Genomic DNA, 230,686 nt, shown 5'->3' with positions numbered 1-230,686 from the left:
TACATAGAGAGGTGGAGTATCTGGCTGGACATTCGCATAATCCTGCAAACACCGTTTGCCGTTTTGCGCGGGCTAAATGCTTACTAGGCCAAGTCCAGGAAAAGCGTGAGCGATTTTCTGCCCGTAATTGCGTAAAAACAAAGGGATAGAGCGGGTCGCCGTGTCCCGTGAAGCGGTGAAACGTTATAGATGCGGCGATAGCAACGCGCAGCCGTTACCAAACAGACTTGCGTGCATGCGAGAGATTGGAACGCAGCCGCCCGAGATAAGAGTCCTGGAGGGCCAGATCCCTTGGGATGTCCTTCCATTGCCATGAGCGGTCCAGCGTGTTGCGCGGTTTCAACCACGCTTCCTTGGTGGCGATGCCTCGCCCTGACGTGTAGACGCGGCTGTAGCCTTCAGCTTTCAGTTTTTTCAGAACGCGGCGATTATAACGGCCGAAAGGAATACTGGCCTCACCGATTTCGCAACCGCAAATGTCTTCCAGCCTGCGCCTGGCATCCACCGTTTCGATGTGCAGCCGCGCATCATCGAGCTTGCCCCAGTCAAGATGATGCATACCGTGGCTGCCGATCCGCATCCCCTCCTGAAGAAGTTGCCTGATCGCCGATGCACTCAGATATCCACGGGTTCCCACTCGCCCTGCGCAAACAAAAAAAGACGCAGTGAGGCTTCTTTCCAGAAGTGCGGGCAAAGCAATGTCGACATCACTTTGATTGCCGTCGTCAAAGGTGATGAGGACGGGGTAGGTGCTTGCAGCGGCCGACACTTTGTCCAAGGCCGCGAAAAACGGATCCGCATCCCACCAGAAATCCAGTTCGGCCTTGTCGATACCGGGTGGGGCTATGCCTATGCCGTGGAAGTTGATGAAGCGCTCTTTCGATCCAATCACACCTGGTTTCCTATGGTCGCTTTATTGCTTTTGAACCTTACGCGCGGCAAACCGATATCCGGCGCAGGCAAGTACAAATCGATATCCACCAAGGAATGCTCTCACCATGAGCTTGTGGTGTCCATTCTTCAACCCGACTTATCGGCTTTCTCGCATCGGGCGATCAAGCAAGCTCGTCAGTGCGGCGGGCTTTGCAGAGTTGGATGCGATCTGAATACGGGAACATCCCCCTTTTTGACCATGCCCAAGGGACATCCTACCCATAAGGGTGCGGTCGCATCGCTCAACGGATAGCTCCTCAATTCGCCGGGAGTCGGAACACTGCCATTGTTTGCCTGAGGCGATCTCTGCCCGGCTCAAACATGATGCGGAGCTAAGGCGTCAATGAAAATAGCTATCTTCGGGCTGGGCTATGTCGGATTTACCACCCTATGCTGCCTGGCACACCAAGGCCATGAAGTGGTCGGGTTCGACGTCAACGGTCGCAAGGTTGCCGGCGTCAACTCGGGGATCACACCGATCATCGAGCCTGGACTCGGCGAAATGCTGCTCCAGGGGCTGGCGGACAATCGCATCTCGGCGTTCGTGGAAGTCGAAGACAAGCTCGAAGGCTGTGATGTCGCGATAGTATGCGTCGGCACGCCCAGCGGAGCGGACGGCGCCCACGACATGACATTTGTGACCGAAGTCTCAAAGGAAATAGCGCTGCACGTCGGGCATGGCCGCGCCAAGCCGCTGACCGTGATTTACCGCTCGACCGTAAGGCCCGGAACGATGGAAGGTCTGATCGCGCCGATCTACGCAGGCTTGCTGGGAGACGCGGCGGACCGCGTTGAACTCGCCTACTGCCCCGAATTCCTGAGGGAATCTTCGGCCGTCCATGACTACTTCCTGCCCCCGAAGGTGGTCATTGGGACGCGGGACGGCGAGTCGAAGCCAGCCGTTGACGCGCTTTTTGCCGGCTTCGATTCGCCGCGCTTCGTAACGCGTTTCGCGGAAGCCGAAATGACAAAATTCGTCGACAACAGCTGGCACGCGATGAAGGTGGCGTTTGCCAACGAAATCGGCCGGATCGGCCTTCAGCTCGGTGTCGATCCGGCGAAAGTGCACGAGATCTTTGTTTCCGACACGAAACTCAACATTTCGCCGTACTACCTGCGCCCCGGCGGAGCATTCGGTGGCTCGTGTCTGCCAAAGGACGTCCGTGCATTGCAGAACATCGTGGCGGACTGCGGGATCAATGCGCCTTTGATCGACTCGCTCCTGCGCTCCAATGACGCGCATAAATACTGCCTGTTTCAACTCGCGACGAAGGGTCTGAAGCCGGGAGCATCGGTGTTGCTGGCGGGCCTGGCTTTCAAGGCCGGAACGGACGACCTGAGAGAAAGTCCCAATATCGACCTTGCGCGCAGCCTGCTGAGGGAACGCTACAGGCTGTCGATTTTCGATCCGGCCATCGACGCCGGCAAGCTGGTGGGCGCCAATCTGGGCTACGCCTGGTCCTGGCTTCCGCAGTTTGCCACCCTGCTGGTGAGCAAAAAGCAGGCTGAAGCTCGGCGCTATGACCGGGTGATCTTCGCAAACCGCACGGCGGGCATGCTTTCCTTCTCGAAAGCGCAGAGCGTGATTGATCTCAACGCGCTTTCGGACAGCATAAACAGGCTGCCTGCCCCTCCCGCATCCCTGGAAGAGCCAACCCAGCCTGGCGACGCCCTCAGGCGCGCAGTAGCTTAGGGGAAAAGAGATGTCCGTCATCTCGATGTTTGGGGCCGAACAAGCCCGATCCGGCAGCCTTTCTACCCGTAAGGTCTTGATGATTGTCGAAAACCTGCCCGTGCCGTTCGACCGGCGCGTTTGGCAGGAAGCGCGTGCATTGCGTGACGCGGGCGCGGAGGTCTCCATCATTTGCCCTGTCGGCGTAGGGGCGGAAGAGCGTGAAGAGACGCTGGAGGGAATTCACGTCTACAGGCATAACTTGCCGGTCGAAGCCAAAGGCGCGTCGGAATTCCTGCTCGAGTACGGCGCAGCGCTCTGGCATGAGACCCGCCTGGCATGGAAAATCCTGTTCAGGCATGGGTTTGAGACCATCCATGCCTGCAATCCGCCGGATCTGATCTTTCTCGTCGCCCTGCCGTTCAAGCTGCTGGGCAAGCGTTTCATTTTCGATCATCACGACATCAATCCCGAGCTCTACGAGGCGAAGTTCGGCAAGCGCGGGCGGCTTTGGCGGCTGCTGTGCCTGTTCGAATGGATTACATTCAAATGCGCCGACGTGGTCATTTCGACCAATGAGAGCTACCGAAGGATCGCGCTTACCCGCGGCAGGAAGCGCGCCGGCGACGTATTCGTGGTGCGGTCCGGTCCGGACCTGACACGCTTGAAGACCGACTGCCCCGACCCCGGCCTGAAAAAGGGACGCAAGTTTCTTGTGGGCTATGTCGGCGTGATGGGGGAGCAGGAAGGCATCGACCTGCTTCTGCGTGGCGTCAAGCATCTCGTTGACGAGCGTGGCCGGCAGGACGTCCAGTTCGTTCTCGTCGGCGGTGGCCCGCAACTGGGCAACCTCAAGGAATACTGCCAGAGCCTGGGGTTGGACGACTATGTCACTTTCACCGGTCGGGTTCCCGATGACATGCTCTTCACCGTGCTTTCGACGGCCGATGTCTGCGTCAATCCGGATCGCGTCAATCCGATGAACGACAAGTCCACCATGAACAAGATCCTGGAGTACATGGCTTTCGGCAAACCGATCGTGCAGTTCGACGTCACCGAGGGGCGCTTCTCGGCGGACAAGGCCTCCCTCTACGCCCGCCCCGATGATCCTATCGACTTTGCTGACAAGATCGAATGGCTGCTTGACCGCCCCGTACAGCGCAAGGTCATGGGTGACTTCGGCCGTGCTCGTTTGCAGCGGGAACTTGCATGGAGCTATCAGGTGCCGAACCTCATCGCCGCGTATCAACGGGCCAGGCCAGCTGCTGCAAGGAAGTCGTGAGCCGGTTTTCCTGCCCGAGCGCTCAGGCGCGGTTCCATTTGTCGACGATGCGCGAGGCATCTGCTCCGAATGCAAGAGCCAGCATCACCTTGCATCGGTAGAGGCGAACCAGGACGACACCGTACATCGCAAGCATGCGCGCCCTTGGGCCTTCAATGCGATCGGAAAAGCCGATCCGCAGCAACTCTGCCGCGGGCGAAAGCGCAACCGCGAAACTGCGCAGGATCCAACGCGGCCGCCAGCCTGGTGTCGTGCGCACCCGATTGAAATCATGAGCGACATGCCGCTCCCATTTCGCGGCGATCTCAGCAAGATTCCGGCGAGCGGGATGGAATACGATCATCTGCTTGCGGTAGTGGGTGCGGAAGCCTTTGCGAAGCGCGCGCTCCCCCCAGTCGCGATCTTCCGCGATCTCGATGCCCCCGAACGGTCCAACCGAAGACAGAACTCTCGCACGCATCGCCAGATTGCCGGTGCCCGTATACCCCTGCTTGGCGATGTATTCGCGCATGCGGTAGGCAAATACGCTTTCATAGGCTTCAAGCAGCGTAAGCCGGTGTTCGTCCTGGCGCGCAATCCTGACGTCGCCCCCTATGATGCCAATGTCTTCCCGCTCGGCAAAGCAGCGTTCTATTTCGCAAAGCCAGTCGGGATGGGCGATACAGTCGGCGTCAATGAAGGCCAGCGTTTCGCCGCTCGCATGGGCCGCGCCGCGGTTTCGCGCTGGCCCCGGACCAGGTGTGCGCTCGAGAAGGAGCGTCACAGCGGGAAAGGAGGCGCAAAGGTCGGTCGGCATCTGTCTCGATCCGTTGTCGACGACGATGATCTCGACTTGCTGCCGCGGCGGGCGCTGAGCCTGCAAGGATGCTAGGCAGCGCCTGAGCATTTCGTGCTGGTCGAGATGCGGGATGATGACAGTGATCATGTTCTTCGTGGACTGCTCCAGGTCTGCTGCGACAAGTCTTCCTTTGAGCATCTGCAAGTGCCGCAGCCGGTCCAAGCCGAAAGCCGATGCAAGCGAACACATCGCGAACCGCCCGCATCGTCCTCCCAAGAGGTGAGCCTTGTGGGCCTTTTGTTCAGGCCCTCTTCGAGCCAGTGCCCAGTCACATTGTCGCTTGAGGTTTGTTAGGCGTTGCGACCGCACCTAGTAGAACTTTTCGTCTGCCGGGTAGCCAGTTGGTAAACGGAGTAAAATGCTTGCGCCTTTTGTTTAGGTACCCTCGCTGCGGAACGACCTTCAAATTGTGAAGGCTTAGGAGTTTCGTAATCTAGCAAGGCAGCGAGTGTCTCGGGCGGGTGTGATAGAAGCTGGAGCGGGTGTGGATCTGCGCCCAATTGCGCGCGGCGATGTCGCAGCCGTCGCGCATTTTCTGCATGACAACCTGAACCACAGGATCACGCCGGCAACGTGGGCTTCAGCCATAACTCCCACATGGCAGCGAGATTCTCCCAATCATGGTTTCATGCTTGTTTGTGGCGGGCAGATCGTTGGGGTGTACTTAGCCTTCTATTCCCAGTCGTGCATCGAAGGACGGATTGAGAAAATCTGCAATATGGCCGCGTGGTGCGTTCTTGAGGAATTCAGATCACACGGACTGAGGCTGGTGAAAGCCATCCTGGGTCAGGACGGTTACAATTTCACCGACCTCTCACCGAGCGGGAACGTGGTTCAACTGAACGTGCGTTTGAAATTCCAGTTCCTCGATACGGGCACGGCGGTGGTTGCCAACTTGCCATGGCCAGGATGGTCGGGAACTCGCGTGGTATCGGATCGGGAGTCGATCGAGGCCATTCTTCAAGGGCGAGACCTGGAAATTTACAAAGATCATGCCGGGGTTCCTGCTGCGAACCATCTGGTCGTGCTCAAAGGCGGTCAGGTTTGCTACGTGATGTTTCGCCGAGATCGTCGAAAGGGGTTGCCATTCTTCGCTTCGATACTCCACGTCAGTAATCATGATCTGTTCCGAGTTGCTGCTCGGCATGTTTACAGTCATCTGCTAACCCATTTCGGCATATTGGCAACGCTCGCCGAGACACGTGTCGTCCGTTATTGTCCGCGTCTTTCATTCATGCTTCGCTCGCCTCGCCCAAAGATGTTCAGAAGTGATCGATTGCAACCCGAAGAAATTGGCTACTTGTATAGCGAGCTTGCCTGTGTGCCGTGGTAACGGAAGCAAAGCCGACATGAAAAGATTGATGAGATCAAACGTATGCCATCTGCTCGAGCAGGCCGCGGAAAGTCGGGGCGGCGCTGCAGCGCTAACCTATAAGGACACGACCTGCAGCTATGATGAGCTTTGGCATCGCGTTTGCAGTTTCGCATCCGGCCTGGCGGCGATAGGCCTGGCGCGCAACGACCGTGTGGCGATACTGCTGGAGAAACGCATCGAAACCATCGTGGCGATATTTGGAACTGCGGCCGCAGGTGGTGTTTTTGTGCCCGTCAACACGCAGCTACGTCCCCAGCAGGTCGCCTATATCCTCGCCGATTGCAATGTAAGCGTATTGGTGACAACGCACGAGCGGTTCGCCGAGTTGGTCAAGCAGCCGGATGGCTGCGCTTCCGTTGCTCACGTCGTTCTGGTTGGCGACGGTCCAACCGACGTGGACGAAATCGCTACCCAAAGCTTCGCCAGGCACGATTGGGCGTCGTTGTTGGACCCGAACGTCTCACCGCGACCACAGCCAGTCACGATCGATCTGGACATGGCGGCAATTCTTTACACATCGGGAAGCACCGGCAAGCCAAAAGGCGTCGTCTTGAGTCATCGCAACCTCATAGTCGGAGGCGAAAGCGTCAGCCAGTATTTGGAGAATACCTCCAATGACACCATTCTCTCGGTACTGCCCTTGAGTTTCGACGCCGGGCTCAGCCAGTTGACAACCGCATTCAATGTCGCAGCTCATGTCGTGCTGATGAACTATCTCTTGCCGGCCGATGTCGTGCGGCTGTGCACCAAGCATTCAGTCACTGGCATCACGGGTGTGCCGCCGCTCTGGATTCAGTTGGCGGACCAGGCATGGCCGATCGAAACGGCGGCCAGGTTGCGCTATTTCGCCAACACCGGAGGACGGATGCCGAAGTCGACACTCGACAAGTTGCGGCAACGCTTTCCGCGGGCTCTGCCTTACTTGATGTACGGCCTGACCGAAGCATTTCGCTCGACCTATCTGGATCCTGCGGAAGTCGACCGCCGCCCCGATTCGATCGGCAAGGCCATCCCCAACGCTGAGGTCATGGTCTTGCGTCCGGATGGTTCTCGGTGCGCGCCTGGTGAAGAGGGTGAACTCGTACATCGCGGTCCGCTGGTCGCCATGGGCTACTGGAACGATCCAGGGCGCACGGCGGAACGTTTCCGGTCTATAGTGGGACAGGAAGCCGGATGGCGGACGCCGGAAGTCGCCGTCTTTTCCGGCGATACGGTGGTAGCAGACGAAGAGGGCTTCCTTTTTTTCGTCGGACGCAAGGACGACATGATCAAAACATCCGGCTATCGCGTCAGCCCCACAGAGGTCGAAGAAGTGGCCTATGGCACGGGGCTGGTTCGCGATGCCGTCGCGCTCGGCGTCGAGGATCCGATCCTCGGACAGCGAATAGTCTTGGTCGCCAGCCCGGCCGGCGACCTCCCGCTCGACCAAGCAGGCCTGCTGTCCGCAATCAGGCTGCAACTGCCGCAATATATGGTGCCAGCCTCGGTTTTGGAGATGTCGGCTCTACCAACAACGCCAAATGGCAAATTCGACCGCGTTTCACTACGGCAGCGACTGGCCTCATGAGCGTTCATCCAACAATTGCGGCTTTCACAGCGGATGGAAACTGTCTCGCCGTAGGGGGAGTGCCGATCGATCGGCTCGCCGAACGAATTGGCTCCACACCCTTCTTTGCTTACGACAGACGGATGATGACCGATCGCGTGAGCTATCTCCGTTCGATCCTCCCACCCGAAATCCATCTGCACTACGCAGTCAAGGCCAATCCCATGCCGGCCGTGGTCCAACACATGGCAGGCCTCGTCGATGGCTGTGACGTCGCCTCGGCAATGGAAATGAAGGTCGTTCTCGACACTCCGACATCGCCCGAGCATATCAGTTTTGCAGGCCCCGGAAAAACCGCCGGTGAACTTGCACAAGCGATCGCCGCCGGCGTGACGATCGAAATGGAATCGGCAAACGAAGCCCAACGCATCGTGGAGATCGGCAACAGACTGGGAATCCGACCGAGGGTCGCCTTGCGCGTCAATCCCGATTTCCAGATCAAGGGTTCTGGCATGCGAATGGGCGGCGGCCCGCAGCAATTCGGCGTCGACGCTGATCAGGTGCCTGACCTGCTGAAGCAAATCGTTGCAGCGGACCTGGAATTTCTGGGTTTCCACATTTTCGCCGGCTCGCAAAATCTGCATGCCGATATTTTATGCGAGGCACAAAACAAGACTGTCGAACTCTTACTCGATCTGGCCGATCGCTCGCCATCTCAGGTAAGTTATCTCAATCTCGGGGGCGGGTTCGGAATTCCTTATTTCGACAAGGACCGCCCACTTGATCTCGCGCCATTGGGCGAAAACATCGCCAAGTTGATAGACACCGCAATCCGCCCCCGCTTGCCGCATTGTCGCGTGGTCATGGAATTTGGCCGATATCTCGTCGGAGAGGCCGGGATCTATGCTTCGCGGGTTATTGACCGCAAGGTCTCGCGAGGGCGCACCTATCTGGTGGTGGATGGGGGGCTGCATCATCAATTGGCCGCCTCTGGTAATTTCGGGCAGGTCATTCGCCGCAACTATCCCATGGTCGTGGCCAACAAGATGGATGCGACCGATCTGGAGACCGTAACCGTGGTCGGTTGTCTCTGCACGCCGCTGGATACGCTTGGGGACAATGTCAGCCTTGCCCGAGCCGACGTCGGAGACATGATCGTTCTCTTTCAGGCCGGAGCGTATGGCCTTACAGCCAGCCCGACGGCGTTCCTCGGACACCCGATGCCAGCCGAAGTGTTGGTTTAGATCCATAGCGAACCTGGGATGGAACATCATGAGTGCGGATATGCAGACACTGGAAGCCGTTAGAGAAGTCGTGGTCGAGACACTTGGCATCGAAGACAGCCGACGGCTTCTCCATGCGCATACAGCCTTGTTCGGTAGCCTGCCGGAACTGGACTCATTCGGGGTGCTGACACTGGCGATGGCATTGGAGAGCCGTTTCGCCTTTCAGATCGAAGACAGTGAGTTCTCGGCCGATGTTTTTGAAACGCTCGGTACCCTTGCGGATTTCGTTGATCAAAAACGCTCGCATCGAAAGATCGAGGCAGTGTCCTAGACATGATTCCAAAGTTGGAGCCGGTTCTCGGAAAAGATCATGCTTCGACAAAGAGTTAGATCGGCGATGACGGTGCAACGGAACGTCATCCTGTTCTAGAGTTGGATGATTTCAGCCGGCTTGACCCAAGAAATTGGATCGCTCGGATGCGTAGCCTCTTGCTCTCACAGTCATGGTGCGGACGACCCGCGACGAAGGCGCAAGGTTGAGAGCAGCCGGGCAACCGAAGAAGGTGGCCCCACGCAGGCCTGCTGCCACCGGAGACTTCACTTTTTCCATATTCAGCAATGTACGCGACTGTCGGAGCCCCTCCGCTAAGGTGGTACCTCATGACCCGCTATAGGTGACAGGCGCCTCGCGGCAATTCAGCCTACCACTATCGGGCGCGCCGGCTCCCTCGCTTTTTGGTAGCGATCGGCCACGGTCTCTTTGTGTACGATGTATTCTCGGTGCCTCTGGACCAACAACGGCAAGTTGGAAACGGACTCAAAGCAGCAGCGGCTCCAAGTCGATGGCGACGTCATAAACCTAGAGGAATGAAGAACCATGCTCCCTCAAAAACCAGCGAACGGAGCTCCCTTGCGCCCCGGCGATGTCGTTGAGGTGCGGTCCGCGGCTGAGATTATGGCCACGCTGGACAAGGATGCCGCCCTGCAGGGGACGGTATTCATGCCGGAGATGATCGCGCATGTCGGTCAACGCTTCACCGTGTCGCGTCGCGTCGACAAAGTCTGCAACATGGTTGACGAAAGTGGCTCTCGCCGAATGCGCGGGATGGTCTATCTTGACGATCTGCGCTGCGACGGGTCGAGCCATGGCGGGTGTCAGGCCGGTTGCCGTATTTACTGGAAAGAGGAATGGCTTCGCAAGGTCGACGACAACGACGCCGCACGTCCTGGGGTCGCCAGGATAGCTGCCTCTCCAGAGCTCGAGCGGACTGCCGGCGCGGCCACGCATCCAGCCAACCCGGTGGATGACAGCGGGGCGCAGCTCTGGCGATGCCAATCGACTGACGCTCTCAAGGCATCCGAGCCCGTGAGGCGGCTGGATCTTGGGCAGTATTGGCGTGAATTGACGAACGGCAACTTCAATCCGATCCGTTTCGTAGGCCTTTTGGTCCGGGCGATGACAATGGACGTGCTCCATCATTTCGGGCTGATAAGGACGCTCCCGCTGCAAGGTCCGGGCAAGGCTGGTTCCAAGCGCGAGACGCTAGGCCTGCAGCCAGGCGAATTGGTCCGGGTACGATCCGCGGAGGAAATCGCAGCCACCCTTGACGAACGAGGCGAGAGCAGTGGCCTCTCCTTCGACCGCGAGATGCTTCCCCATTGCGGCGGCACGTTCCGAGTAAAGACTGCCGTGCAGCGGATCGTGGATGAGAAAACGGGCCGCATGCTGAAGATTCCCAAGGACTGCATCATCTTGGACGGTGTCGCCTGCTCAGGCGAGCTCAGCGTCAACGGTCGATGGTTTTGTCCGCGCGCGATCTATCCGTTCTGGCGGGAGTCTTGGCTCACCAGGGTCGGCGACACTGCCGATCAGCCGACGGAACCGTCATGCCACCGCTAGAATGGCGCGGAGGGCAATGCGCCGCCGCGCCGACAGTCGCCCATTCCGGCAACGTTCGTACTCCTTTCGTTTCTGGCTGCCGCCGCGAGGCGCGCTGTTGGCCCGATTAGGTAGTTGCGCGCACCATATACGCGGCCGAAACTTCTACTGCGAAGCATCTCACCGGGCAGCCTAATGATCCCAAATGTTCTCGCTTGGAACATACGCGGCCTGACCCTGGAAAACCGGCTGGCCGAAACGAGGTGCGTGGGGCCGGGCTTCGATGAAGTTCGATTGGCTGCGGCGATCACCGTCCTTCTGCATCATGCTCACGGTTCCATTTACGATGCGAAGGCAGATATCCTCTTCGCGTTCAGCGGTGGATTTCTCCATTTCGGCCTCCTCGCGGTTCTTGTCTTCTTCTCGATCAGCGGCTTTCTGGTGGCTCCGGGCCTGGCTCGGTCGGGCAAGGTAATAGACTATGCGGTAAGCCGGGCGCTCAGGATTTTTCCAGCGCTCGTTGTCGTGGTGATCTTAACCATGATCCTGCTTGGTCCGATCCTGACGACACGGTCGTTGCCGCGGTATTTCTCCGACTCTGGCCTGCTCCTCTACGCCAAGAACATTCTTACGCTCACAGATGATTTCCTTCCCGGGGTGCAGTTGCCGGACGGGCATCCCGCAATCGTCAACGGCGCGCTCTGGACGTTGCATTTCGAAGTCTTGTCCTATGTTGCGCTGGCGGTGATGAGTGTGGTTGGCATCCTCGCCCGGCCTCGCCTGGTGTTGGTCGTGTTCCTTGCGGCCTATATCGTCTATGTGGCGAATGGGATCTTTCCTGCATTCGCCGAGCGGCTGCCCGGCCGTTTCGTTACCTTCATCAGTCTCTTCGTCTATTTTGCTTCCGGCGTCGTTCTATCCACCTTCCGTCGGACAATACCCTACTCGGCTGCCTTGGCGGGTTCGGCGTTCCTGGTCCTGCTGGCTTCGCTTGCGTATGGAGCAGGTATCGTCGCGGCACCGCTCTGCCTGCCATATCTTGTGGTCTTCGCTGGGCTGTCGAACCTGCCAGGACGCTCGTTCGTCAGGCGCGATCTGTCTTACGGGGTGTATCTGATCCACGCGGCGGTTCTTTGCTGCCTCAGCATCATGTACCCCGGGATACATTCGTGGGAATTGGTGGCCCTGATGGCGCTGATCGTGACGCTGTTCTTGTCGTATGCCTCCAGCCTCCTTGTGGAACAACCGGCTCTGTCCACAAAAAAATCCGTGGCCAACTGGATCGGCCGCGCACTGCGTCGCAGGCCGGATTTGGATCCGCCTATGGCCGGTGGCGCCATGCAGGCAATCACCGAACATATCGCTCTGGACGAAATGGCGAGCCCTGTCCGCAGCGCGGGTCAGGGTCGAGGCGATTGGTCTCGGGAGGTCACGTCATGACGAGTATCGCTCTGATTACACCGAGTTTCGGTCCGGACTTCGAACTTTGCGCCGACTTGTGCCGGTCCGTCCTCGACAACGCGCCGGCTTCAGCCCTGCATCACATAATTGTTCCGCGTCATGATTTGCAGCTGTTCGGTCGGCTCGCGGGTCCACGAACCGTCATTCATTGCGAGTCCGATTTCCTGCCGCGCTCGTTTGTCCCGCTGCCCTTCAGCAAGTTCACGGTCAATCTCAAACGACCTTTTCCCCCGGTCCGAGGCTGGGTCTTGCAGCAGATCGTGAAGCTTTCAGCGGCCGCAGCATCGCAGGAAGATGTGGTGGTGCTGGTCGATTCCGATATCGAGTTTGTGAAGCCATTCACCGCAGAGACATTCTTTACCGACAGCAAGGTCCGGTTCTTCCACAAGCCAGGTGCCGTCGACGAACAACTTCCGCGTCATATGATCTGGCATCGGGGCGCTCGATCCTTGCTTGGCCTGTCTCCGAGCCAACCGCCCTATGCCGACTACATAACGTCGATGATCGCATGGGATCCAAGAATCGTGCGGCAGATGCTTGCTCGCGTCAGCGCGGTTTCCGGAACCCATTGGGCATCGGCGATTGCCGGTCGACTGCACTTTTCAGAGTGGACACTCTATGGAGTATTCGTTGACGAAGTTCTCGGTGGTGAGGCCAACTCCTTTATTTCCGAGGACCCACTTTGCCTTGCTCATTGGGGGACCACGCCGCTAACGCGCGAAACGGCTGGCCGTTTCTTCGCGGGCGTTAAGAGTACTGACATTGCTGCCATGATTTCGGCCAAGTCCCGCACCCCGCTTGAGGTCAAGCGCGGTGCCTTTGCGGCTTTTCGGGCGAAAGCGTCGGCGACGCCGCCCCGCACCCGGATGCTTGAAACTTGATGACGGCGAGAACACACCGCATCGGCGGCCCCTTCGCGGTTTCCGCTGCTTCGGCGTCGCTACGCGATATGAGCGCGACGTCTGGCCGCGACGCTTCACCCGAGGCGAAATTCTCGATCCATCGGACAAATGGCGTGACCGGCAAAAATGATCACGGGGAGTGCGATGCCAATTGCTGACAATGAGGACAGGACCTCTGGCCAAGCACCAGAACCTCGCTTTTCCGTCGTAAGTGTCACCTATAACAGTGCCCAGGTCCTTCCTGGTCTGCTCGACTCGCTGAAGGAAGGACTTGCCGGCGTCGCTTTTGAGATCGTTATTGCCGACAACGACTCGGCGGACGCGAGTGTTGAAATCGCACTTAACCACCCGAGCAAGCCGCGCGTGGTCCAGATGGGCCGAAACGCCGGTTACTCAGCTGGTATCAACGCTGCTTCCGCCGTGATCCGCAAGGACGCAAACCTACTGATCATGAACCCAGACGTTCGCCTCATGCCCGGCGCCGCCAGGGTGCTATTGGAACGTTTGTCCGATCGGTCGGTGGGTGTGGCGGTACCAAAGGTTTTTGAAGCGGATGGAAGGCTTGCATGGTCGCTGCGCCGCGAACCCTCGCTGGTCACGGGCTGGACCGACGCGGTTCTTGGTGGGAAACTCTCTGCTCGCTTGGGAACTGGGGAGAAGGTCGGAAATCCCGCCCGTTATGAAAACGGCGCGATAATCGATTGGGCGGAAGGCTCTGTTTTGGCGGTCGCAGCACGCGCCCGAGCGTTGGTTGGAGACTGGGACGAGTCGTTCTTTCTATACAGCGAAGAGACGGATTATATGCGCAGGGTGCGAAGCGCCGGGTTATCGGTTGCCTATGTTCCTGGGGCGCACGCAATCCACATCGGGGGTGACTACAATAGCCCGCGTCTGGCTGCACTCCTGGCTCACAATCGGATCAAATATTATCGTCGTCATCACGGAGCGGTTTCGACCGCACTTTTTCGTATGAGCATAGCCCTGGGCGAGGGACTTCGCGCCGCACGAGGGCCCGCGCACCGGGCTGCGGCGCTAATCGCATTGTTCCCGCCATCGTACGAAGGGATAGACTTGATCGTCGGGTGAAGGTTTCCCACACGCCCAGTCGGTATTTTCGATGGGCTGGCTGCACCCGATAATCTGGCAGGTCAGAGCAATTACAGGAAAAGTGTCAGAGGTTTCCGTCCGGAATTGCGGATAGAGCGGATCGCCGTTTCCGTGAAACGCTGAGCCGCTCTAATTACTGAGAGATGCCCGAAGCCGGGGAGGGCATAGACTCATTGGGATCACTGGGCAGTATGGCGCTTACTTGCACCTTGAGTACGTCGCCAGGCACGAGTGTCGTGGACTCCGATGCGTCGAGTTCGCCGGATTTTTGCTGGCCTTGTCTCACGATGACGAATTTCAGATCGGAACTGCCGGCGGGCGGCTCCTTCAAGACGACCGTGCTGTCGGCCTGCAGCAACTGACGGATCGTGTATTCGCGCGATTTCAGTTCGGCGAGTTCACTTTGCGCGTCGCGCAATTGGGTCGCGACCTCAGTCTGGTGCTGATCTTGGATGGCGAACTCCTGGCGCGCCGATTCGCTCAGACTTTGCCGCGCCCGCATCGCCTCGATGTCTCCCTGGGCACGCTCCGCCCGCATCTGTCCGAGCACGCGGTTCATATCCGACCATCGCGACGTCGTTGTGATGCCTTGTTCCACCAGCTTGGTGAGCTTGGAGACCTCGGACTGGGTGTCGGCGATCAGCTGGGTCGAGTCCTTGCTCTTGGCCGCCATGATGTCGAGCTCGTTGGTATACATGTCACGCAGCTCGGCAAGCTTGTCCACCTGTCGCGCCATCTCGTTCGCACGCGCGGCGAACAAGGTGCGCTCCATTGTCATGACTTCGTTGACCAGGTCGCGGTCGTCGTTGCCCGTCAGTTCGGCCGGAAAGCGAATTTCCTTGTCGCCGGCCAGTTCGGCCTGCAGCCGCGCGATGCGCCCGACATGTCTCAGCTTGCCTGTGCGAATCGTGTTGAGCTCGCCGAGCAGGCTGATATCGCTCTGCCCTGCCTTTTCGAGCGGCGGCCTATAACGCCCGCCGGCGACGGCTACCGCCTGCAGGACGGTGAGTCCCGGCCGGAATTGATACGTGCCTGGCGTGGTTACCGCACCGAGCACGTAGATCGGCGGGTATTGCGTTATCTCGACCGATACATCCGGAGCGGAAATGAGACCTATCTTGTCATGCAGCGCCGCCGATATCTGGGCCGCAACGTCGGTGCTCGTTTTGCCGCTCACATCGAGCGAACCGACAACCGGCAGCCCTATTGTTCCTTGGTTGGACACAAGAAAATCGCCGCTGAGTGCTTCCCAGCGCTGGTACTCGCCCTTTGACGGGTTCCACTGGATGATCGAGATGTGGATCTTCGTTTGCGCGACGAGCTTGTAGTCGTCAGCCTGAGCATTCCCTGCAAATAGTATGTTCGCGGTGCTGACGAGCAGGGCCGCTGCGAACCTAACTTGGCGAAGGCGGGCAAGTGGATTTGAAAACATTCTTTTTCCTCGGCGCGTGCAGGGTGGATCGCTGCGCTGGAGTTCCGATCAACTGAGAATAGGTCCCAGGCGAAACCGAGTGAACGTGAGAATAGGACCACTCCGGCGACCAAAAGGAGAGGGTCCATCGTCAAAAGAGGCATTAGCTCCCTTGTCGCTCGACCTTAGGAAGTGCTTCCGCCGGTGAGATCGCCACGCAAATCTGCTTGTTACAAACGAGCGTGTCGACGCTGCTGGTTTGCCATCGACATGTGAAGGAATCCGTGACGGCGAGTCGATCTGATGAACAGCCAAGATTTACGCTTCTACGCCTCGCTCTACGTTCAGCGGCTGCGCTACCTGATCATCCCGATCGTGGTGGCGACGCTTGTCGGATTGGCGGTCGCGGTCTTGCTGCAGCCGATATACCGCTCGGTGGCCAAAATCCTGGTCGAGTCGCCTCGTGTATCGACAGAACTGGCCCGTTCATCGGTCACAGCCGATCCTATTCAGCAACTGCAGGTTCTTGAGCAGCAACTCACGACAAGGGCCAGTTTGCTCGGTTTGGCCGAGAAGTTTGCGATCTTCCCCAAGGCTGCTTTCTCCGACGACGACGTCGTTGCACAGATGCTTGCGAGGACCAGGATCGAGCCTGTCGTCCTGAACAATCTGGGCAGCGCCAGCGGAGCCATTGCCTTTACGGTTTCATTCGACGCGACCGACCCCATTCTCGCCGCCGATGTCGCCAATGCCTATGCAAACGCCATGCTCGAAGCGAACGAGCGCGAACGCAGGGCTGTGGCCGACGACACGCATGAATTCTTCAAGCGCGAGGTGGAACGCCTGGCAGCCGCGCTGAAAGACGCCCAAGAAGCGGTCCTGAGCTTCAAGCTGGAGCATAAGGAGGCCCTGCCTGACAGCCTTGAATTTCGCCGCACGCAGCAGAGAGCCTACGAAGAAAGGCTGGGTCAGATTCAGCGCGAGACCATCTCTCTTCAGCAGAAGCGCTCGATGATTCAGCAGATATCGGCATCCGGGGGGCAGGGAGCACTGGCTGACGATCAGCAACTGACCGAGTTGCGGCGTTCGCTTGCCGAGCAGGAGACGATCTTCAAGGATGGCAGTACGAACCTTACGGCGTTGCGGACACGGGTCGCCGATCTCGAGAAACGCATCTCCGAAAAGGGCAAGACCGCAACGGATGTCACAGGCGCCGCCGGCATGTCTCCTGAGCTTCGCTTGCAGTTGGCCGACGCCGAGGGTCAGCTGGCTTTGATCGGGCAGGAGAAGGAATCCATTGGACCGCTGCTTGACGGCCTGACCCGATCAATCGCCGACACCGAAATGAACTCCACCAAACTCCGCGCGCTCGAGCAGAATTACGAGGCCGTGCAGACGCACTACAACGAGGCAGTCGCGAGGCTGGCGGACGCTTCGACCGGACAGCGTATCGAAATGGAGGCGGTTGGCCAGAAGCTGTCGCTGATCGAGCCGGCAACCCCTCCAGAAAAACGTATCTCGCCCAAGCGGCAGGTGATCGTCCTAGCAAGTTTCGGGGCAGGCGTCGGATTGAGCTTCGGCATCTTCGCGCTCATGGAAATCTTCTTCCCAACGATTCGCCGACCTGCCGATCTTGCAGCCGTGTTCCGGGGCCAGCCTTTCGTCACCATCCCCTATATTGCGGCCGATAGCCAGGAATCTGCACGTCAGATGCGTCTGGGTATCGCGGCCGTCGTATTGCTGCTGGGCGGTAGTCCGATCTTCCTGCCTCTAAATTCTCGCCTGCCCGCAAATGTCGAGGTGAACAGTGCGATCTGAAAGTAGCCGACGACCTACGCAAGGCGACGTATTCGTGCCGGGGGAGACAAAAGCATGCCGACAAAGGTGAAGCTCCAGCCCGCGTCGCATGCGTCGCTGGAAGTCGTCGCACGACAATCCGTGATGTCGGTTGACGAGCATTGGGCGGGATTGGAACGAGTGGAACTCGATCTCGATCGGGTTCGCAAGGCCCGCCTCGTAACATACGCTCCCGAGGAACCGGCTCAGGCCAGCTTCGATGTCTTGCGTACCAAGGTGCTCAGGTGCCTTAATCTCAACAACTGGACCACTGTGGCGATAACGTCGCCGGAGGGTGAATCCGGGAAGTCGGTCGTGGCCACGAACCTGGCGTTCAGTCTTGCAAATCTGCAGGGTTGCAGGGTCGTTCTTCTGGATTTGAATTTGCGCCAACCGCAGATCAGTTCGATGCTGGGTCCTGAGATGGCGCGGCCCACCGAAAGTTTTCTGCAAGGGCGAGCTTCGATCAAAAGCACTTTCGTGCGCTATGGTGAAAATCTTGCCGTGAGCGCCAGTCCGCATGGGATCAACTACTCGGCCGAGCTGCTTCAAAGCCAATCCGCGCGAGCCGCGATGATGCAAATCTATGACAAGCTTAGCCCCACGGTGGTTGTTGTCGACCTGCCCCCGGTTCTCGGCAGCGACGACGTGCTGGCATTCCTGCCCAACATCGACTGCACCCTGCTTGTGGCAGGCGCCGGAACGACCACGATGGCAAAGATCCGTAGCTGCGAACAGGAACTGGCAGGCGAGACCAACCTTCTGGGGATTGTCTTGAACAAATGCCGGTACGGACATGATCGCGGCTATTACTAAAGGTCAGCTGCTGAATGCCGCGTCGCCAAGGGTTCGCCAGCCACGTTTGCCCTATTTTGGGCGACCGCTGAGGCCGCCAAGCACGCAGCTCAAATTCATTAGGCGGCTCTACCTCTTTCGGTCGGAAGTGCCTCGGTTTTTCTGCCGGAAATTCGGTCATTATTGGCTTGTTCTGTGGATATGACAAAGGGGGAAGCAGTGATCAAGATTATCGCGCCTGCTACGATAGCGTTGTTTATTACATTTTTGGATACGCTCCCCGGCTATGCAATGGCAGATTGGTTCCCGCCAAGCAAAGGTGGTGGCGAAACGAGCCGATCCGCCCCGAGCCCGGTGATCGGCATCGGCTTCCCGGCGCTGGCCGCGTTGGGCGGCTATGTCTGGTACCGCCGCCGCCAGCGCGGCAAATGAACGACATCACCCCGACCGGCTGCCGCTGACCTCAGATCGACCATGACTGTCTATCGCAGCCAGATCTACTGCGGCGTGGTGGCCGTCGGGTTTGCAAATGGGGCAAGCGACCGCGTGGCCGAATCGGTTGCCCGCGACGGCCCGATTTTAGCGCTCATGGAAATGTTCGGCGTCAGCCTGATAGCGTGGCTGGCGATGGGCGTGACCATATGGCTGCTTTTGCATTCCGAAGCAGAGCGGGCGCGTCGGTCGGATTTTGTTGTTGCCTGCGTCGCGGGTTTTGCATTCCTCATTCCCTTGCCCCAGGTGAGCTGGTTGGCGCTGGCAGGCGTCGCCGCCTATTTGGCGTCGACGTCCTCCCAAGGGATGCTGCGCAGGGCAGCGGTCCTATTGGGAGCGGTCACCGTTCCGATGTTCTGGGCTCGTATTGCTTTTGCCGTGTTCGGTGGTCCCATCTTGTCGGTCGACGCGAAAATAGTCGGCTGGATCGTCGGCACGGGCGGCGTGGGCAACACGGTCCCGTTTGCAGATGGGTCCGGTGTGGTGTTCCTGCTGCCAGCCTGCTCGTCCCTCACGAACCTCTCGCTGGCACTTCTTTGCGGCGTTATGATCGTCAAACTTTATGACCTGAGATGGTCGTGGACAGTCATTCGCGCGCTGGTCGCTGCATGCCTTGCAACCGTTGTCGTCAACCTGACCCGGATAAGCCTGATAGGTGTGATGCCGGCCTATTACGACATCATCCACGGAACGGTTGGCATCACGTTGGCGGAATTGCTGACGAACCTCACCGTGATGGCCATTTACGCCGGAGCCTTGCGATCCGATGAACCGGTTCACGCTTAGCCTTGCCTTCGGGCTCCTCCTGGTCTTGAGCGTGACCCTCAAGGTGCTTGGCGGCGGTATCGGCCAAAGCGTCACAGAGGCACATCCCGCTAACGAGGATATCGCGGCGTTGCTCCGCAACAACGGTTTTGCGTTCAGTCTGTCGGAACCGAATACGGACCCCCAGTGGTTCTATGGAACCAAGGGCACATGCCAGCTGCAGATCGCGGACGTCTCGCCTCAGGGCTGGCACCGGTCGGCACTGGATTGGCAAGCGAAGGGCCGCCTCCTGCTTTATTCGGTCGAAGGAAAGCTTTATGAGCATCAGCCGATCCTGATGCCGATGGTTCACCATTACTTCGGCCGGGCGATGCGGTACATGGGTATCCAGATCCGGCCAGTTATGGCCAGGGCCATTATTATTGGCCCGCAATGCCCGGCACTTCCCATTGCCACCGTTGAGCTCGAGGGCCTTTCCTGAGAAGGCCAAAACGGGAACCCTGGTTCGCGCTCCGATAATCCGCACCACTTTAGAGGTAAGGCTGCTGCGCGCCGGCGCACAAAGGATAGGTTCTCAACTGCCCTCCAAGTGGAGAGAATTGCACTCGCCTTCAAGCTTCGATCTTCGTCCGATGGTTCGGGAGGAATGTAATGCAGGTTACACTGTACATACTGGCCGGATGGTTTGGGCTCGGAGCACTGGGAGCGTTGACGCTGTTTGGAACGTCGGTGGTCTTTCGGCGGTCTGAAATGCCGCTAGCGATGCAAATCTCTGAGGCGCAGCATCGCCAGCCTCTCCGAGACAATTTGCCGGAAGCCGCTCGCTCGGCTGTCCTGGAGCCGGCGCATCCCTGAAGCGCGTCGCACTGAACCGGAGTCAGGCGATGCGTCGAGGCGGCATAAGGATTTCGTGGACGTCAGATGAACTGCGGCCGATCGCGCATTGCGGGGGCCTGTGATTTTCGCATGTGGTGCAGTCGGAAAATTGCTGCGTCGCCCACCAATCTGTGCTGGCCAGCCGATGTCACTCGGCTGGCCAGCCTCAGTCTCATTGGTGCAGATCCTACGGATGGTTACATCAGGTCTCTGAGTTTGTAAGCGACCTCGGTTCTGTTGGTCGCTTTGAGTTTCTTCATGATGTTGCGGATGTGGACCTTGACGGTGCTTTCGCACAGATTGAGCTCGTAGGCGATGATCTTGTTGGCTTTGCCTTTGCGCAAAGCTTCGACAACCGCAGCTTCCTTGCTCGTAAACATGCCGGTTAGCGGCTTTGGCGAACTGGCAGATGCGCGGATCGTTTCGCGGAGAGCCAGCACCGCATTTGCCGGCACGAAGATGCCGCCGGCACAAGCGAGGCTGATCGCCTCGGCTGCAACCTTCACCGAAACGCTGGTCGGGATGTAGCCCCGTGCGCCTGTTTCCAAGGCCGCCAGGATATCGCCCGGAGCCTCCGAGTCCGCAACAACGATTACAGGTATGCCGCCGACCGCGGCGACGAACTCCTGCAGTTCGGACCGAACGACCGGGTCAGTTATGCTTCTGCCGTTCAGGATGGTCAAGATCGCCGAGGCATCGGCCTGCAAGTCGTGCAGTTCCACGAACGAGCCGACAGTAACCACGTGTACGATCGGATCGACGGCCCGAAGGCTGCTCGCGAAGCATTCACGCTCGAGGATCCGCTTGTCAACGATGACGACCAGGCTGTCGCCACGTTGGGTCTCTTCAGTTTCCGCCCGACTAACCCCGCTGAGATGCAGTGCAGGATTGTTTTGCTCGACCTCTATAGACCTACCCCAATGCCCGCCAGGTAGAGGTTGATTCATTGCCTTTACTCCGTTTACTTCATTTGGCTACTACTCGCTTCTTTCAATCATTACCCCGGGCTCGGCCGCATGAGCCCGCCGCACCATTTTGTTTGCCGGAATTTTCAGGAAGACAGATTCTCAAATCCGTATCATCCAGGAGGATGATCCCCACCACGGCTTCCGTCACAAACCCCAACCTACGGCTGCATCTTACGAAGTTGTGGATAACTTCGCATTAAGAATCTGTGCACCATTAGAATTAGTTAATAAGTGGTAGATCCAGCCAGTCGTCGGTCTACCTTCACGCGCAACCAAAGCGCACCCTGATTGCAATCAAACTATTGAAATTAAATAACTTTTCTGAAATGCCGTAGGCATTGCCCGATGTGCGTCACCGTGGCACGAATCGATCGCGCTTAGCCCACCTGACTGAAATTGCCAAGCGATCACGCCTATCTCGAACGTTTGTATGAGACGCTGGTGGCGAATGTTCTGAGCCGAGAGAGACATCCGCTTATTGCGGTCCTGACAGCATTTTGTGCGAATGGAATGAAAGCCAAAGGTGGTCGACAACAATAGCCGGACAGTCACGATTTTGGCGTCGCGGGCGAATGTTCGAGACTGCCGGGGGGCGATATGCGCTCAACTGGTTGTCTTTTGCTTTTTGCCTTGCCTCTGAGCTTGCTGCTGCAGGCACCATAGCCGGCACACTGTGGTTAACACACCGTCGTTGCTGCCTCCCGCAAGGCCGAATTTTCAGCGGGCGGGCCATCTACAGGTTGCATCGGTCTATTGGAATGCGGTGGGGCGGCGCGGCCGAGCAACTGTAAACGGTCAGCCAACCCACGCCGGACTGTATTTGGACCACTTCCGATCCAATCCGTGGCGCCCCTATGCATGGCCGCTCACGAGCGATATCCGCCGCTTTGTTGAGGACCGCCGTTTATGCTCACCTGGCGAAGACGTCCGGTAGGACGACCGGGCGGCTGACGCTCGCGGCTTGTCTGCGCCGTGCGTCCGTCTCCATACGGTTGGATTCGTCCATCGGGAGTTTGAGCTGCTCAAGGAGCCCGCGGATTTCCTGCCGGGCCATCAGGTGCGACATCGTCGGGGTGGTTCCGAGCACATAGTCCTCGAAAACGTCCAGCGCGGTAACTCCGATGGTGAAGAACTCGCGGAAGGCGACGCGCTCGGAAATGCCGTCGGCGAGCCGAAAACCGAGGTCTGTCGAAAGTTGGCGCAGCAAGGTGTGGATCTTTAGTTCGTTACGAGACGTGAGCGGGGACATGCGGTTGCGAACCACGACCCAATCCAGGATCGCGTTCTCCGAGTGCAGGCGGTTTCTTCGGGCATCGAGCACCACTGAAGCATATTGCGAATATCCCAGGATCTGCTGCGAGAGCGGGTCGATCCGGGCGAGGACGTCGAAATCGATAAACGAATCATTCATCGGCGAGATCAGCGTGTCGGCCACCCCGTGCGCCAGCCGACTGAGAAATGTGTTCGAGCCGGGCGTATCGACGACCACGAAATCGTGGCTTGCCTTGATTGAAGCGATAGCTTCCGTGAGCTTGCGAACCAAAAGGCCGTTGACCTCTCCGGCACTTTCGCGCGCCGCAGGCGGCACATGAAAATGGCGCGGCATGGGAAGGGCTAGTTGCTTGGACTCCGCCCAGCGGCGGCGGTTGTCGATATAGCGCGTGAGTGAAAGCTGGCGTTCGTCCAGATCGACGGTCGCCACGCTGTGGCCGTAGTCGACCAGTGCGATCGCGATATGCATCGCGGTCGTGGTCTTGCCGGAGCCGCCCTTTTCGTTGCCGCAGACGATAACTCGCCCATCGACGCGCCGCCGACCGACCGATGTCCAGGCACCCGCCGTCATCTGCCGCTCCTCACCGCCAATTTATCGGATCAATTGGTGAGAAACTCAAATTCGGCTGCTGATGGGCGCCACCCGAGCTGAACTTCGTGCAACGCCGGCATGCGCATCGACATGACAACAACGCTGCTTCAGGCATAAGCCCTCGCAGGACTCGAGCTGTCCCTTTGCGGAACCGGCTGCGCCAAGGGCTCGACCTGTCCCTCCGTTTTGTCCAGATACTGCATCAAAGCCGTCACGAGATGATAGAAGATGCTTGCGGGGACTTCGGTCGCCTGCGATCGCCCCCGGTCATCGATCCTGTCGATCCACAAGCCCACTGGCGCTGGATCGATATGCCACCTGAACAGGCGGGCGACGCGGGCTTCTATCTCAGGTTTGAGGTCCGGTCCGCCGATGCCGTCCAGGGCGCTGGCGGCCTTCACCGCCTCGCATTGCGGCCAGCTGCGGGAAATACGATCGAGAGGAATCCCGTCTCGCGACACCGCTGCATAGGCAAGGCCGGTGGCCCTGTTCAATCCGCTGGATATCGCCGAAGAATAGAGTTTTCTCGCAAGGCGCACCAGGTCCTTCTGACCGCTCGCCAGCGAAAAATCGACCAGCAAAGAAGCCCATTCGAAATGGTGTCCGGGCTCCGTCCATTGGCCGTCATCTCCCGGCAGGGGTTGCCAGTCGGGGTCGAAACGCTCCCCAAGCGTCCAACTCTCCTCGTCGAAGAAATGGCACCGGAACAGATCGATGAGACGTGCTGCTCGGCGCAGATAGGTTCGCTCGCCGGTGATGGTGTGCCAGGCGAGGAAGGCTTCCAGCATGTGCATATGTGGATTCGAGTACCGCACCCCCTTCCAGCCGGGGGTCTCGAGGAAGCCGTTCAAGCTGGCGTCCTCCAGGTGAGTATCGACAAAACGAAATGTTTCTTCCGCGAGCCGCAAGGCATCCGGATGGCCGCATCGATGCGCATGGGCTAGCGCCAGCAGCACACAAGAATGGTCGTAGGCATCCTCGGTCGGGTCGGCGATGCTGCCGTCGGGCCGAAGGGTGCGGATCCAGCCGCCACGGTCGGTACGACCATATCTGGCTATAAAGCTGATGCCGTGGTCGATGAGTTCGTCGGCAGGCCCCGTCCAACCGCGTTCCTTGGCCACTGCGAAAGCATAGATTTGGCGCGCCATAGTTCGCATTCGCTTGGGTTTGCCAAGTGGCCTGGCATCGAAACCCAGTGCCTCGTGGAAGCCGCCATGCACATAGTCGACCCCCGCGGTCGACCACAACGAAAGGGTCTCGTCGAACAGCCAGTGCTTGACGCGCTTGCGCCATGATCCGCTGATGATGACGCGGTCTTCGGATGGTGTGAACTTCGTCTCGAGCCGTCCGCTCTTCTCCAACTGCTCGACAACTTTCTTGACGTTCTGGCTGTGGCTGACAGGGGCGACGAACACTGCGTCGGGTGTCGCCACCACCGCCGTATCCTTCATTCCAATGACGGTCAGCAGCCTGCCTTGGCTCCTCAGGTAGCAACTGTCGCAATCCATCGCGACAACGTCGCCCATCATGACATTGCCGTCGCAATCGGTTGGGCTCGCCTCGAGCAGCGATTGCCACGATCCAAGGTCGTTCCATCGGAACGATGCCGAGACCATTGCGATGTCGCGCGCCTTCTCCACGACGGCATAATCAATCGAGACGGAGGGAATGGCCTCGTAAAAGCTCTGGGGCAAATGGATACCGGACACATCGGTCCGTGCAGCTCGAAAAGCCCGTTCGGCGGTCTCCCAGATTTTCGGCTGAAATTCGAGGAGCGCCCGCCGCATGGTCTCGGCGCGGAAAAGGAAGATACCGGCGTTCCAGTAGAACCGGCCAGAAGACACGTAGTGCTGAGCCGTTTCCGCGTCGGGCTTTTCGACAAACCGCGACACGGCAGCCACTCCGTCGCTGTCCGCCGCCACCTCGATATAGCCGTATCCGGTTTCGGGGTGGGTCGGCTTGATGCCGAAGACGACGATGTTGCCGCGCTCGGCGGCGGCTCTGCCTGCCTCGACCGTCTCCCAGAATTCGAGTTCGGTCGATATCTCGTGGTCCGAGGGGACTACAAGCAGAAGCGTGTCGCTATCGTGTTCGGCAATGGTTAGCAGGGTAGCCAAGGCGACCGCCGCGGCGGTGTTGCGTCCGACGGGCTCGAAAATCGGTCTGCCGCCATTCAAACCAAGAGGAACGATGTCGGAAATAATTCGCTCGGCGTGTCGTTCCGACGCAATCAGATGGATAGGGGTCTCGCCGTTCGGTCGCGCCTTCAGGCGTCGCACCGTCTTGGCAAGCATCGAACCGTCGCCTGAAAGATCGTGAAATTGCTTGGGGTTGTCTTCCCGCGAGAGAGGCCACAGCCGCGAACCCACGCCCCCGCTCATGACAAAACTGACGATCCGGTCCGGCATTGTGCGGCCTTCTCAATGGTTTGGTTACAGGCTCCGTCGCGGAGGCACCGTTCTCGAAAGCAAATTGGTTGGGCCTAGGGGTTCCCTTGACCACAGCGCGAATTCTAGTGGGCTGTCAGCACCGAGCCCCCTAGCGAATTCGGATAATTCCGCAGCCGCTTTGAAAGCCATTATCGGCCAAAGCGGCCAAAAGGATGTGTTGGCACGTGCATCGCTGCCTCATAATCTGGCGTTTGCCACGCAATGTGAAAGGGCGGTCCCGATACGTGCGCGGTCGGCGGGCGGTCGCCGAATGACCGGCCGCGATCCTGTCGCTACGGTTGGCACGAATTCGTCGTTCAAAATCGATCTGTTGTGGCGCGAGGCTCCGGCGCGACGGCGGATTCTATCCGCCAGTGGCTAGCCCATTCGATCGTTGCGGCACCGCTGCCCTTGCGGTAACCTCCAACGTGATCGGACGATACGCATGCATCCTGTCGTTTATGCAAGGAGTGCAACCTGTCTCGGCAGATTGTGAACTCTTTAACAGACCGCCGCGCCGCAAGCTGCGTTCTTGTGGCCGACAGGTCATAGCGCTAGGGATTTTGCCATGCTGCGACGCTGCGCGCTGATTGCAGCCTTGATCCTCGTGGGCCTCACGACGGTCCAGGCACGCGCCGATCGAAGGGTTGCCCTTATCATCGGCAATTCCGAATATCGCGAAATTCCGGCCCTCAAGAACCCGGACAAGGATGCCGAGGATGTGTCGAGCACGTTCCGGCTGGCCGGTTTCGACGTGTTCGTTGCCAAGGATCTCACCAAGATCCAATTCGAACAGCAGTTCCGCAACTACCTTGCGGCTGCGGACGGCGCCGATCTTGCCGTCGTCTACTATTCGGGTCACGGCTTTCAGATCGGCGGTGAGAATTTCCTGATCCCGGTCGATGCATCGCTCAAGAACGCGGCCGACATCGAGGTCCAGGCCGTCAAGCTCGACGATGTGCTGCAGCAGCTGCGCGCCAAATCGAAGATCCAGGTGATCATCCTCGACGCCTGCCGCAATAACCCGTTCCCGCGCAAGGACTACTGGCTGCGCGACCAGTTGATTGCGGCCGGCGGCACCGGCCTAGCGCAGGTGAAGAGTTCGCTGAACACCCTTATTGCCTTCGCCACCGAGCCCGGCGCGGTCGCTTACGACGGGTCCGGCGACCTCAGCCCGTTTTCCTCTGCCTTCTCTCGCCGCGCTCTGGCGCCCAACCAGGAGATCCGCACCGTGATGGCGGCCGTGCGCCGGGATGTGGTCGAGGCGACCGCCGGCAAGCAGGTGCCCTGGGAAAATTCCTCGCTGATCGACGAGGTCGTGTTGATGCGCCGCGCCAACCGGCCGGCGCTGCCGCCGGTGCTGGAAAAGGTCGTACCCTCTGGCGTCGGGCCTGTTGCGCTCGACCTGCCTGCGCCGGTCGACGTCGATGGCGGCGCGGTCACCGTCAGCATCGAAAGACCGCCGGCGCTGGGCCGTCTCATGCTGGATGGCAAGCCGGTGGCGACGGGTGAGCCGATAGCCGGCAAGGACCTGCCGCGGCTGGAAATGGATGTGCCGAAGGACGCCAGTGCCCAGGGACAGCCGGAACAGGTCGATATGCTTGCCTACTCGACGCGCGACGACTGGGGCGGCGAATCTCAGGGCATCCTGGTGTTCCGCGTCAAGAACGGCGACGCCGCCGAGGGCAAGCAGCTTGTGGCTTCGCTGGAGGCCGAGCAGAAGCAGCAGGTGCTGGAGCGCGGCATCCACATCACCGGCGCCGCCGAGGCGATCGAGAACCGCGACGTCCAGGTGCCGGTCGGCGTCGGCCCGGTTCCGTTGAAGCTGGATTTCCCGACCAAGGATCCGGCGGTCAGCCTGAAGCTGGCGAGCTATCCGGCAACCGGGACGCTGTCGCTGCCGGACCGGACGCTGTCGCCGGATTCAAGCCTGATGGCCGACGAGGTCGACAATTTGCGCTACGAGCCCCAGATCGGCGAAGCCAAGCCGCTGATCGTCGGCTTCCAAATCAGCGCCGACAACGCATCGCCGAAACCGGCGACGATGAAACTCTCGCCCAGCGTCGATGCTTGCGACGCGGAGGCAGGCGAGCCTCTCGACCTGCAGGGCGTCGTGCCGGGGCGGTTGCCGAATGAGATCAGCACCAACGCCGTCGACGTCTGCCGCTCCGCCGTGAAGGCCTATCCCGACGTCGCCCGCTTCCACTATGAGCTTGGGCGTGCGCTGCTCGCCGCCGGCAAGGTCGACGAGGCCAAGAAAGCCATCCAGGAAGCAGCCGATAAGGGCCATGTCCGCGCCGTGTTCGAGCTGGGCTACATCGCTTCGTCCGGCATCGGCACAGCCGTAGATCCGAAGAAGGCGAACGGTTTCTACGCGAAGGCATCCGACAAAGGCGATCCCTATGGAATGACTGCCTGGGGCCGTGCCCTGTTCAACGGTCTCGGCGTCGAGCGCGATACCGGCAAGGGCCTGGACCTGCTGCTCAAGGCCGCGGCTATGGGGCACACCTACGCCATGAACGATCTTGCTGCGATCTTCACCGAGGGCCGCAACGGCGTGCCTGCCGACCCGGCCCGCGCCGTTGCCTTCCTCAAGGCGGGTGTTGAGCGTCAGGACATGTATTCGATGAACATTCTCGGACGCAGCTATCTCAGCGGACGCGGCGTCGAAAAGGATCCGAAGCAGGCGCAGGCGCTCTTCCAGCAAGCGATGGATCTCGGCCAGCCCTATGCCCCTGGCAGTCTTGCACGTATGTACCGGGACGGTGAAGGCGTCGACCAGAACCTTGCCGAAGCACAGAGGCTATTCGAGTTGGCGACCGATCGAGGCGACTATTCGGCGGCATATGATCGCGCGGCCATCGAAATGCAGAAAGGCGACAAGTCTGATCAGGCCGTCGCCGTCCGTTATCTGGCGTTTGCGGCAGGACTTGATCTTCGCAACGAACTGCCGGATGCCCGGACGATCCTGGCGCAGTTTGGCGCGAAGCCGAAGACGGCCGCCCTTAAGCAACTGCGCTCGGAACTCAAATCGAAGATACCATCTGGCGGCTCGGTCGACGACCAATTGATCAAGACGGCGAGAGCCGTCTGGGAGCAGGCCAATCCGCGCCGGGACCTATTCTGATCAACAAGGAGGCAGTGGTGGGCAGGGCATTGAAGAAGGCAATCATTTCGACATTCTTATCCCTTGCGGTTGCAGGGTGCACGACCGTGCTGCCCAGGGTCGAGCCAGCGCCGACCACGACACATCGTCCGAAGGTCGTCCGTACGACGAACGCGCCGAAGGTGGTCAAGCACAAAAAGGTGATTGCCAAGAAACTGGTCAGTCCGGTCAACGATGAAGTCAAGCCGGTCAATGACGAGGTCAAGCCCGTGATCAAGCCATTGGGGGGTGGCGGTGCTGGCGGGGGTGGCGGCGGCGGGTGGTAACAAAGCGGTGACACGCCATACTATTCTGGCTCGTAGCTAGCACTTTTTCGGAGCCGGCCGTAACCGCTCGCCAAGCCCGTACAAGTACTCTATGCTGCCCTCTCGTGCCGGTATCGAGATAGGTTGTCCTGGCGGGGGCGTTCCATGTTCGAAGTCGTTGCATTGTGGCGAAACGCGCTGGCGAAAGCCGCCGCGCGGGCGTTCGGTTTGCTTGTCGGAGCGCTGTTCGGCTTGCTGGTGCTTGGACCGCCGGCCGCAAGCGCCGCGCCGAACTGGACGCTTGATCCGTCCGCCTCGGTGCTCACCTACCAATCGGTCAAGAAGAACACGATCGTCGAGACCAACAAGATCAGGAACATCACCGGCACGCTGAGTTCGGCCGGCGACGCCAAGATTACCTTCGACCTCAATTCCGTCGACACCAATGTCGACCTGCGCAACGTGCGCATGCGCTTCCTGTTCTTCGAGACATTCAAATACCCGACGGCCGAGGTGACGGCAAAGGTCGACCCGGCGGCATTCGCCGACCTGCCGGCCAAACGCCGGATCAAGGCGACCTTGCCGTTCCGCCTCAGCCTGCACGGCGTCGACAAGGATCTGGAGGCGAGCGTCGTCGTCACCATGATCAGCGACGGACAGGTCTCCGTCGCTTCGGAAGCGCCGGTCGCCGTCCATGTCGAGGATTTCGGCCTCCTGCCGAATGTCGAAAAGCTGCAGCAGGCCGCGAACGTGACGAACATCGTCCCGACAGCCTCGGTATCGTTCGATTTCGTCTTCGACGCCGATGGCAGCAAGCCGGCCGCGACGCAAACCGTCGCTGCCGGCGCCGAAGTCGGTCCTGTGGCCACCGACGCCGCCAAGACCAATTTCAGCGACGAGGAGTGCCACAACCGGTTTGGCGTGCTGTCGCGCACCGGCGCCATCTATTTCAGGACGGCAAGCGCCAGGCTCGATGCCAAAAGCAAGCCGCTGCTGGCGGAGGTCGAAGGCGTCGTCGGCAAATGCCCGAGCCTGAAGATCGAGGTTGCCGGCTATACCGATTCGGACGGGTCGCCGGACGCGAACAAGCAATTGTCGGAACGGCGCGCCAAGGCGGTCGCCGACGCGCTGGTTGCCGACGGCGTGCCGCGTGGCCAGATAAGCTCCGCCGGCTATGGCGAGGACAAGCCGGTTGCCGCCAACGATACGCCCAAGAACAAGGCGCTCAACCGGCGGATCGAATTCTCCGCCACGAAGCTCGCGAACTGAGGTCCGGGTGGGTTCCCGCTCAATCGCGTTCTGTGCTGCGACGGCTCGCGGCGCCGGCCTTGTGGCGCTTGTCCTGCTTTTGACCTTGACGGCCGCAAGCGCCGAGCGCCGGGTCGCGCTGGTGCTCGGCAACTCGCAATACCAGCACGCCGCGCCGCTCGCCAATCCCGCGCGCGATGCTCAGGCGATGGCCGACCGCCTGAAGGATCTCGGTTTCGAGGTGGTCTCCGGCTTCGACCTTACCAAGCAGCAGACGCAAACCACGGTCGCCCAGTTCGCCAAGCAGGTGCGCGGCGCCGAAGTGGCGCTTTTCTTCTATGCCGGCCATGGCCTGCAGGTTTCCGGCAAGAACTATCTGCTGCCGGTGGATGCCGCGCTCGAGGACGAGACCTCGCTCGATTTCGAGGCCGTCTCGGTCGATTTCATCCTGCGCCAGATGTCGCGCGAGACCAGCATAAGGCTGGTGTTCCTGGACGCCTGCCGCGACAATCCGCTGGCCGATGTGCTGGCCAAGACCGCGGGCATCAAGGGCGCGAGCAGCGGCCTTGCCGAAATCCCGATCGAAAATGGCGGGGCCGGCACGCTCGTCGCCTTTGCCGCCAGCCCCAACCAGCTTGCCTATGACGGGTCAGGCGACCATTCGCCCTTCACCACGGCATTGCTCCAGCACATCGGCGAATCCAACATTTCCATCACCGAAGCGATGAACAGGGTGACCAGCGACGTCTTCAAAGCGACCGCCGGCAAGCAGCGCCCCTGGATCAATGTCTCGCTGACCACCGAGGTCGTTCTGCACAGGGTCGACCTCAACGCGCCGCTGATCGTCGGCGAGGCGAGCGCGCCGCAACCCGAGGCCGGTTCCGAGACGCGCAACACCGGTGCGGCGTCAGGCCAGAACGGCGACCAGCTTGCGCTCAATGCTTTGCGCGAGAAAATTCCGAAGCTGGCGACCGACGGTCCGATCCTTTTCGATCGTCCTGTCAAGTTCGGCGACCCGGCGATCGACGGCAAGAGCATCGCCCAACTGATCAAGAGCGAGCCGCTGTTCAGTCCGGTTGACGGTCTCGACAAGTCGGTCTGGCAGGGCAAACATTGCGACAATTGTCATGAGTGGGACGAGACGAGGCTCTGCGAGCAGGCGAAGAATTTCGCCGCCAACGACGTCTCGGTGCTGCGCCTGCAGCATCCGCTCGGCACTCGCTTCAAGGTCGCGCTGGCCAGATGGGCGCAAGGCGGCTGCAAGTGATGCCGGGTTTAAGGCAGGTGTTGGAAGGCGAATGCCGCTAAGCTTCCATCTCCGCCATTTGGATGCCCATTTCGACAAAGGCGGAAAGCACGGCGAAGCGGTCCGCCAGCGAGGCGCGGGCCAGTCCCGCCAGGATTCCGGCATTGACGGCATGGGCAGCGGGAAATCCGGTCGATATCATGTTGAGGCTCGGGTCGCGCCATACCGCCGCGAGCGCGATCCAGGCAGCCGGCGTGGCCGGCGGCAGGTCTAGCGCGCCGCTCAACGCTGCCTGATGATGCGGATTGTCGGGTTGGCCGACGCGATCGTGCACAAGCGCCAGCAATTCGAGGTCCCGGTCGGCGAGGAGCTCGGTAAGATTGCTCAGGCACTCATGGCCCCACCAGACCGCGGCACGCTCTGGCAGGAGGTAGGCGCAGAACGTGACCGCTTCTTCCGGCACGCGGCCGGCAAGCAGCGCGCGGCAAAAATCGAGCGGCGGCTGACCGGTAGCAAGCGATTTCATGTCCCTGGCGATGGCGGGACAGGCTTGAAACAGATCCCGCGCAGTTCTGTATCCGAATTCATTGGCCATGGCTTCCACACCCCGAGAGCCGGCGGAACAATACTCAAGCCTGTGGCCAAGAGCCGGTCAAGCCTTCGAGCAATTCCTGGAAAAGTGCGCAGCGTCAAAGCTCGGCGACTTCGCCGCAATCTCCGTCCGGAATTGCGTAGGAACAAAACTTTAGCAGGTGGTGGCCGCGGGCAGCGTGCGATTGTTCACAGACAATCGCCTTCGGATTTGATATTTTGCACGCCAGCCGGAGCATGATCCCGAAAAGTGGGACCCGGTTTTCGGACAAGGTCATGCTCCCAGAATGAGTCCAATCCCCTCAGACAGGAGTGACGGTCATGCGATGGGGCAATTCAGCCTTGGCATTGGCGGCCATGCTTTTCTCGACGCAAATCTACGCCGATCCGCTTCAGAAGTCGGAAGACATCGTAAAGTTCTTCGCCGCCCAGGGCAGCAATCTCGGCGCCGCGCGCGGCATCTGCGTCGGCACCGAGGAAGAGTGCAAGAGCAAGGCCGACAAGAGTGGGGAAGCCGGGCAAAAGACCGGTCTCGACATGATGATCAACTTCGCGCTTGATTCCGCGCAGCTCGACCAGACCGCGCGCACCGAGCTCGACGAGTTCGCCAAGGCGCTGAAGGACAACCGGCTGAGCACGTTCAGCTTTGTCGTCGAAGGTCACACCGATGCGACCGGCCCGGATCAATACAACCAGACCCTTTCGCAGCGCAGGGCGCAGTCGGTGGCGGCCTTCCTGACGGCGAACGGCGTTCAGGCTGGCAGGCTCGAGGCGATCGGCCTCGGCAAATCGCATCCGCGCGTCGCCAATCCCTACGACCCGGTAAACCGCCGCGTGGAAATGCGCATCAGGACAGAATAGGCGCCTTGTTTAGAGCCATTCCAGGAAAAGGGGAGCTGCTGCTCCCCTTTTTTTAAGTTGCAGGATCAATTCTTGATCGCGTTGCCGATCACGACGCCGCTGCCGAAAATCAGCGCCTTGGTGAGGAAGTCGTTGTTCTCCCGCGGCGGCGGCTCGTCGCGCACCACGGTATCGCTGTCGCGCCTGCGCTGCACGACCTGCTGCTTATTGCGCGGCTTCTGCTGCGCCACCGGCTTGAGCGTGCGGGTTTTCTGCACCATCTGCTTTTTGGGCGGCGCCGTTTGGGCCTGATCCGCGGCATTCTTGCTGCGCACCGCATCCATCATCGGGTCGGTCTGGATCACCAGGAAGGCCAGTTGCTCACGCGTCAGAAAGGTGGTCGGCGGCAGGCCGTTCTTGCCCTGCCAGACGCCGATCGCTTGACGTGTCTTCGGACCGATATTGCCGTCGACCCGGCCAAGCTCGTTGCCCAGCGCCTCGATGCGCAATTGCAGATCGATGCGGCCGTTGCGGTCGAGGCCGATCGCGCTTTCCGTCAGTTCGGTGCCTTGCGCCTGTTTCATCTCGTCGGTGATGCCAACCGTGGTGCGAACGGCGGAGCCTGGATTGACATCCGCATCGCTCGCGCCGAGCGCCGCGACCTGCTTGTCGGCCTTCGGGTCTTTCAGCTGGTCGATGTTGAGCTTGGCTACGGTGGCGAAGCGGCCACTGGGGAACTGGTCGAGATAGGCTTCGTAATAGGGAATGGCGTTCTTTTTCGAAGCCTCGTCCCAAAGGCGCTGCTCGACTTCCCAAGCCGGCGGTTCGCTGGAAACCGGCGCGGCGGCCGCCACCGTCTTGCCTGCATCGGCGGCCGGCGCCGCCACCGCCTGCGCCGCGGGCTGGCCGAGGAACACTTCGCGCCCCAGCGACGCATTGTGCCACGGCCGCTGCCGGCCTTGCGTGGCTTCCGTCACGTCGCCGCGCACACGCGTAAGCGCGCTCTGGATCTCGACGCCCGGTTCGGTCAGATGCTTGGCCAAGGCCAGCGAGTAGGGGCTGTCGACGCCGTTGCCGTCGAAAGCGATGGCGCCGGGATCCGTCGCATAGGCGATCAGGACACCGCCGGTGCCGACGCCGTCCGCTCTTGCATCGACCGGTGCGAGGCCGGCGCCGAGCGAGCGGCTTTTCGGCAGCGCCGCGGCCAGCGTGCGCGCCAGCGGATTGTCGCGGCAGGCGTCGAGAATGATGATGCCGACGGCGGGATCGGCCGGCAGCGCCGCCATGAACTCGTCGATCTGCACGGTGCGGGTCTTGAGATAGGCCGGCGACGTCAGCTCGGCATCGACCGGGATGAGGTAGTTCTTGCCGTCGACCTGCATGCCGTGGCCGGCGTAGAAGATGACGGCGAGGTCGGCATTGTAGGATTCCTCGGTGAATTTGGCGATCAGCCCGTGCATGCCGGCATTGTCCTGGTCGACGCCCTCGATCACCTCGAAGCCGGCGTTGCGCAACGTCGATGCGATGAGACGGGCATCGTTGGCCGGATTGGGCAAGGCAACCGCATTGACATATTTGCTGTTGCCGATGACCAGCGCGACACGCTTGCTGTCGCCTGTCGCGGCCTGGGCGCCGAATACGGCGAGGATGGCAAGGATAAATCCGCTCAAAAGGACGGCGAACGCTTTCATGAATCAGCCCTCCGCCCCCTTGGGGCGCTCTATGGATGTCTGCGCATGCTTAAATTCACCAGCGACGAAGTCGCTTCTGCCAAAAATCACTTACAAGCGTATGTGAACCGAACCACAGTTTAGGTTCACGAGGCGCGGCCGCCCTATGCAAATATTCTCTAATATACCACCGGATGGGCTGAAAACAAATCGATGTGGCGGCGGGGCAGTTCATCAGTTTGAGACACCACCGGCGGCCGCTTGCTGCCCTCAGCCACCTTTGCCGCTAGCCTGGCTCGAGCGTTTCCTGGATTGAATTGACCAGTGCGGTTATCGCCTGCTTGTATTTCTCGAACTCCGGCGATGTCTGCCGGACTTCGGTCGTAGTCGTCGTCGGCTGGCCCGTATCCGTCACCACGCGCGGCGCCTTCTGCCCCATCTTCCGCTCGGCCCAGTCTATGACATAGCCGGCGGTCTTGCCGGTGAGGAATGGGTTGGCCTGGATGACGGCCGATCCCAGAACGGCGCTCAATTGCGAGGCGCCCGGCGCCGCCAGCACCTGGTGCGCTCCTTCCATGCCGAGGAAGTGGCAGAGATAGAGGCGGCCGGCGGTGATCTGGTGGCCGCGGGCGCGAAGATACGCCTCGCCCTCGCGCGCCAGGTTGCGCACCATCTCGCGCGACAAAGTCGCGTCGTAGCGAAGCGCCAAAAGGTCGGCCGTCGACAGCGAGCGGGCGAGATCCGGCCGATAGGTGTTCATCATCCGTATCCAGGTCTTGGAGATGAACTGGCCGGCGCCGGTCGCGGAGGAGAGCGGGTTCTTGGCCCGCGCACTGCCGCCGCTTTCGACATGCACGATCCGATCGGTGAGCGTGTCGACGGCGGCGTCGCCCGTGCCGCCGGAACTGACCGAAACGGCGGTAGCCACCGTGGTGACCGTGCCCAGCGGATCAATCGCTTCGCCGTTCTGATAAAGTTCGAAATGCAGATGCGGCCCGGTCGAAAGCCCGGTCGTGCCGATATAGCCGATGACCTCGCCGGCCTTCACCTTGGTGCCGACGCCGCTGGCGATGGCGAATTTCTGCATATGCGCGTAGCGCGTCTCGCGCCCGTTCGAATGGGTGATCTTGACCAGGTTGCCATAGCTGCCGCCGTCGCCCTGGAAGCTGATCTCGCCGTCGAACGCGGCCACGATAGGCGTGCCGACCGGAGCCGCCCAGTCGACGCCCTTGTGGATGCGGACCGTGCCGAGGATCGGGTGCTTGCGCGGACCGAAGGTCGAGGTCATCACCCCGGCGACCGGCGTAACCATGCCGTTGGTGACGGTCAGCGAACGCACCTGATCGTCGCCGGTGACGCAGGCATACTGGCCGTCGCTTTGCTGAAAGACGAAGCAGTCGAGGCTATTGTCCTTGCCCTGGACGCCGACATAGAGCACCCGCCCGGAGATCTCGCCCTGGCCGCGCGGGGTTTGCGAATAGATCAGCACCAGGCGTTGGTCCTCGCTGGCGAAGGCGTCGAGATCCTGTCCCCGCGACAGATACATGATCGCCTCACCGATCACGCTGGTCGGCACCTTATTGCGCGCTGCCGTTGAATAGATCGCGTCGAGCAGGCGGTACTGCCGCTTCGGCCCGCCCTGGTCGGAGGCGCCGGAATAGTTGAAGAGGTCCTCGCGGACCCAGGGGTCGACGCCCGACACGAAGGCGCCAGCCGCATTGCGCGTCAACGTGCCGACATAGACGTTCTTTGCATAGATCGAGACCTGCATCAGCGACATGCTCGTCGTCTCTCGGCTGGGCCGGAACCCGCGCATGGCGACGACGAAGCCGGGCTCCAGCCCGTCGCGGTTGAACAGCGTCTTCAGTGCCTCGCCGGCAAGCTTGGCGTCGTCGGCGGAGAAATGCGCGTCGAGCGCCACGCTGTCCAGGCTGCGGGCGTTGAGGATCTTCACGAACGTGTCCTCGGTCGCCTCGAAGCGCTGGTATTCGCTGGTGACGGTTGCCACGGTGGTGTTGTTCTCGATTGCCGTCTTCTTGAAGGCTGGGAGTGCGGCCTCGCCCTGGTCGATGGTCTCGCCCCAGCCTGCCTCGGGGTCGTCGGCATCGGCTTTGGGTGCCGGGCTGGCGGAAGTATCGCTGTCGTCCGGCGTCGCCTGCAGGTCGTTTCCGAGGTCGCCTTGCGGATCGCTCGGTTGATCGTCCGGCGCCGCGGCCGGGGCTGGCGGGGGCGGTTGCTGGTCGTCCGATCCCGGCGCGGAAGGTTTGGGAGACGCTTGCCGCTGCGCCTGGAAGAACGCGAAATCCTCCTGCGTCGACGGGATCGTCGTCATGAACTTCTCGCTGGCGCTCAGCATCACGTCGGAGAGGATCTCGATCTGCGGCGAGGCTCCGGAACTGTCGAGTTCCGCCGGACGCGCCACGGTTTTGCCCTTTGTCGCTGTGTCGGCATCGGGCGCCAGCGTGATCCACATCGGGTCGCCGGCAAGGTCGATGATGGCGGGAACATAGACCGGGGCATCGGCCGGCACATCGTCCATGCTATCGACGGGATTGAGATCCTCATCCTCGTCGCCGAACGACCATTCATCCCTGGTGAGGTAGAAGCCGCCGGCTACGGCGACGATGGCGAGCGTGGCGATGCCGGCAACAACGCCGCGCCAGATCTTTCGTCGGCGCTCGGCCAGCCGCGCCAGCTTTTTCTGTTTGAAGCTCGTGTCGATCGAGTGCGTCACGGGCTGTTTCCGGTCAGGAAATAGGTCCAGCGCACCTGCTCCTGAGTATCGACCTCGACGAAGCGCGCCGCGATATGGCCGCGCTGCCAGCATTCGTCGATGCCGCGGATGGAGAAGCGGCGGCGGTCGATGCACATCTCGGTCGATCCGTTGAGGATCGCATGGCCGAACACATCGGTCGCGTAGAGGTAGATATAGCGGTTGGTCAGTTCCTCGCGGATGACGTTGACGCACTGGTTGGCGCCGATGGTCCACCAGCCATCGGTCTGGTCTGCATTGTCGACATTCTGTCCGACCGCGAGGTTGACGACATCGAGCGTCTGGTTGCAGACGGTGAATTCGGCATGCGCGCTGCTGGGCGAAACGATCGAGAACAGCGCCGCGCAAAACAGCGCGGCCGGCAAAAGCCGCAGCCAGCTACGCTCTGGGCGTGACAAGGGCCGATAAGATGAATGCGGGAAGCGAAGGTCCATCGGCGTCCATGTCTATCCGCCAAGCCGGAAATACTTGGCGGTGGCGGAGAACTGCGAGCCGTCGGCTTCGATCTCCTCGAGGATTTTGGGCAGGAGTTCCGATGCCGGCGTCGGTCTGGAGAACATGGCGGCCTGGATGTCCTGCGGTCCGGTGATCACCAGCATGATCTGCGGCACGGCCTTGCCGAGCGCCTTGTCGGCAGCGCCCAGGCCGATCGGAATGTTGAAGGTTGCCTTGTCGGCCTGGGCCACAATGCGGTCGTCGAGGTTGAAGGCAATGCCCCTATGGTCGATCAGCATGATGTTGGAAACGAGCCCGCCATGCGTCGTCAGCGTGCCGCGGATCGGCGCGCCGTCCGGCACCGATGTCCGGTCGAGCACGAGTTGCGGTCTTTCCGCCCCGCTGCGGTTGAGGAAGCGCAGGAAGTTGGTCACTTCGCATTGCGGCTGCTCGATGAGACGAACGCTGATGTCCGGCTCGAGATGGAACCGCGACTTGAAATCATTGAGCATCTGCTCGAAGGGCTGCACGGAGGTCGCAAAACCTTCGATGGCGGCGGCGCCGTCGCCTGCCGAGGTCAGCGATGCGTAGAAACAATCGCCGCCGCTGAAGTCGCGCACCCATGAAGCCCGCTGCGCCGTCTCGTCGGTTGGCTTGACTGGCGGGACTTCCGGCTTGGGCACGTTGATCGCGACCTGCGTATTGTCCGGCTGCTTGGTCACCGGCGGCTGCGGTTGCGGGGAGGGCTGCGCCGTCGGTGTCGGCTTCGGCGGCGCGGTTTGTGGCTGGCTGGTCGATGGGGCGGGCGACACCGGCTCGACGGCCGGGCTGGTCGGCTGCGTGGGCGTCTGGCTGTCCGAAATCGGCGGCGAGGAGGCCTTCGGCTTGGCCAGCTTGGACAGCATGTCGATGAGCTCGTTTGCGCTGGGCTTTGTCGCCGACGGATTTGCTTCCGGCCCCGGCTTGCTCTCCGCCTCGGCCTGGCTGGACGCGGGCGTCTTGGCAGGCTCGCTGGCTGGCTGCGACGGTCTGGGGCTCTCTGTAGCTTTTGGCGGAGGTGTCGTCGTGGTAGGGCTCACCGGTGGAGCCTGGACGGGCTCGATCTTCGAGGCTTGGGAGTTGGCCGTGGGCTTGACGGTTTCCGGGTTCGGCTCCGCCGCGGCGTCCGTCTGGTTGTCGGCCGGTGTTTGGGTCTTCGCCTGCGTATCCGGCAGGGCGGGTGGCTGCGCCGTCTCGGAGGCAGAGTTATCTGGCTTTGACGGCTCTGGCTGAGGCTCGGCCGGCGACTGCGGCTGGGGCTTCGGCGCCTCCGGTTGTGGCGCTTCAGCCACCGGCTTGGGCGCTTCAGCAACAGGTTTGGTCACCGGCTTCGGCGTCAGCGGTGTGAGTTTCTCTTCGGCCGGCGTCGGCGCCAGCACTCCGCTGAAGTAAACGCCGCCGCCCAACAGAACGGCCAGCGTCACCAGGCCGCCGGCGATGGCCGGCATGCGCGAGGATTTTCGCGGCGCGGCCGGCGCGGGTGTGCTGGCCGGTGGCGGCGCAGGCGCGGGGCGTGGCTGCGACAGATGCGCCGGGCGCACATGCTCGACGAAGCGTTGTTCGCTTGGAGGCACCGATGGCGGGCGTTCGGGCGGCGCCGTCCAGCCGGCGCGCGGCAGGCCCGAGCGTTCGCGTACGCCAAACGAAGCCGGCGGCGGCAATGTCGCGTCGACATCCTCGCTGCGCGTCGCCCTGGCGATCTCGGCCATGCTGGCCGGCCGGTCGCGGGGATCCGGCTGCAGCATCGCGTCGAGAAGCTCCTGGAAATCGGGATCGATGTCCGACAGGTCGGGCACCGTCCGCCGCTTCTCGATGACCTCGTATTGCGAGCCGCTCATGTCGAGCGGCTTGCCGCGCAATGCGGCGGCAAGCACCAGTCCGAGGCTGTAGATATCGGACTGCTCGCTGACCTCGCCGCCATAGAGGCCGAGCTGTTCGGGCGAGACGTAATTGTATTTGCCGGCGAATTTTCCGCCGATCAGCGTTTCGCCGCCCACCGTCGCCGAGCGCGCGATGCCGAAGTCGATGATCTTGGCGCGCTCCACCCGCCCGCCCGGCAGGATGATGTTGTCGGGCGAAAGGTCGCGGTGAACCGCGCCGGCTTGGTGCACCGCCGCAAGGCCGGACGTCAGGCGATGGCAAAGCCGGCGCACGTCTTCGCCCGCCATCGGCCCGCGACGCATCACGTCGAACAGCGATTGGCCGTCCACGAACTCCATCGCGAGATAGGGGCGGCCGATGGTAGGGTCGATGGTAAACACGTGGTAGCGCACCACCGCATCGTGCGACAGATGGTTCAGGATCGACGCTTCCTTGCGGAACAGCGAGAGAATCGTCTGGTCGCGGGCGAATTCGGGCAGCACGATCTTGATGGCGACATGGTCGCCGGTCTGGATGTTGTGGCCGCGATAGACTTCGCCCATGCCGCCGGACGCGATCCTTTCGTCGAGCTCGTAAATGCCGCTGAGCTGCGTGCCGACGCCGGCATAGGTGACGCCAGCCGAAATCCGGGTTTTGTCGTCGTCGCTCATCTCGTCAGGCTCTCCGCTCCGGACCGATCCGGATGGAGCGCGCCGTTGCGCCCGCCGCCGATCTGCACGAGTACGATGGTCACATTGTCGGTTCCGCCGCGCGCCAGCACGGTCTCCAGCAGGCTGCGGCATGCCGCCTGCGGCGAGGCGGAGCGGACCGCGGCTTCGATCTCGGCATCGCTGACATGCGCGGTCAGGCCGTCGGTGCCCAGCACGAAAACATCCCCCGGCATCAGCTCGCCCTGCTGGAAATCGATCTCGAGCTCGTCGCTGACGCCGACAGCATGGGTGATGACGTTGCGACGCGGCCAGTTCAGCGCTTCCTCCGCGGTGATCATACCGCGGTCGAGCAATTCCTGGACCTCGGTGTGATCCTTCGAGACCTGGAAGATCGCGCCGTTGCGCACGAGATAGATGCGGCTGTCGCCGGCCCACAGGCAGGCGAACCGCCCGTCCATGGCAAGCAGGGCGGCGAAGGTGGAGCCGATGGTGATGTTGCGCGATCGTGAGATACCGCGGATCTCGGCATTGGCGCGGCTCAGCCGGTCCTCGAAGCGTGCGCGAAGATCCGGCGCCGAGCTGGCGATGCCGATCGTCGCCAGATGGTCGACGATGCTGGCCGAGGCGACTTCGCCGGCCTCGTGCCCGCCCATGCCGTCGGCCACTACCCACAGGCCGGTCTGCGGCTCTATCAAGTAGTTGTCCTCATTATGGTCGCGCACGCAGCCCTTGTGGCTCACGCCGAAGCTTTCGATGGGAAGGGCGACAGTGCTCAATTTGCCACCAAGCGCTCAGCAGGCGTCCTCTGTGACCAGCCATGGGCCGCGTGCCCGGGCCACTCTGCCACAAGCACATACATTAGAGTACCGAAATGAAGGTTGGAGCCGACTATGTTCTGGAGCATGGCCATGGTCAGAACGCCTTCGGACAGCTGAAACCGGACAAAGCCGGCAGGAAGAGGGGGTTGGCGCCAGATCCGACCTGGATCGTGTAGCCGACATCGCGCCCCCCGATGACGAAACGCGCCTCTGCGCTGGCGCCATTGGCAGTAACGGACGCCTTGTCTAGCAGTCGCTTCAATGCCCACGCCCCGTCGAACTTCAGCGCGGACTCGCGCCCCGGCATTTCCGGCGTCAGACTGAGGCTCGCCGATCCGGAAGCGGCGCCGCTCGGCCACGTCACCATGCTCGGCGCGTTGCCGGCCTGCGCGCTCTGCACCGTCTGCCCATCCACGTTGAGCACCGCGCTGTCGGCTTCGCTGTTCAGCGAGGTGGGGGTGAAGGTGATCGACACCAACGGCGTCGATCCTCCCGACGGGAAGAAGGCGCCGCGGATTTCCGCCGCCGACTGAAATGATTTCAAGGTCGACTTCGCCAGGTCGCGGCTGGAGCGGGTATCCTGTTTCCAGGCCCATTCCTGGCCGGTCATGTCGACCAGCGGCGCAAGGTTCTGCGCGAAGAAGCGGTCCATCAACCCGCCCGGCGCGAAAAGCTTCGCAAAATCCGCCATCGAGATCTCTTCCGTGGCGTCGCTGGCGAAGGGATAGCGGCCGTTGATCGCTTCCTCGCAAGCGCGTGTGACCGTCTGGTCGAGGCTCTGGTTGAGGTTGGCCATCGAGGTCTCGGCGACACTGCCTGCCAATTCGTCCGCCGCCGCGTTGACCATCCGCGCCAGCGGCTTCGGTAGGCGCGAGACATTGGCGCGCAGCGTCGAGATCTGCAGCTGCAGGTTGGCGTTGACGCGTTCGGTCTGCGACGGGACATCGGCTGCAAGCTTGAGGCTCTGGAAGATGTCGCGGAAGTTTTGCGTCAACGCGTCGAGCGGGCGCCGTCCGCCGGTGCCGCTGACCAGCGATTGGAACGAGCGGAACTGCGCCTCGACGCTTGCACCGGCATTCTGCGCGACGGCCGAGCTTACCCCGGCGCGGCTTTGCGACTTGCCGCCGGCGATCTGCAGGCCGATGCGGGCCAGCCCCTTGGCCATGCCGGCGAGGTCTGGTTGCGCCGCACCGCTGTCGTCAGCGCTATTCGGCGCCGTCAACGCGGTCTGATCGGCGATCGCCGTGAAGAGCTGGCCGAGCGGCGAGTCCGGCGCGGCGAGGGCGGAAAGTGCCAGATATTGCGGCTTGTCCTTCAGCATCGCCTTGAATTTCACCTGGTCGAGCGCGCCGTTCCATGCGGCGGCGAATTCCTTGCCGTAGCGGTCGATGAGCTCGGGGCCGAGCTTGGGCAGGTCCTGGTCGATGCCGCCTTGCTCGCCGCCGCCGCCCAGCACCCATTGGTCGTCGACAAGCATCTGCGCGATGCGCGACAGCTGCGGCAGGTAGAAGCGGTTGAAGCCTGCGCGCGTGTAAAGTCCGGGAACGGCGAGATCACCGAGTTCGCTGCCATCTATGCGTTCGAACAGAAGTTGCGCCTCGGGGCCGGCTTTTGCCGCCACGGAGAAGCTCTCCAGCCTGGCCGCATACACCCCCGACTTGATCAGCGCCGAGGCGCGGTCGGCGAGGCTCATGCGCCCGAGCGAGCGTTGTGCGGCCTCGACCAGCGGCTGGTTGAGCGCGAAGACCGGATCGTATGCGTCGTCGAGCGCGAGCATCGCGCGCAGATGCTTTTCGAGCTGCGCGCGGCCTTCGCGGTTGTTCTCGCCGGGATAGCGGTTCTCTTCCCAATCCTGCCGCATCCAGGAAACGATAAGCTCGTCGTCGACCTTCGGCGCCTTGCCGCCCAGCATCAGATAGATCTTCAGCGGCTCGTAGAGCGCGATCGGGTCGGCCATCTTGGCCTGGATGGTTCGCTCGGCCTGCACAAGCAGGCGGGAGCGGAAGGTCCGCTCAAGCGCCTGCCGGTAGGCGGTCTTGGAGGCTGAAAGCAGCCTTTCGCGCTGGCTGAGCCCGAACGTCTCCTCGATCGGCTTGCCCCGGTCGCCGTTTTCGAAGCCGGCCGGCAGATTGCGCAACTGGTCGAGCGGACCGATGACGTTTTCCAGATCGACATCGGTCACCGTGGTGCTCTTCAACAGGGCATCGGCGCTATCGCGATACTGCGCCATCGCTTGCCTGGTGGAAGAGATCAGCGACTTGTTGGCGAAGAAGCTGAGGCCGAGCACGCCGAGCGCCGCCAGGGCCGCCAGCGCGATCGCGGCAAGGCCGCCAAATCTCGCCAGTCTGGCGCGGCGTTCTGCCGTCCGATCGAACGAGACCCAGCCCGATTCCGGAAAGATCACATTGGCCAGGAGATCGTGCAGGAAGAAGCTTTTGCCGGTGCCCGAAAGATGTGCCTGCGAGCCGCCACCGAAGCTGCGGCCGATCGCGCCCAACACCTGGTCGAACGGCGTCCCTTCCTGGGTTCCGGAGGAGAAATAGAGCCCACGCAGGCTGACATTCACCTGCGACCGGGAGGTATCGAACAGGCTGCCGATGAACTGCGTTATCCGGTTCCTGAGCGCGCCGAACTGCGCCGGGAAGCCGAACAGCGCGATGCGCGCCACCGGGTCGGCTTCTTCCTGCAGGCGGTCGGCGACTTCTTCCGCAAGGCGCTTCGCCAGCCCGTCGAACTCAGCCGGCGCTTCGCCCGCCATGTTCCTGATGCGGTCTACGGTCTGGAACGTCGCGCCCCACACCCTGCGCCGGCGCGCTTCGTCGAAATCGCCGAAAAAGTCCATGAAACCGGAAACAAGATCGGCCTTGGTGAAAAGCAGATAGACCGGAAACTGGATTTTCAGCGTCTCATGCAATTCGCGCAGGCGGCTTCTGATTTCGGTGACATGTGCGTCGAGTTGCTGGTCGTCGAAGCCGATGAGATCCGACAGGCTGATGGCAAGGATCACGCCGTTGATCGGTTGCCTGGTGCGGTGCTTCTTGAGCAATCCGAGAAATGCAAGCCAGCTTGCCTTGTCGCGCTCGCGGTCCGACTCCTGCGTCGTGTAGCGGCCGGCCGTGTCGATCAGCACCGCCTCGTCGGTGAACCACCAGTCGCATGAGCGCGTGCCGCCGACGCCGGCCACCGGCTGCGCGTTGCCGGAGCCGGCAAGCGGGAATTTCAGTCCGGAATTGACCAGCGCCGTCGTCTTGCCGGCGCCGGGCGGGCCGATGATGATGTACCAGGGAATATCGTAGAGGAAATTGCGCTTGCCGCTGGTGCGTTTCAGCGTCGCGACGGCCTCGCCCATGCGCGCTTCGAGCACTTGTGAATCGTCGTTTCGCTCGTCGCCGCGCACGATCGCTTTTTCGAGCGCTTTTTGCGCTTTTCGTCCCTGCCAGAAGCGAATGCCGTAAACCAGCGCAAGCACCGCAACCGTCACGCCGATGATCGTGGCCCTCGGCCATACCGGCCCGAGCGGGCGTGTATCGGCAAAGCGGATCAGCGGCCCGGCATACCAGACGGCGGCCGAGAAGCCGGCCAGGGCGAGAACGCTGAATATCCGCAGCATCCAGCGCATCAGTTGCCATTCTCCGCCGAGCCGGTCTGCAAGGTCTCCTGTTTTGGGATCATCACGTCGACGCGGCGGTTCTTGGCGCGGCCGTCCGCCGTCGCGTTGTCGGCGATGGGTTCGTCCTCGCCCTTGCCGTCGACGCTGAGCCGCGATGGATCCTTCAATTGCTTGGCCAGCAACGCCTGCACCGCCGTGGCGCGGGCAACGGAGAGATCGAAGTTCGATTTGAACGTGCTCGATTTCTTCGGCTTCACATTGTCGGTGTGGCCGACGATCGCGATCGGTCCGGGTTCGGCATCGAGCGCCTTGGCGATGTCGGCTGCGATGGGCTGGAACTGCGCCTTAGCCTCCGCTTGGCCGGAAGCGAAAGAAAGCTGGTTGCTGATCTCGATGACGATGAATTCGCCCTTCGTGCCGACGCTTAAGCCCCCGGCGGATATCTCCTTGGCGAGTGCCGCGCTGATACGGTCGATCTGCGTGGTGTCGGGAGCAGCGGGTGGCGGGGGCGGGGCCGGGGCGGCTTGCACCGGTTGCGCGGGCACTGCCACGCTGGCGCGTTCGATCGTGACCGGGGTGGAGGGATTGAGCGCCAGCAACGCGCCGGCGGTCGCATCGCCCTCGTCGGTGATCAGCACCCGCAGCCCGAAAAAGGCGGCCGCCACCAGTGTCGCCGCGGCGGCCGCGATGGCCCAGAGCGGCAGCCGCCCTCTCGGCCTGGGCATCGCTGCCGCCATGCCTTGCCACCGGGGCGAGATGTCGTCGGTGCCGCGCGGCCTGAAGTAACGCAGCGTCTCGTAGATATCGCCGCGGACGCGCTCAAGCGTGGTTTTCTGATCAGCCAGCCCTCGATACTGGCCCTCGAAGCCGAGCGACAGGCAGGCATGCATCAGCTCAAGCAGGTCGTAGTGCGCCTCGGGTTTGGCGAGGATCGTGTTCAGCGCCTGGTAGAAGCCCGCGCCCGTCGGCTGGGTGTGGAAGAATTGCCGCACCAGGCTGTGCGGGAGCCAACTGTCTTTGCTTGGCCAGGGCAAATTGCCGACGACATCGTCGGCGGTTTCGCAAAGCGCGAATTTCGCGATCCGCGCGTCTTCTTCGCCAACACCTGCCTTGGCGAGGGTGCGATCGAAAGTTTCGATTGCATCGGCGATATGCTCCGCCAGTGCCGCCGCTTGCCGCTCGACCGGCATCAGCCGCAACTGGCCGAACAGCATCAGCAACGGGGCCGCGGCGGCAAGGATCGGATTTGCCGCGGCATAGGTCACGCCGGCGGTGGCGTCGAGCAGGGCGTCCTGCTGCAGCGCCGGTGTCGCGGATGGCGCCGCTCCCGGCGTGGCGCCTTGAGAGACAACGGTTCCGGACGACCAACCGGTCGGCATCCGGTGGCCGACGCCGGGGTCGAACACAGTCGATTCCCTGGCGGGCGGCGGAACAGGCCGCAAGCCTGCCGGACCGGAACTCTCGGGAGCCGCAAGCGGTCTTTGCTTTGGCCGCTGCGCGCGGATGACGGTTCTGTCCGGCGGCTTGGGGGGATCGTCCCTCGAGCTCATCGACGACGCCCTAAAGCAATTCCAGGAAAAGTGCGTAGCGGTTTTCTGTCCGCAATTGCGCAAAAACAAAGAGATGGAGCGGTTCGCCGTTTCCATGAAACGGTCAAACGCTCCAGCGTCGCGGCGCAACCAGCACGTCTTGCGCCGGATAGGAAAGCCGTCTCACGCTGAGCCTTGGCGGCGGACGGCTTGGAAAGGCTCATCTTACCGACACATGACATTGCTGCACACGCCCCAAGCCACGCCGCTTCGCCCGCCAGGCAAGCTTCCCTGCGCATCCTAATCGCCCAGCCATCCAATGGAAACGGGGCCGCCGATTGAAATCGGAAAGCAAGATGATCGAAGAGGCGGCGTCTTCTATGAGACCCGTCACATACGCCGGGCGCGGTCCGTGCCCACGCGCTATTTCTGCTTGCCTGCCTTGGTGTAGGCTTCGGCGAAATAGGCGAGGAAGACGTCGAGCATGCCGTTTTCGTGCCTGTCCTCCATCGTCCGCCACGTCGCGACAAGCGCGTCCCAGGCCTGGCTTTTCCTGGACGAGAAGGATGCGGGCGGAATTTTCCTGGCGATCGCCTCCGGCGACAGGTCGTCGAGCAGCCGAGAGAGCGCCGCCTGCATGGCGGCGTAGGTCGCGATTTCGTGGCTTTTCAGGTCGCGGAACGCGTCCTCGATGCTGTGCCTTGCATCGAGATAGCCGGCCCTGCGCTTGGCGAACATGATCTCCAATATGTCGTCGGTGCCCGGCACGAATTTCAGCGGGTTGTTGCCCTCGGCGCCGATCATCGTGCGGTCCGCGCTCTTGGCCAGCACCTTGGCCGCCGCGCGTGCCTTGAGCAGCAGGGACAGTTGCTCGACCGTGGTTCTCAGCACCATGCCGATTTCGGCGGCGACGTCGTGCGGGTCGCGCGACTGCAGCAACTCCGGCGATATGCCGGCCGCCCTGGCGATTTCGCGCAGCAGCCCATCGGCATCCGCATGTCGGCCGTCAGGAGGCGGCTGGGCGGCGGGGGCCGGGCGGCTGACCTGAAGCGCCGACGATGTTTGCGCCGGCGCGGCCTGTCCGGAGCGCTGTGTCGGATTGAAGGACGATCCATTGCCGAAATCCACAGGCCTTCCCGTCGAGGGCGGCAGCTCGCGTTGCGTCGAGCCGGCCCTGGTTAGCGGATGACCGGTGGCGGCATGCTCTTCCTCGATCGAAACGCCGACGACGTAGCGGCCGATCAGCAGCCGGTCGCCCTGGGCAAGCCGGTGCGGCGCATTCATGCGCTGGTTGGAGCCGTTGACGAAAGTGCCGTTGCGCGAGACGTCGTAAAGCCAGAACGAACCCGCCTGATAGCGGACCTCGCAATGGCGGCCGGAGATGAACTTGTCCGGGTCGGCCAGGGTCCAGTCGCAATTTTCGCGGCCGATCTCGAAGCTGCGGTCGCGTGCGGCATAGTTCGTCGCGATGCCGGGCGGCAGTCTGTCGACATTGCTGATCTGAAGCGAGATGAACATGGAAGGCCACCGGCGAAAATCGCAACCATTCTAGCAGCTTGCGGGCGCAACGGGAGAGGCCCGTTTCACATCGATGCAACGGCTGGTTTAGCCGTCGCTGTTATTTGGCCTCGGTCAAACATGTGCTAGGCTGGCTGCGGTCCGGAGCGATGGGTTTCGAAAACGTCCCGAACGTGACGCAGTTTACAGAGCGGGAGCTTTGAACCATCACACTGGCGGCCGCGTCGAGGAGGGGCACGACCCATGCCGAACGAACGTGCCACTGTCGTACAGACGCCGGCTGGCGCCGACCTGACCTTCACCCATCTCATCGGCCGCGATGAGATCAGCCGTTGTTTTGCCTATACCGTCGGCTTCGTCAGCAAAAATCGCGACATCGACCCTCTAAAGATGCTGGGCGGTGTCGTTTCGGTCGAGGGCGAATCCGATCCGAAGCGCTGGTTCAGTGGCCATGTGGCGGATTTCAAGCTGACCCGCATCGAGGATCGTCTGGCCTTTTACGAGGCGACCGTCAGGCCGTGGCTCTGGTTCCTCGGCCACACCACCGATTGCCGTATCTTCCAGAACATGACCGCGGTCGAGATCGTCGAGAAGATCTTTACGAAATACGGCATCGCGAAATGCGAGAAGCGGCTGCAGGGGTCCTATCCCCAGCGCGAATATTGCGTCCAGTATGACGAGAGCGATCTCGATTTCGTGCAGCGGCTGCTGGAACACGAGGGCATTTTCTACTTTTTCGAGCATGACGAGGGCAAGCACACCCTCATCCTGTGCGACGCCATGAGCAAGGTGAAGACGGCGCCGGGCTACGAGAAGGTGCTCTACAATTTCGAAGGCCACGGCTCGCGGCGCGACGTCGAATACATCACCGAATGGATTCCGGGCAGCGCGGTGCGGCCGGGCGCCTATGCCCATACCGATTATGATTTCGAAAAGCCCGGCGCGGATCTGATGGCGAAGTCCGCCCAGCCCTTCGGCCACAAGGAGGCCTCGGGTGAAAACTATCGCCAGCCCGGGGCGCATCTCGATGTCGGCCGGGGCGACAAGATAGCGGGGATCCGCCGCGAGGAGCTTCAGGCCGTGCACCAGCGCAACACCGCTGTCGGCACCGTGCGCGGCCTGTTTTCGGGCTGCAAGTTCACCCTGGAAAGCTTTCCGCGCGACGACCAGAACCAGGAATATCTGGTGGTCAGCGCCGAATACCGGCTGTTCGATCCCGGCTACCGGACTCAGAACGAGGCGCACAGCGAGAATTTCAAAGTCGTGCTCGGCGTTGCTCCCACCAAATTACCTTATCGCCCGCCGCGCATCACGCCGCGGCCGATCATGCGCGGCCCGCAGACGGCAACGGTGGTCGGCCCTTCCGGCGAGGAGATATTCACCGACAAATATGCCCGCGTGAAGGTGCAGTTCCACTGGGACCGCCTCGGCAAGAAGGACCAGAATTCGTCCTGCTTCGTGCGCGTGTCGCAGACCTGGGCCGGCAGCGGCTGGGGCTTCATCCAGATCCCTCGCATAGGCCAGGAGGTCATCGTCGATTTCATCGAGGGCGATCCGGACCTGCCGATCATCACCGGCCGCGTCTACAACGCCTCCGAGATGCCGCCTTACGCACTGCCGGGCAATGCCACGCAGTCCGGCTGGAAATCCAATTCCTCGAAGGGCGGCGGCGGTTACAACGAACTGATGTTCGAGGACAAGGCCGGCTCCGAGCTGGTCAATTTCCAGGCCCAGAAGGACCACCATCTGCTGATCAAGCACGATCGCAACAAGACGGTCCAGCACGACCAGTCCGACCGCATCGACCACGACGCCAAGCACTCCGTCGGCCACAACCTCGACGAGGATGTCGGCAATAACAAGACCGTCAAGGTTGGTGTTAATCAAACCACCAACATCGGGTCGAACGACACAGAGACGGTGGGCGCAAACCGCTCGCTGACGGTCAAGGCCAACGAGACTATCCACGTCGTCGCGAATTCGACGGAGAATATCGACGCAAACCACTCGCAGACGGTGGGGATCGTCCAGACGATTACCGTCGGCGCGGCCCGCATCGATACCGTGGGGGCGGCCGAGACGAGAAGCGTCGGCGCGGTTCAGACGAACACGATCGGGGCTTCGCGGAGTGTGACCGTGGGGGCGGGGCAGAGCCACGATATCGGTGCGGCGGACAGTTGGAATGTTGGTGCCAGCCAGAGTGTCCAAATCGCCGCGGATCAGGGGGTAAAGATCGGCGGCGCGCAGAACACGCAGATCGCCAAGACATGGATCGTCAAGGTGGGAGAGGATAACTCGACCCAGGTCGGCGGCGCCCATGAGCTCAAGATCGGCAAGAAGAGCCTCATCCAGGTCGGCGAGGATTCCGGCATTTCTGTCGGTAAAATCCTGACGGTGGAGGCCAAGGATGAGATACAGCTCAAATGCGGCGATGCCATCATCACCATGAAAAAGAACGGCGATATCGTCATCAAAGGCAAGGATGTGTCGATCAACGCATCAGGCAAAATCAACGCGAAGGCGTCGAGTGATGTATCGATCAAGGGCAGCAAGATTACTCAGAATTGAGGATGCGAGGCGATGGCAGATGTTCTAGAGCGCATCGAGGGCGTGGTGATCGGCGTCTTTCTGGGCTTCGACGGCTCTAGTCCGCTGGTTGTCTTTCCGGGCAACCCTCGGAAGGAAGCGATTCCCGCGCGCAGCCTTACTGAGCTGACATCGGCGATGGTGGGTGCGGAAGTCGCGCTGCTGTTTCAGGAAGGCGACCCCGCACGACCGCTGATTGTCGGGCGCATTGTCGAGCCGATCCGCAAAAACGCGGCGCCGCAGGTGGTGCGCGACGGCGAAAACGTGCGAATTGTCGGCAACGAGCGCATAGAGCTTCGCTGTGGCAAGGCGCGGATCGTCATGGAAAAGGACGGCCGTATCCTGATCCGCGGTACCTATGTGACGAGCCATGCCAGCGCCACGAACCGGGTGAGGGGCGGCTCGGTGAATCTGAACTGATGCCAGCCCCGATCCTCCCCGAGATCGTGCGCCAGCATGCCGAGATGGCGGCGCACCTATGGAACATCTACGACCACCATCTGCTCAACCCCGACGAGAACCCGGACATGGACGAGGAGCGCCTAGCCCGTCTGGTCGAGCGGCTGGAAGCGCATCTTGACGGATTGCGCATCGCTGGTGGGGAAGGCCTTGAGATTGCAAAGCGGCTCTACGAAGAATTTCCCGAAGCCGGCGAACTGTTCGTGCTGCGCATGATGACGGCGAAGAAACCTGTTGCCATCGCCGAACTGGATCTCGGTCAGGTCCGGCGCTTTATAAAGGTGACGCTCAAGAAGACCGTCGACAATCCATAGCCAGCGTGGCTTGGCCTATTGTCACGGCACAGTGACAACGTCCGGCGGGATGGCAATCTCTTCCCAGGTTCCCGAGACCAGGCGCCACACGCTCGACTCACGGATGACGTGAAGAATGCCGTCGGAACTGGACAGTTCGAGCATCCGGTCCGTCATCGCCGGCAAGGGCGGCTCGAACGGAGCAGTTCCGTCTGGCGCCAATATGAAAAGCGAGGCTTCGTCGGCCAGCAGCGCACTGCCTTGGTGAACGCCCAGCGCCGACAGCCCTGCATCGTTGACCGCAACTTCGGCCATGTCCGCGAAGTCGGTAGTGGAATACACCACGCCAGGGCGAAACCGCAGGTAGACGACCTTGCCATCGGCAGTGACGATCTGATCCAGCGTGCTGTTGGTCGGCAGTTCGACATCCTGCCACCTGCCATCCTGCAGCAGCCAGAGCGTTCCATAGTCCCTACGTACCTGCGCCATGAGCAGGGCAGCGAGGTCGGTTGCGCCACTGAGGCCGCTGAAGTCGGTCGGGAACAGGCTGGTCACCACTTCCCCGCCGAAGACGTAACGGGATCGCGCCGACTGTACAGCTGCCCAGCCGAACCGGATCGTATCCTGGGAAACGGGCGGAACCGGGAATGTCGGAGCTGCCGGCACCCAGTTTTCACCGTCGGTGGCTCGATAGGCCTGGCCGCCATAGCCAGTGGCGAGCAGTTCGGTGCCGAGGAGCAGGAGGTTGTCCATGCGACCGAGATTGCGCGATCCCGGCCGATTGAAGCCTGCTCCGGGTATTTGCACGCTTGCACCGTTCCTGAGAAAATAAACCTGTCCCTCACCTGTCAGTGCCAGGAAATCCGCACCATGGGAATTCGCGGGAGCTGGGCACAAGGCCACGAATTCTCCGTCGAAGGTTTGTTGAAGCCATTGAGGCTGCGCATCGGGCAGGAAAGTGACGACGGTGGATCGCCCCTCCACTCCCTCGGGTTGCCTCAGCAAAAGGCACAGTTTCCCGCCCGTCGCAGTCGTTCCCATCAACAGGTCCATGGCCAATCCTCATTGGTTTCGTAGAACGTTCTGCGTGGACGTATCGGTTATCGGCATCTTCTTGGTCCGGCCGAGCTTGTCCTTAATAGGATCGGTCTGCTCGGTCACCATCTTGACCGCGAGATTGAAGCAGTCCTGCGAAACCGGGTCGGGCACCAGCTTCGCAAGAGCCAACAGGCATCCGAAGCGGATCTTATCGATCGACTCGCAGTCGGTGGGGGCGTTGGGCGTCCGGTTGGGACCCGCTGTCGCGCCAAACTGCTCCAAAGCATTGTCGAGGTTGCCGTGGACCGATTTCGGATTGTCCGCGAGACTTCCCCGGTGGTTGCTCCGCGACAAGCAGATATTGATACCGTCGCCATAGCTGGGCGCTCCGGGAACTCTGTCGCCGCCGCCGATACGATAGACGCGGTCTGGAACGATATGATGCTTCTCCGGCTTGTCGAGGCCCGACGCACGGCATTTCTCGACGATGTCGTCGTATTTGCCGACGATGCATTTGGTGTCTGCCTCGCCGCCCGGGCCGACTCCGCCGACTTGCGGCTGTGGTGTCGGCGCGTTTGGCGGATCGGTCGAGGCGTGGTTGTTGGTGGTGATATCGGAGAAACGGGTGACCGGCTCCTTGTCGGCCTTCACGTTGGAGGACCAGGCGCGGCAATATTTCTTGCCGGTGTTCTTGGAATTGATGACGCCCTTCTTGGCCGCGCAGCCGGCCTCGGTGCCGGTCGTCTTCGTGTAGTACGACTTGTTCTTCTGGCTGATGGTCTCATCGCCGATCTTGACCGTGCCGGTACCCTTGTCCGTGTCGGTATCGAAGCCGAACGTCGGGTAGGGGATCGGCACGCCCGGCGGCGTCGCGGGATTTTCCGGCGGCGTGAAACAGACATCGGGGAAGGCGGCGATCACTTTGTCGGATTGCGCCTTGCACGAGACTTCGAGGCCATTGGCGTAGACTGTCATCGCCTGCCCCTGAAGATCGCCGTGCCGCAGGCGCCGGCATCGCTGGAGGCCTCGATCAGCACGCTGTTTCCACCGGCATAGCCCTTTTGCGCCGCGGTATAGGCCATCCCCAGCATCAGCGGCACGACTGCGGCGCCGACATTGCCGACAGATTCCGTCGGCGACCAGATGTCCATGAATTCCCGCACGATGCGTGTCACACGGCTCACCGCCAGCGTACTTTGCTTGAACCAGTAATGCTCGCCGATGAGGTCGGCGATACGATATCCGACCTGGTGCATCTGCGCGCCCGCTTCCTTGAGCGCCGCCCGGTAGGCGGAGATCATGCCTTCGCCGCGTAGCGGCAGATCTTGCGGGTTGTAGATGAAGGCGTTCTCTCGGGCGAGCCCGATGCCGTAGAGCCCAAAGCTGCCGCGGCCCGGTTTCGCGCAAAGCACTGCTGCCGCCGCTTCCCCTGCAATGAAGCCATTGGGGTTGTCGTTTGTGAGCAGCCGACGCTCGTTGAGGTAATGTGTTACCGTATGCGGGGTGAGATAGCTGTCGACCCCGACAAGCATGACGTATTCGGCCTCGTCCGCCGCGAGTAGCCGTCTTGCATGATCCAACGCCACGATACCCGACGGCCGGCCATGGGCGACCACGCGCGAGCGGGAATGGGCCTCGACTTCGACGATTTCCGCGATGCGGCGCAACAGCAGCGCATAGTCGCGCACCGGCCGGCCCGGACGCCCTTCCTCGGGCACGCACAGCATCAGTGCCGTCCGACCGCGTGCTTGGGGCACTGCGTCGAATGCCTCGCAAATCGCTGCTCCCGCGAGATGGGCCATGCGCTTTTCGCCTACCCATGGGCGAGGCAGTCGCACAGGTGCGCCGATCAGCCAGTCACCGCCTGGGATGGTGAAACGCGTTTCCCCGAAACCGTCGATCCCGGCCCGCATCGCTGCGCACGAGGATGGCGCGTCGAGACCGACTGCAGTCACCATGCCGACCGCGGCGATGTCGAGCGAGGCACTCATGCATCCTCGCTCTCGTCTTCAGGAACTGTCCCGTTGGCGCGAATATAGCGACGACCGGTTTCGCGGGCTCGGAGCATGGATCGTGTCGGCGGCCCGACCCAGCACTCGGTAAAGTCCAGTATCGTTCGGCGGATACGCTGCTGGATCCGCCACACCAGGCTGAAGCGTCTGTTTTCGGCATCGAACAGCACCGTATCGGGCAGGATCTCCTGCTCGAATACTTTTTCCCGGCCGCTAAAAAGCGTTATGGGCAATTGCGCCGGGGGCAAACGGAAACCTTCTTTGCCGCCCGGCGTGAGGTTGATCAATTGCACGTCCTCGCCGCCCCTTGGATGACTAATCTGCTGGTCGACCGGCGCCGACTGGAAATAGCGTTCGTCGAAATCGGCCGGCAGGAAGGGCGCGACATTGTCCACCCAGTTCTGGTCGTAGGTGCCGCCATACTCGATGCGGCCGGGCCAGCCGCGGCCCATCGGTCCGAAGCTCATCGGCCGATAGTCACCGAAGGGCGAACGGATTTCCTCGCCGACGGCCTGCGTATTCGGCAGGCGCAGGCCAGGAATCAGGCGTTGGTTCCTGGTGCGCGACCAGCCGGTCCCAACGGGGTTGTATTTGTAGCTGCCAGGCTGCTTTTCCTCTGGATCGAGCCGGTCCACACCGCCCCAGGCGACATCATAGGAAATCGGCAACTTCAAAAATGGCCGCGGCGCAGTCGCCGTAAACACCGGGCCGATGGCGCGCCATTCGCGATGGCCGACGACCTCGAAAAGCTTCGACCAGTTGCCGACCTTGATGCCGACCGGCACACGCTCCGCTGGCCGTCCGCCGGGCGCATAGGCGCAGCCATTGGCGATCACGTCGCAGCGCGACTTGCGGAAGGCGAAGTCTGTCTCCCACAGCGTTGCCGAATAACCGGGCACGCCGGTCTGCGTGTCGGCCGTGACCAGCGCAACCTGCTCAGCCGACTTCTGCACCAGCCCGCCGGGCTTTGACGGAAAATCGAAGGTGCCCTTCACCACCACGACGATCCACTCATGGCCTGCCTTGTCCATGCCCATGGTGAACTGGTGCGGATAGCCCATCTGGTTCCAGATCTGCATCAGCTGGTCTCCCAACTCGCAGCAAAAATCTGCTCCAGCACCGGCTGCGGCGCTTGCGGATCGACGTCGAAAATATCCGTATGCGCCGTCCACATGACGAGATCGTCTATGATATCGCCCTCGCCGTCGACAGGCGGAACGGGCAGAGCCGCAAGCGCGGTGTCCAGTTCGTCCGGGGTCAGCTCGCCCCGTTGCGCGGCGAGCGCGGCCGTCTCGATGCCGTCGAACCATCTCTCGGCATAGGCCAGCTTCATCGGCGCTTCGGACAGCCGGGCGACCACACTGAGCGGGAATTGCCTGCCGACCCGGTCGGCGCTTTGCAGCACGATGCCCACAGAGGCGCCGAACGAGCCGGAGCCGGCCAGGAAGCGTAACGCCGTATTCTGCGGCCAGGTATCGAGGCCGAACAGCGGGACGATATTCTGCGCCAGCCAGCGGTCCCAGCCGCGCACGAAATCGGCCGGCAGCCGCCGCGTCACGAAATCGCCCGTGGCGGGCATCTTGCCGTAGAAGCCGGGCAGGATCAGATCTGCGGCGGACATGTGAACTTCTTGAACATCTCGAGTGTGTAAGGGTTTTCGACGCTTGCGGCCTTGAGCTCGAAATCGGCCCACATGCCCTTGGTGCCGAGCCGCAGGCTGTAGACGTCGGTCAACTTGGTCGCGTTGAAGCGGCCGCCGCGCAGCATTCTCAGCCACGCCCAGCTGCCGGTCTCGTTGAGCATCACCTCGGGCGAGCCGTCGACCGGCTGGAAGGCGAGCGAGATCACCCCGGTGCCGTCCTTGCCCGGCCATGTCATGGGCTGCGGCCTGGTCGCGTTGTTGTAATAGACCATGTTCTGGCCATCGAGGTTGAGCGTCACCCGCGCCACGTTGGGCGACAGGTCCTTCGGCTCCAGCGTGAAATTCATCACCGGGCCGGTGCCGCCGGGGAACAGGTCGTCGCGGATGTGCCTTGCCTGCTCGAAGGCCGCCAGCGCCGCTGGATCGAGACCGAAATCGGCGCGCCATTTCCACGGCTCGCTGGCGGTGTCGACATAATTGATCAGATGGTCGTTGGTGAAGGCGTCGATCAGGCCGGTCGGCCCGAACAGGCGCTGGAAGTCGCGCACATTGACGTCGACCGCGCTGTCGGGGCTGAACGGATAGCGGTTGTTGAGCGCCGCCTGGCAGAAGGGCAGGATGTCGGCGCGCCAGATGGCGTTGAGCTCGTTGGTGACGGCCTTCTGCGACAGGCCGCTTGTGTCGCCGGCAATGCCGCCCAGCCAGTCGTTGATCGGCGAGGGCAGGATCTGCGCCTGTCTCGCGACTGCGCCCGTCAGTTCGGCCAGGCCGCCCTGCTTCTTGATCGCATCCTGCGGGTCGGGATTAGCGGTCACCGTCTGCAGCACGTTGGACAGCGCCGTCAGCGCAACGACGGCGGCATCGAGCGCCGGCGGCTGGCCGTCGACCTGCGCGATCGTGCCCTTGAGCGGCTTGAAATGCTCGGCCACAAGGCTGCCGGTCATGTCGACCTGGTCGGCCGAGCCCGCGCGGGGCAAAAGCTTCGCTCCCGTCTTCACCACCTTGCCGAGCTTGCCCAGCTTCGAGAGCAACTGCGAGCCGGTCTTGGCGGCGCCGCCCTTGTCGTCGGCCGGCGCTTCGTCGGAGCGGGTGAGGTCGGTCTCCTGCACCACGGCCGTCAGCAGCCGCTTCAAGGCGGAATCGGCGCTCGAAAGGTCCTTGAGATTTTCGCTGGCGACGTTGAGGTCGGTCAGCGGCGCCAGCCGCATGTCGCGCAGGAAACTATCCCACTGAGAAATATAGTCGTCGTAATAGAGCTTCAGGATGTCTTCCGACAGCGCCGAGACCGACGTCTCCGAATTCTCCGAGCAGCCGCCGGCAAACACCGCGCGGTCGAGCGCCGCCTGCGCCGCGACATCCTCGACCCGGTCGAGGATCGCGTCGTGGAAGCCGGCATAAGTGTAGGGGCCTGGAACGCCGACGCGCAACGTCTTGTCCGAGCGGCGCGCGAACACCTTGGCGCCGTTCGGTCCGGCAAAATTGGCCGGCACCCATTCCTTCACGGCCGCCACTTCCGGATCGGCCAGGAGCTGCTTGTAGGCGCGCTCCGGCAGCGAGATCGTGCACACCGTCTTCAGCGCCTCGGCGACCAGTTCCTTGTCCGGGGCGATGTAGCTGTCGTCGACGGCCATGCGGCGGATGGCGGCTAGCTGATGCTCCTCGGCGTCGGCCGTGGGGAAGGGCGGAGCCGGAGCGAATTGCGGCAGGCTGTTCTGCCACCAGTTCTGGACGAAGTCGGTGTCCATCTGCGACAGGCCGGTCATCATCCGGTAGGTCTTCAGCGCGCCGAGCATGAAATCCGGATCGCGGATCTGCCGCCACATCGTCGCCTCGAGCAGGGCGACCATATGCGGCTCGAGCACGTTGCGCAGCGCATGGTCGTAGGTGTCGGTCTGCGCGCGCACCATCTCGGGCGAGGCGGTCGGGCCGAGCAAATTGTGGACGGCGTCCGGCGGCGCGGTTCTGGCCGCCGCCACCGCGTCCATCGCCGCCAGCGCGCCATCCATCGTCGGTTGCTCGACCGCGGCTGGCATGGCGGCGACGTCGGTCAGCGGCTGCTGCAACGCTTCGAACTGGCCGGCCTGCTCGGTGATCGCATTGCGGTTGTCGAGATAGGACCAGGTGAACAATCCGCTAGCGAGCAGAGCCGCAAGCGCGCAGGCGGCAGCGGCGCCACGCCAGATCCAGGCGCGGCGACGCTGCGCCAGCGGATCGAACGTGCCGAGGCCGGCCTCCTTGAAGATCACTTCGGTCAGAAGGTTACGCAGGAAGAAGCTGCGCTTCTCGACACGCGCCGCCGGCATGGCGCGGCGCGGCGGCAGCCCGAAGGAAGACGACAGCGCGGCGGTCAGCCGGTCGATCGGCGCGCCTTCCTGCGTCGCCGAAGTCAGATAAAGGCCCCGCAGCCAGGCGGCTTCCTCATAGCGGCTTTCGCCGAACATCGCCTCGACCAGCACCTGGATCGGCTCGGAGAGGCTGGCCAGTTGCGCCGGGAAGCGGAAGATGTCGGCGCGCTGCCCGAGTTTCTCCTCGTCCTCCAGCCGCGGCACCAGCCGCCGCTCCAGTTCGGTGGCAAGCCGGGCGAGTTCCGTCTGGATCATGCCGGCGTTGACGCGGGCGTCGAGCGGGAAAGTGGTCCCCCACACCTGCTCGCGCGCGGTCGTCGACAGGCCGCCGAAAAAGGCTTCGAACCCCTTGATCAGGTCGGCCTTGGTCAGCATCAGATAGACGGGCAGGCGGATCTCCAGCCGGTCGTTGAGCTCGGCCAGCCGGCGGCGGATTTTTCTGCCATGCGCCTTGATCGCCTCGTCGCCCTCCGAGAGCGCATCGATCGACAGCGCGACGATGACGCCGTTGAGCGCCCGGCGGCCCCGGTGCTTCTTCAAAAGGTCGAGGAAGCCCAGCCATTCCGCCGCGTCGACATCGGGCTGGCTTTCCTGCTGCACATAGCGGCCGGCGGTGTCGATCAGCACCGCGGTCTCGGAGAAGAACCAGTCGCAATTGCGCGTTCCGCCGACGCCCTGCAGATCGTCGGTGAGGTCGATCGGAAAGTTGAGACCCGACTGGCGCAAGGCCGTGGTCTTGCCGGTGGCCGGCGGACCGACGATGACATACCAGGGCATCTCGCGCAGGAACTTGCGGCCGCCGAGCTTGCGCCGCTTGAGCTCGGCCATCACCTCGCCGAATTTGGCGCCGACGGCCGCCACGCTTTCCTCGCCCGGCGTGAGCTGCTTTTCGGCCACCGGCGCCGCGATCTCGGCGACGAACATGCGGTTGGCGCGGATCGCACGGCGCTGCGCGATGATCAGCCAGATCAGCCACAGGATGATCAGCCCCGCGATCATGGCGATGCGCACATTGTCGGAATCGAACGGCGCGTACGGGCCGACCTGCACGATCGGGCCGAACACCCAGATCAACAGCGACAACAGCGCGATGCCGATCAGCGTCCAGAGAAAACGCGAGGTGATGACAGCCCAGAGGAAGCGCAGGATGAACATCTCAGAGCCTCTTCTCGACCAGGACCTCGACGCGCCGGTTAAGCGCGCGGCCTTCTCGAGTGGAATTGTCGGCCACCGGATCGGTTTCGGCGCGGCCCTCGGAAGAGATGCTCTCCTGCGGCACGCCGGCCTCCACCAGAAGCTTGGCTATGGTTTCGGCGCGCGCTTCCGAAAGGCGCTGGTTGCTGGCCAACGGATTGGATTTTTGCAGGCGCACATTGTCGGTATGGCCGACCACGGTGATCTTTCCGATCAGTTCCTTGTTGTCCAGGATCACTTTGGCGATCGACTGGATCAGCGGCTCGTAGCCTTCGGTCAGCGTCGGCCGCGAAGACTGGAACAGCTCGGGATCGGAGGACTGGATGACCAGCTTCGCCAGCGACACGCTCTCGGTGCCGCTCAGCGCCCCCTTGAGATTGTCGGGCGCTTGCGCCTTGAACTCGGGCAGCAGCGCAAAATCGACCGGCTGCGGCGCTTCGGGTTCGGGCGCATCCTGCTTGGGCGGGGCGCGGGTTACGTCGCCGCGCGAGGCCGGCGGCAGCGTGCGCACCAGCGCCGAGAGCTCGACGGCCTGGCTGCTCAAATACATCGACAGGCCGATATAGACGGCGGCGGCAATCGCAACCGCGGCCAGCGCCATCACCCATATCGGCACGATGAAGCGCTGCGGCTCGTCGGAGGCGTTCACGCCCTTCCAGTTCGGCGACAGCGGCGCGTCCTCGGCGTCGGCATTGCGCAGGAAGCGCGCCGCCGCCACGCGCACTGCGTTGAGCGAACGGTCGCCTGCGCGGCCGGGCACCCGGTACTTGCCGCGGAAGCCGAGCGCCAGGCAGTAATATTGCAATTCCAGCATCTCGCGGTCGCGGTTCGGATGGCGCTCCAACTCGTCGAGCCGGGTGAAGAACTGCGTGCCGGCATCGACGTCGCCGCGCAGCATGACCACCAGCGGCTGCCGCGGCCAGGCGCTGGCGCCGCCCCATGGGGTGTTGAGCGCGAGGTCGTCGAGCGTTGCCGCCACCGCCCAGGCCGCCTGGTCGGCGCGCTCGAGCGAGGAGCCTGCAGCAACGGCCGCGTCGCGCGCCCGCACCAGCTCGTCGAGCAGGCGCGTGCGCATCACTTCCGGGTTCTCCGGCGCCAGCGCGCTTTCGAGTTCGGGCGCGAATTCGAGCAGCGGCGCGAAGATGTTGATCAGCGTGTTGGGATGGGCGCGTGCCCGCTTCACCGGCGCGCCCGGCGCCAGCGGCGCCATCGGCCGCGGCGAGGCGCCCGTCAGCCGGATACGGGTGCGCTCGCGATCCTCCCCCAGTCCGAAGGGATCATCCCGGCTCATGGCCTCACCTGTTCACCGAATAGCAGTCGACCTGCGGCTCGCTCGGCAGCACACCGGAGACGCCGATGACGAAGCCGGGGGCGTCGAGCAGCGAAGCCCAATGCTCGCTCTTCTGGTCCAGCTCCAGGCACAGCCGGTCGCCGTCATACGGTATCTCGCGCGGCTGCGAATGCAGCGGCTTCAGCGGAATGCCGGGTAGCCGGGACTTCCACAGTCCTTCGAACTGGTCGGCGGCGCCGACGGTTGCCTGGTTGACGAAGATCTTGCGCAGCGCGTCTTCCGACAGTTCCGATCCGACGCGGATGACGATGCGGCTAGCGACCAGCAGCTTCGGATTGTCGATGCGCACTTTCCAGACATTGGTCGCGTGCCGCATGACCGGCAGCGCGCGCGATTTCGGCTCGATGTAGCGCAGGCTGAGGATCAGCGAACGCAGCGCGTCGGCCAGCGCCATGTAGGCGGGCCCCGGCGCCATGTGGTCGTAGGCCGGCAATTCGCCGAGCCGCCGCGAGCTTGAGCCGTAGGTCGCCATCTCCCCGGCGAGGCCTGCAAGCTCGAGATAGAGCTCGGCCGGATGGAAGACGTCCTGCGCCAGCATATGCGCAAGCCGCGGCCGCGCGGCATTGGCAAGGTGCAGCATCAGAAGGTCCTCGACGCTTCGGCCGGCGCCGCCCATCACCATCTTGCCATGTGCCTCGGCGATCTGGTCGAGACCGGTGACGACCTCCTGCAGCAATTGCCGGTACCAATGGACCGCGCCGGTGATCAGCGTCGGCGGCAGGAATGTCTCGTCGAGCGAGATGCCGCCGTCGGCGCGCACGCCCTTTATGTCGGCGACCGGCAGGGCGGTGTAGCCGCCGACCGATTTGCCCGGCGCAAGCAACACTGCTTGCGGCCGGGCTATCTCGATCTCTTCGGGGTCGGCGCCGCTCTGGACGGCGTCGCGCACCGAGACGATCTTGCCGTGGTAGCGCGCGCCGGTCGATGCCGCATGCGCCGGATCGAAGCCGACGCCGCCGGGCGGTTCGAGCGGCAGCGCCACCAGCACCGGCCCGGCGCCGGTGTCGGCGGTGACCGGCAGCGGCTTCGGCGCGTCCATCAGGTCTGGGATGGAGAAAGGAGTGCCGTCCGGGAGAATGCCCCGGGCGGACACGATCGAGACCTGACCGGCGTCGAGCAGCGACTGGTCAAGCGTCAGCTGCTGGAAACCGAACGTGTGGAGCTGGCCGGCTTGTAACGCGCCGCGCACCATGCCCTCGAAGAACCGATCCTGCTGCTGAAAATGCTGGGTCCTGAGAAACAGGCCCTCCGACCACAGCACCCTGTTTGCATCGCTCATGCCACTGCTCTCTGCACTGCCCTGTCGTTACGCCACTAGGCCGAAATGCCGCCCTTGCCGAGGCTGACATTGATGGTGAATTTTGACCCCGGCGATACCGACTTGGTCGTGCGCCAATTACGCCCGCCAGGTTCGCGGATCAGCGCCACGAAGCCGAGCGCCGTCGCGTTCGGCTCGACGGTGATGGTCTTGGCTGCGGTCTTGCCGGGCGCGACCGAGATCGCGTCGGAGCCGATCAGGTCGGCGCCGAGCGCCGAGCCGGCGTCGCCTTGCAGCGCGAAATAATCGGCCGAATTGAACTTGCCGGTGCTGGCAAGCCGCATGACCAGGACCGTCACCGGCCGGTCGCCGCCGCCCGGTCCCGGATTCATGCCGGCGCCGCCGGTCACGTTGACCGAGATGACCGATGGTTTCGGGGGGCCGCTTTGGCAGGCCGCAAGCAGTCCCGTGGCGCCGATGGCAACGATGAATTCGCGTCTGTCGATCATGTCCTACTCCTCTTCGTAAGCATCCCTGAAGTCTGCGCCTATCTCGCCCAGGAAGCTTGATTCCGCACTCTGGGCGATGTCGCGATGGCGTTTCTGGTAGAGCTCCCACAGCTTGGCGTTGCGCCCGCCGGAAAGCAGATTGCCGATCGCGGAATTGGATTTTAGCTCTTCCTCGATCGCGGCCGGATCGAAGCGGTCGATCATGCGCCGGAGCGCGGCCTGCACGCCGCGCCAGGCGCGCACATGGTGCTGCGCAAGGTCCTTGACCGCATCGCCGATCGCCGCCTCGCCGGAGAGAAAGCCCGGGCTGCGTTCCGCGATGATGGTGACGATCACATCCTCCACCGTCGGGAGGAATTTCAGCGGGTTGACTTCCGAAGACCCGACCACAGTTTGCGCAACGCGCGCGCTGCCTTTTTCTTCGGCCCGCTTGCGCAGCAGCTGCATCAACCCGTCCAGCATCAGCCGGTATTCGCGGCCGAACTTTTCCATTTCGGTGATCGCATCGCGGCCGGGAAAATCGGCCTCCTCGACGCCCATGCCGCGCAGGAACGCGGCGCGAAGCGCCATGTCGCTGGGCGCGGCCGGCGCCGGCCGGGCCGGCTTGGGCACCGGGATCGGGCGTGGCGCCGGCGCCGGTTCGGCCGCCTGCGCCGGTATCTCCCAAGGCTGCGCGGCTCGTGGCTTTTCCGGCTGATGCTGCACACGCTCGGCCGGAGCGGCGCCATTGGCGGGAGCAGGCGTCGCGGCAGGCCCGAAGCTGAAATCATCATCGAAGCCGGCCGGCTTTGCCGCAGGCGAGGGCGCATCGTTGCGCGCAGGCATGTCGCCGAACCCGAACGGGTCCGACTGACCCGATGCGGGGGCATGGCTCTCTTGCGGCGTTGCCACCGGATCGAGGCTGAAAGGGTCGTCGAAGGCAGGCGAACTGCGCTGGACCGCGGCGCGATCATAGGCGTTGGCAACAGGCTGCTCGAACGGGTTCGGCAGATCCGCTGGGCGTGGCGGCCGTGGTTCTTCATCGACCTTGGCCGAGAAGAAATCGTCGCCGCCGATACTTTGGGGCGTCCGCGGTTGTGGCGATGTCCAGGCAGGCGCCGAATGGCTGGCGACCGGCGCCTGGCCGATCGACGTCTGGCTGCCCTTGGATTGAACCTCGACATAAATCACATAGTCACCCAAGCGCAGTCGCATCCCGCTCTGCAGCCGCGTTGAGCGGCCGGGTCCGAGCGGGCTGTCGGAGTTGTCGACGAACAATCCGCTGCTCGATGTGTCGGTGACGAAATAGCCGTCCCGGCCGCCGCTGATCTTGCAATGCGCGCGCGAGACGAACATGTCCGGATCGTCGATCTGCCAGCCGGCATCGGCGCTGCGGCCGATCACCAGTTCGCCCTCGTCCAGTCGGGTCTGCCTGACCGCCTGCGAGCGCGGACCTTGTTCGAGGGTCAGAAGCAGGCTCATGCGGCCGCCTCCGCCATCTCGGGCCGCCAGCCGACGATGGTGCGCAATCTCAGATCGTCGGCGTCGCCCTTTTCAGCCGGGCGCGAAAGCCACGAGGTGCGGCCGAGTTGGATGCTTCCCATTTTTGGCGGCGGCACGGCGTCGCGCGCGAGCACGATCCTGAGATCGACGTCGAGCGCCTCGCCGATCATGTCGCACACCGCCTTCTTGAACAGGCCAAGGCGCCGCTCGCCGGGCAGGAACGACTTGAAGTCGTCGAGGCTGAGCGGACCGACGCGCAGTTCGATCCTGCTTTGGCGGCTGAAGACGCGCGGGCCGATCGTCGCCCCCTTTCCGAGCGTCGCATAGGCCTTGCCGACGCGGCTCTGCAACGCCGCCGGTATGGTGATCCAGGCGGCGACGAATTCCTTGATCTGCACCGGAACCTTGAACGCCGTGGCGAGAAACAGCGTCAGCCGCTCGGCGCCGTCGACCTGGCTGGCGAGCGATCCGGCCTGGCGCAACCGCACCGTGTCGAGTTCGGGATCCTGCGTGCCCGGCAGTCCGATCCCGGACATGGCTTCCAGCATGGCGCGCACGCGCCCGCCGACCGAGCGTTCCACCTGCACCGCCGGATGCGCATCCGCCCAGGCGCGGTAATAGAGCGCGATCATGCGGTGCTGCAGGATGTTGACGAAATCGACGAAGGTCGTGTCGCTGGTCTGCTCGGCATCGGCGCCTGTGAACCAGCGCTGCGACAGCCGGTCGAGCACCCAGCGCGTCAGATGCAGCGGCATCGGTCCTTCCGGCCCGAGCAGCCCGAGATTGGCGACGGTCACCCGCGCCGGGCCCTTGTCTCCGGCGTCCTGGAACTTGACGACGTCCCGGGCCGAGAAGCTGAGGCGCACATGCTGGCCGATCCTGGCCGGCTCGCGGTCCGCCGTGCCGGAATGGCCGAACAATCCACGCCGCTGCTCCAGGCGCCGCAGCAGCTCGAAGAAGTCGTACCCTTCCGACAGCGTGTCGGCCGCGGGCGCCGCTAGATCAGGTAGCGATTGCCGGGCGTCATCGGCCATGGCACATCCTCCTGCTTCTGCAGCAGCCGCGTACGCGTCCGCACGAAACCATTTATACCCGCATGGCGGGCAAACAGCCGCGCCAGCAGGGCCGAAAGCAGCAGCGAACTCTGCCCCGCTAGCACCGACTGGTCGACATGCAGCGTCACTTCGGTGCCCCGTCCGAAACACATCGGCCCGTCGATCTGCAGCCGCTCGATCACCGGGCGTGAATCGATGCGCGTGATCGAATGCACGTTGCGCGCAAGGCTCGGATCGCCCCGGTCGGCATAGAGATCGAGCAGGGCGTGCAGCGGATCGACGCCGCGGCCTTCTTTCGCGAGGCTCAGGAAATTGAGCGAAAGCTGCGCCACCAGCCGCCAGGCGAGATTGTCGGCGCGCGATTCGCCTTCGGCGCCGGCCGGCAGGGCTGCCGGGATCGCCGGCTGCGGCGGCCTCAGCGCGCCGAGCAGGCGCACCGCCTCCACCGGATCGGCCGTCTCCAGCGTTAGCGTCGGCGTGTCGTCCAGGATCGGCAGGTCGCGGTTGGTACAGAGCGCCATGATATCGAGCCGCTTCAACTGCCGGTTTGGCACGCTTCCCGCCGGGCGCGAGATGGCGATGAAGACGTCGTCGCCGGTATAGGAGGTGCGGGTCAGACCGTCGCGCCGCTCGTCTTCCGTCGCCCGGCGCGGCCGCCGCTCCGTGGAATAGACCCAGCCGCTGCCGCGGTTCTGCCCAAGGCTGAACAATTCGGGGATTGTCGCCTCGCTGCCCTCCGCGTCGGCGTCTTCCACCCGGGTGACTCGGAAAATCTCGAAGTCGCGCGCTCGTGTACGATCGGCATGCAGCACCTGCCGCGTCTTGCGCGGATCGATCTCGATGACGTTGCACTCGCGTTCGAAAAGATTGATCACCGGCGTCACGAACAACTCGAAATCGGCCACCGTCACATCCGCGAGCTCCGGCACCGGACGCCGAAACAGGAAGATGATCTCGATGCCTCCGTCGCACTTGCGCACCACCGGTTGCAGGCCGGCGACCCGTACATAGTGGAAGCGCTCGGGGATCATGAAATATTCGCGGAGCAGCCGGTATCCCTCGAAAGTCGGCCGGGTGCGCGGCATCAGGGCTTCGTCGTCGCTGATGCCGATCATTGCGGGCTCGGGCAGTGCGGTGAGCGGGTTGGTCTTGCCTTCCGCGCGCGCGCCGACAGCCGAGCAGGCGCCGAATATCGCATCGAAAATGAGCGGCGCCTTTGCGCGCCCGGCGAAATAGAGGTCGAGGCGGTCGAGCGATAATTCGCTGAGCTTGCCTTTTCCGGTTCGGGCGAGCGCGATGCGGAACGCCGCCTCTCCGCGCGCGCCGCTGACCGGCGCGATGCCGGCGGCGGCGAGCGCGCTGCGATCCTGGAAATAGCTGACCGAGGTGATCGCGATCGGCCACAGCGTGACTTCTTGCGCCGTGGTGAATGTCGCGCGCGTCGAAAGTCCCGGATGCAGGCCGGAGACCAGCCGCGTGCCGCGGGCGACCGCATGGCCGGCGATCATTGACTGCACCTGCTGGCCGGGTTTCAGCACCGCCATCGCCGTGGCCGGCGCCGGTGTCACCAGATCCGGATAAAGCACGTCGAGCACGGCACGCGAGAAGCGCGAGCGCTCCGCGTCGACCTTCAGGCGGGTACGAGCGGCGAGAAAGGCAACACCGTCGAGCAGCCGCTCGACATAAGGGTCGGGACAGGGGACGGTATCGAGGGAAAGATTGCGGGCGACCGCCGGATGCATGTCGGCGAATTCCGCTGCCAGCGCCCGGATATGGGTTAGTTCTTCTTCGTAATACTCCACGAAGACCCTATCCATCTCAGGTCTCCCGGAGTTCGGTTCGCGCCAGGCCGTTGTCGAGGTTGATCGTGGTGCGCAGCCGCATGCGTTCGGGCGTCGGCGTCATGATCAGCACGGCGTCGATCTCGATCTTCAAGCCGCCGCTCTTGTCGCCGAGCGTAACGTTGACGGTTGTAGCGTTCTCCTTCAGGCGTGGCTCGAAGGTAGCAAGCACAGTCCGGATTTCGCGCGCCAGCGCATCGCGGTCGAAATCCCGCGACGAGCGGCCCGAAAAGGAGGGCACGCCATAGTTGACCACGCTGCGGCGCACCTCCGGAAAATCGGCCAGCGGTGGCAGTTCGTCCAAGGGCTGCTCATGTTCCGTGTCGGAGAGCATCGGTGTGGATTCGAAACGCTCGGTATTGAACAAGGCCTCGATGTCGCGCCGCACCGCTTCACGAAGCACGCGCGCCGAGACCACAACGCCTCGGCTCTCGATCTCGACACGATGCTCGGTCTGGAAGACCAGGCGGTGCAAGCGTCGTTTCTGCTCCGGTGTGAGCTCGGCATCGGCATCGATGGCGCGCGCGCTGCCTGCAAGAAAGGACTCGACGCGTTCGGCGCCGAGTTCTTCTTCCAGCAGGCGACGCAGCCCATCGATCTCCGACGTTAGCCCGGGCAGATCGTTGACGAGGCGGTCCCAGAGGGAAGGCTGGACCGCCTCGCGCCTTGCCCGGGAACTGCCGGCAAGCTGCGCCTTCGCGCCAGGTCGCTTGACCTCACTTGCCGACATAGACGTCCATTTCGGCCTCGTCGTTCTTATCGTAGACGAACTTGATCTTCTTGTAGGCGAAGCTGACCTGTTCTTCGATCAGGTCCGCCTCGTGCGCGTCCTGGCGCATGTCGTATTCCATGACGGAAGCGTCGGTGAGCGTCACGACCAGGTAATCGCTGGTCTCGCCGTCAATGGTGCGGCGTGCTGAAAACACCACCTCGCTGAGGGCCTTGTTCTCGAACAAAGCCTTCTGCAGATACGGCGACGACTTGTCGTAGTGCTTGAGGAACTTGATCATTCCCATCGACACGCGGCCGCGACGCGACAGCGAATTCGGATCGTAGGGCGCGATCATCTTGTAATCGACGCCATGAATTTCGATCTCGTCCTCATGGCCGTCGCGTTTGCTCGGGCCCTTGATGTCCGGAACTTTCAGGAAGCCGTCGATTTTCAACGAGGGCGAGTCAATTGATTCAGGCATTGTATTTCTCCACCGCTTTCAAAAAACGAATTACTTTGCGATTTCAGCCCTTCACCGACGGCAGTTCCGACACCAGCCGGAGTGAGGCGTTGATACCCTCCAGCTGGTAGTGCGGCCGTAGATAGAAACGGGCATTGTAGTAACCGGGCCGGCCCTCGACGCTGTCGACTTGCACCTCGGCCGCGGCAAGTGGGCGCTTTGCGCGCGCCTTGTCGTCGGCAAAGGCCGGATTGGCCAGCACGTACCGGTTGATCCATTCGGTCAACCAGATCTCCATGTCGGTGCGTTCCTTGAACGAGCCGATCTTGTCGCGCGCGATCGCCTTGAGGTAATGCGCGAAGCGCGACACCGGGAAGAGGTAGGGCAGGTTGGCGGAAAGCCGCTCGTTCGACTGCGCGTCCGGGTCGACCAGACGGCCGGCTCGTGTTTCGTCGTCCTGCAGTGAATGCGCGCCGATGAAGGCCGCGAGATCGGTGTTCTTGCGGTGCAGGATCGGCATCAGGCCGAGTTTTGCCAGTTCCGCCTCGCGCCGATCGTCGATGGCCACCTCGGTCGGGCACTTCATTGCGATCGAGCCGTCATCGGTGGGGAAAGCGTGCACCGGCAGGTTCAGCACCGTGCCGCCATTCTCGACGCCGCGGATCTGCGTGCCCCAGCCATAGAGCTTGTGGCTGCGGTTGATGTTGACGCCCATCGGGAAGGCGGCGTTCATCCAGACATATTTGTTGTGGTCGCCGCCGACCTCTTCCTCGAAGGTGAAGCCCTTCACCGGAACGGTCTCCGAGCCGTAGGGCAGGCGCGCCAGAACGCGCGGCATGGTAAGCCCGATATAGCGGGCGTCCTCGCTCTCGCGCAGCGACTGCCAAGAGGCATAGGCCGGGTTGTTGACGATCATCTGCAGGTCCTGCGGATTGGGCAGTTCCTGCCAGCTGTCCATGCGGAACAGCCGCGGCGAGGCGGCCGCGACGAACGGCGTATGCGCCGAGGCGCAGACGCCCGAGATGTTACGCAGCAGGCCGACATCGCGCGGATGATTGGAGAACTCGTAGGCGCCGATGATGCAGCCGATCGGCTCGCCGCCCAGCATCGAGTACTCGTCCGTGTAGACCTTCTTGAAGATCGGGCTCTGGTCCCACATCTGGCCTTCATAGTCTTCCAGCGTGTCGGCCAGCTGCTCCTTGGAGATATTCATCACCCGGATCTTCAGCTTGGTGTCGGTCTCGGTGTTGTTGATGAGGTACCAGAGGCCGCGCCAGGTGCCTTCCATCTCGCGCACTTCCGGCGCGTGCAGGATCTCGTTGACCTGCGTCGTCAGCATTTTGTCGATGCCGGCGATCAGCGACTTGATCGATTTGATCGCATTGGACGAGATGGTCGTCGTCTCGGAGCGCGATTGCGCGGCCAAGGCCAGGTTGCGCACCAGTTGCTGCAGCTTCTCGCTGTCGTCCTTCTTGACCTTGAAATCCTTTTCAAGGAGGCCGCTGAATTCGCCGAGATCGATGGCTTCCGCCTCGGCGGTGGCGGCTGCGGTCTTTTGCTGTTCGGCCATGATTTACTCCTCGCCCTTGCCGTCATCCATCGCCTGGCCGGCGATCTTGCTCAGCAGCGGCTCGTTGTTCAAAAGCTGTGCTATGCGCTTTTCGGCGTCGACGCGGCCGTCCATGAAGCCCAGCAACTCCTCGAGCTGGCGCCGCATCTTGAGGATCTCGGCCAGTTGAGGAACTTGCTCGGCGATCTTGTCCGGTGCGAAATCGCCCATTTTGGAGAAGGTGAGATCGACCGCGAGCTCTTCGTCGCGCTCCTGGCCCTCGGCCTGCGGCAGGGTGTTCTTGACCCGTGCCTTGACGCGTGGCCCCATCGCTTCCATGAATTTGGGGAAGCGGTTGGCGTCGGTTTCGACGAAGTTGCGGTCGAGCACCGACTTCGACGCTTCCTTGGTCTGCGAGGCGCCGGAAAGATCGGCCATGACGGCCATGACGAACGGCAGTTCGATCGTCGTCGGGCTGCCGTAGGTTTCGACGTCGTAGGCAATCTGCACGCGTGGCGCGCGATTGCGTTCAATGACCTTCGCTTTGCTCTCTGCTGGCATGCTTGTTACCTTTCATCCTTCTAGGCCGGCTTCTTGGGATCCGGGACACCGGCAAGCTGCCGGAATTCCTTCAGCCCCGACGGGGCGAGATCTTCCATCAGTTCTACAAAATCCATGTGCACCATTCGGCGTACGCGGCGCGCCAGATGCGGGATGGGGCTGGACGGTTCGGTGCGGTCGTAGAAGGCGACCACGAGATCGAGGCATTTGACGACTTCATCGCGCGAGTTGATCCGGTCCGGCAGACCGGCGCTCGCTTCCACAGCGCTTGCCACACTTGCCATCGTCTCGGCTCCATGACCGTTTCGGGCGGGCGTCGATGCCGGTTGCTCCGGCTGGGGGGCGGGTTTTGCCGCACCGTTGGCCACGGCGCCGGCGCTGGAATTCCGCTCCAGCGTCGTCAGCAAACGCTGCAGGAACTTCTTCAATTCCGGGACGGCAGCGCCATTGCCTTCGATGCGGGCGTTGAGCGCAGTATCCAGTGCCTCCAGCGCCGAAATAGAAGCGCGCGCATCGGCCAACAGGGCCGTCATCGCGTCCGCCGCCTGGTCGATCTGCGCGGCGCATCCCGTGCGTACCCGGTTGACCAACTGGTTGTGGGCGCTCGTCAGCGCTGCCTTTTCCGCTACGCCAAGGCCCGAGGCTGCCTCCTGCAGCATGACGCGCTCGTCGAGTGCAGTCTGCTCGAGGTCACGCCCACTGATCGGTCCGATCGAACGCGGCGAGAAGAAAACGGCTTGCCTTAAACTAGCCAATAGGCCTTCCTGGCCGTTTTGCAGATCGAGCAGCGCGTTGATACGGCGCAAAGCGGCCTCGCGAGGCGTGGAGCCCGTGCGCAAGGCCGGATGCATGCTGTCCCAGTACTGATCGAAGGTCTTGGCGATCAGCGTCAGTCCCTGAGCGAGGCCGGCGAGCCCATCCTCGTTGGCGAGTGCGCGCGTGACGATGACCAGAAGGCGCAAATCCCGGCCGCGTGACCGCAATTCCTCTGCCTTCTCCAGCACGGCTGCCCAGTCCACCGGGACAGTGGTCTGCGCGGTCTTGTTGCCGTCATGGGCGACTTTGAGCTGGGCTTCCGTCAGGCGCTCCAGCTCGTGAAAGCCGGGGTCGTTGCGCAAATCCTCTCCCGACGGATTCGCACCGTCCAAAGGATTGAGCCAGAGCGCGAGATCAATCACACATACCCCCAGCCGGCGGCGGCCCTGAGGCCCATGTGACGTAACGTTATCACCGGCCCCACCTCACGACAATTGAGCACTTGCTCAAAACCTAACGACAGCTAAATGCTTCCGTTCATTCGATGAAACCCATTGCGCGATTGGTGGAGCGGGTATGTGAAATGGCTCGCATAGTTCGGATCGCAATCCGGGTTTGTTGCACGGAGTTTGCAAGGCTTGTGTAACAGCGAGGTGCCGCCCGGACAGGGCCGAGAGCCCCGCTTTGCACACGGCTTTGTCAAGCAGCCGCTTATATGGCAGGGTGGGTTGGGCAGATTTCGGGAGCAAGTTCGATGGAACAGCGCCGGGCGTCGCAGGGTTTCAAGCGCAAGGAACTGGTCGCAAAGCTGAATCCAACGGGGGTGCGCGCCTTCAAGGCCGCTGCCGACACCGCCAAACTGCGCGGCAATCCCTATGTCGAACTCGTCCATTTCATCCAGCAACTGGTGCTGTCCGAGCGTTCGGACGTGCAGATGATCATCGCCGATGCCGGGCTGGATGCCAGCCGGCTGACGGCCGACATGACCCGCGCCATCGACAAGCTGCCCTATGGCGCCACTTCGGTGGAAGAATTCTCCGACCACATCTTCCACGCCATCCAGGAAGGTTGGAACCTGGCGACGCTGGAATTCGGTGTGGAGGAGGTGCGCAGCAGCCATATTCTGCTGGCCTGCCTGAAGACGCCGGTTCTGGAAGGCCTGGTGTCGAAAATCAGCGCCGAATTCGACAAGATCGACGCCGATGGCGTCATTTCCCGCTTCGCTGACGTAACGGAAGGCTCGCTCGAAGCCGGCTCACCTCCTGCCGCGGCAGCCGCCGAGACGCAGATGAAACGCGGCCCGGGCGGGGATTCGGCGCTGGCGAAATACGCCACCGACCTCACCCAGCGCGCCCGCGACGGCAAGATCGATCCGGTCGTCGGCCGTGATCCGGAGATAAGGCAGATCGTCGATATCCTGATGCGCCGCCGGCAAAACAACCCGATCCTCACGGGCGAGGCCGGCGTCGGTAAGACGGCGGCAGTCGAGGGCTTTGCGCTGCGCATTGCCCAGGGAGACGTGCCGCCGACGCTTCAAAACGTCAGCGTGCGCATGCTCGATGTCGGGCTGATGCAGGCGGGCGCCAGCGTCAAGGGCGAGTTCGAGAAGCGGCTGAAGGCCGTCATTGACGAGGTCCAGGCCTCCGAAGTGCCCATCATCCTGTTCATCGACGAGGCGCACACGCTGATCGGCGCCGGCGGCGCGGCCGGCACCGGCGACGCCGCCAATCTGTTGAAGCCGGCGCTGGCGCGTGGCGAATTGCGAACCATCGCCGCCACCACCTGGGCCGAATACAAGCAGCACATCGAAAAGGACCCGGCGCTGACCCGCCGCTTCCAGGTGGTCAAGATCGACGAGCCCACCGAAGCGGTGGCCGTGCTGATGCTGCGCGGCGTCGCCGGCGTCCTGGAGCAGCACCATAAGGTGCAGATCCTGGACGAGGCGATCGAGGCCGCGGTCTCGCTTTCGCACCGCTATATCCCGGCACGGCAATTGCCGGACAAGGCCGTCAGCCTGCTTGACACCGCCTGTGCCCGCGTCGCCGTATCGCAGCATGCGACGCCGGCCGAAGTCGAGGACATTCTGCGCCGGCGCCAGGCGTTCGAGGTCGAGCAAGGCATCATCGGCCGCGAGGCGGCGATCGGCATCGACGTCGCCGACCGGCAGGCGCGCGTAGAAGCCGGCTTGGCGGAAACCGAGACCACGCTCGCGGCGGCCCAGGCGCGCTGGGATCGGGAGAAGGCGTTGGTCGCCGAGATCCTCGACCTGCGCGCCAAGCTGCGCGGCGAGGGCGTGCCGCTCGATGAGGCGGCTGAAGAGGCCGCTGCGGACGCACACGGCGCGGAGGGCACAGCAAAGGCGCCCGAGCAGAAACCGACCGAAAAGCCAGCGGAAAGCAAGGCCGGCGACACCAGGAAAGCCAAGGATTCCAAAGCCAAGGGGGCCAAGGCGCCAAAGGCCGAAACGGCTTCCGCCGAGCCGACGGACGAAGCGGCCGCCGACCTGGCGCGGCTGCGCGAATTGATGGCGGAACTCGCCGCGGCCCAGGGCGAGACGCCGCTGATCCTGCCGTCGGTCGACCGCAACGCGGTCGCTGCCGTCGTCCAGGACTGGACCGGCATCCCGACCGGACGCATGCTGTCCAGCCAGACCGAGAAGGCGCTTAAACTTGCGGGCACCCTTTCCGAACGCGTGGTCGGTCAGGACCATGCCATGGAAATGATCGCCAAACGCGTCCAGACCAGCCGCGCCGGCCTCGGCGCGCCCGAAAAGCCGGTCGGCGTGTTCCTGCTTTGCGGCCCCTCCGGCGTCGGCAAGACCGAGACCGCGCTGGCGCTGGCCGAGACGCTTTACGGCGGCGAACAGAACCTGATCTCGATCAACATGTCGGAATTCCAGGAAGCGCACACCGTCTCGACGCTGAAGGGCGCGCCGCCCGGCTATGTCGGCTACGGCAAGGGCGGCATCCTGACCGAGGCGGTTCGCAGGAAACCCTATTCGGTGATCCTGCTCGACGAGGTCGAGAAGGCGCATCCCGACGTGCACGAGATCTTCTTCCAGGTCTTCGACAAGGGCATGATGGACGACAGCGAGGGCCGGCGCATCGACTTCAAGAACACGCTGATCCTGCTCACCTCGAATGTCGGCTCCGACGTCATCATGGACCGGACAAAGAACGGCACGGTGCGCACCGGGATCGACGATCTGGACACGGCCTTGCGTGGGCCGCTGTTAAAGGTATTTCCTGCCGCTTTCCTCGGTCGCGTGGTGACGATCCCCTACTATCCGTTGTCGGATGCGATGATCGAGGCGATCGCCGGGCATCAGTTCGGCAAGATCGCGCGCCGGCTCAGGGCAACCAACGATGCCGAGCTGGTCATCGGCGAAGGCGTGATGGATCTGGTCAAGGCGCGCTGCACCGAGATCGAATCCGGCGGACGCATGATCGACGCCATCCTGACCAACACGCTGCTGCCGGAACTGAGCCGCGGCGTGCTCAACCGCTCGCTCGAGGGCAAGAAGATGACGAAAGTCACCGTCGGCGCCTCGCCGGAAGGATTTACCTACTCGTTCGAGTAGAATCTATCCCTGAGGCTCGCCGCATACGCCGGTTGTCCCTGTCGCGCGACTGGCGCGCGGCGGGGAATCAGCGGGGTCAAGCGGCTTTCATGGCAGTGCAGATTTCCTCGACCAGCATGGCGGCCGAAATCGAGCCTGGATCCGGATGGCCCAGGGAGCGCTCGCCGAGACGTGCGGCGCGGCCGAGTGTTGCGACCATGTCGCGTGTCGCTTCCGCGCCCTGCCGGGCCGCGGCGACGATGGCATCGGCATCGCGACCGTCGACCGCGGCGTCCGCCGCCGGCCCCCAGGCATCGAGCATTGTCTTCTGGCCGGGTTCGGCCTTGCCGCGCTGGACGATGCCGTCGCGCATCGCCGCAATGACGGCTCGCAACTCGGCCCTCGGCATCGATGCGCGCGGACCCGCCGCCTTGCCGGCGCGCAGAAGCGCGGTCGCGTAAAGCGGCCCCGAGGAGGCGCCGACCGCGTTGAGGAAGCCTTTGGCGGCGGCGTTGAAGACATCCTGCAGCGTGCCTTCGGTCGCTTGCGCCGCGTCGGCCGCGGCCTTCATGCCTTGTTCCATGGCGATGCCGTGATCGGCGTCGCCAATCACCCCGTCGAGCGCGCAGAGCCTGTCGCGCTCTGTCGCCATCCGCGCGGAGAATGCGTCGAAAAGGGCTCTCAGATCCGTGGTCGAGAACTCCATCGCGTTCAGCTCCGGAACATGGCGCAGTCGCAGGGATGGTCGATCATGCGTTGCAGTTCGTCGTCGAGATGCATGATGGTGATCGAGGCTCCGGCCATGTCGAGCGACGTGCAATAGGGGCCGACAAGCGTCTTGTGGACGACCAGCCCGGCGGCCTTCAGGCGCTCCGCGATCCGGGCGTTCAGGATGTAGAGCTCCATCAGCGGTGTCGCGCCGAGCGAGTTGACCAGCACCGCGACGCGATCGCCGGCCGGCGCCTTCATTTCCGCCAGGATCGCGTCCATGATTTCGTCGGCGACGTCGTTGGCCGGACGCAATGGCCCGCGCCGCACGCCGGGCTCGCCATGGATGCCCATGCCGATCTCCATCTCGCCGACAGGAAGATCGAAGCTGGGCTTGCGCGTCTGCGGCAACGAACAGGACGACAGCGCCACCCCCATGGTGAAGGTGCGGTCGTTGGCGTGGCGGGCGATCCGCTCCACCTCGTCCAGCGACATCATCATGTCGGCGGCCGCGCCCGCGGCCTTGAAGATGAACACGTTGCCGGCCACGCCGCGTCGCTTTTGCCTTTGGTCGCGCGGCGCCGACGCGATGTCGTCGGTGGTCAGCACCGTGCGTGCCTCGATGCCTTCCATCTCCAGCAACTCGGCGGCCATGTCGAAGTTCATCACGTCGCCGGCATAGTTGCCATACATGAACAGGACGCCGGCGCCGCCGCTCGCGGCCATCGCCGCGTCGACTGCCGGCTGCGGCGGCGGCGAGGCGAAGACGTTGCCGATCGCGGCCGCATCCGCCAGGCCCCTGCCGATATAGCCCAGGAAGGTCGGCTCATGGCCTGAGCCGCCGCCGATGATCAGCGCCACCTTGCCGGGTCGCGGGCCGTGTCTGGCGACGACCGCGCGCGGGGCGTTGTCCGGGCGGCGGAGATGGTCCGGATGCGCAGCCATGATGCCGACCAGCATTTCGTCGACCGCCGCATTGCCGTCATTGATCAGCTTCTGCGTCAGGCTCATTCGCATCTCCCTGCATCGTCCTAAGCCGCAAGACTAAAGCGTTTCGCGGCGGCGGGGAAACCTTGTTCTCCTGGTCCAGCTAAGGCCGCGAAGCGGGGAGTGTCGAAGGCTCAGCGGGCGTTGTACTTGGCGTCGACCTGGTCGATGGCGGCGACGTTGCCGGCCGATCTTCCTTGCGGATCGAATGTCTCCTTCAGAAACGCATCGGCGATCGACTTCGCCAGCTCCGGCCCGATCACGCGCGCGCCCATGGTGATGATCTGGGCGTTGTTCGACAGCGCCGCGCGCTCGGCCGAATAGGTGTCGTGGGTCAGCGCCGCACGGATGCCGGGCACCTTGTTGGCCGAGATACAGACGCCGATGCCGGTGCCGCAGATCAGGATGGCGCGGTCATACTTGCCGGCCAGCAGATCGCTCGCCACCCGGTCTGAAAGGTTGGCGTAGAACGGATCGGGGCCAGCCTCGGTGCGCGATACTTCCGATACCTCATGCTTGTCCTTCAGGTGGTCGGCGAGGATTTTCGCCAGGCCTTCGCCGGCGCTGTCGCCTGCTACCGCGAGCTTCATGAAACGTCTCCTTCTAAAGCAATTCCAGGAAAAGTGTGAGCGGCTTTCCGTCCGGAAATTGCGACAAAACAAGTAGATAGAGCGGTTCGCCGTTTCCGTGAAACGGCGAACCGCACTAGAGTTTGGCGGCGCATCTGGACAGGATGTCGAGATAGCCCTCGACGACCCATGCGGCGCGTCCGATGAACAACCCGTCGATGTGCGGGCATTGGATGAGTTCGGCGCAATTGTCTGGATTGACCGAACCGCCATAGAGGCAGGGGATGCGACGCCCGAGCACGTGCTCGGCAGTCGCGATGATCTCCGCCTGGCGGGCCTCGGCATAGTCCGAACTCGCCGGAATGCCGTTGACCCCGATCGCCCAGACCGGCTCGTAAGCGAACAGGATCGGCGCGCTCTTCTGTGCGGCCGAAAGCTTCGACAAAGCGCCTCGCACCTGCCGGTCGAGCACCTCGCGGGCGCGGCCGGCCTCGCGCTCGGCAAACGTCTCGCCGATGCAGATCAGCGGAACGAGGCCGTGGCGCACAGCGGCTTCGGTCTTGCGGCCGACCGTCTCGTCGGTCTCGCCAAAGTGCTCGCGGCGCTCGGAATGGCCGAGCTCGACCATGTCGAGGTTGCAATCCCTCAACATCACCGGCGAGATCTCGCCGGTCCAGGCGCCCTCGTCGGCCCAATGCATGTTCTGCGCGCCGACCTTGACGGATGTGCCCTCAAGCATCGCCTTGACCTCGCGGGCCGCGGTGAAGGGCGGGATGACGAAGCGCTGGATGCGCGGATCGCCTTGCGGGCCGGCAAGCAGCCCACCGGCGAAGGCGCGCGCCTCGGCAAGCGTCTTGTTCATCTTCCAACTGGTGCCGATCCAGATTTGAGGCTGTGTCATCGATCAGTCCTTTGGCGGCAGCGAGCCGAATGCGGGCGGGTGCGGCACGGCGCAGTCAACCGCTGAGACCGTCACGGATGGCTGAGAAATAGCGGTCGGTCCCGACCTGCCCGCCTTTCAGCGCGACCTCCAGCCCGTCGATCGCCCCGAAGCTGGAATGGGCGACGCAGAGCGGCGAGCCGGGCGACGCCGGCAGCGGCATCCTGACCGTCAGCGCATCGACCCCCATCTGTCCCAGCGCATGGCTGGAAGTGTCACCGCCCGCGATGATCACGCGCTTCAATTGCTGCGCGATGGTGAGTTCGCGCAGCAGTTCACCAAGGCCGCGGCCGAGTTTGTGACGCGCGCCTTCCTGGCGGTCGATCTCGGCGCCGCGATCGGCCGTGGGCCCAAGCGCGGTGTAGAGGATGACACTTCGCCCCGCTTCGAGGCTGGCCCTGCCGGCGGCGACCGCCTTTGCGATCGCCTTGCCGGAATGCTCCGACACGAGCTCGACCGGGTTGACCTCGATGCCGTCGAAACCGTCGCTCATCGCATGCCGGATCTGCCGCTCGGTCGTCGGCGAGCAACTGCCCGACACCACCGCGATGCGCCCGGCGGAACCCGGAGGCTCGAACCGGCTATTCGCGTCCGAAGCCTCACTGTCTTTCCATTCGGCGAGCAGTGCATATTCGATGCCGGAGGAGCCGACGACGAAATAGCCGCCGGGCTTGCGGCTGCGCCAGATCTCCTTGCCGGCCAGCGCCTGGGTCTCGGGGCTGTCGACATCGATCAGCACGATCGCAGCGCCCTCGGCCGCCAGCCTGTCGAATGTCGCCGACCGGTCGGGGGAGCGCAGCGTCGCCAGATCGAGCAATCCGGAGGCAAGCCCGGTCTGTCGCGACAGGTGGACGAGCAGGTCGGCCTCGTCCATCGGCGTCGCCGGGTGACGGCTCATCACCGGGTGGCGGTCGATGCGATAGTAGCGGTCGCGATAGGCGGCGAAGAGGTGGCCGAAGGCGGTGTAGCGCTTGAGCTGCGGCGCGCCGACCACCAGCGGCACGCTTTCCTGGGCGAAGACGGAGCGGCCGATCTCGATCGCCCTGCCGATGCTGCCGATCGTCGGGCTGGAATCGAAGGTCGAGCAGACTTTGTAGTGGCAGAGTTGGGCTTGAAGCGCCTTCAGCCAGCCGAAAGCATCGTTGAGATGCGTGTCCATCCATTGCGGGGACTCGCTTCGGCTGGTGCCGGCGAGCCCGACGGCGCGGCAATGGGCGAAACGCTGAAGCAGGCCGGCATCCGGCTTGCGCATGAAAAGCACGGTCGGCACGCCGCCGAGTTCCAGCGCCTCCATCACGTCGGTCGAGCCGGTGAGGTCGTCGCCGTAATAGCTGAGGAGCAGGTCCTGCATCTTCAGGCCGCCTTGCCGTCGCCGAACTTTTCGATCGAGCGCGCCAGTTCGGGATGGCTCCTGGCGAAGTCCGCAAGCGGAATGCCTTCGACCGCCGCCTGCCAGGCCTGCTGCACGGCACGCACGCCGGCGCCGGGCCCGTCAGGGTGGCTGACGATGCCGCCGCCGCAGAGATAGAGCAGGTCGACCGTGCGTCCCGTGCGCTCATAGGTCTCCGGCGCCTGGCCGCCCCATTGGCCCGAACCCGCGACCGGCAGCGCGCAATCGGCCGGCGAGAACAGCGGCGTCGTCACTGCCTCGAAGGAGCGGACGAAGGAGGCGTCCGGTTCCCAATATTTCGAGGCGATGCCGTTGATCTGGAACTGGTCGACGCCGAGCAGCCGCCAGAACTGCTGCCAGACCCTAAAATCCATGCCGAGGCCGGGATGGCGGGTGAGGATGTCCCAGCCGTTGCGATGCGCGTGCAGCACCAGGCCCGAGCGCTTCCTGAGGTAAGCCATGCCGCCGAAGCCGATGGAGTTGATGTTGATGACCGCGCAATTGCCGCCGGCCTCTAGCACGATGTCGTGGTTGCGCATCATCACGTCGGGATCGGCATGCGAGATGCCGAAGGCATACATCACCTTCTTGCCGGTCTTCTGCTCGTGATCGAGGATCAGCGGCATGATCGCCTTCATCCGCTCCGGCAGCGGCGAGTAGGCCGGGCTCATCAGCTTCTCGTCGTCCTTGATGAAGTCGACGCCGGCCTCGATCAACTCGCCCACCATGGCGGCGGTCTCGGGCGGCCTGAGCCCCAGCGCCGGTTTGACGATGGTGCCGATGATCGGGCGGCCTTCGACGCCGGTCAGCCGACGGCTGCCGGGAACGCCGAATTGCGGGCCGGGATGGGCGCCCCGGAATTCGTCCGGCAGCTTCATGTCGACGACCCGGATGCCGGAAAAGCCTCTGATCGAATAGGTCCCGCCGATAGCGATCGTCATCAGTGCCGCGAGATCGGTGCCGATGGCGTCGAACGGAAAGGCGATGTCGACATCGGCACGCTTGAAGGGGCCGGGGCCGGCCTCAGGGATCGAAGGCTGCGCGGCGTCCGGCAGATGTCGGATCTCCAGCACGCGAGCCGCCACCCGTGCCTTCAACTCCTCGGTTTCCCCGGGCAGTGCGACGAAGGTGCCCGTCGACTGGTCGCTGGCGATCTTGGCCGCCATCGCTTCGATGCTGCCCGAGGTCTCGATACGATAGGTGAGGGTGATCATCCGGCTGCCCAGTCAAAAAGGCGGGAAATGAATTCCCTGCGCTCGAAATCTGGTATAATGAGTACATAAGCATTGCAAGCAATATCCGACCCGGTTCGAAGCGCGACGGGCATTCCGGTAATCGAAGTCGCGGTGCTAGATTAGGGCTGGGTCAAGGGAGTGATTCGCGGCGATGAACCGTTCGGAACCGATCGTCCGGCGCAAGCTTTCCGATGAAGTCTTCGCCAGGCTGAAGCGCCTGATCACCAGCGGCGAACTGCAGCCGGGCGACGACATGCCGTCCGAGCGCGAATTGATGGAGCGCTTCGAGGTCGGCCGTCCGGCGATCCGCGAAGCCATGCAGGCGCTAAGCAATATGGGCCTTGTCGCCATCTCGCATGGCGAGCGCGCCAAGGTGCTGCAACTCACCGCCAAATCGATCATCAAGCAGGTCGACGGTGCGGCCAAGATCATCCTGTCGTCGTCGAAGGACACGCTCGAGCATCTGAAGACCGCCCGCATCTTCTTCGAGCGCGGCATGGTCAGGGAAGCCGCCGAGAAGGCGACGCCCGAAGACGTGCAGCGGCTCAAGGCGACCGTCGCCGAGCAGCAAGCCGCGCGCGGCGATGCCGAAGCCTTCATTTCGGCGGATATGCGCTTCCACACGCAGATCGCGGCAATCTCCGGCAACCCGATCTATGTCGCGGTCAGCGAAGCCATGCTCGGCTGGCTGAAGGAATATCACACCGAGATGCTGATCTGGACCGGCAAGGAAAAGTTCACGCTGACCGAACACGAAGAGATCATCGGCCGTATCGAGAAAAAGGATGCCGAGGGCGCCGAGAAGGCGATGATCAAGCATCTCGAGCGCTCGCGCGCGCTCTATGTGATGAACTTCGAAAAGTAGGGTTTAGCCGATCCGGGCAATGGCGTAGGGCGACATCACAAGATGACCCTGGCCAAGTGCTGACGCGTCGACCGGGACATCACCCGCCGTCAGGTTCGCCAGCCACACAATGGTCTCACCGGAGGCGGAGCGCCCTGCCAGCACCGCAATCCGCGTCTCGTCGCTTGTTCTGGCGGCGACATACGTCAGCCCGGCGAGGTCGCAGAGACCCTTGATGGCCTGGAAAAGCGGTCGCGGCTCGCCCTCGGCAATCGGCTCGCCGCCGGCCGCCAGCACGCCGAACGGCCCGGTGAAGCTGGACAGCGTCAGCATCTCCAGCCCCGCCGGCACCAAGCGCGCCGCATAGCCGATCGTCCAGGCGGCGGCGAACTGGCCGTTGTGGCGCGGGTCGCGATCGGCCATGGCGATGCGCTGTCCCTGCGGATTGTCCTTGGTCGCGCCGCCATAGGGGTTCTGCCGCATGGCTATGGTCGACGGCCCAATCCGGTAAGGCTTGTCGCCGAAGATCGCCCGCGTCGACCCCGTGATGAAGGGCAGCGCCTCCAGCGACTGAATGATGCTGAGATCGTCCGCCGCATGCACGATCGGACAGGTGCAATGGGTGACGAAATCGAGCTGGCCGGCGGGAACGCGCTTGCGGTTGAGCTCGGTGAAATAGCTGAACATGCCGCCGCCGAGGCGGATATCCGGGAAGGCGCGCCGCGCCGCGGCATAGACGTCTTCCAGCGGCGGGCAGGGCGGCCAGGCGCTGCCCGGTGGCGTCGACTGCCGGTCGACCGACGGCGACACCGCGACGGCGTCGAGCCGCAGGCCGGCGCGGCGGACCATGTCGGCGACGCCGGAGAGTTCGGCGTCGAGATCGCCGGAGCAGGCGACCACGCATTCAAGCGTCGTCGCAGCCTTGTATGCGTCGGCGAGGCTGGCATGGGCGCGCAAGGCATCGAGGCCATGGCCGCGGGTCGGATCGAAGTGGAGCAGGAGCTGCTGCGGACCGAGCTTGTTAAGCACCGGCAAATTGCCGAGCGCTGTTTCCAAATCCTCGGGATAGATGATCACGCCAATATCGGGAAGTTTCGACCCGGCTTCGCCGAGTTCGATGCGCACAGGGCTGAGGCCAGTCGTCGCCTCCACCTTGCTCTCCCCGGCAATGCGCAGGCTGACTGTCTGGCGGTTGGTTTGACCGCCGGGCAGCACATAGGGCCACGGCAGCTCCAGCGGCCGCACATAGGTCTTGTAGGAAGCGTCCGACCAGTTGCGCTGGTCTTCCATCTCGAATGTGTCGCCCTCCATCCGGCATTCCGCCGTGACACCGGGCCGGACCTGATGCGTGATGGCGCGCATGTCTTTGAACGGCTGCCAGGGATCGATCAGCAAGGGCAGTTCGGTGTCGACCACGCGGCCGTCCGTGTGCTCGACCTTGACCGGGCTGCCGGCGAGGCCGGCGATCGGATGCAGGATGCAGAAGCCGCAGCGGTTGGTCTCGAAATCGCTTTCGGGCAGGGCGCTGACGTCGAAGACCAGAGTGCCGTCAGCGCTGCCTTCGATCGTGGCGCGGAAGCGAAGCCGACTTCCACCCGGACCGTCGCAGCTCGCTGAATAACGTACGGAGAAACGGTCATCGTTTTGCTCGATGACCAGATCAGTCAATTCGGGCTCGTATGTGCCCCAGTCGCAGTCGCGCACGATATAGGCGATGGCACGCAGCACCTCCATGCCGCCATGGCGGATGCCGCGCAGATTGCCGTTGACGAAATCGGCGCTGAGGGGGCCGGCATTGAGCCGGACCGGCTCGGCCTCCGAAGCATGCGTGCCGTAGAGGAGGAAGGGATCGGCCGTCATTTGAGCAGGTCGCCGATCCGCACCGGCTCCCCGCTCTCGGCGCCGGCATAGGCCGCCTCTACAAGCGCAAAGGTCTTGAGATTATCGGCCCCCGACGTCGCCGGCTCGACCCCACTCGACAGGCAGTCGACCCAATGCTTCTGGATCGCCACGACGCTCTCCTGGATGTTGTGCCAGGGCCGCGACGCCCAGGAGAGCAGCGGCGGCGAGACATCGCTCACCGCCGTTCCGTTCCTGCCGGTCACCGTGAGCTTGTAGCCTTGCGCCAGCCGGAGCGTGCCATCGCTGCCGTCGATCTCGACCAGCGTTTCCGGGAACGGCTCGGTGGCGAGCTTCGTCGCATAGCTGCAATCGACCACCGAGGTGACGCCGCCCTCGTGATCCATCAGCATGGTCGCGACGTCCTCGCCGGCGATCGCGGGGTTGACGCGCTTGGCGCGCGCAGTGAGACACGACACGTCGCCGAGCAGGAAACGGGCGATGTCGAGGATGTGGATGCCGAGGTCCTCGATGATGAAGCGTTTGCCTGTCGCTAGATAGGGTTGGCCGGAAAACACGTCATAGGCCGAACGGAAGGAGATGCGGCCGAAGAAGGGCGTGCCGATCTCGCCGCTGTCGAGCACGGCGCGCACCGCCTGGATCGGCGACTGCCAGCGGAAGTTCTCGTGCACCATCAGCGGCACGCCGGCCTCAGTGCACGCCTTCACCATGGCCTTGGCGTCGGAAAGCGTCGGCGCGAAAGGTTTTTGGCAGATCACCGGGACGCGGTGCGCGGCCGCCATCTCGACGAGTGGCCGATGGCTGCCCACCGTGGTGGCGATATCGACGAAATCGAGTGCCTCGTTCGCGAACATCGCCGCCGCGTCGCTGTAGCGCTTCGCCACGCTGAACTGGTCGCCGACGATCCTGAGCCGCTCCGGATCGCGGTCGCAGATGGCGACGATCGAGGCGCCGTCGATGTCGCGCCAGCCATGCATCTGGTTGACGGCGAAGAAACCGCAGCCGATCAACGCTCCACGCAACTCAGCCATATCAACCCACCTTCGCCATCTGCATCAGCGTCACGCGGCTCTGCAGCCGGCGTTGCGCCTGGTCGACCACCACCGCGACAATGATGACGAGGCCCTTGATCACCATCTGCCAGAACGAGCTTACGCCCATCATCACCAGTCCGTCGGAAAGGATGCCGATGACGAAGGCGCCGACGATCGTGCCGCCGATCGTGCCGCGACCGCCCGACATCGAGGTGCCACCGAGCACCGCGGCCGCGATGGCGTTGAGCTCGAAACTCTCGCCCGTCGCCGGATGCGAGGCCATCAGCTCGGACGAGATGATGAGGCCGACGATCGCCGCGCAGAAGCCGGAGAACATGTAGACGAACATCTTCACCATGTTGACCCGCACGCCCGAGATCCGCGACGCGCGTTCGTTGCCGCCGACCGCGAAGATGTGACGGCCGAGCGGAGTGAAGCGCGCCAGATAGGCGGCACCCAGCGCCACCACGACGAGGATCCAGATCGAGACCGGCAGCCCGAGCAGCTTGCCGGCGCCGAGATAGCCGAAGCCGGTGGTGCCGAGATCCGCTTTGCCGACAAGATTGGGGAAGGTGCGCCCGTCCGAAGACAGCAGCGCCAGCCCGCGCGCGACATAAAGCGTGCCGAGCGTGGCGATGAAGGGCGCGACGTTGAGTCGGGTGATCAGCAAGCCGTTGACGGCGCCGATCGCAATGCCGACCGCCAGCGTGATCAGCGCGATCTCGACCACGTTGAAATAGACGGTGTAGCCGATCTGCAGATCGATGCCGTTGAGCACCAGATAGCCGGCGACCATACCGCACAGGCCGACGATCGAGCCGACCGAAAGGTCGATGCCGCCGGTGATGATGACGAAGGTCATGCCCATGGCGAGGAAGGCGTTGAGCGCCACATGCTTGGCCATCAGGATCATGTTGGCAGCCGACAGGAAGTTCGGCGCCGCGATCGAGAAGAACACCAGCACCACGATCAGCGCGATGAAGGTCCTGAGCTTCATCAGCGTCAAGAGCAGCGAGCCGCTGGATGCGGAGGGTGCAGTCGCCTTGGCTGGAATGTCAGTCATGCGGCGTTGGTCTCCGTGTGCGGGGCGGGTCCATGGCCAAGCGCCGATGCCGCGACGATCGCCGCCTCGGTCGCCTCGGCGCGATCGAACATGCCCGTCAGTCTGCCGTTGCTCATCACCGCGATGCGGTCGGACAGCGCCATTACCTCGTCGAGGTCGGAAGTGGCGAAGAGGATGCCCAGCCCATCGCGGGACAATTTGCGCATTGTGCGGAACACGTCGGCCTTGGCGCCGACATCGATGCCGCGGCTCGGCTCATCCATCAACAGCACCTTCGGTCCGGTGAGCAGCGCCTTGCCGATCACCACCTTCTGCTGGTTGCCGCCAGACAGCGACGAAACCTCCTGCGCCGGGTCGGCTACCTTGATCGAGAGCTCGCGCACCATCTGCGTGACCGCCTGGCGCTCGACGCCGCCGCGTATGTGGAACAGGCTGACGAAGCGCGACAGGCTGGCTAAAGTCAGGTTGCTGGCGACCGACAGGATCGAGACCAGGCCTTCGCGCTGCCGGTCTTCCGGGATCAACGCCAGCCCGCGCCGGATGCGCCGCGTCGTGTCTCGCTCCTTCACCGGCTTGCCGTCGATAAAAATCCTGCCGCTGGCATGGCCGTGCCGGCCCATGATGCAGTCGAACAGCTCGCTGCGGCCGGCCCCCATCAGTCCGTAGATGCCAAGGATTTCGCCGGCGCGCAGCGACAAGGAAACGTGGTCGACGGCGAGCCCGCCGGTGACGCGCGGCAGGCAGATATCCTCGGCACGGAACACCTCCGCTCCAGGCTGATGGCCGTCGGCCTTGGCGAAATCCTTGGCGTCGGAACCGATCATCTGCCGCACGATCCACTGCGTGTCGACGTTCTTCATCTCCTCCTGGCCGGTGATGCGGCCGTCGCGCAGCACGGTGATGTAGTCGCCGATGCGGATCAGTTCTTCCAGGCGATGCGAGATGTAGACGATGGCGACGCCGCGCGCCTTGAGGTCGGCGATCACCTTGAACAGGATCTCGACCTCCGCCGCGCTCAGCGCAGAGGTCGGCTCGTCCATGATCAGGATGCGCGCATCGAGCGACACCGCCTTGGCGATCTCGACCAGCTGCTGCTGGCCGATGCGCAGATCCTCGACAAGCATGTCCGGCCTTATGCCGGCTTCGAGCTGGACGAGGAATTCGGCGGCTCGCTTCTCCTGCTCCTTATGGTCGATCTTGCGGAAGCGGTTGGCGAGCTCGCGCGTAGCGAAGATGTTCTCGGCGACGGAAAGATTGCCGAACAGGTTGAGTTCCTGGAACACCATGCCGATGCCACGGCTTACCGCGTCGCCGGAGGACGAGAAGGACACCTCGTTGCCGTCTAGCAGAATGCGGCCGGCGGTCGGCTGCTCGACGCCGGCGATGATCTTCATCAGCGTCGACTTGCCGGCGCCGTTCTCGCCAACCAGCACGTTGACCGCGCCCTTGCGCACCTCGAAATTCGCGTGCTTGACCGCGATGGTGCCGGCATAGACCTTGGAGATGTCCTCCAGTTTGAGGATCACGTCGTGGTTGGCAGCCACGCTCATGGCTTCGGTCCGATCTCGGCCTCCGCCGGCGTCACCAGCGGCAGGTCCTGGCCGCCGTCGATCGTATAGGCGCCGAGCACCTTGATGCTGCGGCCCTCGAGACCGTCGCGCGGCAGCTTGGACAGCACCGTCTTGTCGGCATAGGCGTTGAAGGCCTTGCCGAACTGGGCGAAGTCGATCTGGTTGGTGAAGTCGTTGAACTGCACGAAATCGAGACTGTCGCGCAGCGCGGTGCCGCGCATCGCCGGCCCGATCTGCACCCGCGCATCCGCCTTGCCGTCGCCGTCGATATCGACGTCGATCGTGGCTGCGCGCGACTGCGTGTTGGCGGCGACGATCTTGCCTTCGAGACGCACCACGAAGGTCCACGGCGAGTTCGCTTGCTTCTTCGGGTTGCCGTATTTGGCGCCGGCGGCCGCCTGATCTGTCTTGGCGAGTGCATGGACCTCGGCGAACGGCCCGGCCTTCTGCTGCAGATAGGGGATCACCTTCGAGGCCCAGATGTCCTCGACCGCCTTGTCGGGATTGAAGGTCGGCGCCTTGCTCTCTTCTTGTGCCGACTGCGTCGGCAGGATCTTGCAGGCGCCGAGGCCGAGGCCCGCGAGCGCGGCAAAAGTCAAGCGAAGGGTCAGCCCAGAGGTCAGCCAAGTCATCTTGTTCGGCATGGCGTCAGAAAGCACCCGGATCGTGAAATGGAGGCGAGGGACGAACCTGGGTTCGCCCCTCGCTGTTGCAACCGCACCGGCTCAGTTCTTGAGCGCGAAGGTCTCCAGCTTGGGAGCATTGTCGCCGTTGATCAGCACGCAGTCCATCAACTGCTTTTCTTTCTCGGGCGACTTCTTGTTCTTGATGAAGTCGTTGGCCTGTTCGACGGCCATCTGCGCCTGCGCGAAGGCGGGCTGCAGCACGGTCGCCTTGATGCCGCCGGAGGTGATGGAGTCGCGCACGTCGTTGGAGCCGTCGAAGCCGACGACGATGACGTCCTTGCGGCCGGCGGCGGCGAGCGCCGCATAGGCGCCCATCGCCATCGTGTCGTTACCGGAGATCACGCCCTTGATGTCGGGATTGGCCTGCAGGATCGATTCCATCTTGGCATAGGCTTCGGTCTGGCTCCAGTTGGCCGACTGCTGCGCCACCATTTTCAGGTCCGGATAATCGTCGATGACGTCGTGGTAGCCCTTGGAGCGGATGCCGGCATTGGTGTCGGACTCCTTGCCGACCAGTTCGACGAAGTTGCCCTTCTCGCCCATCAGCTTGACGAACTCCTGCGCGCCGAGCTGGGCGCCCTGGTAGTTGTTGGACACGATCTGCGCCACCGCGACACCGGTTGCGTTGATCTCGCGGTCGATCAGGAAGGAAGGCACGCCGGCATCCTTGGCCTTCTGCACCGCGGCGACGGTGGCGTCGGCGCCGGCATTGTCGAGGATGATCGCCTTGGCGCCGCGGCCGATCGCGGTGTCGATCAGCTCGGACTGCTTGTTGGCGTCGTCGTCATGGACCAGCACCAGCGTGTCGTAGCCGAGCTCCTTCGCCTTGGCTTCGGCGCCGACGGCTTCGGCCTTGAAGAACGGGTTGTCGTGCGAGGGCGTGATGATGGCAATCAGGTCCGCGGCGTAGGCCGGCATCGCCGTGCCCAGCGCCAGCATGCCGGCAAAAGCCGCAAGCGTTAGTCTGCGAGTGAGTTTCATGAAGTCCTCCCGTTGAAAGCCGGACCTCGCGCTGAGCGAGGCCATTGTCTGCATCTGAAATCGTCCGGCGGTGCAGCCAGTTCAGCCCGGCGTTGGGAAGCCTTCCCGGCTCCCGTCCCGGACCGATTTTCATTGCCGCTTCCCCGCCATCCTCCCATGGCTCGCCTTCGGCTATCCGATCAAAACGAGCCAAGATTAGCTAAGGCCAACTGGTATAATGAGTCAACCACAAATTCAGGTGATATGTACCTGAGCGCGCACGTTACCCTTCGCTCGCAGGATTAGAGGAAGCGTCGCTCAGGTGATGCGCTGGATGCTGGCGGCAATCTCTTCCGGCTCGAACACGCGCTTCCAGTCGTCGCGCATCAGCACCGGCTTGCCGAATTCGATGGCCTTGTTGCAGGCGTCGGAGAACACGCCTTTGGTCTCGCCGAAGATGACGGCGCCGAGCACGTTCATGTGGCCGAGCAGGAAGTCGAGCGCCGCCTGCCGGTCGACACCGCGCGCCACGACCTCGTCCATCGCCTCTTTCATCACCACCAGCAGCGAGGCGCAGACCGTTTCCGACAGGCCGGGCTCGAGCAGCGCCATCTGCTCGACGGTGACGCGGTGCGAGCGCATCACCGGCGCCCAGATGATCTGGGCGATCGCCTCGCCCTTGGCGTAGTCCGCCTCCGGCCCCTGCATCAGGGCGCTGACGAAATGCTGCTTGGCCTTGACGCCGCCGAAGAAGTCCTTCTTGGCCGCCATGTCGGTCTCGTCGTTGAAGATCGGCGGATGGCAGGGGTGGGTGACGAAATAGGTGAGGTCAGGCCGCTTCGGCAGGTGGCCGGCGAACGGCGCCGCCGCGTCGAGGACGATCACCATCGTGCCGGCCGCAAGCTTGCTTTCGATGCCGGCGGCAACCTTGCCGATATGGGTGTCAGGAACAGCAAGGATCACCACATCGGCGCCATCGAGCGCCTCGTCGACGCCGACCGCGTCGAAGCCGAGCCCGGTCTTCAGCCGCTCCTTGCCCGCTTCGCTGATCTCGACATGGCGGATCGTGTAGGGCGAACCGCGAAAATTGGTCGCCAGGCGGTAGCCCATTTTCCCGCCCGCACCGAACAGCGCAATCGTTGTCATCTAACCCTTGCTCCTGGATTCCGGACGACGGCATTGCCAATCGTCACCTTATATACTGGTATGATCACTCTACCACGGTTTGGCAAGAGGAATCGTCAAACTTGTGTGTTCGCTCAGCCAGCATGCGCCCTTGGTTCGCCTGTTTCCGGCTTGGCTATCGGGTTTGCCTCACCATCCGCCGGATCGACCGCGGCGCGCCGCCCGAGTGTCTGCCGTCCGGCCAGCGCCAGCACGAAGATGACGACGATGCCCTGGACGATGTCCTGGACGCCCGGCGGCAGGCCGATGATCTGCATGGTGGTGACGATGAGGATCAGAAGGATGCTGGCGAACAGGGTGCCGAGCGCGGTCGCCGAGCCGCCGAAGATCAGCGTTCCGCCGAGCACCACCGCAGCGATCGACTGCAGGAGATAGGGCTGGCCCATCTCCAGGAACGCGCCGCCGATATAGGCGCCGAGCAGCAGGCCGTCGAGCGATGCGAGCACCGAGGAGATGACGAATGCCGAAGCGACGACGGGGCCGTTGCGGATGCCGGCGAGCCGCGCAGCTGAGCGGTTCTGGCCGACCGCCGACAGCTTTTGCCCGAACACCGTGTAGCGTAAGACGAAGGAGGTGGCGGCAACGCCGAGAATGGCGATGATGGCCATGATCGGCACGCCGGATATGCGGCCCGTCGCCAGTTCCTTCAGCGCCGGGCTGACCGCGAAACCCGGGATCGCCTTGTTGGACAGAAGCGTAGCGGTCGCCAGCACGTAGCCGGTCGCCAGCGTCGCGATGATGGCCGGAATGCCGAGCCCGACGACGAGCAGCGAATTGAGCGCGCCGACGGCAAGGCCGAGCAGCACGGCGGCGACGACGCCGATCGCGAGGTTGGCGTCCTGTCCCTTGATGGTCAGCAGCGCGACGAAGGCGCTGAGCGTGATCACCGAAGCGACGGAGAGGTCGATGTTGCCGCGCCCGGTGGTCACCACGAACATCTGGCCGATGCCGACCACCGTCAGGAACGATGCCGACAGAATGACGCCGGACAAGCTTGAGAGGCTGAACCGGTTGGTCACGACGGAGAGCACCAGCCACAGGATCAGCACGCCGATCGCGGCCCAGATCCAGCGGTTGCGCTGCGCCCAGAGGCCGAAAGCGCTCATGGCTCGCTCCTGCGGTCGGCGGTGAGGCTGCGTAGCGTGAGCAGCGCGATCAGGATCAGGCCTTGCGTGGCGGCGTTGTAGTCGCTGCTGACGTTGAGCGTGCCGAGAAGCGCGCCGATCAGCGACAGCGTCACCGCGCCTGCGACGGCGCCGACCGGAGAGATGATGCCGCCGAGCAGCGAGCAGCCGCCCATAACCACCGCGGCGACGCTGAGCAGCGTGAAGGAATTACCCGAATTGATATCGCTCGCCGTGTTGATGGCCGTCAGCGACAGGCCGGCGGCGCCCGCGAACAGGCCGGCGATGAGATAGCGCACCAGCGCATAGCGCGTCGGCGACCACCCCGAGCGGATCATCGCCGCGGGATTGTTGCCGAAGCCGCGCAGCACTACGCCGAGCGGCAGCCGATCGATGACGAGTACGATCAGCGCCACCGCCGCGATCATGACGATCGACGTCGGCATGAAGCCTAGCGACCACCCGAACAGGGCGGACAGCCAGTCCGGGCTGGCGCCGCCGGGCGTCGGCTGCAACGCATAGCCGATGCCGACCCAGATGAAGGATGCGCCAAGCGTGACGACGATGGCCGGGATCTTGCGCGCCTGGATGACGCCGCCGAGCCCGGCATAGGCGGCGAGCGCGGCCACCAGCGCCAGCGCGCCGAGCCACGGCTGGTCGTAGAGCAGCGTGGCGCTGATCACGCTGACCAGCCCGGCAAAGGCGCCGACGCCGAGATCGATCTCGCTGCCGCCGACGATGAACATCTGCGCCGCCGTCACCAGCACCAGCGACAGCGCCGGCATCAACAGAAGATCGAGCCCGAAGGTCGAGGCCACCGCTGGATTGATTGCGATCATGATGGCAAGCACGGCGGCAAGCCCGATGAAGGGTGCCGCGTTGACCAGTCTGCGCGCCAGTCCCGCCATAGCCGTTCGCCTGCCGGCGGCGCTCGCCTGCCCGTCCGCCGCTTGCGCGAAGGAGGCGCCGACGATGGCCTGCTCGGTGATTGCTTCGCCCGCCAGCTCCTTGACGATCCGGCCGCCGGAAAACACCAGCACGCGGTCGCAGGCCAGCAGTTCCGCGTCCTCGGTCGTATGCCAGATCAGCGCCCGGCCGCCGCGCGCGACTTCGTTGCAGAGCCGGTAGAAATCCTGCTTGGTGGCGATGTCGACGCCGCGGGTAGGGTCGTCGAGCAGGATGATCGGCGTGTCGGCGACCAGCGCCCGCGCCACCAGCGCCTTCTGCTGGTTGCCGCCGCTGAGTTCTGTGATGTTGGACTGGAAGCGCTTGTCGTCGAGGCGCAGCTTGCTGGCGGCGCCTTTCGCCGCATCGCTGTTGACGCGCTCGGAAACGACGCCCAGCGCCGGCCGGCGGGCCAGCGCGCCGATGCTGATGTTGGAAAGCACGCTCCACAGCGGGAACACGCCTTCCTTCTGCCGGTCGCCGGCGATGAAGCCTGCCTCGGCACGCCTGGCGACAGTCGCCTGCTGTTTCCGATCAGGCTTGAAGATCGCGTGCAGCAGCTCCTTCTGGCCGCTGCCCTCCAGCCCTGCCAGCCCGACGATCTCGCCGCGCACGATGTCGATGTCGCGGCCGAGCTGCGCCGTCAGCGCTCCCGAGAGCCGCACCAGCACGTCCTGCGAGGATGCGGCGGCGACGCTGTGCTGATGGATCGGATCGGCGTCGCCGCCCATCAGCTGCACCAGCTTGCCGATCGAGGCGTCCGCGGCGTGGCCCTGCCATGCCATGCGGCCATTGCGCAGCACCACGACTTCGGTGGCGATGTCGATGATCTCCTGCAGCTTGTGGCTGATGAAGATGAATGCCAGTCCGGCGTTGGCCCTCTCGCGGATAAAGGCCCTGAGCTGCTTCGAGCGGTCGAGGTCGAGCGAAGAGGTCGGTTCGTCGAGCACGATGAGCTTGACGCCCGGCGTCGCCGCGGCGCGCGCGATCTCGACCATCTGCCGTTCGGCGATCGTGAGATGGCCGACCTCGGCATCGGTGTCGATGCCGTTGCCCGGGAAGACGGCGTCGAGCGCCGCGCGGGCGCGGGTCCGGTAGAGTGCCCGCCAGCCCGGCCGGCTTGCCGAGTCGCCGGGGGTCTCGAGAAAAAAGTTCTCGGCGACCGACAAATTGGCGCAGAGCGACAATTCCTGATGCACCATGCGGATGCCGCGCCGCTGGGCCTCGCCGGTGTCGTAGGCCGCGAAGGGCACCTCTTCGCCGGCAAAGGAGATCGCGCCGAGCGTCGGCCACATCGCGCCGCACAGGATGCGCATCAGCGTCGACTTGCCGGCGCCGTTGCCGCCGACGAGCCCGATCACGTCGCCGGCCTGCACGGTGAGGTCAATGCCCGCATTGGCAAGCGTCGGCCCGAAACTCTTGGTGATCCCGCTCAGCGAAACGACGCTCGGCCCGGCAGGGGCGGCAGGAACTGCGGCGGCAGCGGTGCCCTGTACGGCAACGGCGATGTGGGACATTCGTCCTCCGGTTCTGCGCGAACAAGGATCGGGCGCGGCCGTGCGGCAGCGCCCGATCCCTGAACGGTCTGCCTTACTTGCTGAGCAGGTTCTGCTTGACCCAGTCCAGCGAGTAGCTCGGGCTGATGATCTGCCCGCCCGGCAGCTTTGCATAGTCCTTCAGGTTGCTGGCATCGACCGTCGCCACCGGCATGATCATCAGCTTCGGCGCCTTGGCGCCCTTAAGCAGCGACAGGCCGAGCCAGAAGGCGGCGCCGCCGATGCCCGGCGTGGTGTTCATCGACACCGTCTGGTAGCCGTTCTTGGCGTTCTCGTCGGCCCACCATTTGACGAAGTCGGTGCCGCCGCCGCCTTCGATGATCGGCATCTTGTCCTTGTAGTCGCCGCCATACTGGACGAAGGCCTGCGCGATGCCGACATCGTCGCTACCGCCCTGGCCGAGCACGGCGTCGACATGCGGCAGCGAAGGCAGCACGTTGGCGATGGCCGCCTGCGCCACCGATGCCGTCGCCTGGCCATAGACGGTGGCCACCACCTTGATGTCCGGATACTTGGCCAGCACCGACTGCTGCGCGTTGAACATGTCGTTGTCGGGCGCCGAGCCCTTCACGCCGCGCACCTGGATGACGTTGCCCTTGCCGCCAAGCATCTTGAACACGGCTTCGGCCTGGGTCGCCTTGTAGCCCTTGAAGTCGAAATTGAGCTGGTAGTTGCACGGCGCCGAAGCGACGGAATCGAAGGAGATCACGATGATGCCGGCCTTGCAGGCCTTCTCGATCACGCCGTTGACCGCGGTCTCCGAGGCGGCGTCGACGGCGAGAACGTCGACCTTCTTCAGGATCAGTTCGGCGATCTGGCTGTTCTGCTGGGCGACCGAACCGTCACCGTTCATGACGATATAGTCGGCGATCTGGCCGGCGGCCTTCGCTTCCTTGGCCGAGGCCTCGAAGGCCTCCACCATCTGGTGCCGCCAGGTGTTGCCGTAATAGGCATTGGCCAGCGCGATGACAGGCTTATCCGATGACGCCATCGCCGGCAGCGCCGCAACACTGGTCAGCGCGGCGCTGGCAAGCGCCGCCACGATTGCAAACTTCATAATACTTCCTCCCAACAAAAGACCGGCCGACATGGCCGGCTTGCATGCCGTTCCGTGGTGGCGTTCTCTGAGACGCCATACCAGGTACATATTATACCAGCATACCAAATAGGCAAGCCGGCACCGGAACCTTCATTCGATGCGGGTGTCGAGGCGAAGCGCGCTCTAGCGACTCTCGCGCTGGATCGGCCTGTCGGAACCTTTCGTCCGGCTCACATCCGTGAATCCCGGTTTCCTGATCGAGTGCATATGCGGCTGTGCATGGACGTTATGTCATCATATATGTAATGTCAATTGGAAGCCCTTGTCTGTGGATGCGACTCGGGGTCGATATGCCGCTGAGGTCACGGAGGGACGGATGGAGCCGGTCCAGAAGAAGAAACTGTATGTGGAGGTGCTTGACCGGCTGATGGCGGCGATTTCGACGTCCGAGTTCCCGCCCGGTTCGCAATTGCCGTCGGAAAAGGAACTGATGACGATGATCGGCGTCGGGCGCCCCTCGATCCGGGAAGCCATGCTGACGCTGCAGCAGATGGGGCTGATCAAGATCTCCCATGGCGAACGCGCCCGTGTCATCAATCCGACGCCCGAAGTGATCGTCGACCAGGTCTCAGCGGCGATGGTCATGATGCTGGCGACAAACTCGCGAGGCCTGGAAGAACTTAAGGAAGTCAGGCTTTTGCTGGAAACCGGCCTAGTCCGCATCGCCACGCGCCGCGCCACCGCCAAGGATTTGGAGCGGCTGGCCGAGACGCTGCGTCACTTGCGCGAGGCAAAGGGCGACCTGGCGCGATTTGTGGCGGCCGACATGGAGTTCCATGCTGTCATCGCGGAAATGAGCGGCAACTCGATGATCGCGGCGGTGGTCAAGGGAATGCTCGAATGGCTATCCCGGTTCAAGCGCGACCTGGTGTCGGTGAAAGGCGCCGAGCGCCTGACGATCGAAGAGCACGAACGCATCTACAAGGCGATCGCCGGCGGCGACGCGGACGCTGCCAGCACTGCGATGGCCGAGCATATCGGCCGCGCCAATGCCCTCTATTCGAAGCTGAGCAGCGGCGAGGGCGGCTGACCATTCGCATTGCAAATTTTTTTACCTCGACAAACTCATATGATGACGTAATGTGTTTTTGATGCTAACGCTCGCCTGGAAGGGCGCCTTGGCGGACGGTCCTCGGCGAAGGGGCGCATATCCCGGAACTCGCCAATCACTGAGCGTGCGTTCGGCTGCATCTGTGTCGGGCGGCCGTCAGGACAAATGGGAGAGAACGAATGACAACATCGGTGGCCGTGCTCGGAGCCGGCGGCAAGATGGGTTTCCGCGTGACCCGCAAGCTGATCGATGCGGGCTACGACGTTCGTGCGGTGGAAATCGGCGATGCCGGGCGAGCGCGGCTGGCCGAGGCCGACATCACGGCCGTCACCATGCAGGAGGGCCTGCCCGGCGCCAGGGTCGTGGTCATGGCGCTGCCGGACAACATCATCGGCCAGGTGGCGCGCCAGATGTCACCGATTCTCGCCACAGGCACCATGTTGCTCATTCTGGATGCGGCCGCGCCCTATGCCGGCGACCTGCCGAAGGATCGGCCAGATCTGACCTATTTCGTCGGCCATCCCTGCCATCCGCCGCTGTTCGGCGAGGAGACGGAGTGGGCGGCGCGCCGCGACTATCATGGCGGCATCGCCAGGCAGTCGATCGTCTGCGCCCTGATGCAAGGGCCGGAAGAGCATTACGCGCTGGGAGAGGCGGTGTGCAAGGCGATGTGGTCGCCGATCATCGACAGCCACCGCGTCACGGTGGAGCAACTGGCGATCCTCGAACCGGGCCTGTCCGAAATGATTGCCATGCCCTTCGTCGACACCATGGTCGAGGCCGTCGAGGAATGCGAGCGTAAATACGGCATTCCCAGAAAAGCCGCTCTCGACTTCCTGATCGGCCATTTGAATGTCGAGATCGCCATGTGGTTCGGCTTCTCGCCGAAGGTGCCGTCGGACGCAGCATTGCGCCTGATGCGCTTCGCCAAGGGCGTCGTCGTGCGTGACGACTGGCGCGAGGCGCTGTCTCCGGCCAAGGTGAAGGAAGCCTCCGAGCTGATCGTCTACGGCAAGGGAGCCTGAGCGCCGCCTTAGATGCCCAGGACCATATCGGTATCGACCGTGCTCTTCGATGGCTATTCGATGGAGCTGGCCATCGAAGAAATCGCGCGGGCCGGCGCCACGCATGTCGAGCCGGCCTTCATTCGCGGTTATGTCGATTTCGATGAGGGCATGTTCACCGGCACCAATGCCGCGAGGCTGCGGGCGACGGCGGAAACGGCCGGCCTTGGCATCAAGGCCGTATCGGCCCATCTCGACCTGTCTGGGCCGGATGCGGTGGAGGCGCTGTCGCGGCGCATCGGCTTTGCCGCCGGTCTTGGCGCATCCTTCCTGATCACCAATGCTGGGCCGATGACGAAGAGGGCGGGCATACGAAAGGCGATCGATGACGTTCTGCCGAGGCTGGAGCAAGCGGGTATTGCCCTTGCGCTGGAGAACCCCGGACATGGCGAGGGCGACTTGCTTGGCAATGTCCGATCGGGAGCAGGCTTCATACGCGAAATCGGATCGCCCCATGTCTGCCTCAACCACGACGCTGGAAATGTCTTCACCTACAGCCGCGAGGCAACGCAGCCGGCGCAAGACATTGCCGCGGCCGTCGACGCGGTTGGTCATGCGCATCTGAAGGACATCGTCGGCAGCGATACAGGATGGTCGTTCTGTGCCCTCGGTGAAGGTTCGATCGATTACCGGGATTACTGGGCAATGCTGCCTGCGGGGCTTCCGGTCAGCATCGAAATGCCACTGCGGTTGGAGCGCCCGCTGCGCCGCGACCCTCAAAGACGAAATTCCCGCGTCGACATTCCAACCGTTCGTGATGTGCTGCAGCGTTCGCTGCGTTTCGTGAACTCGCTGGAGGCGGCCAAAAGTAGCGCGCTGTGAACCGCCGATGTTGCCGCGGCGACGTCGGTCCTGCCGTCCGCATTTTATCGCCGCCGTGGCGGAAGCGCGGCAATTGTGCGTCCTCGATTGATAGCCAAGGTCAGGAAGTTAGCGGTATCGGCATCTGTCCGGCCTCAGTTCCCGCCGCTCTCCTTCATCCGCTCGATGATCTCAGCCATCAGCGCGAGATCCCGGCGTGAATCCGCGAGGTCGGTGAGCGGCCTGGTGCCCTCCATGATGTGGCGATGGAAGATCTCCAGCTCGTTGGAGAAGGCATCGCCATAGAGCGGCCCGAACGCCTTGGTCACCGGGCCGAGCGGTCCGGCTTCGGTCACCTCCAGCCGCGTCGGCAGGCTGCGGATATAGGGCGTGTCGTAGATGATGCGCACCCGCTTGGTGTTGGAGCGCACCTCGATCATGGCGTCGAACAGGCCGAGATCGTCGACCACCGCGTCATAGAGGCAGGCGAAATGGCCGTAGTCGAAGGTGACGCTGGTGTTGGCACCGCCATTGGTGCGGTGCGCCGCGACCACGCGCTGCGGTTCGCCGATCAGCCCGCGCATCGCCGAGATGTGATGCGAGGATAGTGCCGTCAGCCCGCGATAGGCGCGCATCAGATCGGCGGACGCGTCCTTGCCCACCACCTCGCGGATCAGCGTATCGCGCTCCTTGGCGCCGCGCGACAGGATCGCCGGATCGATGTCGGTCGGGTAGAGGACGTTCTGGCTTTTCTTCAGGAAATGCCGGCCCTCGGAGATCAGGTCGAAGATGCGTACATGGGTGATGTCGGCATGCGCCGGCAATTCGTCGCGCGCCGCCAGATAGGCCGGCGCGTAGCGACGCATATAGCCGACGAAGATGGTCTTGCCGTAGTCCTTGCTCAGCGCCAGCAGCTCGTCGATCTCGCGCACCGTCAGGCAGGCCGGTTTCTCGAGCAGGATGTGTTTGTTGGCTTGGATCGCGGCGCGCACGAAGCGGCTATGCGTGTCATCGGAAGAGAGCACGAAGACCGCGTCGATATCCGGCGAATTGATCAGCGCCTCCGCGCTCTCATAGGCCTTGGCGGTCGCATATTCCGAGGTGACGAGTTTCACCAGGTTCAGTGAGACGTCATGCACGCCGGCGATCACCCAGCGGTCGCGCTGGTCAGCCAATACAGGCAGATGGATCGACTGCGCGACTTCCCCAAGACCCACAAGCCCGACACGGATCAGCGCCACGGCATACTTCCTTTCAATGTTTTCAAAATTCCATGAAGCGCGGCGCGTCAGGCCGCGCCGGTCACCAGCGCCACCAACTCGTTGCCGGTGGTTTCGGCGGAACGCACCGTCGCCACCATCTTGCCGGCGCGCATCACCCAGATCTGGTCGGAGAGGCGTCGCACCTGATCGAAATTGTGGCTGATCAGGATGACGCTGACGCCTTGCTCGCGCAGGCGCCGGATCAGCGCCTCGACATTGGCCGTCTCCTGCACGCCGAGCGCGGCGGTCGGCTCGTCCATCACCACCAGCTTGGCGCCGGAGCCGGCGGCGCGGCAGATCGAGATCGCCTGCCGCTGCCCGCCCGAAAGCCGTCGCACGCGCTGGCCCACCGAGGGCACGTTGATCGATAGCTTAGACAGCATGGCGCGCGCCTGCGTCTTCATCGCCTTGCGGTCCAGCAGCGCGAACGGCCCGATGCGTCGAACGATCTCGCGGTTGAGGAAGAGGTTCTGCGCCACCGTCAATTCGTCGATCAGCGCGAGGTTCTGGTGCACCGTCTCGATGCCGGCCTTGCGCGCGCCGTCCGGATTGGCGAACGGATGCGGCCGGCCGTCGAAATGGATCGCGCCGCCGTCGGGTTGATGCACGCCGACCAGGCAGCGGATCAAGGTCGATTTGCCGGCGCCGTTGTCGCCGATCACCGCCGTCACCTCGCCGCGGCGGGCCTGGAAGTCGACATCGGTGAAAGCGCGGATGCCGCCGAAATGCTTGCTCAGCCCTTGGCAGGCCAGGATCGCCTCGGTGGGCGGGATGTGAATGGCCGCGCTCATTTCTGGTACCGCATGATCAGTGCCGCCAGGACGACGATGACGCCGACCGCAAGCGGTTGGTAAAAGGCCGAGACGGAAAGCAGCGTCAGTCCGTTGACGAGCGCCGTCAGCATCAATGCGCCGATGGCCGGGCCGAGGATGCTGGCGCGGCCGCCGAACAGGCTGACCCCGCCCAGCACCACGGCTGCCACCGAATTGAGCAGCAGGCTGGTGTTGATCTGCGGCTCGGCCGAGCCGATGCGCGCGACAAGCAGGATCGCGGCGATGCCGGCGCAGAAGCCGGAGATCGTGTAGGCGGCGATCTTCACCCGGTTGGTGCGGATGCCGAGTGCCGCAGCGCTTTCGGCCTGGCCGCCGGTGGCCAAGAGATGCACGCCGAAGCGCGTGTGGTAGAGCGCGATATGGGCGATGATCACCGCCGCGATCGCCACCCAGACCGGATAGCCGAACGGTCCGAATTTGCCTGAGGCGAGCTTGAGCAGGAAGGTGGAGCCGACCATGGTCGGCTCGCCGCCCGAGATGATCAGGCCAAGGCCGGTGATGCCGGAAAGCGTGCCGAGCGTCACCACGAAATCGGGAATGCGCCCCGTTGTGATCAGCACGCCGTTGAGGAGGCCGATTGCGCTGGTGGCGGCGACCGCCGCGACGCAGGCGGCGAAGATGCCCAAGCCGGCGGCGTGGATCAGGCCGAGGATGACGGCGCCCAGCATGACCGAAGCGGCGAGCGAGAGATCGATGCCGGAGGTCGCCACGACGAAGGTCTGGCCGATCGACAGCACCACCAGGATCGCGGCGGCAAGCAGCAGCGCCTGCAGATTGGCGACGCTGAGGAAGACCGGCGAGGTGACGCCGAACAGGATGATGAGGCCGACCAGGCCGACGACGGATGCCCAATCGGCCCAGAAGGAAGGATCGAGGAGGAGAGCCGCAAGGGAGGAACGGCTCTCCTCCATCGCGCCCGCCTGTGGGTTGGCGGGCGCGTTATCGGTCGGAAGACTCACTTCAGCATCTCACGCAGCGGATCGGGATAGTCGCCGCCCGGCCGCGGGAAGTTCTTCAGCGAGGCTTCGGCATTGTCCTTGTTGATCAGGAGCACCGGCGCCGGCACGTTGGCGGGCAGTTCCTTGCCCATCGCCGCTGCCTTGCAGGCTTCCACGCCCATCGCGCCGACCACATAGGGATACTGCGCGACGGTGGCGGTGAGTTCGCCGGCAGCGACCGACTTCAGCGCGTCGACGATGCCGTCGAGGCCGATCACCTTGACGTCCTTGCCGGAGGTCTGCACCGCGCGCTCGACGCCGAGCGCCATGATGTCGTTGGCGGCGAAAAAGCCGGCGAGATCAGGGTGGGCGGCCAGGATATCGGTGGCGGCGGTCAGCGCCTTCTCGCGGTCCCAGTCGGCGCTCACCATCACGACGACTTCGAGCTTGCCTTCGACGGCCTGCTTGAAGCCCTTGATGCGGGCGTTCGAGCCGACGTCGCCGACGATGCCGGCGATCAGCGCCACCTTGGAGCCCTTCGGCACCAGCTTCAGCATCTCCTCGCCGGCCAGCGCGCCGGCGGCGACATTGTCGGTGCCGATATAGGTCGAGACGGCGAAGCCCGCGGCCTTGGCCTGTTCGGCGTCGATGGTCGAGTCGATGTTGACGATCGGTTTCTTCTTCTGCGCCACCGGCACCAGCGCCTGCACCAGGTTGGAGACGCTGATCGGATTGACGATGTAGCAATCGTAATCCTGCAGCGCCATCGCGGTCAGCTTGTCGGCCTGCCCGGTCGCGTCGCCCATATTGGCGGCAGCCTGCACGGTGACTGCGACGCTGTCGGCCTTGGCCTGCTCCTCGATGCCCTTCTGCATGGTCTGGAAGAACGGATTGTCGAGCCCTTTGACGATCGCCGCGACCTTCGCGTCGTCGGCATGGGCGGCAAGCGTCGTGGCAAGCAGGCTGGCGCCGAGCGCCAGGCAATTCAACATGCGCATATGTCTTCCTCCTCCGGATTTTTGATTGTCGGCTCGTTGTTCTGCGATCTGCATGCCTGACCGCAAGCGACCCCTGCGCTTGCGCTGGAAAAACCGGCTGGCGCGCGCAAGGCGCACCCGGTTCGGGTTTCCTTCTATGTCAGGCATTGCTCCTCCCAGAGCGCTGACGGTATCGCGTCAGCATTTCCGCATGGTCGAGAAAAATTTTACGTACGTCAAGAATTAAAATGCAGCACAGTGTATTTTGATGTGCGTCGCTGCGGGATGATGGGAAAGGCGCTCCGCTTTATCCTCGCAGGCTGACGCCGACGCTTGAAATCATCCGACTCTGGCGTCGGCCGCTCCGTCGGTCTTCGACTCTTCGTTCTGTACCATCGACAGCGCCGTGCCCGGCTCGCCCTCCCACAGGATCAGGCTTGCCGCACCGACCAGGCCAGCGCGGTCGCCGAGCTCGGCCGGCACGATCGGCACGTCGCGATAGGCCGGCATCGCCCGCTCGTCGATCGTCGCCCGGATCGTCGGCGAAAGCAGGTCGAAGCCGTTGGCGAGCCCGCCACCCATGACGATCAGTTCCGGCGAATAAAGGTGCAGCAGATTGGTGAAGCCGATACCCAGCCACTTCGCTTCGGCCTCGACGAGATCGCGGGCAGTCGCATCGCCCGTCCGCGCCGCCTCCACGACATGCCGGGCCGACACGTCGCCGTCCTTCGACAGGCGCCTGAGCAGCGAACCGTCGCCCGGCGCGGTGAGGCGCGTGGCGCGTCGCCCGAGTGCGGTGCCGGAGGCGACCGCTTCGAAGCAGCCGACAGCGCCGCAAAAACAGCGATCGCCTTCGCCGGTGATGGTCATGTGGCCGATCTCGGCCGCAAGTCCGCGCCGGCCGTGATAGATGTGGCCGTCGGCGACGACGCCGCCGCCGATGCCGGTCGACACCGTGACGAAGACCAGCGATTCCGTGCCGCGGCCGGCGCCAAAGCGCCACTCGCCGAGCGCTGCAGCATTGGCATCGTTCTCCAGCCGCACCGGCAGGCCGAACTGCCGGCTGAGGATGTCGATCAGCGGCACGTTGTGCCAGCCGGCCAGCGTCGGCGGACCGATGACGATGCCGGCCTTGGGATCGAGCGGCCCCGGCGCGCAGGCACCGATGCCGATGACCTTGGCTAGCGAGTTTTCGTCGAGCAGTTTGTTGGCAAGCGCGATGATCTGGCCGATCACCGCCTCCGATCCCGCTCCGGCAAGCGTCGGTTCGGACACGCGCGCGACAACCTCGCCGCTGCGCTCTACCAGTGCGCCGCGCAGCTCCGTGCCGCCGAGATCGAAGGCTAGCGCAACCGTGCTCATCAGGCGGCGGCCTTCAGCCCGTGCAGCCAGGCCATGCGTTGCGCAAGGTCGGGGTCGCCGAAGGCGAGCGAGCCGAGCACCACCGTGTCGGCGCCGGCTGCGCGCAGCAGCGGCACGGTTTCGTGACGGATGCCGCCATCGGCGGCAAGGATGATCTCGGCCTCGCGGCCGGCCTGCCGCATCAGCGCGCGCGCCTCGATCAGCCGCGGGCAGGCCTTTTCCGACAGGCTCTGTCCCTTGACGCCGATCGAGGTGCCGAGCAGCGTGACGAAGGCGACGTCCGGCAGGAAGGGGACGATCGCCGACACGGGTGTCTCCAGCCGCAGCACCACGCCGGCCTCGGCGCCGAGCTCGCGTGCCAGCTTGACCGCGCGCAGGCCCGCCTCGCCATTCTCGGCGTGGATGGTGATCAGGTCGGCGCCGGCCTCGATGAACTGGCGCGTCTGCGCCTCGACGATCTCCGCTTCGACCATCAGATGCACGTGGATCGGCCTTGCTGTCAGCTTGGCGATGCGGGCGACGAGGTCGGGGAAGAACAGGAAGCCCGGCGTGAAGCGTGCATCCGCCACGTCGATGTGGTGCAGGTCGGCATGGGCTTCGATGCGCTTCAGGTCTCGCTCCATATTGGCGAGGTCTGCCGACCACAGCGAGAATTCGCCGAGCAGCCGGTTGCGGGGAAGTGCGGCGATTGCCGCGGGGCCGGAGAGGGGTTTGCTGGTCATGACGGAAGAAGGCTCCGGACTTTCGAGTGGGACTGAAGGAAGGTCGTGATCTGCGCGTGCAACTCGTTGAAATGTTTCTTGCTGTCGGCTGCCTTCGGCGTCACTTCCGCGAAGGTGGCGTTGGGGATCGCGGCGGCCAGCGTATAGGCGCTCGACAGAGGGTGCACGGCATCCATCGCGTTGCCGACGACAAGGGCTGGAATGGCAAGCCCCGCGACGTCGCGTTCGGAAACGCCTGGACCGTCGCTGGCGATGTTGGCGAGCACCTGCGCGAAGCCTTTGGCGTCCGGCCGGTCGAAATAGCCGAGCAGCGAGGACAGATTGTCGGGCGCTTCGCGATAGAGGCGCGTGGCGGTCGCGGATTGCGCGAAGAGCGTCCGCGCCTCGTCGATGTCATGTTGGAGGATGAGTTCGGCGACTTCCGCGATCGGCCGCATGTTCTCCGGCGCGGCGGCGAAGGTCCAGGCCGGTCGCACCAGCACCAGGGCAGAGACGCGCTTCGGGTGCCGGCAGGCGAGACGCAGCGCGATCGCCGCGCCCATCGAGACGCCGCCGGCGACGAAACGCTCGAGCCCGGCCTGGTCGGCGGCCGCGAGCACGTCGTCGGCGAACATCTCGAAGGAAAACGGCCGGCGCTCGCCAAGACTGGAGCCGCCATGGCCGCGGCACTCCAGCGTCACGCGCCGGAAGCCGGTGGGAAAGGTCTGCGCGACCTGCGCCTCGCCGCCGCCGAGCCCGTGCTGGAAGACGACCGGAAGTCCGCTGCCGGCATCGTAGAGCCGGAGCGCGGCGTCTCTGCGCAGCAAGGTGGCCAGGCGGACCATCAGCCGAACCCCTTCAGAAAGCGAGCGACGCCGGGCGCTTCTTCGGCCGAGAGCCCATGCGTCACCAGCGGCCCGTCGAAGCCGGCGGCTTTCAGCCGGGCGACGAAGTCGGCGAAATCGACCACGCCTTGCCCGGCGGTAGCGAAGCGGCCATCGGCGAAGCGGTCCTTGGCGTGGGCCAGCGAGACATGGCCCGCCGTGCGGTCAACCGCCTTTGCAACGATGCTGCGCGCCTCGTCGGTGTCCGCCTTTTCAAACAGGTTCGCCGGATCGAGAACCACCCGCAATCGCTTCGAGCCCATCTCGCCGATCAGCCGCATCGCGTCGTCGGCGGACGTGACGATGTTGGCCTGCTCCGGCTCGATGCCGAGATCGACGCCATGCTGCTCGGCGAGTTGCAAGGCCTTTCCCATCTCGCGTGCCATGTCGGCCCAGGCCGAAGGATCGGCATTGTCGGGGTGGTGCGCCCACTGGTCCTCGGCGTTGCGCGTTCCCGTGCAGAGCGTGACGAGCGGCGTGGACAGCCTGGCGGCGGTTTCAATCACGACCGCAAGCCGCCGCAATCCGTCGTCGCGCACGCGTTTGTCGGGATGCGCCATGTTGTAGGTGCCGGAGAGCGCGACGAGACCGATGCCCGAAGCTTTCGCGGCGGCATCGATGGCGCGGATCGCGTCGTACGAAACCGCGTCCGGCATCGACGGCAGGCCGGCGCAGGCGAGGTTGAACTGGGTGACCGCAAAGCCCGCATCGCGCACGGCGGCGAGCACGCCAGCCGGCGCGCTGCCCGGAAACGTCTTGGCGAACACCCCGATCTCCATCAGACCGCTCCCGTTACGCCGGCGAGCTCGACGCGTTCGCCGCTCTCGACGGAGCGGGCGATGGCCACCATGGCGCGGATCGAGGCGAGCCCATCCTCGACGGTAGCGCCGCGCTGCGGCTTGCCGTCGAGCACCGTGTCGGCGAGGCCTTCCAACTGGCGGCGGAAGAAATGGCCGTCGGCGCCGAGCGGCTTGCGCGAGGTCGCGTCCTTCTCGTGGAAGATGTCGACCTCGCTGGCGCGGAAATACCAGGGATTGAAGGTCTTCGCGATCACCGAGCCGTTTTGGCCGTAGAGCTGGAAGCCCTCGTGCCAGTCCATGCGCACGGCAACGGTGAGATCGAGATGGCCGAGCGCGCCATTGGCGAATTCGGTCTCGACGAACCAGCAATAGGCGCCGAATTTTTCATGCAGCCGCGCGCGCACGGCGGTGATCTCGCCGACGAGGAAGCGTGCCGTATCGACCAGATGCGAGCCATGCGCCAGCATGAAATATTGCCGCAGATCCGCCTTCGGATTGCCGGCCGGCTTCCTCGCCAGCTTGCTGGTGACGGGCAGCGGCTGCACGGCGTCGGTGTTGGTGTAGCGGTGCGTGGAATCGCAATACCAGGCCTTCAGCGCCAGGATATCGCCCATCTCGTCGCGCACGAAATCGCGCGCGGCTTCCAAGGCCGGATCGAAGCGCTTCATGTGCCCAACCTGCAGCACCTTGCCGGAGCGTTTGACCGCCTCGGCGAGCTTCTGGCCTTCCTCGACGGAGACGCCGATCGGCTTTTCGCACAGCACATGCTTGCCGGCTTCCAACGCCTTGATCGACATCGGCACGTGATAGGCGTCCGAAGTGGCGACGATCACCGCCTCGAGTTCTGTATCGGCGAGCATTGCGTCATAGTCGCCATACATCTTCTGCGGCTCGTAGGTTGCGCCCATGCGCGCCAGAAGATCGGGTGCGGCGTCGCAGATCGCGTAGAGATCGGCATTGGCCGCCTTCACGCAACTCTCCAGATGCGCGAACTGCGCGATCGGTCCGCAGCCGAGCACACCGACACGAAGACGGCGGTCTTTCTTGGCGATCATCCTCAGGCTCCGTAGCCGCGCATGGTCTGGCGGTTGGTCTTGACCGCGCCCGCCGGATCGGCGGCGGCGGTTTCGGATTCCTCCTCCAGCACCAGCCAGCCGTTGAAGTTGGGGGCAGCACTTGCGATCTCGATCACCTTTGCCGTGTCGCAGACGCCCTCGCCGAGCATCGCCCAGGTGCCGCTCGCGTCGACGTCCTTCAGATGCACGTAGCGGATGCGCTCGCGATAGGTGGTCAGCGTGTCGGCCATGTCCTTGTGCCCGCGCAAGATGTGGCCGGTGTCCGGCACCCAGCCGACCAGCGAAGCATCGATCAGGGAGAAGATCCGATCGTAATCGGCGCGGTCGTAGAGCAGTGTGTTGTGATGCGAGCTCGGATGCACCGCGACCTGGACGCCGGCCTTGCGGCCGAGCTCGCCGGCCCGGTTGTAGACTTCCGCCGCGATGGCGAACTTGTCGTCGCGCGGCCCGTCGGAGACGACGGTCGCCGAGCCCATCGAGACCAGCGCTCCGGGGAAGGCGGCGGCAAAGTCGATCCAGCGCTTGGCGGCTTCGAGGTCCTCGCCGATTTTCTCCTTGAGCGTGAAGCCGCTTTCCGAACCGAAGGCGAAGGAGACCAAAGTAAGGCCCGAAGCCTTCAGCGCCGCGGCGAATTCCGCCGGCTTGCCGGCATAGCGGCCGATCATCGTGTCGGTGATCTCTATGCCTGCATAGCCGCCATCGGAAATCGCCTTCAGCAGATCGTCCGGGCCGCCGGCAAAACGGTCGCCGAGCATCTCCCAGGTAAAGGTCTGGCAGCCGACTTTGAGGTCTTTCACGGTCATTCTTTCATTCCCTGATACCGACTATTCCTTGATGTCGCTTCGCGTGGACCGGACATCCTATTTGACTGAGCCCGCGGTCATGCCTGCGAGGAAGAACCTCTGGGCAAGGAGGTAGATGAGCAACAATGGCAGCGAGCCGAGCACGCTCATCGCCATCATCTGGTTCCACTCGAAGGCGTGCTGGCCCATCAACAGCTGGATGCCGATCGGGACGGTGCGCATCGAGGTCGACTTGGTCAGCGTCAGCGCGAAGAGGAACTCGTTCCAGCACAAAAGGAACGTGTAGACCGACGTCGCCACGATGCCGGGCAGCGAGATCGGCACGATTACCCGCCAGAGCGCCGTCCAACTGGTGCCGCCGTCGACCGCGACGGCCTCGTCGAGATCGCGCGGCAAGGTGTTGAGATATCCGGTCATCAAAAGGATCGCGTATGGCAGGGTGAACACCAGATAGGTCACGATCAGCGCGATATAGGTGTCGAAGATGCGATACGAGACGACGAGCCCGAAGAAGGGGATCAGAAGCGTGATCGGCGGGATCGTCTGCGTGCTGATGATGAGCGTGTTCAGGCTGCCCTTGCCGCGGAAATTGAAGCGGCTGAAGCCATAGGCCGCGAGCAAGGCGATCAGCACCGTCAGCACGGTCACCGCGAAGGCCACGAAGTAGCTGTTGAAGAAGAAGCGCAGCTTGACCGGATCGCCAAGGATGGCTGCATAGGCTTCCAGCGTGAAGGCTTTCGGCAGGATGGTTGGCGGCAGGGCAAAGATCTCGGTGTTCGACTTGAACGAGCTGGTCAGCATCCAGTAGATCGGGAAAGCCGCGAAGAACAGCCCCGCTGCAAGCGCGACATGCAGCGCGACCGTGATCAGCCTGTCTTTCGGCGTGTTTCGTTTCCTCATGGGACTACCGCGCCTTTTGATAGCGGATGTAGAACAGCGTCAGGCCGAGCGAGATCAGCAGGATGACCACGGCGCTCGCCGACGCCTGGGACAGGTTGTAGCTCGAGAAGGCCAGCTTGTAGGTGTAGGTGCTCAGCACCTCGGTCGAGTAGATCGGACCGCCGCCCGTCGTGATCCAGATCAACGGGAAGACCTGCATCGTCCAGATGAAATCGAGCAGCGAGATGCTGATGATGATCGGCATCAACTGCGGAATGGTGATGAAAATCAGCTTCTGGTAGGCCTTCGCGCCGTCGATATCGGCGGCTTCGTAGAAATCCTTGGGAATGCCCTGCAGGCCCGCGAGCAGGCTGACCATGAAGAGCGGATAGCCCGCCCAGATGTTGGCGAAAGTGACGGCGTGCAGCGCGGTCTCGGGCGAGGAAAACCACTCGATCTTGGAGCCGATGATGCCCAATTGTATGAGAACGCTGTTCACCACGCCGTTCGGCTCGAGCAGTAGGCGCCAGATCACGGCGATGATCACCGCCGTGAACAGCCAGGGCAGTATGTAGAGAACGCGCAGAATGTTGCGCAGTATCGGATTGATGCGGTCGCTGTTCAGCATCAGCGCGAAGATCATGCCGATGGTCATGTGGAAAACCACGCTCATGCAGGTGAAGTAGAGCGTGTGTCCCAGCGAAGCCCAGAAGACCGGGTCGGCGAAGATCGCCTGATAGTGTTTCAGTCCGGCAAAGGACGGGTCGCGACGCAGCACCGCGCTGTTCTGGAACGAATAGCCGATCACCGTCACCATCGGCAGCAGCATCAAAAGGCCGATGATCACCAGCGAGGGCGACAGATAGAGATAGGGTGCGACCGCTCGTTTCAGTCTGCTACGGGAGCGCTTTTGCCGGGTCATGTGCCAACCTTGGGATACGCCTTCAAGAGAAGGTGAGCTTCGCAAACACTCGCGTTGCCGCTGCGTTGTTGCCGGGAGGCCTTTCCGAAGTCGGGCCTCCCGGTCGAAGATCGTAAGACAGTTAGATCAGAATTTCGCCATCCAGCCCTTCTGGGCGGCGGCGGCCGCCTGTTCCGGAGACTGCTCGCCGGCGAGCATCTTCTGGGCTTCCACGTCGAACATGGTCATCAGGTCTTCTGCCACCGGCAGGCCCGTGAACTCGTTGGCGAGGTAGCCGGACTTGAAGATCTCGAAAGCCTTGCCGAAGGCCTTGTCCGAGGTCACGAAGTCGGGCTTGGCGTTGACGTTGCCCGGGAAAGCGTTGGCCAGCGACACCAGCTTGGCGTTGACCTTCTCGCTCATCAGATACTGGACGAGCTTCCAGGCCTCTTCCTGATGCTTCGAGCTCGCGGAAATGCCGATGCCCCAGGAGGCATAGGGAAGGCCGCGCTTGCCCGTATAGCCCTCCACGACCGGAACCGGGATGATGTCGAAGTTCAGCTTGGGATTGCGTTTGCGGATGAGGTTCACATGCGCAAGCGAGTCGACCATCATGCCCACCCGGTCGTTGACGAATTCCTCGACCTTTTCCTGCTCGGTCTTGGTGGCGATGCCGGGCGAGATGGTGCCGGCGTCATTGAGCGATTTGACGAAGGTCAGCATATCCACCACCGGCTTGCCCTCCAGCGCAGGCTTGCCGTTCTCCATCATCGATTGGCCTGAAGCCCAGACCCACGACATCATGTCGTTCTGGACGCCGGACGGCGTCTGCAGCGAAAGCGGAAGCACCCAGCCATACTGGTTCTTGTCGGCATGGGTCATCTTCTTGGCGGCTTCGAGGAACTCCGCGCGGGTCGACGGCAGCTTGGTCACGCCCGCCTGGGCGGCGAGGTCCAGATTGACGAAGACCGGATAGACGAACGAGGCGACCGGGAACATCACCGCCTTGCCGTCCACCTTGATGATGTCGGCGACCTGGGCCTTGTCGAACTTGCTCGCATCCATCATCGGGTTCATGTCGGAAAGCGCGCCCTGCGCATTCAGATTGTTCACCCAGGCGCCGTCGAGACCGACGACGTCGCTGAGCGTGCCGGTCGCCGCGCCAACCGAGATCTGGTCTCGCGTCGTCGCATAGGGGCCGCTGACCAGCGTCACCTTGATGCCGGGGTTAGCGGCCTCGAATTCGTCCATGATCTTCCGCAGCGAGCCTGCGGGCAGCTCAGGCTCCCACCACTGGGTGAATTCCAGCGTCGTGTCCGCCATGGCGCTGGTTGCGCCGAGCAACCATGCCGCCGCGGCCATTTTCAGCATCGCGGGTTTTATCCGAAACGTCATTTTCTCCTCCTTCTTTAAGATCGGCCGCACAATGCGGACGATCGTCTGGTTTATTCAGAAGTCTTCATTCGCAGGCGCCTCGCTCCCGCCTGCGGGCCTTGCCGCAATTCTTCAGATCGCCAGATGCGTCTCGGGATCGAAGAAATGGAGTTTGCTATCATCCAGGGCCAACCGGATTTCCGAGCCGGAGTGGACCGCGCTTTCCGGCTCGAATTTCGCCACCGCGTTCGACGCCATGCCGAAATCCTGCACCGCATCCGGATCGCCGGAGTCCACCCGGACCGCGTCGATCTTCAGATGCACGATATGTTCGGACCCGAGCTCTTCGATCGAGGTCACCTTTGCCGGCAGCGTCTGATACTTGCGGCCGGATTCGAGGCCGCTGTCATAGAGATGCTCCGGCCGGATCCCGAACACGATTTTGCGTCCCGCATAGGACCTCAGGCCCGGCCTGCGCACGAAGGCTGCATCCTGCAGCCGGATGGCAAAGCTGCCGGCGATCAGTTCGTCGCCCTTCAGCGTCCCCTCGAAAAGGTTCATCGAGGGAGAACCGATGAAGCCGGCGACGAAGGCGTTCACGGGCGACTCGTAGAGCCGCTTCGGTGTGTCGACCTGCTGCAGCACGCCGCCCTTCAGCACCGCGACCCTGTCGCCCATCGTCATCGCTTCGGTCTGGTCGTGGGTCACGTAGATGGTGGTCACGCCGAGCTGCTTTTGCAGGCTGGTGATTTCGGCGCGCATCTGGACACGCAGCTTCGCGTCCAGATTGGAAAGCGGCTCGTCCATAAGAAAGGCGGCCGGTTCGCGCACCATGGCGCGGCCCATGGCAACCCGCTGGCGCTGTCCACCGGAGAGGTTGGCGGGTTTGCTGTCCAGCAGCGACGTCAGCTGAAGGATCTTGGCGATCTCGTCGACGCGTTTCTTGCGCTCGGCCTTGGGCTTGCCCGCCAGCCGCATCGAAAAGGCGATGTTTTCGGACACCGTCATATGCGGGTAGAGCGCATAGCTCTGGAAGACCATGGCGATGTCGCGGTCCTTGGGCGGCATGTCGACGACGTCGACGCCGCCGATGCGAAGGCTGCCGCTGGTGATGTCCTCCAGTCCCGCGATCATCCGCAACGCGGTGGATTTGCCGCAGCCGGACGGCCCCACCAGAATCAGGAACTCGCCGTCTTCGACCGACAGGTTCAATTGGTCGATCGCGCGAAAATTGTTCCCGTAGGTTTTGCAGATATTCTCAAGAATGACTTCTGCCATATTCCTCCCTCCACAAGTCCAAGCCGATGATTTTTGTTGTTCTTCTTGGCTTATTTCGCCTGTGAAATATTTCTTCGGATCGTTTCAGCCTATGTTCCGGTATCGAGTTGCGCATACTGCAGGTCGACTGCAGACGGCGCGTTCGCCGATGACAGCATTTCAGTGACCTGGTCGTTGGTCGGAAGCGCCTCGCGACCGCCGTGCCCCGTTATCGAAAGGGCCGCCGCGGCGGCGGCGAATGCCACCCGGCCGGCGGTGTCGGCGCCGCGCGTCAATGCATGGGCATAGGCGCCATGAAAGCAGTCGCCAGCGCCGGTCGTGTCGACGACGGCAACCCGGTGCGGCGGCAGGTGCCAGAGCCCTGTCTCTTCACGCCCGCGATAATATACGCCCCTGCCGCCATCGGTCAGAACGACGGCGGACCGCGACGGCGACCACAGTCGATCGAGCATCTCGGCGGGCGATGGGCAGCCCGTGGCGGCCCGCGCAAAGCCGAGCGGGAGAATGAGATGGTCGCAGAGCGCGATCAGCCTCTCGGTAGCAGGGCCGCTGCTCCATTCGATATCGCCGAGGATCGCAAGGCCGAGATCGCGGGCGCGGGCCACGACATCCAGTGAGCGGATCGCGTAACTGTCGACGATCAGCACGGCCGCCTTGCGGAGCACTTCATCCGGAAAGTCCGGTGCGGTGCCCAGCATCGCTTCGTCGTCATAGGCGATGAACCGTTCTCCGTCCGAGCCGACGGTGATGCGCGAGTGCACCGGGCGCGCATCGGCGTGGCGCGGCGCGAACGCGGTCTCGACGCCGCTCTCGATGAGATCGCACAGCACGGCGTCGTCTGCGGCGCTACTAAGCCAGCCGACGAACCCTGCGCTTCCGCCGAGCCGCGCGACGGCGGCAAGCGCCGTCGCGACATTTCCGCCGAAAGCCCGAGCGCTTTGCCGAACCTTCCCCTTGCCCGCCGATAACGGCCGATCGACATAGACGATGTCGTCGATCGCAATGGCGCCGAAGCCGAGGATCGAGGGGACGGCGGGCATCGTTCAGGCGCCCGCCTTGGCCAGGGCGTCTTCTGCCGACAGGCCGTCATGGATGACGCCGCGAAAGGCAAGCGCTGCCTTCTGCGGGTCGCCATGCCCCCACAGATTGCGGCCCACCACGGCGCCGCGCGCGCCGGCGCGGATGGCGTCCGCCGTCTGCTGAAGCGCGCCGAGCAGCGTATCGGTCTTCGGCCCGCCCGCGATCACGACCGGCACCGGGCAGGTCCGGACGGTCTCCCGGAACGATTCGAAATCGCCGGTGTAGCCGATCTTGATGACATCGACGCCGGACTCGTAGCCGATGCGCGCCGCATAGGCGATCTCGTCGGGGGTGAAGACGATCTTTGGCCCGTCGGTGAAATCACGCGGGTAGATATGCGCCACCACCGGCATGCCGTAGCGGGCCGCCGCATTCACCGAATCCGTCAGCCAGCGAATGTATTTGCCCTCGGTCGCGCCGCGCACAGGAATGGCCACGGCCAATGCATCGGCGCCCGCCCGCACCGCATCCTCGGGCGTTGCGATCAGCTCGCTGATGCGATCGTCCGGGGTGAAGCAGCCGGCCTGGATCACCAGGGAAGCCTTGCCCGCATATTGAGGCCAAAGATGGCGCGCGGTGCCGGGCTGGATGCTGACATAGTCGGGCTTGCCCGCCATGACGCGCGCCAGCGCTCCGGGCAGATCTGCAAGGCCGCCTTTGCGCACGTCGCCATAGCCGACGAAGTGGTCGACCGCGCCGCCAAAAAGGTTGCCCGATGGATGCGAGAAGAGGCGCGCAAGGCGCACCTTGGTTCCTAGGCTCATAAGTCCGAATTCCCTGATCTTGAAAAGCCGGCGGCCTCCGATATCGAGCCGGCATGTTCGTATGCTCTATAAAAATTTTACGCGCGTCAAGAATTAAAATGCTGTATAGCGAATCTTGAAAAAATCGCGCGCCGCCTCTTTAGGAGGCCGCCCGCATGCGCTGCCGCTCGGGAGGTCGAGTAGAAATGCAAGGAAAATCAGGGTCGAAGCTCGGCATCGGCGTCGTCGGCTGCGGCAATATTTCGATGACTTACCTGCGCAACGCGGCGCTTTTCACCGGCGTGGAATTGCGCGCCTGCGCCGACATTTCCGCCGATATGGCCGCGCTGCGCGCCAAGGAATATGGCATCCGCGCGCTGTCGGTGGATGAACTGATGGCCGATCCGGAGGTCGATCTCGTCCTCAACCTGACCATCCCCGCCGCGCATTTCGACGTCTCGTTTTCGGCGCTCTCGGCCGGCAAGCATGTCTTCACCGAAAAGCCGCTCGCCACCTCGGCCAGCGACGGCCGCAAGCTCGTCGCGGAGGCCGCGAAGCGCGGGCTTGCCATCGGCTCGGCGCCAGACACTTTCCTCGGCGCAGGCGGACGCCGCGCGCGCCGCCTGATGGATGAGGGCGCGATCGGCCGCGCCGTGACCGGCACCGCCTTCATGATGGGCCGCGGCATGGAACACTGGCATCCCAACCCGCAATTCTACTATCAGCCGGGCGGCGGTCCGGTCTTCGACATGGGTCCCTATTATCTCACCCAACTGGTCAATCTGCTGGGCCCGGTCGCCCGCGTCATGGCGATGGCGACGCGCGGCCAGGAAGAGCGGCTGATCACCGCCGATGGCCCCTACAAGAACACAAGCTTCAAGGTCGGCACGCCCACCAACATCCTGTCGCTGCTCGAATTCCGTTCCGGCGCCACCGTCACCTTCGGCGCCTCCTGGGACGTCTTCAAGCATTCCAACCATCCGATCGAACTGCACGGCACGGAAGGCTCGCTCAGGCTCCCCGATCCCGACACATTCGGCGGCACCGTCTCGTTGTCCGAGCGCGGCGCCGACTGGAAGGATTTCGAGAGTGAGCAGGAACTCTATGGCGCCCGCAACTGGCCCTATGCGGCGCCCAACCGCGCCAATTACCGCATGCTCGGCGTCGCCGACCTGGCGCGCTCGCTGTCGCAGAAGCGAAAGCCGCGCGCGTCTGGCGAACTGGCCCTGCACGTGCTGGAGATCATGGAGGCGATCCTGGCCTCCGGCGAAAGCCGCAACTCGGTCGCCATCGTCGGCACCGTCGACCAGCCGCCGCTGCTCGGTGAGGACGAAGCGGCGAGCCTGCTTGCCTGAGCGCGTTCATGTCGCCCCAACTCGATCCGCAAGCGCGGAAGGTTCTCGATCTCGGCCGGCAAGGTAGCGGTCCGCCCTTTGAGGCCGGCACTCCGGACGAGGCACGGCGCGCCTATGAGGAAGGCCTTCCCGGCCTTCAAGGCGAGCGAGAGCCCATCGCTTCGGTGCGCGACCAAACCATCGCCGGACCCGGTGGTCCTCTCAAGGTTCGGGTCTATCGCGGGCAGGGCGCCTCCGCCGCCAGCGCGCCGGCGCTGCTCTATCTGCATGGCGGCGGCTGGGTGATCGGCAATCTCTCGTCGCATGACGAGATCTGCCGCTGGTTCGCCAACATCGCCGACTGCGTCGTCGTTGCGCCCGACTACCGGCTGGCGCCCGAGCACAAGTTCCCGGCCGCGGTCGAAGACTGCCGCGCCGTGATCTCCTTCATGCAGGATTCGGCCGGAGAGCTCGGCATCGATTCCAACCGCATCGCCGTCGCCGGTGACAGCGCCGGCGGCAACCTTGCCGCGGTGCTGGCGCTGCTTGCCCGCGAGGACAAGTGCTCGCTGACCGCGCAGCTCCTGCTCTATCCCAACACCGATGCCGCGCAGACGGCGGACAGCTACCGCCGCTTCGGCGAGGGTTTTGGCCTGACCGCCGCGACCATGGCCTGGTTCCGCGACCACTATATCCGCGACCCGGCCGACATCGAGGATTGGCGCGTCTCGCCGCTCAGGGCCAAAAGCCTTGCTGGAGCGGCGCCGGCCTTCGTCGCCATTGCCAGCCACGACATCCTCGCGGACGAAGGCGAGGCCTATGCGCAGCGGCTGGAAGCGGATGGCGTGCCGGTGGTGCTCAAGCATTGGCCGGGGCAGATCCACGGCTTCGTCTCTATGGGGCGGCACGGTCTGGCATCACGGCAGGCGGTCGAGGCCGCGGTTGCCGTTTGGCGTGAGTTCGACCCGAGATGGGTAGATTAAGCCGACTGACGCATCACCAGCGTCGCGTCGAGATGAACCTTCGCCGCGACCTTCGTTTCGTCTTCGTCGAGCAGCGCCAGCAGCATCTCGACGCTGCGGCCGGCCATTGCGGCGAAATCCTGCGCCATGGTGGTCAGCGCCGGGCAGGTATAGCGGCTGAGCGGATGGTCGTCATGCGCGGCAACGCGCAGGTCGCAATCGGGCCTGCGCCCCACCTTCAACCCTTTTGAGAAGGCCGCAGCCATCACGCCGAAGGCGAGGCGGTCGTTGTTGCACAGGATGGTCTTGCCGGGCAGCCCGCCATTGTCGAGCAGCTTCTCGGTTTGCTCGTAGCCGATGCGCTCGAAGTCCCAGGTGTAGTCGCCGGTGTTGCCGAAGACGACCGGCTCGAAGCCGAGCTGCTGCATCGAGGCGATGTAGCTCGCCAGGCGCTCCGGCGAATTGTGGTTGACATGCGGGATGTCGAAATAGACCGGGGCGTCGCCGGAGCGGCAGAGATAGTCGACGATGGTCGCCACGCTCTTTGCGTTGTTGTTGCCGACAAAGGGCGTGTCGCCTTCGAGGAATGTATCGAAATAAACGATCGGTATCGCCTGCGTCAGCTTCTCCAGCGTCCGCCGGTCGGACCGCCGCCCGAGCGGCGCGACCAGCGCGCCGGAGACTTTCAGCGACAGGATCGTGCGCGTCGCCTCGATCTCGAGCTCGGTCGAGCCGTGCGAGGAGATGACGATCGGCCAGTAGCCTTCGTCGCGCAGCCTGAGCTCGATGCGGCTGACCATCTCCGAATAGAACGGGTCGGTCACCGTCGGCACGACGATGCCGATGCTGCGTGTGCGCTTGCGGTTGAGGTTGCGGGCGAACAGGTTCGGCTGGTAGTCCGAGGAGCGCAGCGCCTCTTCGATGCGCTTTCTGGTGGCGGGCTTCACGCTGGTCGGATCGTCGAAGAACTTCGACAGTGTTGGCCTGGAGACGCCGCAGGAACGGGCGAAATCCTCCATCGTCTTGTGCGTCATCGCCATTCAAACCCTCGCGGCATGGATTTCTGACCTGGTCCATGCACCGCCCCGTCGCTTTCCTTACGGTGCGCCGGCGCGCGACTGCAAGTTGAAACTTTACAGGAAGCTCTGCAAGTTTCAACGCGTTGCGAGAATTTATCGCATGCGTAAAATTTTGAGTGACGCGGATATGGCCGGACGAAAGCATTGCTGCTCACGCGCGATCGTAACGGGCTTTGGCGCCCCGGCGAGAAAGCGCCTGCGGGGGTCACAGCCGAGGGTTAGCCACCATCCGCGCCACCCGCGCCATGTCGGCGCTCATCTCGCGGTCGTCGTCGAGCGGGGCGACCAGCGCACGCACGGCATCATAGCTGCGCCGCGGGCCTTCGCCCATCGAGTCCAGCACGCCGCGCAACTCGACGCCGGTGGCGGCGAAGATCAGTTCCATCGCCACCAGATAGCGCAGCCGCTCGATGATCCCGGCCGTCTTGGCCACCACGCGCGGCGCCATCGACGACTGGTCCTCGACGCCGTCCGAAATGGCCAAGGGGCTGAGCGACATCGGATTGGCTAGGTGCCGGATCTCCGCTTCGAGCGCGGCGACCGGCTTCTGCAGTTCCGCATAGCCCTGGCGGCTGCCGCCCCGGGCCGACAGGAAGCGCGGCAGTTCCGCCACCGTCGGCGACATCAGCTTCATCGAGCGGTTGGCGGTGCCGACCGCGCAATGCGCCAGCGCCTGGCCGAGATTTTCCCAGGTCAGCGTGAAGGCCGTCAGGTCGAAATTGCCGTTTGAAACGACCCGCTCGGCCTCAGGCAGGATGACCGGATTGTCGCCGGAATGGCCAAGCTCGATCTCGGTCGCCAGCTTGGCCTGCTCATAGGCATGGAGCAGCCCGCCCCAGACTTGCGGCACGCAGCGGAAGCTGAGCGGGTCCTGCAGGCGCCTCGCGGCATTATCCTGCCAGAGCCCGCTGCCAAAAAGCTCGGCCCTCAGCCGCGCGCCGATCTCTTGCTGGCCGAAGGCCGGCCGTGCCGCCAGCGCGTCCTCGTCGATCGCCTTGAGCGACGCGCGGAACGCCTCGTAGTTGAGGGCGACGGCCGCCAGCGACCAGTCGATCAGGCAGGCGACCTCTTCCAGCGCCAGGCATGCCGCGCCGGTCGACAGGCTGTTGGCGACGATGATGGCATGGCCGTCCTTCTCGCGCAGGTCGAGCGGCTCCAGCCCGGCGAGCTTCAGCGCCTCGGCCGACGGCATGATCCTGCCCTGATACTCCGTCTCGCCGTCGCCGCGCAGCGCGCGCGCCAGATGACCGAGCGGCGCGAGGTCGGCGGCGCCGACCGAACCCCAACTGGGGATCACCGGGTGGACGCCGGCATTGAGCGCCGCGACCAGGCCCATGACCACGCCTTCCGACGTCCCGGTGCCGCCCGCCGCCATGCCGCAGATGCGCGCGACCATCAGCGCCCGCACTGCCTCGGTCGGTAGCGACGGGCCGGCGCCCATCGAGTGGCTGAGCGGCACGCTGTGCTGGAAGGCGATCAGGTCGGCTTGCGCCAACGGCGTGTCGACACAGGCGCCTAGCCCGGTGGTGACGCCGTAGAGCGGCTTGCCGAGCTGCGTGAGATGCTCGATCAGCGCCCGGCTGGCGCGGATGCGGCGCATGGCTTCCTCGCCGAGCACCAGCCGCGCATTGCGCCGCGCGATCTCGGCGACATCGGCGATGCCGAGCGGCTTGGCGTCGAGGACGATCACTCTCACTGTCATCTGGCTATTCCTTGTGCGTCTGGCACCGCTGACCGGACCAATGCAGGATATCCGGCATCGATGCCGGCCATTGTCGAAAATCCGCCCCTGCGATTGCCGTTATCTTTCTTCAATTGGCGGCACGGCAGCGAAAAAATCCGCGTCGATGTCACATTGGGCAAAGCCTCGCTCGTCTTGTGGTCGCAAGCAACGAAAGGAACCGACCATGACTGTCAGACTTGACCCCCTTGCCGCCGCCCCTTCGCTGATGAAGGAGTGGCATCGCGCCTCGCTCGCCATCGCCGGCAGCCTCGACCCGGCTCTGGCCGAGCTTATCGAGATCCGCGCCTCGCAGATCAACGGCTGTGCCAATTGCATCAACATGCATTCGACCTATGCCCGCGAGCGCGGCGAGACCGAGCAGCGCATCTATCTGTTGTCGGCCTGGCGCGAGGCGCCGTGCTATGCCGACCGCGAGCGCGCCGCGCTCGGCTGGACCGAAGCGCTGACGCGCATCTGCGAAGGCCATACGCATGAAGTGGCCTATGAGGCGCTGAAGCCGCATTTCTCCGAGGAGGAGCGCGTGAAGCTCACATTGATGATCAACATAATCAATGGCTGGAACCGCATCGCCGTCGGCTTCGGCGGCTTCGTCGATCCGGCGGCCATCAAGGCGTCCAACAAGGCCGCCGTAGCCAAGGCCGCCGCCGCGTGATGGCGGAGCCTGAAAAGACCGGCGCGGCGGTGGCGTTCGAGCCGCTTCGCCCGAAGCTGACGCGCGTCGCCTACCGCATGCTGGGCTCCGTCGCCGACGCCGAGGACGTGGTGCAGGAGGCCTTCATCCGCTGGATGAAGGCCGACCGAGCTGCGGTGCGTCAGCCCGAAGCCTTCCTGCGCCGTACGGTGACGCGGCTTTGCCTCGACCAGCTCAAATCCGCGCGCCGCCAGCGCGAGACCTATGTCGGCGCCTGGCTGCCGGAGCCTCTGGTCGAAGAGGACGAGGTGGACGATGTCAGCCTGCCGCTGATGCTGGCGTTGGAGCGGCTGTCGCCGCTGGAGCGCGCCGCCTTCCTGCTGCATGACGTGTTCGGTCTGCAGTTCGAGGACATCGCCGCCGAAATCGATCGCGATCCGGCCGCCTGCCGCCAGCTGGCTGCGCGGGCGCGTGAGCATGTCCGCGAAGCGCGGCCGCGCTTCAAGGTCGAGAAGCAGCGCGGGCTGGAGATCGCCGAGGCCTTCTTCAACGCCTCGCGCAGCGGCGACTTGAAATCACTCGGCGCCATGCTGAGCGCCGACGTCATCGCCCACGCCGATGGCGGCGGCAAGCGCCCGGCGGCGACCGCGCCGGCCATTGGCTTCGACGCGGTGATGGCGCAATACGCGGTCGTGGTCGCATGGCTCAAGGACAACCGCTCGAAGCTGGTCCGCTACGGCTTCATCAACGGCCTGCCGGGCTTCGTCACGTTGGAGGCCGATGGCGAGCTCCAGACCACCGCGCTCGATATCGACGACGGCAGGATCGCGGCGATCTATGTGATGCGCAATCCAGACAAGCTGCGGCATCTCCACTAGCGTTAAACCATCAGCCAAGGGAACTTTTGCGCCGCTGGTGATTTTGGATATGCTGCGGATCCAAACTGCCAGAAGGTCGCCATCGATGATGAAATATCTCGCTGTCTCTGTGCTTGTGTTTGCCACGGCCGCGACCATGTCCGCCCCAGCGGTTGCGGGCGAAAAGCATCATCATCGCCACCATCGTCATCATCAGGCGGTCGAGCAGGAGCGCTACGTTCCGGCCAGTGACGATCTCCTCTACCAGCTGTTCGGCGGTCCGCGTTATTACGACCAGCAGCTGTTCACCACGGCGGCAGGCGCCTGCTCCTACGACCGCGTCGGGCCGGACGCGAACGCGACGAACAAGATCAACGACCACCATTGCGGGAAGTAGCCGTCGGCCCGTGGCGGCGGTCGCACACATTCCTTCGAAACATTGTATACAAAACATAAGAAAGATGTTGACAATCCGCCGTGAGCGGTTTCCCTTAGGCTATCCGCGCAGCCGCTGAGCAAAACAAAGCGCGATAACCAAAGGGGAACTGCAAATGATCAACCGTCGCTCGACTCTGAAATCAATGGCGCTCGGCGCCGTCTCGACCCTGGCTATTGCCGCCGTCGGCATCTCGTATGCGCAGGCCGAAAACAAGGAACTCAAGATCGGTTTTGTCGGCGTCACCAGCGGTCCTGCCGCCGCCTGGGGCACGTCCAACGTGCGTTCGATGCAGACGCGCGCCGCCTGGCTCAACGAGACCGGCGGCGTCAAGATCGGCAACGACACCTACAATATCAACATCGTCACCTTCGACGACCAGAAGGATCCCAAGCGCGCCATCGCCGGCATGGAGAAAATGGCGCAGGAAGGCATCCACTATGTCGTCGGGCCGAATGTCGATGACGGCGCCGCCGCGGTGCGCCCGGTCGCCGAAGCCAACGGCATTATCTATTTCCCCTACGCTTTCCCCAAGGCGCTCTACCAGAAGCCGGCCTCCAATGCCGTGCTCGGCATGATCGCCAACTACCAGTCGGGTCCGGCGATCTACAAATACCTCAAGGAAAACAAGGGTGTGAAGACGATCGCCTTTGTCGCCGCCAACGAATCCGATCCGCTCAGCCAGCGTGACAGCGGCGTCGAAGCGGCCAAGGCGCTCGGGCTCGACGTCGTCGCCCAGAACGACACCTACCAGAACGACACCCGCGACTTCACCCCGGTGCTGACGCCGATCGTGGCGCTGAAGCCCGACCTTTTGGTGCTGTCGGGCGTCGCGCCGGCCAACGCGCCGCTGCTCATCCGCGCCGCCCGCGAGCTCGGCTTCGAAGGCCTGATCTCGACCGAAACGGCGCAGGACGCCAAGGTCCTGGAGGAGGGCGCCGGCGAATATGCCAACGGCTTCATCTCGGTTGGCGGCGCTTCCACGCCGGAGATCGCTTCCGACGAGATGAAGGAATTCGTCACCCGCTACACCAAGATGTTCGGCGAGTACAACGACGAGTCCAACACCAAGGTCTACGCGCTGGAATACATAATCGACACGCTGAAGGCCAACCCGGCGGCCATCAACGACGTCGCCGAATTCAAGAAGACCATGGACAGCTTCTCGGCGCCCAATCCGTTCCTGAAGGGCGATGCCAAATTAGGCTATGTCGGCACCACATCCTTCGGCCAGAAGCGCCAGCTTTCCGTGCCGATGGTGGTCAACGAGTATAAGGACGGCGCCTTCCAGACGCTCTTCGTCGGCTCCGTCGACTAGCGTAACCTTCGCCTGCGCTTCCTCCTGCTTGCCGGGGGCCCGGACTTCGATCCGGGCTCCGCGGAAGATCGAAGGTGTCCATGGAACAGGTCATCGCCAACGGATTGTATCTCGGTGCCCAATACGCGCTGATCGCGCTGGGGCTCACCCTGATCTTCGCCCTGATGAATGTGCTGAATTTCGCCCACGGGCAGATGTATGTGCTGGGCGGCTTCATCACCTACACCGTCTACGGCCAGCTCGGCCTGCCCTTTGTGGTGGCGCTGCTCGCCTCCGGCGTGACGCTCGCCGTCATCGGCGCGCTGATGGAGAAATTTCTCTTCCGCACCGTCATTCGGCGCAGCCATCGCGAGGAAAGCACCATGCTGCTCGCGGCGGCGACGGCCTTCTTCTTCGATGCCGTCATCTTGCTCCTCTTCGGCGAGAAGCAGCGCGGCGTTCCCAAGATCGTCAAGGGCGTCTTCAACGACGCCGGCATCATTATGCCTTACGACCGCATCGTCGTCGGCGTGCTGGCCATTCTCTTCATCGCCGCCTTCGTGCTCTACATGCAGTACAGCCGGGTCGGCCGCGCCATGCGCGCGCTCGCCCAGGACCGCGTCGCGGCTCAGCTGATGGGCGTGCGCGTCGACCGCTATTCGATGATCGGCTTCGCCATGGGCGCCATGCTGGCCGGCGTCGTCGGCGGGCTGCTGGTCACGATCACCGGCGTTAATTCCGGCATCGGCGGCCCGATCTCGATCAAGGCCTTCCTGATGGTGATGATTGGCGGCGCCGGCGTCGTCGGCGGGGCGATTGCCGGCGGCTTCATCCTCGGCATGATGGAGTCGGTCGGCCTCACCGCGCTGCGCGAATATGGCGACATCACCTACCTCGTCATCTTCGCCGCCCTGATGGTGTTCCTGTCGATCCGCCCCAACGGGCTGATGGGCAAGCCGTGGGGTTGATCGCGCCATGACCCTCAACCGCAACACCAGGATCGCCGCGGTCGCCGCCTTCCTGGCGATCGTCTTCATCGCCGTGCCGGCCGCGATCTCGGCAAGCGGCCGCTTCGATCTCTATTACACGCTGACCTCGGTGGCATTGCTCAGTATCGCCAGCGCCGGCGTGTGGCTGACCTTCTATATCGGCCGCATCAACATCGGCCAGGGCGCTTATGCGCTGGCGGGCGGCTATGTCTCGGCGATCCTGGTGATGAACCATGGCTGGCCCTTCTGGCCGACGCTCCCCGTGGCCGGCCTCTTCTGCGCCGCGGCCAGCGTGCTGATCGGCCTGCCGATCCTGCGGCTGCGCGGCGTCTACTTCGCCATGGTGACGCTGACCTTGACCGAGGTCGCGCGCCTGCTAGCGCTGGCCCTGCCGGTCACCAACGGCGCCAAGGGCATCGTCAGCATCCCGCTGCCCGGTGCGCTGTCTGTCTTCGGCGTCACGCTGATCCCGGATTTCGCCACGCTGCAGAATTCGCGGCTCGCCTTCTATCTGCTCGCGGTCACCGTGATGGTGGTCTGCTTCGCGGTGATGTACCGCCTCGTCAACTCGCGCATCGGCAGGCTCTGCCAGTCGCTGCAGCAGAATGAGGAACTCGCCTCATCGATCGGCGTCAACATCGCCTATCTGCGCATCATCGCCTATGCCGTCTCGTCCTTTTTCGGCGGCGTTTCCGGCGCCATCTTCGCCGCCATCTCGCAGTCGATCTATCCGTCGAGCTTCACCGTCACCGATTCCGTCAACTTCATGCTGAACTGCTTCCTCGGCGGCCTCGGCTATGTCTTCGGCCCGATGCTCGGCACGCTGGTACTCTATTTCGGCTGGGACCTCCTGTTCCAGACCGGCCAGTTCCAGTTGCTTATCTATTCGGGCCTGATGATCGTCCTGATGCTGGTTCTGCCCAACGGCCTGCTCAGCCTCTCCGAAGTCGGCCGGAAGAAGGGTTGAGCGATGGCCGAGCTGCTCGAAGTCTCCGGCATCACCAAGCGCTTCGGCGGTCTCGTCGCCGTCAACGACGTCTCCTTCTCGGTGCGCGAAAAGGAGATCCTGTCGGTGATCGGTCCCAACGGCGCCGGCAAGTCGACCTTGTTCAAGCTGATCTCGTCCTTCTTGCGGCCAACGACCGGCGAGGTGCGTCTCAAGGGCGAACGCATCTCCGGCCTCGCGCCGCACATTGCCGCCCGCAAGGGCGTCGTGCGCACCTTCCAGGAAACGACGATCTTCAAGAACATGAGCGTGCGCGACAACGTCGTCATCGCGCATCATCTGCGCTCGAAGGCGAGCCTCTTCGGCTTCTTCCTCGGCACCGGCGCAGCGAAGGCCGACGAGGCGGCCTTCGGGCAGTCCGCCGACGAGATCCTGGCGCTGCTCGGCCTGTCCTCGCTCGCCAATGAGACCGCGCGCAACCTGCCGCATGGCCATTTGCGGGCGCTGGGCATCGCCATCGGCCTTGCCACCAATCCCTCGATCCTTTTGCTCGACGAGCCCTTCGCCGGCATGAACCATGACGAGACCATGCGCATGGTCGAGATGGTGCGGCGCCTGCGCGAACGCGGCCTCACCATCCTGCTGGTCGAGCACGACATGCCGGCGGTGATGAAGATCTCGGACCGCATCGTGGTGCTCAATTTCGGCCAGAAAATCGCAGAGGGAACGCCGTCGCAGATCCAGGCCGACGACAAGGTGATCGAAGCCTATCTCGGCAGCGAAGACGAGGCGATCGGCCTATGAACCAGATCCTCAACTTCGCCAATGTCGAGCTCTATTACGACCATGTCTATGCGCTGAAGGGCGTCTCGCTCGAGGTCAACGAAGGCGAGACCGTGGCGCTGATCGGCGCCAACGGCGCCGGCAAGTCGTCGATCCTTCGCGCCATCACCGGCCTGCGCAAGATCCGGTCGGGCGAGATTCACTATGGCGGCAAGCGCATCGACGGCGCCGCCCCCGATGAGATCGTCAAGATGGGCATCGCCATGGTGCCGGAGGGGCGTCGTGTCTTCCCCTATATGTCGGTCAAGGACAATCTCTTGATGGGCGCCTTCACGCGCAACAGCAAATCCGAGATCGCCGCCTCCATGGAAATGGTGCTGGGGCGCTTTCCCCGGCTCAAGGAGCGTTTCTCGCAGGCCGCAGGCACGATGAGCGGCGGCGAGCAGCAGATGCTGGTCATCGGCCGCGCGCTGATGGCCAAACCAAAGCTCCTGCTGCTCGACGAACCGTCGCTCGGCGTCGCGCCGAAACTCGTCCAGGACATCGCCCGCTCGATCGTCGCCATCAACCGTGACGAGAAGGTCAGCGTGCTTCTGGTCGAACAGAATTCGCGTATGGCGCTGCGCATCTCGCAGCGCGCCTATGCGCTGACCACAGGCAGCGTCGCGCTGAGCGGCAACTCCGCCGAATTGCTGACCGACGACCGGGTCAAGCGTCTTTATCTCGGCGGCGAGATCTGAGGCTGATTGGAATGCGCATACTCGTCATCAACCCCAACACCACCCAATCGATGACCGCCAAGATCCGCGAGGCGGCGGAAAGTGTGGCTTCCGCGGGAACCGAGATCGTCGCCGTCAATCCGGCCGATGGACCGCCAAGCATCGAGGGCTATTTCGACGAGGTCTTTGCCGTGCCTGGCATCATCGCCGAGATGGCCAAGGCGCCGGCGGCGGACGCTTACATCATCGCCTGCTTCGACGACACCGGCCTCGATGCTGCGCGCTGCGCCGCCGAGGCTCCGGTGATCGGCATTGGCGAGGCGGCGTTCCATATGGCCAGCCTCATCGCCGGCAAGTTCAGCGTCGTCACCACGCTCGCCCGCTCGGTTCCGGCGATCGAGCACAATCTGGCGAAGTACGGCCTCGCCTCGCGCTGCGCCAGGGTGCGCTCGTCGGAAGTCGCCGTGCTCGAGCTCGAACGTCCGGGCTCGAATGCAAGACACCGTATATCGGAAGAGATTGCGCGGGCGATCGCCGAGGACAAGGCCGAGGCCATCGTGCTCGGCTGCGCCGGCATGGCCGACCTTGCGCACAGCCTGTCCGAGGAGCACGGCGTTCCGGTGCTGGACGGGGTCGTCTGCGCCGTCACGCTGGCCGAGAGCCTGTTCAGGGTCGGCTTGAAGACATCGAAGATCGGCGGCTATGCCGCGCCGCGCGGCAAGCGCTTTGCCGGCATGTTCGCGCCGCTGTCGCCCGTGGAAGCTGAGATCGTTTAGGCGGCTTGATGCCACCGGCGACCGGCCGGCACCCGGACAGGTGGGATTGACCGCCGCGTGAGCGATACTAGATTGGGCGGGCTGCTGGCGATTTGGGGGCAGATCGGGCCATTTTCGGGGCTCGCGCATTGAAAGCATGTTGACGGTACTCAGGGAAGAAGATGGCGACGACAGGCCGGCAGCGCGCTGGTCGCCGATCTATTATGGGCTGCGCGACGCAATCGTCAGCCATCGGCTCGCCCCGGGCACCAAGCTGCCGGAAGACGAGCTGGCCTCGATCTATTCCGTGAGCCGCACCGTCATCCGCGCCGCTTTGCAGGCGCTGGCGCATGACCGGCTGGCGCGGCTCGAGCCCAATCGCGGCGCCTTCGTTGCCCAGCCGTCGAAAACCGAGGCACGCGAAGTGTTCGAGGCGAGGGCGCTGATCGAGCCGAAGGTGGCGGCACTTGCGGCCAAGGCCGCCGTGCCGTCCGATATCGCGCAGCTGCGCGTGCATCTGGAAAAGGAGCACGAGGCGCTGCATGCCGGCCGCGACAGCGACGCCATCATGCTGTCGGCGCGCTTCCATGTCGGCATCGCCGAGATCGCCGCGCATTCGGTGTTCACCAATTTCGTGCGCGATCTCGTCTCGCACTCCTCGCTGATCATCGCGCTTTACTGGAAGCGCCGCGACGCGACATGCGAGAAGCATGCCCATCACGCGCTGGTCGACGCGATCGAGGCCGGCGACAGCGCCGACGCCGCGGCGCTGATGAACAGCCATCTGGTCGATCTGCTCTCCGGGCTCGACCTCACCGACAAGGTGGAAAAATCGGACAGCCTCGCGGATGTGCTTCGGGCCTGATGCATGTCGCCCAGAAGTGTGCAGCGGTTCTGGGACAACGACATGTATCAAAACAAAAACCCAAAGCGCGTCGCCTGAATCCGGTTCAGCGCGACGCGCTTTAGGGGCCACCGTTTCGGCAGCCCCAGTCAGGTAAGCCGCAGCTACCGTCGACTTAGTAACCGACGGTGAAGCGCTGGCGGACGTGCTTCGGATTTTCGATCTCGTCGGCCATGACGATGGCGTAGTCCTCGAAGGAGATGCTGCTGCCCTTGTCATTGGTCAGCAGCGTGTCCTTGCCGAGGCGGTACATGCTGGTGCGCTCGCCGGCGACGAACAGGGCCGACGGCGACAGGAAGGTCCAGTCGAGGTCGCTGACGGTCCGCAGCGTGTCGAGGAAATCGGCGCCCTTCTGCGCCTCGGCCTTGTAGATGGCCGGAAATTCCGGCGTGTCGACCAGACGCTTGCCGGGCGCGACTTCCAGGCTGCCGGCGCCGCCGACGACGAGGTAGCGCTTGACCCCGGAGGCCCGCGCCGCGGCGATCAGCGTGTCGGGATCGCTGGCGGTGAAATGCACCGAGCTGATGACGGCGTCATGTCCCTTGATCAGCGCGACCAGGCCGTCCTTGTCGAAGACATCGCCCTTGACGGCGGTGACGCCCGGCAGCGCCGCGATCTTCTCCGGGTTGCGGGCGATCGCGGTGATGCTGTGGCCACGGTCGGACAGTTCCTTGAGAAGGCGCGAGCCGACCTGGCCGGACGCGCCGATGAGTGCGATCTTCATGGAAGTTTCCTTTTGCTTGGGGGAGGGGATCCAGGTCACGCCGCCTGGAGGTGGGCGACGAGATTGTCGTAGCTGCCGAACAGCGCGTTCGAGCCGATCAGCCGCGGCCTGTCGTTGCGGATGACGGCAAGCGAGGGAACGCCATTGGCGTTTAGCCTCTCGAACAGCGCACGTCCGCCGCCGACCAGCTCGCGGTTCGCGGCAAGCACCGAGTCCGTCGGCGTCGCCACCAGCCTTGCGGCGCCGGCCATGCCGGCGTCCGCCAGCACCGCGGCCACGCCGCTGGCCGTTACGATGTCGCGACCGTCGACATAGCGGGCATGCTGGATCGCTTTCAGCGCCGGCAGGCGCTGTTGCGGATCGTCCAGGCCGGCGGCGCTTATGCCGAGCGTGGCGGCGCCGGAATCCAGCAACGTGCCGCGCAGATTGAGCACATTGTCGAGGTAGGCCTGGGTGAAACGCTGACCGCTGAGGCGTTCGATGCGCTGGTCGGCGGCCCAGGCGTGGGCGGCGAAACCCGCATCCAGCGGCCGCGCGCCGGCGCCGGAGAACAGGCCGGTCGGCAGCAGGGTCAGCGCGGCGCCGCTCGCTGCGAGCTTGTCCAGCATCGGCGTGGCGCCATAGCACCAGCCGCAGAGCGGGTCGAAGAGATAGGTCACGGTGGCGTGGGTCATGGCTGTGTCGTCCGGGTGTCGTTGTCTCGGACGTAGATGGCAGTTGGCCGGGTTGCGAAAAACCGCGATCAATCATACAAACTGTATGATCCAATCAGACAATCAAGATGGCCGATCTCCTGAACCTCAACCGTCTCGTCTACTTCACCACTGTGGTGGAGACGGGATCCTTCACCGCCGCCGCCGACCGCCTCGATGTCGCCAAGGCAGTGGTCAGCCACCAGGTCGGCAGGCTGGAGGAGGAACTGGGCGCGACGCTGCTGCGGCGCACGACGCGGCGCGTCACCGCGACCGAGGAGGGGCGACAGTTCTACGACCGCGCCGCCATCATCCTGCGCGAGGCCGAGGCCGCCTATGGCGATATCGCGCAAAGCACAGGAAGGCCGACCGGGACGCTGCGTCTCACCACGTCGCTGGACTATGGCGAGAAGATCGTCGCGCCGACCATCGCCGACTATCTCAGGAAATATCCGAAGATGAAGGTCGAGGCGATCTTCGACGACGCCATCAGCAATCTGGTCGACGAACAGATCGACCTTGGCATCCGTATCGGCTGGCTGACCGATTCCAGCAATCAGGCGCGGCGCCTGGGAAGCTTGCATCAATTCGTCGTCGCCAGCCCGAAGCTTGCCGCCGGCCTTCCAGCGAATGTGAGCCCAAAGCTCGCAAAATCGCTGCCGTGGGTCGGCAATGCGCAATTGCGCGGCGTCGGCCAGTGGCTGTTTTCGAGGGATGGCGAGACGGTGCTGGCCGAGCTCAATCCGGTTGTCGTCTGCAACAAGACGCCGGCCGTGCAGGCTTGCGTGCTCGCCGGCATCGGCCTAGGCATCTTTCCCGATTTCGCCGTCGAGGACGACATCGCCGAAGGCCGTCTGGTGCGGGTGTTCGGCGACTGGGACCTGCCGACGGGCGGCATCCACGCAGTCTTCCCGCCGGCCCGCTTCAGGCCGGCTAAGGTGCGCGCCTTCGTCGACCTGCTCGCGGCGGCCGAACGCAAGCGGGCGCGACGCTCAGGGCGTTGAGGCGCCGGCCGCCGCTCACGCTTATGGCGGCGGCCAGGGGCTCGCTGGAACTGATGCGTGCGCGCCCGACTGCGTCGGTCAGGCCGCGGCGGCTTGCGAATAATCCATCCGCTCGAGGTCGGCGATAAGTCCCGGACCTGTCGGCTGCCAGCCAAGCTGCCGACGCGTCCATTCGCTGGACGCCGGCATGCCCAGGCCGGCGAACATGGCAAGCCAGCCAAAGTGATCGCCGGCCTGTTCCGGCGACAGGGAGACCACCGGCACCTCCAGCCCGGCGCCAATGGTTTCGGCGATCTCGCGCATCGAAACGCCCTCTTCGGCGACGGCGTTGTAGCGGACGCCGGCCTGCTGCTTGTCCAGTGCCAGCCGGTAAAGCCGCGCCACATCCAAAACATGCGCCGCCGACCAGCGGTTGCCGCCGTCCCCGATATACGCCGAAACACCTTTCACGCGGGTCTGCGCGACGAGCGGCGTGATCAGGCCCTGCTTCACCGTATCGTGCACCTGCGGAAGCCGAACCACCGCTACCTTGACGCCCGCCTCGGCCATCGCGGCGCCGGCAAGCTCCGACAGGATGCGCGGATTGCGATGCTCGGTGTTGAACACGTCCTCTTTCGCCAGCTGCCCCGGCTCGGCAATGCCCATGCCGACGCCCGACGTGATGATGAGCAGCCGGTCCGAGCCGACGAGTGCGCCGCCGAGCGCCTCGATGACGCGTTTGTCCTTCTCGCAATTCGCGACGAAATTCGAGAAGTCGTGATCGAAGGCGGTGTGGATCACGGCGTCCGACTTGGCGGCGCCCTCGCGCAGGCTGTCGAGGTCTTCGAGGCCGCCGCGATGCGGCTCGGCGCCGGCCGCGACAAGGGCTCGCGCACCGGCGTCGGACCGCGTCAGGCCAAGCACCTGGTGCCCGGCGGCAAGCAGTTCGGGGAGGATACGGGAGCCGATGAAGCCGGTCGCGCCGGTGAGAAAGACACGCATGGGGATCTCCTATGTTGCTCGGAGGCCCTTCTCGCGCTATAAATCATCCTGTTAAAGTAGTGACTTTATCATGGTATAATCATCAACAGGATCGCCATGCCTGCGGAGACGATCAACAAGCTCGGCAACTTCCTGCGCGATCGCCGCATGCGCCTTGACCCGGTCGCCTTCGGCTTCGCCACTGGACGCCGGCGCACGCAAGGGCTGCGCCGCGAAGAGGTGGCGCAGCGCGCCAACATCAGCCCGACCTGGTACACCTGGCTGGAGCAAGGCCGCGGCGGCGCGCCTTCGGCCGATGTGCTGAACCGCATCGCGACCGGCCTGATGCTGACCGAGCCCGAGCGCGAGCATCTGTTCATGCTGGGCCTCGGCCGGCCGCCGGAAGTCCGCTACAAAGGCGTGGACAGCGTTACGCCGCGGCTGCAGCGCGTGCTCGACGCGCTTGATCCAAGCCCGGCCATCATCAAGACCGCGACCTGGGACGTCGTTGCCTGGAACCGCGCCGCGGCGACGATGCTGACCGACTATTCCAAGCTGCCGCGCGAGCAGCGCAACATTCTGCGCCTCATGTTCGGCAATCCGCGTGTGCGCCAAGCGCAGGACGATTGGGAGAGCGTCGCCCGCTTCGTGGTCGGTTCGTTCAGGGCCGATGCTACCAGGGCAGGTGCGGGCGCGGAAATCACCCAACTCGTCGAAGAACTTTGCCGCATTAGTCCGGAATTCGAGGCGCTGTGGCGCGACAATGACGTCGTCCCTGCCCATGGCGAGGGCGTCAAGCGCCTGCGGCATCCCGAGATCGGACTGATCGAGCTGGAGTTCTCGGTCTTCGCCGTAGACGGCCGGCCCGAGCTCGGCATGATCGTCTACAATCCCGCGACACCTGCCGACGCCGAGCGCATCCAATCGCTGATCGCGTCCCGCGCCGAGTGATCGGCTACCTCCGCGCCGCCGCGCGCCGGATCGCCTGCGGCGGCTGGCCGAAGCTTCTCATGAAGGCGCGGCGCATGCGGCCGGCATCGCCGAAGCCGCTCTCCTCGGCGATACGGTCGAGCGGCGCGTTGCTGGTCTCCACGGCCAATCGCGTGGCTTCCAGTCGCAGGCGCTCCACGGCCTTGGCCGGCGTGGCGCCAGTCTCTGCCGTAAAGGCACGGGCGAAGTTGCGCGGGCTCATGGCGGCGCGCTCGGCAAGGCGCTCGACCGTCAATTTCTCGCCAAGCCTGCCCCGCATCCATTCGATCAGCTCGACGAAGCGGCCCGAACGCCCGCCGAGCTCGACAAGGCCGGAAAACTGCGACTGGCCGCCCGGCCGCCGCTGGTGCACGACCAGCTGCTGCGCGGTGCGGCGCGCGATCGCCGGGCCGAGATCGTCTTCGATCAGTGCCAGTGCAAGGTCGATACCGGCGGAGATGCCGGCCGAGGTCCAGATGCTGCCGTCCTGGATGAAGATGCGCTCCGCATCGAGTTTTATTTTCGGATAGCGGCGGCCGAAATCGTCGGTGCTCCACCAATGCGTGGTGGCACAGCGGCCGTCGAGCAGCCCGGCCTCCGCCAGAAGATAGGCGCCTGTGCAGACGCTTGTGACGCGCCGCACGCCGGCGGCCCGCAGCCAGGCAACGATTGCCTGGGCCGCAGCCATCGAACGGATGATCTCGCCGCCCGAGATGATCGCTGTGTCGAGTTCTTCTTCTGCCGAAAGCGCGCGCGCCGAAAGCCGCATGCCCGACGAACTCTCGATCTCGCCGCCGCCGGGCGCCAGCATCTCCAGCCTGTAGCTGCCGGGCTGATAGTGCTCCGCCAGCTCGAAGGCCGCCACAGGGCCGGCGGCGTCCAGCAACTGGAAGCCCGGATGAATGATGATGCCTATCGTCCGCATGGCAGCTTTCGCCCGATATATGTCATTTCGGCCAAAGCCTATCGGAGCTAGCTTGCCGGTCAAGCGTTTAGACCGGAAGGACGGAGCCATGAGGCTGCGAATGCTGTTGTGGGGCACGCTTGGAATTATCGCGCTGCTGGCGGTAGCGGCGGGCACCTGGCTGCTGTCGCTGCCCTCGGCATCCGTGGCCACCGCGCAGCCGGCGATCGACGCCAGCGAAGCCCAGGCCACGCTTGCCGCGTTGAAGCCTAGGCTTCAGCGCCCGCTGATCGCGATCATAGGCATCAATGACGGCACCGAGACCACCGACTATCTGATACCCTACGGCATCCTGCGCCGCGCCGACGTGGCGGATGTCGTGGCGCTGGCGACGCAGCCGGGGCCGCCATGATGCGCGATGACGACCCCGACGTGATGAAATGGCTCAGGGAGCAGTCGGCCAAGGGCGCCATGGTGATCGGCGTTTGCGTCGGCGTCACGGTAGTCGCCGCCAGCGGATTGCTCGACGGCAAACGGGCGACGACGCATTGGTATTCGCTGAACGAATTGCGCCAGAAACATCCGACCATCCGCTATGTCGTCGACCGCCGTTATGTCGTCGACCGGAATGTCGCGACCACCACAGGCATCACCGCTTCGATGCCGATGATGCTAACCTTGATCGAGGCAATTGCGGGTCGCGAGAAAGCCGAAGCAGTCGCCGGCGATCTCGGCCTCGACAATTGGGATGCGCGCCACGACAGCGGAGCCTTCAAATTCACCCGGCCTTTCGCGCTGACCGCGATCGGCAACACGCTGGCCTTCTTCAATCATGAGCAGCTGGGCATCCAGCTGTCGCCGGGGATGGACGAGATCTCCCTGGCGCTGGTGGCCGACGCCTGGTCGCGGACCTATCGTTCCGCTGCGGTCACTTTCGCCGAGCAGGAAGGCGCGGTCGTCAGTCGCGACGGCATCCGTATCCTGCCCGATCAGGTCGCTGCCGACTGGCCTTCGCAACGCCTCCTTCCGGCAACCGATCTGCGACCGACCAAGGCGCTCGACAAGGCTCTTCAGGACATCGCGGTTCGCTATGGATCGCGTACGACCGACTTTGTCGCCATGCAGCTTGAATATCCGCACGCGGCACAGTGAGCGCCACTTCGATGATCATCGCCGCGCGCTGGCTCCATGGCGTGCGACATGGTCGATGAAGGCGCGCAGCTTGGGCAGCACCTGATGTCGCGCGGGGTAGTACAGGAAGACGCCCGGTGAGGTGACCGCGAACGCGCCGAGCACCTCCCGCAGGCGGCCATCGGCGATGGCCGGCGCGGCGACCGGGCCTGGCACCTGCGCAAGGCCGACGCCCTGGATCGCCGCCCCGACGAGCGCCGGATAGTCATGCGCGATCAGCGGTCCGGAGACGATCGCCTCCACCGTCTTGTTGCCGTCGGCGAAGGACCATGGCGCGACCGAACCGTTGGAGCGCCGCATGCGCAGGCAGGCATGCGAGCGTAGATCCTCGATGGTCTGCGGTTGCGGCCGGCGGCCGAAATAGTCGGGGCTGCCGACCACCGCCATCGGCAAGGGCGGCGTCAGCCGCACCGCCACCATGTCGGGCGCGATGAACTCACCGAGCCGGATGCCGGCATCGAAGCCGTCGGCCGTCAAATCGACCAGCTCGCCGCTCGCCGCGATCTCCAGCTCGATTTCCGGATAGGTCTGGCAGAAGGACGCAAGCATCGGCTCGAGCAGGATCGGCACCACCGATGGCGGCACGGAGAGCCGCAGCTTGCCGGCCGGGCGCTGGCCGAGCTCGCGTGCCGCCTCGCTTGCCGCGATCAGTTCCTCGAAGGCTGGCCCGGCGCGCGACAGGAAGCGCTCGCCGGCCTCGGTCAGGCCGACGCTACGCGTCGTGCGCATGAACAGAGCCGCGCCGATGCGCGCTTCGAGCGTGCGGATCGCCTGGCTGATCGCCGACGGCGTCACGCGCAATTCGGCCGCCGCCTTGCGGAAATTGCGGTGCCGCGCGACGCTCAGGAAAGCCTCGACGCCGTCGAGCGCGCCATGTCGGACTGTGAAGTTCTGCTTCATAGCCCATCGACATTATCGCGGATAGTTGCCGGCCGGAAGCGGCCCTATGTCTGTCCGGCAAGTTTACGGAAATGGCCCGAAGAAATGGCAATGACATCTGACATCGATCGCGTGCGCGATCACTATGGCGCGACCGGACTGACCGGGCGCCTGAAGACGGCGCTTGCGGTCTTCGGGCCGGAAGACCAGCGATTGAAGCCGGAGCAGCTGACCACACTTGACCAGTTCCATACGCGCGGTCTCGCCGCCACCGCCGAGCTGGCCAATCTGGCTGTGATAACCGCCGGCATGTCGGTGCTCGACGTCGGATCGGGCGTCGGCGGTCCGGCCCGCTTTCTTGCCGGGACCTATGGCTGCAACGTCACCGGCATCGATCTCAGCGAACCCTTCGTCGAAGCCGCTGCTTATCTGACCGAACGCACGGGACTGAGTGGACAGGTCTCGTTCGAAACCGGCAGCGCCCTGGCGCTGCCTTTCGACGACGGCCGCTTCGACGCCGTGCTTCTGCAGCATGTTGCGATGAACATTGCCGACCGGCCGCTGCTCTATCGGGAGATCAGGCGCGTGCTGAAGCCTGGCGGAAAATTCGCCACCTTCGACGTCGTGCTGAATGGCGGCGATCCGCTCTATCCGATCCCCTGGGCGAAGACATCTGGCGAAAGCTTCCTGCTCAGCGCAACTGCGACCTGCGAGGAAATCGAAGCCGCCGGTTTCGGCGCGCTGGTTCGCCGCGACGACACGGCCGTTGCCAAGGCGTGGTTCGCCGAACTTCGCGCCTCCGGCCCTCCGCCTTCGCTCAATCTCGGCGTCGTCATGGGACAGGGTTTTGCCGAACTCGCTACGAATCTCGGGCGTAATCTCATGGAGGGACGGCTGGGCATCCTGACGGCGGTGTTCGAAGCCATTCCGGTCAAGGCTTGAGGAGGCGAAGATGTCACCAGCGACGATCCTCAACATCCATCTTGGCTTGGGCTACGTGCCGTGGTTGCTCTGCTTCGGTGCCTATATCTGGCCAAGGTTCAGGTCGATGGAGCCGATAGAGGCGCAGCGCGCCATCGCCACGCTGCACAGCTTCCGCTTCTTCGGGCTGGTCTTTCTCGTGCCGGGCGTCGTAGGCCCGGACCTGCCCGCGCCGTTCGCTGTGTTCGCGGCGTATGGCGATTTTACCACCGGATTGCTCGCCATGCTGGCGCTGCTGACTGTTAGACGGCCAGCACTCTTCTGGCCGCTCGTCGTCGCGTTCAATGTCGCCGGCGTGATCGACCTTGTCGGCGACTACTATCACGGCGTGGTGCTCGACCTTCCGGGCCATGCCGGGCAACTGGGCGCGACCTATGCGATCCCGATCCTCTACGTGCCGCTTCTGATGATCACCCATGTGGCGGCCTTCTATCTGTTGGCGCGTCGCGGGCGCCAACAGGCCTCGGCGAACTAATACATGGGGTTCGCCATATGCTTCGGCGCCGGCCATTCGGCCGTGATCTCCGGCTGCACCGGACGCTCGAGATAGGTCGACAGCACGACATAGCTGCGCGTCGAGGTGACGCCCGGCGTCTCGTAGAGCCGCGCCAGCAGGCCCTCGAGCGCCCGCGTATCCTCGGTGCGCACCTTGAGCAGCATACAGGTGTCGCCGGCGACGGTATGGATCTCCTCGACCTCCGGATACTTGGAAACCGCCATCAGCTCCGGCGTCTTGCCCCAGCCCCTGGTGTCGATATGCACGAAGGCCAGCAATGGCTTCTTCACCGCGCGCGGATCGATGATCGCCGATGTCGCGCGGATGGCGCCGTTGCGCTTCAGTCGTTTGACCCGCTCATGCGCCGCCGGTGGCGACAGGCCGACGCGCTCGCCAAGCTCGGCATAGCTGATGGTCGCATCCTCGACGAGCACGCCTAATATCTTTCGGTCGATCGGGTCGAGGTCCCGGGCTGGTTGCTTGTTCCGCTGAATGTCATCTGTTTCTGCGTCCATATGGAAATTCTCCATTGATGCGGAATTTAATTCGGCCATTATGACGATATGTCGAACAGTGATCAATCTGCAATTCTGGCGCCGACGCCGCGCGCGGCTATTCCCGCTGCGGCCTATCTGCTGACCGGCTGCATCGCTGTCATCGGCTCCAATTCACTGGTTCTGGGACCGATCGCGCCGGCCGTCGCTCAGTCTTTCGGCGCCAGCGTGCCGGGCGTGATGACGGCGGCCGCCGCCTTTGGCCTGGGCACCTCGGCCAGTGCGTTGTTCCTTGCCCGCTACATCGACAGGATCGGCGCGCGGCGCATGCTGCAGGGTGCCTTGCTGCTGCTGGCGCTGGCGCTGGTCGCCAGCGCGCTCGCGCCGACGGTGACGGCGCTGGTGGCCGCCCAGTTGGTCGCCGGCATCGCTGCCGGCATCGCCATCCCGGCGATCTATGCCAGCGCCGCTGCGATCGCGCCAACTGGCCGCGAAAGCGGCACCATCGGCGTTGTGCTGACCGGATGGACGCTGTCCATGGTCGCAGGCGTCTCGCTGTCTGCGGTGCTTGCCGATCTCATCCACTGGCGCGCCGTCTTTGCAGCCGTCGCCCTGTTGGCGGGAAGCGCCGTCGCCGCTCTCGCCATGAGTTCGCTGCCCGATGCAAGGAAGAGCGGGCCGGCGCCGTCGCCGCTCGGTGCGCTGGCCGTGCCCGGCATCCTGCCGCTGCTCATCGCTTGCGGCGCCTTCATGACCGCCTTCTACGGCGTCTACGGCTATCTTGGCGACCATCTGCACGAGGCTCTCGGCGAGCCGGTCAGCGCCAACGGCCTGGCGGCGATCGCCTATGGCCTCGGCTTCGGCGCGGCCGCGCTGCTCGATGGCGTCATCGACCGGCTCGGCGCGCGCCGCGTCATGCCTTTCGCCTATCTGCTGGTTGCCGCCGTCTATGTCGCGATTGCGCTCGCGAGCGGCGGCTTCGGCCTGCTGATCGCGGCGATCGCCGTCTGGGGTCTCGCCAACCATTTCGGCTTGAATGTGCTGGTCATGCGCCTCACCGCGCTCGACCCGTCGCGTCGCGGCACCATCATGGGTTTGAACAGCGCTGTCACTTATCTCGCCGTCACCGTCGGCACCGCCGGCTTCGGCCCGCTCTACACCAGCCTCGGCTTTGCCAACTGCGCGCTGATCGCGGCGGGACTGATGCTGATCGCAGCGGCCGCTGCGGCTTGGCGCTCGCCCGGCTGACCTGACTGCGCAATTAGCTCGCGACAGCGACCGTACGGGCCGCCCTCAGCAGCCATGGACACGCATAATAGTCGCTGATCCGATCGATGGTGCCACGGGTCGCGTCGATCCGAACCGGATAGGCCGGCTGCCAGCCGGCCTCGCTGCGATGGAGCACGAGCAATACGGTCTCGCCGTCGACCGCGCCGATCGCCATTTTCCAGTTCGCTTTGCCCTTTTCATATTCGACGAAGTAGATCGATTCCGACAAAGATCCCTTGAAGCAATCCGAGACCCGCAACTGCGCGTCGGCGCTGGTCAATGCCCGCACGCCGTCCCAGTCGCGGCGGTTGAAGAGTTCGACATAGCGGTCGAGCAGTCTTGAAAGCGCGGGATCCGGTGAAGGTTTCAGGCGCATGACGGGCTGGTCCGGCAGCGCGGCCAGCTTGGCGCGGCCACGGCTCAACGCCGCCTTGACGCCGCCGACCGTCGAATCGACGAGATCGGCAATCTCCTCCAGCGAATGGTCGAAGACGTCCTTCAGCAAGATGCAGGCGCGCTCCTTGGGCGGCAGGTGGATCACCAGCCGCTCGATGGCGCGATCGGCACCCTGGCCCGCGGGCTCGACAGGCAGCACGATCTCATCGATCGCGAAATTGGCTTCGGCGCGCCGCCGGGTCTGCCGGTTGCGCAGGAAATCGATGCAACGGTTGTGCGCGGTGCGAAACATCCATGCACGAAGTGCGCCCGGATCGTCGATCGTCTCGATCTTGCGATAGATCTCGAACAGCGTTTCCTGCATGACGTCCTCGCCGTCGAGCGCCGAACCGGTCATGCGCGTGCAGTAGCGGTGCAGCCGTTCCCGCAAATGCGCAACCGTTTCCAGGAAGGCGGCATAGCGAAGGTCGAAGAGCCCGCTGGGCTCAAGTCTTGTCTGGATCGTCATGACAGCACGAACACCGTTGAGCATGTCCCGCCCATGTTACATCGTCCTGATGTCGTCGGGAGTCCGATCGAAGCGATCATGCCTGCCGTCGACATGCATTACCGGCGCCGCCGCCAGTTCTTCCGGGTCGACGCCGTCGAGCGCCGCTATCGGAATGGCGAAGACCATGCCGCCGAGCATCGGGATATCGCCGCGCGCCGGCATGCGCGTGCCGCAGGTCGAGCAGAAATGATACTCGATATTGGGCCGCTCCTGGCCGGGCGGTGTCCACTGATATTCGGTCTGCGCTTCGGCTCCTGATTTCAGGCGATAGTTCTCGGGGCCGACGAACCCTACCCAGGAGCGCGTCTTGGTGCATGTCGAACAATTGCATTTGACGGTTCCACGGCTGAGGTCGATATCGGCCTCGAACCGGACTTTGCCGCAATGGCAGCTTCCTGCGTAGGTCTTCAGCATTTTCCGCTCTCTCCGCGCTTTTTCTCCGACCGGACCTGTCGCCGGCCTGACTCCAAGACGGACGCCGGCGAGAAAAGGATACGTGTCGCCGGAAAGATTCTTTGCGGCGGGCATCGATGCGACCGGCTTGTCGGGTTGCTTGTCCGGCCGGTCTCTGGGTAAGGCTGACATCCGAGTCGATCTGGACATCGCATGAAGACGACGCTTGAGATCACCGCCGAACCCCTGGCCCAGGACCTGGCTTTCCTGGGCGAAAGCCTCTCTGCTTTCAACGATGCCGATGTCGGCGCGTCGGGCCGAAAGCCGCTGGTGGTCTTCGTGCGCAATGAGCGTGGCGTCATCGTCGCCGGCATTTCCGGCTATACCGCGTGGGGCTGGCTTTATGTCCAGTGGCTGTGGGTCGATGAAAAGCTGCGCGGCCGGCGTATCGCCTCCGATATGCTCGACGCAGCCGAGCGGGAGGCGATGGGGCGCGGCTGCCATGGCGCCTTGATCGACACGTTCAATCCCACCGCCTTGAAGGTCTACGAGCGCCAGGGCTACGAGCCGTTCGGCTCGCTGCCGGATTTTCCGGTCGGACGCAGCCGCACCTTCCTGCAGAAGAAGTTGGCTTAGAGCAATTCCAGGAAAAGTGCGAAGCGGTTTTCCGTCCGGAATTGCGCAAAACAAAGACTACCCAGCAAGCTTGCCGCCGCGCATCGGTTCGGGCGCGCCGGTGGTGCTTGGAAAGCTGATCGGCAGGCCGCGCAAGACGCGCACGGCGAGGAAGGCAAAACACTCTGCCTCGACCGCGTCGCCCTTCCAGCCAAGTGTCTCCGCCTGCACCACCTCGACGGCGGCGCGCTGCCTGAGCATCGCCATCATCGTCGGATTGTGACGGCCGCCGCCGCTGACCGCCAGCCGCTTCGGCCGGCGCGGCAAGATGTCGAGCGCTTTGCCGACAGCCGACACGGTGAAGGCCGTCAGCAATGCCGCGCCATCCTCGGCGTTCAGCCCTTCGGCCATCGCCGCCGTGAAGTCGAAGCGGTCGAGCGATTTCGGATAGGGTTTTGTCAAATAGGGATGCTGCAACAGCCGAGCGAGCCTATCCTCATCGACCTTGCCGGCGGCGGCCAGCTTGCCGTCGCGATCCATTTCGCCGAGGCCTTTGGCCTTGATGAAATCGTTGACCGGCGCATTGGCGGGCCCGGTGTCGAAGGCGACGATATTGTCCTTGCCGTCCCACCAGGTGATGTTGCCGACGCCGCCGAGATTGAGCACGGCGGTGTCGCCGTTGGCGTCGGCTTGCCGGAGCAGCGCCGCATGGTAGGCGGCGGCCAAGGGCGCGCCCTGGCCGCCCGCCGCGACATCGGCCGAGCGGAAATCATAGGCGACCTTGGTCCCGAGCAGCGAAGCCATCAACTCGCCGTCGCCAAGCTGGCGCGTGCGGCCGATCCGCCCCGGCTGCGGCGCGCGATGCAGCACCGTCTGGCCGTGGAAACCGACGACCCCGATGTCGCTCATGCTCATGCCCTGGCTCTCGACCAGATTCCTGACCGCCGCCGACTGCGCGCGCGTCAGCGCCTCTTCGGCCTCGCGAAAAATCGCCGGTTCGGGTCCCTCGAAATTCCAGGCGCGCGCCTGGCGCAGCGTCTCTTCCAGAAGCGTGCGGATCGTTTGCGGGTAGGGGGCCAAGGTGTAGGTGCCGGTATCGGCGACGCGTTCGCCATCGGTCTTGATAAGCGCCACGTCGATATTGCCGTCGAGCACGGTGCCGGTCATCAGGCCGACGGCCCAGATTGGTTCCATGGTCTTGTCCTCGAATCGCCGTTGAAACACGTGTCGGACGGATCGGTCCGGCAGGCAAGTCCCGGGCTGCGCCCGGCGAGGCAGCCTTTTGCGCCAAATGCCGGAAATCGAGCAGCCACGTTCTTGCCTCTTGCCGCCTAAGGCGCGAGCCTGCGTGACCGAGATCGAACCTTTGCAAGGAGGATACCTCATGGCCAATGTTGCGGTGATTGCGGGCGCCGGTTCCGGGCTCAGCGCCTCGCTGGCGCGGCTTCTCACCAGGGAAGGTCTTAACGTCGTCCTTGCCGCCAGGAACGTCGACAAGCTCGCGGCTCTGATCAAGGAGACGGGCGCGCAAGCGGTCGAAACCGATGTCTCCGACGCAGCCTCCGTCGAGCGGCTGTTCGAGGCGGCGGACAAGGCCGGCCCACTCGAGATCGCGGTCTTCAACGCCAGCGGCCGCACGCGCGGCCCGATCGCCGAGCTCGATCCCGAAGCGGTCAAGCAGGCGCTGCTGGTCGGCGCCTATGGCGGCTTCCTGGTCGGCCAGCAGGCGGCGCGTAGCCTGCTTGCCCGCGGCTCCGGCTCGATCCTGTTCACCGGCGCTTCGGCAAGCCTCAAGGGCTTTTCCGGCTCGGCCGGCTTCGCCATGCCGAAATTCGGCCTGCGCGGGCTGGCGCAATCGATGGCGCGCGAGCTCGGGGCGAAGAACATCCATGTCGCGCATTTCATCATCGACGGACAGATCGCGTCGCCCGCAAGGACGCCGGAGCGGCCGGACAGCCATCTGTCGCCCGATGCGATCGCCGAAACCTATCTGGCCGTCCATCGCCAGCAGCGCAGCGCCTGGAGCTTCGAGGTCGAGCTGAGGCCCTGGGTCGAGACCTTCTGACCAGTTGCCCGCCGAGCGTGCTCCAAGTCATCAAATCTTTGAGAGAATATTTCCTGCAGTCCGTGTCGGAGGAAAAGCGCTTCTTTGCCCTATGAGGCAGCATTGATGATCCTGAGATCAAGGCTTCGCATCCCGCTGGGCCGCAATGATTTCAGGATTGCAAGGAACGCACCATGTTCGACGCTTCGAATTCTCTCGTACCATCAATCACCAGGCGCGCTGGACTTGGCCTGCTTCTCGCCACGACCTTGGTCGTTGCCGGCCTTGCCGCGCCGTCGCGGTCCTTCGCTGAGGACAAGAAGGCGATCAAGGTCGGCATCATCAGCGGCGAGGACGAGGATGTCTGGCGCGTCGTCACCGCCGAGGCGGCCAAGAAAGGGCTGACCATCGAGACCGTCGTGTTCAACGACTACACCCAGCCCAACGAGGCGCTGGAGCGCGGCGAGATCGACGCCAACGCCTTCCAGCACAAGCCCTATCTCGACAACCAGATCAAGACGCAAGGCTATCACATCGTGCCGGTCGGCTATACCGGCGTCTGGCCGATCGGCCTCTATTCGAAGAAGCATGCCAAGGTCGCCGACCTGCCCGATGGCGCCGTCATCGGCCTGCCCAACGATCCGTCCAATGAGGGCCGGGCGCTGCACGTGCTGCAGAATGTCGGCCTGATCAAGCTAAAGGACGGCACCGGCATCCTGGCGACCACCGCCGACATTGCCGACAACCCGAAAAAGCTCGAGATCAAGGAGCTCGACGCCGGCATCGTCGGCCGCTCGGTCGAGGACCTCGACGCCGCCGTGGTCAACACCGACTGGGCGCTGAAGAGCGGCCTCGGCCCGGAAAACCGCATCGCGCAGGAGCCGGTGGCCGACAATCCCTACCGCAACTTCATCGCGGTGAAGGCCGGCAATGAGAACGAGGCCTGGGTGAAGACGCTGGTGGCTTCCTACCAGAACGAGACGGTGAAGGCCGAGTTCGACAAAGTCTACAAGGGCACCGGCATCAGCGCCTATTGATCGGGCAGGGACTGATAGCAACAGGCGGCCCGCTTCGGAGCGGGCCGCCGACGCGTTTGCGGAACCGATGGAAGCAGGACACTCGATGAACCAGCATGTCACGGCGACGACCGCCGACATCGCCGACCCCGTGCCGGATCGCGCCGCTGCGGATTCGCCGCAAGATGTCGTCCGACTCGTCGATCTGAAACGCCGCTTCGGCGCGACGCCGGCGCTCGACGGCGTTTCGCTGAATGTCCGCAAGGGCGAGATACTCGGCATCATCGGCCGCAGCGGCGCCGGCAAGTCGACGCTGATCCGCTGCCTGAACGGCTTGGAGCGGCCGGATTCCGGCGAGGTCTTCATCGAGGGACGCGAGATCGGCCGTCTCGGCGAGCGCGACCTGCAGCCGCTGCGCCGCCGCATCGGCATGGTCTTCCAGCACTTCAACCTCCTGTCGGCCAAGACCGTCGAGGACAACGTCGCTTTGCCGCTCAAGATCGAGGGCCGGCCGCGCGCCGAGCGCCTGGCGCGCGCGGCGGAATTGCTGCAGCTCGTCGGCCTGTCGGAAAAGGCGAAAGCCTATCCCGCCTCGCTGTCGGGCGGGCAGAAGCAGCGCGTCGGCATCGCCAGGGCGCTCGCGGCGCGGCCGGCGCTGCTCTTGTCCGACGAGGCGACCTCGGCGCTCGACCCAGAGACGACACGCTCCATCCTGGCCTTGCTCAAGGACATCAATGCGAGGCTCGGCCTTACCATCCTGCTTATCACTCACGAGATGGAGGTGATCCGCTCCATCGCCGACCGCGTCGCGGTGATCGATGCCGGCCGCATCGTCGAGGAAGGCGCCGTCTGGCAAGTCTTCGCCGATCCCAAATCGGACATCACCCGCAGCCTGCTCGGTGGCATCCGGCCGCAACTGCCGCCGGAGATCGCAAGCCGCCTGACCCTCGGCGAGGGCACCGAAACGATCCTGCGCATCGATGTTGCCGGCGAGGCGGCGCGCCGCCCGCTGCTTTCCGAGTTGAGCGCCGGCGTGCCCGGCCCGTTCCGCCTCGTGCATGGCGGCATCGACCATGTGCAGCAGCAACCGGTAGGCACGCTGTTCGTGGCCGTTCCCGGAGCCGATGCCGCGCATCTGGCGGCAATTATCGCTTTCCTGAAAGACCGCAATGCGCGGGTAGAGGTGCTCGGTCATGTCGCAAGTCCTGTTTGAACTGCTGCTCCGCTCGATCTGGGAGACGGTGCTGATGACCGGCGCGTCCGGCCTCATCTCGCTCGTCTTCGGCCTGCCGCTGGGGCTGGCGCTGGTCGCCACCGATCATGGCGGCATCGCCGAGAACATTTGGGTGAACCGCATCCTCGCCGCCGTGATCAACGGTTTCCGCTCCGTGCCCTTCATCATCCTTCTCGTGGCGCTGATCCCGGTGACGCGATTGATCGTCGGCACTTCGATCGGCACATGGGCCGCGATCGTGCCGCTGTCGATCGCGGCGACGCCCTACTATGCCCGTATCGCCGAAGTGTCGCTGCGCGAGGTCGATCACGGCCTGATCGAGGCAGCGCGCGCCATGGGCGGCAATCGCTGGACGATCATCCGCGAGGTGCTGGTGCCGGAAGCGCTGCCGGGCATCGTCGCCGGCTTCACGGTGACGCTGGTGACGCTCGTCGGCGCTTCCGCCATGGCCGGCGCCATCGGCGCCGGTGGTCTCGGCGACCTCGCCATCCGCTACGGCTACCAGCGTTTCGAGACCGACGTCATGATCGCCGTGGTCGTTGTGTTGATCATCCTGGTCTGCGGCATCCAGTGGGTCGGCGACCGGCTCGTAGCGCGTCTGGACCATCGCTGACGAGGCAAGGCATGCAAGGCGGCGCGAACGCAATTTGCCGCAACAGCCGGGAATTGAGCGCCGACATGCTGCGTTTGCAATGAGATTGGTCGAGCGTTTCTTCACCCGCAATGACGCTAGTGTCATCGTGCGGCGGGGTTGCAAAGCAATTCCAGGAAAAGTGCGCAGCGGTTTTCCGTCCGGGATTGCGAAAAGTGAGAGTTTCGCCAAGAGGAGCCTGTCCATGCCCAGAATAATCCCGGTGCTTGATCTCGATCGTCTGGAGCAAGGCCCGTCGGAGCTGCGGACGTTTCTTTTCGATCTGCGCACCGCCGCCCGCGATGTCGGCTTCTTCTACCTCTCGGGCCACGGTATAGCGCAATCCGAGATCGACGCCGTGCTCGATGCCGCGCGCCGCTTCTTCGCCTTGCCGGAGGCGGACAAGCTTGGCATCGAGATGGCGAAGTCACCGCAGTTTCGCGGCTATACGCGCGCCGGCGGCGAGCTCACCAGAGGCAAGGCCGACTGGCGCGAGCAGCTCGACATCGGCGTCGAGCGCCCGACCATTGTTCAGGGACAAGGCGTGCCGGCCTGGACGCGGCTGCAGGGACCGAACCAGTGGCCGGCGGCACTTCCCGATCTGAAGCCCGCGCTGCTTGCCTGGCAGGCCAAGGCGACCGATGTAGCGATCCGGCTGCTCAAAGCCTTTGCGCTGTCGCTGGACCAGCTGGAAGACGCCTTCGATCCGATTTATCGCGGCGAGCCCAACCACCGTATGAAGATCGTGCGCTATCCCGGCCGTGACGCCACCGGCGACGACCAGGGCGTCGGCGCACACAAGGATGGTGGCTTCCTCACGCTGCTTTTGCAGGACCGCAACAAGGGCCTGCAGGTCGAATATGACGGCAGCTGGGTCGATGTCGATCCGATCCCGCAAACGCTGGTTGTCAACATCGGCGAACTGCTAGAGCTGGCCTCGAACGGTTATCTGCGCGCCACCGTGCACCGCGTCGTCACGCCGCCGGCCGGCGTCGAACGCATATCGGTGCCGTTCTTCTTCAGCGCCCGGCTCGACGCAACGATCCCGCTGCTCGACCTTCCAGTGGAATTGGCGGCCGAAGCGCGCGGCCCCGCCAGCGACCCGGACAATCCGCTGTTCCGCAATGTCGGCACCAATGTGCTGAAAAGCCGGCTCAGATCCCATCCCGACGTCGCGCGGCGGCACTATGCCGATCTGTTGGAAAAAGCATCGGCCGCCGGCTGACGATTTGACGCCCTGCGAGCGAGATTTTTTCGCCTTTTCGCAATTTTTTGAAATTCTGTTCGTGGAAAATATACCGGTTCAGCCCCAAATATAGCTCATCGCTCGGTGTTTTCCTCCCATTGCGCCGGGCGGTGTTCCCCTCTGAAGGTTGTGACCTTCATGCTTGGCCGGGCCGCTTTCGCGCCCGGCCTTTTTCTTTTGCGCAGTAGGAAACGGGAGCCGATAAGATCAGGCAAAGGCGATGCGGATCGTTCCGTATGGGCCGAAATCCGAGACGATCTCGTCGCCGTGCCGGCATTCGACCGGACGGATAAAGGAACCCGATAGAACCACCTGCCCGGCCTCGATGCGCATGCCGTATTGATGAAGCCGGTTGGCGAGCCAGACGATTCCCTTGGCCGGATGATCAAGCACGCCGGCGCCGAGCCCGGTCTCCTCGACCTCGCCGCTGCGCGACACGATGGCGCCCATCCAGCGCATATCCGCGTCGCGCGGATCAGCCTTGCGGCCGCCGACGACGATGCCGGCATTGGCGGCATTGTCGGAGATCGTGTCGAAGAAGGTGCGGATACGGCCGGTCTCCTTGTTCGTCCGCTCGATGCGGGTGTCGAGGATCTCGAGCGCCGGCGTGACGTAATCGGTGGCATCGAAGACGTTCTCGATCGAGATATCGGCGCCGGCGAGCGGCGCTTTCATGACGAAGGCGATCTCGGCCTCGATGCGCGGCTGGATGAAGCGACCGGCCGGCACAGTGCCGCCGTCCTCGAAAAACATGTCGTCGAACAGGACGCCGGAATCCGGGATATCGATGCTGAGCGCCGCCTGCATCGCCTTCGAGGTGAGGCCGATCTTCCAACCCTTGATTGCAAGTCCGGACGCGACCTTGCGTTTCACCAGCGCTGCCTGGACGCGGTAGGCGTCGTCCATTGTGGCATCAGGGAAATCGAGGCTCAGCAGCCTGATCTGGCGGCGGTCGCGTTCGGCCTCGAACAGCCTTTGCGCGGCGTCTTCGACTTGGCTTTCGGTCATCATGGGGCAGTTTCCTCGTCGACGACACCGTTGCGCAGCAAGCCGATGCCATCGGCCTCGACCTCGATCACATCGCCGGGCTTCAGCCAGATCGGCGGCTCGAAACGGGCACCGGCGCCGGTTGGCGTTCCTGTGACGATCACATCGCCCGGCGCCAGCGTCGTGAAGGTCGAGACGTAGTTGATGATCTTGCGGAAGGAAAAGATCATGCGGCCGGTGCGGTCCTGCTGGCGCACCTCGCCGTTGACGCGCGTGGTCAGTGCAATGTCGGCAATCTGCGCCTCGTCGGTGAACGGCACCAGCCAAGGGCCGATCGAGCCGGTGCGGTCGAAATTCTTGCCTTGCGTGACGTTGAACTTGGCATGGCGCACCCAGTCACGGATGGTGCCTTCATTGCACAGCGACAGCGCCGCGATATGGCCGAGCGCATCGGCCTCGGCGATGCGGCGGCCGCCCTTGCCGATGACGATGACGATCTCACCCTCATAGTCGAGCTGCGGCGATTCCGGCGGCCGCACCAGCGGCGCGCCATGGCCGACGAAGGAGCGCGGAAAGCGGATGAACAGCGACGGGTTCGAAGGCGCCGCCTGACCGTCCTTGTACTCCTCGTTGCGGTCCGGAAAATTGACGCCGACGCAGATGATCTTTTCTGGGGAGGGGATCGGAATCTCGTAGGCGATGTCCTCGATGCGGAAATCGGCGGCGAAGGCGTCCGCTTCCTCGGCTAGCCGGCGCAGCGCGCCGGCCTCGATCACCTCGCGCAGCGTCGGCCATTGGGCGTGCCGCGACGAAAGATCGACGACGCCCTTGTCGGTGATCGCGCCATAGCGCGTCTTGCCGCCGACGGTGAAGGTGGCGAGGCGTGCCGCGCTCATGCTTGAACTCCGTATTGGTTAGGGCGCTACGATCGGCGAAGCGGCCAGATCGGACTTTCGCGGCTCGATGCCGGCAAACAAGCTGCCTTCCTCAAACCAGCTCTTCGGCGCCGGCGCCCCCCACAGCGTCTGGCGCTGTGGATCCTTGAGGTCCCATTTGATCGGCTCCAGGTCCGGATCGACCGTCTGGTAGTCCGAGCAGTAGATCTCGATGCGGTGGTTGTCGGGATCGCGGATGTAGAGGAAGAAGGCGTTGGAGATGCCGTGTCGGCCGGGACCGCGCTCGATGTTCGGCAGCCAGCCGGTGGTCGCCATCAGGTCGAGCAGGTCGATGATGTTGAGCGGCGTCGGCACCCAGAATGCGACGTGGTGCAGGCGCGGCCCGAGGCCATTGGTGAAGGCGATGTCGTGCACGCCGCCCTTGCGGTGCGTCCAGGCCGCCCACAGCTTCCCGGTCTCCGCGTCCTCCGTGTACTCGGTCACGCGGAAGCCGAGTTCGTTGTAGAAGGCGACCGCTTCATCGACATTGGGCGAGAAGCAGTTGAAGTGGTCGATGCGCAGCGGCTTCACGCCCTTGTACAGAGCGTATTTCTGGTGGATGGGCGGCAGCCGCTCCATCTTCGAATAGAATTCGAGCGGGATGCCGTGGGGGTCGCGGGTGCGGAATGTGCGCGACTGGTAGGGCCGCTCGACCCATTCCACCGGCAGGCCCTTGCCCTTGAAGAAATTCTCGGCCTTGTCGAGATCTTCGTCCGAAAAAACCTTGAAGCCGAGCTCGCGCGCTTCCGGCGTCGCCGCCTTTCGCAGCACGATGCAATGGTGGCCGCGCTCTTCGAGCGCGCGCAGATAGATGGCGTCCTTCGTTTCGTCCGTGACCTGCAGGCCGAGCGTATCGACGTAGAAGGCGCGGGACTTCGCCAGATCGGTCACGGCGAGCTCGACATGGGAGAGCCGCACGATGTTGAAGGCAGGGTAGAGATTGGATTTGGGCAGGGGCATCTAGATATCTCCGGTCAGCCGCCGAGCTTCTGGATCGCGTGCGGCGCCGTGGCGAACGCGATGTTCTTGGTTTCCATGTAGAAATCGAACGACCAATCGCCGCCGTCACGGCCGATGCCCGAGCTCTTCACGCCGCCGAACGGCGTCGGCAGATGGCGTACGTTCTCGGAATTCACCCAGATCATGCCGGCGTCCAGCGCGTCGGTGAAGCGGAACGAACGGGTGACGTCGGAGGTCCAGAGATAGCCGGTGAGGCCATATTGCGTGTCGTTGGCGAGAGCCAGCGCCTCGGCCTCGTCCTTGAACGGGATCGCCGTCAGCACCGGCCCGAAAATCTCTTCCTGGGCGATGCGCATCTTGTTGGTGGCGCCGGTGAACAATGTCGGGCTGACATAGCAGCCGCCGCCAGGACCGGCGAACTTGCCGCCGCCGGCGGCGACCACCGCGCCTTCGGACTTGCCTATGTCGATGTAGGAGAGAACCTTCTCCTCATGTACTGGATGGATCAGCGGACCGACGACCGTTTCGGGGTCGAGCGGATGGCCTATCTTGATGCGCTTGGCCTTCTCCGCCACCAGGGCGGTGAACTTGTCATAGACGCCTTCCTCCACCAGGAGCCTCGACGACGAGGTGCAACGCTCGCCGTTCAGCGAATAGATCATGAAGACGGCGGCATCCGCGGCGCGCTCCAGGTCGGCGTCGGCGAAGACGATGACCGGGTTCTTGCCGCCGAGTTCGAAATGCACGCGCTTTAGCGTCTCCGCACCTTGCTTCATGATCATCGAGCCGGTGCGGCTCTCGCCGACGAAGCCGATCGCCTTGATATCGGGGTGCTCGGTCAGCGCCCGCCCGGCATCCTCGCCGAAGCCGTTGACCAGGTTCCACACGCCCTTGGGCAGACCGGCCTCCTCGGCAATTTCCACCAGCAAGCGCGCCGTGAGCGGCGACAATTCCGCTGGCTTGTGGACGATCGTGCAGCCGGCGGCCAAAGCCGGTGCGATCTTCCAGGTCGACAGCATGAAAGGCGTGTTCCATGGCGTGATGACGCCGACCGGACCGATCGGCACGCGCGTCGTCATGTTGACCTGGTTCGGCGCGCGGATCGTGCGGCCGTCGCGGGCTTCCGGCGCGCGGTCGGCATAGAAGCGGAAGTTCTCCGCGCCGCGCAATGCGGCCTTGGCCATGAATTTCAGCGATTGGCCGGTGTCCATGCATTCGACGAAGGCGATCTCCTCGGCGCGCGCGACGATGGCGTCGGCGATTCTATGCAGCACCTTCTTGCGGGCATCACCGGAGATCGCCGCCCATTCCTTGAAAGCCGCCTTCGCCGCCTTGGCGGCGCGGTCGATGTCGGCAGGCTTGCCGCGCGCCACCGTGGCGATAGGCTTCAGGTCGATCGGCGAGATGGTCTCATATGTCGAGCCGTCCGCGGCAGGCACAGCCTCGCCGCCGATCTGGTTGAGCACACCATGATTCCTGAAACGCTCGAGATAGGCCTCGGCCTTGCGCAGATTGTCATCCAGTGTCGCCATGGGTCCTTCCTGTCTTCTGCTGCCAATCACTCCCCGCGCGCTCACTTGCTACGCAGGCGCGGGTGGATGGCGTTCTTCTTCCAGCTCAGCTCGGCGTCGATCTCGCGGATCTCAAGCGACAGCGCGAAATGCGGCGTCGCAAACAGCGTTGCCAGATGATCGGTCACTGCCGCGAAGATCGCTTCGCCGGCGCTCTTCTTTTCTGCCGCGCTACGGCCCTTGCCGATGCGGAAATTCATGTCGATGAAACCGTTCTCAGACAGACGGTCGGCAATCGCATAAGCTTCGGCCCGGAAGGCGCGCACTCTGACCGCGCCCGGCTCGAACAGGCCGGTTTCGAGGATGGTGCGCGACACCAGCGTGCAAAGCTCGGCCATGTCGACTTTCGGGTCGAGATTCGCCGAATATTCGATTGCCATATGGGGCAAGGTTTCCTCCGCCGGCATCGCCGATCTTGTAGTTAACATGTGAATTACATCTTGACGACCGAATGTCAAGCGTCGTTCTCTGTGTCGACGCAGCCGTCGCCGGTGGGATTGCCGCTCTCGGCAAAATCGCGGATATAGCTGCGAACCAAGTGTTAATATTTGCAGCGAGTCGTACTGAATTGGATTTTTCGGAGACCTGATTTTGCTACCGCCCAGCACGCGCCGCTCCCTGCCGATGGCTCTGCTTCGCGCCCGCGAAGTGATCATGGCGCATTTCCGGCCGATGCTTGCCCGCCACGACATCACCGAGCAGCAATGGCGCGTGCTGCGCGTGCTTGCCGAGAGCGGACCGCTGGAAGCCACCGAACTCGCCAACCGCGCCTCGATCCTGCCGCCGAGCCTTACCCGCATCATCAAGGCGATGGAGGAGCGCGAGTTCATCTCCCGCAACAAGGTCAAGGATGATGGCCGCCGCGCCTTGCTCGCGATCAGCCCCAGCGGCGTGGCGCTGATCGAGGAGCTCTCGCCAGAGCGCGCCGCCATCTACGAGGCGATCGAGAAGCGCTACGGCGCCGTGGAGCACGAGCGTCTGCTGGATATGCTGGAGAGCCTCATCCAGTCGGAATCGGCGGAAGGCTGACCCTACCCGCCGAAACTGCCAAGCGCGCTCGGCTGCATGTAGTTTCGCCCGACATAGAGCAGCGCCGCCTCGTCGCTGCCATGGCGGATGTCGACGACGCGGCCGAACATCACGTTGTGCGTGCCGACCTTGTTCACAGCGCCGATCTCGCAGTCGAAGCTGACGATGGCATCGAGCAGGGCCGGCATACCGGACGGCATGGTCTGCCAGCGCGCCGCCTGATAGCGCTCGGCCATGTCGCGGATCGCGCCGGCGAATTTCGCGGCCAGATGCATATGCGACTGTGTCAGCACATTGACGCAAAAACGCTGGTTGGCGAGGAACATCGAGGTCTGCGCCGAGCGCTCGTTCATGCACACAAGCAGCGTCGGCGGATCGTCGGACACGCTGCACATGGCGGTCGCGGTGAAGCCGCCGCGTCCGGCCGGACCGTCGGTGGTGACGATGTTGACCGGCGCGCAGACTCGCGCCATCGCCTCGCGGAATTCCAGCCTCGCGACTTGCGCTGTCATGGCCGCTTCCATGGCCGGCCTCGCTCAGTTGGCCTGGACGGAGAGCGGCGGCAGCCAGGTGTCGCCGGTCCAGCCCTTCTCGTCATAGTCGGCCATGCATTGGTCGACCAGTTCCTCCATCTGCTTCAGCCGGCCGCCGCGCTCCGCGCCTTTCAGCACTTGCAGCCGCACCTCTTCCGGCGCGCCGGCATAGTTGAGCTCGTAGAGCGCGTGACGGCCGCCGAATTCGGTACCCGTAGCGTCCCACAACAATTTCATGATCTTGATGCGCTCGACATGGCCCATGTCGTTGGAGCCGCGCACATATTGCGCGAGGTAGCGGTCGATCTCCGGATTGTCGAAATCGCGCGCCGAGGAGGGCAGATAGATGAGCCCCGAGGCGATTACCCGACGCACGGTGTCGATGACGCGCGGATAGGCCTCCGACATGAAGGTGCGGTAGGCGAGCGCCGCCTCGAGATTGGGCAGCACCGCGCCATTGGCCCAGGGAATCGGATTGTGCGCCATCGCGTTGGAAAAGCTCCAGAACATGTGGCGCAGCGCAATCACCTCGCCGAGTGCCGCCTGGTTGCCGCGGAAGGCATCGCCGCCGGTGGCGCGCAACGCCTTGGCGAGCAGGCCGGCAAGGAAGTCGAGTTTTACGGCAAAGCGCGTGCAGCCCTGGAAGCAATAGCCGTGCATGAAGCCCGACGCCGGATGGAAGGACAGGATTTTCTGCGCATCGCGCAGTACCAGCACGTCTTCCCAGGGGATGAAGACATTGTCGAGCACCAGGATCGCGTCGTTCTCGTCGAAGCGCGACGACAGCGGATAGTCGAAGGGCTGGCCGACCGTGTTGGCGGTCTGCTCGTAGGAGACGCGGCAGAACATCTTAATGCCCGGCGCGTTCATCGGCACGATGAACATCACCGACAGTGACGGGTCCTCGGTGACCGTAGCCGAGCTTTGCGCCAGGAAATTATAGTGGGTGAGCGCCGACGACGTCGCCACCACCTTGGCGCCCGACACCCAGATGCCGGCGTCATTCTCCTTGGTGATGTGCACGAAGACGTCCTTCACCTGCTCGGCCGGCTTGTGGCGGTCGATCGGCGGATTGACGATGGCGTGGTTCATGAACAGCACCGCTTCCTGCGCACGCTTGTGCCAGGCCAGAGCATTGTCCTTGAACGGGCCGTACCATTCGGCGTTGGCGCCGAGCGTGTTCATCAGCGCCGCCTTGTAGTCGGGCGTGCGCCCCATCCAGCCATAAGACATGCGCGACCAGTCGGCGATCGCGGTCTGCTGCTGGGCAAGCTCGGCGGCGGAGCGGGCGACGCGGAAATATTTGTGCGTATAGCCGCCCGAGCCGGTGTCGGTCGCCGAAGTGAGCACCGGCTGCTGGTTAGGGTCGTGCAGGGCGTCGTAGAGGCGGGCCAACGAACGCGCCGAATTGCGCATGGCCGGATGATTGGTGACGTCCGCCACCCGCTCGCCGTTGATATAGACCTCGCGCCCGTCGCGCAGGCTCGCCAGATATTCGGCGCCCGTGAACGGCCGCGAAATGTCAGCCCGGAAATCTTCCGATCGCATCATGATCCTCCCTTGATCTGCCAACAGTAGTCGCGGACTGCACAATCGTTTATGGACGAAAGCGCAAAACCGCTTGGACTTTTTCGGGCGCCTCATGAGCCAGACCGCCATTCCGGAATTCTTCGTCTACGGCGAGCCTGCACGGGCGTTGGACGTCGGTTTCCTGCATGTCGAGACCGTGCAGGCCCGCGCATCGGTGCATCGCGGCCGGGTTCTGGCGCACAAGCATCCGCAGATGGCGCAGATCACCTTCTGGACGAGCGGGCAGGGCGTCTATCGGATCGAAGACAAGACCTGGAGTTTTTCGGCACCGACGGTTAGCTTCATGCCGAGCGGCGTGGTGCATGGCTTCGACATCGAGCCGGGCACGGACGCGATCGTGGTTTCGGTCGCGGATGCGGCGCTGGCGGCGATCGCGGAGCACTCGGCGCTCCCGTTGGACCAGCCGGTCTTGATCACTGGGCGAGGCGAAGCGTCACTGTGGGAACGGCTCACCGACACGATCAAAATGATCCGGGACGAGTATGCTGAAGCGCAGGCCGGCGCGGAAAAGATCCTGCCCCCGCTGATCGCCGTCGCGCTCTCGCACATCGCCCGGCTCGATGCGCAATCGCACGCGGTGACTGTGCCGGCGGCGGTGGCGTTGGGCGGGCGGCTCAGACGGCTGATCGACCGGCATTTCCGCGACGACTGGCCGGTCGAGCGCTATGTCGAGGAACTCGCCACGACGCGCCACCTGCTCGACAAGGCGGCGCATCAGGTGCTGGGCTCGGGCGTGCGGCAGGCCATCGGCGAAAGACGCCTGGTTGAGGCCAAGCGTCTGCTGCTCTTCACCATCCGCACCGTCGAGGACATCGCCTACGAGACCGGTTTCAACGACCCGGCCTATTTCTCGCGGTTTTTTCGACAGGCCGTTGGAGTGGCGCCGGCGGCTTGGCGGCGTGAAAGAGTGAGTAGTAAGTAGCGAGTGGTGAGTGGTGAACAAAAGCGGGATCGATGATCCCCGACCCCGAAGTCATCACTACTCACTACTGACTACTCACGCGGCAGCCGCGCTCAACCCCACATCCAGCCCCTCGGCAATCTTCGCCACATCCGACGCCGTGATGATCAGCGGCGGCGACAGGATGATGTTGTTGCCGGAGACGCGCAGCATGACGCCGGCGCCGTACGCGGCATCCGCGACTGTCGCCATCGTCTTCTTGTCGACCGGCTTCTTGGCGCCGCGATCCGAGACCAGCTCGAGCGCCGCCATCAGGCCCTGGTAGCGGACGTCGCCGACCAGCTGGTGCTTGGCCTTCAGCGCCTCCAGCGCCTTGCCGAGCTCGATGCCGCGCGCCGCGGCATTCTCGTTGACGGCAAGCCGTTTGGTCTCGGCGAGCGCGGCAATACCGGCCGCGCAGCCGACCGGATGGCCGGAATATGTGTAGCCGTGGCCGATCGCTCCGAAGCTCGTCTTGTCCGCTTCGAAGACGTCGGCGACCTTGGCGCCGATCATGGTGGCGCCGAGCGGGAAATAGCCCGAGGTGATTGCCTTGGCCAAGGCCATGAAATCCGGCTTGACGCCGGTGAGACGCGAGCCTGCCCAGGCGCCGGTGCGGCCAAAGCCGGTCACCACCTCGTCGGCGATCAACAATATGTCGTGGCGGTCGCAGATCGCCCGCACCGTCGGCATGAAGCTTTCATGCGGAACGATGACGCCGCCGGCCCCGAGCACCGGCTCCATGATGAAGGCGGCGATGGTGTCGGCGCCCTGGAAGGCGATCTCTTCCTCGATCGCCCGCGCGCAGAGTTTTGCCAGCTTCGCCGGATCGGTTTCGTCGAACGGGTTGCGATAGGTCATAGGCGCCGGCGTGTGAAAGACGCCGGGCAAAAGCGGCTCGTAGTTGCGGCGGAAATTGGCGTTGCCGTTGACCGAGGCGCCACCGAAATGCGTGCCGTGATAGCCCTTCTTCAGCGCTAGGAATTTCGTCCGGTCGCCCTGGCCGCGGATCTTCCAGTACTGCCGCGCGAGCCTGAGCGCCGTCTCGACCGAATCCGATCCGCCCGAGGTGAAGAAGGCGCGCACCATGCCTTCCGGCGCGAACCATTCGGTCAATTCATAGGCAAGCTCGATCGACGGCCCGGTCGAGGTGCCGCGAAAGCCTGAATAATAGGGCAGGGCGTCGAGTTGGGCCGCCATCGCCTTTTTGATCGGATCGCAGCTGTAGCCGAGATTGACGTTCCACAGGCCGCCGACGGCGTCCAGAACCGTGCGTCCTTCGGCATCGGTGACCGATGCGCCGGCGCCCTTCATGATGATCTTCGGCGGGGTCGCCCGCATCTCGGCCGGATGCGCCATCGGGTGCCAGATCGGCTTGGCGTTGTTTTCGGTGAGGAAGTTGATGTCACGCATCGGGGAACTCCGGGTTATCCAATTGTGAGAGCGTCAGGCCGAAATGACCAAGCGCCTCGGCATAGCTTTTCGTCGGCTGGGCGACGTCGAAATGAACCGTGAGCATGCCGGCGGCAAGCGCGCCGTCGACGTTGCGTTGCTGGTCGTCGACGAAGACGCAGGCCTCGAGCGGCAGCTTCAGTGCCTCGCCTACCATCGCATAGGCCTGGCGGTCGGGCTTGAGGATTTTGGTATAGGTCGCGTCGATGATCGTCTCGAACAGTTTGAGCAGCGGCAGCCGCCCGCGAAACGACTCGCCGTAGAACAGGTCGAGCTCGTTGGAGAGGATGGCGAGCCGGACGCCCGCCTCATGCGCGATGCGGATTGCGCGCTCGGCCTCGGGCCGGATCACCGCTTGCGGGTCGGCTCCGCGCGCCCGCTGCACGAAGGTCGACATGTCGTCCCAGTTCTCGCCGACCAGCCTTCCGACCTCGCGGGTGCGCGTCTTCCAATAGTCGCGCTCGCTGATCTCGTCGGCCTGCATCGAACGCCACAACGGATCGGAGGCCGGATCAAACGGACCGCGCCAGTCGAGCGTGCCTGGCTTCAATCCCAGCGCCTGCTCGGTCAGTGCATGCGTCTCAAACAGCGTGCGCGTGACGACGCCGCCGAAGTCGAGCACCAGCGCCTGGGGCTTCACGGCGCTCATGCCGCGTGCCTGCCCGGCGGAACGATGCCTTCGGCCACCCAACGGTCGAAGATTTCCAGCGCCTTGGCGGCGAAGGCGGCGTCGTTGATGTGGCCGGCGATCTCGTGCAACTCGGCGTTCTTCGGCACGCTTGCGCGCATCTCTTCCACGAAGGCCGACAGCGCCTCCGGCTCATGGAGCGGCTCGCCTTCCTGATCCCATTGCTGGATACCTCCGGCAGGCAGGATGAAGGCGGTCGGCCCGGTCGCCGCCGCGAGCTTCTCGCCGATGGTTCGCGCGATCTCCTTGCGCGTCGAGCCGTCAGAAGTCACCGAGGCAAGCAGGCGGTTATGCGCGTGGTAGGGCCGTTCGAAGAAACGGGACGGCACCGGCTGCCAGGTCGGGAAATCCACCATGTCGACGGCGCCGGGCGCGACGATCTGCGGGATGCCTTGCCGGCCGGCGTTCTCCAGCCGGTCGGCGCCCGAATTCACCACCGACCCGGTGAGCTGGTTGGCGAGTTCCTGCAGGCTGAAATCCATGACCGCGACGAAGCCCTTCTGTGCCGCGATCGCTTCCAGCGCCCGCCCGCCCATGCCGGTTGTGTGGAAGACGATCACCTCATAGCCGCGCTTTTCCAGCTCCGGCTTCAGCGTCACCATATACTGAAGGCAGCTTTTGCCGAGTGAGCTCATGCCGATTCTCGGTCTTGCCTTGTCCGGCTTGACGACGGCGCGCGCGGCGCCCACCACGGCCCCGCTCGCCTGCGACAGCACTGCCTTACAGGCGCTGTTCAAGCCGTAGAGGCCGCCGGCCCACAGGATCATCATCAGGTCGGTGGCGATGCGCTCGGGCGGCACCAGGTGCGAATAGGCGATGGTCGAGACGACGAATTTCGGCACGCCGAGCGGCAGCGCCAGCGCGACGTCCAGCGCAAGGTCGGTGCCCATTGAGCCGCCAAGCGCGATGAAGCCTTCGATCTCCCCCTTGTCGTACAGCGAACGCGCGAGCCGCGAGGCGCCGAGCGCCATCAGGGTCATCGCCGTATTCTCGTCGCCGCTGGCGATGATGGCCTCGATCGTCGTGTCGGCAGCTTTGGCCACGGCATGCCGGTCGTACTCCGGCCTATAGGGCGGATCGCCGAGCACGCTGACATCCATCATCACGGCAACTCCGCCGACGGCCTCGATGCGCTCGCGCATGAACAGAAGCTCGTCGGCCTTGGTGTCACCGGTGCCGATAACCAGGATTCGGCGTTTCTCCTCCACGTCAGTCTCCATGAACTCGTTAGTTGATTTATGCCCGTTTCTGGCGGGCTGGGTCATGCCGGCCAAACAGCCGTTCGCCGATGTTGCGCGCCGCCGCGATGACATCGCCGCCAAGGCGTTCGATGTCGCTTTTCTGGGTGCGCACCCGCGGCGCCGCGATCGCGATGGCGCCGATGGCGTGGCCGTCGGCGCCGAGGATGGGGGCTGCCACGCTCATCACACCTTCCTCGAAGCCCTGCGCGCCGATGGAATGGCCGCGCGCGCGGGCGGCGGCGATATGCTCGGCCAATGCCGTTGCATCGCCGATGGTAAAGGGCGTGAAGGCTGGCATCGGCCCCGCGAGGATATCCGCGCGCACGCGCTCCTCGGCAAAGGCGAGGAAGGCGATACCCGACGCCGTCGCATGCATGGGCAGCACTTGGCCGGGGGAGACGCTGACGCGGTTGGCCTTGGCTGATTCGACGACATGGATGGAGAGCAGGCCGCGTTTGGAATATTCCGAGAGATGCACTGTCTCGCCGGTTTCTTCGGCCAACGCTTCCACCACCGGCACGGCCATGCGCAGAAACGGGAACTGCGCCTCACGCATCAGCGCCAGCCGGGTCAGGCCGGCGCCGAGGCGGTAGCGTCGCGTCGTTTCGTCCTGCTCGACCAGCCCTTGTGCGATCAGCGAAACCAGCAGCCGGCGCGTCGTCGCCTTGTCGAAGCCGGCGCCCTTGGCGAGATCGGCAAGCGCCGTCTCGGGCGCGCCGCTGCCCAGCATTTCCAGCAGCGAAATGGCTTTGGCCACCGTGCTCATCGCCGTCTCCGATCCTCCGTCAGATACTTAACGTGCGAATTAACTTGACAGCAAGTCGATTCCTTTGCAAGTCTAATATCGAAATGCCGTTGCAAATAATGAAATGCACATTGGTCCCGTCAGAAGGCCCTCGGCATCTCTGGGACACTTGATTTCCGCGGAGCGGAATGGAGGGAAAGATGACTTCAGTAGAAAACGGCGAAGTGAACCGGCTGCGTAAAAACAGTCTCGGTGTTGGCGCCGTCACGTTCCTGGTGGTTTCGGCTGCAGCGCCACTTACGGCGGTCGCCGGCGGTGTGCCGCTATCGATGCTTATGGGCAACGGCGCCGGTATTCCCGGCACCTTTCTGATCGTGACGCTGCTTCTGCTGGTCTTCGCGGTCGGCTATGTGGCGATGGCCCGCCATGTCGCCAATGCCGGCGCGTTCTATGCCTATACGGCGCGCGGCCTCGGCGGTTCGCTCGGCGGTGCCGCCGCGCTGATCGCCATCCTCAGCTATAACGCCATGCAGATCGGTGTTTTCGGAATGTTCGGCGCCGCCACCTCCGGGCTTTTTGCCAGCTGGGGCATCACCTTGCCTTGGTGGGTATGGTGCTTCCTCGGCATCGCGCTTGTGGGCGTGTTCGGCTACCGCCGTGTCGACCTGTCGGCCAAGGTCCTGACGGTTCTGGTGCTGCTCGAATACCTCGTCGTGCTGGTGATCGACGTCGCGATCCTGCTCAAGGGCGGCGATTCCGGCCTGAGCCTGGCGCCTTTCACCCCTTCGCAGATACTCAGCGGCTCGCCTGCCATTGGCCTGCTCTTCTGCTTTGCCGCCTTCATCGGCTTCGAAGCCACCACCATCTACTCGGAGGAGGCGCGCGAACCGCAGCGCACCGTGCCCCGCGCCACTTACATCTCAGTTCTCATCATCGGCGTCTTCTACATGTTGACCAGCTGGCTGATGACGAATGGCGAAGGCGTCGACAAGCTGGTGCCTGCGCTGAAGAACCTTTCCGATCCGACCACCTTCCTGTTCGGCCTTTCCGACCGCTATGTCGGCCCGATGCTGACCCATCTGATGAGCATCCTGTTCGTCTCCAGCCTGTTTGCCGGCGTGCTTGCATTCCACAATGGCACCGCGCGTTACTTCTACGTGGCCGGTCGTGAGAAACTGCTGCCGCAGGCCATCGGTGTCACGCACCCGGTCTTCCAGAGCCCGCATGTCGGCTCGCTCATCCAGACGGCGATCGCCACTGTCGTGGTGGCGCTGTTTGCAATCACGGGCCAGGATCCGGTGCTCGCCCTGTTCTCCTGGCTGACCAATGTCGGCACGCTCGGCATCATCGTGCTGATGGCACTGACCTCGTTCTCGGTCGTGGCCTTCTTCGCCGCCAATCCGACCCTTGAACCCAACGCGATCAAGTCGAAGATCTTCCCGGTGATCGCAGGGCTGGCACTGGTCTTCATCATCTTCGAGATCGTCATCAACTTCGGCAATCTGTCCGGCGCTTCCGGCGTGCTCGGCTGGCTGTTGCCTTCGCTGGTGCTGATCGCCGCAGTGCTCGGCTATATACTCGCCGTCTCGCTCAAGGGCCGCGACGCGGCTGCCTTCGCCAGACTCGGCCAAGAGTTGCCAAACTGAGCAACAAAGGAGGCGGCGCCCTGGCGCCGCCTCTCTGTCGGAGCAGTCGATGAGCTTTGCCGAAACAATTACCGTCGAGGCGCTGGAGGCCGATCCTTACCCGATCTATGCGCAACTGAGGCGCAACGCCCCGGTCGCCTTCGTGCCGGCGGTCAACCTCTGGTTCGTCACCCGCTGGAAGGACGTGGAGTTCGTCGCGAAGTCGCCGGAGATTTTCTCCGCGGCCGTTGCCGACGGCGCCTCGCCCGTCGAGCGGTCTTTCGGCAAGCCGACCATCCTCACCACGGACGGCGAGGTCCACAAGGATCTCCGGTTGGGTGTCGATCCGAAATACCGGCCGCGCATCGTCGCCTCCTATGCCGGCGACCTCGTGCGGTCGATCGCCGAGCCCTATCTCGACGAGATTGCCAGGCGCGGCTCGGCCGAACTGATGGCCGACTATTTCGAGCCGGTGTCGACGCTTAGCCTGGCGCGCTCGCTCGGCCTCACCGACGTCGACATGCCGACCTTGCGCCGCTGGTTCTACGGGCTCGCCCAGGGCGCCATCAACTTCGAGAAGGACCCCAAGCGGCAAGAGATCGCCGACGCCATCGGCGCCGAGGTCAGCGATGCCGTGATGCCGACGTTGGAGAAGCTGGCCCGGGAGCCTGACGACTCGGCTTTGTCGCATATGCTGCATGATGGCATGCCGGAAGGCAAAACGCGGTCCATCGACTTCCTGATGCCGACCATCAAGGTCATCCTGCTCGGCGGCATGCAGGAACCTGGCCATGGCGCCGGCTCCATCCTCGTCGGGCTGCTCACCCATCCCGAACAGTTGCAGCAGGTGCTCGGCGATTTGGATAGTTTCGTGCCGAAGGCGGTCGACGAGGGTCTGCGCTGGGTGGCGCCGATCGGCACGCAGACACGTGAGACGACGCGTGCGGTGGAACTGGGCGGCCTGACGATTCCGGCCGGCGCGCCGATCGCGGCGCTGGTGTCGTCGGCCAGCCGCGACGAAAACCGTTTTGCCGATCCCGACCGCTTCGACATCAACCGCGACGAAGGCAACCACGCCGCCTTCGGCTTCGGCCATCATTTCTGCTCGGGCCGCTTTTTTGCGCGCGAGCAGATATGCTTGGCGCTAAAATTGCTGCTCGAGCGCTTCCCGGACCTCAAGCTGGTGCCGGGCAAGGAACCGGTATTCCGCGGCTGGGAATTCCGCGCGCCAACCACATTGCATGTCAGTTTCGGAGCCAGTGCCCAATGATCACCCAGGATGCCATCGACACGCTGCGCAAGGCGGAGGTCGGCGCGCGGCGCCTGTTCATCGACGGCGTCCATGCCGATGCAGAGAGCGGCGCCAGCCTGCCGGTCATCTCGCCGATCGACGGCCGCCCCTTCGCCAGCATTGCGGATGGCGGCGCCGCCGATGTCGACCTCGCGGTGGCCTCGGCGCGCAAGGCGTTCGCCAAAGGCTCGTGGTCGCGGGCCGCCCCTGCCTTCCGCAAGAAGGTGCTGTCGAAATTCGCCGACCTGGTCGAGAAGCACGCTGCGGAGTTGGCTGTGCTCGGCGTGCGCGACAACGGCACCGAGATCGGCATGGCCTACAAGGCCGAACCGCTCTCGGCCGCCGGCACCATCCGCTACTATGCCGAGGCGATCGACAAGGTCTATGGCGAGATCGCGCCGACGGCCGACAACGTGCTGGGTCTCATACACAAGGAGCCGCTCGGCGTCGTCGGTATCATCGTGCCTTGGAATTTCCCGCTGATGATCGGCGCCTGGAAGATCGCGCCGGCGCTGGCTGCGGGCAACGCCATCGTCGTCAAGCCGCCGGAGATCGCTTCGCTGACTCTGCTGCGGCTGGCCGAGCTGGCCGCCGAGGCTGGCCTGCCGGAGGGCGTCTTCAACGTCGTCACCGGCCGTGGCTCGGTCGCCGGCGAGGCGCTCGGCCTGCATCTGGATGTCGACGCAATCGCCTTCACCGGCTCCGGCCCGGTCGGCCGCCGCCTGCTCGAATATTCGGCGCGTTCCAATTTGAAGCGCGTCTTCCTCGAGCTTGGCGGCAAGTCGCCCAACATCGTCTTTGCCGACGCGCCGGATTTGAAGCAGGCTGCGGTCGTCTCGGCCAACGGCATCTTCCGCAATTCCGGCCAGGTTTGCGTCGCCGGCTCGCGGCTGCTGGTCCAGGCCCCGGTCTACGACCGCTTCATGGACGAGTTGCTCAAGGCGACGACGAAGCTCAAGGTCGGCGACCCGCTCGATCTCGGCTCCGATGTCGGCGCGGTGTCGAGCGCCGAACAATTGACCAAGAATCTCGGCTTCGTCGCCAAGGCCTCGGAGGAGGGCGCCCGTCTCGTCACCGGCGGCGAACGCATCCTCACCGATACCGGCGGCAGCTATATGGCGCCGACCATTTTCGACAACGTGACCGAGACCATGCAACTGGCCCGCGAGGAAGTGTTCGGGCCGGTGCTCGGCGTCATGCGCTTCGAGACCGAGGAGGAAGCTGTGCGTCTTGCCAACGCCACTGTCTATGGGCTCGCGTCAGCGGTGTGGACCTCGAACCTGTCGACCGCGCACCGCATGGTCCGCGCTATCAATGCCGGGGTCGTCCATGTCAACACCTATGGCGGCGCCGACATCACCGTGCCGCTCGGCGGCTTCAAGCAGTCCGGCTTCGGCCGCGACAAGTCGCTACACGCGATCGAGAAATACACCGACCTCAAGACGGCTTGGATCAATCTCGGCTGACCTCAACGGGTCCCCAGGATGAAATCCGCGCAGCGGTCGCCGATCATGATCGCCGGCGCGTTGGTGTTGCCGCTGGTGAGCCGCGGCATGATCGAGGCGTCGGCGATGCGCAGGCGTGGCACGCCGCGCACGCGAAGCTGCGGATCGACAACCGCAGCCTCGTCCGTTCCCATCCGGCAGGTGCCGCAAGGGTGGTAGACGGTCTTGGCGTGACGGATGATGTGAGCGACGATCGCGTCGTCGCCTAGGTCGTCGGCCTTGCCGGGCGCAAGCTCTTCGGCGACCACCTCGCGCAGCGCCGGCTGACGGACTATGGCGCGCGCCACCTTCATGCCGGCGAGCAGCAGGGCAAGGTCGTCGGCATGAGACAGGAAGCCGGTGGTGAAGCGGATCGGGTCGCTTGCATTTCGCGAGCGCAGCTTAACCGAGCCGCGCGACTTCGGCCTAAGCACGCAGGGGTTCAGCTCCATGCCGTGACGCTCGACCGAACCGTGCTCGGCATTCTCGATCATCACTGGCAGCACGTGGAACTGGATGTCGGGCCGGCCGTCGCCGTCGGTGTCGAAGAAGCCGCCGCTCTCGACCACGTTGGAGGCAAGCAGGCCGCGATGGAACAAAAGATACTCGATGCCGTGCCGCAGCGCCTTCAAGCCGCGATCCTCGCCGAGCAGCGAGATCGGCTTGCGGGTCAGCGCGTAGAGCGGGGCCGCGACATGATCCTGCAGGTCCTGACCGACCGCCTGCATGTCGCGGATGACGGGAATACCCATTTCGGCGAGATGCGCGGCCGGCCCGAGGCCGGACAGCATCATCAGCTTCGGCGTCGCCAGCGCGCCGGCGGCTAGGATCACTTCGGCCTTCGCCGAAGCCGTGTGGGTTTGCCCATCCGGCGTCGAATAGGACAGGCCGGTCGCCGCGCCGTTCTCCAGCGTCACGCCCGTCACCAGCGCATCGGTTACCACGGTTAGGTTGGCATTGCCGATGAGCGGCCGCAGGAACACTTTCGCCGCCGACTGCCTTTCGCCGTTGCCTGTCGTCGTCTGGTAGAAGCCGACGCCTTCCTGGCGCTCGCCGTTGAAGTCGTCGTTGAAGCGGTAGCCCGCCTGCTGCGCGGCGCGCACATAAGCGAGCGACAGCGGATGCCGGTAGCGCGGATCCGAGACCGGCAGCGGACCGTCGGTGCCGTGCCGTTCGCCGGCGAGGCGCTCGTTGCGCTCGAGCCGCTTGTAGATCGGCAGCACCTCGTCCCAGCCCCAACCGGGACAGCCGAGATCGCGCCAGCTGTCATAGTCTTCCGCCTGGCCCCGGACATAGAGCATGGCGTTGATCGAGGAGCCGCCGCCCAGCGTGCGCCCTTGCGGGATCGGCAGCGAGCGGCCGCCGACGCTCGGCTCCGGCTCCGACTGGTAGATCCAGCTGCGCGCCGTCCCGATCACCTTGGCGAAGGTGGCCGGCATATCGATGAAACGCGTGTTGTCGGCCGGTCCGGCCTCGACGACCAGCACGCGTTTCCCCGCGGCGACCAGCCGGCTTGCGACCGTGCAGCCCGCCGAGCCGGCTCCGGCGACGATGTAATCGTAAGTCTCTGTCATCTGGTCAGGCGTAGCGCATGATGGCGGTCTTGGTCTCGAGATAGCTCTCGATGGCCGCGCGGCCGTGCTCGCGGCCGATGCCCGATTGCTTGAAGCCGCCGAAGGGCGCTGCCGGGTCGAGCGTGTTGTGCGAGTTCACCCAGACCGTACCAGCCTTGAGGCCGTGGATGGCCGTCATCGCCCTGCCCATGTCGCGCGTCCAGATCGAGGCGGACAGGCCGTAGCGCGTGTCGTTGGCGATGCGGATCGCCTCGTCGAGGTCGGCGACCGGCATCGCCGCCACCACCGGGCCGAACACCTCCTCGCGCACGATCTCCATCTCCGGCTTGACGTGGTGCAGGATAGTCGGCGCCACATAATGGCCCTTGGTCGGCACGGCGCGCGCCCCGCTGACGCGTTCGACACCCGCTGCCAAGCTGCGCTCGACAAAACCTTGCACGCTGTTGCGATGTTTTGCGGAGACCAGCGGATTGATCTGGGCCTCGGCATCGCGGCCCGCCCCCATCGTCATGCCGTCGGCGATCTCGGCTAGCCGCGCCAGCGTGCGGTCATAGATCGATTTCTCGATCAGCAACCGCGCGGCGGAAGTGCAGACCTGGCCCTGGTTGAAGAACATGCCCAGCCCGGCAAGCAGCGGCTCGATGCCGTCCTCCATGTCGGCGAGCAGGATCATCGGCGACTTGGAGCCGAGCTCCAGCGTGAACCGCGCGACACGATCGACCGCGGCATGGCCGACGCGCTTTCCCACCTCCGTCGAGCCGGTGAAGGTCAGCTTGTCGACACCGGGATGGCGGATCAGCGCCTCGCCGGTGATGCTGCCGCTGCCGGTGACGATGTTGACGACGCCGGGCGGGAAGCCGACGGCCTCGATCAGCTCGGCGAGCCTGAGCAGGCCGAGCGGCGTCTCCTGCGGCGGCTTCAAGACGATAGTGCAGCCGCAGGCCAGCGCCGGTGCGATCTTCCATATGCCTATCAGCAGCGGAAAATTCCATGGCACGATGGCGCCGACGACGCCGACCGGCTCCATCACCGTCATCGCGTGATGCTTGGCGCCAGGCGGCACGGGGATCGAAACCTGAAGGGTAGAACCTTCGATCTTAGTCGCCCAGCCGGCGTAATAGCGCAGCCAGTCGACTGTGCCGCCGGCGCTGAGCATGCGGGCGACACCCAGCGACTTGCCGTTCTCGATGCTCTCGATCTCGGCCAGGAGATCGGCGTCTGCCTCGACGGCATCGGCAAGCTTCAGCATCAGGTTCTGACGATCGACAGGTCGCATCGAGGCCCATGGCCCCTCGAGCGCGGCGCGCGCCGCGCGCACCGCCTGGTCGACCAGTTCGGGGCCGCTCTCCGGCACATGGGCGACGATCTCGCCCGACGCGGAATCGTCGACCGGAAGCCCGTCGCCAGCAAGACCTTCGACAAATCGACCGTTGATGAAGGGCCGCTGCGGACGCGACAGGAATGCGGCGGCCGCCGCGCTGATCGGCGGCACGGTTCTCTCGTTCACGCCATCCTCCTCGATGCTGACGAACAATCTGATCGAAACGGTTATGGAGCGCGCCGATGCTGTTCAAGCCGCCGTCGAGGCGAGTGCGCTTTCAGTCAAAACAAAGTTCCCGTTCGGACAAGACGGTTCGCGGTCTGCTGGCCAAGATCGGGATCCAATCGAGTCGCGCGGAGCGCGCGCAAAAGTCATCAGGGGTCGCAGCGATTGAGCGCTTTTTTCGGCAATCCGATGGTCACGACGGCGGCACTGCCGCTGCTGCTCGGCATCGTGCTCGCGGTCATCGCGCGCCCGCGCCCGGCCTTGCCGGCATCGTCGTCTGTGTTGACGCTGGCATGGTCGGCGCTGCTGTTGTTCTTCTACTGGGACACGCTCGGTCCGCCGGCCGTGCCGCCGGTCGCCGCCAGCCAGAAGCTGATCTACCTCGCCTTTGTCGGCATCGGCGTCGGTCTTCTGCCGGCCAGGATACTAAGCGCCCGCACGGCAGGTGCCCTCGCGGGCGTAGCTGTCGCGGCAGCGCTGTTCTGGCTCGGCTGGCGCCGCATTTCGGGCGGGGCGCTCGATCTGCAGATGATCGCCGCGATCGTAGCCGGCGCGCTGGCCATCATCGGCGCGGCGATGCTGATGTCGCGTACCGCCTCGGTCCCGCCCACGGTGGAAGAACCGTTCCTGGCGCCGGCGGCGGTGCTGGCGACGGCGCTTTCGGGCGCCATAATCTCGGTGCTCGGCGCCTCGATCGTGACCGGGCAGTTGCTCGGCTCGCTTGCGGCGATGACCGGCGGCTGGTGCCTGGTTCAGTACGTCGCAACGCTGCGCGGCAGCGCGGCGGCGCCCTGGAGCAAGGGCGTCGAGTTCCTGTTGCTCTACGCGAACGCCACGGTGCTGATCCAGGTGGCGTTGCTTGCGCCCAAGGCGAACCCGGCCGCTCTCATCCTTTCGCCGTTGCCGATGATCGTTGCCGCGCTGGCGCACGGTCCGCTGCAAGGCCTTCTTCCCGGCGCGCGGTCGCTACGGCCGCTGATCGCCGGCATCCTGATCGCCATCCCGGCGATACTGGCCATCCTCGCGGCGATCGTCTGGGCGCCGCATGGGGCTGCCCTCGGCTTTTCCTGAGCCGCATCCGACTGACGAACCACAACAGGGAGAAACATGTGAGGACGAGAAAACTGATTGCCGCGCTCGCTTTTGCCGGCGCTTCGATGCTGACATCGGCCGCTTTTGCCGACAACTACGAGATCGACGGCCAGCACGCCTGGGTCACCTTCACTATCAAGCATGGCATCTATGGCATCGCTCATGGCCAGTTCGACGCCGTGAAGGGCTCGATCGTCATGGACAAGGCCGACGTCACCAAGAGCAGTGTCAAGGCCGAGATCGATGTCGGCTCCATCCACACCGCCTTCGATCAGCGCGACAACGACCTCAAAGGACCCGACTTCTTCAACGCCGCCGAGTTCCCGGCGATCAGCTTTGAGAGCACCAAGGTCGAGAAGGTCGACGACAAGACTGGCAAGGTCACTGGCAACCTGACCATCAGCGGCGTCAGCAAGGAGGTCACGCTCGACGTCAAGCTGCTCAATGAGGCGCCGGCGCCGTGGGACGCGACGCTGACCAAGGCAGCCTTCAGCGCCACCGGCAAGGTGAGCACCGCCGACTTCCCGATGGCGAAGGCCGCGGGTGGATTTGGCCTGGGGCCGGAGGTCGATATCGTCATCGATCTCGAGGCGGTGAAGAAATAGCCGGCAGCTACGCTGCGCGGCTCGCGAGAGCCGCGCGGCACTCTTGGCGGGAAGCGCCGAAGTGCGCGCTCAGTCAAAACTAAGTTCCCGCTCGGACAAGACGGATTGCGTTCGCCGTCGCACACTCCTTGGCAACGATCGGCGATGTCGGGGCCTTCGGCCCGGAGGACGGCAACAGTGAGATTTTCCGGCAAGACTGCATTGATCACCGGCGGTGGCACCGGCATAGGCGCGGCGGTCGCCCGTCGCATGGCGGCCGACGGAGCCAATGTCGTGCTGATGGGCCGGCGGCGCGAGCCGCTGGAAGCGGTGATGAAGGACATAGGCGGACTGGCGGTGCAAGGCGACGCCGCTGACGCCGGCTCCGTGCGCGCTGCCCTTGCCGAAGTGCATGGCAAGTTCGGTCCGGTCGACATCCTGGTCGCCAATGCAGGCGGCCACGGCGTCGGTCCGACGGTGACCATGAGCGACGAGACCTGGGCGCTGGCGACGCGCACCAATCTCGACACCGCTTTCGTCTGCGCCCGCGAATGCCTGCCCGATCTCATCGCGCAGAAGGGCAACGTCGTCGTCGTCGCCTCGATCGCCGGCCTGTTCGCCGGGCCGGCGGCTGCCGGTTACGTGACCATGAAGCATGCTTGCGTCGGCTTCGGCAAATCGCTCGCCCGCGACTATGGCCGCCAGGGCGTGCGCACCAACATCATCTGTCCCGGCTGGGTGGCGACCGCCATGGCCGACGAGCAGATGCAGGTGATTGTCGACAAGCATGGGCTGGGCTCGATCGACGAAGCCTACAGGTTGGTCACCAAGGACGTGCCGCTCGGCCGGCCGGCGACACCGGAGGAGGTCTCCAACGTCATCTGCTTCGTCGCTTCGGACGAGGCCGCGATGATGAACGGCTCGATCCTGACGGTCGACGGAGGCGCCACCGTGGTCGACCTGCCGACATTAGCTTTTGTCGATTGATTTTGGAGATGGCGATGAACGACCAGAACAGGCCCGCCGACTGGAAGCACTTCGACGATTTCGCCGCCGGCATCGCCACCAACCGGCTTCCGACGACCGAAGCGCTTCGCGGCCAGACTTTCAAGATCACGCTGAACACCGGGCGCGTCATCGATCTCGCCTTCACAGCCGCCGATACGGTGGCCTGGAGCGAAGGCGAGGATGCCGGCGCCGACTGGTACGAGGCGATCGAAGTCGCACCACAAGTTTTCTTCATCAACATGACCTTCGCCGTCAGGCCGGCAGAGGACGAGGCCTTCATCGTCAACACAGGGACCCGCCGGGTGCTGTCGTTGCGCGAGCGGGTGCGCGAACCGGGCGAGGCGCCGGGGGAACCGCGCGTGGCACAGGTTTACGCGGCCGGCGTGCTCGGCGATCCGTCTGTTGCTCCCATCGGTTTCGAGCCGGCGCCAACCCGCGACCTGGTCGGTCTCACCGCGCACTACACCTACAGCCCGAACCACGTCTACGAGCACATCTATCTGAGCTCCGAGCGCTACGCCTGGCAGAATCTCGTCGGCGTGCAGCGCGGCCATGGCGACGTCGACCTCGCCTCCACCTGGAAGTTTGACGAGAACCAGTACGTCTTCGGCTTCCGCGAATTCATCATCCCGGTCGCTTCGCTGTTCTTCTACAACTGGGACACGATGCGCTCGACCGGCAAATTCCTAGGCGTGACCAGCCAGGGCAGGATCGAGAACAAGCCGGCCGGCGCCTTCATCGAGAAGAAATCCAGAACCGCCTACGACCCAGGCAAGGCCCCGGTCTGAACACGCAGGTGACAAGCATGAGCAGGAACTACGAGGTCATCAAGGCGCATTATGCCGGCTCCGACGCCAAGGATCTGGCGGCGATGATGGCGCCGATCACCGCGACGACCGCCTGGACCGAGATGACCGGCTTCCCCTATGCCGGCACCTATGTCGGCCCGGATGCCGTCATCGCCGGCGTGTTCAAACGCATCGGCGAGGACTGGGACGGCTATACGTTCAAGCTCGAACATCTGGTCGATGGCGACAGCACGATCGTTGGCATCGGCACCTATTCCGGAACCTTCCGGAAGACCGGCAAGGCGATGTCGGCGCGGGTCGCCCATGTCTGGACGATGCGGGACGGCAAGGCCGTCAGCTTCGAGCAGTTCACCGATACCAAGCTTGTCGCGGCCGCGATGAGTTGAGGCGCATGCGCTGGCCGTGCGCGCCAGCGCCCGATGAAAACTGGGAGGATGAAATGGAAATCAGTCTGAAGGGAATGCTGGCCGGCCTGTTGCTGACCACCGCGCTCAGCGTCGGCGGCACGTTCGCCGCCAATGCCGGTGACAACGAGATCGTCATCGGCGCGCCGATATCGCTGACCGGGCCACTGGCCGGCGATGGCAAGGAGCAGAAATGGGCCTATGAGCAGGCCGTCGCCGACATCAACAAGGCCGGCGGGGTGACGGTGGGTGGCAAGAAGCTGCCCATTCGCCTTGTCATTGCCGATGACGAATCCTCCGAAGGCAAGGTCGCCTCGGCGTTGGAGAACCTGATCAAGGTGCAGAAGGTCGACGCGCTGCTGTCGACCCACTCCGGACCGATGAACATTGCCGGCGCCATCGTGGCAGAGAAGTACAAGAAGTTCTACATGATCACGACGGCTTTCCCCTTCGAGTGGCAGCCGCTGAAGCTCAAATATTCCGCCCTGTTCTTCTTCCATCCGGGGCCGGGCGCCGAAGTGCCGTTCGAGATCTGGGACAAGCTGCCGGCCAACGAGAAGCCGCAACACCCGGCGCTGGTCTCTGAAGATTCGCCCGACGGCAAGGGGTTCGGCGGCGCCTTCGAGGCCGCGGCCAAGAAATACGGTTACAGCTTCGCGGTCGACGATCCATGGGCGATCGGCGCCACCGACTATTCGGCGCTAATCACCAAGCTCAAGGCCGCCAATGTCGATGCCATGCTGGTCTTCGGCTCTCCCGCCGACACCGTCACGCTGCTGCGCCAGATGAAGGAACTCGGCTTCAGCGTGCCCTACTTCCATGGCTGGAAAGGCACCTGGACGGGCGAATTCCACGAGGCGCTCGGGCCTGACTCCGACTACATCATGACCGATGGCTTCTGGTCGGCGAGCTACCCCTACAAGGGCGCCAAGGAGCTTGGCGACCGCTACGAGGCCGAGTTCAAGAAGGACTCCGTCACCGTCGGCGCCTTCTACGCCAACGCCCAGGTTCTGGCGCAAGCGATCGAGAAGGCCGGCAGCACCGATGCCTCGGCGATCCATGACGCGATTTTCGGCCAGGAGTTCAAGGACACCGTGGTCGGCGACCTGAAGTTCGACCAGACAGGATTCGCGCTGATCCCGAGCGTCGCCACGCAATGGTGGCAGGGAAAGCATCAGCTGATCTATCCGGACGGCAACTGGACCTACAAGCCGGCGCCGGCTTGGGACAAGCGTTGACCAAACAGAAACGGCAGGCGGGGCGGTCGTCATCGCGCGGCTGCCCCGGTGGTATCACAAGGGGGAAACGGAAACACGATGCAGGCTGACGGGACCTTGCTGCGCCTCGAGGCGGTCAAGAAGCGCTTCGGCGGGCTTGTCGTCCTCAACAACATCGACATTGCCGTCGGCCCGAACGAGCTGATCGGGCTGATTGGCCCCAACGGCGCCGGCAAGTCGACGCTGTTCAACGTCATCACCGCCATCTACGCGCCGACGGAGGGCCGGGTGACGTTCCGCCACAAGGACATCACCGGCATCGCGCCGCACCGCATATCGAGGCTCGGCATCGCCCGCACCTTCCAACTGGTGCGCACTTTTCTCACGATGACCGCGTTCGAGAACGTTATGGTCGGCGCCGTGTACGGGGCAGGGGGGCGCGTCAAGCATGCGAGGGAGGCCGCCAATGCGGCGCTCGAACTGGTCGGCCTGACGGCCAGGCGCGAGATGCTGACCTCGCATATGACGCTTTCCGACCGCCGCATGCTGGAGATCGCGCGCGCCATCGCCTCCGATCCGGCGCTGCTTCTGCTCGACGAGCCGATGGCCGGCCTCAACCCCACTGAGATCCAGCGCATGGTCGACGTCATCCGCGCTGTGCGGGCCGAGCGCGGCATCTCGATGCTGTGGGTCGAGCACAAGGTCGACGCCATCATGAAAGTCTGCAGCCGCGTGATCGTGCTCGACCATGGCGAAAAAATCGCCGACGGCACGCCGCGCGAGGTCACCCAGAACCGCAAAGTCATCGAGGCCTATCTTGGCGAACCGGCTGCTTGAAGTAACGGACCTGGAAGTCGCCTATGGCGATGTCGGCGCCCTGTGGGGCGTGTCGCTGCATGTCGACGCCGGAACGATCGTCTCGCTGGTCGGCGCCAACGGCGCCGGCAAGACGACGCTGCTCCGGACCGTGTCCGGCCTGCTCAAGCCGAAGGCCGGCGACGTGCGCCTCGCCGGTCAGTCGCTGGTCGGCAAGTCGCCGCAGGAGATCGCGCGCATGGGCATCGCCCATGTCCCGGAAGGGCGCGGCCTGTTCCGGCAGATGACGGTGCTGGAAAACCTCGAGCTCGGCGCTTTCCAGCCCAAGGCGCGGCCGCGCACGAAGGAATTGCTCGACAAGGCCTATGCGCTGTTCCCGCGCTTGAAGGAGCGCACGCACCAGAAAGCCGGTTCGCTCTCCGGCGGCGAGCAGCAGATGCTGGCGATCGCGCGCGCCACCATGTCGGAGCCGTCGCTGCTTATCCTCGACGAGCCGTCGCTGGGGCTGAGCCCGCTCGTCGTGCAGCAGATGTTTGCGCTCATCCAGACCTTGCACGGCCAGGGCGTTACCATCCTGCTCGTCGAGCAAAACATCCATCAGGCGCTGAAAGTGGCGGACTATGCCTTCGTGCTGCAGACGGGTTCGCTCGTCATGCAGGGCACCGGCGCCGAGCTCATCGCCGATCCCGAAATCCAGAAAGCCTATATGGGCGTGTTGGAGTAGAAATGTTCAATCTCCCGCCACCCGACATCCTGCTTCAGCTCTCGCTCAATGGCGCGCTCGGCGGCGCCATGTACGGCGTCGCCGCCGTGGGCCTGAGCCTGATCTTCGGCACAATGCGGCTGATCTTCCTGGCGCAAGGGGCGATGATCATCCTGGCCGCCTATTTTGTCCGCGCCCTGTTCTACGGTCTCGGCATCGACCCGTTCCTGTCGCTGTTGATCGTCGTGCCGGTCGGGCTAGGTGTCGGCTGGCTGCTCTATCAAGGCCTGTTCCGCAAGGCCGCCGCTGAAGCAGACCGCAATGTCTCGTTGCTGATCGCCGTCGGCCTGATGTTCCTGGTGCAGAACCTGATGACGGTGATCTGGGGCGGCAACACCGCTGGCGTGGTGACGAGCTACACGGCAAGCGGCATCGAGCTCCTGGGCGTGCGCACATCCTTCACCCGCTCGATGGGCTTCCTCATCGCGCTTGCCGGCACCGGCCTTGTGATGTTGTTTCTGCGCAAGACGATTGTCGGCAAGGCGGTGCGCGCGGCTTCGGAAGACATGGACGCTGCCACCTTGATGGGCATCAGCCCGCACCGCGTCAACGCCATCGCCTTTGCCATCGGCATTTCGCTCGCCGGTGCGGCCGGCGTTGCGGTCGCCACCACCTTTCCGTTCAACCCCTTCGCCGGCTTCATCTTCAGCCTGAAGGCGCTGGTCGCGCTGGCGCTGGGCGGTATCGGCAACGTCACCGGCGCGCTCGCCGGCGGCATCCTGCTCGGTCTGATCGAGGCCTATGTCCAGTTCTTCATCTCCGGCGGCTGGACGAATGCCATCGCCTACGGCGTGTTCCTCCTGGTGCTGATGTTCAAGCCGGAAGGCCTGTTCAGCCGGCCCTACAAGAAGGCTTGAGACCGATGAACCGAGCCTTGCCTTGGATCGCAATCGTTGCCGTCGCGGCGCTCGCGCTGCTGCCCTTCGCGCCGGGCGCGGTCGACGCCTATTACTTTTCCTTCCTGTTCTTCGTCTTCCTCTACGCCATCATGGCGCAGAGTTGGAACCTGGTCGCCGGCTATGGCGGCCAGATCAGCCTCGGCAGCCACGCCTTCTTCGGGCTGGGCGCCTACACGACCGCGATCCTGTGGACCGGCAACTATCTTTGGGGCTCGCTCTACGACACTTATCCCAACATCTACTATTTCGACCCGGTGACGATGGCGCTGGGCGGACTGGTCGCGGCTGTCGCCGCCGCCCTCATCGGCCTGCCGCTTCTGTCGAAACTGCGCGGCGATTATTTTGCGCTGGGCACGCTCGGTTTCGGCGAGATCGTCAAGGTGCTGTTCGTCAATGGCGGCGACTTCACCGGCAGCGCCTTCGGCCTTGTCGCGCCGGCAAGCAGCTTCGACACGCTGCGCCCGCATTACTGGGTTGCGCTCGGCCTGATGGTCGCCACCGCTCTGGCCATCCGCGCGCTGATGCGTTCGCGCTACGGCCTGGCGCTGATCGCTGTGCGCGACGACGAGATGGCGGCCTCGGCCAACGGCATCGACGTCTTGAAGGTCAAGGTCGCCGCCTTTGCCGGCAGCGCCTTCATCGCCGGCGTCGCCGGCAGCCTCTACACCTTCTACATCTTCCATGTCGGGCCGGACTCGGTCTTCGACCTCGACTGGATGCTCCTGCCGCTGATGATGACCGTGGTCGGCGGCACCGGTACGCTGCTTGGCCCTATAATCGGCGCCTTGGTGATGTATGCGGTGTTCGACCTGGCGAAGATCGTGGTGCCCGATTATCACCCGGTGATTTCGGGGCTGACGATTATTTTGGCGATGCTGTTCCTGCCGAAAGGGCTGGCGCGGCTTAGAGCAATTCCAGGAAAAGTGTGAGCGGTTTTCCGTCAGCAATTGCTTGAAAACAAAGAGATAGAGCAGTTCGCCGTTTCCGTGAAACGGTGAAACGCTCTAGCGCGATGCAGCGGCTGAAATCGGCGTAACGCGGCCGGCGCGTCGAATTCAAGCGCGCCGCTTTTGGCAGCGCTTGATCGATCGTGCCGGCCTGATTCGCGGCTGGTGCCTACCCGCGCTTTTCGATCACCGCGTAGAGCACGTTGCGGTTCTCGCCGTAGAACACTTGCGCATCCACCGTGTTGCGGTCGACGCTGGCATTGATGATGTTCCACATGTCGGCTTCCGAGCGCAGCAGCAGCACCCAGTCCATGAAGGTTTCGCGATAGCCGGCATCGGGCGTGCCGTCGGCGTAGTTGGCGAACAGGAACCGTCCGTTCGGCTTCAGCATCTGCAGGCAGGTTTTGGTCAGCTTCACCGCGACATTATGCTGGAGATAGTCGTAGAGGCCTGAGGCATAGATCAGGTCGAACTTGCCGAGCTTGTGGCCTCTGGTCAGCACGGTCCGCACCGAGCCGTCGATGGCTTCGATTGCCGTGCCCTGGAAATCGCGCGCGATCAGCCCGACGCTTTGCGGGTCCTGGTCGAGCGCGACCCAGCGCTTCAGCCGGCCTTCGGCCAGTGCGGTCGAGCGATTGGCCTCGCGCAGATGGCCGGCCGCGATCGCCAGCACTTCGGCGTCGGGTCCGTGCCTGGCCGCGGTTTCGTCGACATAGCGGGTCAAGAGGTCGCGCCGCTCGCGCGCCGCCACGCAAGAGGGCACATTCTGGGTATGACTGTAGAGCGCCTTGCCGGTCTCCGAGGCGCTCGCCACGTCTTCGGCCACATGCGGGTCGCAATAGATGTAGTCGAGCAACTGCGCGTCGCCGGAATAGCCCCTGGGCTTCGTGAAGGACCAGTGCGTCAGCGGATCCTGCAGGAAGTACTGCAGGATTGCGTGGCCCTGCGCCACCGGGATCAAGGCCTGCCAGACATCGGGATGGACCCTGGAGCGCAGCGCGTTCAGAATTGACAACAGGCGGCGAACGATATCGGCCGGGTCGCTCTGCTGCTCGATCTGCTGCTGCGTCGTCTGCAGGATCAGCGCAAGCTCGGCGCGCGCTACCTGGAACGCTTCGCCATGATGTTCGGGCTTTCCGCGATGTAGATTGCCGGCGATGATCTCGGCTGTAATCAGGCTCTTGCCATCGAACACGGTCTGCACCAGCAACGCTCCATGGTTAACAATCGCTTAACTTATTGCGTAGAATGTCTCCTTTGCCAACGGTGGGTCGGTTGCATTTTAATAATATGATTAATTTCCCGCCAACCATCTCGGTTCATTGGGTATTTTTTGGGTCGGAATCGGGGTTCGAGTTAACGCAAACTTGTCTTGAGTCGTTGCATTTTATGGCGCGGCTAATCGTTGTTTCGCTAGGAGCAGGCCCGCGTGGGGGCAGAGGCGAGAAGAGAACTCGAAGTGCAAACCACCCCTCAGCCGGGGTTCGTCGCCAACGAACGGGTGTCGTCCCGGTTGGCTGATATGGCGCATTTGGAGTCGCACGAGCCGCTCCATGCGCCGGCGGCGGACGAACTGCGCCTGCTCTACCGCGAGGAAGCGCAGGCCAAGCGAAGGAAGGAAGCCAGGCCGGGGCTCTGGATGGCTGTCGTCATCTACGTTCTGTTTTCGGTATCGGACCTTTTGCTGATACCGGACGTGGCGGCCTATTCCATCACGGCGCGCTTCGCCGTCGGGTTGACTGCGCTGCTGGTCCTGGAGGAGCAGCTCCGTCGCGGGGCTGCGACCCAGTGGCTCGACTTGACCTGCGCGGCCGCCATCATCTTCGGCTATATCGGCTGGCTTGGCCCGACTTCTCAAGGCGCGGAGCGGGAAGCGGTCGCTTATTACATGGTATTCGGCACCATCTTCATGATGAGCGCCAACCTGTTCTTCACCTTCAGCTTCAGGACGTCGATCATCACATCGACGATCATCCTGTGCATCCTGTATGTGGTGAACTACTTCGTACCGGCTTCGCTGACATACAAGCTGGTGTTCGGCGCCTTCTACATCTCCTGCTTCACCTTCACCTCCTATGTGAACTGGAAGCTGAATGAGGAGCGCTACAACGTCTTCCTGAACGCGCTCGAAGCCAAGATCCAGCACAACGAAGCGACCGAGCGCGGCAAGGCGCTGCTGAGGCTTTCGCGGACCGATCCGCTGACGGGCCTGGAGAACCGCCGTGCCATTGACGAAAAGCTGCGCGAACACTGGAGCGACTGGCAAAAGCTCGGCATCCGCTTCGCGGCGATTCTCATCGACGTGGATTTCTTCAAGAAGTTCAACGACTGCTACGGTCATCAGGAAGGCGACCGCTGCCTGATCCATGTCGCCAACGCACTGAGCGAGCTGGTCACTCGATACAATGGCTCGATCGGACGCTATGGCGGCGAGGAGTTCATCATGCTGGCGCGCCTGAACGACAAGGAGCAGGTCGCCGATCTCGCACAGGCTATCTGCCGCACGGTGGAGGAACTGGCGCTGACGCATGAATTGCGGCGCGACGGCACCTCGATCGTGACGGTGAGCGTGGGCGCCGCCTTCACCCGGACGCAGGCCGGCGCCAAGCTGGAAAAGATCATCCACGAGGCCGACCGCGCGCTCTACTTGGCCAAGGCCGGCGGCCGCAATTGCGCGCGCCTGTTCGACCCGACCGATCCGCAATCGAGCGACGAGAGCGAGAACATCGCCGCTCTGCTCAAGATCGCCATCGACCGGAATCTCGTGTCGCTGGTCTATCAGCCGATCCAGGACATCGCGTCGGGGCGGATCGAGGCCGTCGAGGCGCTGATGCGCCTGAAGATGCTCGACGGCATATTGGTGCCGCCAAGCCTGTTCATTCCGGTCGCCGAACGCACCGGCGCCATCCTCGAGCTCGGCCGCTGGGCGATCAGGACGGTGTGCACGGAACTTTTGGCGCACGACCATGTCCGCGTCGTCAGCGTCAACGTCTCGCCGATCCAGCTCAAGACGCCCGGCTTCGCGACCTCCGTCGCAAGCATTCTCGGTGAGACCGGCGTCGCCGGCAGCAAGCTCGCCTTCGAGATAACCGAGGGGCGCGAGCTGGAGATGGACTCCGACATATTGCGCTGCATCAGCGATCTCAAGCTGCTCGGCATCCGGATCTGGCTCGACGATTTCGGCACCGGCTTCGCCGGCCTGTCATGGTTGCGCCTGATCGATTTCGACACGGTCAAGATCGACCGCTCCTTCCTGCACGACTGCGGCACGCCGAAAGGCATGGCCATGCTCCAGGACATCATCGCGCTCGTCCGCAACCGCGGCCACAAGATCCTGGTCGAAGGCGTGGAGAACGAAGAGCAGATGGAACTGATGCGCGAGTTCGGCATCGACAAGGTGCAAGGCTACCACGTCGCCCGCCCGATGCCGGCGGCTAGCTTCCAAGCCAAGCGCCCCGTGCAGAAGCGGCCGTTTACGGTTCTGAAGTCGGCGTGAGGGGGTGGGCGCCCGCCGCCCCTCAATGCACTACCGACCTCACCCTTTCCCGCAACTCTCGCGGCGCCACGTCGTACTTGCTCTTGAACGCCCGCGAAAAATGCGCGCTGGAGTTAAATCCGCAGGCGAAGGCGATTTCCGAGATCGAGGCTGAGGCGCGTGCGGGCGACAAGAGCTCTTCCTTGCTGCGCTCCAGCCGCCGGTCCCACACGAAACGTTCCAGCGTCATGCCTTCGCCTTCGAAGGCGCGGTGCAGGTAGCGGCGCGAGCAGCCCATGTGGCGGGCGATGTCGTCGGCCGAGAGATTGCTGCGCGCAAGGTTGGCGTCGATATAGGCGACGATCCTCTCGCGCAGCGCCTCCAGCGGCGAGCGGCGGTAATCCGGCGCCATCGGCTTGGCCTGTATCAGGCCGTTGACGAGCTGGATCAGGCTCTCGCCGACGCGTCGGCAGCTGGCTTCGTCGAGCTTGTGCGCCTTGCCGATCGCCATCTGCATCAGGCCCGACACGATATGGGTCAGGCTGTCGTCCTCGCTGGGCAGCGGCAGCGGCGCCAAGAGCCTTGCCAGCGTCTCGTCGCCGAAGGTCGAGCGCGGCACCTGCAGGATCAACTGGTCGACATCGGAGAGGTTCTGCAGCGAATAGCTGCGCACCGGGTCGTAGATGATCGCCGTGCGCGGGCTGAGGTCTATCGCCGTCTCGCGCTGCTCGAACCGGCTGCGGCCCTTGAGCTGCATCAGGATCTTGATCGAGTCCGGGTCGAAGCTACGCCAGAAGGCGCGGTCGTTGACGACCAGATGCGACTTGGCGCGGATTTCGGACAGGCGGCAGGAGCCGAGGTTGACCGAAACCAGCTTCGGCAGCGACGGCGCCTCGCCGCGCGAAAAACGTTGGGTAATCGGGCCGAACAGCATCCGCGAAGCGGACAGGAAGGCTTCGCCGTCGGCGACGCTCACATGTTGGGCGGCAGCATGCATGGTTTCCTCCTCCACAGCATGATCCCGAAGAGCCGCAAACAGCGGCCCAAACCGGAACCTCCCGTCTTGTTGCGGGCCCCGTCTTATGCGGGATTGAGCAGCAACGGCCATGCCGTTGCAACCGGAAAGGAAGTTAACATGCTAATCATCTCGGCCGCAACGGCACAGATGCGATGAACAGGCCGCCGATTGGCGACAGCCTGTTCACAGTTCCTGCTAGGCGGCCTTGACCTTCAACTCGTCCTCGCCGCGCACCATTTTGGTCACGCCGGCGAAGTCGAGCTTGCCGGAGCCGAGCACCGGCACCTTCGGCACGATGCGTACCTCGGCCGGCACCATCAGGTCCATAGCGCCGCTCGCCTTGGCGAAAGCGAGGAAGTCGGCGCGCGTTGCGCTGGCGGCCTCGGTGATCAGGATCAGCCTCTCGCCCTTGCGCGCATCCGGCAGCGTAGCGACGGCCGACAGCGAACCTTTCCACAGTTCGCCGGCCAGCGCCTCGACCGCGGCCAGCGAGACCATCTCGCCGCCTATCTTGGCGAAACGCTTGGCGCGGCCGCGGATCGAGATGAAGCCGGCATCGTCGATGGTGACGACGTCGCCCGTGTCGTGCCAGCCATCGGCCAGCGGCTCGATTACACCGGGCTTTTCGGCGCGCAGATAGCCGGCCATGACGTTGGGGCCGCGCACGAACAGCCGTCCGCCCTCCTCGACGCCGGGCACCGGCTCAAGCCGATACTCCATGCCGGGCATGATTTTGCCGACGCTGCCCGCCTTGTTGTACATCGGCGTGTTGATGGCGATCACCGGCGCGGCTTCGGTCACGCCGTAGCCTTCCAGGATGCGCAGGCCGAACTTTTCCATATAGGTCTGTCGCGTCGCGGGCTTCACCGGCTCGGCGCCGGCGAAGCAGTAGCGCACCGAACGGAAGTCGTAGGGGTGCGCGGTGCGTGCGTAACCGGAGAGGAAAGTGTCGGTGCCGAAGATGATCGTGGCGTTCGAGCCATAGATCAGCTCCGGCACGATGCGGTAATGCAGCGGCGAGGGGTAGAAATAGACCGGCACACCCGAGATCAGCGGCAACACCGTGCCCGCCGTCATGCCGAAGGAGTGGAAGATCGGCAAAACGTTGAACACCTTGTCGCCCGAGTGGAAATCGATGCGCGAGGCGGCCTGGGCGGCGTTGGCCAGGATGTTGCGGTGGGTCAGCACCACACCCTTCGGCGTGCCTTCCGATCCGGAGGTGAACAGGATCGCGGCCGGATCGTCGGCCTTGCGTGCCACCCGCGGCGTCGACTTGCGCAACAGGCCGAGCAGCTTGTCCTTCAGGCCGATGGTCTTGCGCAGGTCGTCCAGCCAGACGATGTCGACCGCTTTGCCGATCTCGTCGACCACCGGTCCGAGCTTCGCCTGCTCGACGAAGGCGCGGGAGGTGAGCACGGTCTTCACCTCGGCCGCTTTGCAGGCCGACAGGATGTTGGCCGCACCCGCGGTGAAGTTGATCATCGCCGGCACCTTGCCGGCCGACATGACGCCAAGCAGGGCCGCGCAGGCGCCATTGGCATTGGGCAGCATGATGCCCAGTGTCTGCTGTCCGGCATAGAGATGCTCGAATTTCTCGCCAAGCACGGCGGCACCGGTGAGCAGCTTGCCGTAGCTCAGCGAACCGGTGACCGGGTCCTGCACGGCGAGTTCCTTCATGCCGCGTTCGTGCGCGGTCTCGATGATCTTCTCGAGCACCGTCTTGTCGATGTCCTGGGTGCGGAAGACGAGATCCGACATCACCTGGTAGAGCGCAGCGCCCGCCGTGGCGCGGCGCTGGCGGCCCTTCAGTTCCTGCGGCACTTCGAGCTTGACCGGCTCAAGGATGGTCACCTTGACCTTCGGGAACAGGCGGCGGCGCACATGCTGTGAGCTCAACCGCGAAAAATAGCTCTTCTCCAGCCCGTCGATGCGCACCGGCACCACCATCGAGCCGGTCTTGTCGGCGACCATGGCGGCGCCGTCATAGACCTTCATCAGGCCGCCGGTGACGGTGATGCGTCCCTCCGGAAAGATGACCAGCGGATCGCCGCCCTGCACGACCTTGATCAGCGTGCGGGTCGACATCGGCTTGGCCGGATTGAGCGGCAGCGCGCGGGCAAGCTTCATGAACGGCTTCATCCACCAGGCCTGCGCGATCGTGTAGTCGATGGCGAAGACCGGCTCCTCGTCGGTCAGCGTAAGCGCCAGCGGGCCGTCGAGGAAGCTGACATGGTTGAGCGCCAGGATCGGCGCCTTGCCGGCCGCCTTGAGGTTGTCCATGCCTTCGACTTCCAGGCGCAGGAAGGCGCGGAACAGGATCGAGACGAAGTCGCGGAACGGATTGGTCGGCAGGTATTTCAACATCAGCCAGGCGGCGATGGCATTGGCGACGACGAGGCCGAACAGGATCCCCGCGATCGAGACGCCCGCAGCCTGGATTCCGGCGACGAGCGCGCCGCCCACGGTCATGAAGCCGGCATTGACGATGCTGACCGCGGCAACGACGCGGGCGCGGCGCGCTTCGGGCGACCAGGCCTGCACGGCGGCGAAGGTCGGCACCACCAGGAAGGCGGCGGCGATCGCCATGCCGGCGAGGTCGATTGCCACGCGGATGGTGTTCGGTCCGGCGAAGAAGGCGGCAAGCGTGTCGGCCTTCGGCGAAGGCTGCATGCTCCAGATCGTCCAGGCGAGATGCAGGCCGAACAGCGCGAGCAGCGCTGTGCCGACCGGCGCGGGCAACAGCACCATGCGACCCTGCGACATCCACGCGGCGATGGCCGAGCCGATGGCGATCGAGACGGCGAACACCGCGAGATAAGCGGTGACGGCGATCTCGTTTCCGCCGAGCGAATCCTTGATCATCGACGGCAGGATCGACAGCACGATGGCGCCGACCAGCCAGAACCACGAGGTCATCAGGCCGGCGCGCCAGATGCGCGTGTCGGTGCGCAAATCGGCGACCTGGCGCCAGGTCGAACGGAAGATGTTCTTGTCGATGACGAGGTTGGGAGCGGCCGAACCGGTCGAGGGGATGTAGCGGCTGATCAGCCAGCAGCCGACGGCCAGAGCCATCATGATCGGCCCGAACACCGCGACGCCGATGCCGTCGGCCGAGACGACGCCGCCGGCGATGGTGCCGCCGAGGATGGCGGCGAAGGTGGCCGATTCGATCCAGGCGTTGGCCTTGGGCAGTTCCTTGCGCTCGAGGTGATCGGGCAGGATGCCGTATTTGATCGGCCCGAACAGCGCCGAGATGATGCCGAACATCAACAGCGCCGTCATCAGCACGGGAATGGACGACAGCGCGATGCCGGCGACCGAGACGGCCGCGGCGGCGATCTCGGCGAATTTCAGCCGCTTGGCGATGAGGGCTTTGTCGAAGCGGTCGGCGATCTCGCCGCCGAGCGCCGACAGAAGCAGGAAGGGCGCCATGAAGACGGCGCCGGCCAGCGTCACCAATGACGCGGCCTGGTCCTTCGCCAGCGTGAACAGGATAAGGAACACCAGCGTGTTCTTCAGGAAGTTGTCGTTGAAGGCCGAGAGGAATTGCGTCCAGAAGAGTGGCGCGAAGCGCCTAGACATCATCAGATGAGTGTTCATGGCAATTTCCATTGGGCAAGGCCGGCTGGCAATCCGATTGGACTGAGCGGCGACTTGCTCGGTTTGAGCCTCGTTTTAGCGGGAAGGGGTTAAAGTTCGCTGTTGCGGTTCATTCCAATCCACTTGCTTCTTGTCCTCAGCGCCTCGAATCTGGTGCCGGAGATAGGTTTCCAGCTTGTCCGGGCGATCGAACAATGGCGGGCAGGGCTGTCGGTGAGCATCGATATGATCCTTTCGTTTCAGGCTTAGGCTGCATCGTCGCGAGCTTGTTGCAGACCGGATACATTCTCTTGAACGATGTTCATAAGTGCACCATAGCACATTTTGAACGATGTTCAAGAGAAAAGTGAACACTGTTCACACCTCGGATCGGTAGGCTGAAACTGACGAGAATTAGGGGCTAGAAGCTTACGACGCTGAACACGCCTCATGCCTCGCCGGTCAGCCGCGCCGAGATCAGCCTTGCCGCTCTTACGGCAGCCTCGCCCTGGCTGGCCGCGACCGTGTCGTCAACGCGCGAGACGGGCGAGGCGATCGCCAGCGTGCCGATCGGCTGGCCGTCGGCACCGAGGATCGCCGCGCCGATACTGTGCACGCCTTCTTCGTAGCCCTGGGAACTGCGCGAATAGCCGTGTGACGCGGCAAGCGCGATGGCTTTCACCAGGTCGTCGGGCTGTGTCGCCGTGAAAGAGGTGAAAGCCTGCAGCGGCCTTTCGAGATAGGCGTTGACCGCTTCCAGGCGCGAGGCGGCGAGGAAGGCGATGCCCGACGCCGTGCCGTGCAGCGGCAGCACCTGGCCGACATCGACATTGACGCGATTGGCCCGGGTCGACAGCTCGACATGGACGGTGAGCAGCGCGCCGGCGCTGAACTCCGACAGATGCACGGTCTCGCCGGTTTCTTGCGACAGTTCGCGGATGACCGGCGCGGCGAGCCGCACGAAAGGGAAATGCGCGTCGCGGATGCGAGCGAGCCGCGACAGGCCGGCGCCCAGCCGGTAGCGCCGGCTCCGGGGCTCCTGTTCGATCAGCCGATGGTCGCCAAGCGCCATCAAAAGGCGCCTTGTGGTCGCCTTGTCGAGCCCAGCGCGGCGGGCGAGGTCGGACAGCCCGATCTCCGGCTCGTGAAGCGTAAACAACTCCAGCAGCGACACCGCTTTGCCCACCGTGCTCATGATGCATTCTCCGAGATACTTCGCATGTGAATTAACTTGACAATGGTCGCTCCAGTCGTCAGTGTGCCTATAACATACAAAACGACGGTTCAAATAGTGAACCGATTTGCGAACAAGTTCGTGCCCAGAAAATTTGTCTGCCAGGGAGAGCTCAGCGCCGTGATGGCTGCCAGCAACAACGATTTGCATTCCACCACGATCGAAGGCCTACTCGACCGCGAGCAGGCGCGGTTCCTCGAAATGCACCCGCGCTCGGCCGCGGCCTGGAAGGAAGGCAAGAAGCATTTCCTCTATGGCGGCCCCTCGCACTGGATGCGGCGCTGGGCCGGCGGCTTCCCGGTCTATGCGTCTTCCGCGCGCGGCGCCCATATCGCCGACATCGACGGCCACGACTATGTCGACTTCGCGCTCGGCGACACCGGCGGCATGTGCGGGCACGCGCCGGAGGCGGTGACGCGGGCGGCACTCCATCAACTACAGAACGGCACGACCATGATGCTGCCTACTGAGGACAGCCTCTGGGTCGGCGCCGAGCTGGAGCGCCGCTTCGGCCTGCCCTACTGGACGCTGACGACATCGGCCACCGACGCCAACCGTGGCGCCATCCGCATCGCCCGCATGATCACCGGTCGCAACAAGGTTCTGGTCTTCTCGGGCTGCTACCATGGCGGCGTCGAGGAGGCGCATGTCGAGATCCGCGACGGGCGCGTCGGCCTGCGCAACATGATCCATCCCAACGGCGTCAATCATTCAGCGGTCTCCAGGGTGGTCGAATTCAACGACGTCGCCGCGTTGGAAGAAGCGTTGTCGCATGGCGACGTCGCCTGCGTGCTGACCGAGCCGCTGATGACCAATTTCGGCATGATCCCCGTCGCCGACGGGTTTCATCGAGCGTTGCGCGAGATCACGCGTCGCACCGGTACGGTGCTGATCATCGACGAGACGCACACCATCTCCAGCGGCCCCGGCGGCTACACTGCGCTGCATGGCCTGGAGCCGGATATCCTCGTCGCCGGCAAGGCCATCGCCGGCGGCATTCCGGCCGGCATCTTCGGCGTCTCGCAGGCGATCGCCGAGCGGCTGTGGGCAATCGTGCCGATGGTCAATCCGCGCGTGCGCCAGTCGGCGCATCTCGGCATCGGCGGCACCCTGGCAGGCAACGCGCTGACCGTCGCCACCATGCGCGCGGTGCTGGAGGAGGTGCTGACGCCGGCCAATTTCGAAGTGATGATCGCCAATGCGTCGCGGCTTGCCGACGCTGCCTGGGGCATCATCCACGCCAACGAATTGCCCTGGCACGTCACGCAGGTCGGCGCCCGCGCCGAGATCATGTTCATGCCCGAGCCGCCCCGCAGCGGCGCCGACGTCATCGCCGGCCGCCGCGGCGACCTCGAGACGCTGCTGCACGCCTTCTACATGAACGAAGGCATATTGGTGACGCCGTTCCACACCATGTTCCTGATGTGCCCGGCGACCTTGCCGGCCGATGTCGACCGCCATACGGAGGTCTTCGGCCGCTTCGTCGATCTCGTCCGCGGCGCGGGCGTCGTCTGACGATGGCGAAGCCGTTCGACCTCACGGACAAAGTGGCGCTGGTGACCGGCGGCGGCCGCGGCATCGGCGCCGCCATCGTCACGCGCCTCGCCGAGGCCGGCGCCTCGGTGGTGATCGCCAACCGGACGCTTGATGTCGCCGAGGTGCTGGCGACTGATCTTTCGGCGCGGGGTTTGTCTGCCCGCGCGGTCGCGCTTGCCGGGCTCGACCGCGCAGCTCTGCATCAACTCGTCGGCGATGTCGCGCGCGAGGCCGGCCGGCTCGACATCGTCGTCCACAATGCCGGCGGCTGCCCTTGGGCCTCGGTCGAGGAACTCGACGAGGACAAGCTCGAGGAAGCGCTGGCGCTGAATCTCAAAGCCTGCTTCTGGCTGGCGCAGGCAGCCGCACCGGCGATGCGCAAGAACGGCTTCGGCCGCATCCTCGTCACCTCGTCGGTCTCGGCGCGCGTTGCCATGGCCGGCGGCGCGCATTATTCGGCGGCCAAGGCTGGCGTCAACGCCTTCATCCGGGGTGCGGCCTTCGAGTTCGCGCGCGACGGCATCACCGTCAACGGCGTCGAGCCCGGCTTCATCGCCAAGCCGGGCAGGGGGACGATGAGCAGGCCGGAGGTGGCGGGAAGGCTCGGTCAGTTCATCCCGATGGGCCGTCTCGGCGAGGCCGACGACATCGCCTATGCCATGCTATACCTTGCCTCCGAGCAGGCCAAATACACGACAGGCCAGACCATCGTCGTCGACGGCGGCTCGACCCTGCCGGAGACCGGCTATGCCGTCGAGCGGCATTGGGGGCTCGCATGAGCCGCCGCCTGGAAGGCCGCACGGCGCTGATCACGGGTGCTGCCACCGGCATGGGCCGCGCCACGGCAGAACTCTTCGGCCGCCACGGCGCCAAAGTCGTCGCCTTCGGCCATGGCGGCGAGGTGCTGGACGAGGCGGCCAACGCCAGCGGCGGCATCGCCGTGCATAGCGACATCACCAACGCTTCCGACATTGCCCGCGCCATCGATGCATGCGCCGGCCGTCTCGACATCGTCGTCAACGCCGCCGGCGTCATGATCCTCGACGAGCCGGAGACGCTGAGCGACGAGACCTGGGCGAAGAGTTTCGCCGTCAACGTCACCGGCTCGATGATGGTCTGCCGCGCAGCACTGCCGCTGTTGAAAGAACGCGGCGGCGCGATCGTCAACATCGCCTCGGTCGGCGCCTTCAACGCCAGCGCCCAAAACGCCGCCTATTCGGCGAGCAAGGCAGCGCTCGTCTCCTACACGCGCTCGCTCGCCTTCGCGCACGGCCCGGACGGCATCCGCGCCAACGCGGTGGCGCCCGGCTGGGTGCGCACGCCGATGAGCGTCTACGAGATGGAAGTGGCGGCAGCCGCCAACGGCACGACGCCCGAAGAGGAGTTCGCAGCGCTGACCGGCCGCATCGCGCTGCGCCGCATCGCCGATCCCGCAGAGATCGCCAATTGCTGCCTGTTCCTCGCCTCCGACGAAGCGTCCTTCGTCACCGGCGCGGTTCTGGTCGCCGACGGCGGCGGCCGCGCGCCGACGCAGAACAGGGCGGTGTGACCGGGCTGGGCTGTCCGGCAACGAGGCATCAACCATCTCTCCGCCTCGAAGATTCCGAGCTACAACAATCCGCGACAGACAGTTATCTATGCTGTGGCGAGGTGTTTGCTTTGAGTCACGGGGGGCGGCTTGCAGCTGGATTTGAAGACGATCGAGGCTTTGGCCCCTGACCAGGCCTCGCTTGGCGCTGCTGCGAAGCTGACCAAGCGCTCGAACTGGCCTCGCCTGGAATCGCATGCGCAACTGCCGCTGATATGGGGCGAATGCCAGGGTTCCGGCTCCAACCCTTATCGCGTCGCCTTCGATACGTCCGATCACGGCTATAAATGCACCTGCCCGTCGCGAAAATTCCCGTGCAAGCACATACTGGCGCTGGCCTGGATCGGCGCCACGGCTGAGGCCAGCTTCACGCGCGTCGACCAGACGCCCGATTGGGTGAACGACTGGCTCGGCCGGCGCCGCAAGCCCGGGCAGCCGCCGGCTCAAGCGCCGGCACGCGCGGAAGGCAAGAGCATCGACGAGGCGTCGCGGCCGGAAGAAATCGCTCCCGTCGAGGACGCCGCCGCCGTGGAGCGCCGCGAGGCGGCGCAGCGCAAGCGGGCGGAGGACACGCGCAGCGCCGTTTCGGCCGCGCTTGATGAACTGGATCAATGGATTGCCGATCAGCTTCGGCTCGGCCTTGCCGGGTTCGTCGACGCCTGCAGCGAACGCTGCCGCCGCATCGCCGCACGTCTTGTCGACCTCAAGGCGACGGCGCTCGCCGGGCGCATCGACGAGTTGCCGGCAAGACTGATGGCGCTGCGCGGCGAGGAGCGGCCGGACGCGGCGATCCGCGAGCTCGGCAAGCTGGTGCTGCTCGCCAAGGCTTGGCGCGCCGCGCCTGACGATGCCGAGCTGAAGCGCCTGGTCTCGACGTCGGAGACGCGCGACCAGATCCTCGCCAACCCGGATGCGGTCCAGGTCGAGAGCGACTGGGAGGTGCTGGGCGAGAAGATCGAGACCCGGCGCGAGGGCCTCGTCAGCCACGCCACCTGGTTGCTCGACCTGAAGAGCCCGACACCGCGCTTTGCGCTGCTGCTCGATTTCTTCCCGGCATCGGCGGGGCGGCGCTCCGGCGCGTGGCCGGCTTTCGTCCCTGAAGCCGACGGGGATCCCCTGGCGGCCTATGCGGCATTCCAGGACGGCGCGCCGTGGCTGTCCGATTGCCCGATCATCCTGCCGGCCGGCGCGATCGCGCTGGACGATAAGGATGGCGCCTGGTGGCAGGCGGTGAGCGATCCGCATGGCATTGCCCTGCCGGTCGCGGGCTCCGTCGATCAGACCTTGCTCGGCCTCGATCTCACGGCGACGGCTGCGCTCTGGAACGGCGCCAGGCTGGAGCTTCTGGCGTCGCAGAGCAACATGGGGAGGCTCGATCTGTCATGAACGAGCTCGACCAGGCAGGACTGGCACGACTGCGCGACGGCTGGATTTCTGGCGGCACCGCATTCGAATTGGCCCCCGCCGAGTGGAAGGAAGTTGCAACTGCTTCCAGCCCAGACGAGCAGGAGCGGCGGTTGCTGGCCATCGCCGCGCAGGCGCTCGACGTCGCGCTTCGGCCGGTGGCGCCGAAAACCTTGAAACGCCGTCCGCCACTGCCGGTTCTGGCCTTGCCGACGCTCCCCGAACGGTTGCGGCCGTTGCTGCGGGCTGCATTGAAATATGCCGCCGATGCAAGGCTCAAGACCCGTGTGGCCGCGCTCGTCGCCAGCCGTGGCTTCGTGCTGCATCCGATGGATTGGATGCCCGCCGCGTCATCTCAGGAAAGTCCGGAAGTCTACGCTCCCTGGGTCGACTGGCAGGCAGGCGCGGATGGTGACAAACAGTCCCGCCGCGAGCATCTGACGGCGGAAAGCTGGGATGATTTCTATCCAGCCGCGCGCCGCACTGCTTTGGTCGAGTTGCGGCGCACCACGCCCGCGCTGGCGCGGACGTTGATCGAGACCAAGGGAGCAAGCGAGCCGGCGGAGGTCAGGCTTGCGCTCATCGAACTCTTGCGCTTCGGCCTGGGTGCCGAAGACGTTCCGTTCCTGAAGAGCCTGTCCGCCGATCGCTCGGGCAAGGTGCGCGAAATGGCCGGCCGGCTGCTGGCAAGACTGGGGGAACACGGCAATCCGGCTGGCGGCGGATCGGAAGACCCTATAGCCGAGCTTGCCGCTTTCATCGAGGAAGGCAAATCCGGCTTCATCCGCCGCCGCACCACCTATGCGCCGATAAAGCTTAAGTCGCCTGCGCAACAAGCCCGTCGCGCGGACTTGTTCGCATCCTGCTACTTCGGCGACCTCACTGCCCATTTCGGCAAGACAGAGCCCGATTTCATCGGCGCATGGCAGTTCGGCGTCGATGACAATGCCGATCGTTTTCTCGTTTTAATGGTCTCGGTGTCCGGCAGCGATGCGGCAGTGGCCCGTTTGGCGGATATACTTGTCGCCGAAGGCGGCAAGCATACGCTTCTCGTCCTGCAGCTCATGTTGCGTTTGGACATTGGCTGGAAGCGCGTCGTGATCACACAGATCCTGAAAGACGCACAAAATCTGCACGCGCTCAACCTGGTCGAAGGCGCGGAAGCAGGCTGGCTGGAATGGGGCGACCTCACAAACGGCAAGACGCTTTCGGCGCTGCGGTCCGCAGTCTCGGGTGACAACGACGTCACGAAACGAAGCGCCGAGCAGTATCTCGAGGCCATTGGCTTTCTCGCCACGGCGGCGACGGCGGAAAAACTGATCGGCGACGTCGTCGCCGCCGGCTTGTCGCCCGCATCCCCATCGCTCGCCCTGCTGCGGCTCAACGCGGCGCTGGCCGAAAATCAATCGAACAAATGATCAATCCGGAGAAGATCGCATGAACGCAGCCATCCGCCTTCCGGCCGAACAGGTCTATGCCGCCGAACTGCAGGCGCTGGCGCGCGGCGACGACCGCCAGAAGCCCGCCGGCTGGAGCCTGTCGCCCAAAGCCGTGCTGACCTATCTGATGGGCGGCAAGGCGAGCGACGGCACGGTGATTTCGCCGAAATATGTCGGCCGCCGGCAATTGATGGAAACGGCGGTCGCCACACTCGCGACCGATCGGGCGCTGCTTTTGCTCGGCGTTCCGGGAACGGCGAAATCCTGGGTGTCGGAGCATCTCGCCGGCGCCATCATGGGCAATTCGACGCTGGTCGTGCAATGCACCGCCGGAACCGACGAGAACCAGATCCGCTATGGCTGGAACTATGCGCAACTGCTCGCCAAGGGACCGAGCCAGGACGCGCTGGTGCCGACGCCGCTTTACCGCGCCATGCAGGACGGCAAGCTCTGCCGGCTCGAAGAGCTGACCCGCATGGGCTCGGACGTGCAGGATACGCTGATCACGGTTTTGTCGGAAAAGATGATGCCGGTGCCGGAGCTCAACACCTCGATCTACGCGCAGCGCGGCTTCAACATCATCGCCACCGCCAACAATCGCGACAAAGGCGTCAACGAGCTTTCCTCGGCGCTCAAGCGGCGCTTCAATGTCGTGGTGCTGCCTTTGCCGGACGACATGGCGGAGGAGGTCTCGATCGTCTCCCGCCGCGTCGGCGAGATGGCCGGCGGGCTGGACCTGCCGGTGCCGAAGAATGTCGGCGAGGAGATCGCCCGCGTGCTCACCATCTTCCGCGAGCTGCGCTCAGGTGCCACCGCCGACGGCAAGGTGACGCTGAAGACGCCGTCGGGCTCGCTGTCGACCGCCGAGGCGATCGCCACCATGGTCAGCGGTCTCAGCCAGGCGGCGTGGTTCGACGACGGCAAGCTGCATGCCGAAGGCCTGGCGCCAAGTCTGGTCGGCGCCATCGTCAAGGACCCGGTCCAGGACAAGGTGGTGCTGGAGGAATATCTGGAGACGGTGCTGAAGAAGCGGCCGGACTATGCCGGCTACTACGCGGCGCTCAACGCGACCATCTGAACCATGGCGCAGGGCGGCATCAGCTATTTCGGCATTCGCCATCACGGGCCGGGCTCCGCTGAGAGCCTGGTCAAGGCGTTGCAGGAATTGCAGCCCGTCGCCGTGCTGATCGAAGGCCCAGTAGATGCCTCGCCGCTGTTGCCGCTGCTCGCCAGCCCCGACATGAAGCCGCCGGTGGCGCTGCTTTGCTATCCGGAGGACGATCCCGCCGCGACCAGCTTTTGGCCCTTCGCCGAATTCTCGCCGGAATATCAGGCAGCACTTTGGGCCGTCGCCAACAAGGCGGCGCTGCGCTTCATCGACCTGCCGTCGGCCGCGCGGCTTGCCGAGAAGGCGCCTGAAGGGGCAGCCGACGCCGAAGCATCCGAGGCGGAAGCCACGGGAGAGCAGGGCGAGGAACCGTCGCGCATCCAGGATCCGATCGGCACGCTGGCCCGCGCCGCCGGCTATGAGGACGGCGAGAGCTGGTGGTCTGACATCATCGAGCAGAATCCCGAGCCCGGTCCGATCTTCGCGGCCATCGCCGACGCGATGACGACGCTGCGCGACGGCGAGGGCGCGATCGGCAGATTCGAAGCGATGCGCGAGGCGCATATGCGGCTGGAGATCGCCGCTGCGCGGAAAGAATTCGACGGGCCGCTGGCCGTCGTCTGCGGCGCCTGGCACATGCCCGCTTTGCAAGCGGCGCACACGCAAAAGAGCGACCAGGCGCTGCTCAAGGGCATCGGCCGGCGCAAGACCACGATGACTTATGCGCCCTGGACCGGGCCGCGCCTGGCGCTGGGCTACGGCTATGGCGCTGGCGTCGTCGCGCCTGGATGGTGCAAGCATCTGTGGCAGACGCGCGGGCAGGGCGACGCATCGGTCCTGTGGCTGGCGCGCATCGCCTCGGTGCTCAGGGCCAAGGGTCACATGATTTCCACGGCGTCGCTGATCGAGGCGGAGCGCCTGGCGCGCGCGCTGGCCGCCATCCGCGAGCGGCCGAAGCCGGGCTTCGAGGAACTGCGCGACGCCTCGATTTCGGCGCTCTTCAACGGTGAGGCCCTGCTGTGGAAGATGGTCGAGGCCGAGCTGCTGCTCGGCGCCGATGTCGGCGAGATCCCTCCGGACACGCCGCTCGCGCCGCTGATCGACGATCTGCAGCGCAACCAGAAGGCGGCGCGGCTCAAGCCCGAGGCGCTGGAACGCGAGCTTTCCGTCGACCTGCGCAGCGAGAGCGGGCTTTTCCGTTCGACATTGCTGCACCGGCTGAACGTGCTTGGCGTCGGTTGGGGCCGGCTGACGGATGTCGGCCGCAGCCGCGGCACCTTCCGCGAGCGCTGGATGCTGGCCTGGCAGCCGGAATATGCCGTCCGTTTGGTCGAGAACCTGGTCTATGGGCCGACCATCGAAAAGGCCGCCAATGGCCGCCTGATCCAGATGATCGGCGCCGCCCCAACGCTCGATGCTTTGGCCTCGCTGGTCCAGAGCGCGATCACCGCTGCGCTGGGCGAGGCCTCCGCCGCCGGCCTTGCCGCGCTGGAGGAAAAGGCGGCGCACAGCAGCGAATGCCTGGAGCTGCTGGCCTCGGTGCCGCCGCTCGCCGACATCATTCGCTACGGCGAAGCCCGCAAGACCGAGACGGAACGGCTTGCCGGCCTGCTGGAACGGCTGATCGTCGAAGGTTCGATCGCGCTGCCTTACGCCGCGCGCGATCTCGACGCGCAGGCCGCCGCGGCGCTGATGGCTGCATTGCGCAAGGCCGACGCGGCGATCAAGCTGGTGGAAGCCGACGAGCATGTTCTGGAAGCCTGGCAAGGCGGCCTGGCGGCCGTGCTCGATTCCTCGCGATCGACGCCGCTCGTCGCCGGCTGCGCGGCGCACCTGCTCTATGAGGCAAGCCGGCTCTCCGCCGAAGCCACCGCCGACCTATTGGCGAAGCGCCTGTCGCCGGGAACGCCTGTTCTCGATGCCGCCGCTTTCTTCGAAGGTTTCTTCAGCGGCGCCGGCCAGCGGCTGATCTATGACGAGGGTCTGCGCGGCGCCGTCGATGCCTGGCTGGCCTCGCTCGACGAGGAGGCGTTCGTGGCGCACCTGCCGCTGCTGCGCCGCGTCTTCTCCAACCTCGACAGCATGGAGCGCCGCCGCCTGATCGAGGCCGTGCTTGGCAAGAGGGCGAGCCTGCCCGCCGGACTGACGCCGGCGCCGGATGACGGCGCGGCATGGCGCAGGCATTTTGGTCTTCTCGCAAAGCTGCTCGCAGGGGAGGCTAATCATGGCTGACGAAGCGACCGGGCTGGACCTCGAGCCGACCACGGACAACCGCGAGCGCCGCTGGCGGCTGGCGATCGGCGCTGACGACGAGACCTCGTCGGCGCTATCGGCCGAGGACCGAAAACTGTCGGCGGCGCTCGACGCGCTCTATGGCGACGGCAGCGGCGACACCGCCGGCGATCCGCGCAAGCGGCGTGGCGGGCTCGGCCGTTCGGCGCCTCGCGTCGCGCAATGGATGGGCGACATCCGCTCCTTCTTCCCCGAGCAGGTCGTCCAGGTCGTGCAGAAGGATGCGTTCGAGCGGCTGAACCTGAAGCAGATGCTGATGGAGCCGGAGTTCCTCAAGGCGATCGAGGCCGACGTCAATCTCGTCGCCGATCTGATTTCCTTGCGTTCGGCGATGCCGGACAAGACCAAGGACATCGCCAGGTCGATCATTGCCGACATCGTCGCCAAGCTGATGCAGCGCCTCGAGCAGAAGACCGCCGAGGCGATCCGCGGTGCGCTCGACAGGTCGCGGCGCACCAACCGGCCGCGCCAGCGCGACATCGACTGGCCGCGCACCATCACCGCGAACCTTCGCCACTATCAGCCGGACCACAAGACCGTGGTGCCGGAGAAGCTGGTCGGCTTCATGCGCCGCCAGCGCCGGCTGGTCGACCTCGACGAGGTGACGCTCTGCGTCGACCAGTCCGGCTCGATGGCAAGCTCGGTCATCTATGCGTCGATCTTCGCCGCCGTGATGGCCTCGCTGCCGGTGGTGAGGACCAAACTCGTCTGCTTCGACACCGCCATCGTCGACCTGACCGAAGAGCTCAGCGATCCGGTCGAAGTGCTGTTCGGCGTCCAACTCGGCGGCGGCACCGACATCAACCAGGCCGTCGCCTATTGCGCCGAGCGCATCGAGCGGCCGACCAAGGCGCATTTCGTGCTGATCACCGACCTCTACGAAGGCGGCAACGGCAAGGAGCTGCTGCAAAGGCTGGCAGCGCTGGTGCGTTCAGGCGTCAACGTCATCGTACTCCTGGCGCTTACCGACCAGGGCCGTCCGGGCTACGATCCGTCGATGGCCGGCTCGGTCGCCGCATTGGGCATTCCGGTCTTTGCCTGCACGCCGGACCATTTCCCCGACATGATGGCGGCGGCGCTGCGCCGCGAGGACATCGGCGCCTGGGCGGCGGGCGCCGACATCAAGCTCATCCGCGCCGACGCAGAAACGCCGAACGCCGCCGAATAGCTCTCGGCGGCGTTCGGTATGACTTTCTTGCAGACCGGATTGCGCCGGGTATGATGGCTCAGCCGAATTTGGGGTCGAGGCTGCCCGACTTGTAGCGCTTGGCCATTTCCGAGACCGGTAGCGGCTTGATCTTCTGGGCGTTGCCGGCAGTGCCGAACTCCTCGAAGCGCTGCTTGCAGAGCTTCCGCATCGCCGCCATCGCCGGCGTCAGATATTTGCGCGGGTCGAACTCCGACGGGTTCTCGGTCAGCACCTTGCGGATGGCGCCGGTCAGTGCCATGCGGTTGTCGGTGTCGATGTTGATCTTGCGCACACCGTGCTTGATGCCGCGCTGGATCTCTTCGACAGGCACGCCCCAGGTCGGCTTCATCTGGCCGCCATACTTGTTGATGATCTCCTGCAGGTCCTCGGGCACCGAGGACGAGCCGTGCATGACCAGATGCATGTTGGGCAGGCGGCGGTGGATCTCCTCGATCACGTTCATCGCCAGCACCGCGCCGTCGGGCTTGCGCGAGAATTTGTAGGCGCCGTGGCTGGTGCCCATGGCCACCGCCAGCGCATCGACATGCGTGTCCTTGACGAACTGCACCGCCTGTTCCGGGTCGGTCAGCAACTGGTCGTGGCTGATCGCGCCTTCGACGCCGTGGCCGTCTTCCTGCTCGCCGCCGCCGCTCTCCAGCGAGCCGAGCACGCCGATTTCGCCTTCCACCGAGACGCCGCCCCAATGCGCCATGTCCACGACGCGGCGGGTGATGCCGGAATTGTAGGCATAGTCGGCCGGCGACTTGCCGTCCTCCTTCAACGAACCGTCCATCATCACCGAGGTGAAGCCGTATTGGATCGCGGTAACGCAGGTCGCTTCGTTGTTGCCATGGTCGAGATGCATGCAGACCGGGATGTCGGGATGGATCTCGACCAGCGCGTCGATCAGCTTGGCCAGCACCACGTCATTGGCATAGGCGCGGGCGCCGCGACTGGCCTGCAGGATGACCGGCGACTTGGTCTCCTCGGCCGCCTCCATGATGGCGAGGCCCTGTTCCATATTGTTCATGTTGAAGGCAGGCACGCCATAGCCATGTTCGGCGGCATGGTCGAGCAATTGTCTCAGTGTGATGCGAGCCAACGACTGGTCTCCCGTATCTGGTTCGAGCCCATGTTTGAAAAGGCCGCCCGGGCGTCGGGCGGCCCCGTTGCTTCTGGCCGGATTTCGCAGCCACCGCAACCTTTTGCAGCCTTTTCGGCCGCAATTCTTGTTGCAGCCCTGAAATCCGGCCTTTTGGGACTTATGCAGCGATGCGTGCGCGCGCGGCGAGGATCTCGACACAGGCCTTCGCCGCTTCCTTGCCCTTCACCGTGAAATGCTCGTGGAAGAAGCGGTGGTGTTCGGCGCTGTCGTGATAGTTGTGCGGCGTCAGCACCGCCGACAGCACCGGCACGCCGGTCGCGAGCTGCACGTTCATCATGCCGTCGATGACGGCGCTCGCCACGAAGTCGTGCCGGTATATGCCGCCATTGACGACGAAGGCGGTGCCGAGGATCGCGGCATAGCGCCCGCTCTCGGCGAGCGTCTTGGCGTGCACTGGGATCTCGTAGGCTCCCGGCACGTCGAAGACCTCGACCGCAAAGCCGCCGAGTTGGGCAAGCTCCGCCTCGAACGCCGACACGCACTGGTCGACGATATCGGCATGCCAGCGCGCGCGAATGACGGCGACACGGCGGGTTTCATAGTCTTTAGGGGAATGCTGATTCATGGGTCCATCCTTCCGTTTCGAACCAGAATCAGGACGCACGACGCAAAATGAGGCCCGCGAAAGCGCGCCGTCTTCTACGATCGTTCTCTTCCATCCGGACTGTAACCGTCGGCCCCGGAATTGCACCGGATCTGCTGACCCTCTCGTTGCCGGGAGGCGCTCGCGGGCTTGAGCCGAAGCTCTTACCGCCGGTGGGGACTTTCACCCCGCCCTGAGAACATTAACGCGCGCTTTATGGGAGGGCGGAGCTGCGATGTCAATTGTCGACGACATCGCGGTCGTCATCCTAGGGCGGAGCAAGGAGCGAAGCGACGCGCACAGACCCTAGGATCCATGCCGTGACGCTAAAGCATTGCAACGATTGCAGAATTCTGCACCGTCGCGCTGTGGCTGAGGTCACGGCATGGATCCTCGGGTCAAGCCCGAGGATGACGAAATGCCGGGGCGAGATCAGCTAACCCCGCTCCGGAAACATCGTCTTCAGCCCCTCTCGCGAGGCTTTCGCCACGCCGCGCTCGGTGATCAGCCCCGTCACCAACCTTGCCGGCGTCACGTCGAAGGCCGGATTCGCTGCCGGCGTCGCATCCGGCGACACGCGCACCTGCGCGATCTTGCCGTCGGAAGTCTTGCCCCATACCAGCGACACCTCGTCGCCGGAGCGCTCCTCGATCGGAATCTCGGCCAGCCCGTCGGCCACCGTCCAGTCGATCGTCGGCGAGGGCAGCGCGACGTAGAAGGGCACGTCATTGTCGGCGGCGGCCAGCGCTTTCAGATAGGTGCCGATCTTGTTGCAGACATCGCCATTGGCGGTCGTGCGGTCGGTGCCGACGATCACCATGTCGATGTCGCCATGCTGCATCAGGTGGCCGCCGGCATTGTCGACGATCAGCGTGTGCGGCACGCCATGTCCGGCCATCTCCCAGGCGGTGAGCTGGGCGCCCTGGTTGCGCGGCCTGGTCTCGTCGACATAGACATGCACGGGAATGCCGGCCTCGACTGCGAGATAGATCGGCGACGTCGCCGTGCCGTAGTCGACGGTCGCCAGCCAGCCGGCATTGCAGTGGGTTAGGATGTTGACCGTCTCGCCCGGCTTCTTGCGCGCCGCGATCTCCTTGATGATCGCAAGCCCGTTCTCGCCGATGGCTCGGTTCAGGCCGACGTCCTCGTCGGCGATCTCGGCGGCGCGGCGGTAGGCGGCCTCGGCGCGCTGTTCCTGCGCCAGTGGCTTGAGGAACCGCCGCATCTCGTCCAGCGCCCAGCGCAAATTGATCGCCGTCGGCCGTGTCTTGTTCAACGTCTCCCACACCGCATCCAGCGCTTCGTCCGACGCATCGTCCGTCATCTGGATGGCGACGCCATAGGCCGCTGTGACGCCGATCAGCGGCGCACCGCGCACCCACATATCGCGGATCGCGGTGGCGATGCCGGCGACGGTTCCGATCCTCTCGATACGGAACTCATGCGGCAGCCAGCGCTGGTCGATGATCTCGACCGAACGGCCGTCGTCGCTCAGCCAGATGGTGCGGAAGTGGCGCTCGCCGACGTTCAAATTCTCGTCTCCTGTTCGATCAGAGCGGCCAGAGTGTTGACCTCGTTGATGCCGTGGATCTGGCGCCGGTTGACGGCGATGTGGCGGCCGAATTTCAGGGCCTTCGCCTCGCATGTGGCGCGCAGGTCTTGATCGGCAATGGTCTCGAAATCCGCATTGTGGGCGAGGCCGAGAATGCGGCGATGCACCTCGATGCCGGCGAAGCCCAAAAGGTCGTCCCAGATCGAGTGCAGCATGTGGTCGAGCGCCTGCTCGGAGCCCAGCCGGTCGCCCTGATCCTCGAACAGACTCCGCTGATAGAGCATGCCGGTGCGCTCGGTGCGCCACAAAAGCGAGAACTCGGCGCGGAAGGTGGCCCAGGTCTCGGCCGTCACATCGAGCAGGTAGGCGCGCATCGAATCCCGGTTGCCATTTTCCTCATGGCCGCGCTGCGAGAAGAAGGCCATCCAGAAATTGGCGAGCAGCATGCCGACGTCGAAGGCGATCGGTCCGTAAAAGGCGAATTCCGGATCGATCATCCGTGTCTCGGCATCGGTGACCATGATCGAGCCCGAATGCAGGTCGCCATGCAGCAGCGTCTCGGCATTGGCGGCGAACAGATGTTTTAGCCGCTGCGCCTCGACCTTGAGGTCGCGGTCGGCGCGCAATTCGGCCACCAGACCGTCAAGTTGCGGCGAGGTGTGCCGGTTCATCTTGGCGTCGAAATAGGGATCGGAGAACACCAGGTTCTCGGTGATGTCGCAAAGCTCGACATTGTCGGCGAACAACGCCAGATCGGCCTTGCGATCCTTGGCCACCATCGACAGGTCCGAGCCGCGGAACAGCGTGCGGGCCATGAACAGGCCGATGTCGCGCGCGATGTTCGGCAGTTCGCGGCCGTCGATCAGCGCGCGGCGAAGGATGACATGCGGCGGCGCCAGATACTCCATGACGATCAGCGCCTGGGTCTCGTCGAAATGGTAGATCGCCGGCACCGAGCCCGGCGCGCGGGCCTGCTGTCTGGTCAGAGCGTGATATTCGAAGAAGGAGCGTTTGAGCGGCAGCGGCCAGCTATCGCCGACCAGCCGCACATAGGGCAGCGCCTGTTTCACCACCGCGGCGCCATCGTCGCCCTCTACGATGAAGACGAGGTTCAGATTACCGTCGCCGACCTCGCGGACTTTCCAGCTTCTGGCATCCTTGCCGATGCGATCGGTCAGCGCCGCGGTCCCGCCAAGGCGTTTCGGCAACGTCTCTACCGACAATGCTTCGAACTTCCCGGTCATTCTCTCCCCTCCTGCGCGTGGTTCCCGACGATAGCGGAGCCACGGCGGCGGGGCCAAGCTAGGAAGCGCTCTGGCAAATGTCAATCGTGTTGACAATTGCCGAATGAGCCCATAGCGTCACGGATCAGGGAGGAACGAATGGGCTCGGATGCCGTGTTCCGTGTGGAGGGCCTGAGGAAATCCTTTGGCCAGAACGAGGTGCTTGGCGGCATCTCGTTCGCACTGCATTCGGGCGAGGTGACTGTGCTGATGGGCGCCAACGGCGCCGGCAAATCCACCCTGGTCAAGATCGTCAGCGGGGTCTATGCGCGCGGCGCCGGCGCAATGCAGCTTGCCGGCAAGACCTTCGACCCGCAGACCCCCGCCGAAGCCATCCGCGCCGGCGTCGTCACCGTGCACCAGAACATCAATGACGGCGTCGTCGCCGATCTCGATGTCGCCACCAACCTCACCCTCGACCGGTTGAGCGGCAAGGGCGCGTCGCTGCTGTTCAAACCGCGCAATGTGCGCGCCGAGGCCAGGGCCGTCGCCGACCGCATGGGGCTCGCCCTCGACCTCAAGGCGCGCGTCGCCGACCTGTCCCTCGCCGACCGGCAGATGGTGGCGATCGCCCGCGCCATGGCGCATCAGCCGAAGGTGCTGATCCTCGACGAGCCGACCTCTTCGCTGTCGAGCGCCGAGGCCGACCGGCTGTTTGCGCTGATCGACCGGCTGCGCGAGCAGGGCGTCGCCATTCTCTACATCTCGCACCGCATGTCCGACATCAGGCGGCTGGCCGATCGCATCGTCTCGATGCGCGACGGCGTTATCTCCGGCGTCTTCGACAAGAAGCCTCTCGACTATGAGGGCGCCGTCAACGCCATGCTCGGCCGCAAGATCCATCTCGACCGGGTCGTTGCGAGACACTCGGCGCGCGCTGCTTTCACCGCCGAACGTCTCCAGATCGCGCCGGGCGCAAGGCCGATCTCGATGACGCTCGGCATCGGCGAGGTGGTGGCGATCACCGGCCTCGTCGGCGTCGGCAAGACGGCTTTGGCGGAAACCCTGTTCGGCGTGCGCCGGCCGCTCGCCGGCACCATGCATATGGACGGCAAGCCCTATGTGCCCAAATCGGCGCGCGAGGCGATCTCCGCCGGCGTCTTCCTCGTCGCCAAGGACCGCGCCGCCAGCGGTATCGTCGGCGGCTTCAACATCGAGCGCAACATCAGCCTGCCGTTTCTCAAGCGCATGTCGGGCCTCGGCGTCATGAAGAAGCGTGCCGAACGCGTTGTCGCCCGCCGCCAGATCGACGAACTCGGCATCGTCTGCCGCTCGGAGAAGGATGAGCTGTCCGCGCTTTCCGGCGGCAACCAGCAGAAAGTCATGGTGGCGCGCTGGATGTCGCAGGCCTCGCGCCTGTTCATTCTCGACGAGCCGTTCCAGGGCGTCGACATCTCGGCCAGGCGCGACATCGCCGCCAAGCTCAGAGCCAGCGCCGACGGCCGCGCCACGCTGATCTTCGTCACCGAGATCGACGAGGCGCTGGAGACGGCCGACCGCATCCTGGTGATGTCGGAACACACGATCGTCGGCGAGCACCGCAACGCCGATATCGACCTCGACCGGCTGCTGGCGGAAGTCGCCGGCGGGCCGCTTCACAGCGCGGCGTGAGGTCGAGGACGGACAATGAGAGTTGGAGTGGAGCAGGCATGAGTTGGGTTGAGACCGCGGCACCGCGCGGGAGCGCTGAATGACGGCGCGCGACTATGCCATTCGCTACGGCTTCATCGTCCTGCTGGTGGGGCTGATCGCCTATTTCGCGGTTGCCGCCGACGGTTTCGTTTCGCCGCAAAGTGCTGTCTTCATCTTCCAGTCGGTGGCCATCACCGGCGTGCTGGCGCTTGGCGTCACCGCGACGCTCGTCGTGGGCGGCTTCGATCTGTCGATCGGCTCGGTCGCCACCAGCGCCATGATGGCAGCCTCCTACGCCATGGTGGTGCTCGAACAGAACGCCATCGTCGCCGTCATCGCCTGCCTGGTCATCGGCGTCATCGTCGGCCTGATCAATGGCTGGCTGATCGTGTATATGCGCGTGCCCGATCTGCTGGCCACGCTCGGCATGATGTTCCTGCTGCTTGGCCTGCAGCGCATCCCGACCGAAGGGCGCTCGATCGCCACCGGCATGACCATGCCCGACGGCTCGGTTGCCAACGGCAAGTTCTCCGAGGCCTTCCTGGCGCTCGGCCGCCACCGCATCGACTTCTTCATTCCCAACCTCATCCCGGTCTCGGTGGTGGTGCTGGTCGTGCTCGCGGTGCTGATCTGGTTCTTCCTCGAATACACGCGCTTCGGCCGCATGATGTATGCGGTCGGCTCCAACGAGAGGGCCGCCGAACTCGCCGGCGCGCCTGTCAAGGCATACAAAATCTGGGCCTACGTCATTTCGGGAGTTTTTGCCTCGATCGGCGGGATTTTGCTCGCTGCCCGACTTGGACGCGGCGACATCGCCTCGGGTAATAATCTGTTGCTCGACGCGGTAGCGGCGGCGCTCATCGGCTACGCGGTGCTTGGCGCGGCCAAGCCCAACGCCTTCGGCACGGCCGTCGGCGCGGTGTTCGTCGGCGTCCTGCTGCAGGGCCTGACGATGATGAACGCCCCTTACTACACGCAGGATTTCGTCAAGGGCGCGGTGCTTGTCGTCGCCCTTGTCTTCACCTTCGCCCTTTCCGGCAGGGGCAAGAGATAGGTTCGACCGGGGTTTTGAGACAGAACGGAGGAAAATGAAGTGAGCATTACAAGAAGACTTTTGGGGAAGGCGGCGCTCGGCCTCGCCGGCGCGGCGCTGCTGATGCAGGGCACGGCATTGGCGGCGGATAAGCCGGCGCCTTTCGACAAGCCCGGCGTCAAGATCGCGCTGGTGCGCTATCTGTCGACCGGCGACTTCTTCCAGGCCTATCTGTCCGGCGTCGAGGCGCAGGCCAAGGCGCTTGGCGTCGACCTGCGCGTGCTGGACAGCCGCCAGGATGCGGCACTCCAGGCCGACATGGTCGACCAGGCCATCGCGCTCGGCGTGCAGGGTATCATCATCCAGCACGGCCTGACGGAATCGATGAAGGACGCCGCCCAGCGCGCGGTCGATGCCGGCATCAAGGTCGTGGCCTTCGACGTCAATGTCGAGAACCCGAAGATCCCGCAGATCGAGCAGTCGGACAAAGACCTCGCCAAACTGGCGCTCGAGCAGGCGGTCAAGGACAATGGCGAGAGTTGGAAGGCGGGCTATGTCTATGTCGCCGGCATCGCCCCGCTCGACCGCCGCAACGAGACCTGGGTCGACGTGAAGAAGAAATATTCGGGCATCAACGAGGTCGCGCAGTTCGGCACGCTCGACAATCCGATCGCCAACTCGGTCGCCAACCAGGCCCGTTCCGTGCTGCAGGCGCATCCCGACATCAAGGTTATGTTCGCGCCCTATGACGAGTTCGCCAAGGGCGTGAAGATCGCCGTCGACGAAGCCGGCCTGAACAAGGGCATCAAGATCTATTCGGCCGACATCTCGACCTCCGACATCGCCGCGATGCGTGAGCCGGACAGCGCCTGGGCGGCGACCGCCGCCACCAACCCGGCCGTCGTCGGCCAGGTCTCGGTGCGCGCGCTGGCGCAGCTTCTCGCCGGCGAGGATCCCGGCCACAACGTCATCGTGCCGCCGACGCTGATCACCCAGAAGGAGCTGATCGACAAGGACATCAAGAACATGGAAGACCTGTCGGCCAAGCTGCCGCAATTCGCCCATGCCGATGTCGCCATGCCCGCCTGGATGCCGAACCCGAACGCCAAGTAAGGTCCTGGGCAGTCGTCAAATGGAGAGAGCGGTCCAATGGGTCGCTCTCTGTCTTTCCAAGGCTGCTGTCGCGGCGTCATCGTTGCCAGAAGGGCAGTTTGGCGATCTCCGCCTCGACCTCTTCTTTCGTCAGCCCGATATCGTCGATCAGATACGGATTGTCCGCCGCCATGCGCTTGAGCTCGAAGCGGAAATAGGCCTGCTCGCGGCGCAACGCGATGAGGCTGCGCAGGGCCGCAAGGCTATAGCGCCAGCGGCTCTTGAACTCGGCTGGGTGCGCGGCCAAAGGTGCGCAAGTCGCAAGAATATCGTTCATGGCAACCTCCATGCAGTAGAGGGTTTGGAAACCCTTGGTCTGATTGAGGTTGCAGTGTGCAGCAGGCGACCGGCGAGGTAATTAAGCCCGTCCAAATAGTTCTCAAAACTTCCAAATCGGTTATAGATCGCCGCATGCAGGGATCGCGCTTTGCCTTTGGACCATTCGTGCTTGATCCCGGCGCGGGAACGCTGCTCCGGGGCGATGTTCCCGTCGCCGCCGGACATCGTGGGCTGAAGCTGCTCGAGGCCCTCGTCGCGCGTCCGGGCGAGATCCTGGCCAAGGCCGAGTTGATGGACGCCGCCTGGCCGGGCACCGCTGTCGAGGAAGGCAATCTTACGGTACAGATCGCGCAGCTCAGGAAGCTGCTTGGCCCGGGCATCGATGGCGGCGAGTGGATCGCCACGATTCCACGCGTCGGCTATCGGTTCACCGGCGCCATCGAAAAGCTCGAAGGCACGCAGCAACGATCTTTGCCACTGCCCGACAAGCCATCAGTCGCCGTGCTGCCCTTCGTGGCCTTCAGCAGCGACCCCGAGCAGGAATCCTTCGCCGACGGCCTGACCGAGGACCTGATCACCGACCTTTCCAGGATAGGTGGTCTGTTCGTCATCGCCCGCAATTCGGTATTTGCCTACAAGGGCAGGGCAATGGATGTGCGCATGATCGCCAAGGACCTTGGCGTGCGCTACCTCCTGGAAGGCAGCGCGAGGCGCGCCGCCGGGCGCGTGCGCATCAATGCGCAATTGGTCGACGCCGTGACCGGCGAGCATCTGTGGGCCGAGCGCTTCGACCGCGGCCTGGAAGACATCTTCGCTGTCCAGGACGCGGTCACTGCCAGGATCGTCGAGGCGTTGCTCGGGCGGCTGCGCACCCTACCGGCCCGCAACCGACCCAGGAATCTGGAGGCCTACGATCTCTGCGTGCGGGCTCGCAAATCGTTCGACGAGTCGCCGCAAATGGCGCGCGAAGCGCATCTGATGCTGACGCGCGCGATATCGCTCGATCCGGACTATGCCGAGGCCTATCGCTGGCTTGCCATGAACCACTGGATGGGCTGGGTGCATTGGGGCGAGCCGTTCGAGCCTTCTCGGAGCACCGCCTTGCAATTGGCACGCAAGGCCGTGGCGATCGACCCCAACGACGCCGGCTGCCGCTGGGTGCTCGCCAACCTGCTTGCCTATGAGCGCGATTTCGGCCAGGCCGACATCGAGTTCGCCAAGGCGATCGAACTGGACCCGAACGAGGCCGATATCTGGGCGACCTTGTCGGACATCGAGTGTCTGGCCGGACAGGTGAAGTTGAGTCTCGAGCACATCCGCAAGGCATTCCGGCTGAACCCGTTTCCGCCGAGCTGGTATTATCTGACGCTCGGCCAGGCGCAGTATGCGGTCGGCGACTACGAGGCGGCCGTCGAGACGCTGCGCCGCGACGAGACCTATCGCACCAGCTCGCGCCGCTTCCTGGCGGCAAGCCTGGCGCAGCTCGGCCGCATCGACGAGGCGCACACCGAGGTCGCGCTGTTCCTCGTCGGCAACCCGCATTTCTCCACGCAGCGCTGGGTCGACACAGAACCCTTCCGCGACGAGGCGACACTCCGGCATCTCGTCGACGGCTTCCGCAAGGCCGGCCTGCCGGCGTGAACCCGGCCTGACCTCAGCGGCCGGCGCGCGCCAGCCCATGCGCTACCAGCCGGTCGATGACCTCCGGATAGCCTATGCCGCTTGCCGCCATCGCCTTGGCATACATGCTGATATTGGTGAAGCCGGGAATGGTGTTGAGCTCGTTGATGAGGAAATTCATGTCCGTCATCAGGAAGAAGTCGACGCGCGCCATGCCGTCGCAGCCGAGCGCCCGGAACGCCTTTGCGGCCGTGTCGCGCATGGCTTCCTCGACCTCTCGCGGCAGCTCGGTTGGCACGATCAGCGCCGCGCCGTCCGCGTCGATGTATTTGGCGTTGTAGTTGTAAAAACCATGGCTCTCCGCCGGCACGATCTCGCCTGGACGCGAGACGAAGAGTTCGCCCGCGGGGCTCTCCAGCACGCTGAATTCGATCTCGCGGCCACGCACGAATTCCTCCGCCAGAAGCTTGCGGTCGTGCTGGAAGGCTTCCGTCAACGCTCGATCGAATTCCTGGCTGGCATGGACCTTGGCGACGCCGACGGACGAGCCCTGCCGCGCCGGCTTGATGAAAATCGGCAGGCCGAGCTGGTCCTCCAGTTCGGCGAGCGAGAGCACCACGCCTTCATCGATCGTCACCGAACGCGCGACAGGCAGCCCCGCCGCCTTGAGCAGCCGCTTGGCGATGTCCTTGTCGAGCGCCGTGGCCGACCCCAGAATAGCGCAGCCGGCGAGCGGCACACGCGCCACCTCGGCTAGGCCCTGCACCGCGCCGTCCTCGCCATGCAGCCCGTGCAGCACCGGAAACAGGATATCGATAGCGGGCAGGTCGTGGGGTGAGCCGCTGGCGGGTATCGCCAGCATTCGTCCTTGCCCGCCCGGCACCAGGCAGAGCTGCGTGCCGCTCGACGGCGTCGCCAGCGCGCCGTCTTCGAAGCGGCTCAGCAGCCACTGCCCTTCGCGGGTGACGAAGATCGGAACGGCATCGTATTTCGCCGGCTCCAGCGCGGCCATGACGTTGGCGGCCGAGAGCAGCGACACCTCATGCTCGGCGGAGCGTCCGCCGAACAGCACACCGATACGAAGTCTTTTCTCGGGCATCGACAACTCCACCAATGATCAGGGTTGGAGCTCGCATACGCCCCCTTAAACCGGTTGAGCAATAAGCGAAGGATTGGAGTCGGATTTTGACCGGTTCGAGCAGTTCTTCAGCAGAAGCGTGAAAGGCTGTCCGGCCTGAACCGCGTCATGTCAGATTGCCAGATCCTTGAACAACTCGTCGGCCGACGCGAAACGCTTGCCCTTGCCCCTGTCCAATTCGGCCATGGCCTTTCGAGTAATTGCGTTTGGGACTTTCACCGGATGTCTCCCTTGAGGTTACTATGTAGCTACAGAGGATCGTTGTTGGAAGCAGACACCGTTCCTGCAGGGAGAGCATCACCGCAGCGCCGCCGCGATGTTGCCGCCGTCGACCGTCGTCACGTCGGCGGTGGTGCGCTCGGCCAGTGCCTGGTGCAGGAAGGCCTGCGCCACGTCGTCGGCGGTCACTTCCTGCCCGAGCAGGTTGCCGGACATGTATTCCTTTTCGGATACCCCGCGCGCGCCGGAGCGGCTGGCGATCATCGCGTCGGTCAGGAGCCCTGAGCGGATGCGGTCGGCATTGACTGCATTCGAGCGGATGCCGTGGGCGCCGTAGTCCAGCGCGTATTGCCTGGACAGAAACAGCGTGGCGGCCTTGGGAATGCCATAGGCGCCGAATTTCGGGCCGGGATTGATCGCCTGCTTCGACGTGTTGAAGAGGAGCACGCCGCCGGTGCCTTGTGCCAGCATGATGCGCACCGCGTTCTGCGCCGCCGACTGATGGGCGAAGAAGTTGAGCTCGAAGCTCTTGCGCAGCGCGGCGTCGTCGAGTTCGCCGATCCTGCCTTCCCAGGCGGCACCCGCATTCGAGACCAGGATATCGACGCCGCCATAGACCGCGACCGCCTTGTCGAAGGCGGCGCGCATCTCGGCCGGGTTGGTGATGTCGGCGCCGACGCCGATCGAGTTGTTGCCGGCAGCTTTCGCCGCTTCCGTCGCCTTGGCCGGATCGAGGTCGACGATCACCGCATGCGCGCCGTTGGCGGCGAACAGTTTTGCCGTCGCAGCGCCGATGGCGCCGGCGCCGCCGGTGATCAGCACGACCTGGCCGGTCAGCGGCTTCGGCTTGTTGGAGGCAAGCTTGGCCTGCTCCAGCGACCAGTATTCCAGCGGGAAGAGATCGGCCTTGGAGAGCGGATGGAAATTGCCGACGGCTTCCGCGCCGCGCACCGCCTCGATCCACATCTCGCCGACATCCGACGCGATCTTCGCATCCTTCAGCGTGCGGCCATGGCCGAACATGCCGAGGCCCGGCACCAGCGTCAGGCGCGGCATCGGGTCGAGCATGGTGCGCTTGACGTCGTCCAGCGCGTCATTGGTCTCGAAATAGGCGCGGTAGTCGCTGGCGAAAGCCTGGACATGGGTCTTGATGACGCCCTTGTAGGCATCGAGCTTGTCGGCGTCCGGCGCCGGCACCGCCATCGGTCCGGTCTTGATGCGGATCGACAGGTCGGGCGTCGACACGCCGCGGCCGGCATAGTCGGCGATCTTGGCCGAATTGATGAAATCGACGATTGCGTCCGAGGTGCGGAAGTCGCTGATCATGCGATCGTAGCGGCCTTCGCCGCGCGCCACGGCCACAGCGCCGCGCAGCGTTGGCGCAATGTCGCTCGGCTTCGCAAGCTTCGCAGGCAGAGCCGCCTTGGCAGGCTGCGGCTTGCCGTTCTTTGCGACATAGTCCTCGGCGACGGTCACATAGTGGATCATGCGGTCGTAGGCTTGTTTCGCATCGTCGCCGAAGGTGAAGATGCCGTGCTTGTCGAGGATCAGGCCTTCGACGCTCGGGTCGGCGTCGAAAACGTCGCCTGCGGCCTTTGCCAGGTCGAAGCCCGGCATGATGTAAGGCACGTAGCCCATCTTTTCGCCGAACACCTTGGCTACCAGCGCCTTGCTGTCCTCCTGGTCGACGATGGCAAGAACCGCTGTGGAATGGGTGTGGTCGACGAAACGGTGCGGCAGGAAAGCGTGCAGCAACGTCTCGACCGACGGGTTGGGCGAGGAAGGGTCGATGAGATTGGCCCGCTGCAGCGCTACCATGTCCTCGTCGGAAAGCCGGTTCAGCGCGCGCGCCTTGATCAGCGCGCCCATCTTCACCGCGGGCAGGCCTTGCGGCTCGATGACGGCCATGTCCCAGCCGCTGCCCTTGACGCAGAGCACGTCCCACTCGTCGCCGACCAGATCGGTGGCCCTGGTCTTGCAGGACGTGTTGCCGCCGCCATGCAGCACCAGTCGCGGCTCGCCGCCGAGCAGGCGGGTCGTGTAGACGCGCAGCGCAAGCTCGCGACCGACGCCCTTCCTGGCATAGTCGGCGACCATCTTTTCCGCGTCGGCGTCGTTCCAAAGGTTCTGCATGTCGTTCCAGTCCAGTTCCGTCTTTTTGCTCATGAACAGAAAGCCGCGACGCTTTGATGACAGTCGCGGCGAGGGGTGGCTTTCTAGAGCATGATGCCGAAAAGTGTGCAGCGGTTTTCGGACGACATCATGCTCTATCACTTTGATTTAGAATCGGATGATTTGAGGTCGATTCGACCTCAAATCATCCGATTCTAGGATGCTTTTTTGCCGGCTTCGCCTGCCTGCTCGAGCAGGCGCTCGGCCATATGCGCGCCGATCACCAGATGCGTGCAGAGCCCGCCGGCGAGTGCCGCGAGCAACGGCTCGAATTTCGTGTCTTCCTGCACCACCATCAGCCGCTTCTCGATGGAGCGCAGCGAGCCAAGCTCGGCGGAGATGACGCGCCGGTTGTAGCTGCAGTCGAGCGCTTCGCCCCTGACGTCGATGATCTGTCCGGCGATGACGCCGGCAGCGCCCCGGCCGCGCAGCGCCGCCATCTCGGCCGGATCGAGCGCGCCGCATTTGACCACGTGGCTGTCGGCGTCCACCGTGCCGACCGAAAACAGCGCAAGGTTGCAATCCCCGATGCCGGCCAATTGCTCGCGGATCACCGGCTCGGCGCGCAGGCTTTTCGCCAGCTCTTCCGTCGACAGCACCAGCGGCGCGTAGAAATTCAAGCCCTTGGCGTTGAGCCGCCGCGCGATCTCCATGGTGCACTGGTCGGGCCGGTAGGAATAGGGCGCGCCGAGATTGCCGCAGAGCTGCACCACGGTGACGTCCTGCAGGTCGGCGAAGGACATAATGTCGGCGATGGTGTAGACGGTGCGGCCCCAGGCGACGCCGATGCGATCGCCCTTCTTCACAAGTTCCAGGAAGACGCTCGCCGCCAGCACCGCAATGTCGGTCGAGGGGTCGGCGAGATAGGCGTTCGCCGGCGCGATCCAGACGGCGTCGAGGCCGAGAGCGTCCTCCAGCTTGCGCGCCATGACGTCGTCGGTGAAGAGCTGCGTCGAGGTCGAGATGTTGACGATGCCGGTCTCGCGTGCCTTGCGCAGGTACATGGCGACCGAAGCCCGGGAAATGTTGAGCTGGGTCGCCACTTCGTCTTGGCGAAGGCCATGCGCATAGTAAAGCCAGGCGGCCTTGTGGATGAGCTGTTCTGCCGGTCTGATCGCCATGCCGTCTCCTCGGCTGACATTAGTCACGGCTCTCGACAAAAGTCAAATTTGGCCCGACCGGTCGCGATCGCCTGTCAGTATGGCGCCGATAGGATCGCCATTCCACCAAGCGGGCGCATCCTAGCATTTTCAGCCGCCGGAGGGGGATAGCGTGACGGCGGGCCTAAGGTTAGAAAGCTCGAAAAGAACTTTGGGGAGAACGGGATGGCCAATCCCTATGAGCAGGATCTCGACAGGAACGCCGCTAACCATCAGCCGCTGACGCCGCTGACCTATCTTCAGCGCGCGGCCAAGACCTATCCCGATCATGTCGCCATCATCCATGGCAGCCAGCGCATCACCTATCGCGAGTTCTGGCGCCGCTCGCTGAAGCTTGGCTCGGCGCTTGCCAGGCGCGGCATCGGCAAGGGCGATACGGTGACCGTGATGCTGTCCAACACGCCGCCGATGCTGGAAGCGCATTTCGGCGTGCCGATGACCAAGGCGGTGCTGCATTCGCTGAACACACGCCTCGACGCCGCCGTCATCGCCTTCCAGCTCGACCATGCCGAGACCAAGGTGCTGATCGTCGACCGTGAGTTCTCGGGCGTGGTTCGGGAAGCACTGGCCTTGGCCAAGGTGAAGCCGCTGGTCATCGACTATGACGATCCCGACTACGCCGCCGACGCGCCCTATCAGAAGGGCGAACGGATCGGCTCGCTCGACTATGAGGATTTCCTCGCCGGCGGCGACGAGACCTTCGCCTGGTCGATGCCGGATGACGAATGGGACGCGATCTCGCTCAACTACACCTCCGGCACGACAGGCAATCCGAAGGGCGTCGTCTACCATCATCGCGGCGCGGCACTGATGGCCTACACCAACACCATCCATGCCGGCATGGCCAAGCACGCGGTCTATCTGTGGACGCTGCCGATGTTCCACTGCAACGGCTGGTGCTTCCCCTGGACGCTTGCGGTACAGGCCGGCACGCATGTCTGCCTGCGCTGGGTGCGGGCAAAGCCGATCTACGATGCCATCGCCGATCACGGCGTCACCCACCTCTGCGGCGCGCCGATCGTCATGTCGGTGCTGATCAACGCCAGGGACGAGGACAAGCGCGCGTTTCCGCAGACCGTGACCTTCAACACGGCCGCGGCGCCCCCGCCGGAGGCAGTGCTCGCCGGCATGGCCGATGCCGGCTTCGCCGTCACCCATCTCTACGGCCTGACCGAGACCTACGGCCCGGCCGTCGTCAACGAATGGCACAATGAGTGGGACGCGCTGGAGAAGGGCCCGAGGACGGCCAAGAAGGCGCGCCAAGGCGTGCGCTACGCTTCGCTCGAAGGCCTGACGGTGATGAACCCGGAAACGATGGTCGAAACGCCCGCCGATGGCGAGACCATCGGCGAGGTCATGTTCCGCGGCAACATCGTCATGAAGGGCTATTTGAAGAACCGCAAGGCGACAGACGAAGCCTTCGCTGGCGGCTGGTTCCACTCCGGCGACCTCGGCGTCATGCATCCGGACGGCTACATCCAGCTCAAGGACCGCTCCAAGGACATCATCATCTCGGGCGGCGAGAACATCTCCTCCATCGAGGTCGAGGATGCGCTCTACAAGCATCCGTCGGTAGCCTCCTGCGGGGTCGTGGCGCGCGCCGACGAGAAATGGGGCGAGGTGCCGGTGGCTTATGTCGAGCTGAAGCCCGGCAAGGCCGCGACCGAGGCCGAGATCATCGAGCACTGCCGAGGGTTGCTGGCTCGCTTCAAGGTGCCGAAGGCGGTGGTGTTTGCCGAGATACCGAAGACGTCGACGGGGAAGATCCAGAAGTTCCGGCTGCGGGAAATGGCGAAGGGGGTCTAGTTCGCTCCTTGCAACGTGGCCGTGACGTCGACAGTTTGCGCCAGCATCCGTGACGTCGTCATCCCAGGGTGGAGCAGCCGCGAAGCGACGTCGCGGAATCCCTAGGATCCATGCCGTGACTTCGCGGCCGTGCTCCGACGGTTGAGAACAGCTTGCAACGGACCGGCCGTTCCGACGGCGTAACCTATTGATCCGGCTTCGTTCTTTGACAAATGTCACGGCATGGATCCTCGGGTCTGCGCGCGTCGCTTCGCTCCTTGCTCCGCCCGTGGGTGACGATGTCACAAGCGTCAATGGCTAATCGTCAGCGTAACCATCGCCGGCCCCACCAACTGTCACCATCTGTCACCAACCATACACGTACGTCGATTTCGCGTTGACTCTCCCTCGCTTTCGTTTTACGACTGACGAAAATTGAAATTCGTCACTCATCAAACGAAAGCGCCATGTCCGAAGCCGCCAACATCATTGCCGATCCCGCCAGGCAGGAGAATGTGACGCGCATTCTCGACTGCGCCGAGCGGCTCTTCCGGCACTATGGCTACGGCAAGACCAATGTCGCCGACATCGCCCGCGAGCTCGGCATGTCGCCGGCCAACATATACCGCTTCTTCGCCTCGAAGGTCGAAATCCACCAGGCCGTCTGCGGCCGCATGCTCGGCGCCAGCTACAAGATGGCCTACGAGATCATGCACCTGCCGATCAGCGCCGAGGAAAGGCTGCGGCGCTACATCCACGCCCAGTACAAGATGACGCTGGAGGTCATGCTCGACGAGCAGAAGGTGCATGAGATGGTCATCGTCGCGCTGGAGCGCGACTGGGGTGTGATCGACAAGCATGTCAACAGCATCCACGACCTCTTCGCCGAGGTGATCCGCGACGGCATCGAGGCCGGCGAGTTCAGAAATCAGGATCACGAAGCCGCCGCGCGCTGCTTTGGCGCGGCCACCGTCATCCTATGCCATCCGCAGATGGTCGCGCAGTGCCTCGCCAAGACCAATCGGGCGATGCCCGACGAGCTTATCGACTATGCCATCAGGGCCTTGAAATAGAAGCTGTCGCCTGGGCGGCAAATAATCTCCAGTTCGGGAGTGCTAAGGTGTCTTTGTCCAGTTCCATCCTCCGCAAACTGCCGGCCGCCGGACTTGTCGTCGCGGCGCTCGGGCTTGCCGCCTGCAGCCAGGAGAAGGCAGCACCGGTCGCGGAGGTCATCCGTCCGGTGAAGGTCGTCGAGATCGGCGAGGCCGAGACGACCCGTCAGCTCGACTATTCCGGTTCGGTGCGTGCTCGCGTCGAAATGAATCTCGGCTTCCGCGTCGCCGGCAAGGTCACCGAGCGCCTGGTCGATATCGGCCAGCACGTGAACTCGGGTGACGTGCTCGCCCGCATCGATGCGTCCGATTACGAGCTGTCCGTTAAGAGCGCCGAGGCAAGCCTCGATGCCGCCGAGCGCCAGGTCGAGACCGTCGACCTCGCCAGGACGCGCGCCGAGCAGCTCTACACCAAGAACTTTGCGCCGAAGTCGCAGCTCGACCAGGCGCGGTTGACCTACGATCAGGCGGTGGCGACGCGCGATGCCGCCCGCTCGACGCTGGCCCAGGCGCAGAACCAGGTCCAGTACGCCGATCTCAAGGCGACCAAGGATGGCATCGTCACTGCTGTTTCAGCCGATGTCGGCCAGGTCGTCGCCGCCGGCACGCCGGTGATGACGGTCGCCGTCGACGGCGAAAAGGAAGTGTCGATCGCGGTGCCGGAAATGGACATTACCGGCTTCAAGCCCGGCAAGCAGGTCAAGGCGAGCTTCTGGTCGGATGAAGGGCTTGCGCTCACCGGCAAGGTGCGCGAGGTCGCCGGCAGCGCCGATCCGCAGTCGCGCACCTTCGCCGTCCGCGTCTCGCTGCCCAACGACCCGCGCGTGCTGCTCGGCATGACCGCCAATGTCGAGGCGACCGTCGCCAGCAATGCGCAGCTCGTCTCGATCCCGCTGACCGCGATGGCTGAAAAGGACGGCAAGCAGATCGTCTGGACCGTCGACCGCTCGAGCGACACTGTCCATCCGCGCCCGATCAAGGTCGCCAGCTTCACCGCCGACGGCGTCGCCGTGGCCGACGGCCTGAAACAGGGCGATGTGGTGGTGGCGGCCGGCACGCAATTCATGACCGAGAATTTGAAGGTCAAACTTTCAAGCGACGCACAGCAATCCGCCTCTGCGGAGGACGACGTCGCCACGACTGGCAGCCTGCACTAACCAGGCGCAACGAACGCCTTTCCCGCTCTTGCGGCATCGAGCCGCGAGCCGGGGAAGGCATGGGTTCCGGGCGGCGGACGCCCGATCGCGGGATGCCGGCATGTTGGCTTCCCCCGCGGCAGTGCCGCGTTCCCGCGATTGCGTTTCTCTCTCCGCCTCAGGGGTCGCGCCGCCCGGAAACCCGCCCGAGAAGATTTCTGAGCATGCCACGCGTGCGACCAATTGAACTGGACTTGCGCCATGACCACCACCGATAACGGTACCGAAAAGCGGCCCTTCAACCTCTCGCGCTGGGCGATCGGACATCCAAGCATCGCGCGCTTCCTGTTCGGCCTCATCATCCTGGCCGGCGTGCTCGGCCTGATGCGCATGGGCCAGAAGGAAGATCCGGATTTCACCTTCCGCGTCATGGTGGTGCAGGCGATCTGGCCGGGCGCCTCGATCCAGGACATGGAGGACCAGGTCGTCAACAAGATCGAGCGCAAGCTGCAGGAAACGCCGCATCTCGATTTCGTCCGCTCCTACACCCGCGCCGGCAGCGCCATCATCACGCTCCAGGTCAAAGGCGACACCGATGCCGCGGAGGTGAAGGACGCCTTCTACCAGGTGCGCAAGAAGGTCGGCGACATTTCGAGCGACCTGCCGCAGGGCCTGCTCGGGCCTTACTTCAATGACGAGTTCGGCGACACCTTCATCACGCTGCATTCGATCAGCGGCGACGGCTTCACCTATCCGGAGCTGAAGAAGTTCGCCATCCAGGCGCGCGACATGCTGTTGACGACGCCCGGCGTCGAGAAGGCCGTCATCATCGGCGACCAGCCGGAGAAGATCTATATCGACGTCTCGTCCAAGGCGCTGGCCGAACGCGGCCTGACCATTCTCGACCTGCAGAACGCCATCAAGGGCCAGAACAATGTCGACCCGGCGGGCTCGGTCGACACCGGCCTGCGCTCCGTGCGCATCTCGGTCGAGGGCGACGTCACCAAGGCCGCCGACATTCGCGAGCTGCGCCTTCGATCCGGCAGCCAGGTGACGCGGCTCGGCGACATCGCCACTGTCTCTTCCGGCCTCCAGGATCCTTACGACAACAAGTACCTGTTCAACGGCCATGAGAGCGTCCAGCTCGGCGTCGTCATGGCCAAGGGTTTCAACGTCAGGGATGTAGGTAAGGATGTCGAGGCGACCTATCAGCGCTTCGAGGCAGGCCTTCCTTATGGCGTTTCGGTCGATCAGATTTCCGATCAGCCCGAGGTCGTCAAGGACGCGGTGAGCGAATTCATGGAGGCACTCGGCGAAGCGCTGCTCATCGTGCTTGCCGTCTCGCTGCTGTCGATAGGCTGGCGTTCCGGCCTGGTGATCGCGATCGCCATCCCGCTGGTCTTGGCCGCCACCTTCGCCATCATGTATGAGATCGGCATCGACCTGCAGCGCATTTCGCTGGGCGCGCTGATCATCGCGCTCGGTCTTCTGGTCGACGACGCCATGATCGTCGTCGAGATGATGGAGCGAAAGCTCGAGGAAGGGCTGGTCAAGATCGAGGCGGCAAGCTTTGCCTACACCTCGACCGCCTTCCCGATGCTGACCGGCACGCTGATCACCACGGCCGGCTTCATCCCGGTCGGCTTCGCGGCATCCACCGCAGGCGAATATGTCCGCACGCTGTTCTATGTCGTCGGCATCGCGCTGGTCGTGTCTTGGTTCGTCGCGGTCTATTTCACGCCGTGGCTGGGCTACATGATCCTCAAGCAGCGCAAGCATGCCGGCAGCCATCACGATGTCTTCGACACCGGCTTCTACCGCCGCCTGCGCGCCACGGTTACCTGGGCGGTGCGCCACCGCATCGTTGTTCTGGTGATGACGCTGGTCACCTTCGCCACCAGCCTCTGGGCCTTCCAGTTCATCCCGCAGAACTTCTTCCCGCAATCCTCGCGGCCAGAAATCCTGGTGGATCTCTGGCTGCCGGAAGGCACCTCGATCAAGGAGGTCGAGAAGCAGGCCAGGACGTTCGAATCGCGGATGATGGACGATCCCGACAAGCGCTTCATCGCCACCTACATCGGCGAGGGCGCGCCGCGCTTCTTCCTGCCGCTCGACCAGCAGCTGAGGAACCCGAACTTCGCCCAGCTCCTGGTGATGGCCAAGGACGAACCGGCGCGCGAGCGGCTGATCGTCAAGATGCGCAAGATCCTGGCAGATGATTTTCCCTCGATCCGCGGCAAGGTCGATCGCCTGTTCCTCGGTCCGCCGACCGGCTGGCCGGTGCAGATGCGCGTCATGGGTCCGGACCGCCAGGAGGTGCGCCGCATCGCCGATGAGGTGAAGGCCAAGTTCCAGGCCAACCCGCTGCTCGGCGCCATCCATGACGACTGGCTGGAGCCGGTGCCGGCGATGAAGCTGGTCATCGACCAGGACCGTGCCCGTGCATTGGGCGTCACCTCGCAGCGCATCCGCCAGATGCTGCAGACGGCGATGTCCGGCGCGCCGCTTGACGACTTCCGCGACGGCGAGGAGACGGTCTCGATCGTCGCCCGCGAGCCGGCGGCGACGCGCAAGCTGCTGTCTTCGGTGGACTCCGTCTACATCCCGACCGACTTCGGCGGCACGGTGCCGTTGTCGCAGGTCGCCAAGGTCGTGCCTGTCATGGAGCAGGGCATCGAGTGGCGGCGCAACCGTCTGCCGACCATCTCGGTGCGCGCCACGCTGCCGGACAGCGTGCAGTCCAACGACGTCGTCACCAAGATGTACAACGACATGAAGGATCTGCGTGCGAGCCTGCCTGCCGGCTATCAGATCCAGATCCAGGGCGGCGCCGAGGACTCGGCCGAGAGCCAGGCTTCGATCGCGGCCAAGGCGCCGATCATGCTGGCGATCATCGTCGTGCTTCTGATGATCCAGCTGCAGCATTTCGGCAAGGCGATGCTGGTGCTGGCCACCGGTCCGCTCGGCATCATCGGCGCCGCGGCGGCGCTGCTGATCAGCGGCGCACCCTTCGGCTTCGTCGCCATCCTCGGCGTCATCGCGCTCCTCGGCATCATCATGCGCAACTCGATCATCCTCGTCGACCAGATCGACCAGGACATCGCGGCCGGCATGGAACGATCGGAGGCGATCGTGGGCGCCGCCGTGCGCCGCTTCCGGCCGATCATGCTGACGGCGCTGACCGCTGTGCTGGCGCTGATCCCGATCTCGCGCGCCGTCTTCTGGGGGCCGCTCGCCTATGCTATGATGGGCGGCATCCTGGTCGCGACCGTGCTTACCATCCTGGTGCTACCCGCCGGCTATGCGCTGTTCTTCGGCCGTGAGAAGAAGAAAGCCAAGACGGACGAACAGGCGCCGGAGCCGGAGCAGATCGAAGGCATCGAACGGCCGCAACTGGCGCTCGCAGCAGAGTAAGGTGGCAACCTTAAATCATCCGCCATCGGTGCAGGCCGGTGGCGGATGATGCTTATCGGAGGCTCCAGCGCGGAGCGAAAAATGCTCCGCGCGGAAGTTTCGGCAAAACAGAATTCCTTTTCACGACCTTGATGCGGGCCGATCCTGCGCCGATATCGGAGCGGAAACGCTCGTCATCGCTGGATCATTCCCTATGGCTGAACAACGTCAATTGCGGCTCGGCGCCTTCATGCGCCCGGTCAGTCTTCACACCGGCGCCTGGCGCTATCCGGGCGCCTATCCCGACGCCAACTTCAACTTCGCACATCTGAAGCGCTTCGCGCAGACGCTCGAAGCCGCCAAGTTCGACGCCTTCTTCATGGCCGACCACCTGGCCGTGCTCAACATGCCGATCGAGGCGCTGCGGCGCAGCCACACGGTGACGTCCTTCGAGCCGTTCACGCTGCTCTCAGCGCTCGCCGCCGTCACCGACCATATCGGCCTGGTGGCGACCGCATCGACCACCTTCGACGCGCCCTATCACATCGCCCGGCGTTTCGCCTCGCTCGACCATATCAGTGGCGGCCGCGCCGGCTGGAACATCGTCACCACCTCCAACCCCGACGCCGCGCTGAACTTCGGCCTCGACGAACATGTCGAGCATGACGAGCGCTACCACCGGGCGCGCGAATTCTACGATGTCGTCACCGGCCTGTGGGACAGTTTTGCCGACGACGCCTTCATCCGCGATGCGGAGACCGGCCTCTACTTCGATACTTCGAAACTGCATATGCTGGACCACAAGGGCGAGCATCTGTCGGTGCGCGGGCCGCTCAACATCGCGCGGCCAATTCAGGGTTGGCCGGTCATCGTCCAGGCCGGCGCTTCGGATGCCGGGCGGCAGCTAGCTGCCGAGACGGCGGAGGTGATCTTCGCCGCCCATGCCGATCTGGCTGCCGGCCAGCGCTTCTTTGCCGACGTGAAGGGCCGCGCGGAGAAACTCAGCCGTGCCCGCGACGACATCAAGATCCTGCCCGGCGCTTTCGTCATCGTCGGCGACAGCGTCGAGGAGGCGCGCGCCAAGCGGGCGAAGCTCGACAGCCTGGTCTATTACGAGAGCGGCATCGCCTCCTTGTCGATCGCGCTCGGTCACGACGCGTCCGGTTTCGACCCCGATGGTCCGCTGCCGGAAATCCCGGAGACCAATGCCTCGAAAAGCAGCCGCGAGCGCGTCATCGAACTGGCGCGCAACGAGAAGCTCACCGTCCGCCAGCTGGCGCAACGGCTGGGCGGCTATTCCGGCCTCGCCTTCGTCGGCACCGCCAAGACGATCGCCGACGAGATGGAGGAATGGCTGCTCACCGACGGCTCGGACGGCTTCAATGTCATGTTCCCCTATCTTCCCGCCGGCCTGGACGATTTCGCCGAGAAGGTGGTGCCGGAGCTGCAGCGGCGCGGCATTTTCAGGCGCGAATACGAGGGATCGACGCTGCGCGAGAATCTCGGCCTGAAGCGGCCGCCGAACCGGTTCTTCGAAGGCTCCCACGCGACGTCTCGCAAGGCCGGCTGAGCAGGGCGCAAAACAAACGGGCGCGCCTAAGCGCGCCCGCTTCTCTTCTAGCCTTGGCTCTCAGATGACGAATATCCAGTTGGCTACCAGCATCACGATCACGCCTGCAATCAATGTAAGGTAGGGCAGCATGCCGGCCTTCTTGACCGAGAGATCGGCGCCCGCCATGCCGAGATCGGCCAGCATGTGTTCGGGGAACTTGCCGCCGTCCTGGATGTAGTGGCGGAAGCAGAACACCGGGATGATCAGCGCCGCGGTGATCAGGCCGGCCCACAGCGCCATCGGGTTCCACACTTTGGCGCCGGCGCCCATGAAGATCGCATTGACATAGGCGAAGATCGCGCCGATGCCGAGCAGCCAGGTCGGCGCCCGCCATGGACGGTTGATATGGCCGTTGTCGATGCGATGGATCCAGCCGGCATTGAGGTTCAGGAAGTTGAAGATGATGTAGCCGCAGTTCGACACGGCGAGGATGAAGAAGAAGCTCGTCGCGTCGGCCGAGGCGATGGCCAGCACGATCAGGTTGAAGCAGAGGTCGGTCCACATCGCACGGGTCGGCGCGCCATGCTCGTTGACGTGGCTGAGATAGCGCGGCAGCCAGCCGTCGACCGAGCCCTGGTAGAGCGTGCGCGAGGAGCCGGCCATCGCGGTCATGATGCACAGCACCAGCGCCAGGATCATCAGCATCACCAAGAGGCTGTGGATGATCTTGCCGCCATGAACCATGCCGGCCAGCGCGTCGGCGACGCCCGAGCCGTCGACGATCGGCGTCGCCAGCATGCCGTTCAGGCCCAGCACGCCCTGGAAAGTGAAGGGCACCAGGATGAACAGAAGCATGCAGAGCAGGCCGGAATAGAAGATCGCCTTGAAGGTGTCGGTGCCGGGGTTCTTGAACTCCGACGTGTAGCAGACGGCGGTCTCGAAGCCGTAGGTCGACCATGCGGCGATGAACATGCCGCCGAGCACCAAGGTCCAGCCGGCGATGTTCCACGAGCCGGGGTCAGGCGCGTAGGCTGCGGCCAGCGGCACCAGTGGCGAAAAGTTGGCGTAGTTGATCTGGCCGGTGACGATCGGCACGACGCCGACGATCAGCATCGGGATGATGACCAAAAGGCCGATGTATTTCTGCACGTTGGCCGTGCCGAGGATGCCGCGATGCTGGATCGCGAAGATGATCAGCATCAGCACAGCGCCGATGAAGAAGGTGGCGTTGAGCGTGAAGGACACCGGACCCAGCGTATGGCCCCACAGCGTCCAGTTGCGGATCGCCGGCGTCGCGGCGGCGGTTACCGCGGCGATGGCGTCGGCCGGCGCGGTTCCGGCATGCGCGGCGATATAGGCGACGACCTCCGGCGATGTGTCGCTGAACACCGGGATCGGCGCCAGCGCATTGAGGATATAGGCGGCGGCGATCGAGCAGCCGAGCGACAACACCGGCGACCAGGCGAACCAGTTGCACCACACCGACAGCGGCGCGATGAATTTCGAGTAACGCAGCCAGGCGGTGGCGCCGTAGATCGAGGCGCCGCCCGACTTGTTCGGGAACAGGCCGGCGATCTCGGCATAGGTGAAGGACTGCAGGAAACCCATGATCATGGACACCGTCCAGATCAGGAAGGCCAGCGTTCCGGTCGTGCCGGCAATGCCGCCGATCGAGAACAGGACCAGCGCTGGAACGCCGCTCGCCACCCAGAAGGCACCACGCCAGTCGATATGCCTGAGCAGCTTGCTTTCGGCAGGCTGCTCCAGGGCCGTGCTTATCGTGCTCATATGTTTGTCTTCCCCTTTTTGCTGTTCCCCGCCGGTGTCGCTTCGGCTTCGCGAAGCTTGTCCCCCGGCAAACATCAGTCACCGCTGTCGTGTTTCCACTCAGTCGTATTTTTTTCTTAACAGTGAACATTGATCCGGCGCGCTTTCGCGTCAAGCATTTTGTGAATGTCGTGCACATCACGCTTGCGAAACTTCGAGCGCCCGTCGCCGGTGGCGGCCGGCGACGGGGCGGACATCGCCTTGGGAGGCGTATCAGGAACGCGGCTTGGCCTTCTGCGGATCGTAATGCGCGAAGGCGACGACTCGCGCCGGCAGCCGCTTGGCATGGCCGTCGAGCTTGCCGATCTCGACCTCCGTGCCGATCGCGGCATGGGTGACGTCGAGCCTGGCCAGCGCGATATTCTTGCCGAGCGCCGGTGAACGCATGCCGGAGGTGACGACGCCGATCTGGGCGCGGCCGACATGCACGCAGTCGCCATGGCCGACCGGGATGTTGGCGTCGATGTCGAGACCGACCAGCTTGTGCTGCGGATGCTCCTTGCGCCGGATCAGCGCGTCTCGGCCGATGAAGTCGTCCGCCTTAGTCTTCAAGGGCACGGTGAAGCCGATGCCGGCCTCGAACGGATCGGTCTGGTCCGAGAACTCGTAACCGGCGAAGATCAGCCCCGCTTCGATGCGCACCATGTCGAGCGCCTGCAGGCCCATCGGCTTCAGCCCATGCGGCTGGCCGGCTTCCCAGACCGCGTCGAACACCTTTTCGGCGTCGCGCGGATGACACCAGATCTCGTAGCCGAGTTCACCCGTATAGCCGGTGCGCGAGACCACGACCGGCACGCCGTTGCCGCCGCCGATGCGGGCGACCGCGAAACGGAACCATTCGAGCTCGCCGATCGAGGGCTGCACCGGCGAGGTCCAGACGACCTCCTTCAGGATGTCGCGGCTCTTCGGTCCCTGCACGGCGATGTTGTGCATCTGGTCGGTGGACGAGCGCACCAGCACGTTGAGGCCGAGCTTCTTGGCGGTCTCGCGCAGCCATTCGCCGGACAGATCGTCGCCGCCGACCCAACGGAAATTGTCCTTGCCGAGCCGAAGCAGCGTACCGTCGTCGATCATGCCGCCATGCTCGTAGCACATCGCCGTGTAGACGACCTGGCCGACACCGAGCTTCTTGACATCGCGGGTCAGCGTGTATTGCAGCAGCACTTCGGCATCGGGTCCGGTGACCTCGAACTTGCGCAGCGGCGACAGGTCCATGATCACCGCATCCTGCCGGCAGGCCCAGTATTCGGCGATGGCGCCCTCCTTGGCGAAGGAGTTGCCGAGCCAATAGCCGCGATATTCGACGAAGTCGCGCGTGTGCTTGGCAAAGCTCGAATGAAAGGCGGTCTCGCGGGTCATCTTCGGTTCCGAATAGGGTGTCATGCGTCTGGCGATCGCTCGCGAGAATTTGTGCTGGCCGGAATAGGTTCGCACATGGATGTCGGTGAGGTCCCAGCCGTTGGAGGGCGTAGTGTCGTCCGGGCAGGCCGAGGACACGCAGACGATGTCGGTAAGCGCGCGCAGGAGCACATAGTCGCCTGGGCGAGACCACGGCTCGTCCGACACCATCACGCCATGCGCGTCGATCGCCGTGTTGAAGAAGAAGTTGATCGCCATCCAGCCGGCGCGGGGCGTGACACCTTTGTCGGCCAGCGCGCCGTTGAAATTCTCCGAGCAGTTGGTGTGGCCGGGATAGCCGATGTCGTCGTAATATTTGGCCGCGCAGGCGAGCGCGAAGGCGTCGTGCCGACCGCATGTGTCCTGCACCACCTCGACCAGCGGCTCCATGTCCTGGTCGTAATATTTCGAATGCAGGCCGGGCATCGGATAGGCAGCGCCCATCAGCGTACGCGTGGTCGTCACATCGAGCGGCAGGTCGCGGCCCTTGTCGAGCTTGCGCGCTGAAAAACACTGGAAGTCGGTGCACTGCCGGCCGTCGACATCGATGATCTGCAGATAGTCGCCCGCCTTAACGAAATAGGATTCGGCGGTTGCCGATTTCACCCGAAGATCGAGTACCGGATCGGCAAGTGGATCGGCAAGCTGCCCTCTCGTCTTCAGCCGGATCGTGGCGCGGCGCACGATCACGGTCAGCGGCGTCGCGGTGTTGTGGCCGTCGACCAGCATCGGCCCGCCTGGCGCCGCGACCAGCAGCGCGCCGTCGCGAGCGACGGCGAAGCTCTGCTCGGTGCCGGCCGGCGTCGCGCCGCCGAACACGCGCACGGCTTTCGGCTGGTCTAGCTGTACCTTGCGCCGCTCGAGGCTGAGCCGCAGCGCCGCAAGGCTGTCGTCGCCCTCGACGAGCAGCGCCTTGATGCCGGCCGCATTGCTGTTCGAACGCTCGCCAAAGATGCTCGGATCGGTGACGCCTGACTTGTCCCAGGCCAGCAACTCGCAAGGTTGGCCGCCTTCGACATTGGTGACGCTGACGCTGTCGCCGGGCTCGACGTCGATCAGCACCGCGCCATTGCCTTGCACCGTGTAGCGCTCGAGCCCTGGCGGCAGCGCAATCTGGCCGGGTCGCAGGATGAGGCTGGGCTTGGGTGGCCCGGACACGACGGCAGGGTAGGGCGATTGGCTCATCTCAAACCCTCCTCCGGGCGAGAAACAAGTTTGCCTAGAGGTAAAATTATTTTCGTTGAGAGAATAGCAGTCAGATGGCGTTTGGCAAGGCAGGGGTGGCGCTCTCGGTGCGATCGCCGCAGGCTGATTTTGCCAGCATGCTTATTTTTCGAACGTCGGCGCTGCCCCTCATCTGGCTGCCGCCATCTTCTCCCCGTAAGCGGGGCGAAGGGCGCTGCCGCCGCCGATTTCGCCAATCGCCAACGCAGGAGATTGGGCGCCGGCGTTGCGGCCAGCCCCTTCTCCCCGTCACTATACGGGGAGAAGGGGCTGGCAGGCAGATGAGGGGCAGCGCCGACATCTCCGATTGGTGATCTAAAACTCCTCGGAATGGCCGATCGTCACGCCATACTCCGCAGCGGAATCGAGAATGGTGTGCCACAGGCTTTCGGCAAAAGTCGCGAACACCAGGAGATTGAACGCCGCTTGTCCGCCCCGATCCGCGCCGCGCCACAGCGTGACGCTGGTGTGATCCATCGAGGTCGCCGCTGCCGCGCCTACGCCGAACACATCGGGGTGCAAATCGATCGACGAGAGCTTTGCCAGCATCGCGCGCGCCTTCTCACCTGAAACGCTGATCAACGCCCGCGCATGCGATTGGTCGGACAGCGAAGCCGAACCGGCAAAGATCGGTCCGAGCGCTTCGATCGTATGCTTGCCACCCTTGGACAGCACAAGAAACTGATCCGGTCCAGACCAGATCAGCGTCGCATCCGCAGCGCCGACCGCCTCCGGCTTATCCGGCGCTGCGACGCCGAAGCGCGTCTTCGCGGCCTTCGCCATCTCGCCCGCCTTGCCGCGACGCGCCATCACCTGCACGAGGTCGAAATTGCGGATCTCGGTCAGCGTCACGCCGGCTTCGCCTTGCGCGCCATACGGTCCCGCGACCAGCGCGCGGTCGAGCGGGCTGCGGACGTCCCAGGAAAAATCAGCCACGCTGGCGCCCTCCATCCGGATCGTAGAAGACGGGATTGCAGAGTTCGACATCATAGTCCTCGCCGCGCAGCGGGTCATGCGCATGCACGATCTCGCCGATCCGCTCGCGGCCGCGTTCGACCAGACCGAGCCCGATCCACTGGTCGAGCACGGGCGAGAAGCAGACCGACGTGACATAGCCCCGGTCGTTGTCCGGCCCGGGTGTCTCGCCCTTCGGGATGATATGCGCGCCGGAGCGGAGTCGCCGCGCCTTGTCGACCGGCTTGATGCCGACGACGACCTGCCGGTCCGGCGCGACCAGCGCCTCGCGGCCCGCCATGACGCGGCCGATAAAATCCTTCTTGGTCGACATCATCTTGCCGAGGCCGAGATCGCCCGCCGTGGTGGTGCCGTTGAGCTCCGGTCCGGCGACATGGCCCTTTTCGACGCGCATCACGCCGAGCGCTTCGGTGCCGTAAGGCGTCACGCCGAACGGCTTTCCCGCGATCATCAGGTTGCGCGCCATCGCTTCGCCGTAGCGCGCCGGCACCGAAATCTCGAACGCCATCTCCCCGGAGAAGGAGATGCGGAACAGCCTGGCCTTCAGGCCGCCGCGCAGCGCGACCTCGCGCGCGCCCATGAACGGGAAGCCTTCGTTCGACAGGTCTTCCGCCGGATCAACGATCTCCCTCAAGAGATCGCGCGTCTTCGGGCCGGCGATCGAGAACTGCGCCCACTGGTCCGAAACCGAGGTCAGCTGCACGTCGAGCTCGGGGAACAGCACCTGGCGGCAGAATTCCAGATGCTGCATCACCAGCCCCGCCTTGGCCGTCGTGGTGGTCAGGAAATAATGGTCCTCGGCCAGCCGCGACGTGGTGCCGTCGTCATAGACGATGCCGTCCTCACGCAGCATCAGTCCGTAGCGCGCCTTGCCGACGGGGAGGCTGGAGAAGGCGTTGATGTAGACGCGATCGAGGAAGGCGCCGGCGTCAGGGCCGTGCACGTCGATCTTGCCGAGTGTCGAGACATCGCAGAAGCCGACGCCGGATCGCACCGCATTGACCTCGCGCGTCACCGATTCCAGCCAGTCCTTCTCGCCGGGGCGCGGATACCATTGCGCGCGCTTCCACAGGCCGGTGTCGACGAAGACAGCGCCCTGTTCGGCCGCCCAGTGATGCGACGGCGTCAGCCTCGTCGCGTGGAAGTTTTCGTCGCGATGGTGGCCGGCGAAGGCGCCGATTGCGACCGGCACATAGGGCGGCCGGTAGATCGTCGTGCCGGTCTCGGGAATCGATTTGCCGCTGACCGCCGCCATGATGGCGAGGCCGGCGACATTCGACGTCTTGCCCTGGTCGGTCGCCATGCCGAGCGTCGTGTAGCGCTTCAGGTGCTCGACGGATTCAAAACCCTCGCGCTGCGCCAGCTCGACATCGGAAGCGGTGACGTCGTGCTGCTGGTCGACGAAGGCCTTGCCCTTGCCGGCGACATGCCAGAGCGGCGTCAGCGAGAAAGCCTCGTCGTCGGCGACCGGCATGGAGCCGACATTGCCGCTGCGCCCGGCATCGCGTGCGGCCGCAGCACCTGCCTCGAACCCTTCGCGCAGGCAGGCGCCGAGGCCGAAGGCACCATTGGCCGCGCCCGCCGCGACCATCCCGGGCGGCGCGCCATCCGGCACGAAGGCGGCGATGTCGTCGCGCCATTTCGGCCGGCCGCGATGATAGGAGGTGAGGCCGACAGCCGGGTTCCAGCCGCCGGACACAGCTAGTCCGTCGGCCTCGACTTCGGCGCGGGCGCCGCCGGTCAACGACACCGAAATCTTGCGCACGCCGTTCTTGCCGCCGTTGACGCCGACGACGGAACCGTGCAGCACCGGGAAGCCGCCCTTGCTGGCAAGCGAGCGATGCGCCGGCGAAACGTCCGGCCGCGCATCGATCACCGCCGCCACTTGCAGTCCGGCGGCAATCGCCGTCTCGGCGGTGCGCCAGCCATCCTCGTTGTTGGTGAAGAGCGCGATGCGTTTCGCCGGCGTCGCGGCGTAGCGGCTGATGTAGCTGCGCATCGCCGACGCCATCATCACGCCCGGCGTGTCGTTGCCGGCAAAGACGATCGGGCGTTCGATCGCGCCGGCAGCTACTACGCAACGCTTGGCCACGATGCGCCACAGCCGCTGGCGCACCTGGTGTTCCGGCGGCATCGGCAGATGGTCGTTGACGCGCTCGATCGCGCCATAGGTGCCCCCGTCATACACGCCGAACAAAGTCGTGCGCGTCATGATGCGCACATCCGGCATCGCGGCGAGTTCGGCAAGCGTGCGCGCAACCCATTCCGAGGCCGGCAGCCCGTCGATGGTGCCGCCATCGGCAAGCAGCCTGCCGCCGGGGACGAAATCCTCTTCGCACAGGATGACGCGCGCACCGCTGCGGCCTGCCGCGAGCGCGGCGGCGAGACCGGCGGGTCCTGACCCTGCGATCACCACATCGCAATGCGCCCAGGCTTTGTCATAGTGGTCGGGATCGGAAACCTGGGCGGCGCGGCCGAGGCCGGCGGCACGGCGGATCGCCGGCTCGTAGATCGCTTCCCAGAATTTCGCCGGCCACATGAAGGTCTTGTAGTAGAAGCCGGCGACAAAGATCGGCGCAAACAGCTGGTTGACCGCCATGACGTCGAAATTGAGCGACGGCCAGCGGTTCTGGCTGGCGGCTTCGAGGCCGTCATAAAGCTCGGCCGTCGTCGCCTTGGTGTTCGGCTCGCGCCGTGCGCCGCTGCGCAACTCGACCAGCGCGTTCGGCTCTTCCGAGCCGGCGGTGAGAATGCCGCGCGGCCGGTGATACTTGAACGACCGGCCGACCAGCTTGACGCCGTTAGCGACCAGCGCGGAAGCCAGCGTGTCGCCCTTGAAGCCGGAAAAACTCTTGCCGTCGAAGCGGAAATTCAGCGATGCCGAGCGGTCGATGAGGCCGCCGGACGCGAGACGGTTTGCCTGGTCCGCAGCCATCACGCACCGACCTTGGCGGCGCCGGCGCCCGCCGCCGGCTCGACGGCCGAAATCTCATGCGTCAGCGTGTTGCGCGTGACCTTGAGCCAGGCCCGGCAGCCGCCGCTATGATACCAGTGTTCGCTCATCACCCCGGCGACGTTGTCGCGCAGATAGACATAGTCGTAGACGGCCTCCTCGCCTGCGTCGGCCACGGGGCGCTGCGGCTTGGCGTCGCCGAGATAGGTGAACTCGCCGAGTTCGCGTTCGCCGCAGAAGGGACAGGTGATACGCATTGACTGTGCCCGTCCTCAGTGCAGGTTCGGTTGGGCGCCCTGGCCCTTCTCGTCGATCATGGCGCCGCGCTGGAAGCGGTCCAGGCGGAAGCGGGCGGCCTCCTTGTGCGATTGGTCGCGCGCCAGAAGATGGGCGAAGACGAAGCCCGAGCCGGGCGTTGCCTTGAAGCCGCCATAACACCAGCCGGCGTTGATATAGAGGCCCTCGACCGGGCTCATGTCGATGATCGGCGTGCCGTCCATCGACATGTCCATGATGCCGCCCCATTGGCGCAACAGCCGCACGCGGCCGATCATCGGGATCAGCGCCATGCCGCCCTCGCAAACATCCTCGACTACCGGCAAATTGCCGCGCTGGGCATAGGAATTGTAGCCGTCGATGTCGCCGCCGAAGACCAGGCCGCCCTTGTCGGACTGGCTGACATAGAAATGCCCGGCGCCGAAGGTCATGACATTGGGCAGCAGCGGCTTGATGGCTTCCGATACGAAGGCCTGCAGCACATGGCTTTCGATCGGCAGCCGAAGCCCCGCCATCGCCGCGACGCGCGAGGAGGAGCCCGCCACCGCCATGCCGACCTTGCCCGCGCCGATTTTTCCACGCGAGGTTTCGACCCCTGTCACTTTGCCGTTGCCATCCCTGACAAAACCGGTGACTTCGCAGTTCTGGATGATGTCGACGCCGAGTTCGCTCGCCGCATGGGCGTAGCCCCAGACCACGGCGTCATGCCGCGCCGTGCCGCCGCGCCGCTGCAGCAGCCCGCCCTGGATCGGGAAGCGCGCATTCTCGAAATTGAGGAAGGGCATCATCTTGCGCAGCGCCGCCTGGTCTAGCAGTTCGGCGTCGATGCCGTTGATGCGCATCGTGTTGCCGCGCCGAGCGAAGGCGTCGCGCTGCGCGTCGGAATGATAGAGGTTCAACACGCCGCGCTGGCTGACCATGGCGTTGTAGTTGAGATCCTGCTCCATCGTCTCCCACAGCTTCATCGACAGTTCGTAGAAGCCGGTATTGCCGGGCAGGCCGTAATTGGAGCGGATGATGGTGGTGTTGCGGCCGGCATTGCCGGAGCCGATCCAGCCCTTCTCCAGCACCGCGACGTTGCGGATGCCGAACTCGCTGGCGAGGAACCAGGCCGTCGCCAGCCCGTGGCCGCCGCCGCCGATGATCACCACGTCGTAGCGATCCTTGGGTGCTGCGTCGCGCCAAGTCGGCTTCCAGGTCTTGTGGCCGGAAAGGGCGGCGCGGGCGAGCGAGAAGATCGAATATTTCATAAGCTCATTCCGGGATCGCTCGCGCCGCTGGGACTTTTAGTGGCGCATCGGATTTGTCCGAAAACCGTGCCACACTTTTCGGTCCGATGCGCTAAATGTCCAGCGTGTGGTCGCGCTCCCACTGCGTGAAGTGCGAAGCATAGGAATTCCATTCTTGGTGCTTCAGCTTTAGGTAAGCCGACGAGAATTCTTCACCCAGCGCCGCCTTCAGCGATTTGTCCTTGTCGAACTCGCGCAGCGCGTCGAGCAGGTTCAGCGGCAGTTTCGGCGCGCCCTTCACCGTGTGGCCATACTGGTACATGTCGATGTCGTAGCGCTTGCCGGGATCCGCCTTGGAACGGATGCCGTCGAGGCCTGCAGCGATGATCACCGACTGCAAGAGATAGGGGTTGGCCGCGCCGTCCGGCAGGCGCAGCTCGAAACGGCCGGGGCCGGGCACGCGCACCATGTGAGTGCGGTTGTTGCCGGTCCAGGTCACCGTGTTCGGCGCCCATGTGGCGCCGGAGATGGTGCGCGGCGCGTTGATGCGCTTGTAGGAATTCACCGTCGGATTGGTGATGGCGGCGAGCGCCGAGGCATGCTTCATGATGCCGCCGAGGAAATTCTTGCCCTTGGCGGAAAGGCCGAGCTCCATCGCATTGTCGGCGAAGACGTTGGTCTTGCCGGCCTTGTCCCAGACCGAAATATGGACGTGGCAGCCATTGCCGGTCAGGCCCTGGAATGGCTTCGGCATGAAAGTCGCGCGCAGCCCATGTTTTTCCGCAACGGACTTGACCATGAACTTGAAGAAGGAGTGCTTGTCGGCGGTAGCCAGCACGTCGTCGAAGGCCCAGTTCATCTCGAACTGGCCGTTGGCGTCCTCGTGGTCGTTCTGGTAGGCGCCCCAGCCGAGCGACAGCATGTGGTCGCAGATCTCTGCGATCACGTCATAGCGCCGCATCACCGCTTGCTGGTCGTAGCAGGGCTTTGAGGCCGTGTCGTATTGGTCGGAGATGGCGCTGCCGTCCGGCGAGATCAGGAAGAACTCGGCCTCGACGCCGGTTTTGACATGCATGCCGTCGCTGGCGGCTTCCGCGATCAGCCGCTTCAGCGTGTTGCGCGGCGCCTGGTCGACTTCCTTGTCTTCCATGATGCAGTTGGCCGCAACCCAAGCGACCTCCGGCTTCCACGGCAACTGGATCACCGAATCCGGGTCCGGCACCGCCAGCATGTCCGGATGCGCCGGCGTCATGTCCAGCCATGTGGCGAAACCGGCAAAGCCGGCGCCGTCCTTCTGCATGTCGGCGATCGCCTGCGCAGGCACCAGCTTGGCGCGCTGCCCACCGAAAAGGTCGGTGTAGGAGACCATGAAATACTTGACGCCCTTCTGCTTGGCGAAAGCGGCGAGATCGTTCCCCATTTATGTAGTTCCCTCGCGTATGTACAATGCTGGTGGTTCGGTGTGTCTTAGAAGCCGTTCTTCCCCGGTATCCAGTTGGTGCCGGCAAGCGGCACGCCGGCCATGGCGGCGGCTTCGATGGTGAGCGCGACGAGATCCTCGGGCTCGAGATTGTGCAGGCTGTTCTTGCCGCAGGCCCGCGCAATCGTCTGCGCTTCCAGCGTCATCACCTTCAGGTAGTTCGCCAGCCGCCGGCCTGCGGCGATAGGGTCGACCCGCTTCATCAGCTCGGGGTCCTGCGTGGTGATGCCGGCCGGGTCGCGGCCCTCGTGCCAGTCGTCATAGGCGCCGGCGGTGCTGCCGAGCGCATTGTACTCCGCCTCCCAGCGCGGATCGTTGTCGCCGAGCGCCACAAGTGCGGCCGTGCCGATTGAGACGGCATCGACGCCGAGCGCCAGCGCCTTTGCGACATCGGCGCCGTTGCGGATGCCGCCGGAGACGATCAGCTGGACCTTGCGGTGCATGCCCAGGTCCTGCAGCGCCTGCACCGCCGGCCTGATGCAGGCGAGCGTCGGCTGGCCGACGTTCTCGATGAACACCTCCTGGGTGGCGGCGGTGCCGCCCTGCATGCCGTCGACCACCACGACATCGGCGCCGGCCTTCACCGCAAGTGCCGTGTCGTAATAGGGACGAGCGCCGCCGACCTTGACGTAGATCGGCTTTTCCCAGTCGGTGATTTCGCGCAGCTCGAGGATCTTGATTTCGAGATCGTCCGGCCCGGTCCAGTCGGGATGGCGCGAGGCCGAGCGCTGGTCGATGCCCTTGGGCAGCGTGCGCATCTCGGCGACGCGGTCGGAGATCTTTTGTCCGAGCAGCATGCCGCCGCCGCCCGGCTTGGCGCCCTGGCCGACGACCACTTCGATCGCGTCGGCGCGGCGCAAATCGCGCGGGTTCATGCCGTAGCGCGATGGCAGGTACTGATACACAAGCTGCTTGGAATGGCCGCGCTCCTCCTCGGTCATGCCGCCGTCGCCGGTGGTGGTCGAGGTGCCGGAGAGTGTCGCGCCGCGTCCCAGCGCTTCCTTGGCCGGACCGGAGAGCGAGCCGAAGCTCATGCCGGCGATGGTGATCGGGATCTTCAATTCGATCGGCTTCTTGGCGTGGCGCGAGCCGAGCACAACGCTGGTGTCGCAGCGCTCGCGATAGCCTTCCAGCGGATAGCGCGAGATCGAGGCGCCGAGGAAGAGCAGGTCGTCGAAATGCGGCAGCTTGCGCTTGGCGCCGGCGCCGCGGATATCATAGATGCCGGTGGCGGCAGCGCGGCGGATTTCGGAAAGCGTATAGTCGTCGAAGGTCGCGGATTTGCGCGGCGTCGTCGGCGGGTTGCGGTAAGTCATCGTCCCTCAATACGCGTCGGCGTTGTCGATGTTGAAATTGTAGAGCTTGCGGGCCGAGCCGTAGCGCTTGAACTCGGACGCCTTGACGCCGGTGGCGCCGGCGCGGTCGAGCAGGCCCTGCAGCAATTCGATGTGTTCCGGCCGCATCTCCTTGGCGATACAGTCGGCGCCGAGGCTCTCGACCT

At 64.1% G+C, this 230,686-nt stretch carries 194 protein-coding genes, 2 pseudogenes and 1 riboswitch (2 of these 197 cut by a window edge); of the genes and pseudogenes, 86 read left to right on the top strand and 110 right to left on the bottom strand.

The features are described 5' to 3' along the window. Nucleotides 1–87, top strand: partial view of an exopolysaccharide biosynthesis polyprenyl glycosylphosphotransferase gene (locus tag FJ988_RS10580; RefSeq protein ID WP_140817183.1) — the end only. It extends 1,347 nt beyond the left edge of the window; 87 of the gene's 1,434 nt are visible here — the last part of the coding sequence; its start codon lies off the left edge, out of view; the stop codon is at nt 85–87. A gap of 127 nt (nt 88–214) precedes the next feature. On the opposite strand, the gene FJ988_RS10575 is transcribed toward FJ988_RS10580, so the two are convergent. After that, on the bottom strand, nt 215–892 hold the full coding sequence (locus tag FJ988_RS10575) for a polysaccharide deacetylase family protein (RefSeq protein WP_140817181.1): 678 nt from the start codon (nt 890–892) through the stop codon (nt 215–217). A 384-nt stretch (nt 893–1,276) separates the two neighbouring features. Between FJ988_RS10575 and FJ988_RS10570 the strand changes: the two genes are divergently transcribed. Together FJ988_RS10570 and FJ988_RS10565 are read left to right on the top strand one after the other, a co-directional pair. Continuing rightward, a complete protein-coding gene (locus FJ988_RS10570; RefSeq protein ID WP_140817179.1) occupies nt 1,277–2,626 on the top strand; it encodes a nucleotide sugar dehydrogenase in 1,350 nt (449 codons plus the stop codon). Between the two features lie 10 nt (nt 2,627–2,636). After that, entirely contained in the window at nt 2,637–3,887 is a 1,251-nt protein-coding gene (locus FJ988_RS10565; protein WP_246688499.1) for a glycosyltransferase family 4 protein, read from the top strand. Between the two features lie 22 nt (nt 3,888–3,909). Here the strand turns inward: FJ988_RS10565 and FJ988_RS10560 are convergent, their stop codons facing one another. Then, nucleotides 3,910–4,812, bottom strand: a complete 903-nt coding sequence (locus tag FJ988_RS10560) for a glycosyltransferase family 2 protein (RefSeq protein ID WP_140817248.1) — start codon at nt 4,810–4,812, stop codon at nt 3,910–3,912. 397 nt (nt 4,813–5,209) lie between these two features. Here FJ988_RS10560 and FJ988_RS10555 point away from each other — a divergent pair, with 397 nt between their 5' ends. The 8 genes from FJ988_RS10555 (at nt 5,210) to FJ988_RS10520 (ending at nt 14,200) form a co-directional block, all read left to right on the top strand. Continuing rightward, the gene (locus FJ988_RS10555; RefSeq protein WP_246688498.1) at nt 5,210–6,058 is read left to right on the top strand and encodes a hypothetical protein; all 849 of its coding nucleotides are present in this window, start codon (nt 5,210–5,212) and stop codon (nt 6,056–6,058) included. Between the two features lie 28 nt (nt 6,059–6,086). Continuing rightward, on the top strand, nt 6,087–7,667 hold the full coding sequence (locus FJ988_RS10550; protein WP_407067727.1) for an acyl-CoA ligase (AMP-forming), exosortase A system-associated: 1,581 nt from the start codon (nt 6,087–6,089) through the stop codon (nt 7,665–7,667). After that, on the top strand, nt 7,664–8,890 hold the full coding sequence (locus tag FJ988_RS10545) for a pyridoxal-dependent decarboxylase, exosortase A system-associated (protein ID WP_140817175.1): 1,227 nt from the start codon (nt 7,664–7,666) through the stop codon (nt 8,888–8,890). The genes FJ988_RS10550 and FJ988_RS10545 overlap by 4 nt, the downstream gene beginning before the upstream one ends. Nucleotides 8,891–8,918: 28 nt before the next feature. Next, complete coding sequence (locus tag FJ988_RS10540) at nt 8,919–9,203, top strand: acyl carrier protein (RefSeq protein ID WP_140817173.1); 285 nt, start codon at nt 8,919–8,921, stop codon at nt 9,201–9,203. Between the two features lie 624 nt (nt 9,204–9,827). Continuing rightward, complete coding sequence (locus FJ988_RS10535) at nt 9,828–10,772, top strand: hypothetical protein (protein ID WP_140817171.1); 945 nt, start codon at nt 9,828–9,830, stop codon at nt 10,770–10,772. 174 nt (nt 10,773–10,946) lie between these two features. After that, nucleotides 10,947–12,191, top strand: coding sequence for an acyltransferase (locus tag FJ988_RS10530; protein WP_140817169.1), 1,245 nt, complete (start codon nt 10,947–10,949; stop codon nt 12,189–12,191). Continuing rightward, nucleotides 12,188–13,093, top strand: coding sequence for a DUF6492 family protein (locus tag FJ988_RS10525; RefSeq protein ID WP_140817167.1), 906 nt, complete (start codon nt 12,188–12,190; stop codon nt 13,091–13,093). Before FJ988_RS10530 ends, FJ988_RS10525 begins: the two co-directional genes overlap by 4 nt. A gap of 165 nt (nt 13,094–13,258) precedes the next feature. Then, the gene (locus tag FJ988_RS10520; protein WP_140817165.1) at nt 13,259–14,200 is read left to right on the top strand and encodes a glycosyltransferase family 2 protein; all 942 of its coding nucleotides are present in this window, start codon (nt 13,259–13,261) and stop codon (nt 14,198–14,200) included. A gap of 154 nt (nt 14,201–14,354) precedes the next feature. Here FJ988_RS10520 and FJ988_RS10515 read toward each other — a convergent pair whose 3' ends face one another. Further along, the gene (locus FJ988_RS10515) at nt 14,355–15,653 is read right to left on the bottom strand and encodes a polysaccharide biosynthesis/export family protein (RefSeq protein WP_140817163.1); all 1,299 of its coding nucleotides are present in this window, start codon (nt 15,651–15,653) and stop codon (nt 14,355–14,357) included. A gap of 282 nt (nt 15,654–15,935) precedes the next feature. Between FJ988_RS10515 and FJ988_RS10510 the strand changes: the two genes are divergently transcribed. The 5 genes from FJ988_RS10510 (at nt 15,936) to FJ988_RS10490 (ending at nt 20,001) form a co-directional block, all read left to right on the top strand. Further along, nucleotides 15,936–17,450 (top strand): lipopolysaccharide biosynthesis protein, encoded by a 1,515-nt coding sequence (locus FJ988_RS10510; protein ID WP_140817161.1) that lies wholly within the window; start codon nt 15,936–15,938, stop codon nt 17,448–17,450. 54 nt (nt 17,451–17,504) lie between these two features. Continuing rightward, nucleotides 17,505–18,284, top strand: a complete 780-nt coding sequence (locus FJ988_RS10505) for a P-loop NTPase (protein ID WP_140817158.1) — start codon at nt 17,505–17,507, stop codon at nt 18,282–18,284. 198 nt (nt 18,285–18,482) lie between these two features. Beyond that, nucleotides 18,483–18,695: a hypothetical protein gene (locus tag FJ988_RS10500; RefSeq protein WP_140817156.1), complete on the top strand. Its 213-nt coding sequence runs from the start codon at nt 18,483–18,485 to the stop codon at nt 18,693–18,695. A gap of 42 nt (nt 18,696–18,737) precedes the next feature. Next, nucleotides 18,738–19,541 (top strand): archaeosortase/exosortase family protein, encoded by an 804-nt coding sequence (locus FJ988_RS10495; protein WP_140817154.1) that lies wholly within the window; start codon nt 18,738–18,740, stop codon nt 19,539–19,541. Continuing rightward, nucleotides 19,522–20,001 (top strand): hypothetical protein, encoded by a 480-nt coding sequence (locus FJ988_RS10490; protein WP_140817152.1) that lies wholly within the window; start codon nt 19,522–19,524, stop codon nt 19,999–20,001. Before FJ988_RS10495 ends, FJ988_RS10490 begins: the two co-directional genes overlap by 20 nt. Nucleotides 20,002–20,593: 592 nt before the next feature. Here the strand turns inward: FJ988_RS10490 and FJ988_RS10485 are convergent. The 3 genes from FJ988_RS10485 to FJ988_RS10475 form a co-directional block, all read right to left on the bottom strand. Next, nucleotides 20,594–21,343 carry a response regulator transcription factor gene (locus FJ988_RS10485; RefSeq protein WP_140817150.1) on the bottom strand — a complete coding sequence of 250 codons (750 nt, stop codon included), beginning with the start codon at nt 21,341–21,343 and terminating at the stop codon, nt 20,594–20,596. Nucleotides 21,344–22,274: 931 nt separating this feature from the next. Further along, the gene (locus FJ988_RS10480; protein ID WP_140817148.1) at nt 22,275–23,207 is read right to left on the bottom strand and encodes a division plane positioning ATPase MipZ; all 933 of its coding nucleotides are present in this window, start codon (nt 23,205–23,207) and stop codon (nt 22,275–22,277) included. Between the two features lie 128 nt (nt 23,208–23,335). Next, nucleotides 23,336–25,636 (bottom strand): mannose-1-phosphate guanylyltransferase/mannose-6-phosphate isomerase, encoded by a 2,301-nt coding sequence (locus FJ988_RS10475; RefSeq protein ID WP_140817146.1) that lies wholly within the window; start codon nt 25,634–25,636, stop codon nt 23,336–23,338. Between the two features lie 589 nt (nt 25,637–26,225). On the opposite strand from FJ988_RS10475, the gene FJ988_RS10470 reads away from it, so the two are divergent. The 4 genes from FJ988_RS10470 (at nt 26,226) to FJ988_RS10455 (ending at nt 31,583) form a co-directional block, all read left to right on the top strand. Continuing rightward, nucleotides 26,226–28,784 (top strand): caspase family protein, encoded by a 2,559-nt coding sequence (locus FJ988_RS10470; RefSeq protein ID WP_140817143.1) that lies wholly within the window; start codon nt 26,226–26,228, stop codon nt 28,782–28,784. Between the two features lie 17 nt (nt 28,785–28,801). Continuing rightward, complete coding sequence (locus FJ988_RS10465; protein WP_246688497.1) at nt 28,802–29,089, top strand: hypothetical protein; 288 nt, start codon at nt 28,802–28,804, stop codon at nt 29,087–29,089. A 144-nt stretch (nt 29,090–29,233) separates the two neighbouring features. After that, nucleotides 29,234–30,337 (top strand): OmpA family protein, encoded by a 1,104-nt coding sequence (locus FJ988_RS10460; RefSeq protein ID WP_140817139.1) that lies wholly within the window; start codon nt 29,234–29,236, stop codon nt 30,335–30,337. A gap of 7 nt (nt 30,338–30,344) precedes the next feature. Next, nucleotides 30,345–31,583 (top strand): caspase domain-containing protein, encoded by a 1,239-nt coding sequence (locus FJ988_RS10455; RefSeq protein WP_140817137.1) that lies wholly within the window; start codon nt 30,345–30,347, stop codon nt 31,581–31,583. 37 nt (nt 31,584–31,620) lie between these two features. Here the strand turns inward: FJ988_RS10455 and FJ988_RS10450 are convergent, their stop codons facing one another. Next, a complete protein-coding gene (locus FJ988_RS10450; RefSeq protein ID WP_246688496.1) occupies nt 31,621–32,088 on the bottom strand; it encodes a DUF6931 family protein in 468 nt (155 codons plus the stop codon). A 386-nt stretch (nt 32,089–32,474) separates the two neighbouring features. Here FJ988_RS10450 and FJ988_RS10445 point away from each other — a divergent pair, with 386 nt between their 5' ends. Further along, on the top strand, nt 32,475–33,014 hold the full coding sequence (locus tag FJ988_RS10445) for an OmpA family protein (protein ID WP_246688495.1): 540 nt from the start codon (nt 32,475–32,477) through the stop codon (nt 33,012–33,014). 65 nt (nt 33,015–33,079) lie between these two features. On the opposite strand, the gene FJ988_RS10440 is transcribed toward FJ988_RS10445, so the two are convergent. The 8 genes from FJ988_RS10440 to tagH (FJ988_RS10405) all read right to left on the bottom strand — a co-directional run bounded on the left by FJ988_RS10440 (nt 33,080) and on the right by tagH (FJ988_RS10405) (nt 47,916). Then, complete coding sequence (locus tag FJ988_RS10440; protein WP_140817133.1) at nt 33,080–34,684, bottom strand: caspase family protein; 1,605 nt, start codon at nt 34,682–34,684, stop codon at nt 33,080–33,082. Between the two features lie 265 nt (nt 34,685–34,949). Then, entirely contained in the window at nt 34,950–37,397 is a 2,448-nt protein-coding gene (locus tag FJ988_RS10435; RefSeq protein ID WP_140817131.1) for a M23 family metallopeptidase, read from the bottom strand. Next, nucleotides 37,394–37,870: a DUF1036 domain-containing protein gene (locus FJ988_RS10430; protein ID WP_181183489.1), complete on the bottom strand. Its 477-nt coding sequence runs from the start codon at nt 37,868–37,870 to the stop codon at nt 37,394–37,396. Before FJ988_RS10430 ends, FJ988_RS10435 begins: the two co-directional genes overlap by 4 nt. Nucleotides 37,871–37,882: 12 nt before the next feature. After that, complete coding sequence (locus FJ988_RS10425; RefSeq protein ID WP_140817129.1) at nt 37,883–40,441, bottom strand: protein kinase domain-containing protein; 2,559 nt, start codon at nt 40,439–40,441, stop codon at nt 37,883–37,885. Then, nucleotides 40,438–41,217, bottom strand: coding sequence for a PP2C family serine/threonine-protein phosphatase (locus FJ988_RS10420; protein WP_140817127.1), 780 nt, complete (start codon nt 41,215–41,217; stop codon nt 40,438–40,440). Before FJ988_RS10420 ends, FJ988_RS10425 begins: the two co-directional genes overlap by 4 nt. A 136-nt stretch (nt 41,218–41,353) precedes the next feature. Then, nucleotides 41,354–44,878, bottom strand: coding sequence for a type VI secretion system membrane subunit TssM (gene tssM / locus FJ988_RS10415; protein ID WP_181183488.1), 3,525 nt, complete (start codon nt 44,876–44,878; stop codon nt 41,354–41,356). Next, the gene (tssL, locus tag FJ988_RS10410) at nt 44,878–46,419 is read right to left on the bottom strand and encodes a type VI secretion system protein TssL, long form (RefSeq protein ID WP_140817124.1); all 1,542 of its coding nucleotides are present in this window, start codon (nt 46,417–46,419) and stop codon (nt 44,878–44,880) included. The genes tssM (FJ988_RS10415) and tssL (FJ988_RS10410) overlap by 1 nt, the downstream gene beginning before the upstream one ends. A gap of 402 nt (nt 46,420–46,821) precedes the next feature. Beyond that, entirely contained in the window at nt 46,822–47,916 is a 1,095-nt protein-coding gene (gene tagH / locus FJ988_RS10405; RefSeq protein WP_140817121.1) for a type VI secretion system-associated FHA domain protein TagH, read from the bottom strand. Nucleotides 47,917–48,159: 243 nt separating this feature from the next. Here tagH (FJ988_RS10405) and tssI point away from each other — a divergent pair, with 243 nt between their 5' ends. From tssI to FJ988_RS10390, 3 genes are read left to right on the top strand one after another with little or no spacing between them, the layout of a single operon-like run. Further along, nucleotides 48,160–50,484 carry a type VI secretion system tip protein TssI/VgrG gene (gene tssI, locus FJ988_RS10400; RefSeq protein WP_140817120.1) on the top strand — a complete coding sequence of 775 codons (2,325 nt, stop codon included), beginning with the start codon at nt 48,160–48,162 and terminating at the stop codon, nt 50,482–50,484. A 12-nt stretch (nt 50,485–50,496) separates the two neighbouring features. Beyond that, nucleotides 50,497–50,922, top strand: a complete 426-nt coding sequence (locus tag FJ988_RS10395) for a DUF6484 domain-containing protein (protein ID WP_140817118.1) — start codon at nt 50,497–50,499, stop codon at nt 50,920–50,922. Next, nucleotides 50,922–51,275, top strand: a complete 354-nt coding sequence (locus FJ988_RS10390) for a hypothetical protein (protein ID WP_140817116.1) — start codon at nt 50,922–50,924, stop codon at nt 51,273–51,275. Before FJ988_RS10395 ends, FJ988_RS10390 begins: the two co-directional genes overlap by 1 nt. 21 nt (nt 51,276–51,296) lie before the next feature. On the opposite strand, the gene FJ988_RS10385 is transcribed toward FJ988_RS10390, so the two are convergent. Genes FJ988_RS10385 through tssA form a run of 17 tightly spaced genes read right to left on the bottom strand, consistent with a single transcriptional unit; the run spans nt 51,297 to nt 71,441 of the window. Further along, on the bottom strand, nt 51,297–52,307 hold the full coding sequence (locus tag FJ988_RS10385; protein WP_140817114.1) for a hypothetical protein: 1,011 nt from the start codon (nt 52,305–52,307) through the stop codon (nt 51,297–51,299). 9 nt (nt 52,308–52,316) lie between these two features. Beyond that, on the bottom strand, nt 52,317–53,267 hold the full coding sequence (locus FJ988_RS10380; protein ID WP_140817112.1) for a DUF4150 domain-containing protein: 951 nt from the start codon (nt 53,265–53,267) through the stop codon (nt 52,317–52,319). Beyond that, nucleotides 53,264–54,283: a 3-oxoacyl-ACP synthase gene (locus FJ988_RS10375; protein WP_140817111.1), complete on the bottom strand. Its 1,020-nt coding sequence runs from the start codon at nt 54,281–54,283 to the stop codon at nt 53,264–53,266. The genes FJ988_RS10380 and FJ988_RS10375 overlap by 4 nt, the downstream gene beginning before the upstream one ends. Further along, the gene (locus FJ988_RS10370; RefSeq protein WP_140817110.1) at nt 54,280–55,383 is read right to left on the bottom strand and encodes a DUF2169 domain-containing protein; all 1,104 of its coding nucleotides are present in this window, start codon (nt 55,381–55,383) and stop codon (nt 54,280–54,282) included. The genes FJ988_RS10375 and FJ988_RS10370 overlap by 4 nt, the downstream gene beginning before the upstream one ends. Then, nucleotides 55,383–55,925: a type VI secretion system-associated protein TagF gene (tagF, locus tag FJ988_RS10365; RefSeq protein ID WP_140817108.1), complete on the bottom strand. Its 543-nt coding sequence runs from the start codon at nt 55,923–55,925 to the stop codon at nt 55,383–55,385. The genes FJ988_RS10370 and tagF overlap by 1 nt, the downstream gene beginning before the upstream one ends. Next, entirely contained in the window at nt 55,907–59,446 is a 3,540-nt protein-coding gene (tssM, locus tag FJ988_RS10360; RefSeq protein WP_140817106.1) for a type VI secretion system membrane subunit TssM, read from the bottom strand. The genes tagF and tssM (FJ988_RS10360) overlap by 19 nt, the downstream gene beginning before the upstream one ends. 1 nt (nt 59,447) lies before the next feature. Further along, the gene (gene tssL, locus FJ988_RS10355; RefSeq protein WP_140817104.1) at nt 59,448–60,776 is read right to left on the bottom strand and encodes a type VI secretion system protein TssL, long form; all 1,329 of its coding nucleotides are present in this window, start codon (nt 60,774–60,776) and stop codon (nt 59,448–59,450) included. A 4-nt stretch (nt 60,777–60,780) separates the two neighbouring features. After that, nucleotides 60,781–62,115, bottom strand: coding sequence for a type VI secretion system baseplate subunit TssK (gene tssK, locus FJ988_RS10350; RefSeq protein WP_140817102.1), 1,335 nt, complete (start codon nt 62,113–62,115; stop codon nt 60,781–60,783). Nucleotides 62,116–62,150: 35 nt separating this feature from the next. Beyond that, nucleotides 62,151–62,603, bottom strand: coding sequence for a type VI secretion system lipoprotein TssJ (tssJ, locus tag FJ988_RS10345; protein WP_095765815.1), 453 nt, complete (start codon nt 62,601–62,603; stop codon nt 62,151–62,153). Between the two features lie 3 nt (nt 62,604–62,606). Next, nucleotides 62,607–64,064 (bottom strand): type VI secretion system-associated FHA domain protein TagH, encoded by a 1,458-nt coding sequence (gene tagH / locus FJ988_RS10340; protein ID WP_140817100.1) that lies wholly within the window; start codon nt 64,062–64,064, stop codon nt 62,607–62,609. Beyond that, entirely contained in the window at nt 64,061–65,119 is a 1,059-nt protein-coding gene (gene tssG, locus FJ988_RS10335; protein WP_140817097.1) for a type VI secretion system baseplate subunit TssG, read from the bottom strand. Before tssG ends, tagH (FJ988_RS10340) begins: the two co-directional genes overlap by 4 nt. Further along, entirely contained in the window at nt 65,083–66,957 is a 1,875-nt protein-coding gene (gene tssF, locus FJ988_RS10330; RefSeq protein WP_140817095.1) for a type VI secretion system baseplate subunit TssF, read from the bottom strand. Before tssF ends, tssG begins: the two co-directional genes overlap by 37 nt. Before the next feature lies 1 nt (nt 66,958). Then, a complete protein-coding gene (gene tssE, locus FJ988_RS10325) occupies nt 66,959–67,711 on the bottom strand; it encodes a type VI secretion system baseplate subunit TssE (protein WP_140817093.1) in 753 nt (250 codons plus the stop codon). Further along, complete coding sequence (locus FJ988_RS10320) at nt 67,698–68,174, bottom strand: Hcp family type VI secretion system effector (protein ID WP_140817091.1); 477 nt, start codon at nt 68,172–68,174, stop codon at nt 67,698–67,700. Before FJ988_RS10320 ends, tssE begins: the two co-directional genes overlap by 14 nt. Nucleotides 68,175–68,217: 43 nt before the next feature. Further along, a complete protein-coding gene (gene tssC / locus FJ988_RS10315; protein WP_140817089.1) occupies nt 68,218–69,723 on the bottom strand; it encodes a type VI secretion system contractile sheath large subunit in 1,506 nt (501 codons plus the stop codon). 3 nt (nt 69,724–69,726) lie between these two features. After that, complete coding sequence (tssB, locus tag FJ988_RS10310) at nt 69,727–70,263, bottom strand: type VI secretion system contractile sheath small subunit (RefSeq protein WP_140817088.1); 537 nt, start codon at nt 70,261–70,263, stop codon at nt 69,727–69,729. Between the two features lie 20 nt (nt 70,264–70,283). Further along, nucleotides 70,284–71,441 carry a type VI secretion system protein TssA gene (tssA, locus tag FJ988_RS10305; protein WP_140817085.1) on the bottom strand — a complete coding sequence of 386 codons (1,158 nt, stop codon included), beginning with the start codon at nt 71,439–71,441 and terminating at the stop codon, nt 70,284–70,286. A gap of 332 nt (nt 71,442–71,773) precedes the next feature. On the opposite strand from tssA, the gene tssH reads away from it, so the two are divergent. Further along, a complete protein-coding gene (gene tssH / locus FJ988_RS10300) occupies nt 71,774–74,599 on the top strand; it encodes a type VI secretion system ATPase TssH (protein ID WP_140817083.1) in 2,826 nt (941 codons plus the stop codon). Between the two features lie 76 nt (nt 74,600–74,675). Here tssH and dhaL read toward each other — a convergent pair whose 3' ends face one another. The 6 genes from dhaL to oiaX form a co-directional block, all read right to left on the bottom strand. Then, nucleotides 74,676–75,284: a dihydroxyacetone kinase subunit DhaL gene (dhaL, locus tag FJ988_RS10295; RefSeq protein WP_140817081.1), complete on the bottom strand. Its 609-nt coding sequence runs from the start codon at nt 75,282–75,284 to the stop codon at nt 74,676–74,678. A gap of 5 nt (nt 75,285–75,289) precedes the next feature. Continuing rightward, nucleotides 75,290–76,297 (bottom strand): dihydroxyacetone kinase subunit DhaK, encoded by a 1,008-nt coding sequence (locus tag FJ988_RS10290; RefSeq protein WP_140817079.1) that lies wholly within the window; start codon nt 76,295–76,297, stop codon nt 75,290–75,292. A gap of 110 nt (nt 76,298–76,407) precedes the next feature. Then, a complete protein-coding gene (locus tag FJ988_RS10285; RefSeq protein ID WP_140817077.1) occupies nt 76,408–76,863 on the bottom strand; it encodes an RpiB/LacA/LacB family sugar-phosphate isomerase in 456 nt (151 codons plus the stop codon). 115 nt (nt 76,864–76,978) lie between these two features. Further along, nucleotides 76,979–77,743, bottom strand: a complete 765-nt coding sequence (locus tag FJ988_RS10280) for a triose-phosphate isomerase (RefSeq protein WP_140817075.1) — start codon at nt 77,741–77,743, stop codon at nt 76,979–76,981. A 55-nt stretch (nt 77,744–77,798) separates the two neighbouring features. After that, complete coding sequence (locus tag FJ988_RS10275) at nt 77,799–79,133, bottom strand: four-carbon acid sugar kinase family protein (protein ID WP_140817073.1); 1,335 nt, start codon at nt 79,131–79,133, stop codon at nt 77,799–77,801. Nucleotides 79,134–79,135: 2 nt separating this feature from the next. Then, a complete protein-coding gene (oiaX, locus tag FJ988_RS10270; RefSeq protein WP_140817071.1) occupies nt 79,136–80,386 on the bottom strand; it encodes a 3-oxo-isoapionate-4-phosphate decarboxylase OiaX in 1,251 nt (416 codons plus the stop codon). Nucleotides 80,387–80,558: 172 nt separating this feature from the next. Here oiaX and FJ988_RS10265 point away from each other — a divergent pair, with 172 nt between their 5' ends. After that, on the top strand, nt 80,559–81,272 hold the full coding sequence (locus FJ988_RS10265) for a transcriptional regulator NanR (RefSeq protein ID WP_140817069.1): 714 nt from the start codon (nt 80,559–80,561) through the stop codon (nt 81,270–81,272). Nucleotides 81,273–81,275: 3 nt separating this feature from the next. Here FJ988_RS10265 and FJ988_RS10260 read toward each other — a convergent pair whose 3' ends face one another. The 10 genes from FJ988_RS10260 to FJ988_RS10215 all read right to left on the bottom strand — a co-directional run bounded on the left by FJ988_RS10260 (nt 81,276) and on the right by FJ988_RS10215 (nt 94,292). Continuing rightward, nucleotides 81,276–83,111, bottom strand: coding sequence for a hypothetical protein (locus FJ988_RS10260; protein WP_140817067.1), 1,836 nt, complete (start codon nt 83,109–83,111; stop codon nt 81,276–81,278). Next, nucleotides 83,108–84,142, bottom strand: coding sequence for a Gfo/Idh/MocA family protein (locus FJ988_RS10255; RefSeq protein ID WP_140817065.1), 1,035 nt, complete (start codon nt 84,140–84,142; stop codon nt 83,108–83,110). The genes FJ988_RS10260 and FJ988_RS10255 overlap by 4 nt, the downstream gene beginning before the upstream one ends. Nucleotide 84,143: 1 nt before the next feature. Further along, nucleotides 84,144–85,208, bottom strand: a complete 1,065-nt coding sequence (locus tag FJ988_RS10250; protein ID WP_140817063.1) for an ABC transporter permease — start codon at nt 85,206–85,208, stop codon at nt 84,144–84,146. Continuing rightward, a complete protein-coding gene (locus FJ988_RS10245; protein ID WP_140817061.1) occupies nt 85,205–86,758 on the bottom strand; it encodes a sugar ABC transporter ATP-binding protein in 1,554 nt (517 codons plus the stop codon). The genes FJ988_RS10250 and FJ988_RS10245 overlap by 4 nt, the downstream gene beginning before the upstream one ends. Then, the gene (locus FJ988_RS10240; RefSeq protein WP_181183487.1) at nt 86,755–87,423 is read right to left on the bottom strand and encodes a DUF2291 family protein; all 669 of its coding nucleotides are present in this window, start codon (nt 87,421–87,423) and stop codon (nt 86,755–86,757) included. Before FJ988_RS10240 ends, FJ988_RS10245 begins: the two co-directional genes overlap by 4 nt. Nucleotides 87,424–87,504: 81 nt before the next feature. Continuing rightward, nucleotides 87,505–88,446 carry a D-ribose ABC transporter substrate-binding protein gene (locus tag FJ988_RS10235; RefSeq protein WP_140817059.1) on the bottom strand — a complete coding sequence of 314 codons (942 nt, stop codon included), beginning with the start codon at nt 88,444–88,446 and terminating at the stop codon, nt 87,505–87,507. A gap of 297 nt (nt 88,447–88,743) precedes the next feature. Next, nucleotides 88,744–89,571, bottom strand: a complete 828-nt coding sequence (locus FJ988_RS10230) for a phosphogluconate dehydrogenase C-terminal domain-containing protein (protein WP_140817057.1) — start codon at nt 89,569–89,571, stop codon at nt 88,744–88,746. 113 nt (nt 89,572–89,684) lie between these two features. Next, complete coding sequence (locus tag FJ988_RS10225; RefSeq protein ID WP_140817055.1) at nt 89,685–90,716, bottom strand: ABC transporter permease; 1,032 nt, start codon at nt 90,714–90,716, stop codon at nt 89,685–89,687. Beyond that, nucleotides 90,713–93,196 carry an ATP-binding cassette domain-containing protein gene (locus tag FJ988_RS10220; protein WP_140817053.1) on the bottom strand — a complete coding sequence of 828 codons (2,484 nt, stop codon included), beginning with the start codon at nt 93,194–93,196 and terminating at the stop codon, nt 90,713–90,715. Before FJ988_RS10220 ends, FJ988_RS10225 begins: the two co-directional genes overlap by 4 nt. A gap of 73 nt (nt 93,197–93,269) precedes the next feature. Beyond that, on the bottom strand, nt 93,270–94,292 hold the full coding sequence (locus tag FJ988_RS10215) for an ABC transporter substrate-binding protein (RefSeq protein WP_140817051.1): 1,023 nt from the start codon (nt 94,290–94,292) through the stop codon (nt 93,270–93,272). 358 nt (nt 94,293–94,650) lie between these two features. On the opposite strand from FJ988_RS10215, the gene nanR reads away from it, so the two are divergent. The 3 genes from nanR (at nt 94,651) to FJ988_RS10200 (ending at nt 97,271) form a co-directional block, all read left to right on the top strand. Next, nucleotides 94,651–95,364: a transcriptional regulator NanR gene (gene nanR / locus FJ988_RS10210; RefSeq protein ID WP_140817049.1), complete on the top strand. Its 714-nt coding sequence runs from the start codon at nt 94,651–94,653 to the stop codon at nt 95,362–95,364. Between the two features lie 200 nt (nt 95,365–95,564). Continuing rightward, nucleotides 95,565–96,410: a phosphogluconate dehydrogenase C-terminal domain-containing protein gene (locus FJ988_RS10205; protein ID WP_140817048.1), complete on the top strand. Its 846-nt coding sequence runs from the start codon at nt 95,565–95,567 to the stop codon at nt 96,408–96,410. 12 nt (nt 96,411–96,422) lie between these two features. Then, nucleotides 96,423–97,271, top strand: coding sequence for a sugar phosphate isomerase/epimerase (locus FJ988_RS10200; RefSeq protein ID WP_246688494.1), 849 nt, complete (start codon nt 96,423–96,425; stop codon nt 97,269–97,271). A 134-nt stretch (nt 97,272–97,405) separates the two neighbouring features. Here FJ988_RS10200 and FJ988_RS10195 read toward each other — a convergent pair whose 3' ends face one another. The 16 genes from FJ988_RS10195 to FJ988_RS10120 form a co-directional block, all read right to left on the bottom strand. Continuing rightward, the gene (locus FJ988_RS10195; protein WP_140817047.1) at nt 97,406–98,491 is read right to left on the bottom strand and encodes a Gfo/Idh/MocA family protein; all 1,086 of its coding nucleotides are present in this window, start codon (nt 98,489–98,491) and stop codon (nt 97,406–97,408) included. A 47-nt stretch (nt 98,492–98,538) separates the two neighbouring features. After that, a complete protein-coding gene (locus FJ988_RS10190) occupies nt 98,539–99,303 on the bottom strand; it encodes an ATP-binding cassette domain-containing protein (protein ID WP_140817046.1) in 765 nt (254 codons plus the stop codon). Continuing rightward, on the bottom strand, nt 99,300–100,304 hold the full coding sequence (locus FJ988_RS10185; protein ID WP_140817045.1) for an ABC transporter permease: 1,005 nt from the start codon (nt 100,302–100,304) through the stop codon (nt 99,300–99,302). The genes FJ988_RS10190 and FJ988_RS10185 overlap by 4 nt, the downstream gene beginning before the upstream one ends. Continuing rightward, the gene (locus tag FJ988_RS10180; protein ID WP_140817043.1) at nt 100,301–101,281 is read right to left on the bottom strand and encodes a substrate-binding domain-containing protein; all 981 of its coding nucleotides are present in this window, start codon (nt 101,279–101,281) and stop codon (nt 100,301–100,303) included. Before FJ988_RS10180 ends, FJ988_RS10185 begins: the two co-directional genes overlap by 4 nt. Before the next feature lie 318 nt (nt 101,282–101,599). After that, on the bottom strand, nt 101,600–102,622 hold the full coding sequence (locus FJ988_RS10175) for an ROK family protein (protein WP_140817042.1): 1,023 nt from the start codon (nt 102,620–102,622) through the stop codon (nt 101,600–101,602). Beyond that, nucleotides 102,622–103,344: a ribulose-phosphate 3-epimerase gene (locus FJ988_RS10170; protein WP_140817040.1), complete on the bottom strand. Its 723-nt coding sequence runs from the start codon at nt 103,342–103,344 to the stop codon at nt 102,622–102,624. Before FJ988_RS10170 ends, FJ988_RS10175 begins: the two co-directional genes overlap by 1 nt. Beyond that, nucleotides 103,341–104,168 (bottom strand): alpha/beta fold hydrolase, encoded by an 828-nt coding sequence (locus FJ988_RS10165; protein ID WP_140817039.1) that lies wholly within the window; start codon nt 104,166–104,168, stop codon nt 103,341–103,343. Before FJ988_RS10165 ends, FJ988_RS10170 begins: the two co-directional genes overlap by 4 nt. After that, the gene (locus FJ988_RS10160) at nt 104,168–104,986 is read right to left on the bottom strand and encodes a sugar phosphate isomerase/epimerase (protein ID WP_140817037.1); all 819 of its coding nucleotides are present in this window, start codon (nt 104,984–104,986) and stop codon (nt 104,168–104,170) included. The genes FJ988_RS10165 and FJ988_RS10160 overlap by 1 nt, the downstream gene beginning before the upstream one ends. After that, nucleotides 104,986–106,062: a Gfo/Idh/MocA family protein gene (locus FJ988_RS10155; RefSeq protein ID WP_140817035.1), complete on the bottom strand. Its 1,077-nt coding sequence runs from the start codon at nt 106,060–106,062 to the stop codon at nt 104,986–104,988. The genes FJ988_RS10160 and FJ988_RS10155 overlap by 1 nt, the downstream gene beginning before the upstream one ends. Before the next feature lie 2 nt (nt 106,063–106,064). Next, nucleotides 106,065–106,886 carry a sugar phosphate isomerase/epimerase gene (locus FJ988_RS10150; protein ID WP_140817033.1) on the bottom strand — a complete coding sequence of 274 codons (822 nt, stop codon included), beginning with the start codon at nt 106,884–106,886 and terminating at the stop codon, nt 106,065–106,067. Between the two features lie 57 nt (nt 106,887–106,943). Beyond that, the gene (locus tag FJ988_RS10145) at nt 106,944–107,786 is read right to left on the bottom strand and encodes a carbohydrate ABC transporter permease (RefSeq protein WP_140817031.1); all 843 of its coding nucleotides are present in this window, start codon (nt 107,784–107,786) and stop codon (nt 106,944–106,946) included. A 4-nt stretch (nt 107,787–107,790) separates the two neighbouring features. Next, the gene (locus FJ988_RS10140; RefSeq protein WP_140817029.1) at nt 107,791–108,687 is read right to left on the bottom strand and encodes a carbohydrate ABC transporter permease; all 897 of its coding nucleotides are present in this window, start codon (nt 108,685–108,687) and stop codon (nt 107,791–107,793) included. A 126-nt stretch (nt 108,688–108,813) separates the two neighbouring features. Further along, the gene (locus FJ988_RS10135; protein ID WP_140817027.1) at nt 108,814–110,061 is read right to left on the bottom strand and encodes a sugar ABC transporter substrate-binding protein; all 1,248 of its coding nucleotides are present in this window, start codon (nt 110,059–110,061) and stop codon (nt 108,814–108,816) included. 111 nt (nt 110,062–110,172) lie between these two features. Then, on the bottom strand, nt 110,173–111,318 hold the full coding sequence (locus tag FJ988_RS10130; RefSeq protein ID WP_140817025.1) for an ABC transporter ATP-binding protein: 1,146 nt from the start codon (nt 111,316–111,318) through the stop codon (nt 110,173–110,175). Nucleotides 111,319–111,407: 89 nt separating this feature from the next. Beyond that, complete coding sequence (locus FJ988_RS10125) at nt 111,408–112,358, bottom strand: PfkB family carbohydrate kinase (protein WP_140817023.1); 951 nt, start codon at nt 112,356–112,358, stop codon at nt 111,408–111,410. 3 nt (nt 112,359–112,361) lie between these two features. Beyond that, nucleotides 112,362–113,162 carry a class I fructose-bisphosphate aldolase gene (locus tag FJ988_RS10120; protein WP_140817022.1) on the bottom strand — a complete coding sequence of 267 codons (801 nt, stop codon included), beginning with the start codon at nt 113,160–113,162 and terminating at the stop codon, nt 112,362–112,364. Between the two features lie 185 nt (nt 113,163–113,347). Between FJ988_RS10120 and FJ988_RS10115 the strand changes: the two genes are divergently transcribed. Both FJ988_RS10115 and FJ988_RS10110 read left to right on the top strand, forming a co-directional pair. Then, nucleotides 113,348–114,496, top strand: coding sequence for a Gfo/Idh/MocA family protein (locus tag FJ988_RS10115; protein WP_140817020.1), 1,149 nt, complete (start codon nt 113,348–113,350; stop codon nt 114,494–114,496). 8 nt (nt 114,497–114,504) lie between these two features. Continuing rightward, a complete protein-coding gene (locus tag FJ988_RS10110; protein WP_140817018.1) occupies nt 114,505–115,458 on the top strand; it encodes an alpha/beta hydrolase in 954 nt (317 codons plus the stop codon). Here the strand turns inward: FJ988_RS10110 and FJ988_RS10105 are convergent. Beyond that, nucleotides 115,455–116,477, bottom strand: a complete 1,023-nt coding sequence (locus FJ988_RS10105) for a LacI family DNA-binding transcriptional regulator (RefSeq protein ID WP_140817016.1) — start codon at nt 116,475–116,477, stop codon at nt 115,455–115,457. The genes FJ988_RS10110 and FJ988_RS10105 overlap by 4 nt on opposite strands. Nucleotides 116,478–116,721: 244 nt before the next feature. Then, on the bottom strand, nt 116,722–118,218 hold the full coding sequence (gene hutH / locus FJ988_RS10100; RefSeq protein WP_140817015.1) for a histidine ammonia-lyase: 1,497 nt from the start codon (nt 118,216–118,218) through the stop codon (nt 116,722–116,724). Nucleotides 118,219–118,423: 205 nt separating this feature from the next. Here hutH and FJ988_RS10095 point away from each other — a divergent pair, with 205 nt between their 5' ends. From FJ988_RS10095 to FJ988_RS10050, 10 genes are all read left to right on the top strand, one after another. After that, nucleotides 118,424–118,912, top strand: a complete 489-nt coding sequence (locus tag FJ988_RS10095) for a carboxymuconolactone decarboxylase family protein (RefSeq protein ID WP_140817014.1) — start codon at nt 118,424–118,426, stop codon at nt 118,910–118,912. Further along, a complete protein-coding gene (locus tag FJ988_RS10090) occupies nt 118,912–119,769 on the top strand; it encodes a sigma-70 family RNA polymerase sigma factor (protein ID WP_140817013.1) in 858 nt (285 codons plus the stop codon). The genes FJ988_RS10095 and FJ988_RS10090 overlap by 1 nt, the downstream gene beginning before the upstream one ends. A gap of 85 nt (nt 119,770–119,854) precedes the next feature. Further along, on the top strand, nt 119,855–120,145 hold the full coding sequence (locus FJ988_RS10085; protein ID WP_407067704.1) for a hypothetical protein: 291 nt from the start codon (nt 119,855–119,857) through the stop codon (nt 120,143–120,145). A gap of 154 nt (nt 120,146–120,299) precedes the next feature. Further along, entirely contained in the window at nt 120,300–121,502 is a 1,203-nt protein-coding gene (locus FJ988_RS10080; RefSeq protein ID WP_140817012.1) for an ABC transporter substrate-binding protein, read from the top strand. Between the two features lie 80 nt (nt 121,503–121,582). Further along, on the top strand, nt 121,583–122,449 hold the full coding sequence (locus tag FJ988_RS10075) for a branched-chain amino acid ABC transporter permease (protein WP_140817011.1): 867 nt from the start codon (nt 121,583–121,585) through the stop codon (nt 122,447–122,449). A gap of 7 nt (nt 122,450–122,456) precedes the next feature. Further along, a complete protein-coding gene (locus tag FJ988_RS10070) occupies nt 122,457–123,437 on the top strand; it encodes a branched-chain amino acid ABC transporter permease (protein ID WP_140817010.1) in 981 nt (326 codons plus the stop codon). A 3-nt stretch (nt 123,438–123,440) separates the two neighbouring features. Beyond that, nucleotides 123,441–124,220 (top strand): ABC transporter ATP-binding protein, encoded by a 780-nt coding sequence (locus FJ988_RS10065; RefSeq protein WP_140817008.1) that lies wholly within the window; start codon nt 123,441–123,443, stop codon nt 124,218–124,220. After that, entirely contained in the window at nt 124,217–124,939 is a 723-nt protein-coding gene (locus tag FJ988_RS10060; protein WP_140817006.1) for an ABC transporter ATP-binding protein, read from the top strand. The genes FJ988_RS10065 and FJ988_RS10060 overlap by 4 nt, the downstream gene beginning before the upstream one ends. Before the next feature lie 11 nt (nt 124,940–124,950). Next, entirely contained in the window at nt 124,951–125,694 is a 744-nt protein-coding gene (locus FJ988_RS10055) for an aspartate/glutamate racemase family protein (RefSeq protein WP_140817004.1), read from the top strand. A 136-nt stretch (nt 125,695–125,830) separates the two neighbouring features. Further along, nucleotides 125,831–126,538, top strand: a complete 708-nt coding sequence (locus FJ988_RS10050; RefSeq protein WP_140817002.1) for a GntR family transcriptional regulator — start codon at nt 125,831–125,833, stop codon at nt 126,536–126,538. 154 nt (nt 126,539–126,692) lie between these two features. On the opposite strand, the gene FJ988_RS10045 is transcribed toward FJ988_RS10050, so the two are convergent. After that, the gene (locus FJ988_RS10045) at nt 126,693–127,301 is read right to left on the bottom strand and encodes an NAD(P)-dependent oxidoreductase (protein WP_140817000.1); all 609 of its coding nucleotides are present in this window, start codon (nt 127,299–127,301) and stop codon (nt 126,693–126,695) included. Between the two features lie 35 nt (nt 127,302–127,336). After that, nucleotides 127,337–127,975, bottom strand: a complete 639-nt coding sequence (locus tag FJ988_RS10040) for a DsbA family protein (RefSeq protein WP_140816998.1) — start codon at nt 127,973–127,975, stop codon at nt 127,337–127,339. Between the two features lie 107 nt (nt 127,976–128,082). Between FJ988_RS10040 and FJ988_RS10035 the strand changes: the two genes are divergently transcribed. Continuing rightward, the gene (locus tag FJ988_RS10035; RefSeq protein ID WP_140816996.1) at nt 128,083–128,997 is read left to right on the top strand and encodes a LysR family transcriptional regulator; all 915 of its coding nucleotides are present in this window, start codon (nt 128,083–128,085) and stop codon (nt 128,995–128,997) included. Nucleotides 128,998–129,075: 78 nt separating this feature from the next. Here the strand turns inward: FJ988_RS10035 and FJ988_RS10030 are convergent, their stop codons facing one another. Continuing rightward, on the bottom strand, nt 129,076–129,978 hold the full coding sequence (locus FJ988_RS10030) for an SDR family oxidoreductase (protein ID WP_140816994.1): 903 nt from the start codon (nt 129,976–129,978) through the stop codon (nt 129,076–129,078). Between the two features lie 96 nt (nt 129,979–130,074). Between FJ988_RS10030 and FJ988_RS10025 the strand changes: the two genes are divergently transcribed. Beyond that, complete coding sequence (locus FJ988_RS10025) at nt 130,075–130,908, top strand: helix-turn-helix transcriptional regulator (RefSeq protein WP_140816992.1); 834 nt, start codon at nt 130,075–130,077, stop codon at nt 130,906–130,908. Between the two features lie 4 nt (nt 130,909–130,912). Here FJ988_RS10025 and FJ988_RS10020 read toward each other — a convergent pair whose 3' ends face one another. Next, nucleotides 130,913–131,851: a GlxA family transcriptional regulator gene (locus tag FJ988_RS10020; RefSeq protein ID WP_140816990.1), complete on the bottom strand. Its 939-nt coding sequence runs from the start codon at nt 131,849–131,851 to the stop codon at nt 130,913–130,915. A gap of 88 nt (nt 131,852–131,939) precedes the next feature. Here FJ988_RS10020 and FJ988_RS10015 point away from each other — a divergent pair. Next, nucleotides 131,940–132,982 (top strand): annotated as a pseudogene (locus tag FJ988_RS10015) (DJ-1/PfpI family protein). Between the two features lie 15 nt (nt 132,983–132,997). Here FJ988_RS10015 and FJ988_RS10010 read toward each other — a convergent pair. Beyond that, nucleotides 132,998–133,921, bottom strand: coding sequence for a LysR family transcriptional regulator (locus FJ988_RS10010; RefSeq protein WP_140816988.1), 924 nt, complete (start codon nt 133,919–133,921; stop codon nt 132,998–133,000). 90 nt (nt 133,922–134,011) lie between these two features. Between FJ988_RS10010 and FJ988_RS10005 the strand changes: the two genes are divergently transcribed. Both FJ988_RS10005 and FJ988_RS10000 read left to right on the top strand, forming a co-directional pair. After that, complete coding sequence (locus FJ988_RS10005) at nt 134,012–134,842, top strand: cyclopropane-fatty-acyl-phospholipid synthase family protein (RefSeq protein WP_140816986.1); 831 nt, start codon at nt 134,012–134,014, stop codon at nt 134,840–134,842. Nucleotides 134,843–134,852: 10 nt separating this feature from the next. Further along, nucleotides 134,853–135,356 carry a hypothetical protein gene (locus tag FJ988_RS10000; protein ID WP_140816984.1) on the top strand — a complete coding sequence of 168 codons (504 nt, stop codon included), beginning with the start codon at nt 134,853–134,855 and terminating at the stop codon, nt 135,354–135,356. Here the strand turns inward: FJ988_RS10000 and FJ988_RS09995 are convergent. Further along, entirely contained in the window at nt 135,353–135,892 is a 540-nt protein-coding gene (locus FJ988_RS09995) for an Lrp/AsnC family transcriptional regulator (protein ID WP_140816982.1), read from the bottom strand. The two genes, FJ988_RS10000 and FJ988_RS09995, sit on opposite strands and share 4 nt — an antisense overlap. 48 nt (nt 135,893–135,940) lie before the next feature. Between FJ988_RS09995 and FJ988_RS09990 the strand changes: the two genes are divergently transcribed. Beyond that, on the top strand, nt 135,941–137,119 hold the full coding sequence (locus FJ988_RS09990) for an MFS transporter (protein ID WP_140816981.1): 1,179 nt from the start codon (nt 135,941–135,943) through the stop codon (nt 137,117–137,119). Nucleotides 137,120–137,132: 13 nt separating this feature from the next. Here FJ988_RS09990 and FJ988_RS09985 read toward each other — a convergent pair whose 3' ends face one another. Beyond that, entirely contained in the window at nt 137,133–138,044 is a 912-nt protein-coding gene (locus tag FJ988_RS09985; RefSeq protein ID WP_140816980.1) for a sigma-70 family RNA polymerase sigma factor, read from the bottom strand. Between the two features lie 36 nt (nt 138,045–138,080). Beyond that, nucleotides 138,081–138,500 carry a GFA family protein gene (locus FJ988_RS09980; RefSeq protein ID WP_140816979.1) on the bottom strand — a complete coding sequence of 140 codons (420 nt, stop codon included), beginning with the start codon at nt 138,498–138,500 and terminating at the stop codon, nt 138,081–138,083. 192 nt (nt 138,501–138,692) lie between these two features. Between FJ988_RS09980 and FJ988_RS09975 the strand changes: the two genes are divergently transcribed. After that, nucleotides 138,693–139,115 carry an N-acetyltransferase gene (locus FJ988_RS09975; RefSeq protein WP_140816977.1) on the top strand — a complete coding sequence of 141 codons (423 nt, stop codon included), beginning with the start codon at nt 138,693–138,695 and terminating at the stop codon, nt 139,113–139,115. Between the two features lie 57 nt (nt 139,116–139,172). Here the strand turns inward: FJ988_RS09975 and FJ988_RS09970 are convergent, their stop codons facing one another. Continuing rightward, nucleotides 139,173–140,288: an anhydro-N-acetylmuramic acid kinase gene (locus FJ988_RS09970; protein ID WP_140816975.1), complete on the bottom strand. Its 1,116-nt coding sequence runs from the start codon at nt 140,286–140,288 to the stop codon at nt 139,173–139,175. 190 nt (nt 140,289–140,478) lie between these two features. Here FJ988_RS09970 and FJ988_RS09965 point away from each other — a divergent pair, with 190 nt between their 5' ends. The 5 genes from FJ988_RS09965 (at nt 140,479) to FJ988_RS09945 (ending at nt 145,244) form a co-directional block, all read left to right on the top strand. Beyond that, on the top strand, nt 140,479–141,159 hold the full coding sequence (locus tag FJ988_RS09965; RefSeq protein WP_140816973.1) for an SDR family NAD(P)-dependent oxidoreductase: 681 nt from the start codon (nt 140,479–140,481) through the stop codon (nt 141,157–141,159). 173 nt (nt 141,160–141,332) lie between these two features. Beyond that, complete coding sequence (locus FJ988_RS09960) at nt 141,333–142,175, top strand: MetQ/NlpA family lipoprotein (RefSeq protein WP_140816970.1); 843 nt, start codon at nt 141,333–141,335, stop codon at nt 142,173–142,175. An 85-nt stretch (nt 142,176–142,260) separates the two neighbouring features. Further along, complete coding sequence (locus FJ988_RS09955) at nt 142,261–143,367, top strand: methionine ABC transporter ATP-binding protein (RefSeq protein WP_140816969.1); 1,107 nt, start codon at nt 142,261–142,263, stop codon at nt 143,365–143,367. Next, nucleotides 143,348–144,001 carry a methionine ABC transporter permease gene (locus tag FJ988_RS09950; protein ID WP_140816968.1) on the top strand — a complete coding sequence of 218 codons (654 nt, stop codon included), beginning with the start codon at nt 143,348–143,350 and terminating at the stop codon, nt 143,999–144,001. The genes FJ988_RS09955 and FJ988_RS09950 overlap by 20 nt, the downstream gene beginning before the upstream one ends. Before the next feature lie 223 nt (nt 144,002–144,224). Continuing rightward, complete coding sequence (locus tag FJ988_RS09945; RefSeq protein WP_140816967.1) at nt 144,225–145,244, top strand: isopenicillin N synthase family oxygenase; 1,020 nt, start codon at nt 144,225–144,227, stop codon at nt 145,242–145,244. A gap of 228 nt (nt 145,245–145,472) precedes the next feature. Here FJ988_RS09945 and hpaH read toward each other — a convergent pair whose 3' ends face one another. From hpaH to FJ988_RS09920, 5 genes are read right to left on the bottom strand one after another with little or no spacing between them, the layout of a single operon-like run. After that, nucleotides 145,473–146,276 carry a 2-oxo-hept-4-ene-1,7-dioate hydratase gene (gene hpaH / locus FJ988_RS09940; protein ID WP_181183486.1) on the bottom strand — a complete coding sequence of 268 codons (804 nt, stop codon included), beginning with the start codon at nt 146,274–146,276 and terminating at the stop codon, nt 145,473–145,475. After that, nucleotides 146,273–147,148, bottom strand: a complete 876-nt coding sequence (locus FJ988_RS09935) for a fumarylacetoacetate hydrolase family protein (RefSeq protein WP_140816966.1) — start codon at nt 147,146–147,148, stop codon at nt 146,273–146,275. Before FJ988_RS09935 ends, hpaH begins: the two co-directional genes overlap by 4 nt. A gap of 18 nt (nt 147,149–147,166) precedes the next feature. Beyond that, on the bottom strand, nt 147,167–148,147 hold the full coding sequence (gene hpaD, locus FJ988_RS09930) for a 3,4-dihydroxyphenylacetate 2,3-dioxygenase (RefSeq protein WP_140816964.1): 981 nt from the start codon (nt 148,145–148,147) through the stop codon (nt 147,167–147,169). Between the two features lie 14 nt (nt 148,148–148,161). Next, entirely contained in the window at nt 148,162–149,679 is a 1,518-nt protein-coding gene (gene hpaE, locus FJ988_RS09925) for a 5-carboxymethyl-2-hydroxymuconate semialdehyde dehydrogenase (RefSeq protein ID WP_140816962.1), read from the bottom strand. A 41-nt stretch (nt 149,680–149,720) separates the two neighbouring features. Further along, entirely contained in the window at nt 149,721–150,107 is a 387-nt protein-coding gene (locus FJ988_RS09920; RefSeq protein ID WP_140816960.1) for a 5-carboxymethyl-2-hydroxymuconate Delta-isomerase, read from the bottom strand. Nucleotides 150,108–150,342: 235 nt separating this feature from the next. Between FJ988_RS09920 and hpaR the strand changes: the two genes are divergently transcribed. Continuing rightward, nucleotides 150,343–150,747, top strand: coding sequence for a homoprotocatechuate degradation operon regulator HpaR (gene hpaR, locus FJ988_RS09915; protein ID WP_246688502.1), 405 nt, complete (start codon nt 150,343–150,345; stop codon nt 150,745–150,747). Nucleotides 150,748–150,749: 2 nt separating this feature from the next. On the opposite strand, the gene FJ988_RS09910 is transcribed toward hpaR, so the two are convergent. Both FJ988_RS09910 and FJ988_RS09905 read right to left on the bottom strand, forming a co-directional pair. After that, on the bottom strand, nt 150,750–151,259 hold the full coding sequence (locus tag FJ988_RS09910) for a flavin reductase (protein WP_140816956.1): 510 nt from the start codon (nt 151,257–151,259) through the stop codon (nt 150,750–150,752). Between the two features lie 24 nt (nt 151,260–151,283). After that, nucleotides 151,284–152,828 carry a 4-hydroxyphenylacetate 3-hydroxylase N-terminal domain-containing protein gene (locus FJ988_RS09905; protein WP_140817230.1) on the bottom strand — a complete coding sequence of 515 codons (1,545 nt, stop codon included), beginning with the start codon at nt 152,826–152,828 and terminating at the stop codon, nt 151,284–151,286. Nucleotides 152,829–152,922: 94 nt separating this feature from the next. Here FJ988_RS09905 and FJ988_RS09900 point away from each other — a divergent pair, with 94 nt between their 5' ends. Then, entirely contained in the window at nt 152,923–153,792 is an 870-nt protein-coding gene (locus FJ988_RS09900; protein ID WP_140816954.1) for a helix-turn-helix domain-containing protein, read from the top strand. 75 nt (nt 153,793–153,867) lie between these two features. Here the strand turns inward: FJ988_RS09900 and FJ988_RS09895 are convergent, their stop codons facing one another. The 4 genes from FJ988_RS09895 to FJ988_RS09880 are packed head-to-tail and all read right to left on the bottom strand — an operon-like array spanning nt 153,868 to nt 157,957. Then, nucleotides 153,868–155,223, bottom strand: coding sequence for an aminotransferase class III-fold pyridoxal phosphate-dependent enzyme (locus FJ988_RS09895; RefSeq protein ID WP_140816952.1), 1,356 nt, complete (start codon nt 155,221–155,223; stop codon nt 153,868–153,870). Then, on the bottom strand, nt 155,216–155,911 hold the full coding sequence (locus FJ988_RS09890; protein ID WP_140816950.1) for an HAD family hydrolase: 696 nt from the start codon (nt 155,909–155,911) through the stop codon (nt 155,216–155,218). Before FJ988_RS09890 ends, FJ988_RS09895 begins: the two co-directional genes overlap by 8 nt. Further along, nucleotides 155,908–157,170: a Tm-1-like ATP-binding domain-containing protein gene (locus tag FJ988_RS09885; RefSeq protein WP_140816948.1), complete on the bottom strand. Its 1,263-nt coding sequence runs from the start codon at nt 157,168–157,170 to the stop codon at nt 155,908–155,910. The genes FJ988_RS09890 and FJ988_RS09885 overlap by 4 nt, the downstream gene beginning before the upstream one ends. A gap of 16 nt (nt 157,171–157,186) precedes the next feature. Beyond that, nucleotides 157,187–157,957, bottom strand: a complete 771-nt coding sequence (locus tag FJ988_RS09880; RefSeq protein WP_140816946.1) for an IclR family transcriptional regulator — start codon at nt 157,955–157,957, stop codon at nt 157,187–157,189. Nucleotides 157,958–158,136: 179 nt separating this feature from the next. Here FJ988_RS09880 and FJ988_RS09875 point away from each other — a divergent pair, with 179 nt between their 5' ends. From FJ988_RS09875 to FJ988_RS09865, 3 genes are read left to right on the top strand one after another with little or no spacing between them, the layout of a single operon-like run. After that, a complete protein-coding gene (locus FJ988_RS09875) occupies nt 158,137–159,582 on the top strand; it encodes an APC family permease (protein WP_140816944.1) in 1,446 nt (481 codons plus the stop codon). A 49-nt stretch (nt 159,583–159,631) separates the two neighbouring features. Next, nucleotides 159,632–160,831: a cytochrome P450 gene (locus FJ988_RS09870; RefSeq protein ID WP_140816942.1), complete on the top strand. Its 1,200-nt coding sequence runs from the start codon at nt 159,632–159,634 to the stop codon at nt 160,829–160,831. Then, a complete protein-coding gene (locus FJ988_RS09865) occupies nt 160,828–162,318 on the top strand; it encodes an aldehyde dehydrogenase (RefSeq protein ID WP_140816940.1) in 1,491 nt (496 codons plus the stop codon). The genes FJ988_RS09870 and FJ988_RS09865 overlap by 4 nt, the downstream gene beginning before the upstream one ends. A gap of 2 nt (nt 162,319–162,320) precedes the next feature. On the opposite strand, the gene FJ988_RS09860 is transcribed toward FJ988_RS09865, so the two are convergent. Further along, on the bottom strand, nt 162,321–163,910 hold the full coding sequence (locus FJ988_RS09860; RefSeq protein WP_140816938.1) for a GMC family oxidoreductase: 1,590 nt from the start codon (nt 163,908–163,910) through the stop codon (nt 162,321–162,323). A 4-nt stretch (nt 163,911–163,914) separates the two neighbouring features. Continuing rightward, nucleotides 163,915–165,417, bottom strand: a complete 1,503-nt coding sequence (locus tag FJ988_RS09855; protein WP_210242755.1) for an aldehyde dehydrogenase — start codon at nt 165,415–165,417, stop codon at nt 163,915–163,917. 204 nt (nt 165,418–165,621) lie between these two features. On the opposite strand from FJ988_RS09855, the gene FJ988_RS09850 reads away from it, so the two are divergent. The 10 genes from FJ988_RS09850 to FJ988_RS09805 all read left to right on the top strand — a co-directional run bounded on the left by FJ988_RS09850 (nt 165,622) and on the right by FJ988_RS09805 (nt 173,977). Beyond that, complete coding sequence (locus tag FJ988_RS09850; protein WP_140816936.1) at nt 165,622–166,527, top strand: hypothetical protein; 906 nt, start codon at nt 165,622–165,624, stop codon at nt 166,525–166,527. 38 nt (nt 166,528–166,565) lie between these two features. Beyond that, nucleotides 166,566–167,153: a YceI family protein gene (locus FJ988_RS09845; RefSeq protein WP_246688493.1), complete on the top strand. Its 588-nt coding sequence runs from the start codon at nt 166,566–166,568 to the stop codon at nt 167,151–167,153. Nucleotides 167,154–167,330: 177 nt separating this feature from the next. After that, a complete protein-coding gene (locus tag FJ988_RS09840) occupies nt 167,331–168,119 on the top strand; it encodes an SDR family NAD(P)-dependent oxidoreductase (RefSeq protein WP_140816933.1) in 789 nt (262 codons plus the stop codon). 14 nt (nt 168,120–168,133) lie between these two features. Then, nucleotides 168,134–168,928 carry a MoaF C-terminal domain-containing protein gene (locus tag FJ988_RS09835; protein ID WP_140816931.1) on the top strand — a complete coding sequence of 265 codons (795 nt, stop codon included), beginning with the start codon at nt 168,134–168,136 and terminating at the stop codon, nt 168,926–168,928. Nucleotides 168,929–168,945: 17 nt separating this feature from the next. Further along, nucleotides 168,946–169,335 (top strand): nuclear transport factor 2 family protein, encoded by a 390-nt coding sequence (locus tag FJ988_RS09830; protein WP_140816930.1) that lies wholly within the window; start codon nt 168,946–168,948, stop codon nt 169,333–169,335. A 53-nt stretch (nt 169,336–169,388) separates the two neighbouring features. Further along, nucleotides 169,389–170,591 carry an amino acid ABC transporter substrate-binding protein gene (locus FJ988_RS09825; RefSeq protein WP_181183484.1) on the top strand — a complete coding sequence of 401 codons (1,203 nt, stop codon included), beginning with the start codon at nt 169,389–169,391 and terminating at the stop codon, nt 170,589–170,591. Between the two features lie 78 nt (nt 170,592–170,669). Further along, nucleotides 170,670–171,407, top strand: a complete 738-nt coding sequence (locus FJ988_RS09820) for an ABC transporter ATP-binding protein (protein ID WP_140816928.1) — start codon at nt 170,670–170,672, stop codon at nt 171,405–171,407. Continuing rightward, nucleotides 171,400–172,110, top strand: a complete 711-nt coding sequence (locus tag FJ988_RS09815; RefSeq protein WP_140817224.1) for an ABC transporter ATP-binding protein — start codon at nt 171,400–171,402, stop codon at nt 172,108–172,110. The genes FJ988_RS09820 and FJ988_RS09815 overlap by 8 nt, the downstream gene beginning before the upstream one ends. 2 nt (nt 172,111–172,112) lie before the next feature. Further along, entirely contained in the window at nt 172,113–173,006 is an 894-nt protein-coding gene (locus FJ988_RS09810) for a branched-chain amino acid ABC transporter permease (protein WP_140816927.1), read from the top strand. A 17-nt stretch (nt 173,007–173,023) separates the two neighbouring features. Next, nucleotides 173,024–173,977, top strand: a complete 954-nt coding sequence (locus tag FJ988_RS09805) for a branched-chain amino acid ABC transporter permease (RefSeq protein WP_181183483.1) — start codon at nt 173,024–173,026, stop codon at nt 173,975–173,977. Between the two features lie 187 nt (nt 173,978–174,164). Here the strand turns inward: FJ988_RS09805 and FJ988_RS09800 are convergent, their stop codons facing one another. Continuing rightward, complete coding sequence (locus FJ988_RS09800; protein ID WP_140816925.1) at nt 174,165–175,199, bottom strand: class I SAM-dependent methyltransferase; 1,035 nt, start codon at nt 175,197–175,199, stop codon at nt 174,165–174,167. 318 nt (nt 175,200–175,517) lie between these two features. Here FJ988_RS09800 and FJ988_RS09795 point away from each other — a divergent pair, with 318 nt between their 5' ends. Next, a complete protein-coding gene (locus FJ988_RS09795; protein ID WP_140816924.1) occupies nt 175,518–177,491 on the top strand; it encodes a bifunctional diguanylate cyclase/phosphodiesterase in 1,974 nt (657 codons plus the stop codon). 22 nt (nt 177,492–177,513) lie between these two features. Here FJ988_RS09795 and FJ988_RS09790 read toward each other — a convergent pair whose 3' ends face one another. From FJ988_RS09790 to FJ988_RS09780, 3 genes are all read right to left on the bottom strand, one after another. Continuing rightward, the gene (locus FJ988_RS09790; protein ID WP_181183482.1) at nt 177,514–178,467 is read right to left on the bottom strand and encodes a helix-turn-helix domain-containing protein; all 954 of its coding nucleotides are present in this window, start codon (nt 178,465–178,467) and stop codon (nt 177,514–177,516) included. A gap of 216 nt (nt 178,468–178,683) precedes the next feature. Further along, entirely contained in the window at nt 178,684–182,088 is a 3,405-nt protein-coding gene (locus FJ988_RS09785; protein ID WP_140816922.1) for an acyl-[ACP]--phospholipid O-acyltransferase, read from the bottom strand. A 427-nt stretch (nt 182,089–182,515) separates the two neighbouring features. Next, nucleotides 182,516–183,262 carry an IclR family transcriptional regulator gene (locus FJ988_RS09780; RefSeq protein ID WP_140816921.1) on the bottom strand — a complete coding sequence of 249 codons (747 nt, stop codon included), beginning with the start codon at nt 183,260–183,262 and terminating at the stop codon, nt 182,516–182,518. 162 nt (nt 183,263–183,424) lie between these two features. Here FJ988_RS09780 and FJ988_RS09775 point away from each other — a divergent pair, with 162 nt between their 5' ends. The 8 genes from FJ988_RS09775 (at nt 183,425) to FJ988_RS09740 (ending at nt 193,836) form a co-directional block, all read left to right on the top strand. Continuing rightward, nucleotides 183,425–184,816 carry a transaminase gene (locus FJ988_RS09775; protein WP_140816920.1) on the top strand — a complete coding sequence of 464 codons (1,392 nt, stop codon included), beginning with the start codon at nt 183,425–183,427 and terminating at the stop codon, nt 184,814–184,816. A 2-nt stretch (nt 184,817–184,818) separates the two neighbouring features. After that, a complete protein-coding gene (locus FJ988_RS09770) occupies nt 184,819–185,616 on the top strand; it encodes an SDR family oxidoreductase (RefSeq protein WP_140816919.1) in 798 nt (265 codons plus the stop codon). Continuing rightward, complete coding sequence (locus tag FJ988_RS09765) at nt 185,613–186,386, top strand: SDR family NAD(P)-dependent oxidoreductase (RefSeq protein ID WP_140816918.1); 774 nt, start codon at nt 185,613–185,615, stop codon at nt 186,384–186,386. Before FJ988_RS09770 ends, FJ988_RS09765 begins: the two co-directional genes overlap by 4 nt. 129 nt (nt 186,387–186,515) lie before the next feature. After that, entirely contained in the window at nt 186,516–187,811 is a 1,296-nt protein-coding gene (locus FJ988_RS09760; protein WP_140816917.1) for an SWIM zinc finger family protein, read from the top strand. After that, entirely contained in the window at nt 187,808–189,247 is a 1,440-nt protein-coding gene (locus FJ988_RS09755) for a DUF5691 domain-containing protein (protein WP_140816916.1), read from the top strand. The genes FJ988_RS09760 and FJ988_RS09755 overlap by 4 nt, the downstream gene beginning before the upstream one ends. 19 nt (nt 189,248–189,266) lie before the next feature. Beyond that, nucleotides 189,267–190,346, top strand: coding sequence for an AAA family ATPase (locus FJ988_RS09750; RefSeq protein ID WP_140816915.1), 1,080 nt, complete (start codon nt 189,267–189,269; stop codon nt 190,344–190,346). 3 nt (nt 190,347–190,349) lie between these two features. Continuing rightward, nucleotides 190,350–192,608, top strand: coding sequence for a DUF5682 family protein (locus tag FJ988_RS09745; RefSeq protein ID WP_140816914.1), 2,259 nt, complete (start codon nt 190,350–190,352; stop codon nt 192,606–192,608). After that, a complete protein-coding gene (locus FJ988_RS09740) occupies nt 192,601–193,836 on the top strand; it encodes a VWA domain-containing protein (RefSeq protein WP_140816913.1) in 1,236 nt (411 codons plus the stop codon). Before FJ988_RS09745 ends, FJ988_RS09740 begins: the two co-directional genes overlap by 8 nt. 58 nt (nt 193,837–193,894) lie before the next feature. Here the strand turns inward: FJ988_RS09740 and fba are convergent, their stop codons facing one another. The 4 genes from fba to mtnK form a co-directional block, all read right to left on the bottom strand. Beyond that, a complete protein-coding gene (gene fba / locus FJ988_RS09735; RefSeq protein ID WP_140816912.1) occupies nt 193,895–194,959 on the bottom strand; it encodes a class II fructose-bisphosphate aldolase in 1,065 nt (354 codons plus the stop codon). A gap of 160 nt (nt 194,960–195,119) precedes the next feature. Continuing rightward, on the bottom strand, nt 195,120–195,587 hold the full coding sequence (locus FJ988_RS09730; RefSeq protein ID WP_140816911.1) for a 6,7-dimethyl-8-ribityllumazine synthase: 468 nt from the start codon (nt 195,585–195,587) through the stop codon (nt 195,120–195,122). 78 nt (nt 195,588–195,665) lie between these two features. Continuing rightward, nucleotides 195,666–195,810, bottom strand: a riboswitch (FMN riboswitch). 231 nt (nt 195,811–196,041) lie between these two features. Next, nucleotides 196,042–197,136, bottom strand: a complete 1,095-nt coding sequence (gene mtnA, locus FJ988_RS09725; protein WP_140816910.1) for an S-methyl-5-thioribose-1-phosphate isomerase — start codon at nt 197,134–197,136, stop codon at nt 196,042–196,044. Then, complete coding sequence (gene mtnK / locus FJ988_RS09720; RefSeq protein WP_140816909.1) at nt 197,133–198,401, bottom strand: S-methyl-5-thioribose kinase; 1,269 nt, start codon at nt 198,399–198,401, stop codon at nt 197,133–197,135. The genes mtnA and mtnK overlap by 4 nt, the downstream gene beginning before the upstream one ends. 138 nt (nt 198,402–198,539) lie before the next feature. Between mtnK and FJ988_RS09715 the strand changes: the two genes are divergently transcribed. The 3 genes from FJ988_RS09715 to FJ988_RS09705 all read left to right on the top strand — a co-directional run bounded on the left by FJ988_RS09715 (nt 198,540) and on the right by FJ988_RS09705 (nt 202,218). After that, complete coding sequence (locus tag FJ988_RS09715) at nt 198,540–200,051, top strand: sugar ABC transporter ATP-binding protein (protein ID WP_140816908.1); 1,512 nt, start codon at nt 198,540–198,542, stop codon at nt 200,049–200,051. A gap of 79 nt (nt 200,052–200,130) precedes the next feature. After that, complete coding sequence (locus FJ988_RS09710; RefSeq protein ID WP_140816907.1) at nt 200,131–201,126, top strand: ABC transporter permease; 996 nt, start codon at nt 200,131–200,133, stop codon at nt 201,124–201,126. A 39-nt stretch (nt 201,127–201,165) separates the two neighbouring features. Next, the gene (locus FJ988_RS09705; RefSeq protein ID WP_140816906.1) at nt 201,166–202,218 is read left to right on the top strand and encodes a substrate-binding domain-containing protein; all 1,053 of its coding nucleotides are present in this window, start codon (nt 201,166–201,168) and stop codon (nt 202,216–202,218) included. Between the two features lie 76 nt (nt 202,219–202,294). On the opposite strand, the gene FJ988_RS09700 is transcribed toward FJ988_RS09705, so the two are convergent. After that, entirely contained in the window at nt 202,295–202,534 is a 240-nt protein-coding gene (locus FJ988_RS09700) for a DUF1127 domain-containing protein (protein WP_246688492.1), read from the bottom strand. A 134-nt stretch (nt 202,535–202,668) separates the two neighbouring features. Between FJ988_RS09700 and FJ988_RS09695 the strand changes: the two genes are divergently transcribed. Beyond that, a complete protein-coding gene (locus tag FJ988_RS09695; RefSeq protein ID WP_140816904.1) occupies nt 202,669–204,177 on the top strand; it encodes a winged helix-turn-helix domain-containing tetratricopeptide repeat protein in 1,509 nt (502 codons plus the stop codon). 13 nt (nt 204,178–204,190) lie between these two features. Here FJ988_RS09695 and FJ988_RS09690 read toward each other — a convergent pair whose 3' ends face one another. From FJ988_RS09690 to FJ988_RS09675, 4 genes and pseudogenes are all read right to left on the bottom strand, one after another. Beyond that, nucleotides 204,191–205,255 carry a D-alanine--D-alanine ligase family protein gene (locus FJ988_RS09690; protein WP_140816903.1) on the bottom strand — a complete coding sequence of 355 codons (1,065 nt, stop codon included), beginning with the start codon at nt 205,253–205,255 and terminating at the stop codon, nt 204,191–204,193. A 150-nt stretch (nt 205,256–205,405) separates the two neighbouring features. Continuing rightward, a pseudogene (locus tag FJ988_RS09685) lies at nt 205,406–205,513 on the bottom strand (type II toxin-antitoxin system antitoxin, RelB/DinJ family); the annotation flags it as partial. Nucleotides 205,514–205,591: 78 nt separating this feature from the next. Further along, nucleotides 205,592–207,646: a bifunctional aldolase/short-chain dehydrogenase gene (locus FJ988_RS09680; protein WP_140817220.1), complete on the bottom strand. Its 2,055-nt coding sequence runs from the start codon at nt 207,644–207,646 to the stop codon at nt 205,592–205,594. A 194-nt stretch (nt 207,647–207,840) separates the two neighbouring features. Beyond that, entirely contained in the window at nt 207,841–208,806 is a 966-nt protein-coding gene (locus tag FJ988_RS09675; RefSeq protein WP_140816902.1) for a sugar-binding transcriptional regulator, read from the bottom strand. A gap of 204 nt (nt 208,807–209,010) precedes the next feature. Here FJ988_RS09675 and FJ988_RS09670 point away from each other — a divergent pair, with 204 nt between their 5' ends. The 5 genes from FJ988_RS09670 (at nt 209,011) to FJ988_RS09650 (ending at nt 217,841) form a co-directional block, all read left to right on the top strand. Continuing rightward, a complete protein-coding gene (locus FJ988_RS09670; RefSeq protein ID WP_140816901.1) occupies nt 209,011–210,651 on the top strand; it encodes an acyl-CoA synthetase in 1,641 nt (546 codons plus the stop codon). Between the two features lie 446 nt (nt 210,652–211,097). Next, nucleotides 211,098–211,703, top strand: a complete 606-nt coding sequence (locus FJ988_RS09665) for a TetR family transcriptional regulator (RefSeq protein ID WP_140816900.1) — start codon at nt 211,098–211,100, stop codon at nt 211,701–211,703. A gap of 53 nt (nt 211,704–211,756) precedes the next feature. Continuing rightward, nucleotides 211,757–212,899, top strand: a complete 1,143-nt coding sequence (locus FJ988_RS09660; protein ID WP_407067756.1) for an efflux RND transporter periplasmic adaptor subunit — start codon at nt 211,757–211,759, stop codon at nt 212,897–212,899. Nucleotides 212,900–213,139: 240 nt separating this feature from the next. Next, complete coding sequence (locus FJ988_RS09655; protein ID WP_140816898.1) at nt 213,140–216,292, top strand: efflux RND transporter permease subunit; 3,153 nt, start codon at nt 213,140–213,142, stop codon at nt 216,290–216,292. A 193-nt stretch (nt 216,293–216,485) separates the two neighbouring features. Beyond that, entirely contained in the window at nt 216,486–217,841 is a 1,356-nt protein-coding gene (locus FJ988_RS09650; protein WP_140816896.1) for an LLM class flavin-dependent oxidoreductase, read from the top strand. Nucleotides 217,842–217,901: 60 nt separating this feature from the next. Here FJ988_RS09650 and FJ988_RS09645 read toward each other — a convergent pair whose 3' ends face one another. The 9 genes from FJ988_RS09645 to FJ988_RS09605 form a co-directional block, all read right to left on the bottom strand. Further along, nucleotides 217,902–219,611, bottom strand: a complete 1,710-nt coding sequence (locus tag FJ988_RS09645; RefSeq protein WP_140816895.1) for an APC family permease — start codon at nt 219,609–219,611, stop codon at nt 217,902–217,904. Between the two features lie 252 nt (nt 219,612–219,863). Beyond that, complete coding sequence (locus FJ988_RS09640) at nt 219,864–222,233, bottom strand: DUF1989 domain-containing protein (RefSeq protein ID WP_140816894.1); 2,370 nt, start codon at nt 222,231–222,233, stop codon at nt 219,864–219,866. A gap of 354 nt (nt 222,234–222,587) precedes the next feature. Beyond that, nucleotides 222,588–223,208 (bottom strand): sarcosine oxidase subunit gamma, encoded by a 621-nt coding sequence (locus FJ988_RS09635; RefSeq protein ID WP_140816893.1) that lies wholly within the window; start codon nt 223,206–223,208, stop codon nt 222,588–222,590. After that, the gene (locus tag FJ988_RS09630) at nt 223,201–226,182 is read right to left on the bottom strand and encodes a sarcosine oxidase subunit alpha (protein WP_140816891.1); all 2,982 of its coding nucleotides are present in this window, start codon (nt 226,180–226,182) and stop codon (nt 223,201–223,203) included. The genes FJ988_RS09635 and FJ988_RS09630 overlap by 8 nt, the downstream gene beginning before the upstream one ends. Further along, the gene (locus FJ988_RS09625) at nt 226,182–226,457 is read right to left on the bottom strand and encodes a sarcosine oxidase subunit delta (protein WP_140816889.1); all 276 of its coding nucleotides are present in this window, start codon (nt 226,455–226,457) and stop codon (nt 226,182–226,184) included. The genes FJ988_RS09630 and FJ988_RS09625 overlap by 1 nt, the downstream gene beginning before the upstream one ends. A 15-nt stretch (nt 226,458–226,472) precedes the next feature. Then, nucleotides 226,473–227,726 (bottom strand): sarcosine oxidase subunit beta family protein, encoded by a 1,254-nt coding sequence (locus FJ988_RS09620; protein WP_140816887.1) that lies wholly within the window; start codon nt 227,724–227,726, stop codon nt 226,473–226,475. 91 nt (nt 227,727–227,817) lie between these two features. After that, nucleotides 227,818–229,125, bottom strand: coding sequence for a type III glutamate--ammonia ligase (gene glnT / locus FJ988_RS09615; RefSeq protein ID WP_140816885.1), 1,308 nt, complete (start codon nt 229,123–229,125; stop codon nt 227,818–227,820). Nucleotides 229,126–229,172: 47 nt separating this feature from the next. Further along, nucleotides 229,173–230,501 carry an FMN-binding glutamate synthase family protein gene (locus tag FJ988_RS09610; RefSeq protein WP_140816883.1) on the bottom strand — a complete coding sequence of 443 codons (1,329 nt, stop codon included), beginning with the start codon at nt 230,499–230,501 and terminating at the stop codon, nt 229,173–229,175. Nucleotides 230,502–230,507: 6 nt separating this feature from the next. After that, nucleotides 230,508–230,686 carry the end of a GXGXG domain-containing protein gene (locus FJ988_RS09605; RefSeq protein ID WP_140816881.1) on the bottom strand. It continues 562 nt past the right edge of the window, so only the last 179 of its 741 coding nucleotides appear in the window; the start codon falls outside the window, past its right edge; its stop codon occupies nt 230,508–230,510.

The sequence above is a fragment of the Mesorhizobium sp. CU3 genome, assembly GCF_006442965.1.
Classification (GTDB): Bacteria; Pseudomonadota; Alphaproteobacteria; order Rhizobiales; family Rhizobiaceae; genus Mesorhizobium.
The sequence above is the reverse complement of the archived record's forward strand: the minus strand, read 5'-3'. Positions and strand labels throughout refer to the sequence as shown.

What these genes read in the sequence shown, in the direction of transcription:
- FJ988_RS10060 (WP_140817006.1), top strand. Translation starts at nt 124,217, where the DNA reads ATGAACCAGATCCTCAACTTCGCCAATGTCGAGCTCTATTACGACCAT.
- FJ988_RS10105 (WP_140817016.1), bottom strand. Translation starts at nt 116,477, where the DNA reads ATGGCGATGACGCACAAGACGATGGAGGATTTCGCCCGTTCCTGCGGC.
- tssG (WP_140817097.1), bottom strand. Translation starts at nt 65,119, where the DNA reads ATGGCCGATGACGCCCGGCAATCGCTACCTGATCTAGCGGCGCCCGCG.
- FJ988_RS10055 (WP_140817004.1), top strand. Translation starts at nt 124,951, where the DNA reads ATGCGCATACTCGTCATCAACCCCAACACCACCCAATCGATGACCGCC.
- FJ988_RS09610 (WP_140816883.1), bottom strand. Translation starts at nt 230,501, where the DNA reads ATGACTTACCGCAACCCGCCGACGACGCCGCGCAAATCCGCGACCTTC.
- FJ988_RS09795 (WP_140816924.1), top strand. Translation starts at nt 175,518, where the DNA reads ATGGCGCATTTGGAGTCGCACGAGCCGCTCCATGCGCCGGCGGCGGAC.
- FJ988_RS09625 (WP_140816889.1), bottom strand. Translation starts at nt 226,457, where the DNA reads ATGCGTATCACCTGTCCCTTCTGCGGCGAACGCGAACTCGGCGAGTTC.
- FJ988_RS09765 (WP_140816918.1), top strand. Translation starts at nt 185,613, where the DNA reads ATGAGCCGCCGCCTGGAAGGCCGCACGGCGCTGATCACGGGTGCTGCC.
- FJ988_RS09675 (WP_140816902.1), bottom strand. Translation starts at nt 208,806, where the DNA reads ATGGCGATCAGACCGGCAGAACAGCTCATCCACAAGGCCGCCTGGCTT.
- FJ988_RS10250 (WP_140817063.1), bottom strand. Translation starts at nt 85,208, where the DNA reads ATGACTGACATTCCAGCCAAGGCGACTGCACCCTCCGCATCCAGCGGC.
- FJ988_RS09895 (WP_140816952.1), bottom strand. Translation starts at nt 155,223, where the DNA reads ATGCGTGACATCAACTTCCTCACCGAAAACAACGCCAAGCCGATCTGG.
- FJ988_RS10425 (WP_140817129.1), bottom strand. Translation starts at nt 40,441, where the DNA reads ATGAGCGACGACGACAAAACCCGGATTTCGGCTGGCGTCACCTATGCC.
- FJ988_RS10475 (WP_140817146.1), bottom strand. Translation starts at nt 25,636, where the DNA reads ATGCCGGACCGGATCGTCAGTTTTGTCATGAGCGGGGGCGTGGGTTCG.
- FJ988_RS10145 (WP_140817031.1), bottom strand. Translation starts at nt 107,786, where the DNA reads ATGAGGAAACGAAACACGCCGAAAGACAGGCTGATCACGGTCGCGCTG.
- FJ988_RS10460 (WP_140817139.1), top strand. Translation starts at nt 29,234, where the DNA reads ATGTTCGAAGTCGTTGCATTGTGGCGAAACGCGCTGGCGAAAGCCGCC.
- oiaX (WP_140817071.1), bottom strand. Translation starts at nt 80,386, where the DNA reads ATGATCACCCTCACCTATCGTATCGAGACCTCGGGCAGCATCGAAGCG.
- FJ988_RS10065 (WP_140817008.1), top strand. Translation starts at nt 123,441, where the DNA reads ATGGCCGAGCTGCTCGAAGTCTCCGGCATCACCAAGCGCTTCGGCGGT.
- FJ988_RS09670 (WP_140816901.1), top strand. Translation starts at nt 209,011, where the DNA reads ATGGCCAATCCCTATGAGCAGGATCTCGACAGGAACGCCGCTAACCAT.
- FJ988_RS09950 (WP_140816968.1), top strand. Translation starts at nt 143,348, where the DNA reads ATGTCGCAAGTCCTGTTTGAACTGCTGCTCCGCTCGATCTGGGAGACG.
- FJ988_RS10395 (WP_140817118.1), top strand. Translation starts at nt 50,497, where the DNA reads ATGGCAGATGTTCTAGAGCGCATCGAGGGCGTGGTGATCGGCGTCTTT.
- mtnK (WP_140816909.1), bottom strand. Translation starts at nt 198,401, where the DNA reads ATGACCGGGAAGTTCGAAGCATTGTCGGTAGAGACGTTGCCGAAACGC.
- hpaD (WP_140816964.1), bottom strand. Translation starts at nt 148,147, where the DNA reads ATGCCCCTGCCCAAATCCAATCTCTACCCTGCCTTCAACATCGTGCGG.
- tssM (WP_181183488.1), bottom strand. Translation starts at nt 44,878, where the DNA reads ATGCGCTGGATGCTGCGGATATTCAGCGTTCTCGCCCTGGCCGGCTTC.
- FJ988_RS10520 (WP_140817165.1), top strand. Translation starts at nt 13,259, where the DNA reads ATGCCAATTGCTGACAATGAGGACAGGACCTCTGGCCAAGCACCAGAA.
- FJ988_RS10275 (WP_140817073.1), bottom strand. Translation starts at nt 79,133, where the DNA reads ATGCAGGACCTGCTCCTCAGCTATTACGGCGACGACCTCACCGGCTCG.
- FJ988_RS10040 (WP_140816998.1), bottom strand. Translation starts at nt 127,975, where the DNA reads ATGACCCACGCCACCGTGACCTATCTCTTCGACCCGCTCTGCGGCTGG.
- FJ988_RS10085 (WP_407067704.1), top strand. Translation starts at nt 119,855, where the DNA reads ATGATGAAATATCTCGCTGTCTCTGTGCTTGTGTTTGCCACGGCCGCG.
- FJ988_RS10010 (WP_140816988.1), bottom strand. Translation starts at nt 133,921, where the DNA reads ATGAAGCAGAACTTCACAGTCCGACATGGCGCGCTCGACGGCGTCGAG.
- FJ988_RS10150 (WP_140817033.1), bottom strand. Translation starts at nt 106,886, where the DNA reads ATGACCGTGAAAGACCTCAAAGTCGGCTGCCAGACCTTTACCTGGGAG.
- FJ988_RS09985 (WP_140816980.1), bottom strand. Translation starts at nt 138,044, where the DNA reads ATGACGATCCAGACAAGACTTGAGCCCAGCGGGCTCTTCGACCTTCGC.
- FJ988_RS10135 (WP_140817027.1), bottom strand. Translation starts at nt 110,061, where the DNA reads ATGACGTTTCGGATAAAACCCGCGATGCTGAAAATGGCCGCGGCGGCA.
- FJ988_RS10280 (WP_140817075.1), bottom strand. Translation starts at nt 77,743, where the DNA reads ATGACACAGCCTCAAATCTGGATCGGCACCAGTTGGAAGATGAACAAG.
- FJ988_RS10480 (WP_140817148.1), bottom strand. Translation starts at nt 23,207, where the DNA reads ATGACGGCGGGTGCCTGGACATCGGTCGGTCGGCGGCGCGTCGATGGG.
- FJ988_RS10020 (WP_140816990.1), bottom strand. Translation starts at nt 131,851, where the DNA reads ATGCGGACGATAGGCATCATCATTCATCCGGGCTTCCAGTTGCTGGAC.
- FJ988_RS10510 (WP_140817161.1), top strand. Translation starts at nt 15,936, where the DNA reads ATGAACAGCCAAGATTTACGCTTCTACGCCTCGCTCTACGTTCAGCGG.
- FJ988_RS10515 (WP_140817163.1), bottom strand. Translation starts at nt 15,653, where the DNA reads ATGTTTTCAAATCCACTTGCCCGCCTTCGCCAAGTTAGGTTCGCAGCG.
- FJ988_RS09655 (WP_140816898.1), top strand. Translation starts at nt 213,140, where the DNA reads ATGACCACCACCGATAACGGTACCGAAAAGCGGCCCTTCAACCTCTCG.
- FJ988_RS09875 (WP_140816944.1), top strand. Translation starts at nt 158,137, where the DNA reads ATGACTTCAGTAGAAAACGGCGAAGTGAACCGGCTGCGTAAAAACAGT.
- FJ988_RS10225 (WP_140817055.1), bottom strand. Translation starts at nt 90,716, where the DNA reads ATGAGCGCTTTCGGCCTCTGGGCGCAGCGCAACCGCTGGATCTGGGCC.
- FJ988_RS10205 (WP_140817048.1), top strand. Translation starts at nt 95,565, where the DNA reads ATGACAACATCGGTGGCCGTGCTCGGAGCCGGCGGCAAGATGGGTTTC.
- FJ988_RS10175 (WP_140817042.1), bottom strand. Translation starts at nt 102,622, where the DNA reads ATGAGCACGGTTGCGCTAGCCTTCGATCTCGGCGGCACGGAGCTGCGC.
- FJ988_RS10550 (WP_407067727.1), top strand. Translation starts at nt 6,087, where the DNA reads ATGAGATCAAACGTATGCCATCTGCTCGAGCAGGCCGCGGAAAGTCGG.
- FJ988_RS10385 (WP_140817114.1), bottom strand. Translation starts at nt 52,307, where the DNA reads ATGGACCTGTTGATGGGAACGACTGCGACGGGCGGGAAACTGTGCCTT.
- FJ988_RS10220 (WP_140817053.1), bottom strand. Translation starts at nt 93,196, where the DNA reads ATGTCCCACATCGCCGTTGCCGTACAGGGCACCGCTGCCGCCGCAGTT.
- FJ988_RS09820 (WP_140816928.1), top strand. Translation starts at nt 170,670, where the DNA reads ATGCAGGCTGACGGGACCTTGCTGCGCCTCGAGGCGGTCAAGAAGCGC.
- FJ988_RS10560 (WP_140817248.1), bottom strand. Translation starts at nt 4,812, where the DNA reads ATGATCACTGTCATCATCCCGCATCTCGACCAGCACGAAATGCTCAGG.
- FJ988_RS09700 (WP_246688492.1), bottom strand. Translation starts at nt 202,534, where the DNA reads ATGAACGATATTCTTGCGACTTGCGCACCTTTGGCCGCGCACCCAGCC.
- FJ988_RS10470 (WP_140817143.1), top strand. Translation starts at nt 26,226, where the DNA reads ATGCTGCGACGCTGCGCGCTGATTGCAGCCTTGATCCTCGTGGGCCTC.
- FJ988_RS10235 (WP_140817059.1), bottom strand. Translation starts at nt 88,446, where the DNA reads ATGAAACTCACTCGCAGACTAACGCTTGCGGCTTTTGCCGGCATGCTG.
- FJ988_RS10030 (WP_140816994.1), bottom strand. Translation starts at nt 129,978, where the DNA reads ATGCGTGTCTTTCTCACCGGCGCGACCGGCTTCATCGGCTCCCGTATC.
- FJ988_RS09695 (WP_140816904.1), top strand. Translation starts at nt 202,669, where the DNA reads ATGCAGGGATCGCGCTTTGCCTTTGGACCATTCGTGCTTGATCCCGGC.
- tssL (WP_140817124.1), bottom strand. Translation starts at nt 46,419, where the DNA reads ATGAGCTCGAGGGACGATCCCCCCAAGCCGCCGGACAGAACCGTCATC.
- FJ988_RS09975 (WP_140816977.1), top strand. Translation starts at nt 138,693, where the DNA reads ATGAAGACGACGCTTGAGATCACCGCCGAACCCCTGGCCCAGGACCTG.
- FJ988_RS09780 (WP_140816921.1), bottom strand. Translation starts at nt 183,262, where the DNA reads ATGAGCACGGTGGGCAAAGCGGTGTCGCTGCTGGAGTTGTTTACGCTT.
- dhaL (WP_140817081.1), bottom strand. Translation starts at nt 75,284, where the DNA reads ATGGAGTTCTCGACCACGGATCTGAGAGCCCTTTTCGACGCATTCTCC.
- FJ988_RS10130 (WP_140817025.1), bottom strand. Translation starts at nt 111,318, where the DNA reads ATGGCAGAAGTCATTCTTGAGAATATCTGCAAAACCTACGGGAACAAT.
- FJ988_RS09885 (WP_140816948.1), bottom strand. Translation starts at nt 157,170, where the DNA reads ATGGAGACTGACGTGGAGGAGAAACGCCGAATCCTGGTTATCGGCACC.
- FJ988_RS10440 (WP_140817133.1), bottom strand. Translation starts at nt 34,684, where the DNA reads ATGAAAGCGTTCGCCGTCCTTTTGAGCGGATTTATCCTTGCCATCCTC.
- FJ988_RS10450 (WP_246688496.1), bottom strand. Translation starts at nt 32,088, where the DNA reads ATGAAATCGCTTGCTACCGGTCAGCCGCCGCTCGATTTTTGCCGCGCG.
- FJ988_RS10530 (WP_140817169.1), top strand. Translation starts at nt 10,947, where the DNA reads ATGATCCCAAATGTTCTCGCTTGGAACATACGCGGCCTGACCCTGGAA.
- FJ988_RS10170 (WP_140817040.1), bottom strand. Translation starts at nt 103,344, where the DNA reads ATGACCAGCAAACCCCTCTCCGGCCCCGCGGCAATCGCCGCACTTCCC.
- FJ988_RS09900 (WP_140816954.1), top strand. Translation starts at nt 152,923, where the DNA reads ATGAGCCAGACCGCCATTCCGGAATTCTTCGTCTACGGCGAGCCTGCA.
- tssH (WP_140817083.1), top strand. Translation starts at nt 71,774, where the DNA reads ATGGAACAGCGCCGGGCGTCGCAGGGTTTCAAGCGCAAGGAACTGGTC.
- FJ988_RS09790 (WP_181183482.1), bottom strand. Translation starts at nt 178,467, where the DNA reads ATGCATGCTGCCGCCCAACATGTGAGCGTCGCCGACGGCGAAGCCTTC.
- FJ988_RS10240 (WP_181183487.1), bottom strand. Translation starts at nt 87,423, where the DNA reads ATGCCGAACAAGATGACTTGGCTGACCTCTGGGCTGACCCTTCGCTTG.
- FJ988_RS10180 (WP_140817043.1), bottom strand. Translation starts at nt 101,281, where the DNA reads ATGCGCATGTTGAATTGCCTGGCGCTCGGCGCCAGCCTGCTTGCCACG.
- FJ988_RS10090 (WP_140817013.1), top strand. Translation starts at nt 118,912, where the DNA reads ATGGCGGAGCCTGAAAAGACCGGCGCGGCGGTGGCGTTCGAGCCGCTT.
- tssK (WP_140817102.1), bottom strand. Translation starts at nt 62,115, where the DNA reads ATGAGCGATGCAAACAGGGTGCTGTGGTCGGAGGGCCTGTTTCTCAGG.
- FJ988_RS10265 (WP_140817069.1), top strand. Translation starts at nt 80,559, where the DNA reads ATGAACCGTTCGGAACCGATCGTCCGGCGCAAGCTTTCCGATGAAGTC.
- FJ988_RS09750 (WP_140816915.1), top strand. Translation starts at nt 189,267, where the DNA reads ATGAACGCAGCCATCCGCCTTCCGGCCGAACAGGTCTATGCCGCCGAA.
- FJ988_RS10430 (WP_181183489.1), bottom strand. Translation starts at nt 37,870, where the DNA reads ATGGACCTTCGCTTCCCGCATTCATCTTATCGGCCCTTGTCACGCCCA.
- FJ988_RS10115 (WP_140817020.1), top strand. Translation starts at nt 113,348, where the DNA reads ATGCAAGGAAAATCAGGGTCGAAGCTCGGCATCGGCGTCGTCGGCTGC.
- FJ988_RS10570 (WP_140817179.1), top strand. Translation starts at nt 1,277, where the DNA reads ATGAAAATAGCTATCTTCGGGCTGGGCTATGTCGGATTTACCACCCTA.
- FJ988_RS10525 (WP_140817167.1), top strand. Translation starts at nt 12,188, where the DNA reads ATGACGAGTATCGCTCTGATTACACCGAGTTTCGGTCCGGACTTCGAA.
- FJ988_RS10490 (WP_140817152.1), top strand. Translation starts at nt 19,522, where the DNA reads ATGAACCGGTTCACGCTTAGCCTTGCCTTCGGGCTCCTCCTGGTCTTG.
- FJ988_RS09835 (WP_140816931.1), top strand. Translation starts at nt 168,134, where the DNA reads ATGAACGACCAGAACAGGCCCGCCGACTGGAAGCACTTCGACGATTTC.
- tagH (WP_140817121.1), bottom strand. Translation starts at nt 47,916, where the DNA reads ATGTTCATCTCGCTTCAGATCAGCAATGTCGACAGACTGCCGCCCGGC.
- FJ988_RS10050 (WP_140817002.1), top strand. Translation starts at nt 125,831, where the DNA reads ATGTTGACGGTACTCAGGGAAGAAGATGGCGACGACAGGCCGGCAGCG.
- FJ988_RS10285 (WP_140817077.1), bottom strand. Translation starts at nt 76,863, where the DNA reads ATGAAGCTCGCGGTAGCAGGCGACAGCGCCGGCGAAGGCCTGGCGAAA.
- FJ988_RS09960 (WP_140816970.1), top strand. Translation starts at nt 141,333, where the DNA reads ATGTTCGACGCTTCGAATTCTCTCGTACCATCAATCACCAGGCGCGCT.
- FJ988_RS10380 (WP_140817112.1), bottom strand. Translation starts at nt 53,267, where the DNA reads ATGACAGTCTACGCCAATGGCCTCGAAGTCTCGTGCAAGGCGCAATCC.
- FJ988_RS09860 (WP_140816938.1), bottom strand. Translation starts at nt 163,910, where the DNA reads ATGACAGAGACTTACGATTACATCGTCGCCGGAGCCGGCTCGGCGGGC.
- FJ988_RS09785 (WP_140816922.1), bottom strand. Translation starts at nt 182,088, where the DNA reads ATGAACACTCATCTGATGATGTCTAGGCGCTTCGCGCCACTCTTCTGG.
- tssJ (WP_095765815.1), bottom strand. Translation starts at nt 62,603, where the DNA reads ATGATCGACAGACGCGAATTCATCGTTGCCATCGGCGCCACGGGACTG.
- FJ988_RS09880 (WP_140816946.1), bottom strand. Translation starts at nt 157,957, where the DNA reads ATGAGCACGGTGGCCAAAGCCATTTCGCTGCTGGAAATGCTGGGCAGC.
- tssL (WP_140817104.1), bottom strand. Translation starts at nt 60,776, where the DNA reads ATGAGCCGGGATGATCCCTTCGGACTGGGGGAGGATCGCGAGCGCACC.
- tssB (WP_140817088.1), bottom strand. Translation starts at nt 70,263, where the DNA reads ATGCCAGCAGAGAGCAAAGCGAAGGTCATTGAACGCAATCGCGCGCCA.
- FJ988_RS09890 (WP_140816950.1), bottom strand. Translation starts at nt 155,911, where the DNA reads ATGAGCGCCGTGAAGCCCCAGGCGCTGGTGCTCGACTTCGGCGGCGTC.
- FJ988_RS10190 (WP_140817046.1), bottom strand. Translation starts at nt 99,303, where the DNA reads ATGAGCGCGGCCATTCACATCCCGCCCACCGAGGCGATCCTGGCCTGC.
- nanR (WP_140817049.1), top strand. Translation starts at nt 94,651, where the DNA reads ATGGAGCCGGTCCAGAAGAAGAAACTGTATGTGGAGGTGCTTGACCGG.
- FJ988_RS10000 (WP_140816984.1), top strand. Translation starts at nt 134,853, where the DNA reads ATGTCACCAGCGACGATCCTCAACATCCATCTTGGCTTGGGCTACGTG.
- FJ988_RS09825 (WP_181183484.1), top strand. Translation starts at nt 169,389, where the DNA reads ATGGAAATCAGTCTGAAGGGAATGCTGGCCGGCCTGTTGCTGACCACC.
- FJ988_RS09665 (WP_140816900.1), top strand. Translation starts at nt 211,098, where the DNA reads ATGTCCGAAGCCGCCAACATCATTGCCGATCCCGCCAGGCAGGAGAAT.
- FJ988_RS09905 (WP_140817230.1), bottom strand. Translation starts at nt 152,828, where the DNA reads ATGCGATCGGAAGATTTCCGGGCTGACATTTCGCGGCCGTTCACGGGC.
- FJ988_RS09935 (WP_140816966.1), bottom strand. Translation starts at nt 147,148, where the DNA reads ATGAGCGCGGCACGCCTCGCCACCTTCACCGTCGGCGGCAAGACGCGC.
- FJ988_RS10375 (WP_140817111.1), bottom strand. Translation starts at nt 54,283, where the DNA reads ATGAGTGCCTCGCTCGACATCGCCGCGGTCGGCATGGTGACTGCAGTC.
- FJ988_RS09970 (WP_140816975.1), bottom strand. Translation starts at nt 140,288, where the DNA reads ATGGAACCAATCTGGGCCGTCGGCCTGATGACCGGCACCGTGCTCGAC.
- hpaE (WP_140816962.1), bottom strand. Translation starts at nt 149,679, where the DNA reads ATGGCGACACTGGATGACAATCTGCGCAAGGCCGAGGCCTATCTCGAG.
- FJ988_RS09980 (WP_140816979.1), bottom strand. Translation starts at nt 138,500, where the DNA reads ATGCTGAAGACCTACGCAGGAAGCTGCCATTGCGGCAAAGTCCGGTTC.
- FJ988_RS10140 (WP_140817029.1), bottom strand. Translation starts at nt 108,687, where the DNA reads ATGACCCGGCAAAAGCGCTCCCGTAGCAGACTGAAACGAGCGGTCGCA.
- FJ988_RS09690 (WP_140816903.1), bottom strand. Translation starts at nt 205,255, where the DNA reads ATGCCCGAGAAAAGACTTCGTATCGGTGTGCTGTTCGGCGGACGCTCC.
- FJ988_RS09910 (WP_140816956.1), bottom strand. Translation starts at nt 151,259, where the DNA reads ATGACAGCGCAAGTCGCGAGGCTGGAATTCCGCGAGGCGATGGCGCGA.
- FJ988_RS10165 (WP_140817039.1), bottom strand. Translation starts at nt 104,168, where the DNA reads ATGGTCCGCCTGGCCACCTTGCTGCGCAGAGACGCCGCGCTCCGGCTC.
- FJ988_RS09630 (WP_140816891.1), bottom strand. Translation starts at nt 226,182, where the DNA reads ATGGCTGCGGACCAGGCAAACCGTCTCGCGTCCGGCGGCCTCATCGAC.
- FJ988_RS10045 (WP_140817000.1), bottom strand. Translation starts at nt 127,301, where the DNA reads ATGAAGATCGCACTCATCGGCGCGTCCGGCCAGGTCGGCTCGCGCCTT.
- FJ988_RS09640 (WP_140816894.1), bottom strand. Translation starts at nt 222,233, where the DNA reads ATGAGCCAATCGCCCTACCCTGCCGTCGTGTCCGGGCCACCCAAGCCC.
- FJ988_RS09865 (WP_140816940.1), top strand. Translation starts at nt 160,828, where the DNA reads ATGATCACCCAGGATGCCATCGACACGCTGCGCAAGGCGGAGGTCGGC.
- FJ988_RS10565 (WP_246688499.1), top strand. Translation starts at nt 2,637, where the DNA reads ATGTCCGTCATCTCGATGTTTGGGGCCGAACAAGCCCGATCCGGCAGC.
- FJ988_RS10445 (WP_246688495.1), top strand. Translation starts at nt 32,475, where the DNA reads ATGCGATGGGGCAATTCAGCCTTGGCATTGGCGGCCATGCTTTTCTCG.
- FJ988_RS10260 (WP_140817067.1), bottom strand. Translation starts at nt 83,111, where the DNA reads ATGACGGCCGATCCCTTCCTCCTCTACGGCACGCATGCTTCGGAGGCC.
- FJ988_RS09770 (WP_140816919.1), top strand. Translation starts at nt 184,819, where the DNA reads ATGGCGAAGCCGTTCGACCTCACGGACAAAGTGGCGCTGGTGACCGGC.
- FJ988_RS09830 (WP_140816930.1), top strand. Translation starts at nt 168,946, where the DNA reads ATGAGCAGGAACTACGAGGTCATCAAGGCGCATTATGCCGGCTCCGAC.
- FJ988_RS10070 (WP_140817010.1), top strand. Translation starts at nt 122,457, where the DNA reads ATGACCCTCAACCGCAACACCAGGATCGCCGCGGTCGCCGCCTTCCTG.
- hpaH (WP_181183486.1), bottom strand. Translation starts at nt 146,276, where the DNA reads ATGATGACCGAAAGCCAAGTCGAAGACGCCGCGCAAAGGCTGTTCGAG.
- FJ988_RS09645 (WP_140816895.1), bottom strand. Translation starts at nt 219,611, where the DNA reads ATGAGCACGATAAGCACGGCCCTGGAGCAGCCTGCCGAAAGCAAGCTG.
- FJ988_RS09775 (WP_140816920.1), top strand. Translation starts at nt 183,425, where the DNA reads ATGGCTGCCAGCAACAACGATTTGCATTCCACCACGATCGAAGGCCTA.
- FJ988_RS09755 (WP_140816916.1), top strand. Translation starts at nt 187,808, where the DNA reads ATGAACGAGCTCGACCAGGCAGGACTGGCACGACTGCGCGACGGCTGG.
- tssC (WP_140817089.1), bottom strand. Translation starts at nt 69,723, where the DNA reads ATGGCCGAACAGCAAAAGACCGCAGCCGCCACCGCCGAGGCGGAAGCC.
- FJ988_RS09965 (WP_140816973.1), top strand. Translation starts at nt 140,479, where the DNA reads ATGGCCAATGTTGCGGTGATTGCGGGCGCCGGTTCCGGGCTCAGCGCC.
- FJ988_RS10545 (WP_140817175.1), top strand. Translation starts at nt 7,664, where the DNA reads ATGAGCGTTCATCCAACAATTGCGGCTTTCACAGCGGATGGAAACTGT.
- tssF (WP_140817095.1), bottom strand. Translation starts at nt 66,957, where the DNA reads ATGGATAGGGTCTTCGTGGAGTATTACGAAGAAGAACTAACCCATATC.
- FJ988_RS10120 (WP_140817022.1), bottom strand. Translation starts at nt 113,162, where the DNA reads ATGAGCCTAGGAACCAAGGTGCGCCTTGCGCGCCTCTTCTCGCATCCA.
- FJ988_RS10215 (WP_140817051.1), bottom strand. Translation starts at nt 94,292, where the DNA reads ATGAAGTTTGCAATCGTGGCGGCGCTTGCCAGCGCCGCGCTGACCAGT.
- FJ988_RS09945 (WP_140816967.1), top strand. Translation starts at nt 144,225, where the DNA reads ATGCCCAGAATAATCCCGGTGCTTGATCTCGATCGTCTGGAGCAAGGC.
- FJ988_RS10535 (WP_140817171.1), top strand. Translation starts at nt 9,828, where the DNA reads ATGGCCACGCTGGACAAGGATGCCGCCCTGCAGGGGACGGTATTCATG.
- hpaR (WP_246688502.1), top strand. Translation starts at nt 150,343, where the DNA reads ATGGCTCTGCTTCGCGCCCGCGAAGTGATCATGGCGCATTTCCGGCCG.
- tssM (WP_140817106.1), bottom strand. Translation starts at nt 59,446, where the DNA reads ATGTTCATCCTGCGCTTCCTCTGGGCTGTCATCACCTCGCGTTTTCTC.
- FJ988_RS10540 (WP_140817173.1), top strand. Translation starts at nt 8,919, where the DNA reads ATGAGTGCGGATATGCAGACACTGGAAGCCGTTAGAGAAGTCGTGGTC.
- FJ988_RS10390 (WP_140817116.1), top strand. Translation starts at nt 50,922, where the DNA reads ATGCCAGCCCCGATCCTCCCCGAGATCGTGCGCCAGCATGCCGAGATG.
- FJ988_RS09730 (WP_140816911.1), bottom strand. Translation starts at nt 195,587, where the DNA reads ATGAATCAGCATTCCCCTAAAGACTATGAAACCCGCCGTGTCGCCGTC.
- tagH (WP_140817100.1), bottom strand. Translation starts at nt 64,064, where the DNA reads ATGAGCCTGCTTCTGACCCTCGAACAAGGTCCGCGCTCGCAGGCGGTC.
- FJ988_RS10035 (WP_140816996.1), top strand. Translation starts at nt 128,083, where the DNA reads ATGGCCGATCTCCTGAACCTCAACCGTCTCGTCTACTTCACCACTGTG.
- FJ988_RS10230 (WP_140817057.1), bottom strand. Translation starts at nt 89,571, where the DNA reads ATGACAACGATTGCGCTGTTCGGTGCGGGCGGGAAAATGGGCTACCGC.
- FJ988_RS10370 (WP_140817110.1), bottom strand. Translation starts at nt 55,383, where the DNA reads ATGCAGATCTGGAACCAGATGGGCTATCCGCACCAGTTCACCATGGGC.
- glnT (WP_140816885.1), bottom strand. Translation starts at nt 229,125, where the DNA reads ATGGGGAACGATCTCGCCGCTTTCGCCAAGCAGAAGGGCGTCAAGTAT.
- tssE (WP_140817093.1), bottom strand. Translation starts at nt 67,711, where the DNA reads ATGTCGGCAAGTGAGGTCAAGCGACCTGGCGCGAAGGCGCAGCTTGCC.
- FJ988_RS10245 (WP_140817061.1), bottom strand. Translation starts at nt 86,758, where the DNA reads ATGAGCGTGGCTGCCAACCACGACGTGATCCTCAAACTGGAGGACATC.
- FJ988_RS10495 (WP_140817154.1), top strand. Translation starts at nt 18,738, where the DNA reads ATGACTGTCTATCGCAGCCAGATCTACTGCGGCGTGGTGGCCGTCGGG.
- FJ988_RS10075 (WP_140817011.1), top strand. Translation starts at nt 121,583, where the DNA reads ATGGAACAGGTCATCGCCAACGGATTGTATCTCGGTGCCCAATACGCG.
- FJ988_RS09680 (WP_140817220.1), bottom strand. Translation starts at nt 207,646, where the DNA reads ATGCAGAACCTTTGGAACGACGCCGACGCGGAAAAGATGGTCGCCGAC.
- FJ988_RS10025 (WP_140816992.1), top strand. Translation starts at nt 130,075, where the DNA reads ATGCCTGCGGAGACGATCAACAAGCTCGGCAACTTCCTGCGCGATCGC.
- hutH (WP_140817015.1), bottom strand. Translation starts at nt 118,218, where the DNA reads ATGACAGTGAGAGTGATCGTCCTCGACGCCAAGCCGCTCGGCATCGCC.
- tagF (WP_140817108.1), bottom strand. Translation starts at nt 55,925, where the DNA reads ATGTCCGCCGCAGATCTGATCCTGCCCGGCTTCTACGGCAAGATGCCC.
- FJ988_RS09955 (WP_140816969.1), top strand. Translation starts at nt 142,261, where the DNA reads ATGAACCAGCATGTCACGGCGACGACCGCCGACATCGCCGACCCCGTG.
- FJ988_RS09710 (WP_140816907.1), top strand. Translation starts at nt 200,131, where the DNA reads ATGACGGCGCGCGACTATGCCATTCGCTACGGCTTCATCGTCCTGCTG.
- FJ988_RS10095 (WP_140817014.1), top strand. Translation starts at nt 118,424, where the DNA reads ATGACTGTCAGACTTGACCCCCTTGCCGCCGCCCCTTCGCTGATGAAG.
- FJ988_RS10200 (WP_246688494.1), top strand. Translation starts at nt 96,423, where the DNA reads ATGCCCAGGACCATATCGGTATCGACCGTGCTCTTCGATGGCTATTCG.
- FJ988_RS09870 (WP_140816942.1), top strand. Translation starts at nt 159,632, where the DNA reads ATGAGCTTTGCCGAAACAATTACCGTCGAGGCGCTGGAGGCCGATCCT.
- FJ988_RS10505 (WP_140817158.1), top strand. Translation starts at nt 17,505, where the DNA reads ATGCCGACAAAGGTGAAGCTCCAGCCCGCGTCGCATGCGTCGCTGGAA.
- FJ988_RS10110 (WP_140817018.1), top strand. Translation starts at nt 114,505, where the DNA reads ATGTCGCCCCAACTCGATCCGCAAGCGCGGAAGGTTCTCGATCTCGGC.
- FJ988_RS09650 (WP_140816896.1), top strand. Translation starts at nt 216,486, where the DNA reads ATGGCTGAACAACGTCAATTGCGGCTCGGCGCCTTCATGCGCCCGGTC.
- FJ988_RS10255 (WP_140817065.1), bottom strand. Translation starts at nt 84,142, where the DNA reads ATGGCTGAGTTGCGTGGAGCGTTGATCGGCTGCGGTTTCTTCGCCGTC.
- FJ988_RS10155 (WP_140817035.1), bottom strand. Translation starts at nt 106,062, where the DNA reads ATGATCGCCAAGAAAGACCGCCGTCTTCGTGTCGGTGTGCTCGGCTGC.
- FJ988_RS09745 (WP_140816914.1), top strand. Translation starts at nt 190,350, where the DNA reads ATGGCGCAGGGCGGCATCAGCTATTTCGGCATTCGCCATCACGGGCCG.
- FJ988_RS10485 (WP_140817150.1), bottom strand. Translation starts at nt 21,343, where the DNA reads ATGAATCAACCTCTACCTGGCGGGCATTGGGGTAGGTCTATAGAGGTC.
- FJ988_RS09995 (WP_140816982.1), bottom strand. Translation starts at nt 135,892, where the DNA reads ATGGACGCAGAAACAGATGACATTCAGCGGAACAAGCAACCAGCCCGG.
- FJ988_RS09740 (WP_140816913.1), top strand. Translation starts at nt 192,601, where the DNA reads ATGGCTGACGAAGCGACCGGGCTGGACCTCGAGCCGACCACGGACAAC.
- FJ988_RS10160 (WP_140817037.1), bottom strand. Translation starts at nt 104,986, where the DNA reads ATGGAGATCGGGGTGTTCGCCAAGACGTTTCCGGGCAGCGCGCCGGCT.
- FJ988_RS09620 (WP_140816887.1), bottom strand. Translation starts at nt 227,726, where the DNA reads ATGAAATATTCGATCTTCTCGCTCGCCCGCGCCGCCCTTTCCGGCCAC.
- tssI (WP_140817120.1), top strand. Translation starts at nt 48,160, where the DNA reads ATGCCGAACGAACGTGCCACTGTCGTACAGACGCCGGCTGGCGCCGAC.
- FJ988_RS09810 (WP_140816927.1), top strand. Translation starts at nt 172,113, where the DNA reads ATGTTCAATCTCCCGCCACCCGACATCCTGCTTCAGCTCTCGCTCAAT.
- FJ988_RS09990 (WP_140816981.1), top strand. Translation starts at nt 135,941, where the DNA reads ATGTCGAACAGTGATCAATCTGCAATTCTGGCGCCGACGCCGCGCGCG.
- FJ988_RS10320 (WP_140817091.1), bottom strand. Translation starts at nt 68,174, where the DNA reads ATGCCTGAATCAATTGACTCGCCCTCGTTGAAAATCGACGGCTTCCTG.
- FJ988_RS10005 (WP_140816986.1), top strand. Translation starts at nt 134,012, where the DNA reads ATGACATCTGACATCGATCGCGTGCGCGATCACTATGGCGCGACCGGA.
- FJ988_RS09715 (WP_140816908.1), top strand. Translation starts at nt 198,540, where the DNA reads ATGGGCTCGGATGCCGTGTTCCGTGTGGAGGGCCTGAGGAAATCCTTT.
- FJ988_RS10125 (WP_140817023.1), bottom strand. Translation starts at nt 112,358, where the DNA reads ATGCCCGCCGTCCCCTCGATCCTCGGCTTCGGCGCCATTGCGATCGAC.
- FJ988_RS10290 (WP_140817079.1), bottom strand. Translation starts at nt 76,297, where the DNA reads ATGAGCCTGACGCAGAAGCTGATCAATGACGGCAATGCGGCGGTCGAC.
- FJ988_RS10080 (WP_140817012.1), top strand. Translation starts at nt 120,300, where the DNA reads ATGATCAACCGTCGCTCGACTCTGAAATCAATGGCGCTCGGCGCCGTC.